This window comes from Bacteroidia bacterium, from assembly GCA_041391665.1.
Lineage (GTDB): Bacteria > Bacteroidota > Bacteroidia > J057 > J057 > JAGQVA01.
Genome location: JAWKNO010000003.1, coordinates 749,729 through 980,414, shown reverse-complemented (window position 1 = coordinate 980,414; position 230,686 = coordinate 749,729). Strand labels below are relative to the sequence as shown.

The window sequence follows — 230,686 nt, the reverse complement described above, 5'->3', positions numbered from 1 at the left end:
ATAACAGAAAATGCACCTGATTCTGTGGAGCCCATTGCATAGTTGCCGGAGGTCGTGGAATAATCGAGTATTCCCGGGCCAACAATTTCGATCTCTACCCCTGGCAAAGGGATTCCTGTGGTCGCTTCGGTAATCAGCCCTTCAAGATGTGAAGCCCTGATATATTGGGGTTGAAGGACATACAGGCCATATTCCATATCGGTTGCGAGAATAAGTCCTGAGGGTAGAAAAGGATAGGCACCCCAGCAGCCCACCAATCCGGGTCCAGTACGGGGAGAGGTATCGAAGTAGCCAATTTCTACAAGATTGTTGGGGCGGGAAGCATCGACAAGGTGTATGCCGTCGGCATAATAAGAGGTAATGAGATAGTCATTGAGAACATGCACATTATGAGGTGCTGCTTTTCCTTTGCTGAGGGAGGATCGGATACGATCCAGTTGTCTTACGTCAGTAGGATCAGAAACGTCCCAAGCGTAGATATACGCATTATTGAGTTCATCGGTAGTAAAACAAACCGTACCGGAGTCATTGAGCCATGTGTTATGAGTAAAAGAATTGATCCAGTCTGTATTGGAGATTTCCTGCGGAGCATTTTTTACAGAAACATCAACGATTGAAAGTAACCCATCATAAATTTCAGCCGAATAGGCGAGATTGCCGCGAACATAGACATCGTGAACATAACGAGGATTATATTGTCCGACATAGACAGGATTCCACGGGTCGGGGTTAAGATCAAATATGCGGAAGCCACCAGTAGAGTTAAAACCTGATTCGTATAAAAATCCATCCGCAATCCACAGGTTGTGAATGGTGTTAACCCCTTGCAAAACAGTATCTTTCCATGAAATAGTTTGAGGAAGGCCGGAAAGGTCGACAATGAGCGTACCCCTGCCGGTTTCATTGGAAACATAAACATAGTGTTGAAAAGTTTTCATATCCCTCCAGATAGAGTTTTCCCCAGGTACGAAGTGAATTTCCTGAGGGTCAGATGGGTTGGCGAGATCGACAATGGACAAACCGTCAAAAGTTCCAACCAGTGCGTATTCGTGTCCGGAACTGTCGGTATAACCCCAGATGTCATTGAGGGGTTTGGGGTATGAGAGATGTCCGGAGAGGGAGAGATTTTGGGGTATTTGCCCAAAGCTTATCAGTGAAAAAAAGATCAGAAAAACCAGTCCTGACAGCGAGATCAACGAGTGTTTGTGCATAGAATATACAGGTAAAAAGTAAATCTACAAACTAATCTGATACGATCGAGCGGCTATATTGCTGATTCGCGGGATAAGATGAAAGGGATTGATTTCCCTGCGATATATTTGTACCATTCCCTAAAAAATCCCAAATTAATGATAAAGGAAATCAGATGATACCCCGGCTGATTGGACAAGGTACCTTGCTACTCACTCTTTTTAGTTTCGGGCTTCTCCACCCCAAGGCAGAAGCACAAACCAGAACGGCTGCTCCCAATGTGCTTGAAATTATGGATCCTGAGACTATGTACTCATTCAGCGGACTGGAGGGAAAGGGGTTTTTAAACAGAAAACCTGTAAACCTTCCCCAGCCTGCGTATGATGGACCGGAGACAGGAATAGTTGGGCTTATATTCAAAATAAAGCCCAATGGAAAAGTCTCTGAAGTGAATCAGGAAACATTTGCACTCACTACCGCAAATGAAAAAATGGTAGAAGCAGCCAAGGCGGCAGTTATTCAGTGGCAGTTCTCTCCACTTCCTGCTTCAGGTGCACAGACCGATAATGATGTTCGTGTGATTATTCAGTTTAATAATTCCCTGTCGGGAGTATTATATTCTGTGGACGGACTTTGCAGGATAGAAGGGTTAGGCGAACGATTTCCGGTACACCTGATTTCTCCACAATATGAGGAAGGGGAAGAGGAAGGGGTTGTTACTGCTGTTGTAAATCTTGCCCCCAATGGATCGGTAAACTTCATTGGAAAGTTTTATGGAGCATATTCACACCAGGCGGTAAGACCCCGTTTGGGAATCATCACCTATTCTGCCATTCGCCAGTGGAAATTTGATCCAATACCAGAAGATAAACCTCAGGAGGATCTGGATGTGACAGTACAGATCAGGTATCAGCGACTGGACTGATTTGCCCAGCCGCGTATACCTTTTAAATCCTTATTCTCTTTTTGCTTCTGGCGTATTGTTTTTATCGAGTAGCCGGGCAGTTTCAACCAGTTGGAGAAATTCAGCACGATAGCCACCTTTATCATCCCCTTTGGCATTGGTTGCGAGTTCATTAACCATGTCGTAGGAGGCATTTCCTTTATATTCTGATTTTCGGAGGAGCATACCAAATGCAGCGACTGCGGCAGAGAACCTGAAGTTATCACTGGAGGCGGCAAGTGTTTGGGTTTTATTTTGGATTGGGCCTTCGATGAGTTTGCTTTGTTCGCCATCGGGCGCTTTATAGCGAAATTTCACATTCATCAATTCGTTGGAAGTCGCTTCAATAGGAACGGCCATCTGGTATTTCAGTTTATCAGTCGTAGGAATCTCAGTAGAAGCGCTCATGGGCACTACTTCATAGAGTGCAGTTACCGTGTGGCCTGATCCGAGTTCTCCCGCGTCTTTTTTGTCATCGTTAAAATCTTCATTTGCCATTACCCGATTTTCATAACCGATCAGGCGGTAGCCTTTGACCAGGGCGGGGTTAAATTCTATTTGTATTTTCACATCTTTCGCTATGGTGTAGAGGGTTCCGCCCATTTCGGTTACAAGCACCTTTTTTGCTTCGAGGATATTATCGATATAGGCATAGTTTCCATTGCCTTTGTCAGCCAGCTGTTCCATTTTACTGTCTTTGTAATTGCCGGAACCGAAACCCAGTACAGAGAGAAAGACCCCGTTTTCCCTTTTCTCTTCGATCATACGGATGAGTTCACCTTCGCTTGAAGGGCCTACATTAAAGTCTCCGTCAGTAGCAAGAATGACCCGGTTGTTTCCCCCTTTGATAAAGTTCTCCTGAGCAATTTTATAAGCAGCGACAATGCCTTCACCACCAGCGGTAGAGCCGCCTGCGCTAAGACTGGAAAGCGTTTCAAGAATAGCTTCTTTATTTGCAGCGGAGGTAGAGGGCAATACCGTGCCGGCGGCACCGGCATAGACGACGATGGCGACCCGGTCTTTTTCTCCCAGTTCATTTACCAGTAGTCGAAAGGCAGATTTTAGCAGCGGGAGTTTGTTGGGTTCATCCATTGAGCCCGAAACGTCAAAGAGAAATACCAGGTTGCTGGGCGGAAGGTTGTCAGCAGGCAGGGATTTGCCCTGAAGACCGATGTGCACGAGGGTGTGTTCGGTATTCCATGGACATTGAGCGACTTCTGTATTGATGGAAAAGGGGTTGTCCCCGGTGGGTTGGGGGTAGTCGTAAGAGAAATAGTTGATCATCTCTTCAATTCTGACAGCATCAGGGTAGGGCATTTGATTGTCGTTTAGGAACCGCCTGATATTGGCGTAGGAAGCTACATCCACGTCAATGGAGAAGGTCGAAAGAGGATTTTGTTTTGCGGAGAGGAACGGATTTTCATAGATACGTTTGTATTCCTCTGTGTTAAAATCTGGCGCAGGTTGTTCTCCATCTTCGATCGGAACGGGTTCAGCCCCAATCACTGGAGGAGGTGCGGGCAACATTTCCATCATATCGGTTTGCCGGGCCGAGTAAGCACCATTGTTTTTACAGGCAGAAAAAATGGTCAGCATGGAGAAAAGGCAAATAAGTCCCCAGAATTTTTGTGAAGATGATGTGGTGTAATTCATACAGTTTGTTGTTGCGTGATAAAACTAAAGGTTTAGTTGGTTTTATAGACAAGATTATATAGCGCTTTATTTTCCATAAAAGAATTTTTTTTTATGTCATTAGATGGTGGAATTTGTTAATTTGTGCTTAGAAATTTTTATTTTCCAGAGAATAAACCGAAATTTACCCCCGTTAACGGGGGTAACTCGAAAAATTCCAGTCGTTTACTCCTCCTCTCTCTCCTCCAACTATTCTGCGCAATATCCAAACCTATTATTACCATGTAGGGTGTTTCACCTAAACCTCTTCTTATGGACCACCACAACTTCGCTTACATAAAGAAAAACTACGCAAAAGTTATCCCCAAAATTTTTGAAGCTGCGGGTGAGCTTTACGCTGATTACTGGAATGACCTTTTTCATTTCGCGATTTTTGAAAACGATGAACAGTCTTTTGAGGAGGCATTTGCGCACACACACCAAAAATATTTGCTCGATGCGGGCATCGCTCAGGCTGAGAATGTCCTCGAACTCGCATGTGGCAGGGGAGGGTTTACCCAAATAATCGCTGACCATACCAAGGGGAGTGTGCTGGGAATTGATATCTCTCCGGCACAACTTCGACAGGCACGTAAACGACAGAGAGAAAATCTCTCCTTTAAAGAGTTTGATATCATGCGTATCAACGAGTTGGGGGATACCTTTGACACAGTGGTTTTTCTTGATGCTGCTTGCTATCTCCCTGATAAAGCGCTGGCAATCAAAAAAATAAAATCTGTCATGAAACCGGGTGCCAAACTCCTGATGGTTGACTGGTGCAAACAACCCGGACTTAACTTTGTCCAGGAGGAACTGATTCTTCATCCCTTTATGAAATACTGGGCTATCCCTAATCTTGAAACGGCTGACAGTTATGAATCTTACTTCCGCCAACAGGGATTTAATATACTGGAGATTACCGACATGAACGATAAAACCCGTAAAAACTGGGACTTCAGTTATGAAAATGGGTTGAAAGGCCTGAAAGAATTATCGGTCAAGGATCTGCCCGGTATGGTTTGGAACAGTATCAAAGCCGGACCCGATGGCATACGGATCATGAAAGAGCAATTCCCCGCGATGTTGTACATTAAAGCTGGATTTGATATTGGTTTTCTTCGCTATGTGTATTTTTTGGTGGAAAACACTTGATTATCCCGCTACTTCATCGAAAGGGCTCTCGGTGAATAAAACAGCGCGACTACCGCAAGTACAATCAAAAAAATAAAACCAGCCCGCAAACTCCATGATTCTGCGATAAAACCTATCAGGACCGGGCCAATCAAAAATCCTGAAAAACCGGCAGTAGCCACTGCGGCAATCCCCTGTGAAGGACTTACGCCTTTTACCTGCGAAGAGGCACTGAACAACACAGGGACAATACAGGAATACCCTAACCCCATCAGGATAAATCCACTTATAGTTATTGCCGGTATGCCCGTAATCACCAATAAACCGCCCCCAATGGCAAGGATACTTCCCATCTGCACAATGAGACGGGCACCCAGCCGATCGATGATGCTATCTCCCCAAAACCGTCCGATCGTCATGCTCATGGAAAAACCGGCATACCCTAATCCCGCCACATAAGAACCTTTGTAAGTCAGATCTTCTATAAAAACAGCACTCCAGTCTGCAATAGCGCCTTCTCCCAACATAATACACACTCCTACCAGCGCAAGGCCAAGTAAGGGTTTCGTGGGAAGCGTAAATGCCGGACCCGTGTCCCCCTCTTCCTGTCCGCTTAACCATACCTGTGGTTTAATGTACAACCATAAAACCGCAATAAGTCCAATCGCTGAAATTGCCATCTGAAGAAAAGGATCCACCTTAAATCCAATCATGGCGCTACCAATAAATGCGCCTACCATTCCTCCCAAACTGAAAAAACCATGGCAGGTAGACATGATCACAGTTGTATATTGTTTTTCCATCGAAGCTGCTACGGCGTTCATGGCAATGTCCATGGCACCCGAAGCCATTCCTCCAATGAAAAGCCCTGCTGCAAGTACCCATACATACTCCGCTGTAACCGGGACAATCATCGCTATACAGAAAAAAGCAGAGCTGACAATCGTCACTTTACCTGCGCCCCATTTTCTAATGAATCTGCTAATTACACTCATGGAAGCGATGGCGCCTAAAGGAAGAAAAAACAGAATCAGACCTAATTCGCCCTCTGACAGCTGGAGTTTGTCCTTTACATAGGGAAGTCTGGTTACCCAGAAACTAAATAAAATACTGTTGATGGCAAAAATAAGCCCGGTACTCAGAAATGCCGGGTTATTCAAAAACTTTTTAAGGTTGGTGATCATTTGCTATGGCTGGTTTCTATACAGGTAATGCTGGATTTGCACAAAATAAAGCGGGTAGGTGTGCCGGAAAGAGCGATTGACCATTGGGAATCCCATTCCCAGATCAAGTCTTGTATTAGAATTGAAAATAAACTGAATACCAGGGTGGATTTCCAGAAAATGATTTTTGAGAAATGCCGGTGTGTCTGAGCCAATAAATACAGTTTCCCCATTTCTAAAGACTTGCCCTTGTCCGCTTGATCTGCCCATAAATTCCAGATAAAGACTGACATTGGTCTGCTTGTAATCTTTGTATTTGAAAGGAAGCAACAAGTAGCCAAGCGAAAGGTTATAGTTGAATGCGCGCCCGTAACGGATTCTCAGTCCGGTTTCCTTTTCTTCGTAATCTGCTGCGGCTACACCGCCCAATGTAAGCGAGGCTGCAAACCGGTGATAAAGCTCTGTCATAATCAACCCCGCCCCCAGGCCTGCATTATCATCCAGCAGACTGGGCTCTGCTTCATCGTGGGCAGCAAATGAAGTGGAACCTTCCGCAAAAGCGGCCATACGGAAATGCTGGTTCCTTCCATCTTTTTTTAGGAAGAGATATTTCGTATAAAAATGAAACCCATTAAACAGCATCGGATGTTTTCCTCCGGTATTAATATCATGGGTGTGAGGAATTCCCCCTTCGTCATCTACAAATCCTTCCGGCAATTGCCTGTCGTGATGATCCGAAGCATTTACCTGGACCCATACAGTCCACGATGGCGATAACCCATACATCGCCCGTAATACGTTTACACTCCGGAGATATTCACCTTCTTTATACATCTCGCTGAATACCCGCACGGCTGTTACTCCTTTGGGCAGGTTACTTGCTGGCTCATTGCGTATAAACAACTCCTGCCCGGAGGCCCGGACTGACATAGTCAATAGCAGAAAAAACAGGCAGGCTCTCATAAAACGATAAAATAGGTGTTGTCTACCTTCAACTCTTCTGGATTGCAGCCGTTGGGATGTACGGTCGTACGGCTTTTATATTCCTTTTTGGTAAGAAAATTTTCGCCAATAAGTTTTACCCGGGAAAAACCCTTTTCGGGTGATTTTTTCCCCTCAGCAAAAATGTAAAGATCATCTCCAATCTGAAAACAATGATTGCCCACCAGTTTTACCCGTGAAAAATCTATTTCCACTTCCAGGGATCTGACCGAAAAACCGGCATCCACAACTTTTTCCGCCAGTGCATTCAGCGAAATTTTTTCTGATTGACGGAAATAAATGATCCCTTCTGTCTGGCTCAGGTTCATCTTCACTGAGTCGACAAAACCAAGCTCCCGGATGGATTTTTCCACGCTTCGGACACACAACGAGCAGGTAAGCCCGTTTACGCCGATTTTTGCCTCGCCAATCTGTGCCGTTGCCGGCAGAAAGCTCCAAAGCAATAAAACCGCAGCAATGATACTCGTTTGATAATGCTTCATACTACAAAGATAATACCTTTAACTTGAGGTAATGAAGCAGTTTTTTGTATATTTCAACCATCAATTCGCAACTTGTTATGATGAAACTTGGATTTGTCAGTGCTATTCTCCCCGACCTGAGTTTTGAGGAAGTTATTGATTTTGCCGCTGAAAATGGTTTTGCCTATGTGGAGGTAATGTGCTGGCCTGAAGGAAAAGCTGACCGACGTTATGCCGGGGTTACACATATTGATGTGTCATCTCTGGATGAAGCCCGTGCAGAAGAAATTAACGCTTACCTAGATTCAAAAGGGGTGAAAATTTCGGGTCTGGGCTATTACCCCAACCCCATGGATCGCGATGATGAAAAAAGCCACTTTTTTCTCTCGCATCTGGCTAAAGTCATTCGTGCTGCCAATATGCTGGGCCTCAATCAGGTCAATACTTTTGTAGGCCGTGATCAGGAAAAAAATCTGGAGGAAAACCTGGAGAAATTCCGTCAGGTTTGGCCACCTATTATTCAATACGCCGAAGACAATGGGGTAAATATCGGCATCGAAAACTGCCCGATGTACTTTACCTACAATGAGTGGCCCGCCGGACAAAATATCGCCTACGCGCCGGCTATCTGGCGGCAGATGTATGAGATCATTCCTTCTACCAATTTCGGCCTCAATTATGATCCTTCTCACCTGCTCTGGATGCAGATGAATTACCTCCGCCCGATCTACGAATTCCGCGAAAGAATCCTCCACGTCCATATTAAAGATGCTAAAGTTTATCCCGAAAAACTGGACGACGTAGGAATCCTCGCTACCCCTCTCTCCTTTCATTCTCCCAAACTCCCGGGACTTGGAGATATCAACTGGGGTGCCTACTTCTCTGCTTTGAATGATATTGGCTATGATGGCCCCGTATGTATCGAGGTGGAAGACAAAGCGTATGAAGGTTCTCTCGAAAATCGCAAACTTGCCCTTATCCAAAGCCGCGACTACCTCCGGCAATGGGTAGTGAAGTAATACTGTATGAATACTACTACGAAACTTTTCTTTATCTCAAGCTTATTGACGCTTGTTGTCTGGGGTATACCTGGCTGCAAACCGGCTGGCAATTCCTCCGAAAGCTACCCTGCCCGACCGATTACTCTTATCGTTCCCTGGAATCCCGGTGGTGGTACAGACCTCTCTTCCCGTGCCATGGCCGCTGTCTTGCAGGATGTCCTCGGCCAACCGGTAAATGTCGTCAACCGCACCGGTGGCGGTGGCGTTGTCGGACATCTGGCCATCTCTCAGGCGAAACCTGATGGCTACACAATCGGTGCAATCACCATGGAAGTGACCATGCTCCACTGGCAGGGATTGACAGATCTCACCTATCAGGATTTTACCCCACTGGCCCTGATCATGAACAACGCCGCCTCTGTAACCGTCCGCAAGGATGCGCCCTGGAATACACTTGACGAACTCCTTGCCGATATTCGCGCCAATCCGGGTAAGTTTCGCGCTTCTGGTACCTCCAAAGGCGCAATCTGGGACCTCGCCAGAATTGGCTTCCTCAAAGCTGCCGGACTTCCCGAAACCGCGCTCCCCTGGGTGCCCAGTCAGGGGGCTGCGCCTGCATTGCAGGAACTGATAGCCGGTGGGGTAGATGTCGTAACAGCGGCAGTTGCCGAAGTGGAGGGTATGCGTAAAGCCGGTGAAGTCAAAGTGCTGGCCGTCATGGCTCCCGAAAGACTTGACAATTTTCCGGATGTACCCACTCTTAAAGAACAGGGCGTGGACTGGTCGCTTGGGGGATGGATTTCTATTGGCGCCCCTGCTGGTCTTCCCACTGAAATAGTTGCAAAACTGGACTCTGCCCTCGCAGTAGCGGCTCAACAACCCGCTTATCTGGAAGCGATGAATCAGGCAGGATTTAATATCCAGTCTATGTCTGCCGCAGCCTTTGGTGCCTTTATCGCCGATCAGGACAGAATCAATGGCGAGCTCATTCAATCTGCCGGACTGGCAAGACAATAAACGCTTATGCAACTTTTTACTTCCAACCGGATTTCAGGTCTTTCGCTGGTTGTAATTGCTGCCGCTGTCTGGCTGTATGCAGGTACTTTTCCTGTTTTAGATGAAAATCATCCCGGGCCTTCTCTTTTTCCGCGGATGATTGCGCTGTCCATTGCGATCGCTGGCGTTGCCCTCGTTTTTACCAGGTCAACCCCAAAAGAAGCGGAAGCCACGGTCTATGAATTCTCCGGCGACCACTTTCGCCTGATGGGACTATTGGCCGGAACAGCGCTCATACCGCTTTTGTACGAATTTGCCGGCCTTATGCCCTGTATTGCGGGAATCGTTTTGCTGGCAGGTTTTCTGTTTAAAGCCAACTGGCGGGCTGCAATACTCACCGCTGCGGGTACAACCCTGGCGATCTACTGGATTTTTGGTTTATTACTTGGGGTACCGATATGACACAGCTATTTTCCTGGGAAGGAATTGCCGCACTGTTGCTGGGCGGATTATATGGCGCTGTTTTTGGCGCAATTCCCGGACTCACAGCGACCCTCGCTGTGGCCTTGTTTATACCTTTGGCTTTTTTCCTCGATCCGATGATTGCCCTGCCTGCAATTATCGCAATCTCTTCTGTCGCGATTTATGCGGGTGATGTGGGGGCCGCTGTCGCAAAAATTCCGGGTACACCTGCCAGTGCCGCTTATACGGAAGAACTGTATGCAATCAGCCAGCGCCGTGGCCCCATGTACGGGCTTGGAATCAGCGCCATCGGATCTTCCGTCGGGGGAATAATCGGGACTTTGATTCTCGTCGCCAGTGCCACGGGTATCGCTTCCGTAACCAAACAATTTGCCTCGTTTGAATACTTCTGGATTGCTGTCCTGGGGTTGACCGCAGGCGTTTTTGCTTCGGGCGATTCTCCGCTGAAAGGTGCGATTTCTCTGCTTATCGGCTTGCTGCTTGCCACAGTCGGCGTGGACCCGACAATGGGTTACCCTCGGTTTGACTTTGGCTCACCCAACCTTCTCAGCGGGCTAAATTATATCGTCGTGATGATCGGGCTGTTTGGTTTTTCGGAAGTGCTCGAAAACCTTTACCGCCGCAGCGCGGTCGGGGAAGTAGAACCCGCTTCCCATGACCATTCGGCACGCAACTTTTTTCTCAGCCCGCTCCTGCTGATCTGGAAAGAAAAATGGCTTGTCCTTCGATCCTCCCTGATCGGCGTATTTGTAGGATTTTTGCCTGGTGCCGGTGCTGACATCGGCGCCTGGGTATCGAGCAGTATCCAGAAACTAAGGGGAAAAGGATTGCCACAGGAAGACCAGATCGTGCTTTCCGGCACAACCAGCAATAATGCCGCTGTGGCCAGTGCCTGGATCCCTGCGCTTGCGCTCGGACTTCCCGGTGATACAATCACGGCCATTATCCTCGGCGTATTTATGATGAAGGGAATCACCCCCGGGCCGCTGTTGTTTCAGGAGCAGCCAGACCTGATCTGGGCATTGTATCTGACATTTCTGATTGCCAATGTGATCCTGCTGCCTTTTTACGGATACTGGCTGGCGCGGATGGCGGCATTTGTCACAAGATTGCCGGTTTCGGTTTTGATGAGCATTATCACGGGGATCTGTATCACCGGCGCCTATGCGATCAACAACAATCCTGTGGATATCTGGATCATGATGGGTGCGGGAATTATGGCATTTACGCTGAGAAGGGCGGGATTTCCCCTGGCGCAGATCGTGCTGGGCATGGTGCTGGGGCCGATTATGGAAACCAATTTTATGATGTCGGCTATCAAATCGCAGTGGAACTTCTGGGCGTTTTTTGACCGGCCAATTGCGCTTTTATTTATGGCGCTGACGATTTTGCTGGTCGTGGCGGGGTTTACGGCTAGGAGGAAATTTTTGCGGTCGTGAGGGAGAAAGGTGCTTAAAATAGGATTGCGTTAATCCGAAAATATGCTAATCCTCTCCTATACTTTTCAAAACCTTTTCAACCAGTTTTTTTATCCAGCCTAAACCCTATTTCAATTAATTTTTCAACACTTGTTTTAACCGAAAGCAATATGTCCTGTTGTTTTGCCTGAATAAGTACGCCCAATACTCCGACAACCTTGATTCCATAAGAATCTGCAATTAATCTGCCTCGGTATTCATCAATCAGCAAATATTGCGTTGGTTCTTCCAATGCTGTAGATTGGAAATGGAAGTAGTATCACTTACAATTATCATAAACTAATCCCCAAATTCTTCAGGTCTTTCCTTAAATCTTCCTCAGAGTAGTGGATATAAATATCCCTTTTGGCTAATTCTTTTTGAAAACTGATCTGATCCAGACCAGACAGATTTCGTGCCTGCCCCATACTCATGCGTTTTTTTTCATACATGAAGCAGGCAAGGTCAATTAATAACTCTTCTGCTGAAATATTAACTTTTACGGAATTATAAAGTAATTGGGAGAAAGTAATCTTTCCGAAGGGAGGCAGAAACCACCAGGGACACAAAGGCCTCACAAAGGGCACAAGGAAACTGCGCTTTGTGCCCCTTGAGACTTCCTTGTGCCCTCATATGTTTGCAAAGTAGAAGAAATGATGAGTACTTAAAAGAAGAATGAGGCCGGATAGGCAAGCCGATTTGTGCCCGAGTACGGATCAAGCGAGCCGATACTGACACAAAGGAAAAGTCCTATCTGGTTCTCTCCTTCAGGCTGAACAGTACTGTAGGAAGGACGACTGAAGTTGCGATCCTGAATCAAACGGTGAGAAGAGTCAAGGGGAGAGATTCATTCTTTGTATCACCTTCAATTACACTACTATGACAAAGTCCTGGATTCGTTACGGTGTGGGTTTCGACCTGTCCAAAGCCACCTTTTCTGCTTGTATCAAAGGATTGACCGAAGCCGAGCAGGAGAAGATCATCGCTACACGTAGCTTTCAAAATACGAAGGCGGGTTTTGAGGCTGCGCAAGCATGGCTAGCCAGCAAATGCAAGGATACCGATATTCCATGTAGGCTATTGCTGGAGGTAACAGGGGTCTATCACGAGAACCTCTTGCATTTCTTCCATGGCCAGGGGTATTATGTCAGTCTGGAGCTGGCCAAACGGGTGAAGAGTTATCTCAAAAGCCTGGGGCATGATTCCAAAACCGACAAGGAAGATGCCAAAGGGCTGGCCTCGATGGCGCTGCATCGTAAGTTGACACAGTGGCAACCCGTCAGTGAGCAGTTGCATGAGATTCGGCAGTTGGTTCGGTTTCGTAATACCCTGGTAGAGAGTCGGGTAGCATGGGAAAATCAACTACACGCCTATAAACATGCCCACTATTCCATCAAGGAAATCGTGCGTTCCCTCAAACGGAAAATCGCCCAAACCCACAAAGAAATCCGGACCGTTGAAGCCCAAATCAGGGCCCTCATACGTGCCGATTCCCAGCTTTGTAAACGGTTTGAGCAGATTCTCCATTCGCTCCCCGGTGTGGGGTGGATCAGTCTGGCCACCGTCATTGCAGAGACCGATGGGTTTAGTGCCATTCAGTCCGCCAAGCAACTGACTAAGTATGCCGGATATGATGTCATTGAACGCCAAAGCGGTACCCTCTCGGGGAAGACCCGCATTTCCAAACAAGGCAATGCCCGCCTGCGAACGGCCATGTATATGCCTGCCCTGGCACATTTGCGAAAAAAAGAAGGCCCTTTATTTGCCCTCTACCAGCGACTCCTCCTGCGCAATGGCGGACTTACGAAAAAAGCCCTCGTCGCCGTACAACGCAAACTCCTTTGTTTAATCTATGCCTTATGGAAATCGGACCGACCCTATGATCCCAAATATCAACCCAAACATACACCCAAACAACAGCTAGCCCCTAAAACGGAAGTAGTCCAGACTCAAGGCCCGGACTACACGAGATAGTGCGGTCTTTGACCCACTTCTCTATATCTAAGATATAACTTTTTTTTAAATTTCCCTTGCTTCTCAACACAGTACCTTCGTGGTTTATCCCAATAAGTTGATAATTCCGAACTTTTAACAGCGTATCATCTGTGATTATCAATGCCATAATCTGTTTTTTACTTACACAATTCACTACTTTTTTTTTGTAGATTTCTATTCTCATTTCGGTTCCTACATCCTAAAGCAATCCGCATTTCCCAAAAGAAATTTTTACCTTCGAAGGGTTAAATTCGCTTCTGTATGGAGGAACAAATTCTTTGGGAGGTGGGTAATCTCAGATTTACACTGAGAGAACAGCCTGGTCCCCAGGTGATCGAACTACTTGACAATATTGTATGGGGAACGCCCGGCGGCATTCGCTACCGAAAGGCGCCCTTCGCCGAAAAACCGGAAGAACTTTCTCAATCGAAATTTCTCAAACTCTACCGCCACGAAAAACTTATCACCACCCTGGGTTTGATGTACCGGAAATGCATTTTCCAAAACCAGCCCATCCATACCTATTATTTCCGCAATTTCGCTTTTGTCGAGCCGCTCCGCGTGGCGTTGCAGGCTGGGCAGGCATCTGCTTCCCCGCGAAAAAGACATGGAAACCCTTTGCGCCAACGTATGTTGCAGCTTTTTGAGAAGGATAATCTTTTCGAAAATCGCCACCCGGACGAACCGGTTTTGTTTTATGCCTATGTCATCAACAACAATGCTCGCTCTGCAAGGCTGATCAAAGACTTTGGCTTTGAAGATATCGGGACGTTTCGCTCGTTGTTGTACAGCAATTTTTTTCCCCGAATCACAGATGGGGTTACTTTGCTCCCGGCCGGACGGGTAGGGGAAATGACGCAAAAACTCGCAACACAGTATGGCGATAGCTGGCAAGCTGATCCTGCAAAAATTGCCAATCCGGAAAACTACTATGTGCTCATCAGAGATGGGGAAATTCTGGCGGGCGTAAATGCGCGGCCCACCCGTTGGGAACTGATTTCCCTTCCGGGTATTTCGGGAAAAATGATCATGGAGGTACTGCCCAGATTGCCCTTTATCCGTCAAGGTTTTCAGCCTGACAACTTTCGGTTTGCCGCATTGGAAGGGTTGTATGTGCGTCCCGGAGCAGAAGAGGTCTTGTCAAAATTGTTTGCTTCTGTATGCGCCCGCATGGGACTAAATATCGCCATGATCTGGCTGGATGAAAAAAGCCAGACCTTTGCAATGGTAAACAACTCAGTAAACCTTGGCATCATCAACCGTCTTTCCCGCAATACGGATGCCGTAACCGTGGTCAGCCGAAGCCTGAATATGCCGGAATCTCTTGAAAATAAAATCCGGGAAGTCCCCGCATATATTTCTGCGCTGGAAGTGGTATAAGCAAAGGAGAAATATTTTTTATTTACTTAACAAAAGTATAAATAATTTTATTACATTTACTTTTGTTAAGTAAATAAAGATCATGAAAGAAGCCTCACTCGGTGAATTTGAGGAATTAGTTCTCCTCCTCGTAGCCGCTCAACATGACCAGGCCTATGGCGTTTCCATCTGGGAAAGCCTGGAGCAGCAACTGGACAAAAAAATCAATATCAGTGCGATCCATGTAGCGCTTAAGCGCATGGAAGAAAAGGGATTTGTCAGCGCCCGTTTTGGTGGCATTACCCAGGATCGCGGTGGCCGCCGGAAAAAGTTTTATGTCATAACGGCTTTTGGCAAAAGTATGCTCGACAAGCAGTACGATATCCGGACGAGCATTTACAAACAAATTCCCAAAATCTCATTCAGCTAATGAGTACCCAACCGCCAAAAAGAGCATTAAGCTTCCTGCGTTGGTTTTGCCACAAGGACCACATTGAGGAGCTGGAAGGCGATTTATGGGAGGTTTTTGAAAGCCAGGCACAACAGTCTGAAAAGAAAGCCGCACGGTTATTTTTCTGGAATGTACTTCTTCATTTCCGGCCTGAATATATCCGCCCTCTGGAAGGAAATTACACGCTAAACAACTATGGTATGTATAAAAATTATCTCAAAATCGCGTGGCGGAGTATGCTACGGCAGAAACTGTATTCCTTTATCAATATCGGCGGACTGGCAATCGGACTAACCTGCTTTCTGCTGATTTCCCTCTACGTTCAGCACGAACTTTCCTACGATCGGTTTTATGAAAATGCAGGCCGGATTTATCGTGTGTATCAGCGAATGGAGGGCAATACCTATCTTGGTTCAGATAAAATCGCCTATACTACCGTTGGACTTGCGCCAGCTCTGGTCACAGAATATCCTGAAGTAGATCATGCCACTACCTTCAGGGATCAAGCTGCGCTATTAGGCTATAATGAGAACAATTTCTACGAAGAAGGAATCCGGGCAGATCAGCACTTTTTGGAAGTGTTTGGTCATCCTTTGCTTCGCGGCAATCCTGCTTCTGTTTTGGAAAAAGATAAAAGCCTGGTTCTTACTGAATCTCTTGCCCGGAAGATGTTTGGGGAAGAAGATCCAATGGGAAAAACGGTTTTATACCAAAATGATGAAGCATTCACGGTAACAGGAATTATGAAGGATATTCCGACAAATTCTTCCCTCAAATTTTCCTTCCTGTCCTCAATATTATCAATGGAGCAGTACAGAGAGGAAATGGCAGAAGATCAGTGGAACAATAATGATTATTATACCTTTTTTACCCTTACTCCCAATGCCAGTCCGGTTGCGCTTCAGGACAAATTCCCGGCACTTTTACAGAAATATATAAAACGCAATGCTGATTACCCTTTCAAAGACAGTTATTATGTCCAATCCCTTTCTGATCTGCATCTTGAGACCGGTATCAATTTTGACATCGGCCTGAAAGGGAATGCCAAATATATTTCTCTGTTTACGCTGACGGGGATATTGGTTTTGTTGCTGGCTTGTGTGAATTATATGAATCTGGCGATTGCACGATCTATCAGAAGAGCCGGTGAAGTGGGACTAAGAAAAGTGATTGGTGCAACCAAAGGACAGGTTATGGGACAATTTCTGGGAGAGTCGGTATTGATAGCATGTTTGGCTTTGATTTTTTCTCTTGTATTGACCTATTATTTATCGCCTGTTTTTGGATATATACTTGATCGCCCGATCGAACTCAATTTCCTTGAAAATATTTACCTGTTTCCGGGTTTACTTGGGCTGGTACTGATAGTTGGCATTTTCTCGGGAAGTTACCCGGCATTTAGAATGTCATCTGTTCGCCCGATTCAGGTGCTGAAAGGTAAAATGGAAGGTCGGGTTTCGGGTTTTACTATTCAACGCTGGCTGACGGTCGGCCAATACGCAGTGTCTATTGTGTTGATTATCAGTAGTTTTGTTATTTATCGACAATTTCAATTTATCCATAATAAAGACCTTGGCTATAAAACAGATCATGTATTGACGATTTCCGTGCTGGATTGGGAACTTCCCAATCATTTCGGGGAGTTGGAAAATGAATGGGCGGCTAACCCCAATATTATTTCGGTAACAACTACCGGTGAGCTACCCGCCAATGTCACATCCGGCACTCTCATTCGGCATATTGATGCACCCAAAGAGGATAGGTTTAATATTTACCGGGCGCGGGTAGGTTATGGTTATCTGGATACTTATAGCATAAGATTAATTGCCGGACGTGATTTTTCCCGCGATATCCAGTCTGACAGGGAAGAAAGCCTTATTATCAACGAAACCGCCGCCAAAGCTTTTGGCTGGACACCGGAGGAAGCCATAGGCAAGTCCGTCCAGGATCACAAAAGAAGAAAAATCATCGGAGTGGTTAAGGATTTTCACATGCACTCCATGCATATGAGGATAGAGCCTTTGATGCTTGAAATGAGGGACACCTGGTTTGCTTTTATAGGCGTAAAGGTAAGACCTGAGAATCTGGGGGAAACTATGACTTTCCTGGAAAAAAGTATGGGAACTTATTCTCCCTATCCGTTTGAATACAAATTTCTGGACGAAACATTTGACCAACTCTACAGATCTGACCAGAAAGCCGGAGAAATGCTGGGGTTTTTTACGATCCTCTCGATTCTGATCGCTTCCATGGGGCTTTTTGGTCTGGCAGCGTTTACTGCCGGACAAAGAATAAAAGAAATCGGTATCCGAAAAGTACTGGGTGCTTCAGTGAATAGTATCGTTACCATGCTCTCCTTAGACTTTATGAAAATGGTTTTGTGGGGATTCCTGATGGCTATACCTATTGCCGGATATGTCATGAGCCAGTGGTTGCAGGATTTTGCTTACCGGATTGATCTGGAATGGTGGGTATTTGTGCTGGCCGGGGGAATCGCTGCGCTGGTCGCATTTCTGACCATTAGTTTTCAATCGATTAAAGCGGCAACCATTAATCCGGTGGAATGTCTCAAAGATGAATAACCCATTCACCCATGGAAAAACAGCCACCTAAATATCCATTAAGCTTCCTACGCTGGTTTTGCCGGGAAGACTATCTCGAAGAGATCGAAGGAGACCTGATTGAAGTCTTCGAAAAACAGGTGGAATTTTCTCCAGGCAAAGCCAAAAGGCAGTTTGCCTGGAATGTATTCCGGTCATTTCGGTTGAAAAATATTAAAACAGATGTTCCAGGTTTAAATGCCATCAATATGTTTAGCAACTATATTAAAATTGCACTCAGGATTTTCAGGCGGGAGAAATCCTTTACTTTGATCAATGTGTTGGGCCTCGCAACAGGTTTTGCCATTACCCTGCTTATTATTCAGTATGCAAGATTCGAACTGAGCTATGAAAATATGCATGAAAATGCTGACCGAATCGTAAGGCTGACCATTGACTACCTGGATGGCGAGACAACCGTAACTCAGGATTGTGAAACGTATCTGCCTATTGGCCCCCGCATTAAAGCCGATTTGCCGGAGGTGGAAGCCTTTGCCCGCGTTTATGATATAGAAGAATCAACCGTAATTATTGGGGAAAAATCCTTCCTGGTCGAAAGACCTTATGCCGCCGATTCATCATTTTTTTCCATGTTTAGTTATCCTTTACTATATGGAAGCAAAGCGCATATTTTCAACCAGCCCTATCAGATGGTTTTGACAGAATCCACTGCCCTTAAATATTTCAACCGTGTGGATGTTTTGGATGAACTGGTGAAAATGCCGCTAAATGATAAAACGGTTTCTTTTAAGGTTGTGGGTGTTGTGCCCGATAGCCCTCCCAATACGCATCTGAAATTTGATATGCTCATTTCGTTTGCGACAATGAAAACGGATTTTGATGAATCTGACGATAACTGGGATACCAATAATAGCTACACCTATGTTTTGCTTGCACCTCATACAGAGTACGAGGTATTCTCCCAAAACCTGGCTGATTTTAGCAAACAGCTCACTAAAGAGGGGAACTTTGAAAATGAGCGACTCATTGGTCAGAAAATTTCAGACATTCATCTATACTCCAAAAAGACCTTTGAGCCTGAAACAAACGGAGATGCAAATTCTGTATTTTTCCTGCTCGGGGTTGCTTTTTTGGTGATAATAAGTGCCTTTGTCAACTATATCAACCTCGCTACTTCTAAAGCGCTTGACAGGGCAAAAGAAGTCGGTATCCGCAAGGTCGTCGGGTCAACCAAAAACCAGCTGATCGCCCAGTTTTTGACGGAGTCTCTTCTGATCAATGTATTTGCCGGAATTTGCGCTTTATGGATGATCTATGTCACCAGAGAACAGTTTATCCTGCTTGCCGGCCTGCCTGAAAATTTTGCGATATTCTCGGATATGGCTTTCTGGCAGATACTGGCTGTATTTATGGTTACAGGTGTTTTCCTTTCCGGAGCCTATCCGGCATTTGTATTGTCTTCCTTTAAGCCTGTGTCTGTGTTAAAAGGACAATTCAGCCATTCCACCAGAGGGATTTTACTGCGCAAAGGGCTTGTGATTTTTCAGTTTGCGGTTACAATCATTTTATTGATACAAACCTTTACCGTGTATGAACAACTCAAATTTATGAGGAAGAAAGAGCTGGGCATGAAAATAGATCATACCGTTGTCGTCAGAGCCCCTGCACAAGATACCATTCGCCAAAATTACAGCGCCTTCAAGCAGGAATTACTCACTCAGGCACATGTACAATCTGTGTCATTATCCACCACTGTTCCCGGTTTGCCATCAAGCGAGATGAGTACGACTACAGGCATTAATCTCTCCGAAATAATCGAAGACCACAATTATAATTTTTACCTGTACTGGATTGATGCTGACTATATCCCGCAGATGGAAATTGAACTGGTCGCCGGGAAAAACTTTGAATCAGGAATTGGCAATAATCAGGGGGTAATTGTCAATGAAGAAGCCGTGAGGTTATGGGGCCTGACTGATTCGGAACAGGCCGTTGGCAAAACTTTAAGATTTTGGGGAAGGACCTGGGAAATCCGGGGTGTGCTTAAAAATTATCACCACGAATCTGCCAAAGCTGCATATATACCCATTATCCATCTGTATTCGGGTGCATTTTCGAGTTTTGCCAGCATTCGGTTTTCCGGTGGTGACCCCGCCGAACAAGTAGCACAGATTGAGAAAATTTTCAAAGCGGATTTTCCCTATACCCCATTTACCTACTTCTTCCTCGACAGTCAGTACGACAAACAGTTTAAAGCAGATGAAAGGTTTCAGGATGTGTTTAGCGTGCTGACAGTATTTGCTATACTGATTGCGTGTTTGGGACTATTTGGGATGGCCTCTTTTGTCATATCCAAAAGAACCAAAGAAATCGGTATCAGAAAGGTACTGGGGGCCAGCATCAGGCATATTTTGATCCTGCTGTCCCGGGACTTTATGAAAACAGTTCTGATCTCTATGCTGATAGGCATTCCCATCACCTATTTTCTGGTGAGAAGCTGGCTGGAAAACTTTGCATTTAGGATGGAAATCAGCTGGTGGTTATTTGCATTTCCAGCTATTGTAGTTTTTCTGCTGGTCATCCTTTCATTAAGTGTCAGAACCATCAAAACCGCCCTGGCCAATCCCGTGGATTCCCTTCGGGATGAATAAGGATTGCGATAAATTCCATAAATTCGCGCGATTTTATGGAATTTATTCTATAAATTAACGTGAGTTTGTGGAATAGACCCTTATGATGAGATTTATAGACAGGACAATTGCAGCGAAAATCACTTTCCGGCTAATAAATGAGCCGAGGAAAATAATTATCCTGTATGGACAAAGACAGGTAGGTAAGACTACTTTGGCCCATCAGGTTTTGCAGCAACAAACAGGTAAAAAAGTACTCTACGTGAACGCCGATTTGAATCCTCATGTTGATGTTTTTTCATCCCGTGATATAAGTAAATTACGGCTGTTTGTGAGTGGCTTTGATTTTCTGTTTATTGATGAAGCACAGCGAATCCCTGACATTGGAATAAATCTCAAGATACTTCACGATAATTTTCCGGAACTGCGCATTTTGGTTACCGGTTCCTCGTCTCTTGACCTTGCAAATCGTGTACAGGAACCGTTGACAGGTCGAACATGGACATTTCGTTTGCATGCCTTTTCCGCAGAAGAATTGTCTGCTGGCCCCGGGCTGCTTGACTATCATAGCAGACTGGAAGAATGGTTGATTTTTGGAAGTTATCCCGGTGTGCTTGAGTTGGCAAATCGCCAGGACAAAGCTGCGTTTCTCAGTGAGCTAACCCATGCCTACCTTTATAAAGATATTCTTGAACTTAGTGGTATTCGCCATAGCAGTAAATTACGGGACTTGCTCCGGCTCCTGGCTTTTCAGATTGGCTCAGAAGTGTCGTTTAATGAGTTGGGCCGCGCACTGGGAATGGATACTGCAACCGTCCAGCATTATATTGATTTGCTTGAAAAAGCGTTTGTCGTAAAAGTAATTGGTGGTTTCCGCCGTAATCTCCGGAAAGAAATTTCCAAAAAACAGAAAATTTATTTTCAGGATTTAGGTATTCGAAATGCTTTAATTGAAAAATTTGCACCTCTTGATCTTCGGGAAGACGTAGGCAAACTTTGGGAAAATTATCTTTTTATTGAAAGGACAAAATTTCTCGACAATCACCAACTCCGGCTAAACCGCTTCTTCTGGCGACTTCAGTCAGGGGCAGAACTGGATTATGTGGAAGAATACGAAGGGAAAATAGCAGGTTATGAATTTAAATTTGGGAATAAGAAAACACTACCCCCTTCTTCCTGGAAGGAGACCTACCCGGAGGCAACATTTACCCTGATCAACCGCGACACCTATTTGCCTTTTCTCACCCGTCTCTAGTACCTGTCCTGCCCTGTCTTGGTAAGGTATTTCGTGAGGGTTTAGGATTATGTACATTGCTCCTCATTGTACGATAACCTCAATTGCTATGAATAAATTAACTACTCTTCTTTTAAGCGTAGGAATATCTCTGTTCTTCACCGGGATGTCTCTTCCCTGCGCCGCTCAACCCGAAGTGACCGCCTGGGGCAATATGACCGGTATCCGTATCGACGGCCAACTGATGCGCTTTGAAACCAGCCTTCGGGTAGTTTCTGCCGACTGGGCAAAAAATATTCGAACCGGTAAAGAGCGCCAGAACCCTATGTACAAACGCGACGGGAAAAACCAGATCATCACCACCCGGATCGACAGTCTGTTTTTCACAGAAACATTTACCGAATCAGGAGTAGGACAGGCGAATGTCGAAATTAAAGCAGCCGCTCATAAAGATACCCTGCTTGCAGGTGCTTTTTTATGTGTAGAGTTGCCCGATGACCTGTATGCTAATGGCTCTCTGGAACTGATCGACGCGCAGAAAATTTCCTTCAGCCAAACGGCCATTCCCGGAGGCGGTGCAGAACTCCTCCGAATGGCGGCAAAAGGGATTCGGTTGATTTCTCCCGGACAACAACTGGAGGTCTCTTTTGGGGAAAGTACTACCGTCATCGTCAAAGCCTCACCAGAAATGGGCATTGTGGAGGTCTATCTTCCTTTGATGACCGCAACGATCAAAGCCGGCCAATCGGTAGAAAAAAGTTTTTCAATGAAAGTCTCCGGAAACATCGATCATTCACCCGTTACCCTCACCCTTGATCCTTCTGTGCAGGGGCGTGAATTTGCCGGTTTTGGGGGAAATTTCCGCCTTCAGAATCCAACAACTGACCCGCCGGTCATTGACTACTGCCTCGAAAATCTCCGCGTTGCGTGGGGACGGGTAGAAATGCCCTGGCGCTTTTGGCATCCCAAAGACTCTATCACTGATCCGTTGGCGGAAGCAGAAAAAAATGGTATTCACCCCCGCGTGCAGGCTGCCATGGAAATGGCCCAAAGGCTTCACAAACTGGGCATGCCGGTGATTATTTCCGACTGGTCTGCACCCAATTGGGCGATCACCGGCGAGTTTCGCTTCCGTCGCCAGCCCGGCGACCCCTGGGGAAATCCGCTCAATGAGGAGAAAATGGAGGAGATTTATGCGTCAATTACGGCTTATATCCTTTACATGAAAAAACACTATGGGGTCGAGGCCGCTATGTTTTCGTTTAATGAATCTGATCTGGGGATAAATGTGCGCCAAACAGATGAAGAACACACCCGGCTGATCAGGGGTTTGGGAAAGTATATGGCTTCAAAAGGGCTGAAAACCAAACTGCTCCTCGGCGATACCGCCGACGCCAATGGCCATCCCTTCATTCAGCATGCGATGAATGACCCGGAGGCGAAGCCCTTTATCGGCGCAATCTCTTTTCACTCCTGGCGGGGATTTGAAACTGAAACCCTCCAACAATGGGCCGATGCCGCTACCCGGATGAATCTGCCCTTGCTGGTAGGCGAAGGCAGCATTGATGCCGCTGCCTGGCGATATCCCGATATATTTGAAGAACAGATTTACGCCCTCGACGAAATCAATCTTTATACAAGGATTCTCGCTATCTGCCAGCCTGCATCGATTCTCCAATGGCAGTTGACGGCAGATTATTCTCCGCTTTCTGGTGGGGGCGTGTTTGGAAATAATGCGGAACCCCTTCATCCTACCCGACGGTTTTACAACCTCAAACAACTGGCCGCTACACCGGCAGGGGTATATGCTATTCCGGTGACCTCCGACAAGCCGTCGGTCAACTGTGCGGCTCTTGGCAACAGCAAAAAAGGAGCGTACGCTGTGCACATTGTCAACAATGATGCGGCAAGGGTAGTAACCGTAACCGGGATACCTGAAAAGGTGAAAAAACTGAAAATGTACGTAACTGACGCGCAGCGCAACATGGAAATGCGTGGGGAGATCCCTGTCGTAAACGGTGAGGTTAAGTTCCAGCTGGAAGCAGTCAGCTTTACCTCACTTATGACCGGGAAGTAATTATTTCCCTGCTCCCCAGTAAGCCATCATCAGGATAGCCCCTGCGGTTCCGTCCATAGTCGGCTCATTGGTTGCGTAGTCTCCGTTGTCGTCGTGATAAACCACAACGCCGTTCTGAACTTCGGCAAACTCGTCAGGCTCTGCCATCACGAGGCCTTTCTGGTTGCGGTGAATAGCTCCGCTTACGGGGCCGTCTACCAGGCCGCCGGGTGCTTCCCGTTTGGTCATCATCCATACACTGGTGTGCACATCGACAGGGTATTCGCCGCCGGTCGGGATACCCGTAAACATGGAGGTTCCCCAGGGGTTCCTGCCCAGCAGCCAGTCGCGTTGCGCCAGGAGGAAATCGTGATACTGAAGGTCTCCGGTCATGTCTTCATACAAGATGATCTGGGTGCATAAAGCGACCATTAGGTTATTGGAACACCAGATGAAAGGTGCGCCGACGTTAAACGGATTCTTTTTTCCCCGGGCCATACACTGCTCGATCCCGGTACGGTAATACATGGCCAATGTATCTTTAAACGGGCCGTCAACGCTTTTGTACAGGCTGTAATGGGCGACATTCACAAAAGGGTAGTAGCGGTAATGTTCGGCAGTATCAAGCCCCATCCAGGAGGTTTGTGTATTGGCTAGTCTGGCAAATCTGATGGCATCATCGAGGTAATGTTTTTCTCCTGTAGCTTTGTATAATTCAGCCGCTCCCCATTCCATATCGTCGGTCCAGGTATCTTCATTATAGCGATAGGGGGCACTGAAGGAGTTGCCCTGCTGGAAGCCTGGCTGGCGGAGTCCCATCTGGTACAGCTCTTTGGCAGCTTTCAGGCATTTTTTGGCGTAAGTTTCATCCAGCCTCAATCGGGTCCACTCGCTGTAAGCCATTGCCATGGCTGCGGCTGATCTTCCGGCCAGGTTGGCTACCCCCGTTGCCTGACTTTTGTATTTTCCCAGACCCTGGGGTTTTCCATCTGCAAAATATGCGACGCGGTAGCTGTTGGGCCCCCAGCCGTAATCAGATTTGTCTTCCAGCGGCATTTTCCAACCGATGTGGTCGCGGTCGTCGGCAATCTGGTGAAACAACTGATCCGGTGCAGGGTGGAGTTTGTGAATCCAGTCAAGGCCCCATTTAGCTTCATCGAGCAGGTCGGATGTTCCATTTCGGTCAGCTCCTGCATTTTCATCCAACACATCGGAAAATTTATCCTCCATATGGTATAGCTCGCTGGCGAGAATCATCCTTGCCGTTGCGTTACTTCCTGTAATCAGATATTTCAACTGGTCGCCGGCGTCGTGCCAGCCTCCGGTAAAATCCATATGGGTGGAATCGGGCATGGGGCCGTACATGGTTTTTCCGTCGAGCGAATGGCAGTGATACCCCTCATCAGAGGATGAAAGAAAAGGGTTGTCGCCACACCGTTGCTGCTGCATAAATTCTACGAGCAACTCATGATATTGCCCATAGACAGAATCGCTGATTTGGAATACCGCCGATTTCCATTCCCCGACCTGAAGGTAATAGGCACCCGGGGTTTTCAGGCTGGAAAAATCGAGTGTGTAATACAAAAAATCTCCCCATGCCGGCGCTTTGTCGGGTTTGGCCGGAGCCGTCAGCACTGACTCTCCCGAAGCAGTATCAATCACGGAAAATGAGCCTTGCACGGGGATGCTGGAAAATGCAATGGCTTCTTTGGTCTCTTCCGGAAGATAACCCACCAGATTGTGCCGTATGAAGACGGCAGCCGTATCAGGCGATTGGCAGGAAAAAACCAGCAGTATTACAATTAAAAATAATAGCGAAAGTCGGGCATTCATGATACAGAATATTTGAAGAAAGTTAGAAAATTCCCTTTTCAATCAGGGTTTTTCCCTTTACGGTGGGGTTTATTTTTTATCGGGAAGGCTTGCAGTGATATTAGTGTCATCAATCAAACAATCATCAATTAATAAACATCAAAATGAAACGTCTCAATTTCCTTCTCGCCTTTGCCTTTGCGCTTTCTCTTATGGCCTCCAGCTGCAGCCGTACCGATATTTCGGCCAGCGGTAAATCCATCAAACTCGCGGTCAGCGATATTCCTGCCGATGCTTCCACTTATGTGAGTACCAATTTTTCCACGCTGTCTATTGTAAAAGTAGAGAAAAAACTCAATCCTGATGGCAGTTTCAAAAGCTATGAAGTTTATCTGAGCAATGGGGTAGAGCTGTATTTCGACGAAAACTGGAACCCAATATTTGGTGGAGATGACAGTAGCAACAGTAGCAGCAGCAGCAGTGGCACGGATGACAGTTTCGACATTTCTTATTCAGACTTGCCACAGGTAACTCAGGATTACATGACCTTAAACTATCCAAACGCTCAGATAGACAAAGTGAAGAAAAAAGTTAACGACAGTGGTAACGCCCGTTCTTACGAAATCCGCCTCAAAGACAAAACACGGTTGTTTTTCAACGGAACAGGACAATTTACCGGAATCGATAAATAGTAAAGTTTTGAATGTATAGGAGTATAGAGAATGTCTTTCTGGTTTTTTGAGTGTTCCGGGCCTGTACCTACAGTCCCGGAACTTTTTATTTTGTCAGTTTGGATAACCCTGCCAGGTTTTGTTCCAGCACATGCTGCACATCATCTTCCATGACATGCCCCAGTACGCCAAACGGGCCTTTATACCCTGCATCTACCAGCGTAGAAACCATTCCGGCCTCCTGGTCGCCTGTTCCTAACGGTAAAATCTGCGGTCCCTCTTTTTTCATCCCATTGAGATTTACTCCCCACAGATAAGGCAGCATGACAGAAACGACTTCCCCAAACCGGTCAATCTGATGATGCCCGTGATGAAAGCTGTAGATAATGCCGATGTCCCGCCCGGGCATAGTTTGGATTATCTTTACCTGATTTGCCGGTTCGCCAAACCAGTCTCCGTGATTGTAAAGCGCGATTTTACAGCCGATCATTTTTGCCCTTTCATCGAGATAGCTGATCATTTCTTTCCCCCGTTGGATCGCTTCCTCATCCCCCAGATTTTCAAAATAATTGTAATTGAAACCTGCCCATATTTGGGTGTTTAATCCAGCTTCCTGAACAGATTTTAATACCTGCTCGTTTCCTTCGCTTAATTTACCCGGACTATCCTGATTGGCATCGATCCACATCCATACTCCCTGTATATGGATTCCCTTTTCCTCCGCCAGGGTAAGCTCGTGCGTCATTTCCGGCAAATGCTCCGCGCGCCAGTCGTAAGCATAAGCGTTTATACCCAATGATTTCAGCATGTCGATCCGAGCTTCAGGTGAACGGCGTACGCTGTCAAAAGGCACAATACACCAGGCAAATACGTCTCCCGGCTCCAAAGTGAATTTGCTGGCAACGGATTCGCCATGCTGTTCGTTGTCAGTAACGCACGAAACCGCCATAAGCGTGAAAATGGAAAGGAAGAATGTGATTTTTTTCATGAGCCTGGAAATTTAAATCAAATAGTAAAAATTGAGAAAAGATGCTGCTTTCAAATACTTTTGCCGAAAGTACAGGATGGTTTTCTCATTTTATTTGTGTTTAAATTTAGAAAGTATTGTGAGAAATGATCAATATTGCCTAAGTTTTGTGTGAGCAAACTCAAAGAGACATGAAGTCAAGAGGACTATTACTACTTACTACAGGTGCTTTTTTTTGCTGTAATCAGCTATTTTCCCAGAAAGACCCAGGGACTCTTTTCTCTTTGCTGAGTCCTAAAAAAACCCATATCCTTTTCAACAACGAGCTGAAGGATACCCGCGAGCATAATATCCTCCTTTACTCCAACTACTACGGTGGTGCAGGGGTCGGAATCGGCGATATAAATAATGATGGTCTTCAGGACATTTTTTTTGCCGGCAATCTGGTCGCTGACAAATTATACCTCAACAAAGGAAATCTGGAGTTTGAAGATATAACCACTTCCGCCGGAATCCTTGACAATGGCGGCTGGTCTTCCGGGGTTCTGTTTGGCGATGTCAATAATGATGGATTCTCCGATATTTATGTCACCCGCGAACTTTACGACGATAAGCCCGAACTCAGGAGAAACAAGCTTTATATCAACAACGGCGACAATACCTTTACCGAGCGCGCCGCCGAATATGGCGTAGATGACAGTGAAAGAACCCGCCATGCCACGTTTATCGATTATGATAAAGACGGTGACCTCGACCTGCTGCTGCTCAATCAGCCGCCCAATCCCGGCGATTACTCCAAATACTACAAGACCGAACTGCTGATCGATCAGTACAATATGAAGTTTCTGGAAAATACCGGAAACAAATTTGTAGATATAACCCAAAAAGCGGGTCTTAACCGTACGGGTTTCCCCAACAGTGTGACCGCTACTGACCTTAACGGTGATGGCTGGACCGACTTGTTTATTGCCAATGACTTCTGGGTCGGAGACTGGTATTATATCAACAATGGCGACGGCACCTTTACCGACAAAATCAAAGAATATGTTCACCATACCTCCTTCAGCAGTATGGGCGTGGACGCAGGCGATATCAACAATGACGGTCGCCCGGATGTGATGGTGGTGGATATGGTCGCCGAAGACAATTATCGTCTGAAAGCCAATATGAGTGGGATGAATCCCAAAGCTTTCTGGAAAGTGGTAAATGAAGGTGGCGGGTATCAGTATATGTTTAATATGCTCCACCTGAATGTCGGTGGAGGTTATCTGAGCGATATTGCCCAAATGGGAGGCGTGGCAACAACTGACTGGAGTTGGGCAGTACTGATTGCCGATCTTGACAACGACGGATGGAAAGATATTTTTGTGGGAAATGGGCTGATGCGCGATATCCGCAACAACGACGCCGCCAAGGAATTTAAAAAACATATAGAGTCGGCTCTTTTTGAATTTATCCGCGACAACCCCAATCCTGGCAATATTACCGTATGGGATGTGGTGGATATGGAGGCTTCTCTGAGTATTGTTCCTTCCCAAAAGCTGCACAACTATGTTTTCCACAACAATGGAAACATGACCTTCTCAAAAAAAATAGAAGAGTGGGGATTTGATCAGAAAACCTTCTCCAATGGCGCCTCCTACGCCGATCTTGACAATGATGGCGATCTTGATCTGGTTGTCAACAATATCAATGATGTGGCTTCTGTATATGAAAATCACGCTTCTCAAAGAGCCAATAGCCATTATCTTCGGGTGAAAGCAGTTGCCGATGCCGGAAAGGTTTCATTGATGGGGACAAAGGTTTGGGTAGAAACAGCAGACGGCGAACAGTTTATCGAAATCACCGGAGTCAGGGGAATGTATTCTACCAGCGAATATATTCCACATTTTGGCCTTGGGAAAAATACACAGGCCAGCCGCGTACGTGTGTTGTGGCCTGACGGAAAAGAAAATATCCTGACCGGAGTTGCCGCAGACCAGATGCTTACCGTTAAGTACAGTGAAGCAAAACTGCCTGTAGTCGCCGAACAGGTTTCTGGCGTTGCGCGGACTGTGTTTACCGATGCCGCAAAAGAATCAAAAATTGCTTTTACCTATAAGGAAAACAATTTTGACGATTTTGAAAAGCAAGTATTGATGCCCCAAAAAATGTCTACGCTCGGCCCGGCAATGGCAACCGGTGATATCAACGGCGATGGAAGGGACGATTTTTTTATCGGTGGCGCATCCGGAAACGCAGGCAGTATTTTCAGCCAGAATCCGGACGGGACATTCACGCCGGTATCCCCGGATGTGTTGACCCGCGACAAAATATACGAGGATATGGGAGCCGTTTTCTTTGACGCAGATGGGGATGGCGATCAGGATCTATATGTGGTAAGTGGTGGCAATGAGTTTGCACCCGGCTCTGAAAATTATCAGGACAGGCTTTATCTCAATGATGGTGCAGGACGGTTTTCCAAAGGAGAAAACCTTCTCCCCGATATGAAGTTTTGCGGAGGAAAAGTCGTGGCTGAAGACATTGATAAAGACGGAGATCTGGATTTGTTTGTGGCAGGGCGTCATGTCGCATGGGCCTATCCTGAGCCCGCGAGCAGTGCAATATTGCGAAATGACGGGGGGAAATTTACCAATGTAACCGAAACCATCGCCAAAGATCTGATCAATATCGGAATGGTCAATGATGTATCATTCTTCGACTATAACAATGACGGTTTTCAGGATATTGTATTGGCAGGAGAATGGATGCCAATGACCATTTTGCAAAACAAAAACGGACAGTTTGCACGGATCCAGCCCGTGTTCGAGCACCCTGAGTTATCCGCCCCCAGCACAAATGGATGGTGGTTTAGTGTAAAAACCGCAGATATGGACAATGACGGAGATATGGATATCGTAGCGGGGAATCTGGGGTTAAATTACAAATACAAAGCCACCCAGGATGAACCATTTGAGGTATATTATTATGATTTTGATAATAATAAATCTAAAGATGTGGTGCTTACCTATTATAACTTTGGTATCGCCTATCCGGTCAGAGGGAAACAATGCTCTTCGGAGCAGGTTCCGGTGCTGAAAGAAAAATTTGAAACGTACGACCTGTTTGCTTCTTCCAGTGTTTTTGATATATATGGGAAAAACAATTTAAAAAATGCGCTTCACTATGAAGCCCATACATTTGCCTCCACATATTTTGAAAACCTTGGCAACGGGCGGTTCATGATTCACGTTCTTCCGGTAATAGCTCAAATCTCTTCCATAAACACAATCATTCTGGATGATTTTACTGGAGATCAACATCCGGACATTCTGATTGGAGGCAATTTATATGATGCAGAAGTAGAAACTGCGCGCAATGATGCGGGTTTCGGTCTGTTGCTTACTGGCGATGGAAAAGGTCATTTCCATCCTGTTCCCTGGGAAGAAAGCGGATTTTTTATACCTTTCGATGTGAAGCAAATGATTCCGGTCAATGAGGGAAACCAAAGACTGGTAATTGTTGGCTGTAACAACAGTGATCTTAAGGTTTTTAAAGTTTCAGGTTCTCATTCAAGGTAAAATTTACTGGAGAAATATGGGACGGAGCAGGACACCTGATTCATTTTTTGAGTTTAATTTTAAATTAGCATACAAAAACCGGCTCTTTGTGACCGGAATATGCAATCGATTAAGGTTCTTTATTTTATATTAAATTTAATTTAATTTAATTTAATCATTCTATTATGAGAAGAAGTCTACTACTGCTTCTGCTGATTATGGTTTGCGCCTCACAAATGTGGGCACAGCGCCAGGTCAGTGGAAAAGTTTCAAGCTCGGAGGATGGTTCCGCCCTCTCCGGCGTGAGCGTTGTTTTAGTTGGAACAACAAAAGGCGTTCTTACCGATGCACAAGGAACTTACAAACTGGATGTTCCCGGTGATGCTACTCTGCGATTTTCCTATGTAGGTTATGCTGACCAGGAAGTTGCAGTGGGTAACAGAAGTGTGGTTGATATTGTGCTTCAGGTAAAAGACGTTATGTTGGATGAGGTTGTGGTAACTGCTTTGGGTATCAGCCGTGATAAAAAAGCTTTGGGTTATTCTATAACCGAAGTTGACGGTGATAATTTTACCCAGGCAAGGGAAAATAACCTGGCCAATGCGCTTTCCGGCCGTATTGCAGGTGTGAACGTAAGCAATATCGCTTCCGGCCCTGCTGGTTCCTCCCGCGTTATTATCCGTGGTAACAAATCGCTTCAGGGCAACAACCAGCCGCTGTACGTTGTTGACGGTATTCCTATGGACAACTCTGGCTTTGGTCAGGCAGGTCTTTGGGGTGGTCGCGACGAAGGTGATGGTATGGCCTCCATCAACCCTGATGATATCGAGTCTATCACCGTACTGAAGGGTGCGAGTGCTGCGGCTCTTTACGGATCACGGGCTGCAAACGGCGTTATCAACATCGTAACCAAAAAAGGTTCTTCCAGAAAAGGTATTGGTGTTGAAATCAACTCCAACTATGTATTCGAACAAATAAACGATCAGTCTGATCTTCAGCAAAAATACGGAAGTGGTGCTTATACCGGAACATTCCCTAATGGCGTTCCTACAAAGCCAACGACTCTCTCTCAGGCTTATGAATGGGGTGATGACTCCTGGGGTCCTGCTTTGGATGGCAGCTCCGTACTTCAGTTTGATGGCGTTTCACGTCCGTATTCTTATGCTGGAAGCAACTGGGATCGTTATTTCCGTACAGGTAGCGCACTCACCAATACGATCGCTTTCACCGGAGGAAATGCTACACAAAACTTCCGTCTGTCTGCTTCTAACCTGCAAAACAATTCTATCATTCCTAACTCAGGATTTGACAGAACAAACGTTTCGCTTTCTACCAGCTCCAAGTTTGGAGAAAAAGTGACAGTTGTGGCAAAAGTGCTGTATTCCAACGAGTACGCGAAAAACCGCCCGTATCTCTCTGACTCTCCTGCCAACGGTATTCAGTCTATCTGGCGGATGCCACCCAATATGAACGTACTGGATTATCAGGGTGACCCCGATAAACTGGGTGCTATTCCAGCCAATACAGATCCTGCACTCCTCGCCGTATGGGGAAAATCAGTTGGAGAAGAATATCAGCAGGCTGCCAACAACTGGGGACAAAACCCATACTGGACCGCTTACCAGTTCCGCGAAGATGACGAAAGAGACCGTTTGATCACATCCGGTCAAATCAGATACGATATTACTGATTTCCTTTATGTACAGGGAAGAATTGGTATGGACTGGTACACCAGAAGAGACCATAACCTCGTGCCACAAGGAACCGGCTATCAGCGTGGTGGTTCTATCAGTGAAGGTGAAGACCGCGTACGTGAGATCAATGCTGAGTGGATTCTTGGTTTTGACAAGACTTTCGGAAAAATCAGTGTGAATGCATTTGCTGGTGGTAACCGCATGCAGAGAAGCAATGAGCGGATTTCTGCGAATGGTAACAACTTCAACGTTCCATTCTTCCAGGCGATCAACAACGCACAGATTCGTAACTACAGTTATGGTTTCTCTGAGTCAGGTATCAACTCGCTCTTCGGTTCTGCTGAAGTTAGCTACGGTGGATTCCTTTACCTGACCGGTACAGTTAGAAATGACTGGTTCTCCGTATTGAATCCTCAAAACAATAGTGTACTGTATCCATCCGTCGGTACCAGCTTTGTATTCTCTGATGCAATCAAAGGTCTGCCTTCATGGATGAGCTTTGGTAAAGTAAGAGCTTCATGGGCACAGGTAGGTAACGTTACAGTTGGTCCTTATAGCACCATCCTGACCTACTCCCTGAAAAACTCTCACCTGGGTTATACGCTGGCTTCCTTCTCTTCAGCAGGTGGAAACAACGGTTCTATTCCTAACCCATTCATCAAGCCGCTTACTTCTACTGAGGTTGAGGTGGGTGTTGATGTCAGATTCTTTGACAACAGATTGGGTATCGATGCTACCTACTATAACCAGAAGACAACTGATGACATCCTGAATGCTTCTATCTCCAGATCTTCCGGCTTCGGTTCTACCCTGGTTAACCTTGGTCAGCTTCGCAACAGAGGTATTGAGATCTTGTTGACGGGTACTCCGGTAAAAGGTGATTTCACATGGGATATCTCCTTCAATATCGCGAAAAACTCTAACGTTGTTGACTCCCTGATCGAAGGTAGCTCTGAGTTGGTATTGGAAGAGCCTCGTACACGTAACACATTCGTGAAGCATATTGTAGGTTATCCGTTTGGTATGATCACCGGCCGCGTACAGAAAATGACTGACGATGGTCAGCCTATATTCTTCAGCGACGGAAGACCTGTCGGATCTACCGGATATGAAATCATCGGTAATGGTATTGCTGATTGGACAGGTGGGGTAAATAACTCTTTCACCTACAAAGCTTTCAACCTTTCTTTCCTGGTTGACTTCAAAATCGGTGGTGATATCTACTCTGGTACCAACAACCGTCTGACTCAGTGGGGTCTCCACCAGCAGTCTCTGATCGGCCGTGAAGGGGAAGCGCCACTTTCCGTAAAAGGTGTTACCCAGGTTGGAACAAACGCCAATGGACAGCCTATCTACGAGCCAATCGACAGAACGCTTACTCCTGACGAAGCCCGCAACTACTGGGGTTCTGTAGGTGGTGAAGCAAATGCGGTTACTACGATGTTCCTGTATGATGCATCTTTTGCAAAACTGAGACAGCTGACATTTGGTTACAGCTTCCCACGTTCTATGTTGAACAAAACACCTCTCCAGAACCTGACTGTATCTTTTGTAGGTCGTAACCTGGCGGTACTGTTCAAAAACATTGAAAACGTTGATCCTGAATCGAGCTACTCCAACTCTAACTCTCAGGGTCTGGAATATTTCGGTATGCCAGCTACACGTAGCTACGGTTTCAACATAAGAATTGGGTTCTAATCAAAAAAAACTTAAGAAAATGAAATATCTGAATAAATTGTTTGTACTGACTGTGGTGGGGCTTCTCTCCATGACAGGCTGCAACACGGAGACGCTTCAGAACCTGAACATCAACCCTCAGGCGGTAACGCAGATTGACCTCAATTTCCTCTTCTCAACTGCTGAGCTGAGTATCGCTTCCAATGGTGGCTCCGGTGATAACCGTTATATTGACTGGCGTACCAATATTGGTATGTGCGCCTATGCCATTCAGCAACTGGGTAATGCAGGTGGGGGTATCGCTCCTGGTGATAAATACACCGAAAACGTAGAAACCTCCGCTGCGCCTTTCGAATTTACCTACATGGATCAGCTGAAAAATATTGCCGAAATCCTGAAGCAGACCGGTCCCGGTGGCTATGATGAAGGCAATAAGACGAACATGAGAAATGCTGCCAGAATCCTCCGGGCTTTCAGCATGGGCCGTATCACTGACTTCTACGGCAACTTGCCTTATTCTGAAGCTAATCAGGGTATTGAGGGTGTTTTCTTCCCTAAATACGATACCCAGGAGTTTATCTATACCGACCTTCTGAAGGAGCTTGACGAGGCTACCGCTGCGATGAGCGCTTCCAATCCTGATGAAGGTTTCACCAGAGCAGATATGCTTTACAACGGTGATATCAGCAAGTGGAAAAAGTTTGGATACTCTCTCATGCTTCGTTTTGCTATGCGCGTATCTGATGCTGCGCCCGCTCTTGCCAATACCTACGTAACCAAAGCTGTTGCCGGTGGTGTATTTGCCAGCAATGATGATAACCTCTGGGTACCGCTTGACAACGGACCCAGCGAATGGCAGGATCAAAACGGTATCTCCCGTGCATTCTTCCCAGGCGACGGTGGTCAGCCTTCCTTCCTGAGCAAAACCTTCGTAGATTGGCTCAAAGGTACAGATCCTAACTCTACTGCTGACGATGATCCACGCCTTATGATTATCAGCGGTGGTATTGGTGACTGGACAGCTGCCGGATGGACTCCTACCAATACAGATCCTTTGGCTCAGAAAGGTCTGCCTAATGGTTATGACCAGGCTGGTCTCGATCAACTCGAAGGAAAAGATGTGGTTCAGGGTGAAACTTACTCCCGCATCAACGTACTCATGCTCGACGACGCTGATCCTTATATGATCATGAACCATGCAGAAGTAGAATTCCTGATGGCTGAAGCGCTCGAAAGAGGCATTGGTTCCGGTATCCCCGGTACAGCAGCTTCTCACTACAATGCAGGGGTGAAATCAGCTATGCAGATGTACACACCTTTTGATGCTTCGCTGACTGTAGATGATGCTGAAGTTGAAGCTTACCTTTCTACTTATCCTTACGGTTCAAAACCTGCTATCCAGATGATTGGCGAACAACTCTGGGCCAGCAAGTTCTTCAACTGGTGGGAAGCTTGGTCTGACTGGAGAAGAATTGGTTACCCAGCACTTACTCCTACCAACTACCCAGGTAACCTCACCAACGGTACGATTCCGGTAAGACTTCGCTATCCTACACAGGAGCAAGCTTCTAACCCTAATTTTGCATCCGGTGCTTCTGCCAATGACTTTACTACCAAAGTTTGGTGGGATACAAAGTAATTGAATGAATCATCTGTTGTAAAACAGATAAAAATTAAAGCCTCTGAAGAAATTCAGGGGCTTTTTTTGTTTCTTCCTGCTCTGAGTTTTAACGCAGATGGGAAAATACTTCGCGTTATTTTGCGAGTCCTCTGTGTATTCTGCGTGAACCTGAAGAAGTTTGATCGGAGATCGCAGCGATAGTTGTTAACGCAAAGTTTCGCAGAGGGACAGTTTTTCTAAAATATATTTCGCGTTTTTTTAGTGTGAACTATGAAAAACGCCGTCGCCTTCAGACCCCATGTACCCACCCCACAATGGGGCATTTTTCATTTTAAGATTGCTGGAAATGCGTTTGATCCGCATACCGAGAAAGGCCAGCAAATAGGTAGAAGGATTGTAATATTGACAATAAACAATGTCCAGATAACCGTCATTATCCAAATCTCCTATCCATGGAGTTGTGAAGATATTTTTAAACCCCGGCAACTGGTCGATCGCATTTACTTTTTTGGTCTTAAAATCAATGTTTACCAGCTTGTTGACAATATTTAAGGGTGTTTTGTCGTCAAACTCCCGATTACAATCAAACTCATTGATACTGATAAGGGCATCGTCAATGCCGTCTTGGTTGATGTCATAAACCACCGGCGAAGAAAACCCTGTGCAACCCATCGAATCAATATAGGCAATTCGGCCATCTTTTCCATCGAGCATGATCTGAAGGGAACCCGTATTATTGGGCCATTCTCCCTTACTTACGAATGTGAAAAAATCAGGTATATCGTCCTCCGTAAAGTACCCTACAGCAAAGCTGTTGCTGGATTCTGTATTTGGAATCTTTTGTTGCCAGAGTACTTTTTCTCCCTTCAGATCAATCGCCGAAATCGTGCTCGCATGGGAAATCGCAACAAGTTCATACTGCCCGTCTCCGGTAATATCAACAAGCACCGGAGGGGCAATAAAACCATGTCCGGTTTCGGAGACGAGTTTGTGCGCATTGGACAATTTCCCTTCGCGAAGGTCAGCAAGACTTGCGATGTACATACTTCCCGGCAACGTTTCTCCCCCACTGCCAAAAATTATCTGATATTCCTCACTTCCTGGCTGAGCAAAACACAGAGGAGACATATATGATTCTTCGCCGTCGGGCATGGTATCTGCGGCAATAATGTCGCCCGTTTTTGAATCCATGATCATAAGTACGCCCGGCACACGGCCGATCCTGGAGTTGGGACCTGCTTTGGCATTTCCTCCGTTTAGTACCAGCAGATCGGATAATCCATCATTGGTCTGGTCGGGAATCAACGCACAGTTGTAAAAATTGAATTTTGCATATTTTAAAATGGAATCATTTTCAAATGCATAATTGTATGCCCAAATGATTCCGCCTGTTTTACCGTCCAATGCTTTGAACTGTGGGCCCCGACCACCTATAAAAATGTCTCGCACTCCGTCGCCGTTGATATCGTAAAGGGTTGCTGTACCAAACATCTGGTTGTCTGATTCCTGCTGCCAAAGGATATTGCCCGTCTTTCCATCAAATGCGAGAATCCCTTGTTCACTGTGCTGATGTTCATTTTCGCCCGCACCCATTATGATATCCAATACACCGTCCTGATTGATATCTTCCGTACGAATGGATGACTGAGAACCAATGTTTGAATAACTTTTGTCCCAGGTGAGTTCATTCTTCTTCTGGGAACAACCTTGAATGACAGATGAAAATACCAGGCTGCTTGCGACCAGCCACAGGGATAAGACTTTGTTCTTATAATACATTTTACAAATGATTGTAATGATTAGCGCCTTACAAAAATCCAATTCATTTCGCCAAAAAACAAGGAACATGCAGCGGCGAATTCAGGCAAGATTGCCGTGAGTTATTTTATTGTGAATCGTTGGAACTACGTACATTTATAGTAAAATATATCTCCGGGAATGAAAACCAAAGGTATTATCATTATCAGCAGTATTCTGCTACTATTACCCACATTTGATCTGTTTTCTCAATCTTCCTGGGTAAAACGTTTGCCTGCTATTGGCTCCTTTTCCTCGCCCCGTATCGCAGACCTCAATGGCGATGGTACAGGCGATATTATCCTCGGTGCAGGGCGGGAGGAATTTCAAGCCTGTGATTCGGCAGTGATTGCCCTCGACGGCAAAAATGGACGTTTGCTTTGGAATGTGCCGGGCAGGGACCAGATATTTGGCTCCGCAGCCCTTCGCGATTTGAATAGCGATGGGGTGATGGATGTAGTGGTTGGCGGGCGTTCTGCCGAACTAAAAGCCATAAATGGCAGGACAGGTAAGCTCATCTGGGAATTTTTTAAAACTACCTCAACAAAAGAACCCCGGGAGGCCGGCTGGTTCAACTTCTACAACCCGCAGTTTATTCCCGATCAGGATAAGGATGGGCTGGAAGATATTCTGGTGTCAAATGGCGGTGATGTGCTTGCCGAACCCTATGATCCCAATCGGCCTGCCGGAAGCCTGATGATCATTAGCAGTAAAACAGGAAAATTACTTTCTCAGGCGAAAATGCCCGATGGTAAAGAAATCTATATGTCAGTAGTTGCCGTCAGAATTGAAGGCAAATATCTTGTAGTATTTGGAACGGGAGGGGAAACACTGGGGGGAAATCTGTTTGTCGGTTCACTAGACGAAGTAATAAAAGGCGATCTGTCAGGTGCGGTTAAACTGGCATCAAGTCCTGATAAAGGATTTATTTCGCCCCCGTCATGTGTGGACATTACCCTTGATGGTATTCCCGATATCATAGTCAATGCCGTGGATGGGCGGATGTTTGCCTTTGACGGGAAAACCCTTGCGCCAATCTGGGAAGTGCTGATGCCAGATACCGAAGTGTATAGTTCTGTGGCGATCGGAAATTTTACCGGCGATGACATCCCTGATTTTTTTGTCTCAGTAGCCCAGGGGGAATGGCCAAAGCTGGAATGGAACCGGCAATTTATGGTCGATGGTGCAATGGGAGAAATTGTCTTTACTGATTCGCTGGGTTTTTACCAGACAAGTACCGGCGTTGTGGCTGATCTTACCGGCGATGGTCGCGATGAAGTACTAATGAGTGTCAACTATCAGATTGTGGACGAGTTGTTTCAAAAGACCTTTCAAAATATGCTGGTAGTGATCGACTTTTCCACGAATGATGTCATTCAGATTGACAATATATTTGACGGAAATAACATCTCCTCAACCCCATGGATTGGCGATCTGGATGGGAATGGGAAAATCGATATTATCTACTGCCACGCGACCAATACGCGGCATACCTATACCTTTGATGGGATGCAGGTCAACCGTCTGGATACAGAAGTGCCCATATATGCTCCTGTAAAATGGGGCGCATATATGGGCAGCAATTATGACGGGGTTTTAAGAAAATAATTCTTTACCGGGTCATAGTTCCCTTTTATCTGAAAATCTGATCCACTCCAACTGCATCAGGCTGCGCCCCGGTTGTTGCGGGCTGTCAAATATGAAATAAAGATCTTGTTTGCCCTCCGTCGTTGTGATTTTTGTGCTTTTCTCCGACCAAATATTTTTGTCGGTTTGGGCAGGAACTTTTACCACGCCCAAAATCTCTCCCTGAAGGCTTCCCCTGCGTATGGTAATATTTCCCCCGGCATCACCCGCTACACGGAAAGATATAGCCTGAACGCCCGTCATATCTATCTGTTTGAAGCCGAGGTAAGCGTCTTCCCTGGTCCAGCGGACAATCACTTTATTGTGGTTGTTTTGATCCGGACTCAGACCGAGCTTGTCTTTTTCCTCCGCTTCTTCAGGGTTGAGGTAGGGCGCTTTCAACACCACCGTTTTTCGCGAGCTAAGTGCCGGAATGCCATTGGCTCCCTGATCGGTGTAGGAAGCGGAAAGAAGATAAACGCCAGCTTCTCCCGGGCGGTGCCTGTTAAGCGAAAGGTCGCCTTTCTGCGGGAGCTCAATGTCTTTATTTCCCAGACTCAGTATATATCGCGCCATTTCCTTCGTCTCTTCCGGCGTGTGTTGAGGGTGCCCGGCCATGATTTTTTCGCCCCAGTTACCGTTTCCTCCGGATATGATTTTACCTGAAAGGAATGAGATATTTTCTTCTGTCGAAGGATACCGGGCAGCGATTTCGAGGTAGCTTGGTCCCACCGAATGTTTTTCCATATCATGGCAGGATTTGCAGTCACTGGACTGAATCAGTTGCTGACCTTTGACAAATTGCAGGGAAGAAGATACAGGTGCGGTGCCACCGAGTGCAACCTCCAGGTCATTGCCGTCATTGATATACACAAGTCTGACGGAGGCTTTTGCCGCATCAATCGTTCCATCTTCTTTGTCGCTGATGCTCACCTCGTAAGGGCGGGGCTGTGAATCAAAGAAAAACTGCTGATTGCCGGCAACGGTAATATCAATCGCCGGAGGTTGATTTCCGACCTGGACAGTAACGGTGGCCTCTTCGCTTTCTCCGGCATTGTCAGTAGCTACGAGTTTTACTGCATAAACGCCTGGTTTGTCAAATGTGTAGGTGGCCTGTTCGCCGGTGGCCTGCGGCTTATTGTTTTGGGTAAAATACCAGCTGTATTTCAGACTGTCGCCCTGGTCATAATCGACTGATCCTTTAGCTGAGAATGTCACCTCAAACGGCGCGGCTCCGGCTTTTTCACTGGCTGATATCTTGGGAACGGGCAGGCGATTTCCTGCGGCGTATTCAATTCTGACAAGTTTTGCCTCGGGATTGTTGAGGAAATAATTTTGCCCGTATTCGAGCATATACATAGCGCCGTCAGGCCCAAATTCCATCTCAATCGGCTTGACGAATTCCTGATCCGGAAGGAACGGCTCAATCTGCACAATTTCCCCGTTCTCATCCATTGTTACGACTTGCAGCCAGCTTCTGGCCCATTCGTAGATAAACCATTTCCCATTGTAATAATCGGGAAAACGACTCCTTGAGTCTGCCGGAAACAAATCGCTATAAAAAACGGGGCCGGCCATCGCACTGTTGGAGCCTTGTCCCAACATCGGAAATTCGGGTGAAATGCCTTTGGGGTACCAGATAAAAGCTTTTTGTGCCGGCGGTAAATTTTGTGAACCGGTATTATTGGGGGAATTGTTGACCGGATGCTCCGGGTCAAACAAAACGCCCACCTCATCGGTCTCAAAATTCCGGTCCGGAAAAGCTTTATTGTCTGCCATAAAATAAGGCCAGCCATAATAACCCGGTTTGCGTGCCTGGTTCCATTCGTCAAAACTTTCTGGCCCGTATCGACCATCTTTTCCAACATCTGGCCCAACATCTCCCCAGTAGAGGTAGTTGGTTTTGGGATCGACGGTAATGCGAAACGGGTTTCTTGCGCCCATGATATAGATTTCAGGTCTTCCCGCTGAACCGTCTTTGGGGAAAAGATTCCCGTCGGGTATTTCATAAGTACCGTAAGCGGTGGGTTTGATCCTCAATATTTTCCCCCTGAGGTCATTGGTATTCGCTGAGGATTTTTGGGCATCAAACGGGTATCTTCCCGGACGCTCATCGATGGGCGTAAAGCCGTCCGACTCTTTGCTGGATGTATTGTCGCCAGTAGAGAGATACAGAAGTCCGTCGGGACCAAATTTGACTGAGCCACCAGAGTGACAACAGGTTTCGCGTTGTACGCCTACTTTCAGAATTACTTTTTCTGAAGCCAAAACCAGCGAGTCGCCATGAAGGTAAAACTGAGAAAGGTATTGGTCTTTAATGTCACAGGGCGGCGAATAGTAGAGGTAGATCAGGTGATTATTTTTAAAATCGGGATCAATCGCCAGTCCGAGAAGACCATCTTCATAATTTCCCTCGGTACACACATCAAATTTTGCGAGAAGTTTTGACTTGCCCAGGGCAGGGTCATACATTTTCATTTTCCCTTTTCTCTCGATGAATATGACTTTTCCGTCAGGCAAAACGGCGAGCTCCATAGGCTCGTCCACATCGTAGTCGTCAAGGACGATTTTTGTGAAGCGGTTCCAGGATGGGGCGCGGGAGGAATGAATGTTTCCCGGTCGCCAGGTATTGTCCCCGATAATAAACTTCACAGCCTCTACCCAGTTTTCAGCAGAGATATCAGCAACAGGGCTATGGACTACAGCCACTTTTCCGCCGTCAAATGCGCGCTGGGCAATGGCGGGAGAGCCTGATTCCGTATTACTTACAGCAGTGGCAGGGTTTCCTGATGCTGTTGTATGTACGGGTTCAAAAATGTGGTTATACCAACCCCAGTAGTAGCGGTTTGAGGTAGGTGAGTTGACAATCATCAAGCCGCCGCCTGCCTGGATATATCTTTCAACATCTGATTTGGCCTGAACAGGTGCCAGGTCAGGCGTAATATTGAGAAAAAGCACCCCACTATAATTGCGGAGGTTCTCTTCGTTGAGCAGGGACATATCGCGGGTAGTATCGACCCTAATATCCTGCAGGCTTGCTGCCAGATTTGCAGGGATTGGGGTATCTGCACCCGAGACAACCAGCAGAGATTTCTGCTTTCGTTTGATTGTACCTTTTTGTCCGCATCCCCAGCCAGCGGGAAACAAGAAGAGTATAAGAAGCCAGTGTAAATAATATTTCATAATTTTCCAGAATTAACCGCAATAAATTACACAGTTCAGACATAAGGGGCATCATGTACTGTTTTTTTATTGTTTTATATTTGCTACATGAAGCTATTTCGCGCATTGTTTCGATTGTTTTTGTTTGCTGGGATAATGAGTTACCGCCTGATCGGTGCTTTAATCACCAGCCGCATATATCCGGACAAACCGGAAAAAGTAATGATCCATATGCATAAATGGGCCAAACATACCCTGGCGTTTATGGGTATTGAGGTAGAGGTAAGCGGCACGCTGCCGCAACAGGCCGGTCTGGTCATGCCCAATCACCGATCATATATTGATATTATTTTTTTCCCGGTCTTTGTTCGCAATGCCTGTTTTGTTGCAAAAGCGGGTGTTTTGTGGTGGCCGATTGTGGGCGCAGGTGCAAAGATTGTCGGGACGATATTTGTCGATCGTTCCAATAAAGACAGCCGGCGGCAGACCCGGGAGGATATCAAAAAGCGGTTGGCAGAGGGGTATTCGGTAGTTGTATTTCCCGAAGGCACTACTTATAAGATGCCCGAATTGGGGAAGTTTAACCCCGGGATGTTTTTTGCGGCAGCGGAGGGAAATATTCCGGTGATCCCAGTAGCGATTGAGTATGAAGATCGTGATGATGCGTGGGTGGGAAATGATACATTTTTCCCCCATTTTTTTAAAACATTTGGGAAAAAGCGGTCGAAGGTGAAACTTGTTTTTGGCGAAGTGATGACGGATACGGATGGAGAAAAACTGCTCAATGATGTCCGGTCATGGATAGGGGGGCAATTAACCCAGATACAAAAAACCTGGGAAATGAAGGTCTAAAAAACCCCTCACCGAAATATCCGGAAAGGGGTTCGAAAGAGGAATTAAAGATAAGCTGTCAAATGAAAAGCAGGTGAGTACCTTCTCCTGCGGCTCTTTCATAGAAACCGCCGACAGTCAGTACGCCATCCATTTCTTCGAAGAGATCGTTTTCCTCCAGATGAAACATTTCCATCGCGAGTTTGCAGGCCCAGAGTTTTACACCTGAAGCCGAAAGGATATAGAGAAATTCTTCCACTTCAGGCATATCGAGTTTTTCCATTTCTTTTTTCATCATAGTGGTGGCGAGCGCTTCCATGCCGGGCAATCCGCCGAGCATAGTCGGGATGTGCATGGCAGGGTTACCTACGGTAGCCACATGAAGGTGGTTCATTTGTTTTTTGTTGAGCGCTTCCAGCCCGAAGAAGGTGAAGAAGATTTCGGCTTCAATTCCTTCCATACGTGCTCCATTGGCAAGTACGAAGCAGGCGTAAACATTCTCAAGCGTAGCTTTCGAAAGTATCAAAAGCATTTTTTTGACCGGGGCTTTATTTTCAGTATCCATGGGAATATCATTTCGTGTGATAGAAAAAATCAGATACAGCTTGCTGGTTTCGGAATACCGGCAATTTTACTTGATATTTTTAGCGGACCTTTGGGAAACAGGCGGTAAAAATCTTTGATGGTTACCACACCGCTGTTACCAATCTTACGGATAGAAAGGGCGACACTTTGCCGGTATTGATCCTGAAGATAATTGATTACCTGCCAGTGTTCTGGTGTGAGATCAATACCTTCTTCAAGCGCAATCGCTTCGCCTACAGATTTGGTCCATTGTGAAAAGTCTGTGAGATATCCTTCTTCGTTGACTTTTACGGGGTTTCCTACGATTAATTTTTCCATGATAATCGGTATATTGAGGTGGATGGTTTATTCTGCTAATTCGAGTTTTTTGCCTGATTTCTGCATCGTCGCAGAGACAAAGGGGATTGGTCTGCCCTTGAGAAGCATATGCCAGTAAATCCATCGGAAGGCCATTTTGCCCACATGATTTAACTTGCTTTCCTTCAGGAGTTTCAACGGCCCTACACCCGGAAAGGGGAAAACACCTTCTACCGGTTCCTGAGTATAGTTAAAGTCAATCAGCAGGGCTTTGTCGTGGCCGGTTTCAATAAAACAATTGGCATGACCGTCAAATTCTTCCTGAAGCGGTTCTCCATTGATATATCGCATAATATTTTCGGTCAGAATTTCTGCTTCAAAATGTGCAACAGATCCTGCCTTGGATGTGGGGAGATTGGTCGCATCTCCTATCGCGAAAATATTCTCTTTGATGGTTGTCTGTAGGGTGTTTTTATTGGTGGGTACAAAATTCATTTCATCGCCGATACCTGATCGTGCCATCAGCGGGTCGCCCATATTGACGGGAATCGTGACCAGCAGGTCATAGGGCACTTCATTTCCCATATAGTCAACAATTTTTTTGTTGTCGCTGTCAACATGCTCAATGTTAAAATCAGGTATGATGTTTACATTTTTCTCCTCCAGCAAATAGTTGAGCGCGGCCGTAGCTTTGGGTTTGGTAAATGCACCCGAAAGCGGCGTTACATAGGAGATTTCGACTTTGTCGCGCATGCCTTTACCTGTAAAATAGCTGTCGGCAAGGAATGAAAACTCCAGCGGAGCAACAGGGCATTTGATCGGCATTTCGCAGATATGAACGACGAGTTTCCCGCCTTTCCATTCGCGAAGTTTATTTCTCAATGCCAGCGCACCTTCGAAGGTATAGAAGTCAAATATATCTTTATGCCAATGGTCGCCCAGCATTCCTTCTGTTTCGGAAGGCGTGATTTTGGTGCCTGTAGCGATAATCAGGATGTCATAATCCAGCAGACTACCATTGGCAAGCGCTACCTGATTATTTTCAGGAACAATTTTTTCAATTTTTTCCTGAATCAGCGATACATGGCCGGGAAGCGGTTTCTCTATGGGCTTCTGTACCATTTCAGGGGTATATATATCAAAAGGCAGGAAAATAAATCCGGGCTGATAGTAGTGGGTTTTCTCCTGATCCACCAGCGTGATGTTCCATTCGTCGGTATGCAGCCGGGAGCGAAGGTGGTTTGCCATCATGGTTCCTGCTGTTCCTGCTCCCAGTATGAGTAGCCTTTTCATAGCGAAGGATTAGAGGTTGAAAAATCTATTCACAAAAACAAATTATAATATCCTTATTTGTTTCTGTGTCTTTTAATTAAGCCCAATTTGGTGAGAAGTTGTTTCAGGGGAAATACCATTCTTCTTTCAGGGAGGTGATCTTTATCATAGGAAAAGTCATAGATCAGATGCAACCTGTAAGGAGAAATCGGAATCTTTTATGTTATCAGTTGTAATTAGCTTCTTGATAAAGAATAGCATTATTTTTTATCTGAATTGCAACGGGGAAATCCATTTCGCTTTGAAAGTGTGGCTATATTTCCTGATTTTTATAAAAATAGATTAGTATGTTCTCCCATTTACCTTTCCCGATGCTAAAGCAAACTGTATTCTCGCTGTTAGTGCTTTTGGGTAGTCTGCTGGTATTCAAACCAGTATACGGTACTCAGGCCGTTGATAACCTGAAGGTTTATCTCAATTGTGCTACTTGTGATCATTCCTTTATTAAGAGTGAGATTACCTATGTCGATTATGTAAGGGATCAGGGGTTGGCCGACGTCCAGATTTTTATTACCCGTATGACTACAGGCAGTGGTGGTAGTAACTACGAAATGAATTTTACGGGATACAACCAGTTTGGCGATATTAAACACCAGATCAGATATGAGGTTTTACCCACAGCGACCAGCGATCAGATTCGCACCGGCATGGTCAAAAGAATAGAGGCTGGGTTGTTGCTTTTTCTGGCAAATACACCTTTGGCTGATGAAATTAAGATCTCCGTTCCTGTCAACAACCGTGCAACTAAAGAAGAAAAACCTCAGGAAGATGCCTGGGATCACTGGGTATTTAGTGTATATGGAAGCGGCAATTTACGGAAAGAGACAAGTAAAAGTTCGTCAAACGGAGAACTGGGATTCAGAGCTGACCGCGTTACAGAGCTGTGGCGGGTTCGCACCAATGGGGAAATCAATCATTTGAAAAACAGGTTTTTTATCGATAACGAAGAGGTGATCAGCGTGCGGGATAATAACTATTTCAACGGCAGTCTGGTCCGAAGTATCAGCAATCATTGGTCTGCTGGTTTTTTCACAGACTTTTCCCACAATTCTTATCAGAATCTGACTTTCATGATGCGAACAATGCCCGCGATTGAATACAGTATTTTCCCTTATACAGAAGTCAACCGTAAAGAACTGACAGCAGTGTATCAGATGGGGTATGTGTTTAATGATTATATCGAACAAACCATCTACGAAAAAGACCATGAACATCTGCTGCGGCAGACGATGGCACTTACCGCCCGGTTTAATCAGACCTGGGGCAATATTTTTTCAAGACTGGAGGCATCCAACTATATGCACGATTTCTCCAAGCGAAGCCTGCAGATGGACAGTTATGTTACAGTCCGGGTCTTTAAAGGGCTTTCTGCCCGGGTTTCGACCAATTTTGACCTGATCCAGGACCAGATCAACCTGCCACGCCGCGATGCTACGCTCGAAGAAATCCTGCTTCAGCAAAGGCAACTCGCCACTAACTTCGATGTTGGATTCGGAGTCGGGCTGAGTTATACCTTTGGCTCTATGTACAACAATATCATCAACACCCGGCTATAACAGCTCGGTCACTTTTGCGAGTGCGCTGCTTATTCCCGCTGCATTTTTCCCACCGGCCGTAGCATAAAACGGCTGGCCACCGCCACCTCCCTGAATTTCACGGGCGAGGGTACGGATCATTTCGCCTGCATGATACTTATTGGATTCGGCAAGGTCGTCAGTCATGATGACACTCAGCAGGGGTTTGTCGTTGATCACGGCACCCAGTACAATCAGTGTATTTTGAGTGGATTTTTTCAGATCATAGGACAACTGCTTGAGATCTTCTGCACTGGAAACCTCTACTTTGCTGCGAATCACCTGAATCGCCCCGTGAGACTCAGCGCGTTGGATCAGTTCGTCTTTTAATCTCCCCACCTGCGCGGTGCGGAATTGCTGAAGTTCTTTTTCCAGTTCGCGGTTTTTGTGCTGAAGTTCTTCGACAGCCTTTTCGGGGTTGCCGGGAGATTTGAGCATATCGGCAATTCTGTCAAGTGTGGTGGCTTTTTCAAACAGATAGTTGAAAGCGCCGTCGGCCGTATAGGCTTCCACCCGGCGAATGCCGGCGGCAACTGAAGCTTCGGACACCAGTTTAAACATCCTGACATCGCGGGTATTGGCTACGTGTGTGCCACCGCAGAGTTCCACGCTATATTCCGGGTCAAAGACAATGACTCTCACCATATCTCCGTATTTTTCTCCGAATAGCGCCATTGCACCCATGGCTTTGGCCTCCTCAATGGGTTTGTTGCGGTATTCGGTCAGCGGAATTCCTTCTGCGATTTTGGCATTTACCTGCGCTTCTATTTGTGCGATTTCCTCATCCGTCACTTTCGCAAAATGAGAGAAGTCAAACCGCAGGGATTTGTCCGACACAAGCGAACCCCGCTGCTCAACATGAGTACCGAGAATATTTCTCAGGGCTGCATGGAGCAGGTGAGTGGCAGAGTGGTTGGCCATTACTTTCTGCCGGAAGGCCGGATTGACAGATGCCGTCCATTCACCGGAAGGATCTACGGGCAGTTTATCTACGAGGTGAACAATGAGTTCATTTTCCTTTTTGGTATCTACGACATAGATAGATTCTTTCCCATTGGAAATTGTGCCCTTATCGCCGACCTGCCCGCCACTTTCACCGTAAAAAGGCGTTTCTTCGAGCACGATCTGAAACAGCGATTTATTTTGCGTTTTGATCGTTCGGTATTGAAGAATAGAAGTTTCAAGGCTGAGCGTATCATAGCCCAGGAATCTGGGCAGATCCTGTGAAGGTTTGACGATTACCCAGTCACCGGCGGTCATTTCTGTAGCCTGACGGCTTCGGGTTTGCTGGGCTTCGAGATTTTTTTCGAAACCGGCCATATCCACCTCCCGTCCTTTTTCTTTTGCCATGAGGCGGGTAAGGTCGATGGGGAAACCATAGGTATCATATAGTTTAAAGGCAAATCCGCCATCGATATCCTCATTTCCCGGGTGGTTTCGGAGATATTCTTCAAACATCTGAGAACCGCTTTCCAGTTTTCGGAGGAACCCTTTTTCCTCCTCATGGATGATACGCGCAATGAAATCGTTCTGAGCGGCAACTTCCTCAAATACCCCATCATAATCCTGGGCCAGGATGGCGATCATTTCGTAGAGGAAGGGTTCGGTGAGGTTCAGATACGAAAACGCATATCGCGAAGCACGCCGCAGAATACGGCGAATGACATATCCGGCGCCGGTATTGGAGGGAATTTGCCCGTCGGCGATGGTAAATACAATTGCCCGGATATGATCCACGACTACGCGGAAAGCTACCTGTTGTGCTTCTGTAGCTGAAGCGTAGGCAATCCCTGTTTTTCTTTCGAGGAAGGCCCGGGTGTTGTCAAATATATCCGTATCATAGGTAGAACGTTTTCCCTGAAGCACCATGGAAAGGCGTTCGAAGCCCATGCCGGTGTCAATATGCTTGTCGGGAAGTTCCTGAAGCGAACCATCGGCGAGGCGGTTGAACTGGATAAACACAAGGTTCCAGATTTCGACGACCTGCGGGTGATCATTGTTGACGAGAGCGGCACCGTCAACTTGTTGGCGTTCTTCATCGGAGCGAATGTCGACATGAATTTCAGAACAAGGTCCGGACGGACCCACGTCGCCCATTTCCCAGAAGTTGTCTTTTTTTCCAAATCGCAGAATGCGATCTGGGGAAATCCATTTTTTCCATTCGTTTTCGGCATCTGTATCGGGGTCGATATGATCGTTTTTATCGCCACCGAAAACGGTAACATACAGGCGATCTTTTTCAATTCCGAATACATTCGTAAGTAATTCCCAGGCCCATTCTATGGCTTCTTTCTTATAATAGTCACCAAACGACCAATTTCCTAACATCTCAAACATGGTGTGATGATAGGTGTCGTGACCGACTTCTTCGAGGTCATTGTGTTTGCCAGAAACCCTCAAACACTTCTGTGTATCGGCCACTCGTTTATGGGTTGGAATTTTCAATCCCAGGAATATGTCCTTAAACTGATTCATACCCGCGTTGGTAAACATCAGCGTAGGGTCATTTTTTATGACTATTGGCGCAGATTTTACTATCTGGTGTATTTTTTGGTTAAAGAATTCAAGATAAGATTTGCGTATATTTTTTGAAGATTTCATTGTTTTTCCGTCCTCCTTAACAGATGTGTAATAATTGCAAGATGGTTTGTTTTGTTTATCAAAATTTTTATTACCTTTGGTTCAGCGAAAATACAACGTTAATCAAACGGGAAAAACCTTACAAGTGAATTTTGCATTAAAAACCTGTTCTTGGATTCCATAAGGTAAAAAACAAACCCCTGTTCATATGGCAAAGAGAATACGTTACTACTATGACGAAGAGACCTGTACTTTTGAGCCAGAGCGAATAACCATCGCGTCCATGGGACGCAAAGCGTTATCGTATATTTCGGTCTCCGGGTTGTTAGCAGTTATGGGGCTTGCTCTCTATTTTTTTGTGTTAGATGATCCGAAACATGCGTACCTGAAATCTCAGAATACCATGCTTCAGGGACGTGTAGCAGATCTTGACGGCCAGCTTGCGGCTTTAGAAGGCCAGGTGGACGCATTGCACGAGCAAGACAATAAGTTCTATCGCAGCCTGCTAAACTCTGATCGCATCGACGATGGCTACTGGAATGGTGGTATCGGTGGTGCAGCCAACTACAAAAAGTCTGATCAGCCCGACGCACTGCGTGAAGCAGAAAAAAGATTAGATCTTCTTAATAATAAAGTGAAGATTCAGAACAAAAGCTATGATGTTTTGTTCAGTCTTCTCGCTGAAAAAGAAGATGAGTTGAGACATACGCCGGCAATTAAGCCTGTTCCAGGTCGGATTATCTCTGGTTTCGGAATGCGTATGCACCCGATCCATGGCTTCCGCAAAATGCATACAGGTCTTGATATGCAGGCAAATACAGGTACTGCTGTTCATGCAAGTGCCGATGGTATTGTCAAACTGGCAGGAACCAGCCGGGGTGGTTATGGAAAACAAATCGAAATTGATCACGGAGGCTACGGTTACGTAACCAAATACGCTCACCTCTCCGAAATTGCGGTCAATCAGGGGGATAAGGTAAAACGCGGCGATGTTATCGGTTATACAGGTAACACCGGCCTCTCCAAAGGTCCCCACCTCCACTATGAAATCATTAAAAATGGTGGAAAAATTGATCCGATCGATTATTTCTATGGCGACCTTACGCCTGAAGAATATGTAGCACTGCGGGAACAGGCCACTCTGGATACAGCATCCATGGACTGATCTGATGCAGGAGCCGATTAAAAAACAGTATTACACCATCGGAGAGGTTGCCAGGGAACTTGACCTGACAACCTCTCTGATTCGTTTTTGGGAAACGGAGTTTCGTGAAATCAATCCCAAAAAAAATCGCAAGGGAAACCGCGTCTATACGGATAAAGATATAGATACCCTCCGCAAAATCCATTACCTCCTCAAAGTCAGGAAGTTTACCATTAAAGGGGCCAAGGACCGCCTCAAAAATGAGAATGTCATCGTGGAGCAGGAAATCCAGACCCGCGAAACGCTGCTGAGACTCAAATCTTTTTTGCTGGAACTTAAATCTTCTCTCTGACTACCTGCAACTGTGTTTAATTCAACTATCGACTGAAGGGAGGACCTTTTCAGTTTATAACCGTAGGTGATCTGTTTATTCGGACCTCCAACTATATAGGCGATAATCAGTTGTGATTAGCTGGCATTTTTTCCAAAGAAAATCTCCCGGTACGATTCTCTTGTCAATGGTTTGGAGTAAAAATCTCTGACCAGGGGAAAAGATTGTGCTTTGATCTTATCCTCAGAAAAGATCGAAGAGGAAAGTACTACGATATCAATTCCTTCAGTACGATCCCGGGGTAGAGCTTCGAGCGCTGTCAAAAACTGCCAGGCATCCATTTCCGGCATGTTGATATCCACCAGTATCAGGTCCGGTTTTTCCGTTCCTTCAGCGATTTCTGACAGTGCGTTTCGGGCATCGTTGTAGGACTTTACCTTTACGGTTGGGGTTTCTTTGGCTGCAATTCGGGTATGGATTAAATTGGTCACAGCGTCGTCATCAATAATAAATACTGTGCGGGTATCTTCGGGCTTTCTGATTCTTTGCTGATAAAAAGTCATAGGGTTATCGGCCTCTGCATATACCGACAAAGCATGATTGAGATCGTGGACAATGCTGTTTAACTCTTCTCCCACTTTTAGCACATTCTCTATCCATAGAGGAATTTCTTCCGTCTTTACACGTCCCTCCTTTAGCATTTGCATCAATCCGATGATATTGGCAACAGGCGCCCGAAGATTATGAGAGGTAATAAAAGAAAACCGATTCATGTCGTCGATTTTCTTCTTAAGTGTTTCATTCAGCTTTTGCAGGGCGATTTCACCAAGTTTTCTTTCTGTGATTTCTTTCCGGATGGCAATAAATTCTTTGACTACCCCCTGTGCATCAGTGATTGGTACAACCGTAGTATCAGCTCAGTAGATATCCCCATTTTTTTTTCTGTTCCTGATTTCCCCTTTCCAGATTTCGCCTTTCTTTATCGTTTGCCAGAATTGTTTAAAAAATTCCTTACTGTGGTAACCAGAGTTGACGATTCGGTGGGGTTTGCCGATTAATTCTTCTTCTGAGTAGCCACTGACTTCGCAAAACTGCTTGTTGACGTAGGTGATAACTCCCCGTGGATCTGTTTTTACAACTATATTTGATTCGTTGAGCGCAAGATTCAGATCATAGATCATCTGATCTTTCATCTGCATGAGGAAGTTCTGATGGTACTGATAAGTGATATTCTTTCCCGTAACAAAAGTCGCCTTTAAAGAATCGTCATAGATACAACTCCAGGAAAGCCAAAGAATATCCCCATTTTGGTGAACCCAGCGGTTGTCATAATGAATGGCAGGAAACCCCTGTTGGATTTTCTCAAATTCCGCTAAACTAGCCGGGATATCTTCATGAAAAATGAAGCGGGTGAATGGTTGTCCGATCATTTCTGCTGCCGTAAACCCCAGCAGTTGAGTTACTTCTGGATTTACCCATAAGATGAGCCCCTCTGTATCAATCCTACATTTTATATAAGAACCGCTGTTCTGGTCCTCATTGAGAGTCACCGATGCTTGAACGTTCTTCTGATGTCCCATTTTTATAAAAATAGCTCCTATACAAAGGAAACAGATTCTGTAGATAGATATCCGTTGATTTGAGCTTATAACTGACATGGTTTTATGCCCTCAAAAAAACCCCATCATCATTCACCTTAATTGAGATAATCTTTTTGATTTTAAAAGATATTTGTAACTTTACGGCCCGATTTGATTGACAATCGAATCGGTTTCGGGATGTAGCTCAGTCCGGTTAGAGTACACGTCTGGGGGGCGTGGGGCCGGCAGTTCGAATCTGCCCATCCCGACAACACAAAAGGAGTTATAAGCATTAGGCTTGTAACTCCTTTTTTTGTTTAACTCGAACCCCCCTCCGCGGGTGGCTGAGGAGGCTCGAAGCCCGTCCCTCTTTGAAAGAGAAACTCGTGGGTTTCTTTGGGGCCGGAGGCCAATTATGTATCTGCCGCATGGTAGGGACTCCGGAGGAGTCCCATGTTTGTAGCTACGAACGGCCCCCCCCATTTTTTTCTCTTGGGATGCGCCGCAGCGCGCTACCCGAAATGGAAACAGGAGAGGCGGCCTTTGGCTACAAATCGAAGATGCCATCGGTACATGTGACTCCTCCGGAGTCTCTGCGTGCGCAGGCAAGTATTGATAGCCATTTGGAATCAGGGAGATATATTCACGGGTTTAGGAGTGTACTTTTGTAGAATCGGAAAACATTTTTCCTATCCATATCAGACCCAACCGAACCGGCAACCAGTGCTTTTTGCTTTTCTGGGTTCCAGATGGTAATTTTTACCACGATACATAATTTGTCTGCCATTTTATGAATGATATTCTGGTTTTTTTTAAAGAAGATATTGCCCGGCTCTGGTGTAGCTGGGGGTGGAAAACCCTTTGTGCACACTGGGGAATGCTGATAAACTCCGGGCTTTTGATCTGGGGATGGGGTGTGCTCATAGCGGTCGTCGGTGGGATCTGGAAAGGGGGAAATCAACTCTGGAACTGGTACAAAAACCGGAAAATTGCACAGGTACTCAGGCCCTATTATTCCTATCGCGAGGTGCAGGAGGCTACCCGTTATTTTATTCCTACCAAAGGTCAGAAGGAATCTCCTTCAGATTTTGATGAACCCGGGAAATTGGTGCCCAAGCAGGAACTGATTTCCATGTTTATTGATGAAGTGTTTGACCATAAGGGAGATGACCAAAAATACTATGTTGTCCTGGGCGGGTCGGGAATGGGTAAAACTACCTTTATGCTGAATCTCATCCTCAAATACCGGCTCAGATGGCGGCCTTTTCAATTTAAACAAAAGATCAGCTTATTTCCCCTGTCCGATCCCCGAACCCTAAACCTCGTGGGCGAAATTGAAGATAAACCTAATACGATTTTACTCCTCGATGCGCTGGATGAAGACCCGGAAGCGACTGCCGATCTGGAAAATCGACTGGAACAACTCACTCAGGTTTCGCAGGATTTCAGAACAGTGATCATTACCTGTCGCACGCAGTTTTTTTCTTCTGAAGAGACCGAACCCGGAGAAACGCCAATCAAAAAATACGGCACCAAAGGTGGATTTCAGGCATTTCAAAAAATATACGTATCACCTTTTTCTACTAGTGACATCAATGCCTATTTACGCAAGCGGTTCCCCATTTACCAGTTTCTGAAAAGGAAACAGGGGAAAAAGATTGTAGAAAGCACGCCCAAAATCATGGTTCGCCCCATGATCCTGGCCAATATCAATGACCTGATCAAAAATAACCGGACGTATAATTACACCCACGAAGTTTATGCCGGAATCATCCAAAGCTGGTTGGACCGGGAAGCAGGGAAGTTTAGCCAGGAGGATCGGAGAGAAAAATTTAAAAAAGACCTGGTGTTATTTTCCGAAAAACTGGCGCTGGATATGTATGCGCGATTGCGATCTGGGAAGGGGATGTATTTATCAGAGGCTGATTTCAGTGCGCTGGCAGAGAATTACAATATTCAGCTCAGCGAACTGGAGATGAAAAGCCGTTCCTTGCTAAACCGTAATGCAGCCGGCCAGTGGAAATTTTCCCATAAATCTATCATGGAGTATTTTCTGGCCAAACAAATCAGCAGTGATTTTAAGGAATACCTGTTGGCCAATTTTGAGGGACTGGATATGGCAGAAAAATTCTGCGAGGAACTTTCTCCAAGATCACGAATACAAATGCTGCGGATAGAAGGCGGCACTTTCATGATGGGGAGTAATGATTCTGATGATGAAAAACCTGTTCACGAAGTCCGTCTTTCTCCTTTTGAGATCAGTAAATTTCCCATCACCCAGCGACAATGGGAAGCGATCATGGGAGATAACCCCAGTCGTTTTAAAGATTGTCCGGATTGTCCGGTAGAGAGTGTTTCGTGGAATGATGCGAAGAAATTCCTAACCAAATTCAATGAATTGACCGGATTAGACTTTCGCTTGCCTACAGAAGCGGAATGGGAGTATGCCGCCCGGGGTGGGAGATTAAGTAAAGGATTCAAATATGCAGGGAGTACCGATCCTAAGGAAGCAGGCTGGTTTGATAAAAATGCTAAGGGAAAAACCCATCCGGTCGGTCAGAAAATCCCCAATGAATTAGGAATCTACGATATGTCTGGCAATGTCTGGGAATGGTGCCAGGACTGGTATGGCCCATATGCTGAACAACCCCAATCAGACCCCACTGGCCCGGAAACAGGCGTCTTCCGTGTGGTTCGCGGCGGGTCGTGGAGCAGCAGCGCAGGCAGCCTGCGCGTTTCCGGTCGCAGCCTCTTCGGCCCTGATGACCGCGACATCAATATCGGTTTTCGTATCGCCAGGACCCTTGATTTGTAGGGGTCTTCCGAAAGGGTAGCGGCTTTTTGATGATAACCTAAATTATCACTTATATTTGTTAATACATCAAATGCATCTGAATGGCCCAAAGAGGATTCATCATAGAAGACGAAGATCATACCTTGCCTGGCCGGATTCGCGGAAAGAATTACCTCCTTGTCATAGGGATTGATCAGTACAGACATTGCCATTCACTGGAGAATGCAAAACGGGATGCCCAGGCTGTTACGAAAGTTTTGATCTCCCGATATCAGTTTGAGGAATCTCATCTATATGAACTATACGATGGTGATGCCTCCCGTGAAAAAATTATCGATACGCTGGATGAATTGTCTGAGAAGATTACCTCACAAGACAATCTGCTCATATACTACGCCGGGCATGGGTATTTTCGTGAGAACCTGAAACTCGGTTACTGGGTACCGGCTGATGCCAGAGACAGACGTTATGCAGATTTTATTAACCATTCTACCATACGTGACTATATAAAGGCTATTCCGGCCCACCATACGCTGTTGATTGTGGACAGTTGTTTTTCAGGAGCCTTGCTGAGCGAACGCAATCTGAATCAAAATCTGCCTTATCCAGACAGAGTAGATCAGTTCCCCTCTCGCTGGTGTCTGGCAGCAGGGATGATCGAAAAAGTATCAGACGGATATATAGGTGATCACAGCCCTTTCGCCAAAAGCCTGATCACTTATCTGGAAAAAAACAACGAACCCCGTCTGCACATCCGCAGCCTGATTGATCATGTAACACTGGCTACTGCCAATAATGCAGATCAGACCCCAATTGGTGGCGTAATTCTTAAAACCGGCGATCAGAATGGACAATTTATTTTTGATTTAAAGGCAGCGGGAATTGTTGTCAAAGATCAAAGCGAAGATGCATTCCGGCAGGCCGAAGCAGAAAATACTACCAGCGCTTATACAGGATTTATCCTCCAATATCCGGAGAGTCGGTTTTTTGCTGATGCTTTAAAACACATTAACAAGCTGAGTCAGACTAAAGCAGATACTCCAGGGAAAAAATCAGCTATTCCCTTTGCCGAATTTGTTCAGGTAGAAGGTGGCACTTTCATGATGGGGAGTAATGATTATGATGATGAAAAACCTGTTCACAAAGTCCGTCTTTCTCCTTTTGCGATCGGTAAATTTCCCATCACTCAGCGGCAATGGTCCGAGATCATGGGAAATAACCCCAGTCTTTTCAAGGATTCTCCGGATTGCCCCGTGGAACAAGTTTCCTGGAATGAGGTGAAAAAATTTCTGGAAAAACTTAATGCCCGGTATCCCGGCCAAAATTTCCGTTTACCTACAGAAGCGGAATGGGAGTATGCGGCCCGGGGGGGGAGATTAAGTAAAGGATTCAAATATGCAGGAAGTAACAATCCGGAGGAAGCCGGTTGGTTTGATAAAAATGCTAAGGGAAAAACCCATCCGGTGGGTCAGAAAATCCCCAACGAATTAGGAATCTACGATATGTCGGGCAATGTATTTGAATGGTGCCAGGACTGGTATGGTTCTGATTATTATAAAAATTCCCCCAAAGACAACCCTAAAGGTCCGGAATCAGGCGATGACCGTGTGGTTCGCGGCGGGTCGTGGTACCGCAGCGCAGTCCGCCTGCGCGTTTACGATCGCCGCTACTACGGCCCTGATTTCCGCTACGACGTTGTCGGTTTTCGTATCGCCAGGACCCTTGATTTGTAGGCTTTCCCGAAGGGATCTTTGATTTACCTTTTTACCTTCTGTGACGGGAAAATAATTCCCCAGACCATTCATTTTCCTTCTTGGAGGTGTCTTATATATGTCTATATACTATCAGACATAAAAAGGAGCTGATATATGGGACAGTTTGATCATATATGATGAGGGCAATTTATATATATGTTGGAGAATGGGAAAGCGCGTGTTTTTTGTTGAACTCCCTTCCGCTGGTGGCTGAGGAGGCTCGAAGCCCGTCCCTCTTTGAAAGAGGAACTCGCGGGTTTCTTTGGGGCCGGAGGCCAAAACCCGGTGGCCGATCGGCCAAAACCCGGTGGTTGAGCGGAGTCGAAACCACCGGAAATGCGCCGTTGCGCGCTACTTTGAAGAGGAACTCGCAGGTTTCGCTGGGGTTTCTACCCCAAATTAGCTATTAGCTATTAGCTATTAGCCATTAGCTATTAACCATTAACCATTAACCATTAACCATTAACCATTAACCATTAACCATTAACCATTAACCATTAACCATTAACCATTAACCATTAACCATTAACCATTAACCATTAACCATTAACCATTAACCATTAACCATTAACCATTAACCATTAACCATTAACCATTAACCATTAACCATTAACCATTAACCATTAACCATTAACCATTAACCATTAACCATTAACCATTAACCATTAACCATTAACCATTAACCATTAACCATTAACCATTAACCATTAACCATTAACCATTAACCATTAACCATTAACCATTAACCATTAACCATTAACCATTAACCATTAACCATTAACCATTAACCATTAACCATTAACCATTAACCATTAACCATTAACCATTAACCATTAACCATTAACCATTAACCATTAACCATTAACCATTAACCATTAACCATTAACCATTAACCATTAACCATTAACCATTAACCATTAACCATTAACCATTAACCATTAACCATTAACCATTAACCATTAACCATTAACCATTAACCATTAACCATTAACCATTAACCATTAACCATTAACCATTAACCATTAACCATTAACCATTAACCATTAGCTAACATTGGCGTCAACAACTCCCGAAACTGGAAAAAAATCCTGTCCAGCAGGCTGATGTCGCGGGTGATGATCTCGGCCTGGCCTGTCATCTCTGACTGGAATCGAATGGTCGTGTTGTGTGTGGTCTGAAGGCCCGAATTTAGCTGGATGTCAAGCACATACTGCCCGTCTTTTGCGAGGCTGGAGATATTGCGGACTTCGCCCGTGAGCATGCCAAATTCGCGGTAATCGTAATTGTCAAGCCTGATGTTTACCCGCTGGCCATTCTGGATTTTGCCGGCATTAAATGCTGATACAATGGCTTTCCCCAAAACTTCATCCGAATCCGGGACAATGCTGATCACTTCATCTCCTGCTTTTACATACTGGTTTTCCGCCCAGATATCGAGATATTCTACTCTGCCTTTTTTAGGGGCGACAATCAGGTAGTTTTGTTTCCAGTTGTCAATCCCTGCGGTCAACTGCTGTAAGGCGTCGCTGATGCTCAGACTCAGCGCAAAGCCTGAATGCAGATTTTCCTGCCGCAGTTCCTGAATACGCTTCCGATACTCGCTGATCTGGATGTTGTTCTGAAATATCTGCGAATGTAATTGTTTCCCCGCCAGCTCCTTCTGCAGCAGGGCTGCTTCTTTGGATTCGAGCTCTACTTTGGAGATGGCTCCTTCGGCGTACAGGGTCTCCGAGGCGCTAAATTGCGCCCGGGCAATCGCTGTTTCCCGCTGCCGGAAACCCAACTGCTCTTCGAGATTCTGGTTCATTGCCACCAATTCTTCTGCCTGTGCTGACAATAACTGCTCCTGTGTGCCGCGAAAGGTGCTGCTCTGGGTGTAAAACTGGTCGTTTTCCAGCGCATGGATGAAGGCCGAATAGGTGCTCTGCAATTCTCCCAAATCGTCGAAACCCGGCCAGACGGAGAATTGGGTTTTGTCAGAAGGAAGATGGGCGATTAGTTTTTCAAGTGCAAAAACGGAAGCGGTATTTGCTGCGTTTTCAATGACAGCGAGATAGGTTCCTTCGGTTACTATGGCCTGATTCTCAACCATCAATTGGGTGATTTTGCCACTGCTCCGGGCAAAGATTCTGACAGGAGGAGATGCTGTGGTCAGGGTTATCCGGGCCGAAATCATATCGGGATAATGAACCACTACAGACAGGGCCAGCAATCCCAAAACTACCGCCAACATCATGATCATTCCTCTCCGGATAATCCAGTGGGGAATCGCTCCCATGATTTCCTGCACTTCCTCGCTGTATAATTCGATTTTGGGTGAATCGAGGCTGTGGCCGTTATGATAGGTGTTTTCTGTCATTAGTTTCCGAGTTCCAACTGGTTTTTGATCAGTGAATAATACTGCCCGCGATCGTCAACCAGGGCCTTATGATGCCCGGTTTCTACAACTTTTCCGTTTTCCAGTACGATGATCTGATCTGCATTTTTTACCGTGCTCAGTCTGTGGGCAACAATGATTACGGTTTTCCCGACAAAAAATCTTTCCAGGTTTTCCATAATCTGCCTTTCATTTGTAGCATCCAACGCGCTGGTGGCTTCGTCGAAAAACAGATAGTCGGGGTTTTTATACACCGCCCGGGCAATCAGAATCCGCTGTTTTTGCCCCCCGCTCAGCCCCATGCCTTCCTGCCCGATTTTGGTATTAAATCCCAGGGGCAATTCGTCGATGAATGTGCGGATATTGGCAATGGCTACGGCTTGCTGGAGGCGGTATTTATCGATATTTTCCTCCATCGCGATATTGTTGGCGACGGTGTCTGAAAAGATAAAGCCGTCCTGCATGACAACGCCACAACTGCCTCTCCATGTGCGGTTGAGAATGTCCTCCAGCCTCGTATTTCCTACGAGGATCTGCCCTTGTGTCGGGGGGTAAAATTTTAACAGTAATTTGATCAGGGTTGTTTTTCCGCTCCCGCTTGCTCCTACGATGGCGGTAATTTTGCCTTTGGGGATGTGAATATTCAACTGCTTTAATACCTCTGCGCTTTCCGTCCCTCCATAGCGAAAACTGAGGTTTTGAATATGAATACTTCTGTCAGCAGGCATGAGGGCATTTCCGATTCCGCCTGCTTCATCTTCATCGGGACTATTGTGAATTTCTCCCAGTCGTTCGAGGCTGATTTTTGCGTCCTGGGCCTGCTGCACAAAAGAAATGAGCTGCCCAATGGGGGTATTTAATTGCCCTGCGATATAGGTGATTGCCATCATCATGCCGATGGTCATCTCTCCTTCTATGACCGCTTTCGCCGAAACAAAGATGATGAGGATATTCTGTATCTGATTAAAAAAGCGCGCACCGCCTTGCTGGTATTGGGTGAGACTGAGTTTTTTGAGGTTGATGCGAAAAAGTTTTGCCTGAATGCGCTCCCATTCCCACCTTCGCGGCCTTTCAATATTGTTGAGTTTAATTTCCTGCATCCCGGTGATTAGCTGGATGATATTGCTTTGTTCTGCTGCCATCTGGGCAAAACTCCGGTGATCGAGTTGTGCTCTTTTTTTCAGGAAAAGTAAAATCCAGCCGATATATAAAAGGCTTCCGGTGAGGAAAATGAAAAATACGGGCAGACTGTACACCGCGAGTACAAAACCCAGCATGAGGAGGGTGAAAATTGAAAACAGGGAATTGAGCACGGCATCTGTGAGAAATAGCTCAATCCTACGGTGATCGCCAATCCGCTGCATAAGGTCGCCGGTTTTTTTACTGTCAAAAAAACCTACGGGCAGCTTCATGAGTTTGATCAGAAAATCTGACAGAATTGAGATATTGATGCGTGTACTCAGATGAATGAGTATCCACGCCTGAATAAACTGCATCGCCATCTGGCTCGCAAAGAGCACCAGTTGGGCAATCAGGATCAGATAGACAAAACCTACATTTCTTGTGCCTACCCCAAAATCTACCACCGCCTGTGTCAGAAAGGGAAATATCAATTGCAACAGACTCCCCAAAATCAACCCTAAAAATAACTGTGTAAGGTATTTGCGAAACTGAAATACGTAGCGAAACAAAAACTGGAAACTGCTTTTGTCGGGTTTTTCTTCCTCCCGGTCCATAAAATCGGGGCCGGGCTCCATGAGTAGAAGTATCCCGCTTTCTGCGCCTTTTTCCCGGTCTGATGCCCAGCCTTTGAGAAAATCCTGCTTCGAATATACCAGCATGCCGTAGGCGGGATCTGCCACGTAAACCTTGTCGTTTTTGATTTTATAGACCACCACAAAATGGTTCTGGTTCCAGTGGGCAATAGTCGGAAGTGGCGCTTCGTTGGCCAGTTTTTCAAAATCCAGCCTTACCCCCAATGACCGGAAACCAATGGCTTCGGCAATTTCGCTGATACCCTGAAGAGAAATGCCTTCCCGATCGACCGTGCTTTTTTCCCGGAGCGTTTTTAATGTATAATGGCGCCCATAATGCCGGGAGATCATCCGCACACAGGTTGGACCACAATCCATCGCATCCAACTGTTTGTAGTAAGGGAAACCAGCCATGAGTTTATTTTTTTACTCCCATTCTCCAGTTCTTGGGTCGTAGGTACAAGTGGTTAGTCTGTAAATTTTTCCGTCTTTCTCCACTACCTCGCTATTGTCTGCACACATGTAGCGAAACTCGCATTCTTTGCAGTTTTCGATTTTATCAACGGGTGTTTTCCACGCTGCCTGAAACTCACCACTTTCTGCCACTGCTGCCAGAGTGGTCGAAGAAACATGGCCAAAAGCCTGGCTGTGACCGGGGAAATTTCGGATATTTCCCAGCATGTCAACTGCTATTTTCCGGTTGAGGCCGAGGTTAAAGTGTTGGGCTTCGGTAAATGAATGGATGTTGGTGACAAAAAATTCGGGGCCGCAAAGTTCTTCTGAATGGGGCTGCACCGTTTGTCGGGTGAAGCAGATAATATCTTTTGCCGCCAGATGCTCTGTTTCCGCCCATCCTTCATTTTCACTGTTATACAATGTAAGTGAAACGATCCGGCAATACCTCAGCACCATTGTTTCCGCTTCTTGTATTGAATCAAATGCAGCGGATGGGAGCAATAGTTCTATCGAAAAAATACCTGTGTTTTCGGCTGCTTCCAGCCATTTGTAAATCATGTCGGTTTCCAATTCTCCAAATCCTCTGATCTGTACTGCTTTACAGCCCAGTTCATCCAGCTCCTGAATGACACCGCGCATATCGTAGTGTTGTGAGGAATCGATGTCGAGGATGGCATTGGTAATCATCGCCGGATGGTCCCAATCCATGGAAATCGGCGGGAAACAAGCGGGCTCTTCTGTGAAAAATCCCCACTCTGTGCGTGCCAGTTCCTGGAAATACGAATCCAGTCCTTCGTCGTACTGATGTTGGTAGCGGGCTTTGATTGCTTGTATAGATTGGCCTCTGTTTTCAATCAGGATATCTGCCAGAAGATTGGGCACAGGGAGGTATTGTTCCCGTTGAATATCGGCAATGATACTCTTGGCAAATCCTTTTACCGGAATACATGAGGCAAAAAGCATAAAACACTTATTGTCCGTCAGGGTCATTACTGGTAGTTCCATGTTGGGATACAAATCTGGAGAGGGGTTTATAAAAAAAGCCGGTTCCGTACATACTGGTTTGCTGACGGGTGCTGGTTACAAATCGCACCACTGAAGGATCGCTTTTCATTTCTTTAAGCAGATTGTATAGTACCGGCAGTTCGCCGGTTGTTTTTTTCTTCAGCGTTTCTGACTGTTTCATGCGGAATCATTCATTAAATACTGCGCGATCTTTTTTTCGAGGAAATAGTTGCAGGGCTTGGATACCATACCAAATTGTCCGACAGGATTCACTTCGAGGAAAATATATTTCCGGTCAGTGGATTTGATAATGTCCACTGAACCGGTATTGAGCGAAAGGGCGCTCATGAGTTGACGAACCTTGTCTGTTATATCAGCCGGGAGCGCATAGGGCACTACCCGGTTGTTTTTTTCGTGGTTGTATTGTCTGAAGTCCACGGCAGTTACAGGGTCAAGTTGGGAGAAAATGGCCATGGAATACACTTCTCCTGCGAGATAAAAGACTCTGAGTTCAAACTCTTTTTTGATGTTTTGCTGAAACAATGAAGGTGAGAAAAAGTCGGGTAAATCTTCAATGTCTGTGGCGTCAATGGTGCTGGTGTACATGCCCATCATTTTCCCATCTATTCGAAATGACCGTACTTCCGACAGGCATTTGGTGATCATTTCGGGATATTGTTGAGCAAAAGCTTTGAGTTTTTCTTTGGAGTTGGTGACAATTGTCGCGGGAATCTCCAGTCCGGCAGCCTGTGCCATCTGCAGTACAGCGAGTTTGTTCATGCCTTTTTCCCGGTGATTTCCCAGCACTTTTTTATCGGAGAGCCAGGAGAAAAAAGCGGTTTGCAGGATCGAAGATTCCATACCCAGATGTCCCAGCATTTGCTGTTTTAAGTCCGGCGAAGCGGGGTGAGATTCCAGCCTGGATGCGGCGGTCGTATCGATTGCAGAACGGCGAAACCAGAATGCCGTGATATCCGCTAAGTCAACACGTTTTCCTTCCGCTTCAATGGTCAGGGTGGGAGAGGTCTCCGGACTGATGGTCAGCTCAAATTCACCCAGCGCCGCTTCAAATATTTCTCCATTGATGCGGTATGCGGCAGTACCCATACTTCTGAGCCAGTCGATGACTTCGCCGGTTGAGGTATCGCTGTTTTGTGAGCTGATGATGACCATTGGTGATACAATAAAAGAAACACGCCAACCATCAGGTCGATTGTCGGCGTGTTACCTGATGAATTAATAAATCATTTCGGAAAATTATTTTCCTACTCCAGAGGCTACGGCAAACTTGTCATCCGTATGGAAGATGTCATCGAAAGAGATTCCATTGTAGGTGTGTTCAACCCAGGCTGCAGTGTCGCCAGGCTTCATACCACCTTTGATACGGCTGGAAGTTTTTACTTCATTGAGTTTGAATGCATCAAACTGCTCAAGCAATTGGTCTTTTTTGTTTTTCATAAACCATTAATTTGAGTGTGTTACAATAAGTTTTGCGAACGCGCAGGCAAGGCATAAAGCGGTTTGCCGCGTCTTCATTTATTACAACACGTAGGGTTTATGATTCAATCACCAGAAATTTTCATTTTTCTTCTGCGAAAAACAATAAAGGTGACTATTCCGCCTCCCAAAACCACCAAAAGCCAATACCAACGACTTGCGATCCCTGTATCAATTGCTGCGGGATTGCCGATCAGAATATGGTTGGCCCAATAGTAAGGATGTACAAGGTCTGGGGTACATTGATCGAGAAACCGCAGCCTGGCCTGGCGCAAAGCAGAAGTTTTGGAGTTTCCGTCAAATAGCAGCTTATAAAATTGCAGTAAAATATCGGCGGTGGCACGGCCATCGGCCTGCCAAAGGCTGCTTACCATTGCCTCGCAGCCTGCATATCTGAAAGCCCTTGCCAGACTCATGACTCCCTCTCCGGGTATCAGTTTACCCTCGCTGGTCTCACAGGCGGCCAGTACGACCAGGTCTGCGGGAATCAACATATTGTACAACTCAAATGCGTGCAGCTGATTTCCTCCCACACTATCAGCTTCTGCTGAAAAAAGCAGATGTGCGAGCAGCGGCTCTTCCTCATTGGCAAATCCATGCATGGCAAGGTGAAGGATGCGAAAATGATGGGCTTCCTGATGAAAGGTAGTTTTGGTAGCCTCCTTGTCGAGAAAGGTTCTTCCATTTTTTAAGGATGCAATCGCACTTGCATTTTCCCTGCTGTAGGTAAGCCGCATTGAGTCGGGGTAGGTGGGTGAAAATGTGGCGAGCAATTTTTCCGGTGAGGTGATCCGGGGTAAGGAATGAAAAAATAACCGGGCAGAAAGGCCATAACTGATTTCAAACTGCCGGATTAGGTAAGGGAGATGGCGGAAATCTGAAGACATAACCTGGGGGGACCGGGCCATATCCGGCATTTGGGTAAGAAGTATTTCAAAGGGGATATAGGACAGGGGGCCATCTGGAATGATAAATAGTTTTCCCGAAGGGTGATTTTTCAAGGCCGGCGATATCAGATTTTCATACAGGGTATAACTATTTCTGGAGAAGGTTTCCCATACGCCTGCTCCGTAGTCCGGACGATGAAGGAAGTATCGTATTTTGTCCACAATTTCTGAAATCGAATCGGTTTTTTCCAGGTAATAACCATTGATCGTCTGGCTATTCAGGCAAAAAACATAAATATTTTTTTCCCCCCAGAAATACTCAAGCATAATGGCATCGGGGTCTGGAAGCATACGCTGGATCTCTGCGACCGTAGTCGTAGACTCATCGTATTTTAGCTGGTAATAGGCAGGAAAAGCAGTCTCCAGATAGCGGATCAGCTGATTGTATTCTTCTTCCGCTTCAAAAAGCGTTCCTCTCCATTTTTTGATTTTTACGGTATCAGCTTGCGCACCTTTTTGTGTTTCCTGAAATAATTTTTCCTGGTAGAAGGTGCGGGTAATTAAAATTCGCTGTTCTTTTCTTCGGATACTGTCGGGAATACCGACACTTAGTTTTGCGCCTGTGGATTGCAACGCATCAGTCAATGCCATAAATCTTGATTTTTCCGAAAACTGAAATGCTCCTTCCAGGAAAGCCGTTTGGCCGGTTTCTTTAAATTTTTGGAAAAACAGAGCTATACCTGTTTCATAAGTAGGGCGAAATGTCTGGGCCAGATGAAGTTTGGCGTTGTCTTCCCTGTAAGTATGTCTGAGTCGGGAAATAGTTGTATCTGCCAGCTTGCAGGCAGCCATTGCCGGTACCCAGTAGTTCTGGCCACCGCCTGCGATTTCTGCCCTGGCGATGGCCTCGAGAATCGGGATGGCATCAAACGGATGCAAAATATTGGTTGCTGCCGGAAGCGTGTCTTTGTAAGGGCTACATAGAAATTTGAGTGCATGCTGATAATAGACAACAGCGGAGTCATACCTGCCAATTTCTTCGAAAAGTCGTCCAATAGTTTTGTAGGAATTGGCGATATCGGGACTTGTACCGAGGCTTCCCCACTCTTCAAATCGCAGCTTCTGTGCTTTTCGGTAATGAGAGAGTGCTTCAGGGTACCGGTGTTTTCGCTGTGCGATTTCCCCCATGATATTTTCCCCTACCTGTTCCCGATAGGGGCCGTATTTAGCCTGTATTTTTGCTGCCAGCCTGACATGGGCCGCTGCGCTGTCGGTTTTGTTCAATTCAAGATAAATCTGCGCCAGCTGATTGTGCACATTGATCCTGTCCCGAAAAGTACTGGACGGATTGCCGACTTCCAGCAGTTTCAGACAGAGAAAATTTTCACTAAGGGCTTTCTTCCAGTCTTTCTGATCGGTATATACTCTCGCTATGGCAAATTGGATTTGAATCAGGCGGGGATCGTTGGGCGGAAGTTCCTCTCTTCCGTTTTCCAGTGCTTTGGTGTGAAATTTTATGGCAAGCCCCGGTTCTCCTCTGCGCCGGTAGATGATTCCCATATTGTAATACAGACGGGAAATGGCCAAAGGGTTGAGGGAGTCCTGACTTTCTGTGATCGAAAGCGCTTCCTGATAATTTTCCAATGCAAAATTAAGATTGCCCTGAAGCCGGTATAAAGCCCCCATATTATTGAGGGCGTCGGCATATACTTCGGTATTTTTTCCCGAATGATTTCCTATCAAAACAATCGCCTGCTGCCCATAACTTTCGGCGAGCGAATAGTCTTCCTTGCCTATATAACAGGCTACGAGACCATTCATGGCATTGCCATAGGCGGTCCATTCGCCCTGGCGTTCAAACAGTGGGAGGGCTTTTTGAAGAAAATAAACGGCTGTGTCGGGATTTTGACGAAAATAGCTATAGGCTTCGTCCACCCATTTTTGTGCCTGCGTGATATCTCCGTTTTTTCCCGGAGACTGGGAGAATGCAGCACTTATCCAAAAGTACAGGCAAAAAAAATATAAGACAGGCCGGATTGTCGTTTGGGCTGAAAACATAGGTGTCTGGCAATTTCCCAAAAAATCAGGAATCCGGGCGGAAAATCAAAATTCCGCCCGGAATACCTTCATCATTGAGTTTTTACCATAGGGAGGGTGCGAATACCGGTGGATGATTGTTTTTGCAGGAAATATAAACCTGCTGGCAAATCTCCGGTTGGGAAACGTACGGGGCGGTCGCCAGAGGGAACCGTCAGCACCCGGATAGTTCGCCCCTGTGAATCCATGATTTTTACCACAGCTTCTTCCGCATTCGCTTCTATATACAGATAATCGCGGAATGGATTGGGATTGGCAACAATGGCCGGTTGGTCAAACTGCCCGATCCGGGCTTTTCCGCCCATGATTTTGTTACAAGAGAGATTGTGTTTGTACCAGGATGATTTTGTCTGGCCGAGAAGCAGGCTATAACCGGTCGTGGTAGCATCTTTTGCCCAGACTTCATAACGGACTTTAACATAACTTCCGGAGGAAGGCTGTTCTACCTTAGTATTGATTCGGAATCCGATATCCATACCAGCTGTGGTGTTTATCAGCGTAACCCCGGCGGGTAGAGACTGAAGGTTGTAAGCTAATTCATAATTTTTTGAACTCACGGTCGGTAAGGAAATATTTAGCGCATTTCCTGCAGAGTCTTCAAACTGGAAAATAAACTTAACGTCAGTAGCATTACTGCCTGGAGGAAAAGCAAAACCAACAGAATCAAGCAGCGCCATATAGGAGGCTACGGTTATGGAACCCGGAGGTGGTGCCATCATGCCCTGGCCATCGCAATCCCAAACAGCAAAACTTGGCCTGGTGCCAGGTTGTGCCAGCGTGTCTTTAGCAAAACAAAGAAAAACGATGTAAAGCGCAACGACAGAAGTAAAGCAGAGATTTTTCATACCGCTCAAAGATTTTGTTATTCGTCTTAAGTTACTATTTTTACTATCGTTGACTTTGTATAATTCTGGTTCAGGAATAAAAATTGTCAGCACTACTGCCTCCTGTATTGGCCTACGGGAGGCTTTTTTTCTATATTACACGACTATTTTTACTTTCAATCACCCGTTTTTCAAAATTTTCTCAATAATTTTTTTCCCTGCCTCCCTATGCGTAATGAAACCAGTCCACACTATTCCGATGAGGAAATTATATCCGGAATCAAAAACGGCGGGGTGTCGAGGCAGCGGATTAGCAACTATCTTTATCGCCGGCATGTGGACTTTGTGGGGAAGGGAAAACGCAAGTACCGGATTACCGAAGAAGATGCGGTGGACGCTTATGGTGATGCGATTATCGGGCTTTGTAACCGCGTTGCACAGGATGCCTTCCAGTCTGAGGGAAACCTTGCCGGATATCTTTACCGATCTTTTTGCAACCGGTGTGTTGATCGTGTGAGGAAAAATACGTCTTCTATTATTGATCAGGTAGAGTTGTTGCCCAATATGCGTACAGAATCAAAAACGGTACTTCTGAAACTGATCGAAAAGGAAGATATGGCTCAGATAATTTCTTTGCTGGACAAGATCGGTGGAAAATGTCGACAGATTCTGATTGAATCTGAATATTACGGTTTTGGCGTAGAGGAATTGACGGAGCGGATGGGGTTTAAGAATACCAACAGCCTGGCTACCCAGAAACATCGCTGCATGCAAAAAATCAGGCAGTTGCTGGAAAAAAGAAAAGATCATACAACTTGATTTCGGAAAATATGGAATCGGCGGAAAATACAGAATTAACGCAACGGATTGAAAACTATATCCGGGGGACAATGAGCCAACAGGAATCTGCAAAATTTGAGGAAGATTGTCAGGCCGACGCTCAGCTAAATGAGCAGTACCAACTTCAGGTTTTGGCAAAATATGCGATCTGGCAAAAGGGCAGGGAAGACGAAAAAGACGTTTTCCGCAACTTGTATCGAGAAATTGTTTCAGAAAGAAGAAGTCCGGTTTTTCTGCAAAAAAAATGGCTTTCTCTTGCGGCAATCATACTGTTGCTTGTCACAGTCGCAGGGATTGGCTGGAGCATTTTAGGAAAAAAACAAGCGTCTCCGGAGGATATTTTTGCGGCCTATTATGAGGTACCCCGTGCCCCCGAGACGATGGGCGACGGCGACAATCTTCGACAGTATTACAGTTCCTACCGAAAAGGAGATTTTGCGTCAGTAGTGGAACAATATGACTCGGTTATTCATGGCGATACATTAGCCTTTCCGGAAGCAACATTTTTTCTGGGTATATCGCTGCTTGAACTCAATCGCCCTGTCGAATGCGCTAAAGTTTTGGAGAAAACAACATTTGTTCCGGAACAGACAATGTGGTATAAATCGCTCGCCTGGCTGAAAGCAGGTAATTTGGCAGAGGCGCGAGCGAAGCTGGAATCAATTGTCAGCCAACCCGGGCATTATTACCAGGACAAGGCAGCGGCATTGCTCGATAACCTGTAATAGCATATACATTCGTTGCCGGCAGGCCAGATTTTTTCTTACATTTGACAGATCACTATTTGGTGTGTTAATTTGTATTTTATAGTCTGATCCTATGTCAGTAACCAAAGTAAAAATTCTCGATCAACCGGCCATTTTTGCCAGGCTCAAAAGAATGGCCTATCAGATATATGAAGCAAATTATCTGGAGAAAGAAATTTATGTAATCGGTATTGACGAAAGGGGCGGTTTTTTGGCTGAAGAGCTTGTCACTTACCTTCGGACACTCAGTAGCATCGAGATCATTTTGGTAAAAGCACAGTTGGACCGCTCCGAATCCCCCGGGATTGGGGTAAGTCTTTCTGAAGATATAGAAAGTCTGACGCAAAAGGCTGTTGTCGTCGTTGACGACGTGTTGTACAGTGGCGCTACCATGTTGCATGTGGTGTCCATTCTCTTTCAGGCAAATCCCCGTACTATTCAGGTTGCCGTAATGATCGATCGCGGCCACAGACTGGTGCCGGTTTCTGCCGACTTTATCGGTATGGAGCTTGCGACCACACTCCAGCAACATGTATCCTTTGTAGCCGACGTGGAAAAAAAGGAGGTTTCCGTTTATTTACTATAAAACTTTTATATTCGCCCCAAAGATTAACTACAGCTTTATATGAAATTACTCGAAGGAAAAACGGCGCTGATCACCGGGGCAACCCGGGGAATCGGAAAAGCCATTGCAGAAGAATTTGCCCGCCAGGGTGCCAACGTAGCTTTCACTTATCGCGCCTCCGCTGAAAAGGCGAAAGAATTGGAAGATTATCTCGCCAGCCTGGGGGTCAAAACCCTCTCTTTTCAGGCCGATGCAGCCGATGCCGCAGTAATTCAAAAAGTGGTGGATGATATTTTTGAACAGTTTGGTCAACTGGATGTCGTTGTCAATAATGCTGGCATCACACAAGACAATCTGCTGCTTCGTATGAGCGAAGAGCAGTGGAATAATGTCATTCATACCAACCTCAATAGCGTATTTTATACAACCAAAGCGGCGTTGCGCTCCATGCTTCGCAAACGCAGTGGAAGTTTTATTAATATCAGCTCGGTCGTAGGTCTTCAGGGAAATGCCGGACAGGCAAATTATGCAGCTTCTAAAGCGGGGATGATTGGTTTTACCAAATCTCTGGCCCGCGAAGTGGGATCCCGGGGTATTCGCGCCAATGTCGTTGCGCCGGGCTTTATCGCTACAGAAATGACGGCAGAACTGCCGGAAAAGGAGCTGGCAGCATGGCTGGAAAATATTCCGTTGAAACGTGCCGGCGAAGTCTTAGATGTGGCAAACCTCTGTGTATTTCTCGCTTCCGACATGTCTTCCTATATCACTGGCCAGGTATTTAATGTGGACGGTGGAATGGTGATGGCCTGAGAAAATCACTTTACTTGTTGACCCATGTCATTGGGCGGTAGCCTTAGATGACTCAATTTAGCATCAGGGCATAACCCCTGATGCTATGAAAAAAATTGTTGTACCTACTGACTTTTCTCCGGCAGCGCACAATGCGTTTGAGTATGCCCTGCAACTCGCCGGTAAGTTTAGGGCTACGCTTGTTTTGGTTCATGTGATACCTCCCAAACCAGATATTGGACGGTATCCAATGCCTTCATGGCTGGAACTGGTTGACGTGGACCGGACAGAAGAAGCACTGGAAAAATTTAAAGCTTACGAACAGGAAGTTCAGGTTCGCCTGGGTGGTAATGTAGATGTGGAAATTGAGCTTCGGTCCGGTAATCCGGTTTCCGAAATTGTTCGCATGAGTAACGATGCAGACCTGCTTGTGATGGGTACACAGGGAATTGAAAGTGCGGATTCCAAAGTATTTGGCAGTGTCACCGGGCAGGTCGTACTCAAATCCCGGTGCCCGGTCATGGCTGTTCCTGAAAGTGCCGTGTACCATGAAATCAAAAATATCGTATTTGGAACTACCCTGAAGGAAGAAGAAATCGGAGGACTGGATACACTGCTAAACTTCGCCGAAACCCTGGGGGCAAAAATCAGTTTTGTCCATATCGAAGAAAAAGGTGAAAATGCAAACGTCCTGAATTTTTCTTCTATTGAACAGGTTTATGAGCTTCATGGACAGCAACAGGAGGTTGGAATCTACCAGTTTACCCATACAGATATCATTTCAGGTTTACAGATTTTTGTAAATCACACCCATGCAGAAGTAATCGCTATTCTCTCACATCACCATGATATGTGGGGCAAAAGTATGGCAAAAGAGATGGCTTATTACTCGGTGACACCGGTATTGGTATTCCATCTTTAGTAAAAATTTATTTTTGGGGAGGCATTGAGGTCTCCCTTTTTTTCTTTTGAAATAAATCATGTTCTAAACTGACAAATGTCATTTAGCAAAAAATTAAAATATGTCAATTTAGTTGCATAACAAAATATAAAGCCTATGAAACATAATTATTCTGGCTTTTCCCTTATTCCTGCATACTTATATTCGTTCGATTCATTCAGCTTTCAACAAAGAAAGCGTAGTCTTCAGAGAGATTAGTTTATTCGTATATTTTCATATTTTCATGTTGTTATATTTGGAGAATTTAAAAATATTTTCTTAACTTCATAATACGTATTTACGAGTATAAGTACTTCCCAGGCAAACATCTTCTTATTCTTCTGTAAAATCGCAATTGTTTGCAATATTCTTTTTTAATCCTGTTATGAACCACTGGTATTTATTGCCAGCTGTATGTTTTATTGTGTGAAATTTTTTACCCCCATTTGCAATGAAAAGGAGACATTTCTTAAAGATTGGCTCGGCTGCAGGTATAGGTCTATCCCTGCCCTTGAGCTTCACCCCCACCCAGCTTTTCGCAGATTTGCTGAAAAGACAAACGCTCGATCCTGCTTTCCAGGCAATGTTTAAGTTTCAAAATCTTGCGCCCAATGCCCTGGACCCCGGATTTATTTACCAACCCCTTTCCGTCAAAAAAAGTAAAGCTACTAAGAAAACAATTGAACGCTATATCATCGGAGCCTATGAGTTCTCGCATGATGCGGGCTTAGCAGCACCAGGTTCGACTCCCGGAAATAAGATTCCATGGGGTACAGTATCAACGGCGTGGGGATATGGTGACAGTGCTTCCACCCCTTCTTATCCTGGTAAAACGATTGAAATTAAGAAAAATCGGCAGTCCCGGATCAAGTGGTATAACAAATTAATGGATAATTCCGGAAGTCCTTTGCCACATTTTCTGCCCACAGATGATTCGGTTCACTGGGCTTTTGGCCATATCAACAAAATGATGGGCACAAATTACACGCTTCAGACACATGGTGTACCTCTGGTTCCTCACGTTCATGGAGGCCATACTTGCTCAGATTTTGATGGGCTGCCTGAATTCTGGTTCACGCCTGACTTTGCTGTCGTCGGCCCACGTTGGGTGCAGGAAGAGTATGTGTATGACAATGATCAGGAAGCAGGAACACTCTGGTATCATGATCATGCCCTCGGTATTACCCGTGTGAATGTCTATGCCGGCCTTGCAGGATTTTATATCGTTCGCGATACAAAAGATACAGGGAAAACAAATAACCCGTTGAAACTGCCCGCTTTCCCATACGAAGCTGCATTTGCTATCCAGGATAAGATGTTTGATGACAACGGACAGTTTTATTTCCCCGCATTTCCGGATGATCCAAGCTGGGAAGACTTCATTGAAGGCGAAGGCGCAACCCCTCCAAATATAAACGGTCCCAGTATCCTGACCGAATTTTTTGGAGACCATATTCTGGTCAATGGCGTTACCTGGCCAAAAATGGATGTAGAGCCCCGCAACTATCGCTTCCGTCTGCTTAATGGATCCGATTCACGCTTTTATGTGTTCAAGTTTACGCTTGATGGGGATGAAACGCCACTGCCATTTTACCAGGTTGGTACAGATGACGGATTACTGCCCAACGCGGTACCGCTAACCAGTCTGATCATGGGACCTGGTGAGCGCCATGATATTGTGATTGATTTTGCACAGGCAGGTATTCCTTTTGGATCCCGGGTGATCATGAAAAATACTGCTCCTGACGAACCATTTAAGGGCTTAAATCCTGATGGTACCAACAGCGATGGTATGGGTGGCATCGTACCTCCTGCCGATCCTAATACCACCGGTCAGATTATGGCATTTGATGTGAATGAGGTGCTAAACACGGCAATTCCTGACAATTTTAATCCAGGCAAAAAACTCCGTGCTTCAGGACCATTCGTGGTATCAGGTGCTCCAAAGGTTGTGCGGAAGCTTGTTCTTTTCGAAGGCAATGATCAGTATGGTCGTTTAAGGCCGCAGCTGGGTATTTATGATCCGGCCTCACCACTTAATGGATCTCTGCTTTGGGATGAAGCCATCACTGAAAATCCGATGAAAAACGATGTGGAAGAATGGGACGTTTACAACGCGACAATGGATGTTCACCCCATTCACCTGCATTTAGTCTCCTTTGAAATCAAAGGAAGGCGAAACTTTGTAGGAGGGGCGGTAGAACCAAATCCTGTAAACCCCGAAGATCCGGCAAATTTTGATATGATGGAAGGTGGTTCAAAACGAATCGCGGAAATCATTTCGGAAGATCCTTATGTGGAAGGCGCAGGTGTCGCCCCCAATGAATTGGGTGGTCCCAAAGATACGGCATTGATGTATCCTGGTCAGGTTACCCGTATTAAAGCCAAATTTGATTTGCCCGGGCGATATGTATGGCATTGTCATATCTTGTCTCATGAAGATCACGAGATGATGCGTCCTTATCATGTGGGACCACTGCCTGTTCCTGCTGCAGCACGTCTTGCTGGTGAAGAGGTTACATCCTTCAAAGTAGCTAATTACCCAAATCCCTTCCAGGACTATACGATGATTAGCTTTAACCTGCCAGAGGAAAGTACGGTCGATATTCGAATTCTCGACATTCAGGGTAGATTAGTGCATACTATGGGGAAAGCTTCCTTTGCCACCGGTATCCACGAAATCAAATGGAATGGTACCGATTCTATGGGAAGAGCGCTTTCTTCAGGCTTGTACATTTGCCAGATGGTCGCCAATGGTAAAGTCGTAGCTGCTGAAAAAATGCAGAAGGTATAGGCTTTTCCGGATAAATCACTGAGTGAATAAAAAAAGTCATCCGTTGTTTCACGGATGACTTTTTTTATATCAGTTGCAGAAAAAAAACTAGTATCTGATTTGCCCCAGTTTGTCAGAGTCAAGGATTCTGATCTCGCTTTTTCGCGTTTCAATGATATTTTCAGATTTAAATTCTGAAAGAACCCTGATCACACATTCTTTGGAAGAGCCAACCAGGCTGGCCAGATTTTCTCTGGAAATAGGCATCGCAAATGTGCCTTGTTCCTCCTGATATCTCTTTTGTAACAGCAACAGGGCATCTGCTACTCTTTTCCTTACCGTATCATAAGCGAGGTGAAGCAATTGATCTTCTTTTTCGTCGAGGTCGTGAGATAAAAGTTTGATAAATTTATGGGAAACATCGCGATTGTTGTACATCAGCGAAAAAAAGTCTTCACGCGGAATCAGCAATACTTCTGTGTCTTCCAATGCCGTAGCCGACTCTGTATAAGGCGCATCCTGAAGCAGGGCCGTATAACCCATAAAATCCCCCTGTTTGTAAAGTCCTGTAATGTATTCTTTTGCGTCTTCGTTTGTGCGGTAGGTTTTTACTTTTCCACTGTTGATAAACCAAAGACCATGGGGGTGCCTTCCTTCTGAAAAAATGATGTCCTTCTCTCTGTAAATTCTGGACTCCTGATTTTTGGAAAGCTCTTCGAGGGCAGACATGCCTCTGGCTTCATCAATAAATTTATTGATCCCTTCAATATCTCTTTCGACGTCCTTATGCAGAGATTCATGTTTTTTGAGCCTCATTTCTATGGCATCAAGGAGCTCCAACTCATCAAAGGGTTTGGTGATATAATCATCTGCGCCCAGGTTCATTCCTTTTCTGAAGTCAGTTTTTTCAGCTTTTGCGGTGAGGAAAATAAAGGGAATTCCTGCCGTTTTTGTATTGCGGCTCAACATGTGTAAAACGCCGTACCCGTCCAGCTCTGGCATCATGATATCGCAAATAATCAGATCGGGCATATTATCCTGGGCAAGTTTTACACCTGCTTTTCCATTTTCAGCTGTCAACACATCATAACTTGCGAGTTCGAGGATTTCAGCGGTATTTTCCCGCATATCCGGATTGTCTTCAATAAGAAGTATTTTCTTCATTTTATTAGCAGTTTTCGGGGTAATTGAATCGTGAAAATGGTCCCTTTTCCATAGATACTGGAAAAAGAAATTTGTCCATTCATGAGGTCGATATATCTTTTTACGATGCTGAGGCCCAGGCCGGTCCCCTGAATATTGATCGCATTTTTGGCTCGGAAAAACCGCTCAAACATATACGGTTGATCGGATTCCGGAATGCCCATGCCCTGATCTTCGATGGTCAGTACCAGATCGGTTTCATTCACCTGGGTCGAAATATGAATTTCTTTGTATTCCTGAGAATATTTGATTGCATTGGAGATAAGGTTAAACAGAATATTCTTTAATAGGTGAGGGTCCAGTTCTACGACAGATTCTGTTCCCTGGTAGGTATAAAAAAACTTCTGGCCCTCTTTCTTTTGCTCTTCGATTTCTTCGAGAAGGTCGTGCATCCATTCGACAATATCAAAGGTTTCGATATTGATTTCGATAATACCTTCTTCGAGTTTACTCAGTGAGAGAAAATCATTGAGGATATTGGTCAGATGGCGTACATTGGATTTGATGCGGTTGATATGTTTTTCCCGTTTATCTAAATGCTCACTCCCTTCATAACGGGTGACCAGTGATATGGAAGAAAGAATAGTCGCCAGTGGCGTCCGAAATTCATGGGAAGCCATTGATACAAACCGCGACTTAAGTTCGTTGAGTTCCCTTTCTTTTTCCAGTGCCAGTTGTATTTTTTTCTGGTGCACGATGAGTGCTTGTTCGGCCAGCTTCCGCTCCTTAATTTCTATTTCCAGCTCGTTGATGGCCTGTGCCAGCGCTTCTGTCCGGGCTTCCACACGTTGCTCAAGTTTTTCCGAATATTTTTTCAGTTCGGCTTCTGCCTCTTTCTGATGGGTAAGATCGTGGATAATTCCTGCAAAGATTTTTTCTTCTCCATGATCTACTTCGCTCACGCTCAGGTAGAACGGAAAGGTTGTTCCATCCTTTTTCAACCCTGTTACTTCTCTGCCTATACCAATTATTTTTTTCTCCCCTGTGTCAGTATAATTTTTGATATACCCATCGTGCCGGCTATGATAGGGTTCCGGCATCAGTATATTGATTTTCTGGCCGATCAGTTCTCCTTTTTCATAGCCAAATAATTGTTCTGCTGCGTGATTGGCAGATTCAATGGACCCATGCTTTGAAATGGTAATAATTCCGTCAACGGCTGATTCGATAATGGCTGTAAGCAGATTTTTGTTTCGGACCAGATTTTTTTCATGGTTTTTGCGATCCGAAATATCGACAGCAATAGCAATCACAAAATTACCATTGAGGGTACTTATGGGGTTCAGGCTGATTTCTACGGGAAACTCTTCTCCGTTTTTTCGCAGGCCAACGAGGTCTCTGCCTTTCCCCATAGGACGGAAATGAGGGTCGGAAAAATACTTATTATGGTATTGATCATGTGCAGGAATAAACCGCGGGGGAATAAGTACATTCATAGAATTACCCCGGAGGTTGCCTTCCGAATAGCCGAATATAGACTCCGCATGTGTGTTGGCAGCTATGATTGTTCCCTCAGCATCAATTACCAGCAAACCTTCTTCGCAAACCTTGAAAAGGACCGGAAGCGCCGCGTCCAGATTAAACTTCTGCATTGCTGAAGAATTGATCTCGTGTGACTCCATGCAATAAACAATTTGTTGCCGGTAATTTACACTTTTCCGTCCGGCAAAAAGAATAAAATATTAGGGTATTAGTAAATCGGGGATTTTTTTGATAGTCCTGATTCCGACCCGGTAATATTTCCATATGGGGGAATATGCCCCATTTGGAAAACCCATATAGGAACTTTCGCCTGAAGGGTCATCTTTCGGGTGTGGCTAGAGAAGAATATTTGGCTGAAAACACCTCTGTGGTGTGTCAGCATGACCAGCAGGTCTATGTTTGTATTATCAATAAACTGATTAAGACCTTCAACAACAGAGGCATAGTCCAATGTGTCAAAATCAATAGCATCCATGACAAGTTCATGCTGGTAGGCCTTTTTCAGGATTTGCTGCTTATACTCGTTGTCGGTATTTCCATTTTGCCGGATATGAATACAGTGTACCCGGGCCTTCATTTTACGGGAAAAACGCAGCACTTGTCCTATGGCTTTGATATCATCCTGCTCAAAGTTGGTTGCATAGGCGATATTGTTGATTGGGAAAAAATCTGCTAACTCAGGAATGACCATTACCGGAAAACAAGAACGCTGGATGACGGAAAGCGATACGGATCCCATGATTTTCTGGAGAGCATAATTTCCACCCCGCATCCCCATGATAATCATGTCAGGTTGAATTTTTTCACTTAAGCTGAGAATTTCTTCCGTAACTGGCCCCATGTTTATGCGAAACTCCAGGGTGATTTTTTCTGAAAGTTCTTGTGGCAGATCCTTTTCCAGTTCTTTAAAATGCGAAAGCGCAATGTCTTCCTGTTGGTCCATCATTGCTTTCTGAAAAAAAAGAGGCGCAAAAGGCTCTATGGTTTCAGGTGAATACACATGAAGCAGCAAAATTTTTGATTTAAACCGGGCTCCTAGCCTGGCCGCATACTGGAAAGCATGACGAGAAGGTGGTGAAAAATCAATAGGAAGCAGGATTGTTTGCATGAGTAGCTATTTCAAAGAATAAATTAAGGGTGAAGCGCCAGCAGAGGAGTCTCACCTTCCAAAGCCGCTTTTCGGGTAAGACTGGTATGCATAATTCTTTCGAAGATGCCATGGGAATGGGTAAGCATTACCACCAGATCCACAGGGTTTTCACTTATAAATCCCTGAAGTCCTTTCCATACATCAGGCTCATGTAAGACAAAAAAATCTATATTATTTCCATTGCCAAGCAGGACATCCTTTTTTACCGCTGTGCTTAGCCGGCTCCATGGATCTTCGGATTTTTTATTAATATGAATACAACTGAGATTCGCGTTGAAATGCGCTGCCAGATCTTTGATGATCGTCGGCAAGGTCAGCGATTCCTCCTCAAAATTGGTGGCATAAAGAATATGATTAAAATCCTGGTACCTGGCCGCAGCAGGAATGGCCCATACCGGTACTTTGACTCTTTCGATTATCTGGGAAGTGACACTGCCAAAAAATTTACCCACTGCATTACTTGCACCCAGTGTACCCATTACAATGGCGTCTGCCTGTGTTTCTTCCAGCGCATGCAAAATGCCGTCAATCGCAAAAGAGTACGAGATTTTGTGCTGAATAGGAATTTCTTTGCCCAACTCCTTTTTTACGCGGTCGGAATATCGTTTGAACTCCTCCTTCGCGAGCCCTTCCTGCTCCATATTCACCCGGTCAATCAGTTCCGGAGATATATAAAACTCTCCGGTGGCCGCATAGTGGAAGGTATGGAATAATATGATTTCAGCTTCATATTTTTCTGCAAGGTGCAGTGCATACGTAAATGCGTTGTGCGCTGCCGGCGAAAAGTCCGTAGGAAATAATATCCGTTTCATCATGCTGTGTTTATCTGTGGAAGGCCAATAAAGGAATATCAGTATAGAGTACCATCTCCCGGGTCAGGCTTTGATCGTAGAATTTGTCAATCAAATCCCTTCTTTGGGTAGTCATAGAGAGCAGGTCAATGCCATTTTCATCTATGAAATTGTGCAGGCCTCTCACCACATCGCTATGGTTGATCACATAAAATTGTAGTTGCCCATCACTCTCCAGGCTGTACAACCGCTCAAAGGCGCTTAACTGAATTTTGCTCCAGGTTTCCTTTTCCGTACCTACATGGGTGCAATATACTTTCGCATCAAAAAATCTGGCAAAATCTACAATCTGGTCAATAATGCTCAATTCGGTTTCATCCATTCTCATTCCATACAGAATGCGCCGGATGGGTTTGTAGGTACATTCTGCGGGGATAGCCAGAACCGGGCATACCGATTTCTCAATGACCTTGGTCGTGACGCTGCCTAATATCCTTTCAGAGACACTGGCGGCACCTAATGTGCCCATGATAATGAGGTCAATATCCATCGTGCGGCTGAGATCCGGAATCACTTTTTCGGGTAAACCAGCCTGAAGAATAGGCCTTACTTCAATGCTTTTTCCCACCTGAAGCTGTGCTTCCCGCTGATATTCATGAAAAAAGTTGATGGCCTTTTCCAGTTTTTCTTCTTTCAGTGATTCTACCAGCGCGGCTGGCATCTGTCCCTGATGAATATTTAATTCCTGATATACATGGAGAAGCACGATTCCTGCCCCCAATTGATCTGCAATATTAAGTGCATATTCAAAGGCGTTGTGAGCAGTTTCTGAAAAATCTGTAGGAAATAATATCGTTTTTATCCGACTATTTTCCCCGACTCGGTTACCGTTTTCTATGGATGGTTGAGGGGCTGCCATAACTATTTTATTTATATAGCCAAGATAATTCCGGGTTCTCCGCATGGGAATGAGAATCAACAATTGCCAAAATGACTTTTGTCACTCTGCCTGCTGCCGAAGCGTATTTTCCACTCCGAAAGCCCGTTTTACTTTTGTTCTATGCTAACACCCGTCACCGATACTCAAAAAGATCTGGCTTGTTTTCATTGTGGCGATACCTGCCCGACTGAGCCTATTGTATTTGACCAAAAATCCTTCTGCTGTGAAGGTTGTAAGACGGTGTATGAAATTCTCAATCAGCATGACCTCTGCGTCTATTATGATCTTGAGAAACATCCCGGTATTACATTAAAACCCGGAAAAGCGCAGGATCGGTATGCCTGGCTGGATTTACCGGATGTCGGGCCGCGGATATGGGATTTTGCCGACGATCAAAAGGTAAAAGTTACTTTTTTTCTGCCTGAAGTGCATTGCGCCTCCTGTATCTGGCTGTTGGAAAATCTTCATAAACTTCATCCCGGAGTCGTCAGTTCCCGGGTCAATTTCCTCCGTAAAGAAATCTACCTGACCTACCTGAAAGATCGGGTTACTTTGCGCCAAATGGTCGAATTGCTGGCATCCGTAGGTTATGAACCAGAAATCAACCTGGGCGATTTAGACAAGAAAAATACAGCGGGAAACAATAAATCTTTTTTTTATAAACTGGGTATTGCGGGATTTGCTTTTGGCAATATTATGCTGCTGAGTTTTCCCGAATATCTGGGGCTCAACTGGGAAATAGAAACCTCATGGGGGCGCCTGTTTGGCTATTTACAATGGGTACTGGCATTGCCTGTATTTTTTTACAGTAGTTCGGTCTTCTTCCGATCTGCTTTTCTGGGGTTACGGCAAAAAAATCTGAATATCGATGTCCCGATCGCCCTGGGCATTATTGCACTGTTTGTACGGAGTTCCTACGAGATATTTTTTCTGGATGCTGCGGGTTATCTCGATTCACTCGCCGGCCTGGTATTTTTTCTCCTGAGCGGAAGATGGTTTCAGCAGAAAACGTACGATTCGCTTTCTTTTGATCGGGATTACAAGGCCTATTTCCCGGTAGCTGCTACAAAAATTACAGATGGACAAGAACATAAGGTCATGTTGTCTGAGTTGCAGGCAGGGGACAAATTAGTTGTCAGAAACCAGGAACTGATTCCGGCTGACGCCCGCCTGCTAGCGGCGGAGACGCAGATTGACTATAGTTTTGTGACGGGAGAGTCCATGCCTGTAACGGCCAAAGCCGGAGATTTAATCTATGCCGGAGGCCGGCAAACCGGTGTATCTTCCGAGATCGTCTTATTGAAAAATGTATCACAGAGCTACCTTACCCAGCTGTGGAACCAGGAGGCATTTCAGGGAGAACAAAAGACCCAGTTGGACAATCTGACCGACAGGTTTGGCAAAAGATTTACGGTGGGTATTTTGATGATCGCCGTTTTTGCAGCCATTTACTGGCTGATCTTTGATGCGTCGAGAGCCGCGGAAGTGTTTACTGCGGTATTGATTGTCGCTTGTCCCTGTGCTCTGGCAATGGCCGGGCCGATTACCTTTGGCAATACGCTGCGGATACTTGGGCAGTGGAAATGTTATCTGAAAAACAGCCGGGTCATTGAGTCGATGGCTGGTATTTCTCATATAGTGTTTGACAAAACCGGTACGATAACCCGTACCGGAGAGATGGAGGTGCATTGGGAAAATGGCACATTGACTTTGCTTCAGCAGTCGCTGGTGCGCGCTTTGGTAAGGCATAGTGTGCACCCGGTAAGCCAGGCGCTGTATGGTTCGCTTGAGGGAAATGATCACCAGATCGTAACCAACTGGGAGGAAATCACAGGCGAAGGCGTATCCGGAACGGTCTCAGGGGTGAATATCCGGGTAGGACGGTATGATTATGTCTCTGGAGAAAAGTTCACAGGCGGTTTTCCCGGTACGTATATTTCGATTGGAGGTGAGATCGTCGGAAATATCCGGTTGGGGCATCGTTACCGCGAAGGGTTGCAGGAACTGGTCGGCGATCTCCGCCCCATGCCAATATCACTCATAACCGGTGATAATGATGCGGAGGCCTCCGGCCTCCGGGATTTGCTGGGTAAAGATACCACCCTCGCCTTCCGGCAGTCGCCGGAAGAAAAACTTCAGTTTATTCAGCTCCTGCAACAGCAGGGCGCCCGGGTAATGATGATTGGTGACGGGCTCAACGACGCAGGCGCTCTGCGCCAGGCTGATGCAGGCATCGCCGTATCTGAAAATATCAATCATTTTTCTCCCGCATGCGATGCTATACTGGATGCTGAAAACTTTAACCGCATACCGCGGATTCTGGCTTATACGCGCACCAGTCTTCGGTTGGTGAAATGGGGCATAGGCATCTCTATTGCCTACAATATCGTGGGTTTGAGCTTTGCCGTACAAGGGGTTTTGTCGCCGGTTGTCGCAGCGATTCTTATGCCGGTAAGCTCGGTTACCGTGATTATTTTTGGGCTGGTTACTACTTATCTGGCTGGCAGACGGTATGAATAACGGATGACTTATATCCGCTCAAAGTAGGCTCTCAGTTCCTGACGTACCATTTCGTCAGGCATTTCAGGAAGTGGGATTTCTGTGGCCCCATACTCCTGCTCCAGGCTGATCACATGATCCCGCAACGTGCGAAAGTTGTCTTGCGATCTGGCAATATCCAGTAACAGGGGAAGTCGGTTTTTATGTTCCCGGTGAAGGGTACTGGCTCTGACGTAAATCAGCCAGAAAAAATCAAGCAAATATCGTGTGTATTTGTTGTCTGAACCCATTGATTTCAGTTCCTGTGTCTGAAAAAGGGTTTCAGCAAAAGCGAGGATTTCCTCCACAGAATGTGGGACTTTATCGAGATTCAGAAATATATCCAGGCAGATATCGACATTTCGGTTGTCAATGTCATGCTGGTTTTCTGAACGATCGATCTGCATCTGCTCATATTCAGTGAGGATTTCTTCGATTTCTTTTTGTCCCATTCCTACTCTTCTGGCAAAATCGAGGCATAATTCGTACTCGCGCTGCTCAATTTCCCCATCAACGAGCATCATATATACCAGATTCTTCAGCGTAAAGAGTTTTTCCTGTTCATCTTCCGGTATAATAAAATCCAGATTCTGATGATTTTCTATCAGGTATTCGACATCTTCAGGTCCCAGGCCGAGGTTGTCGGCGACATCATGGAGGAATTCTTCTTCAACCAGGGTAAGGGCACCATCTGCCATAGCCACAAGAAACAGGTTCTGGAAAATGGCCAGATGTTGTATATGCTCCTGCTGTTTGGCAAGATAAAACTCGATTACCTTGTCAAGGTAATCCAGCTCAATCTGCATAGCTCCTGCAAGCTTTTGACATAGGGCATATTCCCTTTCATGAATCTGTCCGTCGGTAACCATCATCAGCACAACCCGGTGAAGTTCATGCCGGCAGTCTTCTGCTTTTTCCGGTACCCGAAAATCAAGACTCGGGGCATTTTGAATGATTTCTTCTGCGATATCCGAATCCAGCCCCAGATTCCCTGCAAGCTCAGCAAGTACGGCGATTTCATTTTCATGAATCAGCCCGTCTGCATAAGCCATTATGCATAGGTTTTGGAAGGTGGTTAAGTTGCGTTCGTGCTCGGTCATAATCATACAGGCAAATGCCCGACGGCAAAGGTATAAAAAAAATCCGGCCTTTTCAGAAGCCGGATTTTTGATGGTATCAGGACGATGATTTTATTTCCCTGAAAGATCTACCACTTTGCTGTTTCCATTTTTTGTGAGGGTGACAAGATGGTCGCAGGTTCCGTCGCCAAAGTCCACCGTAAGATCTGGTTTTCCTGTGCGTTTGATAAGCTTTATCCCCTGCACCGGAATATTGATTCCCTGAATGCGGCATTTGCGTTTAAATATCAGAGGAGATACAATATTGGCGCTATAGCTTTCCCCGGTGGTACGTGTACCATGAATCATGCCTTCAACGTGAAACTCGTCATTGATGGGGTTGGGTTCACGTACCCATGTGCGGGTGCGGGTAAACTCACGGGTAGCGGTGGTATTGTCAGGCCAGGTGATTTTTCCGTCTTTCAGCGTGGTGGTGAGGCTGATGTTGGAGACGAAGGAAGCGGAGACATTTTCAATCGTTTTTGTTCCTTCTATCTGTAAGCTGTCAACTGCATAATTCTCCAGCTCGATTTTTAGTTTTGCACCGGGAATGTAAAGCCTTTTGGTATAGGTTACGATGATTTTCCCGTAACGTGTTTTGCCATCAGGGCCGGTACACCCTGTACCAAAGTCGATCGTAATGGTTTTGGTCGTGGAGTCGTGCGTAACTGTAGCGCAGGCAGGGATGGTTTTTTCAGCAAACACTCTTCCCATAGAGGTGAAGTCGGTAATTTCAACAGCCTCCATCGAATATTCATCTACCATTTCATAAGAATCTTCGGCTTCCGCTTCCATGACGGCGAGGGCTGACTCTTCTTCAGAAATTTCATTTGCCACTTCTTCCTTCTGACAGGCAGTAAGGCTGATCAGGAGTGCGGCAAACACGAAAAAAGACAAACGGCTAAATGCGGGCATAAGGAATTTTATTGTTTTCATAATTTTTTAGAATAATGTTTTTGTGAACAGGTTGCTTACGAATTCGAAGTTGGTACTTAGACCGCCGGATTTTCTGAAGGTTTAATCACCATAAAAAAAAAGCCATCCCGAAATTCAGGATGGCTTTTGATTACCGGAGTTGATCCCGGTTTATGCTAACCACATTCACTCACTAAAACCCATAGCCATAATCGAAACTATCTTCGAATGGCTCAAACAGCATATCTTCTTTCGTCATAATCAATCCATTGTCCAATGGCATTTCAAAACTCATAGGATCCATTTCCAGTTTATCTATATATTTCCGGATACCCTTTTGTACAATTTTAGGAAGTTTGACATTCATACCATCCACTGACAACCCATAGCCGTTTGCGCCTTGTGGATGAAGGCTGATTTCTTCAAAACAATCCATTTCCATCACTGCCAGTTCTACAGGGGTGCGTTGTCCATTGCTCAGACGCGCTGCATTGATGTGCCTTTTGGTTACTGTAACTTTCATATCTGTATTTTTTATTACCTGATTCAACCTTTCTAAAGGCTAATTTGATGATTTAACTCCTGAGGACAAGTACGACAAACCACGTTTTCTTACAGTCGGAGGTATCTTGTAACATATGTTTAATTTATACTACAATATTTTTTTTCTGGTGGAATAAAAAGCTGCCGGCATTACCTTTAACTGCTTTTTTATGAGGGCAATAGGTGTATGGGAATCACAGATTGTGTATATTGGGGTGTGGCGAAAGTGTGTGTAATTCTGAAAAAATGCCTTTATGCAATTAACAGCTGAACATATCTCGGTAGCACTGATATTGGCAAATGTCTTTGTTTCTTACCAGGGGTTTTCCAAAATCGGCTTTAAAGAGCAATATATATTTGATATTGACCGGATCCTGATCGGCAAAGAATATATCCGGATGATATCTTCGGGTTTCCTGCATGGTGGCTGGATGCACCTGCTGTTTAATATGTACACACTGTATATTTTCAGTTCGACATTGGGTACGCCTTATGTGGGTTTAGGCATTGTCCCTTATCTGGTTGTATATTTTGGGAGTCTGCTCGGTGGAAACCTGCTGGCTTTGTATGTGCACCGCAATCACGGCGATTACCGTGCGTTGGGGGCTTCCGGTGCCGTGAGTGGGGTGATGTTTGCGGCAATTGTGATTTTCCCGGGAATGGATATATCTTTCATTTATCCGCCCATACCTATTCCTGCCTGGATTTTTGCACTGGCTTTTGTATTGATTTCGATTTATGGTACCGGTGCGAGACTTGGCAATATTGGGCATGAAGCCCATCTCGGGGGTGCTGTGACGGGTATGCTTGCCGGGATATTGTACAAACCGCAGTCTCTGGCGGAACAGCCCTGGCTGATTATGGGAATTCTGATTCCTACCGTAATCTTTATGATCATTCTCATAAAAAGACCTGAGATCCTGTTTATCCCCGGATACCTGAAAAGCAGCCTCAGCTATTTTCGACCCAAAATGACAAGGGGCAAAAAATCTGATGTGATGGTTTCCGGCAAACGCAAGTCTGATTATGCCAGTACAGAGGAAGAACTGAATGTATTGCTGGATAAACTAAATCGTGTGGGCATGAAGGGACTTTCCTCCAGCGAAAAACAACGATTAAAAGAACTTTCTGAGATCCGGGACAATTAACCTTTCTGCAAAGCTATGTTGTATATATATAGCCGCTCGCTTATCTTTATGTTGCTTTCCTTCCTGATGACAAATATTTTCTGTCAGGAAATATTTGTGGAGAGTAAAGCAAAGGTAAAGCTGTCTCCTGATGGGAAAATACAATTGAAGTTTGTGAAGATTTTCACGGAGAGCGGCCAGGGATCAGTTTTTATGAAAAATATGAGTCCTGCTACGGATTCGCCGGGGATATGGGAGGTGTTTACAGAACCCGGAGGTAAGATCCAGATTGAGAACAAAAATGGTTTGTGGGGAAATGCGAGGTTGGGGCAGGTATATATAGAAATAGAGCAGGTGAAAAATGATGCAGATGGCTTTTCGGGTTGGCGGTTGTTTACAAGAAAAGACACGGTGTATGTGAGTGAATGGCAACAGATTTCGTCAAAGCAGGAGCGGTACAGTGCAAATATGTTTCGCCGGTACCATCACCTGCTGTTACCTTCAGGAGAGCCATTTGATATTAATTTGCTGACGTTTCTTCAGGTACAGCCAGGGAAAAATACCGTTGATATTTCGGAGTCAGGAAAAATCTCGGATTACCCCGGGGAGTTTAAGATTCTGGCAGCCTGGATCCTCATGAAATCGCTCGTGAGTCGTTTGGCGGGAGAAAAACAGAGGTAAGATTGAGAATTTTTGTGTGAGTATTTTTGATTCTTTTTAAAGATTTTTCGTCTCTTACCATGCAATTATGAATATTTTTTTGTCTTTACCTATGTAAGAATAAACGGGAGAATGTTCATATTTTCCCGCCAAAATCGCTTATTGTTATCTTGTCCGCAGACCCAATCTAAACCCAATACTATGGTACGACAGCGCGTGTTCCTCTTGATTATATGGTTTACAACGGGGGCCGTTTTTGGTCAGCAGTCTGCTGGTTCACTGCGTGCCCAGCGTCATACAGGAGAGAAAATTGTCTTTGAAGAATCATTTGACGATAATACCCGCAACTGGGAAATCGTAGATACGAAACAACTCACCTCCGAAATTTCGGACGGTTTTTTTCAGTTAAAGGGAAAAACAGCATATTCCCCGGCACTGCTTGCCCAACTGGTGGATCTCGATCCTGCCAACAATTTTTCCTTTGAAACCACCATCACCCAATCTTCGGGAATGAAAAATATGGGATATGGAATATGCTGGGGTGCGAGAGACGATCGCCAGGATTGGTTTGCCTTTCTGATCAGTTCCAATGGCCAATACACCATCCTGAAAAAGTTGCGGGAAGACTATTCGGAGATCAAACGCTGGACAGAGAGCGACAATATCAACGGGCAGGGAAAACCCAACACGCTCAAAGTTCAGAAAAACAAGGACCGCATGGAATTTTATATCAACGATAAGCTTGTGTATATGAGCCAGGTGGACGAGTTGCGCGGGAAAAAAGCGGGAATCTTATTTCACGGCACAATGAAAATCGAAGTGGATAATTTTGTCGTGAAGGAGTTTCCGTAGTTAATTCAATAGCCTCGCAGAAAATCGTTGGTTTTTTCTGATATAGTCTGTTTAATTCTCGGCCATGTAACTTTGTTAAACATTTTTGGATCGGCATCCGGGTCCGCATCGTCAAAATAGGTGAGGCTTTTGAGAATATGGAACATATCGATGCCAGGTAGTTTGGATTTAAAAATTTTCACCAATTCCGCCAACGAATAATGTTCTAAAATAAAATACAAATCAATGAAATCTTTTTTGACACCACGTCGGGCAATTGCCATAAGTTTCATGATGGCAATATTTTCTAAAGTGGCAAGTCGAATCCCCTCTATTTCTATATAATCCTGTACAAATGGATAAGGAAATTTTAAAAAATCCATTTTCACATCGTTAAGGCGAACTTGCAGGAAAGGTGGTTTATTAATCAGTATATCCAGGTTCCCCATTGTCTGTAAAGCCTGTAAAATATCCGTACTGTCATAATCATATGCTGTAAATAGATCCAGATCTATTGAGTTTCGATGTCCTATTTGTAGTGCTAATCCAGTTCCTCCGACCAAATTAAACTGCTGGAAATCTTTCCGTTGCATTACTTCTTTTAGTAAGGCCAGAGTTGCTGGATGGACTGTGGCTGATTGTAGCATCGAAATTCTGATTTAGGAACATTGAATAGGTTGCTGCAAAAACTCAGAGTGACATTGTCTAAGTAGCGTATTTCCAAAGTCTCAGCCTGGATTCGCTTCAGTCCATACAATCGGATTAATGCAAACCAGTCACTAAGTCTCCCTCGGGCAAGTACACGTTCGATAATGAAACGGGCATGCTTTTCTTTATTTAGGGTAGTTTCTTCAATATCCCAAAAAAGGTTAGGAGAGAAAGTATCCGAAATATCTTTCATGGACGATGGTATTTTACTTGACTTAAATTCACTATGAATTTACGAAATGATCATAGATTTTTCTTGGCAATAGTAGATTTTTTGTTTTGATTCTCGCTATTATTTGGGAATCACTGATATTCCTGACTATGACCCAGATACTTCCTTGAAGTAAAAATCGTATATTTACTTTGGTATCCTAAGCCCTTGCCTATGTTTAAGTTTTCGGCGTTGCTGCTTTTTCTCTTTGGTTTTTCCTCATTGATAGGCCAGGATTATCTGCTGTTTCAAGATGAGTTTACAGTCAATGCTAACCGATGGGAGTTGAATAAATCTTCATCTTTCCAGGCCGGTCTGCGCGATGGAAACCTCCATATCAATCATCAGGAATCCGGCGACTTACTTTGTGTTCATGAAGTATTGCTCAACGCCTCCCGCGATTTCCGTATAGAATCTGCCATGACCCTGCATACCGGTGTCTCTCCCGAAGGATATGGTCTGTTGTGGGGTGCCAATGATCGTATGGATCGCTATTATGCCTTTCTGATTCGCCCTGAAGGCTATTTTGCCGTCATCCAGCAATTGCCCGGAGAAAGAACCCTGCTATGCCCCTGGACCCGCTATAAAAAAATCGGTGGGCCGGGAACCGAAAATATCCTTTCCATAGCAAAAATTGGCTGGACCTTTCGGTTTTCGATTAATGGAAAACAGGTATATGAGATGCCTTTCTCCAAACTGTTTGGCAAATATCATGGGTTTCTCGTCAATGACCTTTCTCAAATTTCGATGTCCTGGTTTCGCATATTCCATCCTCCGGTCGATATTAACCTCGCGACAGGAACTTTTACCCAGGCTGTAAAAACCCTTCTGGACTCCACCGTAAATTCGCCATTGAGCCATGAAACGGCACCCCGGCTGGCGGTCAATGGCCGGGTGCTTTATTTTACCCGGTCACCGCTCGAAAACCCTTTTGATCAGGGCGATATATGGGTTTCTGCCATGCAGGGAGATACCATGTGGGGTGAGCCCGAACAATTACCTCCGCCTGTAAACAATCAGGAAAGAAACGAAGTCTCCACAGTTTTGCCCGGAAACCAGTCGTTGCTATTGTCGGCCTCTTATTTCCCGGATGGAACCGCCAATGGGTACGGGGTCTCACAGACTTATAAAAACCGGGAAGGAAACTGGGATATTCCGGTTGAACTGGACATACCGGGTTACACCAATACCTTTAGCCCGGCAACTTGCCAATTGTCAGCAGATGGAAAAACCCTGATGATCGGCATGAGTGGCACAACAGGGTATGGAGATCTTGATATCTATGTGAGTTTTCGGGAAAATAACCAATGGACAACGCCCAAAAATCTGGGGCCGACCATTAATACCCCGGGCGTGGAAATGACGCCATTTTTGATGCCAGATGACGAAACGCTGTACTTTACTTCGACCGGGCACCCAGGTTACGGGAAAGGCGATGTCTATCGCAGTCGCCGGTTGAGCAATACCTGGACAAAGTGGAGTGAACCCGAAAACCTCGGACCGGTGATCAATACCCCGGAATGGGATGCCTGGTATATGCCCATAGGCGGAGACCGGTTTGCATGGATGGCTACCCAGGATTCGATGAAGCAGTTTGATATCTATCGCGTACGGGTACCCGAAGACCTTACTTTACAGCCGATCGTAAGGGTATATGGGCGGGTGCTGCACAGCAAAACCGGCGAACCCCTGGGCAGCGAAATCACCTGCAGTGATCTTTCTCCGGATTCATTGTTAAATCGCACGCAATCTCACCCGACGTCCGGGTTTTACAATATTTTTCTGCCGTATGGCAGAGCTTACCAATTGTACGCAGAGAAGGTAGGATTTTATGCCGTGACCGATACCCTTGACCTGCGAAGGATCAGTCAGTTTCGTGAAATCCGCAGAGATTTGTACCTCGCCCCGATAGAAGTCGGGGAAACCATTACCCTCAATCAGGTGTTTTTTCAACGTGCCCGTGCCGAACTGATTGCAGACTCCTATCCGGAGCTGGAGCGATTGGTTTTACTGATGCGGTCGATTCCCTCACTTACGATTGAAATTCGCGGACATACAGATAACCTCGGTACGGAAGCCGAACTTCAAACCTTGTCGGAGGCGAGAGCTGCGGTTGTAAAACAATACCTTACCAACCGGGGGATATCCGCCGAAAGAACCATCAGCCACGGGTATGGCAGCACATTGCCCATAGCCAGTAACGAGAACCCCGCCACGCGCTCACTCAACCGCAGAGTAGAATTTCGGATACTTAGCAGATAGATTTCAATTTTTTTGCTTAATTTTCGTTCGAAATCTGAACTTCCTGTTGAAGGAGTTTCTTATTTACCCCTACTCATGGATTACCTGTTGGAAAGCGATTTCCTTGCTCCGCCTGTGGTAAATGTTTCCGTTTTGTGCGCTAATTACAACAATGGACGTTACCTTCCGGACCTCATAGACAGTATCCATCAATCTACTGTCCGTCCGCAGGAACTTATCATCGTAGATGATGGTTCGACCGACAATTCAATCGAAATGTTGGAGTCCTATAGCCATATTGACTACCTGAAGGTTATCAGCATCCCCACCAATACGGGTATTGCCCATGCCCTGAATACCGGATTGGCTCAGGCTTCATGTAAATATATCATGCGCATTGACGCTGATGATTATGTGGATCATACAAGAATTGAAAAGCAATTTGAGTATCTGGAGAAACATCCGGAAGCGGATCTTGTGGGTAGTAATGTCACCTATTTTGAAAACGGAACGGGCAAACTCATCAATCACTCCAATTTTCCGATTGGCTCTGACCGTATTGCCCGGCGTTACTTAAGAGGTGAAAATGGCGTACTGCATGGTTCTGTTATGATTCTTAAAGACAAGCTGAAGGAAATCGGCTATAATGAATCGCTGGCGATATCTGTGGATTATGACCTCTTTGCCCGAATGATTCGCAAAGGATTTACGATGCATAATCTCAACGAATCGCTGACTTACGTGCGACTTCACAAGTCCAATATGGCGGTTTCGATGGCCTTTCCGGTAATTGAAATGAATTTCCGGCTCAGGGATGAAATCTTCAATACCCAAACCACGCGTTTTCATTTGTACACCTACTATATACATCTGCACTATTACCGCAAATATTTGTTTGAGCCCAGTTCCTTATTGCGCCATTTATTTCTGCTGATATCTGTTGTATTTATGCCAGGTAAGTTACTAAGAAGATTTACTGGCTGGCAGGGGGTACCATAGCACCTGTTTGTTCGTTTAGATTAGATATGCGAAATAAAGCACAGCTACATCATTATATATTTCTTTCGGGCCTCATTCTTGCGGTTGTGGGCTTACCTTTATCCCGGGCTTTATTATCTATATCTTTAATAGTATTGGTAGTAAACTGGATTGTGGAGGGTGATTTTTTGCGCAAGTGGCAGGTTATCCGCAAGGTGCCCTTCCTTTGGTTGTTTACAGGGTTTTATGCAATTCATTTATTTGGCCTGTTGTACACGGTCAACCCAGAGCCAGCATGGAAGTCCCTGATTGTGAAGCTACCGCTGTTGTTTTTTCCTTTGGTAACCATCACGGTAAAAAAACTAACCCGCCAGGAATTCGCCCTCGTTCTTCGGGCATTCATTTCTGCCAGTATCATTGCGGGTTTGGTTTGCGTTGGCTCTGCATTGTATGAAAACTATACCACAGGCCGGGCTATCCCAGACCCATACTTTTTTACTTATTTCCAGTTTTCCGGATATATTTTTCTTCACCCAACCTATTTTTCACTTTTTCTTAATCTCGCAATTCTGGCTTTGGGCTGGTTATGGTTTGACCGTCGTAAACACGGAGAGCCTGAGTATGCTGTCCGAATCAGTTTGCAAATGGTAGGGCTGTTTTGCCTTGTGGTGATGCTTTCCGCGCGTATGCAGATTTTCATTCTGCTTGCGATTGGACTTATCCTGCTCCTTTACATATTTTATCAAAGAGGAAAACTTTTGTCGGGTCTTGGACTTACATTTGCGGTTGCTGCAATTACATTTGGCGTAATATATGCCAGTCCCGGCAACCAGGCGCGGTTTAAGGACCTTTTTTCTTCCGGTGAATCATATACCGGCAAAATTGAACATAGCGGAAAAGCTGTCAGGGTTTTTATCTGGGATAAAGCCTTCGGCTTGATTGAGGACAACCCCTGGCTGGGTGTCGGAACCGGCGATGCTCTGGATGAACTCGCCGAATCTTACCGGGATGGCGGATTTTCCTACGGCTATCAATCCCGGCTCAACGCACACAATCAATACCTCGAAACAGCCGTTGCCCTCGGGTTGGTGGGAATGATATATTTGGTGATCTGTTTTGTTTTTTCCGCAGGGCTTGCCATTCAGCGAAAAAATTACCTTTACCTGGGTTTTGTTATACTCTTTGCGGCGTCCTGTCTGACAGAATCTATGTTGAGCCGCCAGCTCGGCGTAAATTTTTATGCCTGCTTTAATGCTTTGCTGGCGTTTCAGGCGCCTTTCCTTCGTGGTAAAGTTGTGGGTTGATAAATGGAATCAACGCCATAATTACTGCCGGAAGATACAGACTCGTGCGGGTGATCAGATCTCGGGTAAGTAGCCCTACAGCGCCGTTTTTTTGTTTGGAGTTGTTTGTGCCAAATACTTTATCATCGGCTTCGCCCAACTCTATTCCCTCCCGGATATAATCTGCCACGGCATCGGGTAAAAAAAATGTGGCAGTTTTCCCTTTCCCTGTTCCCGCTTTTCCTCGCACCACCACCCAGGCAAAAGCGGTCATTTGATGGCCTATTTCCTCAATTCCGCCTTCCACCCCTACCCAGAAATCAGCTTCGGGTACCGCATCTTTTGCAGCTTCCACCCGATTCTCTGCACCGCGCAGCGTCTCTTCATCAGACATGGGTTGATCATTTACCCCGGATAATACGTTTATACCAGAGAAAGTCAGTGATTTTTCCACAAAAACCTGTAAGAAAGCCTGGCTAACAGCCTCGATCTTTACCGGATTGCGGGAGGCGATGATGATTTTCATGGCGGGAAGATAAAAGTTGAATTTTCCCTATACAAACTTTGATTTTCCGGTTACAGTCATTTTTAATTTATTTTATTGTTTCAGGGTTATAATTTTATCCTCATATAATAAGCCCATGTTATTCTTTATCCATCTTTTGTTTTTTCCGCTTTCAGTTATCAGTGCCGTTCTTCCTGCTTCGTCAGGGATATATACCGCCAATGACGGCAGGGTGAACTTTACTTCCAATGCACCTTTAGAGTTGATTAAGGCCGCTTCTAATAATCTCCGCGGTGCATTGGACACAAATAAAAATACTTTCGCCTTTAGTATTTCCATTCAGAGTTTCGAGGGATTTAACAGCCCGCTTCAGAAGGAGCATTTTAATGAGAAGTTTATGGAAAGTGATCTTTACCCCAATGCAACCTTTCAGGGTAAAATCATAGAGGCACTAGATGTCAGTCAAAAAGGTGAAGTAATGGTTAGGGCAAAAGGGCAACTTACGATTCACGGGGTCACACAGGAAAGAATTATCAGGAGTAAGCTTACCGTCAAAGATGGAAAAATGGTAATCGAAGCCCAGTTTTCTGTACTTTTAGTCGATCACAATATTTCTATCCCTAAGATTGTGAGTCAAAAAATAGCCGAGGAAATTGAAGTTTCTATCTTTATGGAAATGATTGAGAAAAGTGTTTCAGAACGTTGAATGAATCTGTAATTTTAGGAGAGACCACCCCATGTATTTATACAGAAATCCCCTGTTCCACTGGCTGATTGTCCTTTTCCAGGTCAGTGTTTTCCTGTGTATCATGGTGGAATCGCGTGGCCAAATGCCTGTATTGGTCTCTCATGTTTCTCCCGGAGAAAATATACCTGCCAGACTGCTTTTTCAGGACAGCAATGGATTTGTATGGGCAGGTACAAAGTCTGGTCTGTTTTCCTATGACGGCCTCAACTGGCGGGCTGTACTTGTTTCTGATTCACTCACAGAAAGATCGGTTACAGCTATTTATCAAAGTGCCGACCAGCAAATGTGGATAGGCTATGAATCGGGAAAAATAGACATTCTTTCAGGCGGAGTGGTTACTGCATTTTCGCCGGAAGAAGGAACGCCTTCCGTTGCCATTACCGGTTTTCAGGAAGATATTGACGGGAATCTCTGGATCGCCACTTACGGGGAAGGTTTATATTATCTGTACAACCACCGCCTGTATTCTTTTGACACAGATGATGGTTTGCCTGAAAACGATGTGTATGTGATTGCCCGTGACAATAAAAAAAGAATATGGGCAGGTACGGACAGGGGAATCGGCATATGTTATCTGGAAAAGGGAAAAAAGATCGTTGAAGTCCTCAATCTGAAAGACGGGCTTACAGACAATATTGTCAGGGAGCTGGTGTATTCCCCTTCCGGAGATATGTGGATCGGAATGTATGATGGTGGGGTGGGGCGGTATAATCTTTCAGAGAAAAAGTTTTACGGGCTTCCGGACTGGCCTGGCGGAGCGGTTTCCTGTCTGTTGCCTCTGGCTACATCTGTTTGGATCGGAACCGACCACGATGATTTGTTTATCTGGGAAGATGGGCAATTTCATCAGATCAGAAATGAAAAGACACAGGTATATGATCTGTTGGCAGACCATGAAGGCAATGTCTGGACTTCTGTTCATAGCAGAGGAATACAGAGTACTTTCGAATCGCTTGCTTTTGTACCGGTGGACAAGCAGGTGCTCAGCATCCATTGCGGGAAGGATTGTGTCTGGTATAGTACAGAGGACGGGCTATTTTGCTTTGACCGGCATACAGGAAAAATTGAAAAGACCGCCGAAGGGTTTTCCGCCAATATTGTGAGCATATATGAAGATGAGACGGGAAGCCTTTGGCTGGGTACAATTGGCGATGGGGTGTGGCGTCTGGAAGTAAAAACCGGCCAGCGACGACATTATACAGAAGTTGATGGCCTTGCCAATGACCATGTAATGTCTATTGATGGAAAAGGGAATGAAGTGTGGTTTGCGACTTTTGGCGGTGCCTCCCGTTTCCGGCTGGGTGATAATGGAAAGGTGGTGGGATTTGACCGCTATAGCCGGTCAGATGGGCTCAGTATCGACTATATATATAAAGTGTTTGTGGATAAAAAGGGGCGGGTATGGTTTGCCACTGACGGAAAAGGGGTAAGCGTTTGGGAAAATGGGGAAATTCGCACGATCCATGAACTCAACCGGGAGACCGTGTTTGGGATAGACGAAGATCCTGCCGGGAATCTCTGGTTTAGCACAGAAGAAAAAGGCGTCTGTATGATTGCTGCAAATGGTAAAGAAGAGAAGGGGGTATTTGTGAAGACAGATGCTGCCACTATTTCTTCATTTGCTGTGGTAAATGATCATGCTTTGCTGATCACCTATCCCTCTCATATTGATATGTATTACCCTTCTTCCGGGCGTATTGTCGAGTTGAAAGAAGATGTCGGGGTAAGTAATATCGGGGAAGAATTAAATGTCATCGATCGCGACGAAAATGGCCGGTTGTGGATCGGCGCTGAGGGCAAGCTGATACGCTTTAGTCAATCTCAAACGCAGATCCAGTTTGCACCGGCTACGAGAATTACTGATGTTAAAATTTTTCTGGACGATATGGGTGAAAGAGATCCGATGCACCTTGCGCATAACGAAAATCATGTAAGCTTTAACTATGTAGGTCTGTGGTATCAGGCACCAAGGAATGTCCGTTATCAGCACCGGTTGGTGGGGTATGATATAGATTGGGTGGAATCGCGCAACCAGCAGGCCATTTATCCGAGTCTTCCTCCGGGAACCTATACGTTTGAATTGCGCGCATCCTTGCTGGGCGATTTTTCCCGATCAAGAGAAGTGAGTTATAGTTTTCACATCAATGAACCCTTTTGGCAGACCTGGTGGTTTTTTCTGTTGAGCATAACCTTTGGAATCTCAATCACCTATATTTGGGTAAAGGATCGTGAGAAACGACTTCGGCGAACAGAACGTCTGGAAAAAGAAAAAATCGAGTCACAGTTTGAGACCCTGAAGAGCCAGATCAATCCACATTTTCTATTCAACAGTTTTAATACCCTTATTTCCATTATCGAAAATGACCAGGATGTCGCGGTAAAATATGTGGAGAAGTTATCTGACCTGTTTCGCAATATTCTGGCTTACCGACATCAGTCAGTCATTTCGCTTCAGGAAGAACTCACGCTTTTTGAAAATTTTCGGTTTCTCCAGAAACAGCGGTATGGCGATAATTTTGATGTAAAGATAAATTTGGAAGAATCGCTTCTGACGGACTGCAACGTGCCACCACTTACCCTGCAACTCCTCGTTGAAAACGCCTTAAAACACAATATAGTCTCCAGGTCCAAACCCCTCTATGTCGAAATAAACGCCCAAAAGGACGGGTATCTGACTGTACACAATAACCTCCAGGTTCGGCGGGAAAAAGCGCCATCCACACAAATGGGACTTCAAAACATTGTACACCGCTACCGGTTGTTATCCGACCAGGAAGTGATTATAGAGGTTACCCAAACACAGTTTATGGTACATATTCCTTTGTTGAAAACCCCAGTGATATGAAAATCCTTATCATCGAAGACGAACTCAACGCCTCCCAAAGGCTGGAAAAAATGATTGCCGAAATCTCGCCCGATTCTGAAATCGTGGCTGTGCTCGACAGCGTCGAGGCTGCTATAGAATGGTTTCGCGTACATCCTCATCCGGATCTGATCATGCTGGACATCCATTTGGCTGATGGCTCCTCATTTGATATTTTTTCGGAAGTGGAAGTCAAGGCACCGATTATTTTTACAACAGCATATGACGAGTATGCGGTCAGGGCATTTAAGGTAAATAGCGTGGACTATTTGCTTAAACCCATTAAAAAGGAAGAGTTGAGCACCAGCTTAGAAAAATTCCGGCAGATTTACGACAAAAATAAGCTGGTTTTGGAAAATCTCGACTACGCAAAACTCGCCGAAGCATTAGAAAAAAATAAAACAGAATACCCGCAGCGACTGGTTATCCGGTATGGGCAGCATATCAAGGCCATTGAAATCGCTGAGGCCGCCTATTTTTATGTGGATTCGAGGGTCACTTTTATGAAAACTCACGGCGGGAAAAATTATCCCGTGGACTACAACCTCGATCAGTTGGACGCTATGTTGGATCCCAAAAAGTTTTTCCGTATCAACCGGAAATTTATCATCAACATTGCCGCCATAGACCAGATGTTTACCTACTCGAAATCCCGGGTCAAAATCAACCTCAATCCACCTGTGGATGACGATACGATTGTCAGTTCCGAAAGAGCTGCGACTTTCAAGCGCTGGCTTACAGGGGGGGCGGAGTGATGTTTTCGCAGTCCGTTAGGTCAGGATATCAATAATTTTTTTTGTTACTGTTGCTGTGTGAGATGTGCGAAGAGTCCCGGCTTTTTTCAAAATGATATTTTTGTCTGCCGTAAATATCCGGGAAGGTCGTATAAAACTGTTTGAAGGCAATGAACCAGACAGAAAGTCATGAGATGTCAATGGTAATGCATATGGGTCATTGGAAGACTGACTGGTAATCTGGCAGAGAATAATATCATCACCCGGCAAATCTGCTAATACAAGAGCAGGACGTTTTTTTCGAGCCAGATAGATCCGAAAACGGGAAAGGAATTACAACTACATCCCCTTTTACAAATTTTCCCATGCAAGGTCTTCTTCGGGTTTGTTCCAATCTTTGGCTAATGTGGATTCCGCAGCCAGATGAGTAAGTGGTGCATCCTCTGTACTATTGATTAGTAGAAAGGACAATAACCGTTTTTTATCCTGAACAGGGAGTTGTTTGATCAGGTCAAAAAGCTGATTAAAAGAGAGTGGAATGGTAAGATGAAGTGGAGAGTCCATATCTTATCGTTTGTTAATTCAAATATACCGTTTTTTATACGGAATTCATGAATGATTATGTTTGAATTTTTCTAATCCTGGTAACAAGTTATTCTATTTTCACCTACACTTCAATATCAAATTTATAGGAGTGATTGCTGCCGAACCAGGTAAGAAGTATACCCCTTTTCCGCTTCAGTCATACTTTTTCCCGTTTCAGTATAAGGAATTACCGTTACAACATCAATTTTTTCCTTCTAAGTAAAGGTGTAGGTACGTTTACCATAGCTCTCCAATTCAGAAGCGAACACCCTGCCTAAGTCATAACAAGGGCGGGGTTTCGCGTGAATAAGCGGCTTACCAGCAATCTCAAACTACTTACACTTACTTATGAAAAGAACTCAACTCAATCTACTTCACTTTTCACTTTTAACAAGAATACCTGCATTCGCGCTGGTATTCCTGTTGAGTGGATTTTTTGCTCAGGCGCAAACTACGTTTGTTGCCCAACTTAGTGGGAACCAGGCTTCTGTTCCTATCCTTACCCCGGCGAAGGGCGATGTGACTGCCGTGCTTACTGACTCTATATTGGTGGTCTCCGGATCATTCAGCGGATTGGTAGGCAATTTTAATGCGAATGTGGCTGGTGGTGCGCATATCCATCTCGGCTATGCCGGCCGCAATGGCGGGATTCAACTGCCGCTAAACTCTGAGCTTGATGCTGACCTGAAAGGCGGGGTATTCCTTAGCGATTCCAACACATTTATTCTGACTCCCGCACAAATTGACGCACTCAACTCCCGTCAGTATTATGTCAATATTCACACGACTAAATACGGCTCAGGGGAAATTCGGGGGCAGTTACTTCCCGCTTCAGACGATTACTTCAGCGCACGTCTATTTGGCAGCAATTCTGTTCCTTCGGTTATTTCTGACGGGCAGGGTTCTCTGTTGCTCGAACTTGTGGGCAACCAACTGATTGTTTCCGGATCATTTAATACATTGAATGGGGATTTTAATCCGGCGGCAGCAGGTGGTTCACATTTTCACAAAGGTCTTGCCGGAGAAACCGGCGGAATACAGATTCCCCTCAAGCCTACAGTGGACGGAAACCTGAAGGGCGGGGTATTCCTTGCCGACTCCAATACTTTTACCCTGACTCAGACGCAGATAGATTTGCTGTATGCCAGAGAGTTGTATGCCAATATTCATTCTACTACCGTTGCCTCCGGTGAAATCAGAGGTCAGGTACTGAATATGCCGCAAATGACTTTCCGTACCCATCTGTCGGGCAGTAATGAGCCCACTCCAGTTACGACCCGAGGTACAGGGCAGACAATTTTGGAGTATAAAGATTCTGTACTTACTGTGAGCGGAACATTTCAAAATCTGAGTTCGCCAGTAAATACTGCGGTTGCCGGTGGCGCACATATCCATACCAATATCGCCGGACGCAATGGCGGGATTACCTTTCCGCTGAATTTGGAGTTGGATACTACTGGCAGATTTGGCCGTTTTCTGGCAGACAGCAATGCCTTTCCGGTAAATGCTGCACAAATACAGACCCTGATGAACCGGCGTATGTATACCAATATCCACACTTTTGCCAATGGTGGTGGAGAGATACGCGGACAGGTTTTGCCTCAGAGTCAATTTGTGATGAATGGTTTCCTATCCGGTATCAACGATGTCTCTCCCCGCATCTCTACCGGTCTTGGCTCACTCAAAGCCGAAATTCAGGGCAACCAGCTGATTGTAACAGGTTCATTTAATAACCTTCAGGGCGATTTTAATCCTGCAGTTGCAGGTGGTTCGCATCTTCATCTGGGACTTGCAGGTTCGAATGGCGGAATTGTTTTCCCTCTCAAACCTACCCTTGACCCCAATAATAAAGGCGGAACATTTGAAGCAGACAGCAATACCTTCACCCTCTCTGCCGGAATGCGCGACACGCTGAAAGCAAGGATGTTGTATGCCAATATTCATACAACCCTTTATGCACCGGGAGAAATCAGAGGACAACTGCTTCACGAAGCTACGGGTTATTTTGTGGCTCCGCTTTCCGGTACCAGCTCGACCGTTCCTATAAAAACCAACGGGACAGGTGCTGTCAATATTGAATGGACAGGTACACGTTTGATTGTGAGTGGATCATTCAGCAACCTCAACAGCGCATTTAATCCTAACGTTGCAGGTGGCGCTCATCTTCATGCTGCTTATCCCGGCCGTAACGGAGGCATCCAGCTTCCGTTGGTCACTGTCGCTGATACCAGCGGTTTATCGGGCAGATTTGAAGCCGCCAGCAATATCCTGACAGCGCGTCCCGGGCAGATTGATACACTGCTAAACCGACTAATGTATGTCAATATTCACACAGTCAATAATACGCCTGGTGAAATCAGAGGAGCGGTATTGCCATTGGCTGCAACCTATTTTACAACACATGCAAAAGCAGACAACCAGTTGAATACGGTTTCTTCTCCTGCGACCGGTGCATTGAAGTTGACACTTACCGGTAACAATCTTGTGGTCATAGGGTCATTTAATGCGCTTTCGCTTAACTATACCGCCTCTCACTTTCATATCGGCGCAAATGGCTCCAATGGCGGGGTCAAAATCGGGCTCAAACCCACGATCGACCCCGACCAGTTTGGCGGTGTGTATGAAGCCGACAGCAACCGTTATGTGCTGGACTCTGCACAAATCGCCGATATCCGCAGCGGAAATTATTACTGGAATGTGCATTCCTCTGCCAATCCTTCCGGAGAAATCCGCGGACAGGTATTGCCGGAAATCAATTTTTTCCCCAATGACGATGCCGTGATTACTACCCCGTCAGACGGTGCGATCATAGAGATTGTAGGGCCTGAAGACTCCGTATTTACCGCAGACTGGTCAGCAGCCAGCGACCCTGACAATGACCTCCTGACCTATACATGGGAGCTTGCGCTTGACAGCGCGTTTACCCAGATGATCGTGCGCCAGAAGACACTCACCAATCTCTCCTTCTCCACCACCTATGATATCATCGATTCCCTGCTTGCACTGTATGGTGTGAATGTAGGTGATACGGTAACACTTTATCACAGAGCCTTAGCCTCAGATGGAAGTGTGGCTTCGGGGGGAATGGGCGCTACTGTACAACTGGTGCGCAGCGGACTGACGGGGCTTGACGAATTGATTTTCGATCAGTTTACCCTTTCGTTTTTCCCTTCACCAGTACAGGACGTGGCACATATGATCGTTGAAAGCCAGGTAAATATTCGTGCAACCCTTCGTGTTATGGATATGGCTGGCCGCACGGTCGAAGCGCGTCAGGTAGTGATTGGTACGGGTCATAATGATCTCGAAATCAATTTCAGCGACCTGGGTTCAGGGATATATTTTGTAAGACTTGAACAGACTGAAGCTGCTATCCCGGCGCTGAAAGTCATCAAACGATAACGTGGTTTTTTTCGATTGCTAATGGGGAGGCCCTCGAAAGAGGGCCTTTTTTATTTGTACTCAAGTCAAAATAGCTATATTTCCCGGTTGTAACCGAGAAATATGGCTATTTTTCTCGGTTATAACCGGGAAATTTCATATTTTGAGCTAAAACAGAAGCTATGTATATAGATCGGGTCTTATTGAAAACGGTCGAGGAAAAACTTGTACCTGGTAAAGCAGTACTGATATTAGGGCCACGGCAGGTGGGCAAATCCACGCTTTTGGATGAGGTCGCCCGGCGAAGTAATTTCCGTGTGCTGCGGTTAGATTGTGATGATGCCGCTGTAAGAGCAAGGTTGGAAACACAGACGTTGCCTAACCTTCAGAATGTGGTGGGAAATGCAGAACTGTTAATGATTGATGAAGCGCAGCGGGTGAAAAATATCGGATTGACTTTAAAAATTATTCTGGACCAGATGAAGACCGTCCGCATACTGGTCAGCGGATCTTCTTCTTTTGAATTGTCCAGTCAGATCAATGAACCACTTACTGGCAGAAAGTGGGAATACACGCTTTTGCCCTTTTCCACTTATGAAATGGAGATATTTCATGGAGCTTTTGAGGAATCTCGCCTGTTACACCGGCGACTTATATTTGGCATGTACCCCGAGGTAGTCAAAAATCCCGGACAGGAAATCGAAATTCTCAATCAGCTTGCAGGCAGTTATTTGTATAAGGACATTTTTTCGTTTCAGGATCTGAGAAAGCCGGAATTATTTGAAAAACTGCTTCAGACACTGGCACTTCAGGTGGGCTCAGAAACTTCTTACAACAAACTGGCTGAAGTAGTAGCGAGTGATATTTCGACGGTACAGCGTTATATAGATTTGCTGGAAAAATCATTTATTATTTTTCGCCTGCCTACATTCAGCCGAAATCTCCGCACCGAGTTGAAAAAAAGCCGTAAGATTTATTTCTACGACAATGGTATCCGGAATGCAGTCATCGGAGATTATCGCCTGCCAGAATTGAGAACAGATATTGGCGGTCTTTGGGAAAATTTTCTCATCAGTGAACGCCATAAACGAAATGTATTTCACAGATTTTATGGAAAAACCTATTTCTGGAGAACTGTAAGTCACCAGGAAATTGATTATCTGGAAGAATATGACGGTGCACTACATGCATACGAATTTAGATGGAATACAAAAAAGCAACCCCGGCTTCCGGGTAGTTTTCTGGAAACCTATCCCGGCACTTCACTGAAAGTAGTAAACCCCGAAAATTATCAGGCGTTTTTGGCGCCGGGGGAATGCTGATTTTATGCAAGTTTGAGATAAGTTAAAGGTTTGCCATTAGAATAGAATAGCACCCCGGCTCTGCATTATTTACTCCCTCCCCTTCTCCAACTGCCCCAGAAGCCAGCCTCTTTCCGCAAGCGGATGGGTTTCATTGATTTCTTCCCGCAGCGCTGCCTGCGCTTCGGGATCATGGGGGGGCAGCGTGAGTATTTTTCGGGCGAGCCGGATGATATTCTGATATACCTGTTTGTGGTAGCCCAATGATTTTTTCCGCTGAAGGTATCGGGAAAAGCTGGTCAGCAAAGCCTCCAAAGCATCTGTTTCCCCCGATTCGTAGTAAATTTTCAGTAACATCATCCGCACACCCAGGTCAAAAAAGGCATCGTCATAGGCGGTAATCCGCGTGAGGAGCTTTTGCGCGTCCTGGTGTTCGCCTTTGGCAAAGTACAGCCTGGCGAGATTATAATTGTGGTAGCTGTCCCTGAAGTTTGGCTCAAGTTTTTGGGTGTATTTTTCGATAAATGATTCCGTCCAGGCGTATTCACCCAATTTCAGGCTGACTGAGACGATATTTTTGTAGGTAAAACGGCTTAACTGTTCCCCATCCAGCAAAACCCCCGTTTCCAACCCCTGTTCATACAATTCAAAAGCTTCTCTGGCATAGGCTTCTTCTCCGGTATTGAGTTGTTTGATACAGGCATTGATGGCCATAAGAAGAAGTTCCTGCTGCTCGTGCAAAGGCAGATAATGCCGGAAACTGAAAAATGCAGATTTCAGGGGCTTGAAATGCTGTGTTCCGATCTGGCTTAAGGCAAGATAGGCGTGGTAATAAAGGGAAATAGGGGGCTGTGCATTCCATAAGCCCTTTTCCACAGCCGCAATTACTTCTGGCAGCAGGGGGATTTCGTACTGCGAGGCGGAAACATGGGTATGTGAGGCGGCAATACATGCATAACGGAGAGTTGATTGGGCAAAAAATGCCGAAAGGCTTTCAAATAGTTTGGGCAGGTTGTTGGAAGCGGTGCGGGTCTGAGTGCCGGCAAGCTCAAAACTGATCTGTTCAACCTGATAGCGTTGTAAAAGGACCGATTCACTCAGCTCTGGCAAAGTGTTCAGGCCCTGGCGGATTTTTTCCAATACATTCCCGGCGGCTTCGGGCTGGTCCCAATGAAACAGGGCACGGGTTATGTTTAATTCGGACTGAAAAGGGGAGGAAACTGTATAATAATATCCAACAAAATGATTTAACGTTTCCAGTGCAAGATTTTGAACTGTGCGCAGCCGCGCGTCGTGGTAGGGCTGCCCGGGGAAAAGATGGTGGAAAACTCGTTCTTTTCCCAAACTCACTGCCGTAAGTGATTTTCTGCTTTCCAGATAATGAAAAAGTTCGCAGACATCTTCATGCTGATTGTGAAGCGGAGATTGAATCCATTTTTTGAAATGGCGCAATGCGGGCTTGTCCAGTTGCCGGTAAAGGCGAATAAGCTTGCTGTTAATCATAAATAAAAATGCCTGTTTTTTTCCAACAATTCAAACAAAGTGTCTTATAATGACTTCGATAGGGGATGTACCTTGTGAACAAATCATCCGATAATCCGACACAACATGTATAGACAACATTCCAGACTTATTCTTGTGATCAGCTTTATGCTGGGATTGTACCCGACTGCGCTTCATGCCCAGTTTTGGCGCCAATATCCAAGCGGGGGGGCATTTGACGGGCAACAGACAACCGATGGCGGTTTCATCATGATTGGAACCAACAATTATTTCCCGGGCGGCGGCGCTGCCTATCTGATCAAAACCGATTATCGGGGCGATACCCTCTGGACGCAGGGATATAATCTTCTGGGGTCGTTGGAAACGGGAATGCGCGTCAAACAAACCAGCGATGGGGGTTATCTGGTAATGGGAGAGCGAAAACCCTTAGCCACTCCGCATATTTATTATATGAAAACTGATGCGTCAGGTAATCTTTTATGGGACAAGACTATGACTGATCCGTTTTCTCAGGCTGGTGATTTTGTGGAGGTGAATGGAGGATATGCCCTTGCCGGGACAGTGATCGGTAGTGGCAACAATATGGATTATTACCTGATCCGGATCGATGATTTGGGTGATACGCTTTGGGTAAAAGAATATGATTGGGGAGGAATTGACCGTTGTGGCCGTATCCTTCAAACCGGAGACGGGGGCTTTCTGTTGGGGGGGAACGTCCAGGCAAATGTAAATACCCTGCCCCATTCAGTTTTGCTGAAAGTGGATAGTCTGGGGACGGTGCAATGGCAGGCAACCTACAATTTTACCGGAGCGGAGGTTCAGCTTTCGGATATATACAAACTTTCAGGCGGCGGGTATCTGGCGGCCGGAGCATTGATTGACAGCCTTACGGGTGCTTCCACCGGTTATCTTCAGTGGTATAATATTTCCGGACAGTTAACCCAGACACATTTTTTCAGCAATTCGCTGCTTCGTTCCGTGCGAAGAGTGATCGAACTTCCGGGCGGCGATCTGCTTGTGGCTGCCTATGTTTTTAACCCAGGTTCTGCAGCAGATATCCTCCTGCTTCGCACTACAGCCAACGGCAATGTCATTTGGAGCAAAACTTATGGCTCTGTGGCGGTAAATGAAAATGAGGCAGCCCATGCCATCGGGACCACAGCTTCAGGCGGTTATTATATCGTGGGGAGACTATCGATTCTCGACCAGTTTTTGCTCATTGTCACCGATAGTCTGGGCAATACTGCGACCAACATTCTCCGGGGAAATTATTTTGAAGATACCAATTTCAACTGCTTAATGGATGCGGGAGAATCTCCCTACGGCACAATTCCCTTTATTATTCAGGCCCAAAACCTCAGTACCAATGCGCTGTTTTATGCGAGCACGGGAGACAGCGGGAAATACGAGTTTTTGCTTCCTCTGGGAGACTACCAGCTCACCCCTTTGTCTCACCCTTATCTGAATTACAGTTCATGTCTGCCGCTTCCTGTCACTTCTTTTACTCAGACCGCTCAGTTGGCGCAGGTGAATGTGCCCTTTGAGGTAACTTATAATTGTCCGCTCAACTATGTGGACGTTTCTGCGCCAGCTTTCATTATCGGCGACAGTTGCCAAATCACTGTACAGGCGTGCAATAATGGCACAAGTGATTCATACCCTACACTGGTACAGGTAGAACTGGACAGTTTTCTCACTTATGGAGGCGCCAGTTACCCGCTGTTGAGTCAGGTGGGCCAAATTTTCACTTTCGTCCTCGATACCCTGATCGCAGGAGAATGCAAAACCATTCAAATACACACCTGGCTGGATTCTGTGGTTGTACCAGGGCAGACCCATTGTGTGGAAGCGCAGATTTGGCCCGATACGTTTTGCACCAATCTGGCCGCGTGGACGGGCCCGCAGATACAGGCCGAAATCACCTGCCTGGGTGATACCATACGGTTTGACCTTACCAATGTGGGGGAGGCCATGCAGGCCGCGCATAATTATACCATTTACATCGACGATGTGATTTTTGTGATGGGTTCATTTCAGTTGGGAAGCGGCGGGAGCCAGTCTCTATTCGAACCGGCTACGCCGGGTGCTTCTTACCGCATTGAAGCGGAGCAGGATACCGCCTTTCCGCCTTCTCTGGGCGATCCGCAGGCCATCGCCTTCGCCGAGGGGTGTCTGCCCTATCCCGGCGGAGGATTTGAGACCGGATGGATCACTGCCTTTTACAACGGCAACGTTGCGCCCTCCATCGACATCCTATGCCGCCAAAACGGAGCATCCTACGACCCCAATGACAAACTCGCCCTTCCTGTTGGTTATGATACGGCGCATTACATTTACGACAATACTCCGCTATCCTATATGATCCGGTTTCAGAATACAGGTACAGCCCCTGCTCAGCGTGTAGTCATTGTTGATACGCTCCCTCCGGCTCTCGATCCGCTCACTATCGAACCCGGTGGTTCCAGCCATGCCTATACCTGGCGGGTGGACGACCAGGGCGTGCTGCGGTTTACGTTTAACCCCATTTTCCTGCCCGACAGCACCACCGACGAAGAAGGCTCTCAGGGATACGTGCAGTTTCGCATTCGCCAGAAACCTGGAAACCTTCCCGGCACGCGTATTGAAAATCGTGCGGCGATTTACTTTGATTATAATGTGCCTGTCATCACGGCATCGGTTTTTCATACGGTGGGAGAGGATTTTGTACGGATCGAAATTGTCAGTACCGGGATAGAAAAAATCGAAGGAGACAACGTAAAAGTATGGCCCAACCCAACGGGCGGGCAGGTACATTTTTCTTTAGAGGGAGGCAGTCAATTCCGCCTGCTGACCTGCGAAATATTTAATCTGCTGGGGCAGCCGGTAATGTTTGAGGCTGCGCAGGGAACCTCCGTGCTTACCCTGAATCTCGCCAATCTGCCTGAGGGACTATACGGTTATCGGCTGGTGGGAGACGGAAAAGTGCTGGACAGCGGGTTGGTTAAAAAACAGAATTGATAATCACTCTGCGACAATGACCGTTTGCGAAGCGGTGTGATTCCCGCTTTTCAGTTGTAACCAATAAATACCCGGACCGGCCAGAAGATCGAAAATTCGCTCTACGTGCCGTTCCCGGGCATTTATTTTTTCTGTAAAAACCGTCTGTCCCCATGCATTTACGATGCGAATTTCGGTTTCAGCTATAAATTCATTTTCAAACACCAGCCTGAATCTCCCCTGAGAAGGGTTGGGGAAAATAGTAAAAGAAGGCCATAGACTTTCTGCTTGTGAGATACCGGTAGTTTGCGCCGCGAATACGGCATTGGCCCAGGTAGAAGGATTATTTCTATTGGCGCTGGCTGGCCAGTGTTCAAATGCAGAGAAAGTATTGGTCACCAGAAAAGAAATACCGATCGTATCGGATGTGCTGGTGTCCAAATTGATCGTCGTGAAAGGTATTTGAACCTCGATGGTATCTGTAAATGGCGCACCCGGAGTCATATTCGGTACTGCTGTCCAGTTGGGTCTTACCAGTTGGCAGCTGTCAAAATTGCCGTACTGCCCCTGATATTCGCAGTCTGTTGCACTCACATGAAACCACCAGTCGTCCTGCAGCCAGGTAGCGGATTTATCATTATTTACATCCAGCAATACTTCGGGGAAACGCGCATTTACTGATTCCAGGTTACCTAAATAGGCAAGATGAAGATTGTTTCCGTCGTGTTTACAGAGAACGGTAACGGTTTTTGTCTGGTTGAGAATGGCAATACTTAGCGTATCTGCGTCACTCCATTCATCCTGACTAATGATTCCGTCAATAACAGGGGTAGTTCCGAAAGGAATTTCCATCAGTGGCTGGGCATGCATACGATCGGTGACCGTAAGGCAAATACCCAGAAAGATAAGTTGGGCGATTGGCTTCATGATTTGTAGTTGGTTTAAAGAACCCTGTCAAAATAGAGAATCTTTAAATCAGCCCCATGAAGCCAGTCCAAAATAGCAGGTTTGGCTGATGGGGTTACACCGAAGCAGCGGCCTCCCCCTTATTCTTCAAAACTACCCCGAAGATCACAGCACAGATCAGGGAAATAATCAATCCTACAGGAAAGATTTCGAGGAAAGTCATGCCCATTCTGAAAACCATATTGTTTTTGTACATGTCCATCATGGACTGTTGCGCTTCCACTTGTGTGGAGATTTGTTCGGCGCTCATTCCTGCTTTTGTCCATTGTTGTTTTTGATATTCGACATAAACATCGCCGAAGTTGGAGCCAAAGTTGGTATAATAGATTTCCCACGCAGCGACATAAATCACCGACGCTACCAGGGTGATGTACAATCCCATCAGAAAAGATTTGCCGAAAGAAATGGTTCCGCCCAGATATTTGTCACGGTATTGTCGCACGGCGAAGAAGATGCCTGACAGCGAAATGATCATGGTGGCATACCCGATGACTGCGCCATTCTCCATGTTTTTTATCGCCTCCGCCTGGTCGGCAGGGTGGTTGAGGAAAAACATAACTCCGCAGATCAGGCCTGCAATGCTTCCGAAGATCAGTACAATTTTTCTCATGATTTTAGTTGTTTTGTGAAAATGATGCTGCCAAATAGCGCCAGAATACGAACTTCCTCCTCATACTTTCAGGTGATTTGCAGGTTTTGTCCTCCATTCACCCTTTCGGACTAGTCAAATCAGGGCAAGAGGCCCAGTTCTTTGGCGCGCTGTACCGCTTGTGTGCGGCGTCGGACGTCGAGTTTGGAAAACAGATTTGAAGTATGGGTTTTGACCGTATTGAGCGAAACAAAAAGTTTATCGGCGATTTCCTGATTGGACAAACCCTGGGCGAGGAGTTCGAGCACTTCATATTCGCGGGGGCTGATACCTGTTTGCTCCAAACACGAATTGTCTGGTGTAAACCTTTCCAGTTCCCGCGGTGGAACGACGATTTTTGGTTTTGTCAGTTTCAGCCCCATCCAGATGCCCACACCGGTAAAAAGCGTAGCAATCAGCCCCATGTAAATCTCCATCGAAATATCGCGCACCAGAAAACGATAGTCCAGGTACTTGAGCAGCCAGACGAGGGCAGCCATGAGTAAACCATAGAGGAGGATCGTTTTTTTCATAGTATGAAGATACAGCACATCGGGAAAAACTCCATATTTTCCCCTTATATTCACGTACCCTCATTTACCGAATCAAAAACTATATCCCCATGTCTTTTCATTACCGACTTTGGATATTTATTCCCTCAATCATACTGATCCTGTTTACCTTTTCCTGCCAGCCTTCTTCGAAACAGGCTGAGGATACTGCTTTTCGGCTGATTACGCACAATGTCTACTACGGATTTACCAAAAAGCCTGAGCGGAAAGAAAACTGGCTGGCGTGGATGAAGGCGCAAACGCCCGATATCGTCTGCCTTCAGGAATTAAACGAATACACCCCCGAACAATTGCAGCAGGATGCGACAAGCTGGGGGCATAGCTATTCTGTGCTTCTCAAGGAAAATGGTTTCCCTACCGGGATCACTTCGCGATTTCCGATGGAGGACATTGTGCGGACAGAAGAAGGGTTTCATCACGGATTGATTCGTGTAAAAATCAGAGATATGTATCTGTACTGCATTCACCTTCATCCCTCCAACTGGGAGTTTCGGATCAGAGAAACGCAGAAAATACTGGCTGATATTGCGACACTACCCTCGGGTGCACCCGTGATGCTGGCGGGCGATTTTAATACATTCAGTTCACACGATTCCGTCTATTATTCACATGGGTTGCTGGAGCCATTTTTTGCGGGGCTGGACTCTGCCAATACGCAAGCGAAAAACCTGCGGGAAGGAAAGTTGGACTATACGCCATTGACCCTGCTGGAAGCGGCGGGGTTTACTGATATGGAAAATTCATTTAGAGGGGAAGGTTATACATTTACCGGTTCTTTTCCGGGTTTGCTGGTGAAGGACGAAAATCACGGTGCGCGGAGGCGGTTGGACTATGTTTTTGTGAATGACGTGTTGCGCCCCCGCGTGCACCGTGCGGAGATAATCGCAGATGGCACAACAGAAATTCTGTCAGACCATCTGCCGGTTGTGGTGGATGTAAGAGAATAGGAAGTAGGTTAAGTTACTAGATCTCAAACCATTTTATTTTATGTATAACTCTGTATAATACTGGGCTTTTAGATTTTTGGTGTCCCATTTTTAGTTTTTTTGTATCAAAATATCTTAGAAGTAAGACGTTTAACAGAAACATAATTCGAAATAGCTATTTTATGCAAAAACATGGGCTACTTCAGGCTATGAAGTTTGCCCATGTTTTTTTTAGTCGATTAATTTCAGACAGATCAATGTCCTTATTCTAGTGGACATGAGATAATACCGAATTATAGTACTCTATGATCGAATCACGATTTTGATCAATGGTAGATAACGCCTGATTTTTTTGCTCAGTCGTTTTGACTGCCTGCCATATTTCCAGACTAGCACCAAAAATACCAGCAACTGCTCCAATTCCGGCAGAAATTTTTTCACAGGTTCCCATTGTTTTTGTCCATCGGCCTTCCATTCCTTCTGGAATTGGATCACCTTCTACTGCATTATAAGATGTTTTGATCGATTCATAGTTCTTATAAAGATTGTAAGAAAGCTTAGCACCCATTACAACGATTGCTACTACAGCACCTACAAGCTGAGCTACTTCCTGGCTGATTGCGGCCATTGCATTTTTCTCCTCCTTTATTTTTGTAGTATTTTCAGAACTAGCAATAACATATAATTTATTTCCAAGATTGGGTACTTTGGATGCTAGGTCATTTACGTTAATACAAAGCTTTTTTACTTCATTAAAAAGTTGATCATCATTGAGGTTTGGCGTCTTCTGATCGATTACAAAAATCAGTGAATAAAGGCCGGAGTCGCCTCTGAAAGTTGTCATACCAGCATTTAATTTACCTATGGTAAGAAGTTCGGCTGAGCGGGCATCATTCCAAGCTTTGGCAGGAGCAAGTGCAGGTTCAGCATCCACCAAAGACTTAAGACTATTCGCTTCCAAAGCAATTTTAGGGCCTTTTTTCTCTATGTCGATTTCAAGGCCTAAGGCTGTGGCCATCGTTGCGACTGATGCTGCATCACAAATAACCGATATAAGTGGGAAGAAGGAAAAAATGGATCCTGCTGCCATTGCTAACTGAGCTGCAGCCATTAAACTTTGTTCTGCAATCTCCTCATCAAAAAAAGAAGACACATCTGAATAGACTTTGTCATGTACCTCATTAATCGCTTTGTGAACATCATCCAAAGACAGGCTATTAAGGCTGGGAGTCTGACGATATGCTTTGATTGCATTACGAATCATAGTTTCTGCTTCCTGCTGTGTTACGTCTGTAGTAGGTTTGCCAGATTGCCCACTAAGCAAAAGACCCAGGAGTTCCAGCATATTTGTGAGGCCATTAACTAAAATCCTTTTTTGAGCATCACTTGGAGGAGGCAGAGTACTTTTTGCACTTACGGTTACATTTTCAACAGTAATATTTTCTGTCTGATACTTGGCAAATCCAAAATAACCCTGAAGTGGCACATCTGTATCACTGTAGGTCGCCGTGGCATAAGGCTGCCCATTGATAGAGTAGGTTGCAGACGTTTGATTAATGCTACAGGAAACTTTAAATTTTGTTCCAACTGTAGGCTTAAAACCTGCTGAAAGACGGTTTACTTGTGGAAAATTACGAAACAAATTGGTACGAAATGTAAAATCATCTCTGTGAGGAGATACATACCAGGATAGTGCATCACATTCTTTACGATCCCATTCTGCTCTGGAAAATGAGAAACAAGGCAAAAACTCGTCTGTTTCGCTATTGCAAGTTACATCATAGCTAATTTCTGCGGGGATTGTGTAAATGTTTGGTAGCCAGACATACTGATCAGTGATTTTGAACGATTGGGGAATAGATGTGGGTAAGACTTGCATAGTTTTAAATGTTAAGTTGATAATTGTTGTAAGAAACTTCATTTCAAAACTAAGGTGTGATCGAAGTACTTTTCTTAGACAAATCATATTCTATGTTTTAAAAAAATCGATATTTGTTTATATTTTTATTGGTTAATAATTTGATTATTAAATAATTGTGGTTAATTCATTGTTTTTAAAATGACCAACAGTAAACTAATCTTATTATTAAAATCCGTTCTGTCAGAGGAATTGCATTGGCTATCCAAATGGGTGCGTTCTCCCTATTATAATTCTAATCCTGATGTGGTAGGCCTGTTTGACTATCTGCGGAAATATGCTCCGGAATTTGATTCACCTAAACTTTCCAGGGAAAAGGTTTTTGCACATTTGTTTCCAGATAAACCCTACGACGATCAACGTTTGCGATTACTGATGTTCCGGCTGGCTGATCTGATAGAAGAATTTCTGGTCGCTCAAAGGCTGAAGCGCGATCGCATGAATTTTGGCCAACTCCTTCAGGCTGAGTTAGGTGAGCGGAATCAATATGACCTATTCGTCAGAGAGAATCACAAGCAGGGACAGAATCTGGATAAAAATCTATATCGGGACGAATCATATTACCTGGCAAGGTGGTACCTTCAGCATGATCATTTTTTTCATCTTCAGACCCGGAGATATAAAACATCTGTTGATACCCTCCGTGATATGATGCAAAACCTGGACGCTTTTTATATGCTGTCTAAAATGCGATATAGTACAGAATTGCGAAACCGGCAGAACATCCTCTCCGAAGAACATGATATCTTGCTGCTGGATGAAATCCAAAAACTTGTAGCAGAGCACCCAGACTTTGCTTCAAATAAAGTATTTGAGGTGTATAGGGATATGTTGCAACTAATGGAAAACCCTGATAATGAAGCTATTTTTTTACGATTGGAAGAGAATTTTACCAAAAGCTTGGTTTTGTTTTCACCTGCCTATCAATCGTCTATGATTCGTTACCTTATTAACATAACCATCCAACTATACAATAACGGGAAAGAAAAATATCTGCTTAAACAATTTAATCTTTATCAGCTGGGCTTAGAAAAAGAATTGTTGCTCGATGACGGTTACCTTCCAGATTCAACTTTTCTCAATATCATTGTTTCTGCAACCGTTTTGAAAGAGTTGGAATGGACAAGACTCTTTATTTCTCAATTTTGTGAAAAAATATCGGGAGAAATACAAGCAGATGCGATTCGGTTAGGGACTGCTTATTTAAGATTTGCAGAGATGAATTTTAGGGATTCCAATGATTTACTCAGGCAAATCGAAACCCAGGAAATCCCTTACCAGTTGCGTATCAGATCTCTTTCTCTCAGAAATCATTTTGAAGTATTTCTAACAGATGACAGTTATTATGAACTGGTTAACTACGAAGCCAAAGCTTTTGATAAGTTCTTGCGGCGAGATGACCGGCTTTTAGATACCCGTATAGAGGCATACCTGGAATTTATTTCCTTTATACAGAAAATGGCTTATCTGAAAACAAATTTCCAGTGGACAACATTAAGCAGGGAAAGACTAGAAAAAAAACTTAAAGGGAAGAAGCGCATCATTGCAAAACAATGGCTATTGGAAAAAATTGCTGGTATGGAAGGAAAAGTTCAGGCTGAAACTAACCATCCATAATGTCTTCAGTGATTACTTTTGAAGAGTAGCTGTTTTCATTACAGTTATGGATTCCTAAATTTTGCATGGCATTAGAGTTAAAGATTAAACCCAAGTTGGGTTTTGCCATTTTTCCCTTGCCGGGATTACTGAACATATCCCGATCATTTTTGAACATGCATAAAAAAAGGCCCATTGAGGGCCGTGGAGGGGGTTTTCTGTTTAGAGGATGTGAACTGAGAATAGAAAACTCAGCTAATAAAATCCTCAAAATTTTCTGTATCAATAAACCGGACGCTTACATTTGGATATGCATCTGAAAAGGACATGGGTGATTTCTTCCGGGTAGTTTTCCATTTGATCTCATATCCCACAAGCTCGCCATTGTATTCTTCGATATAATCAATTTCCTCCCTGTCATGTGTCCGCCAGAAATAGGTATTGGGTTTTATCTGAAGTTTTTGAAGATGTTTGCGTCTTTCGCTTATCAGAAAATTTTCCCACAGTGCACCTTTATCATTCCTTGACTCTATAGGCTGATATTGCTGTACAATGCTGTTTCTTATTCCTGTATCGTAAAAATATATTTTGAATCCTTTGCTGATCTCTTTCCTCAGGTTTCGGCTGAATGAAGGCAACCGAAAAATCACAAATGATTTTTCCAATAGGTCAATATACCGCTCAACCGTTCGTCGGTTAATCTGAAGATGGGTGGAAAGTTCATTAAGGGAAACCTCGTTGCCAATTTGAAGCGCAAGCAGTTGCAATAGTTTAAATATTACGTCTGCCCGTTTTATGTTTTCAAAAGTCAGCACATCCTGATACAAATATCGACTGCTCAATTCATCCAAAAGAATTCGACCATCTCCTGTCGGGGCCTGTACAATATCGGGATACATGCCTGAAATTAGAAAGTTTTCCAACTGAGCACGTCGCTCAAACGGGTTGAGAAAATCGCTGACCTCAGAATAAGAAAGGGGATAAAGTACAAATTGGATGGCTCTGCCTGTCAACGGTTCGCTCGTCTGATTTGCCAGGCTGAAACTGGAAGATCCGGTTGCTATGATTTGCAAGGCGGGGTATGTGTCAATCAGTATTTTTAATACCCTGCCAATGTTGGGTATGTATTGCGCTTCATCAAACACAACGATTTTTTTATCGCCCAGGTATTTTTTTAGAATACCTGGCTCTTCTGAACTCAACGCAGACCTTACAGACTGAATTTCACAATTATAAAAACCTGCTTCATCTCCATATTGTGAAATGAGAGATTTGGTCAGGGTGGTTTTACCTACCTGTCTGGCTCCATAAAGAATAATAATTTTCCCCCTGAAGAGCCATCGTTCAATCTGCGACTGAATTTCACGTAGAATCATAATTTATGTAATCAACTACACAAATTTAGCAAAATCCGTGTAGTTAACTACACAAATTTGGCCAAATTCGTGTAGTTGCTTATTCTCCCCGCCACTCCGACGGGTTTACTCCAAACTGCTGACGGAAGCTCCTGGCAAAATTGGTGGGATCGCTGAAGCAAAGTTCGAAGGCAATTTCTGAAACCGTACCTGCCTGCTGTTTCAGCAGGTCGGCTGCGCGCTGCATACGCATCGAGCGGATTAGTTTACCCGCCGACTGGCCAATAAGGGCGTTGAGTTTGCGGTTGAGATGGGTTACGCTCATATTCACCGCTTCGCTCAGGGTCTCCACACCAAATTGTTCGTTGGTGAGATTGGCTTCTATGGTTTCGGTTACTTTCTGCAGAAACTGCTGGTCCATGGGCACGGCAGTAACATCTTCTGCTTTGATGATCAGTGCTTCACTAAATCGCTGCCGCAATAGTTTGCGCTGGCTGATGAGATTGGCGATCCGGATTTTCAGCTCTTTTTCGTTAAAGGGTTTGGTCAGGTAATCATCTACGCCTGTTTCCAATCCCGTGATCCGGCTTTCTTCTGATGCTTTGGCGGTCAGGAGTACCAGGGGAATATGGCTGGTGGACTGGTCTTTACGGATAGCTTTGGCAAACTGAAACCCATCCATCCGGGGCATCATGACGTCGGAGAGAATCAAATCAGGCAGATGTGTTTTTGCCATTGACAATCCCTCCTGGCCATTGATGGTCTGAATTACTTCGTATCCGTTTCTTTTTAACTGATCAAAAAGGTAGCTGCGCACGTCGGGGTTGTCTTCTACAATCAGGATTTTTTCTTTGTCAGAATCTGCCAACACTGAAGGTTTGGTTTCCTGTAAAATGGGTATTTGTTCAAATGGGTGTAACTGTGGTAAATATTCTGTTACGACTGCCTGAGGAATGGCGGTGTTCAGGGGTAATTTTACAGTAAAAATACTGCCTTCTCCGGGTTGACTGCTTACAGTGAGGGTACCGTTGTGGAGTTCTGCGAGTTCTTTGGCGAGTGCCAGTCCTATGCCGGTGCCGGGAGACGGATGGTTTGCTCCCGCATCTGCCTGATAAAACCTGTCAAAGATATAGGGTAACTGGCTCGTGGCAATACCAATACCGGTGTCTTTCAGGCTTATCTGTACGTTTCCCCCTGTTTTATCAACAAGCAGCGTAATTTCGCCCTTTTCGGGTGTAAACTTTATGGCATTGGAGAGAAGATTGTAAAAAATTCTTTCCAGCTTTTCCGGATCGGCAACAATGAGCAGTGAATCAGCAGGGCCGTTGTATGTCAGTGTTTGTTTTTTCTGCTCTGCCAGGGATTCGAAGGAAAAGAGCTGGTTTTTGAGAAAGGGAATGATATCGAGGGTTTGGGGTTTCCACTCGCGTTTGCCCGATTCGAGTTTCGCGAGGTCGAGTACCTGATTGATCAGTTCCAACAGTCTGCGGCCATTTCTGTCCACCATGTCAAATTTACTGTCAAGGGCGGGATCGTCCACAGTTGCCTGTAAGTGTTGGTTTTGGCCGAGAATGAGGGTGAGCGGAGTGCGGAATTCGTGGGAAATATTGGCAAAAAACCGCGATTTGGTTGCGTCAAGTTCTGCGAGTTGTTGCTGGCGCTGGCGCTCCTGCTGGAGTTCCATTTCATGTGCCCGGTTTCGGAGGCGCTGCCGGAAGAGAAACCATAAAAATACACTCAGGCCAATGAGGAAGATAAGGATTGCCAGACTGAGCATTTGAATACGCCGGGCATTCTGGCGGGCGACTTCTGTCTTCAGGGAGAGATTGGCTTTTTCTTTCTTTTCCGATTCGTAGGCGATATTCAGGCGGTTGACGGTTTCGAGTGCCTTTAAGTTGAGCAGACTGTCTTTGATGAGATGATATTGGTCTGTGTACGCGAGTGCCAGATTTATATTTCCCTGCTTGCGGTATAATTCGCTAATATATTGAAGCGCAAATTGTTGTTCGTACAGATCTTCAAACTCCCGTGCCAGTTGTAATTGTTGCTGAAACAGATCATGTGCCAGCATTAGATTTCCTTGTTTCCCTGCCAGATTACCCATTGCCCCATAAAGCTGACTGAGGGAAATGGCCCGAATAGGTTTGAGAAGTGTTTCTGCTTCCCGGAAATGATCCCATGCTTTTTTCTCATTTCCCGACTGGCTGTACCACTTTCCCAGATTGATGAGGCTTATCCCTGTTTTTTCAGGGTCTTCGGATATCCGGGCATATTCGAGTCCTTTGGAGAGGAACGGGAAAGCCGATACAGGATTTCCCAGAATACTCATTGTTGCCCCGATATTCTGACAAGCATCCACTACGCCTATGGCATCGCCGATCGTTTCCATGATTTGGAGGCTGGCCTGATATTGTTGCAGGGCTTCTTTATGAAGGCCTTTTTCGAAGTAGAGGTCGCCGATTTGGTTTAGGGTAATGCCTTTTTGGTATTCGAGTCCAAGCCCTTCCTGAATCCTGAGTGCCAGAAAGAAATAGACAATTGCGGAGTCATTTTCTTCTAACAGATCATATACCAGCGCCTGATTGGTATATGTCGTGCTGATCCCAGAACTGTCGGAAATCAAGGTATAGACCACCCGGGCACTATCGAGATAGTGCAGTGCAAGAAGGTAATCCATTTCAGATTTTGCGATAATCGCAAGGTTGTTGTATGCATTGGCCTGTCCTTTGGCGTCATTGATACGGGTTGCAGTGGTAAGGGCCGATTCAAACAGCGGTTTAGCCTGATCCGTTTTTCCCTGCATGAGATAAGTTGCGCCGAGGTTGTTGGCTGCATTCATCCCGCCTTCATCGTAATGTACATTTTGGCTGGTTTTCAGTGCAGTCTTGAGTACCCATTCAGCCGAATCCCAGTTGTTTTCCAGCCGGTAGCAGCGACCGAGATTGATATAACTGTTGACCAGCGGTTTGTCCAGATTGTATTGTTCGCTCAATTGAAGGGCTTTATAGGCATAAGATTTTCCAAGCGATACATTTTCCCGGTAGGAAGTATAAGCGAGCTGATTTAGCAGTTCTGCTCGTTGGAGCGGGCGCGATTCTCTGGATAATAGAAGTTTGAGGCTATCGGTCAACAGTGATTGAGCCACTGAAATCTGAAAAGAAAATATGATTATCAAAAAGTTAAAAAACCTCATGGAGTAAGGATTATTCAAAAAATCGTGTTTTATTGATTGTTATAAAAATTTAGTCAGTTGTAATAACCAGCATATCAATTTGTAAAAATCCATAAACTATTCCAAAATGAACAGCGTAACAATATCAGGATCAGACTTTCCCCAGGCTACTTCAACTCCGCCTTCCGGCGGCAGCAAAGCCAAACTTTCTCAGATGATTATTGCAGACCCCGGTGTGGCATTTAAGCTAAACTTCGAGCTTGACGCTAATTTTCTTGAACACACCCGGTCAATTGCTATATCCTTTTCCCTGGGGCCTTCTGCAAATGAAATGCATCACCATACCAATATAGGTATTAGTACAGCGCAGAATGAATTATTGGATCTGACCCAGGATTTTGTGTTTGTCATTCCTTTTATCGATCCGGCATTTAATATTGAGACAGGGAATTATCACTATGAGTTAAGAGTTGAGTTTTTTGACAATTCCTCCCATATTATTTTAGGTCCGCAGTACTGGACGCCCTTTTTCAGCGGAGCCATATCTTCCAATCTGGTAAAAAGAACCGGCCAGTTTTCGCTGACTTTGGATGGACAATCCCCCGAATATATCAATCCCACCAATCCTGCGACCGGCGATCCGGTATTGTATTCGCATATTCTTTTTCACCAGTTGGGCGCGGCTTATTCTGTGCAGTTGCCTGCCATCACCGAAGACCAGGTTACTGCTGCCGGACTCCATTTTTGGGTTAATATGGATGAGAGCCGCATTTGTAATGTTGCCTTATTTCACGCAGAAGAGACCCACACTTTCAACATGAACCAGGAAGCCGGATTTATCTGGATGACTTATCCGCGGACAACGCAAGGGTTGACATTAAGCAGCGCACAGATAAATGTAGAACCATTTCCCCAGGACCTGGGCGTCAGCAACCTCAACTACATTGAGGAAACCGTATCAGCAGTTTCAGGTGCGGTGGTGATTAGTGTGGTGTAGTTAAGACAACCTGCAAAGGCCTCTCCAGGAGAACTTATCCTTATTTATCCGTTGGATGGTTTTCGGGAAAATACTTATGTTTTTCATATGTTTCTTTTGGCGTGCAACGACGCGCGCCATGAAGAAAAATTTTTGGGAACGATGCCGTTGGCTACCGACATTTCGGCCCTAAAGGGCCTTTGTGTCGGACGACACCCAATGGTTTGTGCCGTAGGCACAAAGGCCCGTTAGGGCCGTAATATCGGTAGGCCAGATGTGGCCGCCCCCATTATTTTTTTGTAAAGGTAACGCCCCAGGGCGCAATTCCGGTGGGTGAGGCTCTCGAACCCCACCGGAATTGCGAGCCTCATCCACCCCCCTCAAACCCGCCTGAAACATCATTCTTCCCCGGTCAGTCAGGTTTATTTCGATTCGCTTCTTCCTGCCTATACTTTTATCATATAAAGTTTTTAATGCATATGATCATTGCGCTGTTGTGAATCAAACCCTTAATTCCATGAAAGTTTTAATAAGTGTAGCGATTTGTTTTTTCCTGTCCCTTGCAGCCTTTGCGCAGGTTGACAGCGAAATTTCTTCCCGCCTTGAAACTGCTTTCCAGTACGCCTGGAGTCAGGAGTACGATCAGGCGAAATCTGCTTTTTCCCAGATTCTCCGGGATCACCCCCAAAATGCTGATGCGCTCTCAGGTATGGCCTATACCCTCGCCTGGAACGGTGAATACCCCAAAGCAAAGTCTTTTTTCCAGCAACTTACTCACCTCTATCCCGACAATCCTGAAGGTGAAAAAGGGCTCGCATATGTCGCGCTCTGGGAAGGCAACGAAAAAGATGCTATCCGCCGCTTTGAGGCAATGCTGGAAAAAAATCCTTTTCAGGATGAGTATATCCTCGCCATCGCCCAGGCTTACGCTTCGCTCGGCAAACAAAAACAGGCGCGCCTCTATTTTGACTCTACCCTCGAACTCGCCCCTCAAAGAAGCGAAATCACACATTTCCTTCACGGCGTACAGGAATCTCCCGCCAAACTGGAGGCCGATATCTGGGGTGGCTATACCAATCTTCAGGGAACAGAAAAGTTTGGCATCCGCGCTGCCCAAATGACCTGGCGTCCCGCAAAAGAATATCGGGTCTGGGCCAGGTATGACAATTCTCTGACGCTGGATAATTTCTCTCTGGTGCAAAACAACCGCGGTGCGGGTACGGTTTACTTCGGCGGGATCAATGACTGGAATCGCCGACTCACTACCCGTCTCGAAGTGGGCCGCAGATTCTGGGACGAAGGCAGCGATCAGAACATTGTACAAGGCGAACAGGTAGTTTTCTTTGATGGGGGATATGCCGTAAAAGCCGGTGGGTTTGTGGCAATCGGTAATGAGCGATTCACCGAAAAAATGATCTTTGCCGGGGGAAATATTCCTGTCAGTTCCACCTTTTCCATCGAACCTGTCTATTTCCTTTCCAATACCGGCCAGTCTGTAGTAGAAAATCGCCTCCTGGTTTCGGGTAAACTGCGGATGGATGATAAATACTTCCTCGATGCAGGGCTCATTTACGGAAGAACCGCGCTGATTGGACAACATGCCGGAAGCAATATTGTAGGAACAAACATGGTCTTCCGCCTTCCGATGGGTAAAGTTCACTGGCTTCAGTTTCTCTTCAGATACGAAAGGCAAAACGCTCAGAACTTCACCACTGCGGCTATGGGACTCAGATTCAGGCTCGAAAATTAATTCTGCAAACAAACATCAAAACATATAAGACAATGGCGAATAGTACATACATAACGATGAAACGGCCGGAGGAAATGGCTGTCTCAACTGAAATCACCCCTGCTCAGACAAAAGCGCAGGTTTCGAATCCGCCCAAACCCAATATGTATATCGCCATTCTGGCTACGTGGGGGCTTTCACTGGTATGGTTTCACCCTCGATTGATCCAACTCCTTTACATGGCTGATAATCCAATCCGTTGGGCTTCTCTCGTGTTTTTTATCCTCTTCATCGAGTTTGCCTGGCTCTACGGAATCTATAATCTGGTGCTGATCTCCTTTGCCTGGTATTACCGGAAAGTGCATCACAATAAGGAAATGAACCTGGTCAGTATGCCTGCTGCCAATGCTCCCGGTGTGGCATTGCTTCACACGGTGTACAACGATTTTAAACCCGAAAGTGCGCTCTCCTGCGTCAATCAGGACTACCACAATTTCACCGTCTATATCCTCGACGACAGCACTGATCCTGCCTATCAGATGCAGGTGGATAGTTTTGCCAGCCGTTTTCCTCACAGGGTAAAAGTGGTGAGAAGAGATGACCGTAAAGCCTTTAAAGCGGGGAATATGAACAATGGCCTGAGTACAGTCGCTACGGAAGAACCTTACTTTGCCATTGCCGATGCAGATGAAGTATTGCCGCCGGACTTCCTCGCCAAACTGGTACCCATCATGGAGTCTGACCCGATGTGCGCTTTTATCCAGGCCAATCACCGCGCCAATCCAAATGCAGACAGCAAACTCGCGCAGGCCATGGCGCCCGGCATCGACCTTCACTGGAAATGGTACCAGCCGCTGCGCAACCGCTATGGATTTGTGATGTTTCTTGGACACGGGGCCATCCTGCGCCGCAAATGCTGGGAAGAAATCGGCGGTTTTCCCGACATCGTGAGTGAAGATCTGGGTTTTGCGATCCGGGCGAGAGAACTTGGCTATCGCGGGCGGTTTGTGGAGGATGTGGTTTGTTATGAGGATTTCCCCGAAACCGTACGCGCATTCAGGGTGAGACATATGAAATGGACGAGAGGTACTTGCGAGTTTTTGTACAAAGAAGGGCTGAACCTGCTCCGCGCTGAGCGTATCACCTGGATGGAAAAGATGGACATTCTTTTTCCCACCCTGAATCTGCCATTGACTCTGTTGTTTTTCCTTTTCATGGTGAATGCCAATCTGCTGTTGCCCTTTATTTTGGGACAATCACAGCCGCTGACATTTGCCATTGCCGGACAGGAATTTGTAATCCCAATTGTGTCGCTTCAGGCAGGATTTGGGGTGATATTTACCCCTGACTTCTATATGATTACGCTGTTGACATTTTTTGCGCCGGTATTGTGTTTTATCGTGGGAATGTGGCGTACACCGCTGAAATTATATCGGTTTTTGAGTCATAGTACTGCGCTGTATGCAGCTTTGGGACCATTGTCCACGGTGGGAGTGCTTTCCTTCCTGTTTACAAAAAAGGCGATATTTCTGGTAACGGGCGACAACTTTAGTCAGGGAAAAGGGCTCGAAAAACCCAGAGAAACTGTATTCCAAAAAATCCGCAACTGGGGAAACGAACTCGTAGGCAAATCACACCCTGACCAGACTGCGATTCAGGTGTTTGAGATCGGGATAGGAGTTCTGTTTGGGGTAATCAGTATATATCTGTTTCAGATTTCGTTTTTTGGCCTTTGTCTCGCATTTATCCTGCTTCCCTTTATGCATCATGTAACGTGGAATAAACCCCTCGTAAAAGCCCTGGTATTTGTACCATTTACGTTGATACTGTTTGGCCTGGGCATCGGGGCACTCGGCTCACTGGGTATGCAGACCGTGTTTTTTGGATATGGATTTCACTTTTGACATCAAAGAAGTAAGGTTTTCGGATGTGTGTTTTATAGTTGGGGAATCCGTCTGCTGTAAGGCAGGCGGATCTTTTTTGTAAGGGTTCGGTTTTGTTTTACAAAAAACTCCTCAAATCATTTCGATTTGATTTATCATTTGGAGAAATGTGTATATTTTAGGTAGATTTCTCCAAAGATAAAAAGTACAGAACTTTACGATCAATAACACTTACGCAGCGCAGTTGCGGCTGAAAAAAACCATTTTCAGACAGGCAACACAAACCAAAAAAGCGACCTTCACCACATTGCTCTCCACTTATCCCGCTTTACAAAACAAATATTACCTCGAAGAAATCGAAAGCGAAATCACCATGGACAAACTCTTCAAAGCGGATGAGTTTTGAAATTGGAGATTTTCCGAATCCCCCCCCCAAAAAAAATCGGAATTATAAACTTATTGGGACATAGACTTAGAATAGGCATCGATCACAAAGAAACCGCCAATGAGCGAAACTCTGCGAAACTCTTCGTGTACTTTGCGTCTTCTGCGTGAACCCTTTGTTTACTTGTCAAAGACAAATAAATACACGTAAAACGCAGATTTTCGCAAAGTACACGCAGAGGACGCAAAGTTTACGTATCTGCTAAGGCAGGATGATTCCCCAATGACTTTTATTGTTCTCTCTGACGGATATTAAACCCGACTAAAACGGTTACTTTAGATCCGATACTACTGGGCGAAAATGCCAGGTTGATGGGAATATTGACCTCATCAACTTTAAAAGAATAACCTATTGCGTATAACATTGATGTAGTTGCTATCAAGTCGTCAGCAAAGAACCCTCTCACGGCAAAATTGGGACCTACACCGACTTCCAATCCAAGGGGGGTTCGGAAGCCGACAAGTAGGTTCATACTGAGGGCAGATTGTTTTGACTCAAGTCCTCCGATGAGTGGTACGAATTCAAACAGACCCTGGTACCCTGATTTTGTTTGGAAATATCTCGTTTCAAACTGCCATCCAAATTGAGACATATAGGTGCTCAAGTCATTTGTTTCCATATATTTCGCCATATCACCCCCAATTACGGTAATGCCAAATCTTGGACCAGATAATTTTAGCGGTTCGCGTGTCTCCTCATTTTGTGAAAAACCAGTCATAGCCATTCCTAAAAGGAACATTCCGATAGAGAAAATCCTGAAAGTTTTCATAATAGCTTAAGTTAGTGATGATGTTTTCAAATAATATATATCAACTTATCATGAGCACTAACTAAGCCTAAAGCATACGGTAAAGGAAACCGAATTTTGCGGCGGCTTTCAGTAATAGGCAATATTTCCCAGTAATAAATCAATACAAAATAACGAACAGGAATATTTGCTGCCTGGGGAACCCGGCTAATCAGGATTATGATTTTTTGCCAAAACTTATTTTGCAAAAATGGAAAAGGGTTAATGTTGTTTTTTGGGTGAGTACATAGATTTCTCCAAAGATAAAATCATGGCCATATCCATGCATTATTAGTTCTGTTTACATCTGCCATTCTTTTTCCAGGATCTATTTCTATGTGTTCGATTTCTGCGATCGGATGGTTTATCGTCATCCTGTAAGTCCTTACAGGCCAGTTCCATTCCGGTAGCGTTTGGAAATCACCTAACAAACTGTCCTGCTTTTTGGAAGCCCACATCATTTGTAGTGGGATCGTATAATTTTCCTTTACCCCATTTTTATATGTTATCACAAGGTCAATCGGCATAGGCATCTGGCCAACCCGCTGTAGCTGAATTTCTGTTTTTTCACTTGTGCCGGGCAATGCCGAAACTTTCTGAATGGCGTAATCAATGGTGTCCGTTGTCTTCAGCCAGTAGCTGAAATACCAGTCAAGGTCTATGCCTGATTTTTTTTCAATACTGCGTTTAAATTCCCGGGGTGTTGGTTGGCGAAAACTCCATTCCCGGATATATGCCTTCATTGCTTCGTCAAAAACCTCACGTCCAAGTATATAATCCAGTTGGCCGAGAAAAACGCCTCCTTTTGCATACACTGACTGCCGGTAAACTTCTTCGCCTGGAAAGTGATCTGCATGGCGACTCATCGGGGTTTGTGTCCCGTTTTTGATCAGACTAAAGTATCCATCATAATTGTATTTTTGGTGCGGGGCTGTTTGGGGAAAATATTCATCCATCAGCCTTCTTGTGTAATATCGGGTAAATCCTTCATCCATCCATGGATCTCTTCTTTCATTTGTTGCGACCATTCCCTGAAACCAGTTGTGCACAATCTCATGTGTTGTTACCCTGCAGAACTCTTCCATATCTTTACGAGCGGCTTTGCTGGCTGTGATCAATGTGGCCTGCGGATATTCCATTCCTCCGTCTCCGCCTTGAATGACAGAATAATCGGAGTATGGATATGGAGATAGTAAGTTGCTCAGTCTTTGAAATAGATTTCCGGTAAATACCATTAAGGAATCCCATCTCTCCCGGACAGAATCGGTGGGTTGGAAAAAGAAATGAACTTTAGGGCCATTGGGCACCTGAATGGTCTGATGGATATAATCCGGGTCAGCTGCCCATACAAAATCATGTACCTTTTCAGCTTTGAAGTGCCAGGTAATTTTGCCATTCTGCGATGGTTTTACCTTGACTTTTGGTAGCTGATATCCGTGTCCTGTTTCCTCAGGATTTTGTAGTGTTCCGGTACCTCCGACTACATATTGGCTGTCGAGGGTAATGGTAACATCAAAACTACCAAACGGTCCGTAGAATTCGCGGGCCAAATATGGGTCTGCATGCCATCCATCTGCATCATATCCGGCGATTCTGGGATACCACTGCGCAATAGCGTAGTCAATTCCCTCGACATTGTCTCTTCCGGCACGCCTGACAAGTAGCGGTACCTGGGCTTCCCAATCCAATTCCAGTTTGGTTTTTTTACCCGGTAAAAGTGGTTTGTGAAGTGTTACCCGGAGAATGGTTTCATGCTCTTTGGGGGAAAGACGTATGCCATCCTGGTAAAAGCTGGTAACGTGAATAAATCCTTCTTCACCTTTTGTGAGGTGGCTGATTTTGTCATTGATGCGAGGGTTTCCATAAAGGCTGTCTTCAGACAGTATGGCCATTTGCGAACCTGGCTTAAACGCATTCCAGTAGAGGTGATAAAATACTTCAAATAGAGTATCAGGGCTATTGTTTACATAAAAAACCTGTTCGTGGCCTTTCATTTGGTGGGTTTTTGTATCGAGTGAGGTTTCGATCTGGTAAAAGACCTCTTGCTGCGCAAAAAGCTCCCATGCGCCAACCACCAACAGGGTAAAAGCGATAATATGTTTCATAAAGCCAAGGTATTTAAATTTTGATATTCCCCCCAGACAGTTAGCAAACCCCTGTCCGAAATTTGCCTTACTGTTGAGGGGAAATGTACGATAAGATCAATAACAAGGATCGGCCACTATATCCACAATCACACCGCCGTTTACGGTATTGTTTGTGCCACAATCTTTTATTTTGAGGTTGGCACCGGCGTCGTTGACGGTATTGTCAAATGAGAACGGGGTCAGGAAACCAAACCGGTACGAATCGCCTACCAGTTCGATATCATAATCGCCATTGCCACTTGCCTGGTTATTCGTGAGTGTATTGTTGTTCGCTCCGTCAATGACCAGGTATCCTACATTCAGATTATCATTGGAGTAATTTTTTGTAACTGTCCAGTGATTGGCAGAAAACTGAGCGCCGACCGCTTGTCCTCCGGGCAGAGGAATGGCATTCGCCGGTACCTTGCACAAAATTAATCCAAGATAGTTGTCGTGTGTATAGTTGTCTTTGTAAAGTCCCTGTCCATCACATGCCCATACGCCAAAGAAAGAGCCTGAAATATTATTGTAACGAACCTTGGCTTTTTCGCCATTGATGATAATAATTCCATGACATTCAATGCCTACCGTTTGCCAAAGGTTTGAAGAAACGATATGATTGCCGGTGAGCCAGTTTTTTTCAGACTGTTCGAGGACAATACCAAATTCAAACCCGGTCATCTGATTGAGAGCGATATGAACCTGATCTGAATTTTCAACCAAAAACACGGTACCGCCATCCTGTGGGCCTGCTGTCGGGCTAAACTGCAATCCCGCCACGACCGACTTGCCCGCATTGAGCAGATGAATGGCAGGCTCAAGATAGGGTACATTCAGTACATTCTGTACACCCGAGTGAATCACAGCGCCCGACTCTCCGATGATATTGATTCGTTGGGAAATCACCACTGAACCAGTCTCATAATGGTCACCCGATTTTACCACGACAATGCCATTTGGTCCTGCGGCCTGAACAGCGGCAGCGAGACCATCGGTAGAATTGGCGGGCAGGATTACAACTGACGATTTTTTAGCAGCTTCCGGGTCGAATGGAAGGTCGGTGAATGTAGCCAGTGTTTGTAGATCCTGTTCGGGATTGCCGGTAAGCGTGGCGGGAGCTTTCCATACGTAAGGGGTTTCATTTTCAGAAACCGGATTGATGGGGGGTTGTTTATTGCAGGCAGACAAAGCCAGCAAAACAAACATCAAGGGGGCGAGATGATTTTTTTTCATAAAGGTTGATTTTGAGTCAAAGTTTTGGAAATCAACCATTTATAGGGTAGGACAATTGTAACAAAAAGCCGGAAGTTTGTAACATTCGACCTTTTTGAAGAAAATAAGGGGAAGAATTATCTCTATTGCTGAAATTTTTCGGCGTAGCTGGCGGGCGTTTCGCCCATTTGTGTTTTAAATACCCGCCCAAAATAACCCGGATCCTCAAAACCCACCTGAAAGGCTATTTCGGCAACGGTAAATCCGCTTTGTTCCAACAGATATTTTGCCTTTCCCAGTCTGAATGATCGGATGAGGTCACCGGCAGACTGATCGAGTAGTGCTTTTAGCTTGCGATGAAGCTGCATGCGACTCATATTCATGGCTTCCGCGAATGACTCGGCGCTTAGACCGGAATCGGCATACTTCACCTCCAGATATTCCTGTACCCGCTGCAAAAACTGCACATCCACCGGGGTGATGTTCATTTTTCCCGGCTCGACCTTTGTGACTTTGCCAAAAGCTTCCCGCAGTTTTTGTCTTTGCAGGATCAGGTTGTCAACGACAGCTTTCAGTTCGCGGGATTCAAATGGTTTTGTCAGGTATGCATCCGCCCCGGTATCATACCCTTCGACTATGCTATCGACTCCAACCCGGGCTGTAAGCATCACCACCGGGATATGACTGGTGGTTTCCTGTTGTTTGAGTTTATGGCAAAATTCAAATCCGTCCATTTCGGGCATCATCACGTCTGAGATCACCAGGTCGGGAATCGTCTTTGAAGCAATGCTCAAACCTTCCCGGCCATTGGAAGCTGTGGTAATCTGGTAGAAGTCAGACAAACCTGATTGGATAAATTGCCGCATATCGGGATGGTCTTCTACGATAAGAATCATTGGTTTTTCGGCTTCCTGTGCCTCTGGGTTAACACTTTCTGAGTTTGAAAGTGTGACTGGTGCCATCTCCAACTCTTCGGCAAGTGGTACTTCCATCGCTTCCGGGGGCGCCTGTTCCAGAGGAAGCCGGACTGTGAAAATGGTACCATTTCCCGACTTGCTTTCCACTACAATTTCTCCTCCCATCAATTCGACGAGTTCTTTGGTAAGGGTCAGCCCGATTCCACTTCCTTCCTGCCTGCGTGTGGCCGAATCATCAACCTGATAATAGCGGTCAAATATACGTTGTAACTGGTCGTCGGCTATGCCCGATCCGGTATCTGTTACCTGGATCACCCATTGCGAATGTTGCTGGTTGTGTTGGGGTATCTCGGTTGCTGTGAAGCGAATCGAACCACCGGAAGGGGTAAATTTGAAGGCATTGGACAAGAGATTGTTGACGATTTTTTCCAGTTTATCCCGGTCATAGAAAAAATGTAGTGTTTGTTCGGGGATGATATACTGGTAGTTTAGATTTTTTTGATAGGCTAATGACTCAAAAGCTGCCGCGAGGTAACGGAAATGCTGAAGGAGGTTTCCCGCTTCGGTCTTGAGTGGCATTTGGTGAGATTCGAGCTGGTTGATATCCAGTATCTGATTGATCAGGTCGCGCAGACGATTTCCATTTCGGTGCATCATGGCCAAAAGAATTCGTTCTTCTTCCGGTCTTTCCGGCTGATCAAGTAATTGTTTCACCGGCCCCAGAATCAGGGTCAGGGGTGTGCGAAACTCGTGGGAGATATTGGAAAAGAAGCGGGATTTGAGCTGATCGACTTTTGCCAGTTGATCTTTTTCAAATTTTTCTCTTTCGAGTTGATTTCGCATCTGTACGCGCTCCCGCCAGGTTTGATAAATCGTCCATACAATCGCCAAAGCCAGTAAGAGGTAAACCAGATAAGCCCAAATGGTTCTGTACCAGGGGGGGAGAATTGTAATTGGCCAGTCATAAGTTGATTTTGCCCAAATACCGTAGGCATTACTTGCCCTCAGGTGAAGCGTATAGGTTCCTGGGGCTAGTCCATTTAGAGAAATAGTTCTTTGACCAGGATCCAGTTGTATCCAGGATGGAGCAAGGCCTTCTAACTGATACTCATATCTCACGCTGATTAAATTACCCTTTCCCAGACCAGCAAAGGAAATCTGAATAATTTTCTGATTATAGGGAAATTGCATTTCAGACAAATAGGGGAGAGCTTTTTTTAGTAAAAAAGAACCATCTTTTTTTGCTTGAGATACCGTTACTTCCTCTCCCAACATACTCAATCGGGTAAGTCGAATTTCAGGCGGATTTATATCAATATGAAAGCTGTCGGGATGAAAACCCATATTATGCTCTATGGCAGCAAAATATACCGTCCCCTCCGGATCTGTATATGCGCCGTGGCCGCACATTTCGGTTGCAGGTAGCTCAGGATATCTAAGCACCTGACGACTCAGTGGATCGAAGCTACATATCCCTCCATATATTCCCAACCACAGCCGGTAATGCTGGTCCATCGTCAGCGTTGCCACATTGTCTCCGGGGAGGCCGTCTTTCTGGGTGAAGACGGTAATCTTTTCGTCCGAATCAACCTCAATATGTACCAGTCCTATATCGGTTCCAAGCCAAAGCGAGTGGTCTCGGGGATCTTCTATGATGTGGATCACCTCGATGACCTGTTCCATGCCTGTATGGGGATTTTTTTGTAAATAACGCTTAAAGGTTCCTTTCTCAGGATAAAATCTCGCAAGCCCGCCGCCTCCCGTACCTATCCAGATTCTGCCTTTACCATCTTCTATGATACAACGGACTGTATTGTGAGGCAGAGACAAAGAATCCGCCGGGTTGTGGGTATACCGAATCAGGGATTCCGGGTCACCTTTGCCATCTCGTACAACCTGAAACAGTCCGCCTCCCCAACTTCCAAGCCAGAATCGGTTTGTTTGATCGATCAGTATATCAGCCACCCTGTATTTCGATACAACAGAGTCTGCTGAGCTCCGATCAAAAAAAAACCTCACTTTTTCTCCATCATAGAGCACCAGTCCTTGTTGTGTCGTACCGAGCCATAGTCCTTTATCTGGCTCTTCGCAGAGGGAAAATGCGCCCTGGATTTGTTTGATTTCGGGTAATTCAAATTCCTGGTAGCTGATATTTTCCCTGCTGTGTACACTGTCAAAAACCATCACTTCCTTTTCTGCAGCTACCCAAATCCGGTTTTGCGCTGTCATGCGATATGTGCGGCTCAAAGCTATCCGTTTTACATATTCTGGCGGCGTGTGTACAATGCCCTTTGTCTCTAATCGTATTCGATACACAAAGTTATCGGTGCCTGCAAACAGGTTTCCATAACGGTCATGAAAAAGTGCATAGGCTCGTTCAGTGGATAATCCTTCGATTTCTTGCCAGCGTCCATTTTCGGGATTCCAATGGCCAATTCCCCAATCACCTGTCGCCCACAACCGGTTTCCAAGTCCATATGAAAGCGCCTGAAAATGAAGGCGATGGCAGTCCTTGATGGCAGTCCATGCCTGGGTTTCCATGTTAAGCTGGAAAATACCTTCTCCCTGAATCCCCAATGCTATCCGCTGGTCAGGCATGATCGATAGTGCGGCCACCTTTTGATCCTGCCTTGGAAACTCCTTCCACTTTTTCATCTCCAAAGTAGTCAGATTGATTTCAAATAAGCCGTGGTTCGTGCCAGCCAACAAGGTGTTTTCATTCCATTGAAGCAGACACAGTATCTCCAAATCCAGCAAAAACCGGGTAAATTGAACCTTTCCAGCTACCCGTTCCATGAGGTTGAGCCCATTCACTGTCCCGATCCAGATGCCTGGCGTGGTTTTTAGGAGACAACGTACAGCATTATGGCTCAAAGTATGCGGATCCGTATCAGAATATTGAAATAATTGAACTGTTTCATGAATAGCATCGAAAAAGATAAGGCCTTCTTGCTTCAAACCCAACCAAAGATGTCCGCTCCTTTCTTCGGCGATTGCAAAAATATCATCTGGGGGGATCCCGCCAGGATGATCGGCGGCGGGTCTGAACGCATCAAAATCGATCCCATCGAAGCGGCTAATCCCATACTCTGAGCCTATCCAGACAAAACCTAAACTATCCTGCATGAAGCTATACCCAGTTTGCTGAGCCAATCCATTTTCCATATTATAACTATCAATATGGAAGGGATAATATTTGTTAGAAGGTATCTCAGCTATCTGACCGTAAAGTCTGGGGTGGAATGTGTAATATGTAATGATAATGCTCGCCCATAGAAACAACCTCGGTAAGAAGTTATTACCTATTAACCGGGTTTGAATGATTGGTTGCTTATCAATAATCATCAATTATTGAGATAATGATGGTCGATTTTGTAAATAAAAAAAGGCCTTTTCTGTCATATTAAAGATAACAGAAAAGACGATATTAAAAAAGCAGAAGTTTTTTTGTCAGAAAGGGTGTAAAACATCAAAACCTACTGCTACCCGTACTCAAAAAAATCTATTGCTTTTAAGCAAGGTATGTTGAATGTCAATCGCTTCTGTAACTTCTTTATCTCCAAAAGGAAGCAGCGTTAGACTTTCCAATAATGAATTCCAAAATAAATCCTGACCGGATTTTTTCCCGATCAGGATTTCATATTTTGTGATACTGGAAATCGCCATCGATTCGTCCAGACCAGCCAGATTATAAAAGAAAGTCAGATCTTTTCTCTGCTTTCGAAAGTATTCAATCAGGACAGAGGTGTCAAGCAGAATCATCTTTTCCAACTTGATTGATCTGTTCACGGGTTCTCATTACCTGCTGGTATTCACTATCAGACCAGGTCGGCCCCTGTAAAAGGAGTTTTTGAAGAGCCGTTGGTGCAGCTTCCTTCTTTTTAAAAACCATATCTTTCTGTATTTCAAGGACAAGCTTTTCTTTATCAGAAAAAGAAAGTTGTCTGATATACTGGAGAAGTTGGTCAAAACTTATTTCAATGCTTAACCTCATGGTAAAAATAAATTTCTTCTCTAAGATACGATTTCCTACAATTTTTAGGTACAAATCACAGCTCTTTTTCCCCTACTCAAAAAACGGCACGCCGGGAGGTGCGTACTTCCGCATGGCTTCTTCGTTGATTTCGACGCCAATGCCGGGCTTTTCTGATAAAATGATATGCCCGTCCACAATCTGTTCTCCGTCGTATGATACGATTTCCTTAAACATGGGGTCTTTGTGGAAATATATCTGCCACTCCAATATCATAAAGTTGGGTACAGATGCACATACATGTGCAGAGGCCATGGCGCCCAAAAATGAAGCCACCATGTGCGGGGCAAAAGGTACATAATACAGATTGGCCAAATTGGCGATGCGCTGGCCTTCGCCCAGCCCGCCGGCTTTCTGCAGGTCGGGCATGATGATGTCCACCGCACCCATTTCCAGCAACCGACGGAATCCATGCGCCAGATAATGGTTCTCTCCCGCACAGATCGGGGTAGTGGTTGACTGGGTGATCTTCTGATATGCCTCGGCATTTTCTGCCGGAATCGGCTCCTCCAGCCACATGAGATTGAGCGGCTCCAGCCGTTTGGCGACAATCTCGCCGGTTATGGCGTCGTATCGCCCGTGCATGTCAGCGCAGATGTCGATATTGGGCCCTACAGCTTCCCTTGCTGCTGCCATCTGGTCATACATCCGCTGGATTTCTCCAGGGCTGGCCGTCCAGTTGTACAGGTCGTATTTGTTGGGGTCGTTTCGCTGGTCCAGATCAAACTTGACGGCAGTAAATCCCATCTTTTTTGCTTCCAGCGCACTCTCTGCAAATTTTTCGGGCTTGGGTAGCTGGTTTTGATACAATGCGGTGTCGCAATACACGCGTATTTTATCCCGGAATTTCCCGCCCAACAACTGATACACGGGCAGACCCAGCGCCTTTCCCGTGAGATCCCACAAAGCCGACTCTATGGCTGTAAGCACGGCCACAAACATGCCTGACTGTGCTCCCTCAAAAAAGCCGGAACGGCGTATGTCTTCGTGAAGGCGGTGTACATTGAGCGGACTTTGTCCTTTAATTCTGGCGGCCATCATTTTGACGAGGTGGTAGGTGCCGGGTGTGGCGTCAACGCCTTCTCCTACGCCCCAGATGTCCTGGTTGGTATAGATTTTCACAAACAGACTATGACCTCCGCGGATATAACCACACTTTACATCCGTGATTTTGAGGTCGGAAGGGGCCGATGGTTTGGGCGTCCGGTCTGTGGCATCGGCCAGCATCTGAAGACCGGGAAAAGTCATCGCACCTGCCAGTGCGGCTTTTTTGAAAAAGTTTCTTCGGTTTTGTGAGTTAGTTTTCATTACCATGTTCTGTTTTTGAGGAATTCCTGAATTTGTTCTTTGCCTACGGGCAATTCGTTGATATGATCGTTGAGCCATGCGGAAAAGTCCCGCTCGATATCATCTGTCCACCGGTTGTCAATCTGGCCTGCGGTATATTTTTTCTCGCGCAGTCGCTGGTGTCCAAACATGTCGCGCAGCCGCACGATTTCGGAAGTCGTAACTACTTTTTCGACGAGGTGCGGCGGAATAAATGTTACCGCGCCTTCTTTGCCGAGCACGACGTCGCCAGGCATGACCATAACTTTTCCGATCCTGACAGGAACATTGATTCCGACCAGGGTGGTATTGAGTTGCCCAGGTGCGTCGGGGTTGTTGAGGTGATGTGAGGGGTGATAACTTCTGACGAATCCGGTAAAGCCGGGGATGGCTTTTAGCCCTTCGATGTCTCTGATCGCGCCGTTGTACACGATGCCGTTGCCAGAATTGGTGTAGATGGCATTGCCCAGGTTGTCGCCGATGGTGGGACCGTCTTCATGCATACCAAACTGGTCGCCGACATATACATCGCCTTTGACGAGTTGATCGACGGGCCATGAGTTCTGGCTTTTGATCCGGCCCTGTGCATGCCCGATGCTGTCGATAACTCTGTGCACGTCGGGCCTGCCGGGCATAAATACAGCCGTTACAGCCCTTCCCACTAAGATACTGTCGGGGTGAATGACCAGCCATCCGTCATCATACTGGTACTTGTAGTTGGCATTTCGCATGACGGCCCAGGCCTCTTCGTGTGTGACGAGTTTCATTCGCGCCAGCAGAGCGTCTGAAACTTTGGGGCGACCGTCGGGAAATCGTTCTCCTTTCCATTCAGGAGACAACCGGATCATATCCGCTTTGCTGAGAGACAGGTTTTGAGCCTGCAAACCGGGCATAATGCCCGGAAAAAGTAAGGCAAGGAGCATTGCCACGAGTAGTAATCCACGCATAGTTAATGATTTATATAACAAAGAGTGAAAAGGAAAGTATAGTCGGCATATACAGGCTGACTATAATACAAGGTGAAATTTTTCCGGATTTAAACCAAATATATCCCGTTTGAGTAATGTTTTTTTTCGTTCAAAACATAGAACATCTTTATTTGTTGACTTAATAAAAAATAATTATGTCCAGGAGTTTTAAGATTTTTCTCATCGTTGGTGCTTTAGCCGGATTTATCGGCGTTAGTGCAGCAATCTACCTGTTTAACAAACCTCACGAAGATGTGTCGGGTGCTGAAGTGGCGTATTCGTTGACCGTAGATGAACTTTTTACTGCATTCAACAGTGATGAGGCAGCTGCCAATGAAAAATTTCTGAACAAAATTGTAGAAGTGAACGGAATGATCGGTGAAAAATCTGACAGCCCCGAAGGAGTAACCGTAATTCTGAATGCTACCGGTGAGATGTTTGGGGTAAGTTGTGGTTTTGTTGGCGATGATGCCGCCGCCCTCAGGAATCTTTCCGCAGGTGAAGAAATCACTGTTCGGGGGATATGCACGGGGTTCCTTACCGATGTCAATCTTACCCGATGTGTGCTAAAGTAATTTTCTGATTTTGATGAGCAATATTCCGAAAACCATGTTTAGAATAAGACTTTTCCCATTATTCACAATTGTTGTGCTGTCGCTAATGTGGGCGTCGTCCTGCGTACATGATCCGATTCTTCCGATTGGTGGAGGGCCGGGAGACCCCATCGATACTGTCACCAATCCGATAGATACAACTACCCAAAATATCCACCTTTGTGATCCAGATACGGTATATTTTGAGCGCGATGTATTGCCGATACTGATTTCCAACTGTGCAAAAAGTGGGTGTCATGATGCTGCCTCTGCGAGTGATGGTGTTATACTCACCAATTACGAATCCGTAATGCGAACAGGGGAAATTTCGCCCTTCAATTTGGGGGAAAGTGATTTGTATAAAGCTATCACCGAAACTGATAATGAGGATATTATGCCTCCTCTACCTAATACGTCTTTGTCTAAAGAGCAAATCGGGATTATTTCCAGGTGGATTTTGCAGGGGGCAAAGGATCTGACCTGCTCAGATAGCAGCGCTTGCGATACTTCAAACGTCACGTATTCTGGAATGATACAGCCCCTGATGGCAAAATACTGCACAGGCTGCCATTCGGGTACTGATCCTTCTGGTAGTATTAGCCTTGATAGTCATAGCGGAGTAGCAGCAATGGCAAATAATGGCAAGCTCTTTGGCTCCATTGACCACCAGACGGGGTTCGCTGCCATGCCAAGAGGCGGAAATAAACTTCCCGCTTGTGATATAGCTAAAGTAAAAGCCTGGATTGATGCAGGCGTTAAAAATAATTAACCAGATAAACCTACAATAACAATGTCCAGAACCCCCCAACTGCTGAAATATTTGATGGTATTTGGTGCTGTTTCTCTAATACTTACAGGCTGCTATTACGACAATGAAGAGGACCTGTACCCGGCCAGCACGAATACATGTGATACTACGAATGTAACTTATTCGGCCATTGTTCAGCCGCTGCTCCAAAACCGCTGTTACGTATGCCATGATGCTGTTTCTAAAAGTGGAAATATTGCACTGGATACTTATAATGATGTTCTTAAAATGGTCAACAACGGCAAACTTTGGGGTGCCATAAACCATGATCAGGGGTATGTCCCTATGCCTGATGGCGAACCCAAACTTTCTGCCTGTACCCTCGATAAAATCAAGTCCTGGATAAATGCCGGGGCCTCTAATAATTAAGTCTCATATTTATAAACTGACCCATATTCTTAATAAACCATTATGAAAAATCTGCTTGTTTTTGCCATCGTTTTGCTGACTACCATATTTCAGCTTCATGCCCAAAAATATATGACCCGCACTGGCCATATTAAGTTTTTCTCTCATACTGCAATGGAAGACATTGAAGCCAACAACCATCAGGTTACCAGCATCCTCGACGCGGGTACGGGCGAAATTGTATTTGCTGTACTGATGAAAAGTTTTCAGTTTGAAAAGGCGCTGATGCAGGAGCATTTTAATGAAAAGTATGTCGAATCCGCTAAGTTTCCCAAAGCTACCTTTAAAGGGAAAATCGCCAACCTCGAAGAAATTAACTTCGCCAAGGATGGCTCATATAAAACGAAAGTAAACGGCTCGCTTACCATTCACGGGGTGACTAAAGAAGTCTCAACAGAGGGGCTGATCGTAGTCGCAGATGGAAAGGTATCTTCTTCTGCCAAATTTCCTGTAGCTGTCGCTGACTACGATATCAAAATCCCCGGAGTGGTGAAAGATAATATCGCACAGGAAATAGAGGTGACGGTTGATATGAACTATCAGCCCTACAATCAGGAGAACTAAAAATTTGTATTGATAACCCCCAACGCTAACGTTTATGCCCACCTTACGGAATATTCTTTTCTGCCTGCTCATGGCATACTTTCCTGCCTTATCAGTTGCTCAGGATGACCTGATGGATATGCTGAATGATATGGAGGAGGAAACGACCAATTATGCCTTTGCAACCTTTAAATCGGTGCGTATTGTCAATGCGCATTCTATAGAATTGCCGGCTGCGGGAGTGCTGCAACTCATCATTTCCCATAGGTTTGGACGAATAAACGATGGGGCCTACCAATTTTTTGGACTCGACCAGGCCAATATGCGACTGGGGTTTGAATACGGAATCACACGCTGGCTCAATGTCGGTGTAGGGAGAAGTAATGTGAACAAAACCTATGACAGCTTTGTCAAGGTCAAGTTCTTCAGACAAAGCTCAGGTAAACGGGTTATGCCTTTTTCTGTTGTGGGGGTCTCCGGAATTCAGGCAAACACCCTTTACTGGGCTGATCCCGACCGGGTCAATTATTTCAGCTCCCGGTTGTCTTACTCTCATCAACTGCTGATCGCCCGAAAATTCAATGAGGCGCTCTCTTTTCAGGTCATGCCTACCATGATCCACCGCAACCTCGTGGCTACCCGCGCTGAAGACAATGATGTCTTCGCTGTTGGCGCCGGGGGAAGGGTGAAAATCACGCCCAGCATGAGTATCAACTGTGAGTATTTTTATATCCTCGATATTCCCGGATACCGTTACACCGCCAATAACTTCCAGAATAGCCTGTCTCTGAGCTTTGATATCGAAACCGGCGGACACGTATTCCAGCTGATGTTTACCAACTCCCGGGGGATGACAGAAAACCTCTTTGTCGCAGAAACCACCGGAGACTGGGCCAATGGAGATATATACTTTGGATTTAACCTCGCACGGGTATTTACGGTTTCCAACAAAGAGAAAAAGCAGGAAAAGGCTAAAAAGGACTGGTAATTCTGCCTGCTGAAAAGTCCGTTTTCCTAAAATCTTATGATAACAGAGAATGGGGTTTTGCGTAATTTTCTTATCTTCTTGCGCAAAATCCCTTATTCTCTTTTATGAGCACCCCAACCTTAGAGGAAATTTCGGCAAAACTCAACGAACTGATCCGCCAGCACAATCAGGCGCATCAGGAAATCCTTGCGTTGAGAAAAGAATTGCTTCAACTCAAAGATGAAAAAGCACCTGAAAAGGTCGTTTCATCTGATAAAAAAGTAAGCGAACCGCCCGTTCTTACTACCACTCCTTCAGAAAGGGTAAAACCTCCGGTGGTAAAAACGAGCCCGCCTCCCCGGGAGAAAACAATCAAACCAGACCGCAATCTCGAAGCGTTTATCGGAGGGAACCTTATCAGTAAAATTGGTATTGCCATCCTCGTCATCGGCGTAGGCTTTTTTGTCAAATTTGCCATCGACAACGATCTGGTAAGCCCTGTCATTCGGGTGATTGGTGGCTTCCTGGCTGGCTTTAGCCTTGTCGGACTGGCGTATGTGTTGAAAGAGAATTATAAAAGCTATAGTGCAATCCTGCTGGGCGGCGGTATTGCTATTCTATATTTTACCACATTTGCTGCATTCGACTTTTACCACCTGATTCCCAAAGGCGTGGCATTCGGCCTGATGCTGGTCTTTACTGCATTTGGTGTGCTCGCAGCTTATTGGTACAATATCCAGGCAATCGCTATTATCGGCCTCGCAGGTGCTTATGCCGTTCCGATCCTGCTGAGTGATAATACCGGTGAAATCCGAAATCTCTTTATCTATATTTCTATTGTCAATGTCGGTATTCTAGCCCTCGCTTTCCGCAAATACTGGCATACGCTCAACTATATTGCTTTTGCCCTCACCTGGGGTGTGTACCTCGCCTGGATGGAGGACCGGTATGTCGCAGATCGTTATTTCCAGGTTTCTCTTACCTTTGCAGCCGTATTTTTTCTGCTGTTTTATGGGGCACTTCTGGCCTATAAACTCATTCATCTTGAAAAATATAACTGGCGCGATATCGTCTTCCTTCTGCTCAATTCTTCCATTTTTTACGGTACGGGTTATGGATTGATTGAAGGAATTGAAAATGGCGACCGCTGGCTGGGACTTTTTACCCTGGCAAATGCGCTCGTACATTTTGTCGTTACACTCCTGATTTACAATCGCAAACTTGCCGACCGCAACCTGTTTTACCTCGTGGCCGGACTGGTACTGACTTTCCTTACGCTGGCAGTTCCGGTTCAGCTTGAAGGAAACTGGGTTACGATGCTGTGGATCTGCGAAGCTGTAATTGTATTCTGGGTTGGAAGGACACAAAAGGTATTTTTCTATGAAGCACTGGCTTATATTCTGGCTGGAATGAGTTTCTTCAGCCTGCTTCAGGATTGGGGCGAAGGGTACTCCAACTCGGTGTATCTTCTGGATGAAAAGGTTTTTACACCAATATTTAATATTCATTTCCTTACCTCATTCCTCGTGATCGCCGGTTTTGCTGCGATGACGTATTTTCACACAAGATATAAGCCCGAAGAAACACAATGGCGCTCGTTGCAGCGGTTTGGTGGTGTTTTGCTGCCATCTCTGCTCCTGATTACTGCATTTGCAGCCTTCCTGCCTGAAATCGATCAGTTTTTTACTCAACTTATGGCTTCCACAAAAATCGTACTCGACGGGGCCGATAACTTCAACTACGATCTGAACACGTTCTCCGCTCTGTGGAGTATCAATTATGCGTTTCTGTTTATGGCTGCTTTACTGGCTGTGAATATGCGTTTCTGGAACAATAAAGCCATCTATATCGCAGGTATTGTCGCTTCGGGGATTGGGGTATTACTGTTTTTAACTGAAAGTCTCCCGGATCTGTATCAGCTTCGGGAAAACTATTTTCACCCCGGTGAAAACCCCATATTTAAGCCTGGAATGGCTTATCTCTACATGCGCTATATTTGTTATGCTTTTCTGGGAATCAATCTCTGGATGAATTACCGGGCTCACCAGACCTTTGATGATCCTCGTGTGAAAACAGGTTTTGGACTTGCTTTTCACCTGATTATGCTCGCCTTGCTGAGTGCCGAACTCCAGCATATCATCCACGTCATGTATCCCGAGGCTGATACATACCTTCTCGAAAGAAAAGTGCGACGGGTAGGATTCAGTGTGCTGTGGGGGCTTTATGCACTGGTATTGATGATTTTGGGTTTCTGGAAAAAACTACAATACCTTCGTATCGCTTCCATTGCCTTGTTTGGGGTGATCCTGGTCAAAGTATTTATATTCGATCTGGACAAAACTACCCTTGGCAATAAAACGGTTATTTTCCTTGCGCTGGGTGTGCTCCTGATGATAATTTCGTTCCTTTACCAGCGTTTTAAAAGCGTGATTTTAGGTGATGAGCCAGAACAACAAGAAACAAAACAAGAGACGGACGATGAAAATGTATAAAACTCTTCCTGCGCTTGGTTTACTCCTGGTATTAAGCCCTTTTTTACCTGCACAGATGACTGATTATGTGTATCAAAGGCCGTTGTCTCAGATAAAATCAAAAGGGTGGCATGAAATCGTTATCCCCGAATCTGTTTTGTCAAAGCTGAAAGAAGATTTGAGCGATATCCGCATTTTCAAAATATCTCCGGAAGATACCATTGAAGTTCCTTTTCTGATCCATACAAGCGGCGATGTTGAGGAGGTTGGGACAGTTCCCTTTCAAATGGTAAACCAAAGCAAAAGCGGAGACAATGAATCCTTTGTAACCCTCCGGCCTGAAGAGGAAATGACCATCAATCATATCGACCTGGATATTCGTCCGATGAATTACGACCTGCTTGCTACACTGGAAGGGAGCAACAACCGGCTGAAATGGTTTACCATAGAAGAAAATATTCGTCTGGTAGGCATATCCAATGATCATGTAAACTATCATTTTGCCACCCTTACTTTTTCTGATTCAGATTATAAGTTTTTCAGGGTAAAACTTAACGATGCAGAAGCCGAAATCGTCAAGGCCAGTGTCGGAAGATTTGTCAAAACCAACGGCATTTACCGACCATTCACCGTCACCCATCAGGTTGTGAAAAACGATGTTGATAAAAAAACGACGGAAATCACAGTAGAACTAAGCGATCGTTATCCGGTGAGCCGACTGGCTTTTGATGTGGATAAAGAAAAAGATTTTTATCGCGCAGTATCTGTCTCATGGTTAAAAGAATCTGTGGAAACCGCTGAAGGTGTCAAAGAAGTATGGCGGGATTTTGGCGGATTTACCATTTCTTCTCTTGAGGAAAATGTATTTGATGAAGCGGTTCAGTTTACCAACCGTCTGAAAATCACCGTCTATAATTACGACGACATACCGCTATCTTTCCGGGAAATCAAAGTTTTTGGCCCGGTGTATTCCATGCAAACAGATCTGGAAGCCCAGGGAAACTATATGCTGGTATACCAGAATCCCAAAGCTTATCTGCCGCGATACGATATGATGTATTTCCGGAATAAAATCCCCGAAAAACTGACCCCGGTTTTCCCCGGAGAAGAAAGTATGATCGTAAAAACTGATGCGGAAGATGCTGTTTCCGGGGCAAAGTCAGAAGCCATGACGGAAAATCTTCTGTGGGTCGTCATGGGAATTGTCATTCTCCTGCTGGGCTTTTTTACGGTGAAAATGCTGCGAAATGCTCCCGGGAAAAATAATACCCCAGAATGAGAAAATACCTGTTTGTTTGCTTCCTTTCAGGCGTAATGCCTGCCATTTTTTCTGCACATCTGATGGCCCAAACCTCTTTCGGGCCGGAGTTTCAGTTATACCCAACCGGTATTATGCCCGGAGTGAGGATGGAGTTTGGCCTCACCGGGCACGACGCAATCAACCTGCGGGTGGGTGCCAACTTGTTTGACCATCGCAGTATGGGCGTACATGATTCGGAGAAAGGCATGGGTTTTGGCGGTACATTGGGTTATCGCCATTATGTTAAGGATTTGCTCAACGGTTTTTTTGTGGGTGGGCGAATGGATGTCTGGCGCAACAAGGTCAATTGGGAAGACTACCAGCAAATGCGGTCTGGTACAACCAGGATTGTCGTTTTGCAGCCTACGGCGGAGTTTGGATATATGTTTTTATCTGACCGGTTATCCAATCGCTGGAAGTGGGGACTAGCCCCGGCGCTGGGCTTGGGATATGAAATAAATGCTGTTTCGGATGGGGCAGACGTAGGCGAAGGTGCCATCATCCTGTTGGGAGTTTCGGTGGTTTACCGGTGGTAAAAGTTTATTTATCGCAAATTCCTCCGTAAATTCAGGCGGATAAAGAAAAAATATGACATATAGCGGAAACCTGCGCAAAATGCGCACGGAATATACCCAGCCGGTATCCTACACACTGAAATTGGGTGCAGACGAGGTGGATATGAATGCGTTGATTGGCCGGCACATACAGCTAAAATACGACGGAGTCATCCATTGTAAAGTTTGTGGAAAAAAGATCAGCAAGGTCTTTGGCGAAGGGTTTTGTTATCCTGATTTTCTCAATTCTCCGGAAAACTCGGAATGTATTATTCGCCCGGAGCTGTGCGAAGGGCACCTGGGCAAAGGCCGCGATCCGGAGTGGGAACTCGCCCACCACGTGCAGCCGCACGTGGTATATCTTGCCATCGCCAGCGGGGTAAAGGTCGGCGTCACCCGACGAGACCAGGTCCCTGTGCGCTGGATTGACCAGGGGGCCTGGAAGGCTATTCGCCTCGCCGAAACGCCCAACCGCTATACCGCAGGTCTGATTGAAGTTGCACTCAAAGACCATATCTCTGATAAAACCCACTGGCAGAAAATGCTCAAAAATGAACTCGCCATGGACGTGGATGTAAGGGCTGAAAAAAGCAGAATTCAGGCGCTTGTCCCGGCGGAGATGCAGCAATACGTTTCCCTCAATGACGAAATAACTGAAATCGAATATCCGGTAGTTGCCTTTCCTTCAAAAGTAAAAAGTATCAACCTCGACAAAACCGCTGTTGTAGAGGGGAAACTGGCCGGTATCAAAGGCCAGTATCTCCTTTTTGAAGGCGGCGAAGTGATGAATGTTCGCAAACATACGGGCTACTTCGTCGAACTAAGCGCAGACTAGTTTGCCTATTTTACCTTTTCACAGGACTGAACAAAAATTTCATCCACCATTTTGTCGTTGTCGATCGTCTTATAAAAACTTTTGTAGTACTTCAGACTCTCTTTAATGATTTTGGGATCGAGGTAGGGGGAGCTTTTGTACAGATTTTCTACATCACTCCTGATTGCCCGAAGCTGGTTAAATACTACTTCATATTCCTCCTTTGTGCGGCATAGTGGTTTGAAAACCTGCCTTTTTTCGTAACTGGGGCCCTTTTCATAGGCGAGCTTGGTATAAGCCGCATCTACCATTCCAGCCCAGTCAAAATCATAAGGTACAGGAACTGGCTTAGTATTACCGTGTGTGATGATTTTCATGTTTTGCGGAGGGGAAGGGATTCTGAAATCTTTGTTGGCAATCATATAATTAAATACATGTACCAGTGTGGTCTGCGCTTCGTCCACATCTTCACTGGCAATGGGTACATCATCCTCAATGGCATTTTCCCCATTTCTCGCTGCCATATCTTCTTCATCTTCAATAAAGAAACCAAAAGCTTCTTCAGAAGGCATTTCGCCGTTGACGTCCACATATTTGATTTTGGCGAGCCTTACCCGAAAACTTTTTTCGGTGAGAAGATTGTACACTTTATAGATATAATATTCCCTCAATACATACTGCTCATCATCGCAGTGAGTAACGAGCTTTAATTTGGATTGCCCCTGAAATACCTCGGGTGTTTTTTTCTTTTTGGAGAACTTTACCCTGATCGGCGGGAAATGACAGATCATTTCGTCTCTGCGAAATTTTCCCCGGGCTTTAATTTCGACTTCTCCCTGTTGGATTTGCCCGGTAGCATCTGTAACAGATAACTTTGCGTCATGATAGTCGGGATCACCGCCACGGTCACTGAGAAAGGCCTTCAGGTCGGTTTCCAGCGTGATTTGGAGGAGATCTTCGGAAGAAAACAGGGGTAAAGCCTGTGGCTGAGCATGAATGCTGAGCAGAAAACAGGCTGAAAATATCCATAATAAAACGAAGCGTTGTTGCATGGGGTGGTAGTTTTGCCTGCCAATATACCAAATGCATTTTTTTGCGGCAAAAGGAATGAGATTATGTTCGTCTTAAATTTGGAAACACGCCTGACACTTGTACCAATTGCCCAACTTTGCGTATATTCATAAAAAAGTTTTCATGTCGCAGTTTCCACTTACCCGATACCGTCTCAACACTTCCGACTATCACCGCATGATCGAAGCCGGCATCCTCACCGAACGGGATCATGTGGAACTGATTCATGGTGAAATTGTAGAAATGAGTCCTAACGGAAGTAAACACACATCTGCCACCAGAAAAATACTGACTTGGCTCCCTGAATTGGTTTCCACTAATGCACAAATTCAAATTCAGGATCCCATTGTTATATCAGACAATTCTGAACCAGCGCCCGATATTGTCCTGGTAAAAAACAGAGATGATTTTTATGTAAAGGGCCATCCTATGGCAGCAGATATTATTTTGGTTGTGGAGGTGGCAGACTCTTCCCTCGCCTATGACCGGGAGATCAAAGGGGCGCTTTATGCTGCCGCTGGTATTTCTGAATACTGGATTTTAGACTTGCAGAGCCGGATAATTGAGGTTCTTACAGAGCCTTCCGGAGAAAGATACAAACAACACCGTTTTGCAGAACCTGGCGAACAGGTCATCATTCCGCAACTGAAAATAACGACATCGGTTGAAGACTGGCTGATCTGAAAAAGGCGCTATTGAAAAATTCTTTCAATTTGCTTAATTTTTGGGTTGACGTTTACGTATAAAAGATAGTAGCTGATAATCTTTCGAAAATCGCAATAACTACATCAATATGTGGTCTTTGCTTCCTCATGATTTGTATATCTTTAAAGTTGGTGTAACCAATCAGGCCAAATGCTTCAACCTTATGAAAAAGAACCTTACAATTTGTCTGTGTATTGCTTTCTGGGTGGGGAATATGGCGAATCTTCATGCGGGTTTTTCCTTTATCGATAACGTGGACTATGTGAAAATCCCCATTGAAATCCAGCACAATATTATCCTCATCCCTGTCCGTATTAATGAATCCTTCGAGATGAACTTTATTCTCGATACAGGTGTACGCACTACGATTCTTACAGAACCCATGGTGGCGGGTTTTCTTTCTCTCGATACACTCGAATCCATTTCGGTTCGGGGGCTGGGTTCTGGTGAAATGATTCAGGCTGTGCTGGCCCGAGACTTGTCGATCTCTCTTCCGGGTCTCAATGGCCATGGGATTAACCTAATTATTTTGCCCGAAGGGGTGATCTCCTATTCCGGAATTTTTGGAAAACCTGTTTATGGGATTATCGGATTTGAGGTTTTCCGTCAGTTTGTCGTGGAGATCAATTACCAGCAAAAATATGTAAAGCTATACGATCCGTTTAAATACAAACCCCATCGTAAAAGCACTGCTATCCCTATCGAACTCCGTAAGGCCAAGCCCTATGTGACAGCTACGCTGACCGATCACAGCGGCAACCGCGTCAAATCTCAATGGTTGGTGGATACCGGTGCCAGCCAGGCTGTATCTCTGTTTGATGACGACCTTCCGCTCCCATATCCTTCTGTGGATGCATTTTTGGGAATGGGCTTAAGTGGAAGTGTATATGGCAAACTTGGACGGATACAGGAGTTTTCTCTTGGCGAATTTCGTTTTCAGGATGTAATCGCCGGGTATCCGGAAGCAAGTTCGATCAGTGTCACCGAAACCGAAGACACCTGGTATGGGAATCTGGGCGCAGAAATTATCTCCCGTTTCCATGTGGCTTTTGACTACACCCGGGGGTATATCTACCTGCGGAAAAATTCGCTGTACAAAAATGAATTTTTCTACAATATCAGCGGGCTTGAACTGCTCACCAGCGGTACAAATTACGACGAGTACATAATCAGTTATGTCAGGCCCAATTCGCCCGCAGAAGAGGCCGGTATAGAGGTAAATGACCAGATTGTTGGTATCAACGGATTTACCGCCGACCAGTTGGATATAGATGAATTGTATGGTACATTGAGCCGCCAAAATGGAAAAGTGATTTCTCTGAAACTAAAAAGACAGGAAAAAATCGTTAAGGTGAAATTTCGCCTGCTATCAGAGATATGATCTTTACGCACGTGATTGTACTATGAATCATATATGTGTTTTTTGCGGCTCCAATGCGGGCCATAACCCGATATATACCCAGGCAGCGGTTGAACTGGGCCAATTGATGGCCGCTCGCAGTATTGGCCTGGTATATGGGGGGGGCAATGTCGGCCTCATGGGTGTCATCGCCGATGCCTGCCTCGAAGCGGGTGGAAAAGTTACCGGCGTCATTCCTGAATTTCTCCTCGCCAAAGAAGTCGGTCATACAGGCCTTACTGAAATGATTGTGGTCAAAACCATGCACGAGCGCAAGCAGCGTATGGCCGATCTTTCTGAGGGTTTTATCGCTATGCCCGGTGGCTTTGGGACTTTGGATGAGCTCTGCGAAATCCTCACCTGGGGTCAGCTGGGCCTTCACAGTTTCCCTATCGGTCTTCTCAATGTGAACCATTATTTTCAGCCGCTGGTGAATATGTTTGATCATATGGCGGATGAAAGGTTTCTCCATCGCCAAAACCGGAGTATGGTGCTGCTGCATGACCAGCCGGAAGGGCTTCTTTCCCTGATGGATTCCTGGCAGCCACCCAATGTGGAAAAATGGATGGACCGGGCAAAGGTGTAGATTTTCTTTTATCTGTATCCTTGTGCCTGTAACTCAAACAATTCTGCATATACGCCTCCCAGGGCCAGCAACTCTTCATGAGAGCCGGTTTCACTAATACCGCCATTTTCCAGCACAAGGATTCGGTCAGCCATTCTTACTGTACTAAAACGGTGAGAAATCAGAATGGCCGTTTTGCCTTTGGTCAACGCTGAAAACCGCACAAAAACGTCGTATTCGGCTCTGGCGTCGAGTGCTGCTGTGGGTTCATCCAAAATGAGCACCTGTGCTTCGCGCATATAGGCACGCCCAAGAGCTACCTTCTGCCACTGCCCGCCGGAAAGCTCTACGCCTTTGTCAAACTTTCTTCCCAACATTTGATCGTATCCGCCTTCCAGTGAATGAACCACTGTGTCCGCCATACTTTTGTGTGCCGCATCCTCAATTTTGGATTGATCATAAATATGGGTGATCTGCCCAACGGCAATATTTTCCCCTACTGTCAACTGATATCGCACAAAATCCTGAAATATTACTCCGATGGCCTGTCTGAGTTGTTTCAGGTCATATTGCCGAAGGTCGTGTCCGTCGAGCAGAATCCGCCCCTCAGTCGGATCATACAGCCTGGCCAGCAGTTTCACAAGGGTGGTTTTACCTGCCCCGTTTTCCCCTACAAGTGCCAGCTTCTCTCCTGCTTTCAGTTCAAATGAGGCATTGCGGAGGGCATATTTGTGGGAACTGGGATATTTAAAAGAAACATTTTCAAATACAAATCCTTCCTGAATCTGTGCAGGAAAGGGCAGGGGATCGGCGGGGGAAAAAATCTCCGGCTTCATCGCAAAAAAATCGAAAAAATCCTGCAGGTATAAAGCACTCTGTGCAATGGTTGAAAACCGCGACAGGATGCCCTGCAAAAGCCCGCTCAGACGGCTGAAAGAACCGGATAAAAACGTCAGGTCTCCCAGGCTGATCTGCCCATGAATAGTCTGGATTACAATCAGTACATAAGCACCATAATAGCCGAGATCTCCAAAGGTATTAAATACAAACCCCCAAACTGCTCTTTTAATGGCTAAAGCTTTGTTTGCCAGATAGTAACGATGCGCCAGTTTTTGAAACCGGTCTTTCAGAAAATCGGCCAGCCCAAAGATCTTCACTTCTTTTACCGTCTGGTCACTGGCTCCGATATACCGCATATAATCGAGTTCTCTCCGCTCCGGTGTCCATGCGCGGGATATCGAATAGCTTCGTTGGTTGAAGTGGGTTTCGCTGATGAAAGCTGGAATAACCGTAATCACCAGCAATACGATTAACCATGGGTTGAAAAATACGAGCCCGGCAGCCAGAAATACCATCGAAATCATATCCTGAGCCTGAAGCAGCATCTGAGACATGAGGATGGTGCGGCTGTTGGTTTGCTGACGTGCGCGCTCCAGTTTGTCGTAAAATACGGAGTCTTCAAACTGAGGGAGATCAAGACTAGCTGCATGCGCAATCAGCCTGACAGAGCTTTCATTGCTGAAAAGGTCTCCCAGCAATGCATCGAGAAGGGAGATCGCTCTTCCCAGCATGGCTGAAATAATCGCCAGCCCCAACTCCATACCTATGAGCATCCAAAGATGGGTTTTCTCTCCTCCGGTATGCTGGGAGAGGAAAACGACTTCGTCGATGATCAGTTTACCAATGTAAAGGGTGCTTACCGGTACGCCTGCTTTCAGCAGGCGCAAGGCCATGTTGCCCGCTGCCATCCAGGGCTGTGTATCCCAGATCAGGCGCAAAAAGGGAGGCAGATGTCTGAGGGCCCGAAGGTTGTCTTTAAGAGAGAGCGTTCCGCCATAACGTTGGTCTCTGGCAGATGCGCGAAATAAATTGGAAAATAAACTCATAAGGTCTTCATACGCAAGGCTTGTTTCCAGAGTTGGCAATAAGTTGTGCAGCGCGCTTGGGGAAAGCAATAAAAGTGCTAATTTCGGAGTTATGCAAGTAATTGAGAACCCTAAAAACTATCCCATGAAAGGCGTATTATTACAGTTGACAGCAACGATCATTGCTGTTTTTTTTATGCTTACACCCGTTTTTGCCCAGACTGACTCTCAGCCTGCCGGGGACCACACCATATATCAAATCTACGTGGGCACGATGAACTCTCTGGAAGATTTAGCCCAGTTTGATGATCTTAAAGAGTTTGGTTTTATCCGCCCATTTTCTATTTCTGAACTTCCTGTAGAACAGCAAATGGTAAGTCGGGACGGAGAAGGGAAAAAAGTATTCGTCGGCCCTTATCTTGGGAAAGCCACCGCAGAAAATATCCTTACATTGATATGGACCAGGGGCTACTCCAATGCCTTTATTGAAGCAGATGAGCGCAGCCTGCGTACAAACAAAACCCAAAACCTGACATACAGCGTTCAACTGGGTGCCTTTCAGCAACCGGATATGCGTCGGTATGAAAAAATTTCCAACGTCTTTGCGTATGGGACATTTCTGACCTTTGAAGACGGGCTTTACAAAGTCGTGGCAGGATTGTACAAACCTGAGTCAACAGATTATGTCAAGTCAACAGTCATCCCTTACCTGAAGAAGCAGGGCTTCAACGGTTTTGTGAGAACTGTACGCAATCCTTATCAGTAAGACCTACTTAAAATCCAGCAGTTCAACGTCAAAGATCAGCGTTGAATTTGGCGGAATATTGGGTGGATAGCCGTTTGGACCATAGGCGAGATCTGAAGGAATATACAGTTGCCATTTGGCACCGGCATTCATCAGTTGAAGCGCTTCTGTCCATCCGGCAATTACCTGAGTTACCTGAAACTCAGCAGGTGTTCCTCTTTCATATGAGCTGTCGAATACAGATTCGTCAAGGAATCTCCCTTCATAATGCACCCGCACCAAGTTGTTGGGACCGGGTGAAGGGCCATTGCCAGCCCGCAGGACTTTATACTGAAGTCCGCTGGGAAGGGTAATCACACCTTCTTCAGATTTATTTTGAGCGAGGAAAAGCTCGCCTTCCTGTTTGGCCATTTCGGCGCTTTCCATAAACTTCCTTTGCTGTGAAGCCTGCGCTTCCTGCTGGAAAGCCATAAGACAGGATTGAAGTCCTTCGGCAGAAATCGGAGACTCCACATCTTTATATACATCACTCAACCCCTGATACAGCATTTCCGGACTGATATCCAGATCAAGCTGCCCCAGGTTTTTTCCAATATCCATACCCAAAGCGTAGGAAATACTGTCGGCGCGGGTCACCAGTTTAGGTGCTTTTTGAGCAAAACCTGTAGACTGAATCACCAAAATGCCTGCTATTAACCAGAATAATCTTTTCATAAATGAATTTGTCATTAACACTATGGCAATTTTGCCTGAAAAAATGGAATTACCAAAACAAAAAGGCTGCCGTCGGCAGCCTCCTTGAAATGTGTTAATATTTCCCGGGAAAAATTTTTCTTAGTTGAGAAGCCGGAAGGTAATGGGGATCGTCTTGTAAACGGCTACTTTTGTTCCGTCCTGCTCACCTGGAATCCATTTGGGCATAAGTGAAATCAGGCGGATGGCTTCCTCATCACAGCCATGTCCCACGCCTTTTACTACTTTCGCATTGCTCAGGCTGCCGTCGGGATTTACAATAAACCGTACATATACAACGCCTTCGATGTTATTGTTTTTAGCTTCCAACGGGTAGCGGTAGTATTTGTTGAAAAACCTTGCCAGGGCTTTGGTTCCTCCCGGAAATTCGGGCATAAGCTGAGCAGCGACCAGCGGTTTGTTGACAGAAGCATTGGATGCTTTGACCACCTCGGAAACTGGTTGCGGAGCCGGACGCGTCGGCAGATCACGTGTATTTTCGGTACGGAAGACCTCTGTATTTTCTGTAATCGGTGAATCAGTTTCTTTATTTTCTGAAACCGTTTCTGATGACGCTACTGTATTGTTGGCTGGTTCTTCTTCGCGCGGTTCTTCTGGCAGATTCGCACCGGTTTTTAATTCACTTTCACTTTCGCTTTTTGTGGCATTCAGGTCTACAACAGATTCGGGTTCGTTGAGTGGTTTCGCCGCACTTGCGATCTGCGTGGCCATTCTTTCATCCTGACTGATTTGCACCCGTTTTGTGTACGTATTGGAAACCGCGTTTTTGGTTGAGTATAGTTGGATACGGTAGTTTCCGGGCTGTTCGTAAGTATAAGTAAACGATTTGCCGACTCTGCGTCTGGAACCATTTCCAAAGTCCAGCATATAGGTTACTTCGGGATCATAATTCTCGATACTAAAGTTGAGTGTGCGGCCCTGTTTGCGCTCTCCGTCAATATCTACCATGTAAGGAGAAAGGCTATTTTGTGCGGTTTCTTCTGCGGTCTCTTCGCCCGAAAGGGTATCAACAACGCTGATGGCCAGGTTGCGATTTTGTTCAATCAGGTCCAGAAGATTCAACACTGTGATATAGTCCTCTACAGATTTTACTGTATCACGGCCAATATCCGGATGACTAACGATAATTGGAGCCTCGTCTTCGGTAAACAATGTCTGTACCTTCTCATACGAAAGGTCAGCCACGCTGAAAGTTCGGAGGTTTTTCTGGAAACTAATGGTTTTATAGACCGTGAAGCCTATTCCCACAACAGCAAATAGTACTAGAGCATAGAGGCCTTTTCTTCTTCTTTCGGCTTTTTCATGGGCTTCAATCCGAAGGAGGTAGTCATCAATTTTGTGAACAGTCGTTGTCTTGTTTGCGTTTTGCATATCTTCTCGATGTTAGGTGGAGGGAAACGCGCTTCCTGTGACCAGCCAAAAAACGGGCCATGGAAACATCTCTCTCACAAGTTTCAGCAGTGAAAAATCTTAAAAGGGCGAAAAACGAAGATTACAAGTGTTAGATTTCGGGAGGAATGGGTCGATTTCTTGAGTCAATCTAAGCATAGATTCTCATTACTATTTTGCCTTTCGTATGAATGGCAAATAAGAGATATTGATTGGTTAAATCATTTGGGTCAAATGAAAACTAATCGGAATACTCAATATTCGGATTTGGGAATATAACATTACGAAGTACGTTTTTTTTCTTACCACGAACCGCTGCTGCCGCCGCCGCCAGAAAATCCGCCGCCGCCGGAATATCCCCCCCCTCCTGAATATCCGCTGCCCCAGCTGACTCCGCCACCACCATTTCCGGAACCACCGCCAGACCTTCCCCGCCACTTTCCACGCAGCCTTTGGATCCCGATATATAATTTATCTCCAATAAAAATGCCGATGTATGTCCAGAATATAATCCGGCTTGCTTTTTCGCCAAATAAACCGGGGGTCATAAACCAGATAAGCAGCATGATAAAGATTCCGAGAAACCAGCTGTAAAATCCCCCCTGTCCGATAATGGAATACAGGATAAATAGTATTATCGCTGAAAAAAAAGTACCCATAATGATTTTGGCCCATAATGGATAATTTTCAGTCGCCAATTCCTGCCTGATGTTTTGATCTCCGGTAAGCACTCTGATGATCGCGTTGGTTCCTTCGGAAATGCCTGTCGTGAAATCGTCTTTTCTAAAAAAGGGCGCCATTCTGCTACGGATAATCTGGTCGCAGGTGTAGTCGGTAAGTATTGGCTCCAGTCCGTAGCCTACTTCGATTCTTAACTTTTTTTCCTGTTTGGCAATCACAACCAGGACCCCATTGTTTTTGTCCTTTTGCCCCAACTGCCATGTGTTAAAGACACGATTGGCATAGGTTTCAATATCTTCTCCATTTAAAGAAGGTATAGTGAGTACAACAATCTGGTTGGTTGTATTTTTTTCGTGTGCTATCAGGGTCTGGCTTATTGTGTTAAAGCCTGGCCTGGTGAGAATGCCTGCATAGTCGTTGACGTTCCCGGTGAGGTAGGGTACGTCGAGCGAAAAACCCTGAAACGTTATCAGGGAAAAAATGCTAAATAGAAGATAACGGAGAGACATTACTCTGTTCGTAGCTGATTGGATAGTTCGTCTGTATCATCAGGCTGAATTTCAACGCCCTTATCCACAAGGATTTTTGCGCATGCATTCACCGCAGATATGATGCCTTCTGTAACATTGCCATTTTTGATGGCGATGATCATTTCCGCTACGATCTGGTCCCATGCTGCCTGCTCTACTACTTTACTGATCCCTTTGTCAGCCATGACAATAACCTGATGCTCAAACCAAGCCACAAAAATCATGATCCCGGTTCGGTCAACAGTCTGAAATACTTCTTCCCGAAGAAAAAACTGGTTGGCCTTAAAATATGCCATTTCCCGCAGATGTTCGCTCCCGGCAAGCCATCGTTGTAGTGCGGGGATATAACGCACAGCGAGTCCACCGGAAACGCCTGCACCACATACCACCAGCAAATACCAAAAAGGATCATAAAATATGAACCCGTGGGCAAAGCGATCAAGCAGAATGAGTACCACAAAAGCAAAGAATGCGAGAGCCGTGCCTCCTTTATATATTGCGATAGGGTAGGATGCGCATTGATTGACAAATACCGGAACAATTTCACCAGAAGTTTTGCTTTCCGATTCTTTTACAGATGCTTCAATCTGGCTGAGTTCCTGCTCAGTGAAAATATGTGCTTTTTTCATGACTTGGTCAAAATTCGTAGATCGCCCACTAAGATACGAAGGTAGCAGATAGGTACGTAATAAAAAAAATGCCAGCCCGAAGGCTGGCGTATATTCAGAACACAGAAGTAGATGTCGGATTAATTGTTGTTGGCAAGATTGACCGAGCCATCTCCCGAAATGATTTCATACTTTTTAACATAGGTGCTGCTTCGCCCGTCTTTGCTTGTGGCCTTGAGGGTAAGGTCAAAATGACCCGGCAGGGGGTAAGCATATACCGTGCGATCCTTAATCGGCTTGACGACGCCATTTCCAAAGTCAAGTTCATATTCAAACTCCGGATTATAGTCTTCAACCGTAAAGGTCAGTTTTCTTTTGATCTGACGCTCCCCGGCAACATCTACCACGAAAGTTTGCAGCGGTGCAGTCTGACTGCTGTCAGAGGATCTTTTTTCCATATCTGTATATGCCTTCCGTCCCATTTCAATCAGGTCAATCAGATTTAATATCTGATAGTACTCATTTACCGATGCAACGGTGTCGTTGCCAATTTCTGGGTGATAGACAATGATTGGTTCTTCGTTTTGCGCAAAAATCCCATTGACCAGATCAGGATCCAGGTCAGTGACCGAAAATCTTCTCAGAGATTCTTTTTTTTCTAATGAACCCGACTGCTGATATAATACAAAACCGGATCCCATAAAAGCCAACAACAAAAACCATTTAAGTTTGGTTTTTCTGCGCCTGACCTTCTCACGCGCTTCAATTTTGCCCAAATATTCTTCGAACTGGTTTGAGGGGGTATTCGCCTGTTCCATTTTTTTCGATTGATGCTAGATAATAATGACTTATACAAAAACTGCTCCAAAACGCCTGAATCTTACATGCTGCCAGTTGAAATTCTATCGGGAAAATTTATATTTTTTTAGGCAGCCTGTTTAAATTAAATAACAGTTCAATTTATTATTTTGAACCAAATTCATTGATGGGATGTTGTTTGAATGGCAATTATGGGATGCTGACTGGTGGAAATAGCGGTTTGGGAAGAACCTGATGAGAGGATCAGGTTTTCATTTTTTTTGACCAAAAGGGAAAAAAACCTACACGGCAAATGGCGCTGAAAATCAAACCATCTTCTGTGCACAGAATGAATAATAACCGAAATAGGAGATAGGATTGAAAAAATCCGAAGCGCTTCAGCGAATAAACAGCCGGGTCATTTCAAAATTTTCGCAGCGGACTTTCAGAAAATATATGCCACTGGTAAGAAAATCTACCTGAAAATCGATCTCAGGGGTAAGTGCTTCAGCGGTAAAATTTTTGCTAAACTCTTTTTCTCCCCCAAATCTCACCACTTCAATTTTCAGATTTTCGGTACACAGATCAGGTCGGGAAAACCGGATATGATCGCCTGTGTAGGAATAGGTACTGCTTGATGGGCCGGAGGATGGCTGGCTGACCGCATTGAGTGCTTCCCGTATCTGAACAAAAGTTTTCTTTTGCGCCTGTTTTAAAGGGGGGAGGTTACCATCCATCAACAATTGTGCGGTCATGATCAGGATTGAGCATAAGATCAGCCACTTTAAAACGGCCAGATGTGTATGGTAGCTTTTAAACATATACCAAAAACAAATATAGATAAACCAGGGGATGGCCCTAATTTAATGATAAGTTTCGAATGGGTAAAACTTTCGAAAGAAAAACCCTCCCTTTTTCGGTATTTTTTCGCATTTAGTCCCGTATCAGCTTGCTTATCGCCCAGGCAGCTACGGCGCCGACTCCCAGTGCAATCCACCAAAAGCCGGAATTGTCGTCATCCTTTTGACCGCTTCCTGTCAATGACTCAAACAGGGACTCGGCTGGTGCGAGCTTCAGCAATTGATCCAACACATACTGCAAACGGTCTCGTGTCCCGGTGGAAATGTTTAGTTTTAGCCCCTGACGAAGAATAAACATGCCCAGCTGACCTCTTCGGTGCGTGTTAAATACAGATAGGGCGAGAATTTCCAGTGCCTGGCCGTATTTGTCTCTGACATCGGTAAAGTAATCGGGCAAATGGTTGATCGAGGTTACGAGCAGTTCATCACAGATTTCCTGAACTCTACCATCGGGTGCTTCTCCGGCAGAGATCTGGCTTGCCAGCGTTTCTATATCTGTAACTAATGTATGAATATGCCGGAAGGTATCTTTGTATGCCAGTGCGAAGAAAGATACCGGGATGGCAATCGGATGGGCACAAAGTACATTAATCTCCTCCCAGTCTCTTTGCCGGAAGGCATGAAACAGCCTGCGATTGTACTGTTCGGCAAAATATGGAGCAATAAATGCAAGGAAATCTGAAGGAAACGAAGCCAGAAGAACAATATCCCCTGAGTAAAAATATTCCAGCGATGCCTCTTCCAGAAAGGTAAGCAGTTTCGGATTCTGGAAAATACGCAGGTGGTGGGATCGCTCCGTATCTGTCGAAAGCATATCAAAAACCCGGAGTACGTCAGATTTGGAAATCTCCTTTCCCCGGAGCACAATCGTAGGGGTATTATGCAGTTCAAACTCTGCAAGTAAACGTTTTTTTTCCCGCTTCAACATGGTTTGATCCAGGCCATTGCTGAGTGCCGCCGGTTCAAGGTTGAGTATAGATAACGGATTGATATATTGCATGGTCTAAAATACGGAGGAATCGTGTGGTTTGATTCCTTTCTATACATAACTTTTACTTAAATTGTGCTCAATATGGATAAACTGTATAAGATTGCTCTGCTGCTGTTGTGGACTTTCTTGGGTTTTCAGGCAATTTCCCAAAATGATTATCGCTGGAAAGATTCCTGTCTTTCAGCTAATGCCCTGGATTTTCGGATTCCTGTCCCTGATGGTTATCAAAGGCTGCCGGTTCCGGCCCATAGTTTTGGTGAATGGCTCCGGCAACTTCCCCTAAAACCAGGCCGCCCTCAGGTGATGTTGTATAATGGAGAACCCAAACACAATCAGAATGCACACTTTCTGGTGATCGATATAGACCCGGGCACCCGCGATCTTCAACAATGTGCCGATGCAGTCATGCGGCTCAAAGCCGAATATCATTTTGCATGCGGCGAGTATAGCCAGATTCATTTTAATTTCACCTCCGGCGACCGGGCCGATTACATGCGGTACCGCGATGGCTATCGGCCGCAGTTTACCGGTAATAAAGTGTACTGGAGTAAATCTGCTGCGTCAGATGGCAGTTATAAAAATTTTCGAAAATATATGGACCTGGTCTTCTCCTATGCCGGAACCTTTTCGCTAGATAAAGAGTTGTTGGTAGTGGAAGATATAACGCAGATCCAGCCTGGTGATGTTTTTATTCAGGGAGGATTTCCGGGGCATGCCGTGATGGTAGTGGATGTAGCCGAGAATATTGAAACCGGAAAACGGATCTTTCTGCTGGCGCAGAGTTATATGCCTGCTCAGGAAATGCATGTGCTCCGCAATCCTACGGATAAATCGCTGAACCCATGGTATCCGGTAACAGAAGGACAGCTTTATACGCCTGAATGGACATTTCAGGAAGGGACTTTGAAGCGATTTGGTAATAAATAACCGGTTTTTTCGACGAACTGCTATATATTCTCTGCAAACGACAGATAATTCCATGGCGTTAAACCCTTTCTTGCCGTAAAATACACATAGTCAGACTGACATTATTCCTCATGCTCATACTCAAAGACATTCACAAATCTTACCAGATTGGACATAACTCCCTGCATGTATTAAAAGGAATCAACCTGGAGATCAAAGAAGGCGAGCTGGTATCCATTATGGGATCATCGGGGTCGGGTAAATCTACCCTGCTGAACATTCTGGGTATTCTCGACAATTATGATTCGGGATCCTATACGCTCAATGGGACACTAATAAAGGATTTGTCGGAAACCAAGGCCGCCGTTTACAGAAATAAGCTCATCGGGTTTATTTTTCAGTCATTTAACCTTATTTCCTTTAAAAATGCCGTGGAGAATGTTGCGCTCCCGCTCTACTATCAAAATGTTGGCCGGATCAAACGCAACAAGCTGGCCCTCGAATATCTCGATAAAGTAGGTCTCGCTGCATGGGCAGACCACCAACCCAATGAGCTCTCTGGCGGACAAAAGCAGCGCGTAGCTATTGCCCGGGCACTTATTTCCCAACCTAAACTGATTCTTGCCGATGAACCTACCGGTGCGCTTGACTCTCAGACTTCTTTGGAGGTAATGGAGGTGCTCAAAGAAATTAACCGCTCCGGCATAACCGTGGTAATCGTAACCCACGAACATGATATCGCCGCCATGACCAATCGCATCATCAGGCTTCGCGACGGCCAGATTGAAGCCAACGAAATCGTTTCCCGGTAAATGAACCCTCAAAGACATCCGCAATGTTTGATATAGACAAGTGGCAGGAAATATTTTCAACCATCGGGAAAAATAAACTCCGCACCTTCCTGACAGCCTTTAGCGTAGCCTGGGGGATATTTATGCTTGTGATACTCCTGGGTGCAGGAAATGGCCTGCAAAACGGCGTCGCCAATATGTTTAAAGATGATGCTATCAACAGCATCTGGATTTCAAGCGGAACAACCAGTCTGGCTTATAAAGGACTTCAACCCGGACGGCGGGTGCAGTTTACCAATGAAGATTACGATGCGGTGCGTACGCAGGTAGAGGGATTAGATCATATCAGTGCGAGATTTAATATACAGTCAGCCGTAACTGTCAATTATAAAGATGAGTTTGGTGCCTTCTCCGTTCGCTGTGTGCACCCTGACTTTCAGTACCTGGAAAAAACCCTGGTAGTAGAAGGTCGCTATATCAATGAAAAGGACATTGCCGAACACCGTAAGGTGACGGCTATCGGTGTAAGAGTAAGAGATGCACTTTTTCTTCATGAGACCGCCATCGGAAAATACATCAACCTCAACGGCATCGCGTTCAAAGTAGTCGGTATTTTTGAGGATGAGGGAAATGAGGGAGAAACAGAAACGATGTATATCCCGATTACCACAGCACAGCGCACGTTCAATGGAGCCAATCATATCAATCAGATGATGGTCACCGTGGGCGATGCCAGTCTGGAAGAAAGCCAGATGATCGCAGACCAGATCAAAACGAAACTCTCCAAAAGAAATAATTTTGACCCCGAAGATCCCAAGGCTGCTTATGTCCGCAACAGCATTGAACAGTACCAGAATATTATGGGTGTGCTGGGCGGCATTCAGGCTTTTATATGGGTAATCGGCATAGGAACGATCCTGGCCGGGGTAGTCGGCGTCGGTAATATTATGATGATTGTGGTGAAAGAAAGGACAAAAGAGATCGGGATCCGAAAAGCAATCGGTGCGACTCCGTGGTCTATCCTGAGTCTGATCATTCAGGAATCGATATTTATAACTTCAATGGCGGGTTATCTGGGACTGATTCTGGGAGTAGGGCTATTGGCATTGGTCGCATCCTTTGTACCTGCCGATACGCCAATGTTTTCAAATCCTGAGATTAACCTGGGCGTCGCCCTTCAGGCGACGATTTTACTTGTATTTGCAGGGACAATGGCCGGGCTGGTTCCCGCCATTAAAGCTGCGCGGATCCGTCCGATTGAAGCACTTAGAGATGAATAAAAAATAACCCGCAGGTATGATTGATATAGACAAATGGCAGGAAATTTTCCACTCGCTCTCCAAAAATCCCTTGCGGACAGCGCTGACAGCCTTTGGTGTGTTTTGGGGGATTTTTATGCTGGTCGTAATGATGGGGGCAGGAAAAGGGCTTTCAACCGGCGCGACCAGTAACTTTGCCGGAATGGCTACCAATAGCCTCTACGTTTGGAACCAGTCCACCTCCAAAGCATTCAATGGCCTTCCGCCCGGACGGCGGATGCGGATGACCCTGGACGATATGAAGGCTATGGAGCAGGCGATTCCTGAGGCCCGAATCATTTCTCCGATCAATCAGTTAGGTGGATGGCAGGGTAATAACAGTGTAACCCGGGGAAACCGCTATGGAACCTTCAGCGTGTCGGGAAACATGCCCAATATATTTGAAGTGGAGTCCCCCAAGATTATCTCCGGGAGGTTTATCAATCCGCTCGACATAAAGGAGCGCCGGAAAGTTGCGGTAATTGGACCCCGGGTCAAAGAGATTTTGTTTGATGTAGATGAAGATCCCATCGGAGACTATATCTACATCAATGGTGTGTACTTCAAGGTCGTAGGTACCTTTGATACCGAACAGGCCGGAGGCCGTGGAGAAAATGCAGCACAGAAGATTTATATTCCATTTTCCACCTTCCAGCAGGCATTCAACTTCGGAGATTTTGTAGGATGGATCGCCATTACGAGTCAGGATGATGTACCGGTGTCTGTGGCCGAAGAAAAGGTATTGAAAATCCTGAAAGCGCGGCACCGGGTAGCTCCCGATGACAACCGGGCATTTGGCCATTTTAATCTGGAAGAACGATTTAACCAGATGAGCAATACGATGACAGGGATCAACCTGCTCTCATGGTTTGTCGGTATTTGTACACTCATTGCAGGGGTCATCGGCATTAGTAATATCATGCTCGTATTGGTGAAAGAGCGCACCAAAGAAATCGGCGTTCGCCGGGCATTGGGGGCACGCCCGATTTCAATCGTCTCCCTGATTCTCATGGAATCGGTATTTCTTACGACAGTTGCCGGTTATGTGGGCCTGATGTGCGGGCTGGGATTGCTGGAACTGTACAACTGGGCAGCACTTGAGTTCCATATTGAAAGTGGGTTTTTTAAAGACCCTTCAGTAGATTTTTCACTCATGGTACGTGCGCTGGTCATCCTGGTGGCAGGAGGGGCTTTTGCCGGATTTATTCCTGCGAAAAGAGCTTTATCTATTAGCCCGGTTGATGCCCTCAGAGCAGAATAATCAATAAGTTTTTGAAAAATATAATTGCATAAAAGAAACCCATACTACTTATGAAACGCACGATTCTTCCCATACTGATTGTCGGTGGTATTTTAGGATTATTTGTCTGGACCGGTTTTTTCCTCTATAAGAAGAACCAAAAGCCGCCGGTCATATATCAGACAGAAACTGCATTCTACACAGATATCGTCAAAAAAACCGTAGCTACAGGATCTGTAGTTCCCCGTAAAGAGATCGAAATCAAGCCGCAGGTTTCGGGGCTGGTGAAAAATCTCTATGTAGAGCCGGGAGATATTGTAAAAGCCGGTGATCTTATCGCTACGGTTCGCATTATCCCCAACATGGTCAATCTAAACAGCGCAGAAAGCCGGGTAAATCGTGCAGAAATCGCGTTGGAAAATTCCAGAAGGGAATATGAGCGAAACAAACAGCTGCTCACTGACGGAGTCATCGCCGAAGCGGTTTTTCAACAATTTGACCTCAACTTTAAAAACGCCAAAGAAGAGCTCTCCGCAGCAAAAGACAATCTTCAACTGATTCGCGAAGGTTCTACCCAAAAAACAGGTCAGACGGCCAACACAAATATACGCGCTACCATCAGTGGCATGGTGCTGGACGTACCCGTGGAAGAGGGCAATTCGGTGATTGAGGCCAATACCTTCAACGACGGTACTACGATTGCCGTAGTCGCCAATCTGGAGGATATGATTTTCGAAGGAAAAGTTGACGAGTCGGAAGTCGGAAAAATTCGTGAAGGAATGGAACTGCTGCTTACCGTAGGCGCTATCGAAGCCGAAAAGTTTTCAGCGATCCTGGAACATATATCCCCAAAAGGCGTGGAGGAAAATGGCGCAATTCAATTTGAAATCCGCGCCGACGTAAAGCTGAAAAAGGACCAGTTTATCCGTGCCGGGTATAGTGCCAATGCAGATATTGTTCTTCAGCGCAAAGACAGTGTACTGGCGGTTCGGGAAGCGGTACTTCAGTTTGAAGAAGAAACAACGTTTGTCGAAGTGGAAGAGGGGGTGCAACAATTTAAAAAAGTAACTGTTCAGACCGGCCTTTCAGACGGGATCAATATTGAAATTCTTTCCGGCATTACGGAAAAAGATAAAATCAAAAATCCCAACGTCAATCAATAATCGCTGACAAAAGGCTTATTCACAGGTAAATCTGATAAATTCACCGGGTATTGAAATAATGCCCGGTGTTTTGCTTATGTAAGTTTCATACATTTTTATAATTTAGGGTGTTCTCTCCGTTATAACTAATAAAGAGGCACAGGAAATGCGGTTAGATAGTATGGGGGAATACATATATTTATTTCGGATGAAGGCGGACCCGATGAGATTTCTATTGTACTGGGTGTTTCTATGGGGAATATCTGTCCCGGTTTATGGCAATAATCCGGGCGGTCTGGATAGCCTTAATAAGGAGCTACAGGGGCTGCCTAAGTCAGAACAACCTGCTGTCCTGAGCAAAATGGTTTACATTTCGGCGAAAGCGGGTAATCGCAAACAGGCCATTGATTATGCTTTTCAATCACTGCGTATTGCCAGAGAGCTTGAAGATCCCCGCCTTCAGGGCAATGCAGAACATGATCTGGGAAATGTATATAAGCTGCTGGGTGAGTATGAGAATGCCTTTCAGCACTATAAAGATGCGCTGAACCTTCGCCTCCGTTATAGCAAAGCGATTGAAATACAATCTTCGCTTAAGGAGATTCAATCGGTTTGTATCATTATGGGAAGATATGAGGAGGCCATTACCTATTTTCAACGGTCAAAAGAACTGTCAGATATCCAGAAAGACAGTGTAGGAATTGCCAATGCTACCAACCAGATCGGCATGATGAATGAAAAAATGGGCAATCTCACAACTGCTCATACGATATATTTTCAAGCACTGGATCTGTACAAAAATCTCGAAGACTCTACGGGTATTTCCCAGGCGCTTAACAATATCGGGCGCGTTTTTTTTCTGGACAAACGCTACAATCGCGCACTCGAATATTTTAACCGCTCCCTGGATATTCAGCAGGCTCTCGGCAATGAGGAAAAAATTGCAGATGATCTCCATAATATCGGAGAAGTCTATCTGGCAATGGACAGTATTCACAAAGCCCGGGTAGAATATTTCGACAAAGCGCTCATCACCCGTGATGACCTTCCCGATCGCGCTGCCAGAGCCGAAACGCTGAGCAAAATTGGCGATACCTATATGGCGGAAGGCGATTACAACCGCGCGCTTGTTCACTATAATGAATCACTCAAAAACCAGACAGCGCTCGGTGATACCAATGTCAACATAATGTACAATATTGGGAAAGCCTATTATCATCTCAAAGAGTATGATGATGCGATTGATGCCCTAAATCATTGCCTTTCCCTTTCTGCTCATACTCCTCTGGATACTTTTCGCCGAAGCACCTACAAACTGCTTACCGATATCTATGTCGAATCCGAAGACCTGAATAATGCCCTTAAGTATTATCAGTTTTTCACCGGACTCAATGACTCGCTGTTTCGCACCCAAAAGACCCGGGAAATCGCAGATATTCAAAACCGATATGAAGCCATTGCCCAGGAAAAAAAGCTGGAAGAAGCCAAAAATGTTATCCGTATAGGCGAAGAAAGGGCGCGCCAAAACCAGATCATTATCTATGCAGGAAGTATTGTACTTTTCCTCATTATTATCCTTCTGGGTGTTTTGTTCCGGCAGACTAAAATCAAGCAGAAGGTCAATGACCAACTGGCGCATCAAAACAAAGTCATTAATACCCAAAACCGTCAGCTCCACAAAATCAACCAGCGACTGGAAGAGGCCAAACGCCAGGCAGAAGCCGCCTCGGTTGCCAAATCGAATTTCCTCGCAACCATGAGCCATGAGATTCGAACGCCGATGAACGGGATTATCGGGATGACGAGCCTGCTGATGAATACAAATCTCAACCAGCAGCAGCGTGAATATGCACAGACCATTTCCACTTCCAGCAACAATCTGCTCTCCATCCTGAATGATATTCTCGATTACTCGCGTGTAGAAGCCGGCAAACTGGAACTCGAAATCCGCAGCACTTCCGTAAATGAACTGCTCGATGAAGTCATGGCCCTGTTTCAGAGCACTGCCGAAGAAAAAGGGTTGAAACTGGCCTATGAAATTGCGAAAGATGTGCCAGGGCATATATTCTGCGACCCTACCCGGCTCCGGCAGGTTTTGGTAAACCTTGTGAGCAATGCGCTTAAATTTACCCATAAGGGAAGTATTCAGATTTATGCAAGGTTGGTGTCTCCGCCTGCCGAACCTTTCAAGCACAATGATCCGCTGGAACTGGAGTTTGAGGTAACGGATACCGGAATCGGAATTGCCGAAGAAAAACAGGCTACGATTTTTGATTCTTTTCAGCAGGTAGACAACTCTATTTCCCGAAAATTTGGGGGGGTAGGACTGGGACTCGCCATCACCAAGAAATTGCTGGAGCTTATGAAAGGCGCTATTCGGGTAGAAAGTGCGGAGGAAAAAGGTTCGTCTTTTATTTTCTTCATTTCAACCATCGTTGACCGCGAGGCGGAAGCCACTGCCCGTACCCGTAAAAGCGAAAGCCAGTATGCCTTTAATGATACATTGGGCGAACGGTTCCCGTTGCGGATCATGGTTGCCGAAGATAATATGATCAACCAAACGGTTATCGAAGGGATTCTGGAAAAAATGGGCTTCGAAATAGAAATTGTCTCCGATGGAAAAGAGGCGGTGGATGCGCTCGATAAATCGTCTTTTGATATGATCTTTATGGATATTCAAATGCCCGAAATGGACGGCATCACGGCAACCAAAAAGATTATTGAAAAATTTGGACAGCTTCACCGGCCGGTAATTATTGCGATGACTGCCAATGCCATGACCGGAGTCCGGGAAGAATATCTCGCCGCCGGAATGGATGATTATATCAGTAAACCCTTCAAACTTCAGGATTTGGAGCAGGCCATTGTCAAGTGGGGAACCCAGATTCTCGAAAAGAAAGTGCGAAAAACCTGATCCGGTTCACAAACCTACTTTCGCAGTTGGTACATAAAGTATTTCAATACTTGTAATAAATTTCTTATTTCGTCAGGGAATCTTTAAATTTCAGGCTTGAAATCCTGTGTTATTAAGCTTTTCCCAAAGAAATATACCCAAACAACTATGAAAGAAAGTTGGCATAACTTGCAAAAAGTAATCGCTTTTTCAGGCATATTTTTGTTCTTCCTCGCTGATCTCAGCGCGAATGACTGTTCTACAGCGATTGGTCTTACCGTAGTGACGCCTGCGGCTCCTTACAGTTGCGCTACCCCGGTAGTCGGGACATTCGCGACAGCCTGCTCCAATTTGTTCAACTATACTCCTGCAGGCTGTACCAACCAGGCTACCTGCTCTCAGGACCTCTGGTTTCAGTACGATCCCAATGATATCAACAACCCCACAGACCAGTATAATGTGGATTTTGAGCTGAGTTTTAATTTTGCAGCAAATGCAGAGGTTCGTTACTATTTGCTGTACGCTGAGTCCAAAGACAGCGGAAACGGCGATCCCTGTGCATGGATTAATACCAATTCGCAGGCATTCACACTTCGCTATTCGGGCTGTTGGGCCGTGACTACCGGTGGGTTTAACGTTACGCTCAACGCGCGCGGCATGGATGGATCCGGAACCTACTACCTTCTGCTTGAAAGGGTTACCGGAACAGGTGGTACAGTCTCCATTTGTACCCAGCTCGTTTCAACCTGCAATCCACCCGCAAATGACCGCGCCTCCAGCCCGACAACCATGACTTCCGGCAACGGTATCGATTCAAACTCTGCTGCGGGAGGGTCGGGAAGCTGGACCGATGCCATCAGTGGTACGACCATTTGTGCAACCAAACAAAGAATGCAAAATGAATGTGGCGGACCCAATACAGAAGACCACTTTATCGATAATGATGTTACCTGCTTTACCGATGGTTCTATCGGAGATATCTTTTTGGCAGGTACAGGCGCAAGAATATTTCGCTGTACAGGCCTGAATGAATCGCTCGACAATAGCGTATTTTTCCAGTTTGACCCTCCGGTTACTCCTCAAAATGATGACTGGTATCTGCATATTGGCAATATGGATTGTCCTGATGCGGGGCCTGATTCCCTTACGGTGATGGTATCCGATGTGTTTGATCCGACAGATGCAAAAAATACGGCGATTTTATTGGACAATTCGCTGAATTATACCTGTGGCAATATTGGGCAGCAGAATAATTTTCCTTCGGCAGATGGGGTTTTTGGGCCACTGACCCTGAATAATGGGACTACTTATACCATCATTATCGACGGTATCAAGGGCGCAGGTTGTACATTTGATATGATTCTTACACGAAGCATTATCAATCCTGTGTTACCCGTAGCGTTTAGCTATTTCCAGGGATTTGGTGAAGGAATCAACAATATACTTGTCTGGGAGACAAAGGCCGGAACGAGTAAATATTTTGTAGTGGAAAGAAGCCGGGATGGCAGGGAGTTTTTGGCGATTGGAGATGTCTTCGTTTCATCATCCAACGCCTACCGGTTTGTGGACGAAGCCGCACCGCAGGGGCTTTCCTATTACCGCCTTCAGGCAGTGGATATAGATGGAAATCACTTTGCATCAGAAATTGTACAGGTTGACAGGGCTTCGCTGGCGTTCAATTTACATGACCTGAGTCCTATGCCTTTTAATGAACAATTGGAAATACGGTTTAGTGTAAAAACAGAATCAATAGTTTCTCTGGAAATTACCGATATTACTGGTAAATTACTCCTCAGTGAAAACCGTTTATTTCCCCCTGGAACATCTGTTTGGACTACCGCTACCCGCACATTACCTGCCGGTGTGTTTATCCTTAGGTTGAAGGAAGGGAAGGAAAGTATAATCAGAAAAGTGATTAAGCAATGACACACGCAAAAATTGCCGGAATCGGCTACTACGTACCTGAAAATGTGGTGACCAACCACGACCTCTCCCAGCGATTTGATACTTCTGATGAATGGATTCAGGAGCGTTCGGGAATTGTGCAGAGAAGGTATTTTACTCCGGGAGAAGATACCGTCGCAAATATGGGAACCCGCGCGGCACGAATGGCGATCGAAAGAGCCGGGCTACAGCCGGAAGATATAGATTTTATCATTTTTGCCACACTCAACCCTGACTACATGTTTCCCGGTTCAGGTGTACTGGTGCAGCGGGAACTTGGTTTAAATACCAAAGGTACTCCGGCGCTTGACATCAGGTGCCAGTGTTCGGGATTTATTTACGGGCTTTCCATTGCAGACCAGTTTATCAAAACCGGGATGTACAAAAATGTGCTGATGATCGGTAGCGAAATCCATTCTTCCGGGCTGGATTTTTCTAATGAAGGACGAGACGTAACCGTGCTGTTTGGGGATGGCGCCGGAGCCGTGGTGCTTCAGGCAACAGAAGAAGAAGGAAAGGGGATTCTTACCACTCATCTTCACGCCGACGGCGAACATGCCGAGCGTCTGGCTGTGCTCACACCTTCTGGCCACCAGCCCCGGCATATCACCCACGAAATGATCGACAGCCGTGCGATCTATCCTGTAATGAATGGCAAATATGTCTTCAAGTTTGCCGTAGAAAAGTTTCCGGAGGTGATTATGGAGGCACTAAGTAAAACCGGATATACCCCGCAAGATATCGATATGTTTATCCCACACCAGGCAAATCTTCGCATAGCAGAAGCGGTAAGACGCACCCTGGGGCTTCCTGAAGAAAAAGTCCACAACAATATCCAGAAGTATGGCAATACTACTGCGGCTTCTATTCCCATCGCGCTGAATGAAGCGTGGGAACTCGGCAAAATAAAAGAAGGCGACCTGGTATGCCTGGCCGCCTTCGGAAGTGGTTTTACCTGGGCTTCTGCCCTGATTCGCTGGTAGGTTATTTTCCTACTGGTATCTTACTGATCAGCTTGATATCTTTCAGGTCAGAATAATCATACTGATACAGGCCACCATCGCCGATGGCGAGGAGCAGGTTGTGCAACGGAATGACGTCCATGACCTGAATGTCGCTAAACTGAGCCAGAAGATTCTGGTTGATCTTGCTTACATCATTGGCGTCATACACCTTTAAACCTGACGGGCCATCACAAATAAAAAGCACACCATTGCGAATGCCAAGTCCACTGGGGTTGGTCATGCTGTAGGTATATTCAATGTAGGGCTGGGTGATATTCGAAATATTGATTACGTCTAGTTGATTGGTAAAGCCGTTACATACATCGCCATTACCATTTCTAAGCGTTACATATGCATAATTTCCTTCCACTACCACCGGGTCGCAGCTCCTCACATGCGAAATCATGGACAACATAGTTGGGGTAACCGGATTGTCAAGCGAATAAATATACATTCCGGTCATAGAGCCAATAAACAGGCGGTTGTTGTTGGGGAATATGGTTTCAATATCCCATCCAATCTGCGTTTCTCCAAGATCCCGCGGATTTGAAAGGTCTGAGATATCGAATACTTCCAGATCTGTCCAGGTAACCGCGTAAAGATAATCATTGACGATGGTAAAGCGGGCGAGTGAGCCACCTACGCCTACACCGATTTCGCTGTTTCCGCCGGCGGCAGCCTCGTTTTTAATCGAGCTGTTGGAAGCAAAATCCTGTACACCAAAGGCCAGTACATCATTTCGGGTGAAAATATTGGGGCGTCCGAAACCTCCTCCATTATTTCCGCAATCTACTGTTTCTACGATCTCCTGCTCGATCCAGTCAACGGCAATACCGCTGTCAGGGTCAGCCCACAATCCATCATGATTCCAACCGTAAGGAAAAACGTTCTCCTCGCGGTCAAGGACTGTGACGTCTGACAGATTTGAAATATCAATTGCGACCAAATCGACATAACTGTCGGCATACAGAATATTGCCTTTGATGGCCAGATCGTGGTTGCCGGGGATATTGATAAAGCCAATATTTTGCGGGTTGGCTGGATTGTTATTGTCGATGATATGGATACCCTTATTGACTTCACTGATAAAGATCAAGGCATCTTTAAAATACATTTTGCCTGGTGCCAGGATATCCTGTGCGGCTTCGCTTTTTACAGAAGCACGGATCTCTGCATAACTTTTGTAAACAGGTTCGTAAGCATAGTAGGTAACAGTCTGCTCGCATTTGTCCTGAATACAGCCACTCAGAAAACTACTGAACAGAGCGGCTAAAACAATTGCCGGGGTGAATAACTTTTTCATAGATATGGATTGATTTGATGTATTGAGCCTGTAGATAATAGATATCGAATAATTTACCTGCTTGACGGAGGGAATGGTGAAAATGCTGCATGGAATAAAAAAATCAACGAAATTTACAGCCAAATCGCGAAAAAACGATTTACGTATGAGCATAGCACAAAATTTAAAGGAAATACGGTCATCTATTGATCAGGCAGCAGCCAGGGTTGGCCGGCAGGGGAGAGATGTAACCCTGATTGCAGTATCCAAGACCAAGCCGATTGAAAGGATCCGGGAGGCATTTTCGCTGGGACAGAAAGACTTTGGCGAAAACCGGGTTCAGGAGTTGAGGGAAAAACAGGCATTGTTACCGGAAGCCCGCTGGCATATGATCGGTACATTACAGCGCAATAAGGTCAAATATATTGCACCTTTCATCTATTTGATTCATTCTGTGGATTCGGCTCGATTATTGGACGAAATTAACCAGCAGGCTGAAAAAAATAACCGGGTAATACCCTGTTTGCTTCAACTGAATATTTCTGAAGAAGTATCAAAGTCGGGAATGAATGAGTCTGAATGTTTATCAATTCTCCACAACATAGACCAGTATCCACATGTGATGATCCGGGGGTTGATGGGAATGGCCGAATTTACCGACGATGAGACTGTTATTCGCAGTCAGTTCAGAAGATTGAAAAACGGCGCACAACTTTTTTCCAGTGAAATTCACCCCCGAATATCAATGGAAATACTGTCAATGGGCATGTCCGGTGATTTTGAGGTTGCGGTTGAAGAAGGCGCAACGATGGTGAGAGTGGGGAGTTTGGTTTTTGGCGAAAGATAAGGCAAATAGTCTTGATATATGGCGAAAATATTTTCCAGATGATGGATATTTGGCTTTTCTGCACTTGGATTTTTAGGAAAACAGTTTAGTTTACAAGCGTTTTGCATGGCCTTATATCTGTACCTGTTATTATGTTTCAACGCATTATTATTCTTATTGGCATATGCTTGCTCCCTTTGTCATGCGGAAAGTCCCTGTTTGAAAAAAAGCTTTTCATGGGCCCTTCGTTGATGGCCAAAAATATCAGAACAACAAATATTCAAAAGCCGGATACAACCCATCGATCGGGTGAACCGGTGGTGGACAAGTTTCAGGAGGCGTATTCATGGTCTATTGACAGCCTGTTTCTTGATCTGCAAAAGAACAAGGAGTTTAGTGGTACTGTACTGATCGCCAAAAGAGGAAAGGTGATTCATACCGGTGCATATGGTTACGCAGATCTGGCAACCAAAGAATCGCTTACTACAGAATCTGAATTTCAACTCGCTTCTGTTTCCAAAACTTTTACCGCAACAGCTATACTGATTCTTCAGCAGGATGGCATGCTGGATATTGATGATAAGGTTCGGTATTATGTACCGGATTTTCCTTATGAAGAAATTACCATCCGGCATTTGCTCAATCATCGCTCCGGTCTTTCCCGCTATATGGGCGCGATGCATGCTTCATGGGACAAAAGAAAATTCATGAACTACCTGGATGTTATGGATTATTACGTCAAACATAAGCCTGCCGTAAATTTTCAACCGGATACAAAGTTTGAGTATTGCAATACAAATTATGTTTTTCTGGCAGCGTTGGTCGAGTATATTTCTAAAAAAACTTTTGCCGATTTTCTGCAGGAGCGCATATTTAACCCTGCCGGAATGGAACATACCTATCTGTGCAATTATATCGAGCGGGCACAGAAAGAAAACCATACCAATGGTTACCAGCGGCTCCGCTTCAGATTTCAGAAAATAGAAGGGGATTATCTCGACGGCGTTTTCGGCGATAAGGGTGTGTATTCTACGGTTATGGATATGTACCGTTTTGACCGGGCATTGACAGAAGGTAAGCTGCTTGATCAGCGATGGCTTACAGAATCATGCCTTCCCGGAAGCCCGGAGGAAAAAGACCACAACTATGGCTTAGGCTGGCGAATGAAGCCGTTTTTCCCCGATCTGGTGTATCATTTTGGCTGGTGGCATGGATACAGAACCTGCTTTATCCGCGATTTGCAGGCAGAAACTACTATTATCATTTTAAGCAATCGCGACAATCGTCAGAAGCCCTTCAACTTCTGGTATGTGTACAAGTTTGTAAATGGTTGGGTCGGAAACTTTGTTTGACCGGCCAGAAAAAAAATCGCAAAAGGCAAAAAAATTTCCCGGCTCATGTTATATTTGAGCCATTATTTGCGGATTTCGGTTTTCAGACGTCAACAATTAAACCTCATCAGGATAGAAATTGTTTATTGTTTGAGCAAATTATTATCGGATTTGAAAATTTTGTTTAAAAATTGATCTTCCCGTGGGTATTTCTCGTATTAAAAGGACAGCTGGTTTAATTCGATTATTGTAAGATATGGCTGAATTCCCACTATGGAAAGCCATGAGAAACAGAGAATTTTACAGTCAAATCTACTCGTACTGGTTGCTGTTTACATTATCCTTAGTCGGGATACCAATATCGTTTAAATGTCTGTCCAAATGATTTCTATCGATGGTGCCGTTCTAAATCGTTTTGAAAAAGCTATTCAATATGAATGGCTGGAAACAAATGGTCTTGGCGGTTACTCCTGCTCAACAGTGATTAATGCGAATACGCGTAGATATCATGGTTTACTGGTTGCGGCTACCCGCCCTCCGGTCGGCAGGATGGTGATGGTCTCAAAACTCGAAGACAAGGTGATCGCGGGTGATAAGGTCTACCACCTCAGTAGCAATAAGTACCGGGGAACGATTTACCCTACAGGTTATATCTTTCAAAAAGAATTTAAACGGGATCTGTTTCCAGAATTTCTCTATCAGACCAATGGGATTGAAATGCGCAAAACCATTGTCGCTTTGCATGGAGAAAATACCGTACTGGTTTTGTATGAAGTGCTGAAAGCGAATAAAAATTTTACGCTTGAGCTAAAACCTTTGCTCGGTGCCAGAGGCCATCATGAGTTGTCTCATTTCAATCACAGGATTAACCCTGTTGCGATATTTGAAAATGAGGTCATGCGTACCCGATCTTATCCTGATGCGCCTGAAATTTTTATATCAGCTCCTGGTGGACATTACGAGCATGTGCCTGACTGGTACTACCAGTTTGAATATGTGGAAGAGCAAAAGCGCGGCGAAGAAGCGCATGAAGATTTGTTCAGCCCCGGGAAGTTGTATATTCCCATGGAAGCGGGTTCAAAAGTTGGCCTGATTGTTTCTACCGAAAACCCTCAGGGCCGCGACCCCTGGGCACTTTTTGAGATAGAAAAACTGAGAAGGCAGAAACTGATAAAAACAGTAGGCTCTCCCTCTCCGATGCTCCAGTCTCTTACCCTTGCAGCAGACCAGTTTCTGGTGGAAAGGGGAGAAGGCGGAAAAAGCATCATTGCTGGCTACCCGTGGTTCTGTGACTGGGGCAGAGATACTATGATCTCCCTGCCGGGCATCTGCCTTGCCAATGGAAGACATGAAGAAGCCAGACAGATCCTTCGGGCCTACGCCAGGGAGGTGGATTCTGGAATGATTCCCAATCGCTTCCCGGAAAAAGGAGAAAATCCTGTGTACAATACCATCGACGCGACTTTATGGTTTTTTATCGCAGTATATAAGTACTTGCTTGAGTCGGGCGACAGGGACTTTGTAGAACATGAGATCATGCCTGTGCTGTCAGATATTCTCCACTGGCACGAAAAAGGTACTCGCTATAATATTCATACAGATGAAGATGGCCTCCTTTGTGGCGGTATTGGTGGTGTACAGCTTACCTGGATGGATGCCAAATGTGGAGAATGGGTAGTTACTCCCCGAATGGGAAAAGCAGTAGAGATCAATGCACTCTGGTATAATGCCTGGGAAATATTTTCTTATCTCAATACGCTAGCCGGAAATAAAGCCATAGCCGGTAATGCTTCCCGAAAAGCCAAACAAATAAAAAGACAGTTTCAAATTCAGTTCTGGAACCAGGAAAAAGGCTGTCTATATGATTATATCGATAAAGATATTCGCGATGAGGCCGTAAGACCTAATCAGATATTTGCCATCAGCCTGCCCTTCCCGCTGATGAGTAATGCAAAATCCTATCAGATCCTCAAAGTGGTGGAGGAAGAATTACTTACCCCCAGAGGGTTGAGAAGTCTTTCCGATGGGGATACGAAATACCAGGGTAAATATCAGGGCGACCTCATGACCCGTGACGGGGCCTATCATCAGGGAACGGTATGGGGATGGCTTATGGGACCTTATATTGATGCTTTAGTCAAAATCAAGGGGCTGGCGGGAAAAGAGGAAGCCCGGGCGTTGTTTCTCAATATGGACGAACACCTGAGAGAAGGCTGCATCAGCTCTGTTTCTGAAATTTTTGATGGAAATAGCCCGCATATCGCCCGTGGCTGTTTTGCCCAGGCATGGAGTGTGGCTGAATTGCTTCGCGTCAATCATGAATATTGCCTGTTTGGTACCACGGCTCCTGTGAAGAAAGTACTGCGAAAACGCAAGGTGAGGCATATCGCAGTTCCTGAAAAAATTTAAGATAACGGGCATTCCCGATATTTTGAATTTTCCCCAGCCTAAACCGCTGTATCTTCGATTTCAGCTCCACAAAGCTTGATTTTATTATCATCATTATCGGCATAATGGGTTGCAGGTAATCCTTGGGGTTTTTGCATAGGTAACCCGTGTACCATCTGCTATTTAATGAAACAAATCATAGCTACAGTAAAAGGTGTTTTACTCAGTTGAGATCCAAAAACGAATGATTCCCTCCAGTATTCCCGCAAATTCAAAAAAATCTATAGGCTTTTGTACAAAGCTGTTTGCCCCCAATTCATAACACTGATGGATGGCAGCTTCATTGAAGGTAGAAGAAAAAATAACGACAGGCAACTCGCAGATGAAAGGCGTAGCCCGTATGATTTTCAATACATCCAAACCATGCACTTTGGGCAGTTCGAGATCAAGTAAAATAAGATCCGGATAGGTGGGGTTGTCAGGTTGGGGGAGAATATGATGTAAAATTTCAAGAACTTCTTCCCCATCTTTGGCATATTGAATTTCTACCGGAAGATCTAATTCCTCTAACGCAAACAACATCAGGTTAAAATCTGACTTATTGTCATCTGCCAGCAGAATATGTATTTTCTTTAGCATCTCCAAACACCTCCTTGATTCCGGTAAATAAATGTATGAAAATATACACGGGAATGCAGGCTAAATTCATGTATATGTAAAATTTTCTGGTTAATAAATTAATCCATCGCTTTTTTTGTTCGAAATTCGTTGCTTAAATAAAATACCGTGGACACTCCCTCTGGCACAAATCATTTTTCACCCATCATGAGAAACTTTTTGTTGTTCGCTTTCATCTTGCTTTGTTTTTCCCGGGGTTTATCTCAGGTTGAGGTGAATATTAAAATACTTCCGGGCAGAGCCGACCTCCATACTTTTTTTGGGGAGAAAAAAGGAGCTATATTGACTAAAGAGGATATTTCACCCGCACTGACTGCAAAATATAGTTTCCTGCCTGATGTCCAAAAGGTAATTCCCCTTTCAAATAACAAAGTAAATCTTTCGGATATTGATGGAATTTTTACCCTTACAGTTCGCGGTACCAATGTTCGTGCAGAAATAGATCGTTTGCTCCAGTCTGGCGATTTTGCTTATGTGGAGGAAAACCGAAAGTATAAACTGGATCAGACAAACTACACGCCAGAAGATGATTCGATTTCCCGCCAGTGGTTTCACACCGCGATCCGGTCTTATCAGGCCTGGGATATCACCCGTGGCCGAAACGATATTCGTATCGGCGTTATCGACACCGGCCTGGACTTCAACCACCCGGAATTTGACGGGCAGGTTGATATAAATTCTGCTGAAGACGCAAATGGCAACGGGCGTTTTGAACCCTGGCCATCCACAGAAGTTCGCGGTGGTATTTCCGGTGACTTTGATGATATCGACAATGACAACAATGGCTTTGTCGATGATGTAGTGGGATATGATTTTACCGATCAGCCCCGAAGTCCTTTTGGGGGAGATTATCTTTTTCCAGATCCTTTCCCCGAAGATGAAAATTCGCATGGTACCGTAGTGAGCGGAATCATAGCAGCCAAAGCGGACAACAAGACGGGAGGTTCTGGTATTGCACCGGATTGCCGGCTGGTTGTCTTGCGCGCATTTGCTGCCAATGGCTCGGGGGAGGACGATGATATTGCCCGGGCGATTATTTATGCTGCAGATAATGGGATAAAAATCCTCAATTTTAGCTTTGGTGATATCTATCCATCCCTGACAATGCATGCCGCTATCAAGTATGCCTATAGTAAAGGCGTTGTGATGGTATCTTCTGCCGGAAACGGAACCGGTGATGATTTGCATTACCCCTCGGGATTTGACGAGGTGATTTCAGTTTCCGCTTCTGATATGGATCCAGCCAGCGGGCGAGAGTATCTTTGGCCATTGAGCAGCTATGGCCTTACGGTGGACCTTTGTGCACCTGGAAGCCGGATATTCACTACCACACAGTTGGATACCGCATCTGATGGAACGATTAAAGCATTTACGACAACCCAGGGGACCAGTACCTCTGCCCCAATGGTGACGGCAGCGGTGGGTTTACTGTTTGCAAAAAATGGTTATCGTACCCCCCAGCAGGTAAGAGGTTTGCTAACCTCCACAGCAGATGATATTTCGGACGAGGGGTGGGATCATCTCACCGGCGCTGGCCGGCTGAATCTTCAGCGGGCGTTGCAGGCAATCGGGGCATCTGTCGTGCAGATAACCTCCCCCGTCAACGACGGGGGGAGCCCACGTGATACAGTTTATATCACCGGTACGATTCTCGACCCTGAATTCTCCCGCTACCATATTGAATGGCAATACGGAATCGAAGACCGAAACCCCTGGCATTCGATTGTCTCAGACCAGGAATATCAGCAGAAGGACGATACCCTCGCATTTTGGGATCTGTCCGTTTTGCCCTCAGACCTTAATACTCAGGGTTTTCCGCTGAGTTGGGACGGGCAAACCCTGCCAGAAGGTGATTATACCCTTCGCATAAGAGTCGAGCGTACTGACGGTTTTACCACTGAAGACAGAATCCGGTTTGTCAGGGACAAAACCCCGCCTCAGACGACGATTCTTTCTGCTGCACCTGCATGGGACAATCATGAGCGTAAGTTTTTGTTTATCTTCAGAAGCTCTGACCAGGCATATCATACCTTGTATTACCGCCGAACCGGAACACAGACCTTCAAAAAGGAGGCTTTTGCACGCACGACCCGCAACGGGGAGTTTTTACTGGGTGTACCGGAAATCAGCAACGGAACCTATGACTACTATATAGAATCACAAAATCTGGCTGGACTGGTAAGCCAGACCGCTCCGGCTACATTCACTTTTCAGTCTGACTATATCAATCGTTCGGGCTTTACAGAACTTTCCTACACTTTGCCTATGGGAAGATTTTTGCCCGGCACCTATGATTTTGACAATGACGGGCTCAAAGAAGTTGTGATGAATGAATACAGGCCCAATCTGAGCTTTGGCAAACTGAAGCTCTATGAGTTTAACGGGAGTTTTTTTGTTGAGGCAGATTCTCTGGACTTTAAGCCCGTGCTCATTCCCAAAGATGTAGCTGATTCAGATGGCGATGGCCTGTTGGAAGTATTATGCTCGGTAAACGATTCCAGCTACATTGTCGAACAAAAAACCGCAGGTCTTTTCCCTCAGGAGATTGTCTATTCAAACCTCGGTGATTCGCTGCGAGCTGAAGGATTTGCCGATACTGATGGAGATGGGCAGATGGAACTCCTGCTAAAAGATGATGTGGATTTTTATGTATATGAACGCGGGGGAAGCAGTTGGTCTCAGGCTGCCGTTCTTGCCGATAAAACACCGGGTTATCTCGGGGGAATCAGCCCACGTGCGATTAGCGGGGATTTTGACCGGGATGGAAATCCGGAGGTGATTTATGGTGATTTTGATGGAGACATCATTGTCTATGAACATAAATCGGGAAATACCTATCAGGATATTTTCCAGAACCTTACCAATCTTACCAAGTCAGGCGTTTACCTGACCCAAGGCGATTTTGACGGGGACGGGTTTCCGGAGTTTTTTGTTGCGGCCCATACCAGTTCACTTAAAAATGCAGATCTCGAATACGACACTCCCCACTGGTGGCTGCGGATCTTCAAAAGCTTTGAGAATGATAGTTTTGAAGTTGTATGGGAGGATTTCCTATATGATATTGACACTGATACCTATAATGCTGCGACTGCGGGAAATCTGGATACAGATCAGGCTGACGAGCTGGTTTTTACCACATTTCCGCGCACTTATATTCTTGATTATAATGGTTCTGGCTATTATTGGCAGTGGTTTTACTATGGTTCGCTGGCAACACATCATGTCATCGGAGATTTTAATGGCAATGGCATACAGGAAGTCGGAATTGGCCGGGGCGATACCACGTTTTTTTATGAAAAGAATGTGCTGTACACAGGGCCTTCCCCGGTGGGTTCATTGCGCGGGGTAGTACTGGGGCAGGCCGCGATAAGGCTGGACTGGAATCAGGCGGGGAATGCCACCGGCTATGAGATCTGGCGGGTCAAAGATCCCCTCAACAGTGATACTGCGACAGTGCTGGGACCGGTTACCGGAACTACATTTACTGACACCAATCTTGAAGAAGACCAGTTGTATCTGTACGTATTGCGGTCGGTCAACCCTTCGCTCAATCCGCCGGTCAGTGGTTTTGGCAATGCCGTATTACTTGAGCCACATGCTTCCCCGGTAGTGGATAGTCTCAAAGCGATCGGTGCCAATCAACTGGAAATATGGTTTTCTCAGGAGGTGGAAGACCGGGACGAGGATAAGGGCCGTTTTGTCGTCAACGGAAAGTTGACGCCGGTTTCGATTCTGAGAGCGGGTGATTATGGCAGGCGATTGATCCTGTCTTTCACCGGAAACTTTGAAGAAGGGTGGAATAACCTGAAGATCGACAGCACATTTACGGATGCGGGTCTGGCATATATTGCGGCAGGAAGCAGAGAGCGAAACTTCTTTTATGAAAAAAATGAAGACGAAAGTCTGTATCTCACACACTGGGAATCTCAGGGCGAGAAGGAGGGGATTTTATATTTTAATTTTCCACTGGAGGAGACACAGGCACTTGATTCTGCCAATTATACCCTTTCTCCGGTGGGCAGTATTTCGAAGGTAGAATGGGCCTCCGACGATATGGATGCCGTAAAAGTGACGGTCAAGGATGCGCGATTTGGCGCATTGGGTTATCCGTTGTCAGTGAAGGTTGAAAATATCTGTGCGATCAATCTGGTTTGTGTAGGCGATGAAGGGAATGTAGCTACCTTTTCGTCGCACAAAGACGATTTATCCGAAGCCTTTGTATATCCAAATCCTGCTTTTCCGCATGAGTTGTTTGAGGGAGTAAGATTTGCCAATCTCACCAGGCAGGCCACGATAGAAGTGTTTACTATCTCAGGCAGATTCGTAAACAGGTTTGAGGAAACGGACGGGGATGGCGGGTACGAATGGAATCTTCGCGACAAGGAGAATGTGAGAGTCAAGCCAGGCGTGTATATTTTCCACATTTACACCGAGCAGGAAGGCGTGAAAGCCTTTATGGGTAAATTTTCGGTAGTGGAATAGCTTGAATAAAATGACAAACAAGGAATTACAAAGGAGAAAGACTTACTTTTTCAATTGTGATGGAGTATTCCTTGTTTGTCATTGAATAATATTTTGAATTAGAGGCGGTCGAGTACTTCACAAACTTCACGAACCGCTACTGCGGAGTCCTGAAGAAGTTTCATTTCCTCATCATTGAGTTTAAGTTCAATGATCTCCTCAATTCCGTTGCGGCCAAGTTTTACTGGTACACCGAGGTAGAGGTCATTGATACCATATTCACCGGTAAGCCATGCACAAACAGGGAAAATTCTCTTGGAATCTTTCATGATGGCTTCAACCATTTGGGCAGCCGCAGCACCAGGTGCATACCATGCGGAGGTTCCGAGCAGTTTTACAATTTCCCCACCCCCACTTTTGGTTCTGTCAACAATTTCGGAGAGTCTGGCAGCATCAACCAGCTCAGTCACAGGAATACCTGCAACTGTGGTATAGCGGGGCAGGGGCACCATGGTATCTCCATGACCGCCCATCAGTACAGCCTGAATATCTTTGGGGGAGCAGTTGAGTTCTGTAGCGAGGAATGCACGGTAGCGTGCAGTATCGAGTACACCCGCCATTCCCATAACACGGTTGCTGGGGAATTTGGAGGTGAGGTAAGACTGGTAGGTCATTACATCGAGCGGGTTGGAAACCACGATGATGATACAGTTGGGTGAATGCGCGATTACGTTTTCTGTAACGGTTTTCACGATTCCAGCATTGGTCGAGATCAGATCATCACGGCTCATACCGGGTTTGCGGGGGATACCAGAAGTGATCACAACGACGTCAGAACCAGCAGTTGCCGCGTAGTCATTGGTTGCGCCGGTGATGCGGGTGTCAAAATAATTGACGGCAGCAGTCTGCCACTGGTCGAGGGCTTTACCTTCCGCGAGGTTTTCTTTGATATCGAGCAGGACCACTTCGTTGGCTACTTCTGCCCTTGCTACACATTCAGCACAGGTTGAACCCACATTACCTGCACCTATAACGGTTACTTTTGACATGGAATAACTTTTATAGTTTATAAATAAAAAATCAATTATCTGAGGGGCAAAATTAATGTGACTGCCGGCCAAATCCAACCGTATTTTTCAAACGGCACAGAAGTTGTGATAATAAAAATCCGGAGTGGAAAATGTCTGTTTAAAAAACATTTTAGCTGAAAACCTTACTTATCCTGATGTTATTCTTTAAGGTAATTTTTTTTTGGAGGCACGGATATTGTCAGAGCTTTGAATAAGGGGTATTGTTCAGTTTGAACATCACTTATTCAAATATTCTAACCTATTCGGGCGTTCAAAACTCTGACCAGGGGTTTTAGTTCGTATGAACATTTTTTACTTTTGAATAATTACTAATAAGAATTTTTGCAAAATGAGGTATTTGTCGGTCTTTATGTTTTCCATGCTTGCCCTGTTTTCTATGATTACCACTGCTTATGCCCAGGAACCAAAAGATGAGAAGAAGTTCTGGAAGGACAAGGCCAAGATGTACACCAAAAATCCCTTGTCTCTCAAAGCTGAGTTTGAAAACTACCAGGAGCAGATCAAAGATCTGAAAGCCCGTAATAAGGAGCTGATGAAAAAAGGCCCTGCAACCGGGAATGCTGACCTTGTCGACAGCCTTCGCTGGGCATTGATTCAGATGGAAGGGGAACTTCAGGCGCAGCGTAGTCAAAAAGAAAAGCTTGAAAAAGCCTATAATGCACAAAAAACGGTCAATGACATGGGCATTCAGGCCGGTCTTTCGTTTCGTGTGCAGATAGGTGCATATGTATTTTATGAAATGAATAACCCGCCTGACCAGGCTGCAGATTTTGTCGCCGAACGTGCCGACGGCTTCAACAAATATGTGATCGGAAGTTTCCGGATATATGACGAAGCACAATCTTTCCGCGATGAGCTCCGCAAAATGGGCATGAAAGATGCCTGGGTTGTTCCTTATATCGACGGCGTAAGAGTTACCATTGACGAGGCCAATCGCTACCTGGAAAAGCAGGGAAAGACTACGTTTTTGAATAACTAACAGCCATTTTACGAATACTACATTTCCTAAGAATAAGACTGTACAGGCCTGCCTGACAGGCTCTTAAGGATTTTTATTCTCATTTTGCAGATATTTTTGCAGCCGCCTTACATGTTAGGGCGGCTGTTTTTTCGTTGTCAGAACTGATTTTATTTGCTACATTCATATCTGGAATGGAAATCTAACCACATGCCTTTTATTCGTCTTGAAAATACAATTCCCGGCGTTTCGCTGGGTGTCTGGAAAATAGAAGAACCGGAGATTTACTTTCTGGAGCGAATTAAGCTCTATGAAAACGAATGGGCTCGCCTTGCAGAAATTAAACATCCCCAAAAAAGACTAGAGTGGCTGTCCAGCCGCCTGTGTATGAAAGAGATTCTGAAGATTGCCAACAACATGCGGGTCGAATCACTCAATGGCGAAAACGGAAAACCATACCTTACCAATAACTCCCATAATATTTCCTATACGCATTCTACCCACTATTCCGCTGCGATTGCTTCCCTCTTTGGTGAGGTCGGGATTGATATAGAATTTATGGCCCATAAAAGAAACCGCAATACCCGCTTTCTTTTTATGGGAGAACCTGAACTTGAATTTTACAACTCCCATGAAAAAATGGAGATATTCCTGCTGATCTGGAGTGTGAAGGAAACGGTGTATAAGTTATTCGGCCGGGGAATTGCCTTTAAACATAATATTCAGATTGATTTCAGTAATTTTTTGCCCGGACAAAACGGTATCCTGCCCGTTGACGTAAACAAAGGTGATTTGCACAAACAGTATGAGGTACACTACACCATTCATTCTGAGTTTTTGCTTACTTACGTTTGCGACTGCCTGCCATCCCTCGAAGCAGGAGAAAGGCAACCCCGTGCAGGGCATTGACCCAACAGGTACCTTGTCTCTGATTTCCAAATCTGAAAGACCGTACGTCCTCCTCAATTTTTATACTACACAGTCCGAAACTTGCGTTAAAGAAATACCTGGTTTGGTTCAGTTAAATAAAAACCTTGCTGAATCCGTAACAGTGATATTTATTTCGGTAGAAGATTTTGCTTCCTTTCAACAAAATGCGCCAAAGTTTTGGCGCAAAAATAAAGGCAATAGCACTTATTTACACATGAACGCAGATACCGCAGCCTCATTCGTCCGAAATTTTAATCCTGACTGGCATGATCACTTTCCCGTGAACCTGCTTTTTACCAATCAGGGACACCTTGTGGAAGTAACCGGGATGACTGACCCGATGGAATTGCGTATGTTGATTTCCAAACACCGGAGTTTTTATTTTCAATGAATTAAACCTATGAGTAAGTTTGTGTATGTAACCTTTCTGGGGTTTATCATTGGTCTGTTTGCCTTTAGCAAACCCCTCTTTGCGCAGGATCAGATAAAGATATCCCGTTTTTCGCTTGAGAATGCCAGCGGTAAATCCTTTTTGCTGGATTCAATGGCCGGCAAAAAGCTTACAGTCGTAGTATTTACCAGCTCTCATTGCTCTTGGGCAACCCAATATGAGGAGCGTCTGGTTAAATTTTATCATAACTATAAGGATAAGGGCGTCAGCTTTATTGCGATCAATAGCAACGACCCCAGTATGAATGGGCGTGATTCGGCTTCGCGAATGCAGACAATCACCGCTTTTCCCTTTCCTTACCTGAAAGACAGCGACCAAAAGGTCGCCAAGATGTTTCACGCTACCAAAAACCCCGAAGCGGTGATTCTGGTTTCCCGGGAAAAATACTACGAAATCGTGTATCGTGGACAAATCGACGACAATCCACTGGATACAGCGTTTGTAAAAGAGCCGTATCTCGTCAACGCCATAGATAGCCTTTTGGCAGGTAAAAAACCTGCCGTATCTGTCGTCCCGTTGAGGGGCTGCGATATCAAATGGATCGATTAGCGCTTATGCGGAAGAAGTGGTTTTGCCCGTACGCAGGGTGATCACGGGTACTGATGCGTGATTGACCAGATTGGCTACGCCGTTTTCATCTTCTGCATAATGGCCTTCCCTTACATTTGTATATAAAAGCAGCAGGTCATACCCGTGAGATAGTGCATACTGTCGTATGCCCTGACGGGCATCAGTACCTTCCTGTATCACTGCCGTGATTTTGCCAAGCCCTTTCCCTACCCATTCTTTGGTAGTCATCTGGTGAAATAGCTTATAGTCGTTTTTCCTCAAATCAGAAGCGTCAGGTGGAAGCACAGAAAACAGCGTGATTTCCGGAGCCATAAATGACAGATATTGATCCAGGTAACGATAGATTTCCGCTAATGGCGAATTTCGGTTCACTGGAATGAGAATTTTCCTGAACCCTTTCCTCGCTTCAATCCCGTCGGGTTTGTTGGCGCGGAAGGTCATCACCGGGCAATCGGCATGAAGCACCAGATGATCGGTGTATGAGGCCTTTCCTGAAGCATCCGAAGAAGCCATTTCGGGCAGATTGAGCACAATCAGGTCCGCACTGATTTCATCAGCCTCAAGCAAAATCTGCTCGGCGTGGTTTCCCACCCGAATACTGGATTTGCAGGTAACCGCATAGGGTACATAGTTCTTTTTGGCTTCGCGCAACAATGTTCGTGCATTCTCAGTCGCTTTCTCAACCATATTATTGGAGTTGATATCGAGACCAAAAACGACACCAAAGGACTGCGGTAAAACATTGATAACGTGTAGCAGGGTCAGGTCAGCCTGGAAAAGCTGGGCAAAAAAACTGGCCTTCTCGATAGCCTGATAGGAGGCCTCGGAAAAGTCCACCGGGCAGAGGATGTGTTTTAGGCGATTCATAGTCCGAGAAAATACGAAAAACCTGACAAGTTTCACAAAAGTTATTAATTCATTTTATCGTTGACTATCTTGGGGCCGTATCCTGATTATTACAAACATTCACTTTTCAATACATAATTTTGTTATGAAAAAATTTAATCTGCTGCTGATTATTCTGATGACAGGCCTGTTTTTTGCCTGCGGTTCAGAAAAAGATTCCAATGCTGCCGAAGGGGATTCAATGGCCGGCGAAAACAAGATTAGCCTTTCTCCGCTGGAAGGTTCCACGCCTTATGCAACGGCGAATCTGTCCCTGATTTCTTCCGAACTGACCGACGATGCAAAGGTTAATTTCAACTTTGAGGTTCAGAATTATGAGTTGGGCGCTCAGACGCCTGCGATTGCCGGCCTCGGGCTTGCCAATTCCGGAAAAGGGCAGCATGTTCACCTGATTGTTGACAACAAACCGTACTCCGCTCATTATGAGCCTGTTTTTTCGACGGATACGCTTTCCGAAGGAAATCATGTGATTCTGGCTTTTCTTTCCCGCTCCTATCACGAAAGTGTAAAAAATACAGGACCGGGCGCCGTATCGTATTATCTGGAGCAATTTCAGGTAGGCGCATTTTCCGGTGAAAAACCTGACCTTTCTGCTCCGCATATGTTTTATAGCCGGCCAAAAGGGGTTTACAAAGGCGAAGAAATCAAAAATGTACTGCTTGATTTTTTCCTTGCTAATGTTACACTTTCACCAGATGGCTATAAAGTACGCGCTACAATCAACGGTGAAACCTTTATGCTTACAGAATGGGTGCCTTATGTTATGAGCGGGTTGACTCCTGGTGAAGTTACCATAAAGCTCGAACTTCTGGATGCCGCAGGTAATCTCGTGCCTAGTCCTTACAATCCTGTAGAAAGAACCATCACCCTCGAAGCCGAAGCTGCGCAGTAATAGTTTATGTATCGTCAAATTATCCGGCCTTTACTTTTTCAGTTTGATCCGGAACGGATTCACCACGCTACCTTGCGAATGTTGCGGGGAGTACTCTCTCTGCCGCTGGCAGGTTTTGCCTTTGACTTTAAGTTCAACCTTCAGGATCAACGGCTGGAGAAAAAACTCTGGGGATTAACATTTAAAAACCCTGTAGGACTTGCCGCCGGGTTTGATAAAGATGGGGTACTGGCCGACCTTTGGAAACATTTGGGTTTTGGTTTTGCCGAGCTCGGAACAGTCACCCCAAGACCCCAGCCAGGCAATCCCCGGCAGCGGCTTTTTAGACTGCCGGCAGACCAGGCCATCATCAACCGCATGGGGTTCAACAATGCAGGTGTTGCGGCAATGGCAAAACGCCTGAGTAAACTCGATAAAGGCGACCTGATTATCGGTGCCAATATTGGGAAAAACAAAGATACTCCCAATGAAAATGCGGTAGATGACTATCTCTATTGTTTCGAACAACTGTTTGATTACGTGGATTATTTCGTGGTAAATGTAAGTTCGCCCAATACTCCCGGTTTGCGAAGCCTTCAGGAAAAAGAGCCGCTTACCCGGTTGCTGGGGACCATTCAGGAAAACAATTACGCCCGTAATACTTCCCGCCCGCTTTTGCTCAAAATTGCCCCGGACCTCAGCGATGAGCAACTCAATGATGTGATCGAAGTTGCAGCTGCCACCCGGCTAGACGGGCTGATCGCTACGAATACAACCATTAGCAGGGAGGGGCTCATTACCCCAGAACCCATACTGCAGCAAATTGGTAATGGCGGACTTAGCGGTGCACCACTTACGGCAAGAGCCGGAGACATTACCCGTTATCTGCATGCCAAAACCAGAGGGACAATTCCTCTGATTGGTGTCGGGGGTATTATGAATCCCACACAGGCAAAAGAACGGCTCTCTGACGGGGCCAGCCTCATTCAACTATATTCAGGGTTTATTTATGAAGGTCCGGGTTTTGTACGGAATATACTAGAAGCTATTGTTCATTCGTAGTTGTATAACCCCTATGAAAAATATCCATCATCCACTGCTCGCCACGATCGCCTGTATAGTGTTGCTTTCCGGCTGGAGCCATTCACTTTTTGCACAATGTGTGATTGATTCCGGTGTCCCGGCTGTACCCGGTATTTACCCCCCCGTACTCAATGATGCAGATGGGTGCGAGTTTTATGAAATGGATATCACCTTTTTTCTGCCCAGAGACACAACGGTAAATTTTGCCGGGCAGAATCTGACATTCCCCTTTAATTATTTTAGCATTGACAGTATAGCAGGTTTGCCTCAGGGACTTTCCTGGCAGTGTAATCTGGATTCTTGTGTGTATTACGTACACCCTGACAGTGCAAATGTAGATACGTTGGGTTGTATCAGAATATTCGGGACGCCTACCACTCCGGGTTTTTTCCCCATCGTCGTTTACATTACTGCCAATGTCATTATTTTTAATAACCCTGCAGATCAGCCAGGGACTTATGCTGCCTCGCTGAAAGTAGGGCCGTGCCCGTTTATCGGAGACTGCTATACCTATAACCTCAGTTCCTTCTGTGAGCCAGCTGTGCTGGATATTGCCAATAATATCCCCAGTAACGGTAAACCTGGTTTTTCTTATTCGTGGAGCCTTACAGGGCCGGGTGGGCCGGTTTACACTACGTCTGACGAAGATCCGTTCCCGCAGGTTTTAGGGGAAGGCGGAGATTATATTTTACATTATCAGGCTACTGTAGATACTACGGGCTATTTTCTCAATAGTGTAGTTATCGATTCTACCAATTGCAATGATCTGCTGGATGCCGGGGACCTTTACTGGATTTTGAAAGACCCTGCAGGAAACGAATTGATCAATACTTCTGCAAACCCGATCACCAATGGCAGTGCCAATCTTCCGCTGAATACCGGAATTGCCAATATACAACTCGATACGGGAGTATATGAATTTCAGGTTTGGGATTATGACCAAATAGGAAATGACGATGGCTGTGCTACAAATTCGGGTGGCTCCGGCGCTTCTGTTTTTCTGACGGTGCCACCGCTAAACGCTGGGGTTGTTACTGTGGTAAACAGTGGGTTGCGAGTGAAATTTACCATCGATCACCCCGTGCAGGTGATTACTTGTACAGATACGATTCACGTCGATTCGCTTCCGGCAATTCCGGCTATTCAGGCTGATACAAACCGTATTTGTCTGGGTGATTCGCTGCGGCTATCTGTCAACACGACGGATTCGGTTCAATGGTATTTTGATGGAAACCCCGTTGCGGGCGCGAAAGATTCTGCTCTGATGGCCGGTGCTGCCGGCAACTACTATGCAGAGGTGATTGACAGAAATACCCTTTGTGCAGCTTCCAGCGCAGTATTTACTGTGCAGACTGTGTCAGTCGGTGCACCCAGCATTGCTTTTGACGGAAGTTTTACCATGACCATAGCTTCTCCCAATCCCAATTATACCTACAGTTGGTATAATGCGAATGGCACACCAGCCGGTACAGGCACTTCGTGGATGCCTTCAGGGTCAGGAAACTACTATGCCGTAGCGGAAGATACGCTGACCGGATGTCAATCAGAACCTTCAGCTACGATACGTGCCATCCTGTCTGCCATTGATCCGCTGGCCGGTATTTTAGCGGATTTCCGGCTATACCCCAATCCTGCCAGCGAAGAAATTCATGTTGAAGGCGAACTTTTTGGTACAGAGGAAGTCTTTATAGAAATCACCGATCTTTTAGGAAAATCGGTGTACCAGAAAGAAACAAAACTGATTCCCGGTCATTTTAATCAGACGATCGGAGTTCGTAGTTTTGTGCCCGGTGTATATTTTTTCCGATGGGTTTCTACGAAGGGAATCCATACGCAAAAATTTATGATTCACCGGTGATTGTACGTTTTTATCCGGAAGTTTGTAGGATGAAATTGATTCCTGTTTGAAAAATGGGTATATTTGGGAAATTAATTAAGGTTCTCTGAATCAATATCTTCCGGGGCGTTATTTACATTATTACCTTAATGGCAAAGCAAACATCCACCCGTAGAAAAAAGCAAACCGACAAAAATAAGCCTTCCGGGCCGATTTCGTCTTTTCTTGCCATTGCCGAAGCTTTTAAAACGAATCCTCCCAACCGGGATCAGAATAGAAAGATTTTTGCATGGTCACTCCTGTTTTTCTGCCTGATATCTATTCTCGCCTGTATCTCCTACTTTTTTACCGGCAATGGCGATCAATCGGCTACCGAAGCGGGAATTGAAGCCGCAGCAGAAGTGAACAACTGGCTGGGATTTGTCGGGGCAAAACTTTCAGACTTCATCGTTCGGAGGGGTTTTGGTATTTTCAGTTTTGTGCTGCTGATCTACGGGGTAATCGTCGGACTCGTATTCCTGGAAAATGATTTTTATGAATACGCCAAAAAAATCCTGAAGTACGTGTTGTTTATCGTACTGTTTGGCTCTGTATTTTTTTCCTACATCGAAATTCTGATGAATTCTTCCACTTATGATCTGGGTGGAGGCTTTGGTTACTATATCAATCACTTTGTGTTTCGCTATGTCGGTCGGGTCGGAATGGCCTTTTTGCTGCTGTTTGCTCTGATCGTATTTATCGTGATCAACTTTAATGCAGAAGTTAGGGCTTCTCAATTGATAGAAACGCTTCGCGCTGCGGTATCTTCGACAAATCTGCGGGTGCCTATTCAGAAAGTGCAGACAGGGATTAATCAAAGCATCAAAAAGAACCGTCCCACCGAGCCCAATAAAACAGAAGAAAGGCAGGTATCTGTGGAAATCGTCAATACCAAACCGGAGGTGAAACCCCTACAGGAAACCAAACCCACACCGGGTGATGGCGTCCGGTTTGAACTTTCGGTGCCTACTGATGATGAAATCAAGGAAAAATCCCGATCTGTCAGCGGTACACCTCAGCTGGAGTTTACGATTGTTGAGACAAAAGAAGAACCGAAATTTACCGTGCCCAATTCCCGCAACTTAGAGCAAATTGGTGATGATAATATCGGTATGGTTGCGGGTGATGAAGAGCGGATCGAAAAGATCATTCCTGAGGAAGATCTCGAAGTGGACAATGCAGATGACTTGCTGGAAGAAGAATTTTACGACCCTACCCGGGAACTCTCCGATTATATCCCACCGCCATTTGAACTGTTGGAAGACCACGGGTCCGGAAAAGGGCGGGAGGTCAATCGCGAAGAACTGGAGATCAACAAAAATAAAATTGTCAAAACCCTGGGGGATTACGGGATAAAAATCGATCACATCAAAGCCACGATCGGTCCGACCGTAACGCTGTATGAAATTGTCCCTGCTGCGGGCGTGCGGATTTCCAAAATCCGGAATCTGGAGGATGATATTGCGCTCAGTCTTGCAGCGCTGGGGATTCGTATTATCGCCCCAATGCCAGGGCAGGGGACCATAGGCATTGAGGTGCCAAACTCAAATCCCGAAGTAGTTTCCCTGCGCGGGGTCATGTCCACGCAGAAGTTTCTCAACTCCAAAGCCGAGCTTCCCATTGCGATTGGGCGTACCATTTCCAACGAAGTTTTTGTTGCTGACCTCAACAAAATGCCCCACCTGTTGATTGCGGGGGCTACAGGTCAGGGCAAATCAGTCGGCCTTAATACAGTCATCACATCCCTGCTCTATAAAAAACATCCGGCGGAGGTCAAGTTTATTCTCATTGACCCGAAAAAAGTGGAAATGAACCTGTATCAGGCACTCAGAAACCACTTTCTTGCTCAATTGCCAGAGCAGGGAGACGATCCGATTATCACAGATGTCAGAGATGCCGTCAATGTGCTGAAAAGCCTCTGTATCGAAATGGACATGCGTTATGACCTGCTCAAAAAGGCACGTGTGCGCAACCTGAAAGAATATAATACCAAATTTACCAGCCGGAAACTCAATCCGCGAAAAGGCCATATGTTTTTGCCCTATATCGTCCTGATTGTGGATGAGTTGGCGGATATGATGATGGTCGCCGGAAAAGAAGTGGAAATGCCGATTGCCCGTCTGGCACAGCTGGCCCGTGCGGTGGGCATTCACCTGGTGGTGGCTACGCAACGCCCTTCGGTGAACGTCATTACCGGTATTATCAAAGCCAACTTCCCCGCCCGGATGTCATACCGGGTAATATCCAAAGTAGATTCCCGCACGATTCTCGATGCCAATGGCGCAGACCAGCTGGTTGGGCGCGGAGATTTGCTCCTGTCTACAGGGAGTGACCTGATTAGAATACAGAATGCATTTATTGATACACCCGAGGTTGAAAGAGTGGTCGATCATATTGCCAAACAACGAGGGTTTCCTGAGCCCTATTTCCTCCCGGAAACGCCTTCAGACGATGAGGACGATGATGGAGAGGACGAACCATTTGAGAAAGACTCAAAATTTGAAGAAGCCGCAAGAATGATTGTGCGCTATCAAATAGGCTCAGCATCGTTGATTCAACGTAAAATGAAACTCGGTTATAACCGGGCCGGAAGAATTATCGACCAGTTGGAACGCGCAGGTATTGTCGGCCCGCATTCCGGCAGTAAAGCACGTGACGTTTTAATCACGGATGAAGCAGAGTTGGAACGGTATTTGAGCAATATTACAGGTGATTAAAAATAAGCTTTAAATCAACAAACTTACATAGAATGAAAATTTTTGGTTTTGTTATTCCCCTGATTTTGGCCATGTATCTGGGACTCACGGGATTCTCCGTTAACACTGACATTTCCCAGGGAGTACTTAGTGAATCAAAGGCCATGCTGGAATCTCTTGGCGATTTTTCCGCCGGGTTTAAATATTCCATCAGCAATCCCAACATGCGTCCGGTAGCAAAAGCCGGAAACATCAAATACAAAAAAGGCAAGTATGTAATTTCTCTGGAAGATCAGAAGATTTTCTGTAATGGAAAAACCCTCTGGATTTATCTTCCCGAAGTAAATGAAGTAAACATCATGTCTTATACAGAAGACGAAGGGGTGAATGTGGAAAGCATTTTTAAAATCTATGAGTCGAGTACCAAATCCCGCTATGACGGTGAAGTAGAAGTACACGGGGTTGCCTGCCACAAGATTTTTATGGCGGTCCAGAGCGATGAGCTGGATTACAACCAGGCTTATGTCTGGATCAACAAAAAGACCAAATTCCTCGAAAAAGTAGTGTTGGTCGACCGCAAGCAGACTCAGACGATCTACGAATTTCTGGATATTAAAACGAATGTGGGTTTTGGCGATATGGAGTTTGAATTTGACGCCAAACAATATAAGGGTGTAGATATCTATGACGAAAGATCTTAATTGATAAAAAAATATGTTGAAATTAGAGGCTGTCTCAATTGTAGAGATAGCCTCTTTTTATTGTATGGATTTTAAGTAATGGTTATGTCGAAAAATGATCAACAAACCCTTCCAAGGGTTGCTTATTTTTGTATGGAGTATGCGCTCCAAAGCGATTTCAAACTGTATGCTGGCGGCCTGGGCATTCTTGCCGGAGATTATCTCAAGGGTGCGCATGATCACGAATTTCCTATCGTAGGCATAGGAATCCGTTGGAAACAGGGTTATACCGATCAGTTGATCGACAAATCCGGGCAACCGTATGATACCTATCACAATTACACGCATGATTTTCTGGAAGATACTGGCGTAGAAGTTTCTGTTGAAATCCGTGGCCGCGAAGTAAAATGTAAGGTCTGGAAAACGGAAGCTTTCGGCAATGCTCCGCTGTATCTCCTCGATACCGATATCCCCGGCAACGAAGATGCCTGGATCACCGGGCAGCTGTATGGATGGTTTGGCGAAGAGCGGATCGCCCAGGAAATGGTGCTGGGAATTGCCGGCGTGCGTGCCCTGCGCAAGTTGGGGATTGAGATAGATGTGTATCATTTTAATGAAGGCCACGCGCTGTTTGCCGGATTTGAACTGATACGCGAAAAAATGGAAGCCGGAATGTCTTATCTGGACGCAAGAGAAGCCAGTCGTAAAGAAGTGGTATTTACCACACATACACCGGTAGTCCAGGGAAATGAGTCTCATCCGATCAGCCGGCTGACTTATATGGGCGCAAACCTGAGCCTCACCGCCCGTCAGTTGAAACAGCTGGGAGGAGACCCCTTTAACATGACGGTGGGGGCACTGCGGTTGTCGCGCATCTCCAATGCCGTGGCGCAGCTGCACGGAAAAACCGCTAATAAAATGTGGAAAGGCGTAAGCGGGCGTTCCAAAATCAAGGCCATTACCAACGCCATTCACTTGCCGACGTGGGTTGATCCGGCGATGATTGACGCAGCCGTATCGGGCGGAGATGTGTGGGCGCCGCATCAGGCCAACAAACGAAATCTGATCAATTTTGTCGCTGAGCGAAACGGCGTAACGTTGGATGAAAATAAACTCATCATCGGCTTTTCACGCCGGGCGGTGCCTTATAAGCGGAGCAATCTGATCTTCTCAGAGCCGGAGATCATTGAACCATTGCTGGATTCCGGGCGGGTTCAGATCATTTTTTCGGGCAGAGCGCATCCTCTGGACGATGGCGGTAAGGCGATTGTCGCAGAACTGGTAGAGATGACCAGACGGTGGCCGCAGTCGGTGATATTTTTGGAAAATTACGATATGGAGATCGGCACGATGCTGACACGCGGTTCTGACATCTGGCTCAACAATCCCCGCAGGCCGAAGGAAGCGAGCGGTACATCGGGGATGAAAGCCTCGATGAACGGCGTGTTGAATTGCAGCATTCTCGACGGCTGGTGGCCGGAAGCCTGCAAACATGGGGTCAATGGCTGGCAGTTTGGCGACGGGTTTGAGCATGAAGATGAGGCGATTCTCGATGCCCATGACCGCAAGGGATTGTACAAAGTATTGACTGAAGAAGTAATACCGACGTATTATGACAACCCCGAAGGATGGAAAAACATGATGCGTGCGAGTATTCTGGACACATATGAGCAGTTTGCCGTAAAAAGAATGCTGGAAGAATACTATTCAGAGTTGTACCAATAAAAAATCTGTCGTACATTTGCCCACGCAAAAAGGAGAGGTGGCAGAGTGGTCGAATGCGGCGGTCTTGAAAACCGTTGTGCCGCAAGGCACCGGGGGTTCGAATCCCTCCCTCTCCGCAAGCAAATCTAAGGTTCCCGATCCCCCAAGGATCGGGAATTTTTTTTTCATTCAAGCAAAAGGCACCGGGGGTCGGAGATACCTTTTGGTATCGAAGATGCCTTTCGGTATCGTAGATGCCTTTCGGCATTCGAATCCCTCCCTCTCCGCTGCAAGGAATGCCCAATCAGGAATGCCCAATCAGGAATGACAAACAAGGAATACCAAATTACAAAGTAGAGACATCTCTTACTTTGTAATTCCTTAAAATCTTCGAGAGAGTATGTTAAGCTACGCTTAAAATACTGGGGATAAATCATCCCGATAGTATCATAGAAAGAGCTTTGCTGATAAAAGTTGGGCTGTATCCATAGTCTGTTTCATTAAACCCCAATCGCTGCCAGAGAAAAATCTCCGCAGCCATCATGAACCCGTACTTTCGGCCATGCGGGAGGAACAGATTTTCGTATTTTTTTGTATAAAATGCCAAATTTTGGCTAAATAAAGTTCCCTTCCGGCATCGCCTAAAAGACCCAAAACCTGCAACCAGGTAAAAATACCTGCTTACCCCCGTAAAAATACCTGTTTTATCAAACGGGTATTTTTACGCTGTTGGGGGGCGGTTCGAATTCCCAACTTGCAGGAGATCAGCGCTTCAACAGATCCCACAAAAAATACATCCCATGACTAATAAACCTACCCCCTGTTTTTTTCAATCCATAACCCCATTTATCATGCAATTATTCTCCCCACGATCGCTCATTTTTACCCTGCTCTCCGCCTGGTTTCTGGGCGGATTATCCCCTTACGCTCACGGCCAGGCCTCCCTGGTTGCGGATATTGTTCCCGGAATTGGGGGCAGTTCTCTCGCCTATCTTACGAATGTGAATGGCACGCTGTATTTTCGGGCCACTGACGTTACGAATGGCACTGAATTGTGGAAAAGCGACGGGACGACTGCTGGAACGGTACGGGTGAAGGATATTTATCCCGGAAGTGTGGGCAGTTCTCCCACCTATCTCATCAATGTGAACGGCACGCTGTATTTTCGGGCCTCTGACGGTACGACTGGCCAGGAACTGTGGAAAAGCGACGGTACGGCTGCGGGCACGGTACTGGTAAAGGATATTAATCCCGGAAGTGGGAGCAGTTCGCCCAACTATCTTACCAATGTGAACGGCACGCTGTATTTTGCGGCCAATGACGGTACGAATGGCAATGAACTGTGGAAAAGCGACGGTACGGCGGTCGGAACGGTATTAGTGAAGGATATTAATCCCGGAAGTGGGAACAGTTCTCCCTACTATCTCATCAATGTGAACGGCACGCTGTATTTTAATGCCAATGACGGTACGACTGGCCAGGAACTGTGGAAAAGCGACGGGACGGCTGCTGGAACGGTACGGGTAAAGGACATTAGTCCCGGAATTGGGGGCAGTTCTCTCGCCTATCTTACGAATGTGAACGGCACGCTGTATTTTAGTGCTACTGACGGTACGAATGGCATTGAACTGTGGAAAAGCGACGGTACGGCTGCCGGAACGGTACTGGTAAAGGATATTAATCCCAGTGGGAGCAGTAGTCCCCAGTATCTTACGGATGTGAACGGCACGCTGTATTTTGCGGCCAATGACGGAACGAATGGCTTTGAACTGTGGAAAAGCGACGGTACGGCGGCCGGAACGGTACTGGTAAAGGATATTAATCCCAGTGGGAGCAGTAGTCTCAACGGCTTTACGGATATGAACGGCACGCTGTATTTTAGTGCCCATGACGGAACGAATGGCAATGAACTGTGGAAAAGCGACGGTACTGCGGCCGGCACGGTGCAGGTGCAGGATATTAATCCCGGAAGTGGGCATAGTTATCCCTACTATCTCACCAATGTGAACGGCACGCTGTATTTTAGTGCCAATGACGGTACGAATGGCCAGGAACTGTGGAAAAGCGACGGTACGGCTGCCGGGACGGTACTGGTGCAGGATATTAATCCCGGAAGTGGGCATAGTTATCCCGCCTATCTTACCGATGTGAACGGCACGCTGTATTTTCGCGCCGATGACGGAACGAATGGCACTGAACTGTGGAAAGCCGGCGCGCCAGCGGCGACGGATCTGGAGTTTGTGGTGGGCACCGGCACTGCAGGTCCCAGCAACACGATCACCGTTCCGGTGTCGGTCAATAACTTCACCGGCATTGGCACCTATCAGGGTACGATCACCTTTGACCCTGCGGTGCTGAGTGTGGCTTCGGTCAACGCCCTCAACCTCCCGGCTACGAGCTCCTTCGGCCTTCCGGGTCAGGGCAGTGTGCCCAACGACGCGCTGACCTTTGTCTGGTACGAGTCCACGCTGACGCCCGCCACCGTCGCCGACGGCACTACCGTCATCGAAGTTACCTTCACAGTCTCCCCCGGCGCGACGACCGGCTTCACCGATATCGAGATCGACGGGTCTGTAACCCCGCTGGGTTATGCCACAGATCTGACGGCGACAAGCCTGTCCACGCCGCTGGTTACCCAGGGCGGCCTCCAGATCGATGCCGATGCGCCCACGACGCAGACAGCGAGCATTTCGAGCAATAATGCCAACTCGGCGTCCCTGGCGACCGTGGGCGATGTGATCACGCTCGTATTCACGACCTCGGAAGCCCCTGCGGTAACGCCCGTGGTAACGATTGTGGAAGGCGGCGCAGGCGTCGTAACGGTCAGTGGTTCGGGCACTTCGTGGACGGCCACCAAAACGGTAGCCACCGGCGGCGACGGGCTGGTTACTTTCTCCATTGAAATTGAAGATATCTATGGCAATAGCAGCACGCTGAGTGCCACGACCGATGCGAGCAGTGTCACGGTCGATACCGAAGATCCGACCATCACCTGTCCGGCGACGATCAACCAAAACAACGATCCGGGCAACTGCACTGCGGTGGTTACTTTCACCACCCCGACCGGCAACGACAACCTGGCGGGCTACAGCGTAACCCAAACCGGCGGCCCGGCTTCGGGTGCGGCTTTCCCGGTCGGTACGACGAGCGTTACTTTTACGGTCACCGATGCGGCCGGCAATACGACGGACTGTAGTTTTGATGTGATCATCACCGACAATGAGGCGCCCGTGGTTCTGACCCAGCCGGTCACGGTCGAACTGGATGTCAACGGTCAGGCCAGCATCGTGCCTGCCGATGTGGACAATGTTTCCTACGATCAGTGTGGCATCGCCACGCGGACCCTGGACATCGACCAGTTTGACTGTACGGATGTGGGTACCCCGGTAACGGTTACCCTGACCGTAACGGATGTCAATGGCAATGTGGCTTCGAATACTGCGGTAGTAACGGTGGTAGCCAACCCGGTGATCGGCTTGTCGGGTGGGGCGTATTATGCGCTGGCGACGGTTTCGACACCGATACCAGGCGTGGTCTGGGATATCAACGGCGATGATGGTCCTTTGTCAACGACGGGTTCGACCTTCAGTTTCCTGGCCACCCCATGTGGAACCACCAATGATATTGGTGCCAACAAGATCGACGATGCGGCCACCAACAACGGGGTAGATGTCAATGATGCGGTGGATATCGTGAAACATATTCTGCTGATCCAGCCCTTTGCCAGCCCCTACCAGCGGATCGCGGCAGACGTGGATGCCACGACCTCGATCAACGTACTGGACGTGATTCAGGTGCTCAGGAAAATTGCGAATATCAAGCAGTACTTCACCAACCCGGTTACGCAGGTGGAAGATGCGATCTGGACGTTTATTCCGAGCGACTATGTATTTGCGAACCCCTCGAACCCCTTCCCGTTTGAGACCCGGCGGACGTATATCTCCCCTTCTCCCTCGACGGGGCAGGACTTTAACGGCGTGAAGCTGGGTGATGTAAACAATAGCTGGAACCCGGCGGTATTGCGCCATACGGCACCGGCAGATTCCTTCTACTTTGCGATGGATGATGCAGGGGTACTTCCCGGCGAGCGGATGACGATCCCGGTACGGGTGAGAGACTTTCAGGATATCGCGGGTTATCAGTTTACGATGAGCTGGGATGCCAGTGTGCTGGCTTACCGGGGCGTAACCCCACGGGCACTCGATGGCGTGTACGGAAGCGCAGAAGCGGGCAAAGGAAAAATCACCTCCGCGTGGGTGGACATGGCCGGACAGGGCGTAACGCTGAGCGATGGAACGGTAGTCTTTGAGTTGGAATTTGAGGTAGTGGGTGCCTGGGGCAGCGAGACGAGCTTTGAGATGACCTCCGAAATTACGATGACCAAAGGCGTCAAAAATGACGATACCGATTTGGGAATCGGCATGGTATCGGGGAAAATCGAAGTGGGTGGTTCGGCTACGGGCATTGACCCCTATGAGCTGAAAGGCTACAGCCTGGGTCAGAATGTACCCAACCCCTTCACAGCAGAAACGACACTGAATTTCTCCCTGGGACAAGCCGAAGAAGTGCAGATTGAAATCTACAATGTAACGGGCCAGTTGGTGAAAAGCTTCAGCGGCAAATACCCCGCCGGGCAGCACGAACTGATCTGGAACGGAAGCAGCGACAGCGGACATGAAGTCAGCCAGGGAGTCTATATGGTCAACCTGCAGGCAGGCGGATATGTCTCTGCGATCAGAGTGATGAAGGTGAAGTAAACCAGGTAAAAATACCTGCTTACCCCCGTAAAAATACCTGTTTTATCAAACGGGTATTTTTACGCTGTTGGGGGGCGGTTCGAATTCCCAACTTGCAGGAGATCAGCTCTTCAACAGATCCCACAAAAAATACATCCCATGACTAATAAACCTACCCCCTGTTTTTTTCAATCCATAACCCCATTTATCATGCAATTATTCTCCCCACGATCGCTCATTTTTACCCTGCTCTCCGCCTGGTTTCTGGGCGGATTATCCCCTTACGCTCACGGCCAGGCCTCCCTGGTTGCGGATATTGTTCCCGGAATTGGGGGCAGTTCTCTCGCCTATCTTACGAATGTGAATGGCACGCTGTATTTTCGGGCCACTGACGTTACGAATGGCACTGAATTGTGGAAAAGCGACGGGACGACTGCTGGAACGGTACGGGTGAAGGATATTTATCCCGGAAGTGTGGGCAGTTCTCCCACCTATCTCATCAATGTGAACGGCACGCTGTATTTTCGGGCCTCTGACGGTACGACTGGCCAGGAACTGTGGAAAAGCGACGGTACGGCTGCGGGCACGGTACTGGTAAAGGATATTAATCCCGGAAGTGGGAGCAGTTCGCCCAACTATCTTACCAATGTGAACGGCACGCTGTATTTTGCGGCCAATGACGGTACGAATGGCAATGAACTGTGGAAAAGCGACGGTACGGCGGTCGGAACGGTATTAGTGAAGGATATTAATCCCGGAAGTGGGAACAGTTCTCCCTACTATCTCATCAATGTGAACGGCACGCTGTATTTTAATGCCAATGACGGTACGACTGGCCAGGAACTGTGGAAAAGCGACGGGACGGCTGCTGGAACGGTACGGGTAAAGGACATTAGTCCCGGAATTGGGGGCAGTTCTCTCGCCTATCTTACGAATGTGAACGGCACGCTGTATTTTAGTGCTACTGACGGTACGAATGGCATTGAACTGTGGAAAAGCGACGGTACGGCTGCCGGAACGGTACTGGTAAAGGATATTAATCCCAGTGGGAGCAGTAGTCCCCAGTATCTTACGGATGTGAACGGCACGCTGTATTTTGCGGCCAATGACGGAACGAATGGCTTTGAACTGTGGAAAAGCGACGGTACGGCGGCCGGAACGGTACTGGTAAAGGATATTAATCCCAGTGGGAGCAGTAGTCTCAACGGCTTTACGGATATGAACGGCACGCTGTATTTTAGTGCCCATGACGGAACGAATGGCAATGAACTGTGGAAAAGCGACGGTACTGCGGCCGGCACGGTGCAGGTGCAGGATATTAATCCCGGAAGTGGGCATAGTTATCCCTACTATCTCACCAATGTGAACGGCACGCTGTATTTTAGTGCCAATGACGGTACGAATGGCCAGGAACTGTGGAAAAGCGACGGTACGGCTGCCGGGACGGTACTGGTGCAGGATATTAATCCCGGAAGTGGGCATAGTTATCCCGCCTATCTTACCGATGTGAACGGCACGCTGTATTTTCGCGCCGATGACGGAACGAATGGCACTGAACTGTGGAAAGCCGGCGCGCCAGCGGCGACGGATCTGGAGTTTGTGGTGGGCACCGGCACTGCAGGTCCCAGCAACACGATCACCGTTCCGGTGTCGGTCAATAACTTCACCGGCATTGGCACCTATCAGGGTACGATCACCTTTGACCCTGCGGTGCTGAGTGTGGCTTCGGTCAACGCCCTCAACCTCCCGGCTACGAGCTCCTTCGGCCTTCCGGGTCAGGGCAGTGTGCCCAACGACGCGCTGACCTTTGTCTGGTACGAGTCCACGCTGACGCCCGCCACCGTCGCCGACGGCACTACCGTCATCGAAGTTACCTTCACAGTCTCCCCCGGCGCGACGACCGGCTTCACCGATATCGAGATCGACGGGTCTGTAACCCCGCTGGGTTATGCCACAGATCTGACGGCGACAAGCCTGTCCACGCCGCTGGTTACCCAGGGCGGCCTCCAGATCGATGCCGATGCGCCCACGACGCAGACAGCGAGCATTTCGAGCAATAATGCCAACTCGGCGTCCCTGGCGACCGTGGGCGATGTGATCACGCTCGTATTCACGACCTCGGAAGCCCCTGCGGTAACGCCCGTGGTAACGATTGTGGAAGGCGGCGCAGGCGTCGTAACGGTCAGTGGTTCGGGCACTTCGTGGACGGCCACCAAAACGGTAGCCACCGGCGGCGACGGGCTGGTTACTTTCTCCATTGAAATTGAAGATATCTATGGCAATAGCAGCACGCTGAGTGCCACGACCGATGCGAGCAGTGTCACGGTCGATACCGAAGATCCGACCATCACCTGTCCGGCGACGATCAACCAAAACAACGATCCGGGCAACTGCACTGCGGTGGTTACTTTCACCACCCCGACCGGCAACGACAACCTGGCGGGCTACAGCGTAACCCAAACCGGCGGCCCGGCTTCGGGTGCGGCTTTCCCGGTCGGTACGACGAGCGTTACTTTTACGGTCACCGATGCGGCCGGCAATACGACGGACTGTAGTTTTGATGTGATCATCACCGACAATGAGGCGCCCGTGGTTCTGACCCAGCCGGTCACGGTCGAACTGGATGTCAACGGTCAGGCCAGCATCGTGCCTGCCGATGTGGACAATGTTTCCTACGATCAGTGTGGCATCGCCACGCGGACCCTGGACATCGACCAGTTTGACTGTACGGATGTGGGTACCCCGGTAACGGTTACCCTGACCGTAACGGATGTCAATGGCAATGTGGCTTCGAATACTGCGGTAGTAACGGTGGTAGCCAACCCGGTGATCGGCTTGTCGGGTGGGGCGTATTATGCGCTGGCGACGGTTTCGACACCGATACCAGGCGTGGTCTGGGATATCAACGGCGATGATGGTCCTTTGTCAACGACGGGTTCGACCTTCAGTTTCCTGGCCACCCCATGTGGAACCACCAATGATATTGGTGCCAACAAGATCGACGATGCGGCCACCAACAACGGGGTAGATGTCAATGATGCGGTGGATATCGTGAAACATATTCTGCTGATCCAGCCCTTTGCCAGCCCCTACCAGCGGATCGCGGCAGACGTGGATGCCACGACCTCGATCAACGTACTGGACGTGATTCAGGTGCTCAGGAAAATTGCGAATATCAAGCAGTACTTCACCAACCCGGTTACGCAGGTGGAAGATGCGATCTGGACGTTTATTCCGAGCGACTATGTATTTGCGAACCCCTCGAACCCCTTCCCGTTTGAGACCCGCCGTACGTATATCTCCCCTTCTCCGGCGACCGGACAGGACTTTAACGGCGTGAAGCTGGGTGATGTAAACAATAGCTGGAACCCGGCAGTATTGCGTCATACAGCACCAGCCGACTCCTTCTACTTTGCGATGGATGATGCAGGGGTACTTCCCGGCGAGCGGATTACGATCCCGGTACGGGTGAGAGACTTTGCGGATATCGCGGGTTATCAGTTTACGATGAACTGGGATGCGAGTGTGCTGGCTTACCGGGGCGTAACCCCACGGGCACTTGATGGCGTGTACGGAACGGCAGAAGCGGGCAAAGGGAGAATCACCGCAGCCTGGGTGGACATGGCCGGACAGGGCGTAACGCTGAGCGACGGAACGGTAGCCTTCGAACTGCAGTTTGAGGTTGTGGGTGCCTGGGGCAGCGAAACGAGCTTTGAGATGACCTCCGAAATTACCCTGACCAAAGGCGTCAAAAATGACGACACCGAGCTGGGCATCGGCATTGCTACCGGAAAAATCGAAGTAGGCGGATCGGCGACGGGCATTGACCCCTATGAGCTGAAAGGCTACAGTCTGGGGCAGAATGTACCCAACCCCTTCACGGCAGAAACGACCCTGAATTTCTCCCTCGGACAGGCAGAAGAAGTACAGATTGAAATCTACAATGTAACGGGCCAGTTGGTGAAAAGCTTCAGCGGCAAATACCCCGCAGGGCAGCACGAACTGATCTGGAACGGAAGCAGCGACAGCGGACACGAAGTCAGTCAGGGCATCTATATGGTCAACCTCCAGGCAGGCGGATATGTCTCAGCGATCAGGGTGATGAAGATGCGGTAAGAATCAAAAAAAATCATCTTTAATAATTACAAAAATGTTCACCAAATCCTATCGATTCACCCTTCTGTTGGTTTTGATGATTATAGGAATAAGTCAGGGTCTGCGTGCGCAGACCCTGACCTTCACCGTGGCCACCGATACTGCGGGACCCGGCGATATAGTAGAGATTCCCATATCTGTATCCAATTTCCTATCGATTCAAGGCTATCAGGGAACAATTGCATGGGATAGTGCAGCATTGGATTTTGTATCGCTGGTCAGCCCGACACCGGGAATCAGCAATATCTTTGGAACTCCGGGGATGGGATTGGTTCCGCTCAATGCGGCCACTTTTACCTGGGTTGATTTTTCAGGGGTAGGCAAAACACTAAGTGCAGGGACCGTTGTAATGAAAATCACCTTTCAGGTCAAATCTTCTGCCTCTTTCGGTGTTACGCCGGTGATTATCAATAGCTCCGTAACTCTGCTGGGATATACAACCGGTTCAGGCCTGATAACCCCCAATGTCAATCAGGGATCGGTTTTGGTCACCGGATGTATTGCTACGGCTGACCCTTCATTTACTTATCCCGCGACTGCATGCCAGTTTGGCGCAAACCCCTTAGCCAACATAACCGGAGACCCCGGAGGTACTTTTACCGTTGACCAGGGAGCTTCCATCAATCCTGCCACGGGCGAGCTGGACCTTGCCACCACCCTTCCCGGCACGACGTATCAGGTTACTTATACAGTAGGGTCTCCCTGTCCGGCGGTGTCCAATCGGTCCATTCATATCCAACCGCTTGACGATGCCTCATTTACCTTTGTGGATTCTGTTTGCTTCAACAGTGCTAACCCGGCGGCAGTAGTTACGGGGTTGAATGGCGGGACATTTTTTGTAAATAACGGCGCAACTATTAACCCTGCAACCGGCATACTGGATCTGACTACAACCGCGCCAGGCCTTACGTATCTGATTACCTACCAGACCCAGGGTCTTTGTCCTGATTTTAGCAACCAGAGCGTATATGTGGCTGATACTGCGGATGTATCTTTTGTATATCCCGCATCTGTTTGCCCCGGAAGTGCCAATCCGGTCGCGACAATTACAGGTGCGGTCGGAGGGATTTTCAGCGTTTCTCCCTCAGCCAGCATCAACCCGGCAACAGGCGAACTGGACATCAATTCCATTACCCCCGGGATCATTTATACCATCACCTATAGTCTGAGCGATATCTGCCAAAGCTTTTCCCAGCGGCAGATTGTGGTAGAAGATACGACCCCACCAACGGTGATTTGCCAGAATATTACGGTTACGCTGGACAGTACAGGATCATCCGTCATTGATGTTTCGATGATTGATGCGGGCTCTGCGGACAACTGCGGTATTTTCAGTCTGACGCTGAGTCAGGACAGCTTTGGGGTCGCCGATATCGGTGTGCAGACAGTCACCCTGACGGTGGTGGACAACAGTGGAAATAGCAGCAGTTGTGAGGCCACGGTAACGGTAGAAGGTACTACTTCGATCAGCGGGCACATTACCCCCGGACTATCACTTTCTGTTTATCCCAATCCGGTGGAAAATGTCCTGAACATGCAGTGGGATAGCCCCTGGCAGGGAAAGGTATCCATCGTGATGGTAAACGCCCTCGGTCAAATCATTTCCACCGAAAACAAAATCAAACATTCGCAGCAAATGGAAGCCGAACTGAGCTTTGGCGCGCTACCTTCCGGCATGTATATCATTCAGGTAAGCCAGGATGGCTATACGCAGCATAAGCGGGTGTTCAGGAAGTAGGGGCGTTGAATTGAGATTTCCTGATTCAAATGCCCAATTTCCCCGAAAAGTGAAAATTGGCAAGTATCGGGTGAAAAATGTAAAGTCCTTCCGGCCTCATAAAAAGAGCTTTGTAAAAGTTGGAACGAACCCATCATTCCTCTTTACCGCTAACTCTTTTTATCATGACTGCCGCAACATGCAAGGGGGAATACTAGTCTGGGGGAAGCTATTTGTCCCGGTGGCAGCATTGACACACCCACCGAGATTATCAACATAAACGGAACGCAGTATTTTAGTGCATGTAACGATAAGAATGGCTATGAAATATAGAAAAGCGACGGGACGGCTGCAGGAACTACCCTCTTGCCGGTCTGGAAGATGCAGTCAGCCCTTTTATTTCCGGTGATGTTGTCGCTTACCAACCCGAACGCTTTCCCGTTTGAAGCGAATGGCGGCTTTATGGTTCTTTCTTCCCACCCCTACCGTGTTATAGTCCCAAAGAAAATAAGGTGCAAATTTTCACAAATGTTATTCCTTTTTAGCATTTAAGGGTAAGAATTACATTTGTATATACCCAATTCCATTTTTATTACTAAATTAGAATTATCGGACTATTATTTATTGTATTCTTTATCTACTCTACACTCTAATTTTTACTATGAAACATTTACTACGCTACTCACTAAGTTTGGCATTAATGATCTGGTGTCTGACATCAGTTCTGTATGCCCAAACTTCCGTTTCAGGTAAGGTAGTGGATCAAGCCAATGGATCCCCGCTTACCGGCGTTTCTGTAGTTGTGAAAGGGACAGCGCGCGGTGCCCTGACAGACAACGATGGAAACTTTAAGGTCAGTGCATCTCCTTCAGATGTATTGTTATTTTCTTACTATGGATTTACGAATGTCGAAGTCGAGGTCGGAGAACAGACTACATTTAATGTATCCATGAGTGAAGATGTTGCTTCTCTTTCTGAAATCGTAATCGTTGGTTACGGAACCCAGCAAAGGAGGAACATTACCGGTTCTATCTCTTCCATCGATGCGAAAGCCGTTGGGAGTATCCCCACCTCCAGTTCTCTTCAGGCTATGCAGGGACAGGTTGCCGGGGTAGATGTTGTCTCCCAGGGTGGAAGACCCGGACAGGGAGCTTCTATTCAGATTCGCGGTCGCCGCTCTATTACCGCTTCCAATGATCCACTCTATGTAATTGATGGTATTCCGATGACCAGTACAAGTGGGGGAAGCAGCAGTACCAATGCAATGGCCGACATCAACCCTCAGGACATTGAGTCGATTGAAGTATTGAAAGATGCTTCTTCTACCGCTATCTATGGTTCACGTGGTGCCAACGGGGTTGTACTGATCACAACCAAAAGGGGTTCTACCGGCAAAACCGTATTATCCTATGACGCTTTTTACGGGATTACTAACCCGCTGAATAAGGTCGATATGATGAATGGGGAAGAATTTGCTGCGATGAAGCGCGAATCCCGCAGAAGAGACCCTGTAACCGGTCAGGTTGCATGGAATGGGGTGATTCCTGATGATAATTTTGTTTTTACCGATCCGGTAGAGCAGACTTCTTTATCTCAGACGCCTATCCGCAGTACAGATTATCAGGATCTTATATTGGGTTCCGGATATCAGACCAATCACCAGTTGGGTCTTCGCGGAGGTACACAAAAAACCCTTTTTAACATCTCTGTAGGTGTATTTGACGAGCAGGGGATCATTGTGAACCAGGATTTCAAACGCCTTTCAGGCCGTATCAACCTGGACCATACGCTCAATGACCGGGTCAGAGTGGGTACTTCTACGCTGGTGTCTTACTCCGTACAAAACTGGGGATCAGACGCTACGCTGGGTGAAGCACTTTCCAACAACCCGCTGGGTGTTCCATATGATGATGCCGGAAACCTGATTTTCCTTCCTACCAACGATGGTATCCGTACAAACCCACTGAATGAAGTAGCGCCCAATGCTTATATCGATGAGCGCACATTTGCCCGGGTTTTCCCTTCTATATATGCCGAAGCTAAACTGTTTGACGGTCTTACGTTGCGGTCCAATATCGGTGCGGATTTCCGCTCCGGAAGAAGAGGTATATTTTCGGGAAGTCTGACCAATACCAACAGAGGGGGACCAGCAAAGGCTTCGCTTATCTCTGATATAGACCTTGGTTATACATGGGAAAACGTGTTGACCTATAGTAAAAAAATCGGCGCTATCCACGACCTGAAGATCACCGCGCTCCAGAGTATTCAGCAAAATACTTACAATTATAGCCGGATCGATGTCGCCAACCTGCCCTATGAATCAGCGTTGTTTTACAACCTGGGCGTAGCAGAAGTGCGTCAGGCCGTAGCAAGCCGCCTGGAGCAGTGGGCCCTGGCTTCCTTTATGGGACGTGTCAACTACGATATCGCCGGAAAATATCTCATGCAGTTTACCCTCCGTGCAGATGGTTCTTCCCGTCTGGCTGAAGGCAACAAGTGGGCTTATTTCCCAGGTGTTTCGCTTGGATGGCGGATTGTTGACGAGGAGTTTATGAAAAATGTGAGCTGGGTTGACGAACTGAAACTGAGAGGTTCTTATGGCGCCGTAGGAAATACTTCTGTGGATCCTTATCAGACACTCGGTGGTCTTCGCCGTACCGTTTACTCCTGGGATGAAGTACCCGCCTTTGGTTTTGGTCTGAATCAGATTCCTAACCCCGATCTCGGCTGGGAAGTTTCTTCGACTACAGACGTAGGTCTTGACTTCGGGTTTTTTGATGGCAGAATTTCCGGTTCGTTTGACTGGTTCCTCACCAATACTACCGACATTATCCTGAATCGCAGTCTTCCTCCTACTTCAGGTTATAACAGCGTACTTCAGAACATCGGTGCTACCCGTACACAAGGGCAGGAACTTACCCTGAATGCCAATGCCCTGTACAATCCTGACGGTCTTCGCTGGGATATTACTTTCAACATTTCCCGCTATAAGGAAGAAATTGTATCTCTTGCCCTGCAAGATGAAGCCGGCAATCCGATTGACGATGTAGGAAACCGTTGGTTCATTGGTCAGCCAATCCGCGTATTCTATGACTACGAAAAAATCGGTATCTGGCAGAAAGACGAAGTAGATCTCGCCAAGTCGATGGAAAACAAAGTTCCCGGTGAAATCAAACTGAAAGATCAGGACGGTGATGGTCTGATTACTCCTGCCGACCGGGTGATTTTGGGCTCAGACGTTCCCAGCTTCTACGGTGGTATCACCAACCGGTTTGAGTTTAAAGGCGTGGACTTCAGCTTCTTCTTCTACTACAAAGTAGGTCAGATGATTCGTAGCCGTTTCCACGACGACAACAACTCTCTGTTTGCCCGTTACAACAACCTGGACGTAGATTACTGGACGATCGACAATCCTAGCAATGAAAATCCAAGGCCAAACGAAAACCAGGAGTTTCCCCGCGACGGAAGTACACGTAGCTACTTTGACGGATCATACCTGAAGCTTCGCAACGTATCTCTGGGATATACATTCCCCAATGCTGTTGCTGAGAAGCTGAAAATGTCCAGACTCCGCCTGTATGCAAGTGCACAGAATGTGCTGTTCTTCTCCAAGTATGAGTCATTTGACCCGGAGAATAACAATGACATCAACGCCGGTGACGTACCTACCAGCAGACTGATATTGCTGGGCCTGAACCTCCAATTCTAACTCTTACTACTTATAATTATTACAGAAATGAAAGCGACTATTAAATTTTCTGCGATCGCGATTCTGTGTTTATCCTTCATCTCTTGTGAAAACTTTTTGAAGGAAGAACTGATCTCCGACGTGTCTGCGGGTAGTTACTACACGACACCTCAGGGATTTGAAGATGCTGTCAAAGCAACTTATTCTGAAATGAAATATTTCTGGGGCCCTGAAAGAGGGTTCACCATGACTACTTTCGGTACAGATGTTCATACCAATGGTGCCGATGGAAGCCATAAGCCTATCAACTTTTATGATGGCGGATTAAACCCTGCTCAGGGATTTGTACAGGATACCTGGAGAGATTTCTACCGTGGAATCAACCAGGCAAATGCTGCGATCAATCGTTCACAGAGCATAGAGATGGACGAGACGCTCAAGGCATCCCGCCTGGCCGAAGTTCGTTTTCTGAGAGCGCTGTATTACTTCACCCTGGTGCAATTTTACGGAGACATTCACCTCACGCTGGAAGAAACTGAAGGCGTGGAAATCGTCGCCAACCGCACCGATGCTTCTGAAGTATATAAGGCAATTGTTGCCGATCTGGAAGCTGCCATTTCGGTACTTCCTGCTACCCAGAGTGATTATGGTCGTGTGACCAAACCCGCAGCAGAATTCCTGCTCGCTAAGGTTCATGCCACCAGAGGTTATCAGCCTTATGCAGAATCCGGAGATTTCCAGAAAGCTGAAGCACTGATGACTTCCGTTATCAATAATTACGGTTTTGAGCTTCTCGATTCTTTCGACAAACTCTGGGACCAGGACAACCAGCGCAACAGCGAAGTGATTTTTGCTGTACAAAACTCCAAAGCTTTGGCTGATACCCGTATCGATACAGAAGGAAACCGCGGACACCTGTACTTTCTTATGGAATACGACGTGCGTCCCGGTATGACCCGCGATACAGAAAACGGCCGCCCATGGAAGCGTTTCCGCCCTACCGATTTTGCGCTTAGCCTTTGGAACCGCGACATTGACGCCCGTTATGATCTGAGCTACAAACACGCATGGATTTCCAATAACGCAGGCACAATTCCAAAATGGACGCAGGCTGATGCAGACAATGGCTATGTAGATGCGTCTAAAGTCGGACAGCGGAAATACGAACTGGGCGATACCGCATTCTTCATCCCCGGCCCAGGAAGAGATCATCTTTGGACAGCAGATCGCAAAGCGCGTACCCGCTATATCGTCTATACACGTGATGAAAATTATGACGAAAAAGTTTTCCCGACTTTGGCCAAGTTTATCGATCCCCGCCGTCCTGACCGTCAGCACGAACCCGGATCCAGAGACCTCGTGTTGATGCGTCTGGCTGATGCCTACCTGATGCGTGCCGAAGCCCGCTTTATGCAAAACAAACTTGACGAAGCCGCTGCAGACATTAATATGGTACGCGAAAGAGCTGCATGGCCAGGAAAAGAAGCGGAAATGATGATTTCTGCCAGCGATGTGACGATTGATTATATCCTTGATGAGCGCGCAAGAGAACTCGACGGTGAAATGCATCGCTGGTTTGACCTTGCCCGTGTAAAAATCAATGGTGTAAGTAAACTGATTGAAAGGGTTCGCCTCCACAACCCACAGGCTGCACCCAACATTCAGGATTATCACATCTTCCGTCCGATTCCACAAAACCAGATTGACCGTACCCTTGGCGGATACCCACAAAATTGTGGCTACCCAGGCGCAGGTTGCTAATCGCTGGTAAGTATTATTAAAAATAAATGCGGGTCTGTGAAAACAGGCCCGCATTCTTTTTTATGTGAGTGTTGATTACTTCTTTGCCAGATACAAACCAACACCCGTCACCGAAAGAATCCCAAACAGAAACAGATCCATTCTGATTCCCCCAACCATCGACGGCATGTGAAAAATACCGGGGAATGAAGAAAGAATAAACAAAACCAGACCGCCCAATGTGATAAAAGGCATGAGCAGCGTGGGTTTATGAGAAGAAAATAATCCAAGAAAGATCATGGGAGCCATCAGGGAAGTGCCTGCAAAACTGGTTCTTGCCAGCAATACCAGTTCATTGCTGCTGAATATCGAAAGCAGAAATGCAAGTCCTGCAAAAAATATCAGGAACACCTTGGTGATAAGCAAAAGATCTTTTTCGTTTCCTTTCAAAAGCGACATTAACTCAGACCCCAGGGCAAAAATCTGTGAATCTGCTGTCGAGATCGCGGCAGCGATAAGCCCGATCAATATAAAGGCTGCGATAAAACCTGGCTGATCGATAATCAATGCATTGCGTAAAAACGTATCTGTATCCGCGTCCGGATATGTCACCGCCCCATACATACCGACAAATAAGGTGGGTAAAATGACCAGCATAGCAAAAACTCCCACTCCTACCGCCATCCGGTTGAGCGACCGGTTGTCCTTCATGATGAGAATCCGGGTAGATACCTGCGGTTGCGTGTACGGTATCATGATGATCGCCAGCATAGATGCCAGCATAAACTGAAAAGTAAATAAGCCTTTGGGACCGGGGTTGGAGAGAAGCGCCTCATTGGTCTGCGATATCTTTTCAAACATGTTCGACCATCCACCCAACATGCTCAGACAGTTGGCGCCAATGACCCAGATAGCAATGAGTAATAATACGCCCTGAAGCGTGTCATTGTATATAATTGCCTTTAATCCACCGGTTTCACTATACAACAAGACGATCACCACCATGCCCAAAGCCCATGCCCAAAAAGGTAAAACATCGGGAAAAGCTCCCTGTAAAAACATGGAAACTCCCCGTATCTGTACGGCTACATAGGGCAGTAAAAATGCGAAAGCACCAAAAAAGGTGATGTATCCAGCCCAGGGAGAATGGTATTTTTCAGAAATAAGGCCTGTGATACTGAATTTTTTTCCTTCCGTCCCTTTTTGTTTCATTTTCCTTCCTACCCATATCAGGCCAAAAACCATTCCGGCATCGGCTACGGCAAGAAATATCCATGCGCCCACGCCATGGGTGCGAAAAAAGTCAGGCATACCCAGAATGGTAAACGCGCTGAACAGGGTTGCTGCGAAGGTAAACATTCCCAGAACTGTGCCCAGTCCTGCACCCGCAAAGAAGTAACCTTTGGAATCTTCCTTCACAGTTTTCCTGGCACGTAACGAAAGGAAAATCATGGCCCCACCGTAAAGCAGGCCGATCAGGATTACATATAACTTCATGATTTTGTGTCGTTTTTGTCAGTGGATTGAAGTTGAGTTCCCCACCAGGTGAGGGCCGTGAGTATCACACTGGCCAGAAGTCCTGTCCACAGTGCGTAAGGAGTGCCGGCAAGCATAGGTGTGACTTTGCCTGCCGGAATCAGCAGGATAAACAACAACACCAACACTGCAGATATCCGACATAAAAGCCAAAGGGTAGATTTATTCATCGTGAGTAGTATTTATCGTGTTAAGTAGTTCATTTACAGTCGGGAAAGCGTAAGTCCTCCATCCACCATCAGCACCTGTCCGGTTGAAAAAGGCATATCCCGCCTCGCCAGCATGGCAACGGTTTTGCCCACATCTTCCGGAAAGCCCCAACGTTTTTGAACGGAGAGCCCATCTGCGATCAATTTATCATATTTTTCTTTAACCCCACCAGTCATATCGGTCATGATCACGCCGGGGCGCACTTCATATACCGGAAGATCGTACTCTCCGAGGCGTGTTGCAAATAGCTGGGTAACCATACTCATCCCTGCTTTTGATACGCAGTATTCACCACGGTTGACTGAAGCCACGGTCGCAGAAATGGATGAGACATTGACAATGCAGCCCCAAAAGGCAGCGTCTGCGATTTTCTGCTCTACCAGCCAGTTTGCAGCGGCCTGACAAAGAAAGTAAGTGCCTTTGAGGTTGATATCCATGACATAGTCATAACTTTCTTCCGTCGTCTCAAGAATGTCTTTTCTTTCCTTTGGTGCAACGCCGGCATTGTTGACCAGCATATTCAGCCCGCCCAGTTCGCTGCGAACTTTCGCCATCATATTTTTCCTGTCGGCAGCTTCGCCCACATTCCCCTGACAATATATGACTTTTACCCCGGTTGTTCTCAGGTTTTCGAGAACCTGAGTTACCGAACTTTCCTCCCTCACGCCATTGATGGCCAGATCCCAGCCTTCGGCTGCAAGATATTGGGCGATGCCGAGGCCTATGCCCCGGCTTCCACCCGTTACTAATGCAATTTTTGACATATCTGTTGGGTTCAACCTGGGGTTTATGCTAATTCTTCCAAATTCACCCAGGCGCGTTTTTGCCAGCTTTCGATGCCTTTTTCTGCCAACTGTACGCCCTTTGCTCCTTCCAGCAGACCCCAGGGAAACGGATCATCCCGCACAACATGTTTGAGAAACAACTCCCACTGAGCTTTAAAGGCATTGTCATGTACTTCCTGGTCGGGAACTTTGGACCAGTCGTTGTAAAAATTGATCGGCTGCTCGATATCCGGATTCCATACCGGTTTGGGCGTATTGCCGTAGTGCTGAATATGGCAATGGCGAAGGCCTGCTACTGCCGAGCCATGCGTTCCATCGACCTGCAGGGTGAGCAGATCGTCGCGACGTACGCGTACGGTCCATGAAGAATTAAAATGGGCGATGACCCCATTCTCCAGCTCAAAAGTCGCGTAGGCACTGTCATCAGCTGTACAAACATAGGGTTTGCCCTGCTCATCAATTCGCTCCGGTATATGCGTTGCACCGAGACAGGATACCGCTTTTACTTTGCCAAATACCTGGTCGAGTACATATCGCCAGTGGCAGAGCATATCGACGATGATTCCTCCGTCGTCTTCCTTTCTGTAGTTCCATGATGGTCTTTGTGCAGGAATAGAATGTCCTTCAAATACCCAGTAGCCAAATTCTCCTCTTACCGACAAGATTTTTCCGAAAAAACCAGACTCGATCAGACGTTTGAGTTTCAGAATGCCGGGAAGCCAGAGTTTGTCCTGTACAACACCGTGTTTTACGCCAGCTTTTTTCGCCATATAATACAGGTCAAGCGCTTCTTCGGTACTGACGCCTGTCGGTTTTTCGCAATACACATGTTTGCCCGCTTCAATGGCTTTTTTTACGGCCGAGTGCCGCCGTCCTGTGGTCTGCGCATCAAAATAAATGGTGTTGCTGCTATCTGCGAGTGCTTCGTCGAGGTTGGTCGTCATTTTTTCGATTCCCGCCGCTTTGCAGAGTTTTTCCAGTTTGACTGCATTTCTGCCTACGAGGGTAGGGACCGGCATAATGGTCTCCGCCGGACCGAGCCATACGCCTCCCTGGCGGATAATTTCCACCATAGAGCGCATGAGATGTTGGTTGGTACCCATCCGGCCTGTTACGCCGTTCATGATGATACCTACTTTATGGACTTTAAGGGAAGGGTTCATTAGCTATAGTTTTGGTAAGCGTGAATGATATTTTTTAAAAAATTGTGTTGATCCATTGCCCAATAATGGTTGGAGAAAATTTCTACTTCATTGTAGCCGGAGAATCCTGCATTTTCCACCCAGCCGCGGATTTTTTTTACGGGAATACATCCTTCGCCCATGAGTCCCCGGTCATTGAGGAAGTCCGTTGTCGGAACTTTCCAGTCGCAGATGTGGAAGGCAAAAAGATTTTCATTGACTCCGCAACGCTGAATCTGCGCTTCGAGTCCGGGTTCCCACCATAGATGATATACATCGACGGCAATTCCTGCAAAAGGTGAGTTGATGGCTTCCGCCACGTCATTGGCGGAAGCAAGGGTATTGATCGCTGATCTTGTATCTGCATACATCGGGTGAAGCGGCTCGATCGCCAGTTTTACGCCGAGTGACTCTGCCCTTGGAATAATCGCTTCAATCCCCGCCTGAATCTGCGCCCGCGAGGTTTCCAGAGACTGGCCCGGAGATGCCCCGCAAACCAATACCAGCATGGGTGCGCCAACTGCGGCGGCCTCATCCAGAAGTTTGAGATTGTTGTCTATGGCCTTTTGTCGTTCGCTGAGAGCCGTATTGGGAAAAAAGCCTCCACGCACGTAGGAAACCACATGCATTCCGACAGATTTTAGCAATTGGCCTGTCCGGGTAAAACCCATAGCAGCCGCAGCATCCTGCCATACACTGATGCCAGATACACCTGCCGTGAGGTAGTTTTCAACAGCTTCTTCCAGCGACCACGGTTTAGTGGTAATGGTGTGAATACAGAGTTTGTTCAGATCGGGGGTGCTCATTTTGCGGAAGAATAAAAGTTATAGTAAGGCTGGTTTTTGATCAGCCTGTCGAGGAAAAGCACCACTTCCCGGATATGATAATCCCCCCACATGCTGGATTCACCACAGGGGATTTTGCTGCCTTCCGGCACATAGTCCCATCCGTTGGGGCGGTGATAAATCGAATGGAGCAACAATCCCTGGTGATGGGGATTAGTGCTGAGGTAGGGTTCGTCCAGCAGGGTATTGAGAGATGTAAGGCCTGCCTGCCAGTATTTTTTGCCCGCTTCGACCTCTCCCTTTTCTTCGAGGTAAAGCCCCAGCCTCAGAAGGCCCTGAACGCCGATGGCGGCAGCTGTCGAGTCTACCGGTTCGAAGTCATTGTAAGGATCAGCAGGTCGGGAGAGATAGTCGCCCATATGTGCGAGTCCGGGTGCACCGGTATCCCAGTACGGGATGCCATCGGTAGCTGTATTTGCGATGAAAAAATCACAGGTGGCTTTGGCCGCCCGCAAAAACTTTTCTTCAATAGCATCGAATCCGCCGAAAGGAAGGAGACGATCTTGCGGTAAATCGCGAATAAATTCGAGTTGTTCGGGAAAACCGGCCATTGCCCATGCCAGGCCACGGGTCCAGGTGGAGAAACCCGTATATCCTTGTTGTGAATTGGGGCAACGGAAGTTTCCGTCATTGACATTAAAAATGCTCTCATGTGCGGTGCGTCCCCAAACGTCGTAAATATCGCGACCGGTACCATAATAAACAGCATAATCGGCGGTAGCGATACAGTGCGCAATGGCGCGTTCCAGCAGGCTGGTTTGTTTATCATTTTCCCCCCACAAGGCATACCCCAGCAGGTGGCTGACTTCCACGGCTCTTACGGTGCGGATGGTATCGACAAACAGCGAGTGCGGGCCGTTGAACGAATACATATATCCCCCGCCATTTTTAATGGGGGTCCACCGCCGTGCCTGCACGGCGCCGGAGAGTTTAAGCGCCATTTCATAGAAATGTTTTTCCCATTCATTGAAAGGTGTTTTCCCTTCTTTCATCAGCCGCAACAGGTTGCCATAGGTGCTGACATTGTTGAATCCATGATCGTGAACACCAAAATGCCCGACATGCGAGGCCATAAGCGCTACGGTAGCTTTGCGGCCATATTCGAGAGCAACTGTATCATCTGTGGCATCAAATTGCAGCACTTCGGAGCCAAACTGGAACCCCTGGGTCCATTCGGTCCAGCCCCGGGTGGTATATTTCCCGGCTGCGGTAAAAACCGGTGAGCCGTTGGCGCTGTTGTACTCTTTGCGTATCAGATGGATTTTGCTGCCTGACAATTCCCAAAACCGGTCGATTTTTGCACGCAGGTCAGCGGCATTAAGCGAAAAATTAATATTCATGGGTAGAAAGATAGATCGTGTAAGGTGCAAATATATAACTCAAATCAGCGCAGGTAAATGAATAATTCCGGTCATGGCTGGTACTTTTCCTGCATGGATGCTCTGAAGGAGGAAGGGCTGTGTCCGGTCTTTTTCCTGAAAATCCGCCCAAAATAGGAGGGGTCTGTAAATTGAAGCTGATAGGCAATTTCCTTGGCATTCAGATCTGAGAAAAGTAGTAACCGTTTGGCTTCCAGTATAATACGGTCAAGAATCATCTGGCTGGCTTTCTTCCCGAGTGTTTGCCTGGTAAGGCGATTGAGGTGGTCGGGTGTGATCGCCAGGCGACTGGCATATTCGCTGACCTGATGGTCGGTGAGGTAGTGTTTTTCCAGCAGCAGTTGAAATTTCTCCACGATAAAACGAGCCCGAACCTCCTCTGTGTCCGGCGTCTCGGTTTGTTGCCGGTAAATATCGGCACTGCGAATGAGCATGATTTTCAGCCAGGCGCGGAGCAGGGATTCTTTGAGAGAATTAGTTTCCAGATAATCCTTTATCATATTTCCCATGATAGAGCGGAAATAGATAAAATCCTCTTCTGAAAGTATGATTGCGGGCTTTTCTGCACTGGCGCGAAAAAAAGGGACATCGTCAAGCAGTCTGCGTTCTTCCTCTTCCCGGCAGAAAAATTCGCGGGTAAATGCAATGACATACCCCAGACTTTCGGGACTGCCTTCGATCCGGTGAACTCTTCCCGGCCCGATGAAATGCAGCCCGGGTGATTGGATCACTGATTTGCGAAAATCCATTTCTGAATCACCTGAGCCCTGTATGAAAAAGCAGATTTCATAGAAAGGATGGCGGTGGGGGATATGGGTTTCGCGGGGAAAAGTGTACAGCCACTCCTGCTGTTTTCCTTTCAACTGGAAAATCTTAAATCCGCGTTCAGTATCGCCTTTTCGTACCTCCGGGATTTCATATAAGGGAATATTAGCAGGCATAACCTTTCTTTAGGCAGAAAATATACATTTCTCCCGTGAATTTTGTAACTTATCCCCTGAGAACTTACGACACCGATATGCGCATTCAATCTCTAGCTACTGCCGGCGAGATCGGCATATTCTTTTTACTTGTCATGATGTCAACTCCGGGTTTTGTGGCGCGGCAGCTGAATAAGCCTGCGTCGGGTATTTTGGTTGCTCATCTCGCAGATGGGGATAAGAAGGGGATTGAGCCTATTCGCAAGATTTTTGCGATGAAAAACCCAGGCTACGAGTTGGATTATTTGTCAGGAAAAACGACTATCAAAAAATCAGATAAGGAGGCGCAAATCGTATTTATCCAGACCGGAACTACCAATGTGACCCTTACCTCAGGGGAAAGCTCGCAGGTATCGGTGGGAGATATCGTTTTGCTCCGCAAAGGTGAAGGCCTGGTCGCTGACAGTGCGCTCAATATGCTGGTGTTTACAGCTCCTGAAGCGCCATCGATGGAGATTCCTTCATTTGTGCGGCCAGATTGGGACCCCAAAATCACGGATACGCCCGGCGGTTGTGCGACAGAAACCAATGCTTACCGGCGCATTTTGCTTACCTGGCTGGAAAAGGTCGGCGCATATCAGTATCACAACCTGAATGCCCATCGGGTGAGGATTATGGATTCATTTTCGCATTACCACCCTTTAGAAGGCGGATTTGACGAATTTTACCTTGTGCAAATGGTTTTACCCGGGGGCAAGCTACTTACCAGCGATCAGGTGTCGTTGATAGAAACCCCGGAGCAAATCACTGAAAATCAGGCGAAAGGACTGATTTTTGAAACACCACTTGCCGTTGGAGATCTGGTATATATCCCACGAGGCGTAATGCACCGCGGAGTTGGAGGCGTATTGGCCCAGGTAATTACCGTTCCCGGTTTTGTTCCCGGCTCCGAAATAGGCGTTGACCATCACCTTCGCAAAATCAGCGAGCGGTTTGGTTTGGAAGGAGAAAATGCCCTGCCCTACAATGTAGATGCATCAGATCGGGCAGTGATCAAGTAATCGCTAATTATTCCGCCAGTTTTTTGGAGGTGAAATAGCCGTACACCCATCCTTCCTGTCCTTCAAATTCAATTTTGTACCAATAGTCATTCATTTCGCGAATGGGTATCCGCTGTCCTTTTTCAAGGATGGTACAGATGTCGCCATCTTTCAGTTTGAAGACGATATTATCGGATCCGTTATCAGGGGCAGAGCGGACGTTAAGAACGTCAGCGGTGATGTACAATTGGTTGGGAGGGAGTTCTTCTCTGTTGGAGACTTTGGCCAGGGCTTCATCTGCCATAGATATGAGGGAAGACTGTTTGAATGTACTATTCTCAACGAGTGAGGTGAGGGCTTCTTTTTGTTTTTCGGGTGTTTTTTCTTCCATTGCCCTGTCGACGAGGATGGCAACAGTTACATCCACTTCGTCAGTGCTGATTTTATCACCACTTTGGATCCAGCCTGATTTTTTCTTTTCCTTACCAAAAGCTTCAGCCCAGCCGGGTTTGTCGCTGGCAATGATGGCGACGATCTCACCACGGGAGAATTTTTCATTATTGAAAGTGGTGAGATCCGGTCTTTTATAAATTTCGATATCTTCGATGGCCACACCCCGTTCGGCATTGATGGCAAAGAGGTGGTCAAAAGACCAGCCTGTTTTCCCATCGGAGAGGGTCATTTCGACATAGTTGCGTTTTTCGCTGGCCACTTCTTCGGCGTTTCCGGTGAGGGTAACAATTTCTCCAAAATTGATACTTGCGAGGTATTTATTGTTGTTGCCCATACCAGGTTTTTCGCGTAGACCGGCAGGAGACCAGAGGCAGATCGCGAGGTTGTCGGTGGCGGAATGGGCTGTGGTTTGCTCTACGGCATCAGGAGAGTCGTTGGTTACATTTGCGGCTTCTTCAGAGGAACTTTCCTCATTACCACAGGAAGCTAAAAAAAACAGAACGGCAAATAATAGCCAATGGAGAGAATTTTTCATTTTGCGTGTGTTTTGGGGACAAGTTAATAATTTTTGAGAAACTTGATTAACACTCAGCCTCCAAAACCTTACACAATACTTCCCAGACATTTTCCATTACGATTTTATGCCCTTCCACCGTCGGGTGAATACCGTCACCCAGGTTGAGTTTTGGGTCACCGGCTACCCCATTAAGCAAAAATGGAATCAGTACCAGGTTGTTTTTTTCTGCAAGTTCGGGATATATCACCTGAAACTGTTTTCCGTAGTCAGGTCCCATATTGGGGGGAACCATCATACCGCAGAGCACAATTTTAGTATTGCTGTCATTGGTCCGTACCTTATCAATGATTTCCTGAAGATTGCGCCGTGTTTCTGCCGGGTCGATGCCTCTCAGGCCGTCATTTGCACCGAGCTCCAAAACAAAAACAGCAGGTTTTTGCTTTAATAACCAGTCCACACGGTTTTTGCCGGAAGAAGTCGTCTCTCCGCTCAAACCTGCATTAATTACCTTATAATCAAGAGAAAGAGAGTCCAGTCGGTTTTGGATCAGTGCAGGGAAAGCCTGTGAAAGTTCGAGCCCATAACCTGCGGTAAGGCTGTTGCCAAAAAATAAAATGACAGGCTTATCCGTCTGTACGGTTGAGTTCGCAGAAAGCGTGTCGGAAGGTTTGTTTTGATCGGTTGTTTCTGTCTGTTTTTCAGGAGAATTGCAGGCAAATAACAAGGCAAAAGAAAAGAATAGACAAAAGAGTCTCATGATTAATTTTTTGTAAAAATATAAAAAGTAATTTAGTCTTTATAATGGTTAATGGTTAATGGTCAATGGTTAATGGGGAATTAAAATTTAGTTGAAGTGAATCATATTTTATCTGTAAAAAATCTTACAAAAACTTATGCCAGTGCCGGACAAATGTTGACGGTGCTGGATGATGTGAGTTTTGATATTCATGCTGGCGATACCGCTGCGATTGTGGGGCCGTCGGGTAGTGGAAAAACAACTTTGCTGGGGCTTTGTGCGGGCCTTGACCGGGCGAGTTCGGGTTCAGTCTATCTCAATAATATCCGGCTGGATGAGCTGACGGAAGACCAGCGCGCTGCTGTTCGCAATGCGCATGTAGGTTTTATTTTCCAGAGTTTTCAATTGTTGCCAACGCTGACGGCGGTGGAAAATATCATGGTTCCGCTCGAATTACGCGGAACTACCGGTGTGCGGGGACTTGCCATGGAGTTGCTCGACAGGGTAGGGTTAGCAGACCGGTCTCATCATTATCCAGTGCAGCTTTCAGGCGGAGAGCAACAGCGAGTCTCAATGGCAAGGGCATTTGTCAATCAACCGAAAATACTCTTTGCGGATGAGCCAACGGGGAATCTGGATGCCGAGACCAGCCAAAAAGTCGAAGATCTTTTATTTGAACTTAACCGCGAAGCGGGCACAACCCTCGTCGTCGTCACCCACGACCTCGAACTAGCCGCCAAAACTCAGCGAATCATCAGGCTCAAAGGGGGGAAAGTCGTCAGTGAATAGCGCTGTATCAATCATATACAATAATGAACTTCGAAAAATATAAATGGCTCTGGAAAATGGCGTGGCGTGATAGTCGTCGCAGCCGATCCAGGCTGGTATTGTTTACGTCTTCGATTATCCTCGGAGTGGCGGCCCTTGTTGCAATTAATTCATTCGAAGACAACCTGCGGGAAGAAATTCAGGGGGAAGCGCGTAAGCTGTTGGGAGCAGATCTGATGATCAACAATAACCAGGCATTTAGCGACTCTGCGCTGATATTTATGGACTCCCTGGGAGGCAAACAAGCCAATGAACTGTATTTCGCCTCCATGGTTTATTTTCCCAAAAGCATGGGCACACGATTGGTACAGGTTCGTGCTCTGGAAGGGGAATATCCGTTTTATGGAGAAATAGAGGCACTCCCGGCAGCGGTGTCGCGCACTTTTCAGCAGGGGCAGTACGCGCTGGTAGACCAGACCCTGATGCTTCAGTATAATGCTGAAATAGGTGATTCAGTAAAGATTGGCAATCTGATGTTTGAAATTGCCGGCAAACTCCTGCGTGTACCGGGCCAAAGCGGAATCACCGCTACGGTAGCAGCCCCCGTGTATATTCCCATGCAATACCTCGATCAAACCGGGCTTGTCCAAAAAGGTAGCCGCATCAACTATCAGCGATACTATAAGTTTGACGATGGGCGGGATGTTGAGAAAATGATGAAAGGTCTTGAGACCAAAATGCGCGCACTAAGCCTTCGTTATGATACCGTGGAGGAGAAAAAAAACGATACCAGTCGTGCCTTCGCCAATCTGAGCGAATTTCTCAACCTCGTAGGTTTTGTGGCATTATTGCTGGGTTGTGTGGGTGTGGCAAGTGCCGTACATATCTATATTCGGGAAAAAATTGATACCGTAGCCGTACTTCGGTGCCTGGGGGCAACGGGTAGCCAGGCATTTCTGATATTTTTGATTCAGATTGGTGGGATGGGCTTTTTGGGTTCGGTTGCGGGGGCACTTCTGGGTAGCCAGATACAGACGATTTTGCCAGCGGTGCTCCGGGATTTTTTGCCTTTTAAAGCCAATTTTGGCATTTCTGTTTCTGCTATCCTGGAAGGAATTGGCGTTGGGGTAATTATTTCCATGCTTTTTGCGCTCCTGCCTTTGCTGGCCATTCGCAGAGTTTCCCCGCTGAGTGCCATCCGTTCTTCCTTTCAACCCGAATCTTCGTCCCGGGATTACCTTCAGTGGGCAGTAAGTGGTTTGATTGGTCTGTTTATCTTTGGTTTTGCTTATTTACAGATCGGACAATGGCGGAGTGCCTTGATATTTTCACTTTCGCTGCTAGGGGCATTTTTACTATTGACCGGACTTGCCTGGCTGACGATGTGGCTGGTGAGAAAATATTTCCCTGCGCGATGGAGCTATTTGTGGAGGCAGAGTCTGGCGAATCTGTACCGTCCCAATAATATGACCCTCACGCTGATTGTGTCCATTGGCCTGGGTACAGGACTGATTTCCACTTTGTATTTTGTACAGGGCCTGCTGGTCGAAACCGTAGCCTTTTCCGATAAAGGAAACCTGCCCAATATGGTGCTGTTCGATATTCAGACAAACCAAAAGGAAGAAGTCGCCACACTTACCCGTTCATTTGGGTTTCCTGTTATGCAGCAAGTGCCGATTGTGACCATGCGACTGGACTCGCTGAAAGGAAGGAGCCGGGAGGAGTTACTGGCCGACACGACAGAAGGGGTGAGCAGCGGCACATTAAACCGTGAGTATCGGGTGACTTTTCGCGATACGCTCATAGATACAGAAAAGATTGTGGAAGGGAAATGGTATGGGAATGCAGGCGATACGATTTTTATTTCAGTGGAGGAAGGTTTTGGAAAGGGGGCGATGGAACTGTCCCTGGGAGACGAAGTCGTATTTGATGTCCAGGGCGTACCTGTGAAAACATATGTGGGTAGCTTCCGGAAAGTGGATTTTCAGCGTGTGCAGACCAATTTTCTGGTGGTTTTTCCGACAGGTGTGCTGGAAAATGCGCCACAGTTTCACGTATTGATTACGAAAGTGAGCGATCAGGAAACCTCCGCCAAATTTCAACAGAAAGTTGCCCTTACCTATCCGAATATTTCTCTGGTGGATTTGGGCCTGATTCTTTCTACCGTGGAAGAAGTGCTGAATAAGGTCTCCTTTGTTATCCGGTTTATGGCAATGTTTAGTATATTTACCGGACTGATTGTGCTGATAGGCTCGGTGATCATATCAAAGTACCAACGAATACAGGAAAGCGTATTGCTGCGAACTTTGGGTGCCAGCCGTCGGCAGATATTGACAATCAATGCACTGGAATACATGATTTTGGGAGGATTAGCTTCCTTCTCCGGAATTTTACTCGCATTGTTGAGCACATGGGGACTGGCGGTATTTACTTTCGAAACAGCATTTGTGCCTGATGTGGTTCCAGCCCTGGTTGTATTTGTTGTAATAACCGGTATTACGGTGATCATCGGACTGACCAATAGCAGGAGTGTACTCAATAATCCACCGCTGGAAATTTTGAGAAAGGAGGGGTAGTTTTGGGGTTTGTACCCCGTTAACGGGGTACAGCGACCTCCTTACAACGTATATTCCGGCAAATCGGTTTTCCCGCCTTCAAAAAATTTCTACTTTTCTGAAAAACTTATCTATGCGCATTCTCCTCATTCTGACTACCATAATCTTCGCGGCATGCACCCCTGGGCCGGTTGCCGATTTTGTCCTTATAAACGGCAATATTTACACCGTAAACCCTGCGCAGCCTCGTGCAGAAGCGGTGGCGGTTAAAGGTGGAAAGATTATCGCAGTTGGTACTGCTTCCGAAATACATTCGTTGACCGGAAGTAAAACGGAAATTCTCGACCTGGAGGGCAAAACGGTGGTTCCTGGTCTGATAGAAAGCCATGCGCATATCATGGGGGTAGGGGAAAATCAGCGGTATCTCAACCTCATGACGGTGAGTAGCTACGAAGAATTGGTGGAAAAAGTAGCAGCCGCTGTCTCCAAATCTAAACCTGGCGATTGGATACTCGGAAGGGGCTGGCATCAGAGTAAATGGATCCCTCAGCCGGAAATGATTACCGGCTACCAGACCCACGAAAAATTGAGCGCCGTTTCACCCCAAAACCCGGTCTTCCTGACACATGCCAGCGGACATGCGGCGTTTGCCAACGCAAAAGCCATGGAATTGGCTGGTATTACGCCTGGTATGACCTTTGGCGAGGATGGCGAAATTATTCAGTATCCCGATGGCCGTCCTACCGGCATTTTTACGGAGAGCGCTGCCGGACTGATCGGCAAATTTGTGCCGCAGGATACCCCCGAAAGTCTCCGGCTGGATCTTCAGGCTGCCATTGACGAATGCCTGGCAAACGGACTGACCAGTTTTCAGGATGCAGGCGCTGGCCCCGCTGCCATAGAAACCTTTCAGGCTTTTGTGCGCGAGGGTAAAATGTCTGTTCGCCTCTGGACCATGCTCGACGGGAGTAATGAAGAACTCCTGCAAACCTGGTATGCAAACGGACCACAAACAGAAGATGAATATCTGACCATACGGGCAATAAAACTATATGCTGATGGTGCACTGGGCTCCCGGGGTGCGTGGTTACTGGAAGAATATTCGGACAGACATGGACATTTTGGCAACCCCATTATGCCGATGGACTATGTGGAAACTGTAGCACAAGATGCCCTGAAATATGGATTTCAGGTATGTGTTCACGCCATTGGCGACAGGGCTAACCGCGAAGTGCTGGACCGGTTTGAAACCGCTTTTGCACAACACCCGGAGGTAAAAGATCCTCGTTTTAGAATAGAACATGCCCAACATCTTGATCCGGAAGATATTCCCCGCTTTGCCCAACTAGGCGTAATCGCTTCTATGCAGGCGATTCACATGTCTTCTGACAGGCCCTGGGCGATTGACCGGCTGGGGAAAAAACGTATTGAAGACGGCGCTTATGTCTGGCGCAAACTGATAGACTCAGGCGCAAAGGTGATCAATGGTACAGATGCCCCTGTAGAGCCCCTTAGCCCTATCGCCTGCTTTTACGCTTCTGTCTCACGTAAAACCCTTGCCGGAGACCCTCCCGGCGGATTTGAGCCCGGCCAGAAAATGACCAGAGATGAGGCACTTCGGTCCTATACGCTCGACGCAGCGTATGGTGCTTTTCAGGAAAATGAAAAAGGTTCTCTGGAGGTGGGAAAACTGGCAGACTTTACGGTCCTTTCTCAGGATATTATGACAGTGGAAGAAGAAAAACTACTAAATACTGAGATTGAATACACAATTGTAGGTGGGGTTGTGAGGTATAAAAAACCTTAGTTACTTTGCAGTGCTATTTACCCCAAACCGCATGCAGAATACCACTGAGCTAAAAGCCGCCGTAGAGAAGTATATAGAAAATCTCGGGCTGGACAATCGGAAACCAGCCAACTTGTACCAGCCAATGGCCTATATCCTGTCTCTAAAGGGAAAAAGAATTCGCCCGATACTGACGATGCTTGCCTATCAGGCCGTCTCCGGGCAACAGCCTGCCCATGCGATGAACCTGGCAGTGGCGGTGGAAGTATTTCATAATTTTACTCTCGTTCATGATGATATCATGGACCGTGCACCAGTGAGAAGGGGAAATGCCACCGTACATATCAAGTGGGATGAAAATGTGGCTATCCTCTCCGGCGATGCACTGCTTGCATTTTCCATGGATATGGTGACCCGTGATTTTCCCGAAAAGGCAGCACAACTGGTGAAAGAATATACCCATGTTTCATTGGCTGTCTGCGAAGGACAGATGGAAGATATGGATTTGGCGATTCAGACCAATGCCACCATTCCCGATTACCTGGAAATGATTCGCAAAAAAACAGCGGCTTTATTAGGGGGCTGTATGAGCCTCGGCGCAATTGCTGGCGGAGCAGACCTCGAAATTGTCAGCCAGTTTAGAGAATTTGGCGAAAGCCTGGGTATTGGCTTTCAACTTCAGGATGATCTGATGGACGCTTTTCCGCCGGAAGGATTTGGCAAACAGGTAGGCGGTGATATTATTGAAAATAAAAAAACCTACCTTTTGCTGAAAGCTCAGGAACTTGCTGATCCTGGCCAGAAGTCCAAAATTGATGAATTGTTGCAGAAAAATACGGAATCCAAGGTGGAGGAAATGCTGACCTTATTCCGCGAACTGGATATAGAAGCCCATACCCAAAAACTTATTCTCAGCTATTTTGACCGGGCCAAAGCTCTGGGACAAGCGCTCTCCCAAAAGACAAAGTTTGAACCCCTTCGGTCTTACCTCCAGGAAATCGCCAACCGGCAGATATAAGGAGTTGCTTCCGATGGCTTCGAGAACCTCAGCCACCAGAAGCAACTCCTCAGCCACCGGGTGAATTCCCCAGTCACAGGACACTACTTCGAATCCTCCTGATTCAGCCACCCAAAAAGTGTGATAGATTTCCCGTAATATTGATTTTGGAATTATTTTTCAAGTGGGTTATTTGTATTCCGTAATAAACACCTGAAAAGATAATGGCTTTATCCTACATACTGGAGGCACCCGTTGCACTTGGCATTTTACTGATTACCCTGGGATTGAGCATCTGGGGATTGCTGGATGAGAATTTCCAGGATAAAAATATCCTCGTTCCTTATGATATGCTGATTTATAAGGAATACTGGCGAATTCTTACCAGCGGGTTTGTGCATGGCAATTATTTACATATGCTCATGAACATGGTCTCCTTTTATTTCTTCAGTTTTATTCTGGAACATCGCCTTGGCCATTGGCAGTTTTTGGCACTATATATATTGGGGCTGCTGCTCAGCAACCTGTATGTGGTAATCCGTTATAGAAATGACACGTCTTATGAAGGCTCCGTAGGGGCCTCCGGGGCCATTAGTGCGGTTGTACTGAGTGCGGTCATCTGTAATCCTTATTTGAAGTTTGGTTTGCCGGTCATTTCAGAGAAATGGCCCGTGCTGCAACTGCCCGGTTATCTGGTTGCACTGGGATTTATGATATATAGCCTGGTAAATATGTTCCGCAAGTCAGAGATGAAGATCAATCATGCTGCACATCTTTGGGGCGCATTGGCGGGTATTGCCCTTACCTTCCTGCTAAAACCGGATGTAACGGACATTTTATACCGGTGGATGAACAGATTTTGAGATGAAATATAAAGGACTGAAAATGAGATAAGTACAAATTTTTAAGTCATTTCCTGAATTAGTAATTCATAAAAAAACAGTTAAATTTTTATGAATTATTCAAAATATTTTAAAAATCTTTTGCAGATTGATAAAATAGTCGTAAGTTTGTTAAGAAATCTTTAAAGCACTTATGTTTTACTTAACAAATTATTATGAACCAATTCAGGCTTTTAGGATTAGTAACTTTCTCTTTTCTGACCGTCAGCATGTTTGGCCAAAGCGCCAGTAATCTTGCAAGTTCTTTAAACGAACCACAGGTCAGTATTGTTTCGAACCCCGTTGGGAATTTGTTTCACCTTGTATATAATTCACCTACCCAGCAATCGCTTCGCATTCGTGTGGTTGATGCTGAAAATCATGAATTATATCGGGAGAAAGTCAAAGAAACTTCCGGGTTTATCAAACCGCTCAACTTCAGTCAGGCTCCCAAAGGTGATTATGTCGTCATCGTTACCGGGGAAGACGGAGATTTCAGACAGGAACTGGCACTTAAGGTGGAAGCTAAACCCGCTCCCGTCTTTATGGCCGACGTGGTTACCTTCGCTGACTCCAGAAAAGTTCGATTGAATGTTTCGGGTGAAGAAGATGGCTCTGTTTTTGTAGAAGTACTTGACAGCAGACGGAAAACGATTTTCTCCGATGTTGTGAAACTCGATGAAAACTCCGGTCGTATGTTTAACCTGGAAAAAGCATTAACCGATCAGGTTATTTTCAGAGTGTACGGTGAATCAGATGTTGTTGAAAAACTGGTCGCACTCAAATAAAATAATTCAAGAATTCGTTTTGTGAGTAGTAGTAGTAGTAGTTAGTTCGTAAGCAGGCTCCCCAAGGGCCTGCTTTTTTTCATTGTGTCTCCGGATGTGTATCTTGCTTTCAAATCCCCTTGCCATGCGCCAATATTTTTTCTTTTTACTGAATTCCTCCGCACTTTTTTTTCTGCTGTCGCCCACGACCCTGGCTCAGGATCATGAAAGAATTTTTTATGAATACATAAAACTCAGCAGCCAGACAGAATCATTAGCTGATATCCTCACTTCTTCGGTCGAATTTGGCCGGGGCCTGGCCGCTATCGGAGACCTCGATGGCGACAATGTCTCTGAGATCGCGGTCTCCGCCCCCAACGATGAGGCCGGTGCGCTCTGGATTCTTTTTATGGACAAAGAGGGAAATATCAAACAAAAGAAAAAAATTGCCGCCGGCATAAGCGGTTTTACCGGAAATACAACTCTGGCGGGAGGGTTTGGCTCCAGAATCGAAGCCGCCGGCGACTGGGACAAAGATGGGATTCCCGATATTCTTGTCGCAGAACCCCGCGCGAAACTGGGGGTACTTGAATATGGAGCTATCTGGCTGCTCCTTTTACAAGCAGACGGATCTGTAAAATCACATTATTTCTATAGCGGAAGAACCCCCGGAATCATGGGGCAACTGGCTAAAGATCAGTTCTTTGGCTCGGATGTCGCCCTGTTAAAAGATATGGACGGAGATGGGATCGATGAATGGGCAGTTGGAAGTGCAATGGATCCCGAAAAAGGAAAAGGAAACGTCTGGATTATTTTTCCGGATGATAAAGGTGAAATCAAAAAAACAGTCATTATAGAAACAGGAAGTGGGGGTTTTTCGGGGAACCTTACCCGTGGCGACCAGTTTGGGATTTCTGTCGAATCGCTGGGGGATCTGGACCAGGATGGCGTTGCAGATCTGGCCGTAGGTGCTATGCTCGATGATGAAGCCGGTTTTAATAAAGGGGCGGTATGGATGCTGTTTCTCAACCCCGATGGCTCTGTCAAAAGTCATCAGAAAATCATTTCAAACCAAAACGGATTTTCGGGATATATCGATCTGGACGATCGTTGGGGAACTTCCCTTGCCCTGGTAGGGGATATGAACGGAGATACGATTCCGGATCTGGCTGTCAGTGCCTATTCAGATGATGATGGCGGAAAAGATCGGGGCGCCGTATATATTTTGTATCTGAAACGCGATGGGACGGTATTGGACAATCACAAAATCAGCGAAACCTCCCGCAATTTTGAGGGAATTTTTGAATCGAAATACCAGTGGGCCCTGTCGGTAAGTCCGCTGGGAGATCTCAATGAAGACGGAAGAAATGATCTTCTCGTCAGCGGGCAAAATGACAGTGATCGTAAAGGCTCCGTTTGGATGTTGTTTCCTGCCGCATGGCCTGAGCGGTTGATGCGAAAGGGAGTATGGGCCGAAGGCGCCGGAACATTTTCAGCCGAAGACAGCGCCATGCTGTATAAAGGCGCCAAAACGGCGGAGGATTCTGCCCGGGTGGACAGCAGCTACGACCTTTCAGGATACGCCCCCAATAATTTGATATTTTTGCTGGATGTATCCGCTTCCATGAGAAAACCCAATGGATTGCCATTATTGCAGCATGCTTTTACCGAGCTGCTGGCCTATATGCGTCCTGAGGATAAAATATCTGTAATTACCTATTCCGGCAGGCCGACGGTCGAACTCAGCGGGGTACCGGCATCAGAACAGGAAAAAATAGCGGCTACCATCAACCAGTTGATTTCATCGGGAGAAACCAAACCTGTCAGAGCCGTAGAGCTGGCCTATGAGGTCGCTCGTTTGCACTTCATAGAAGGCGGAAATAACCGGATCATTTTTGCCACAGATGGCGGATTTGAAATACAGGTTCTTGACAAGCCGCTGGAAAAACTTCCCACCAAAGATATCCCGCTCAGCGTTTTTTACTTTGGCAAACTACCAGCATTTAAGATTGCCGAAATGAACGAAATTGCCCGCAGAGGATTTGGCAATTCCGCCCACATTACTTCCGGTTCCGTCACCCAATCGTTGTTGCAGGAAGTGAAACAAATTCGGATGAAAACAACCGGCAACTAACCCAAGTTCAGACTTTTTTGGGAAATCCTCCCACTCTTCCCCAGTTATTACCACTTTTTCCCATGGTCCAACCATAGGGAATTTGCTTATTTTATTATCATTTGCATCAAAAGTTTGGATTTTTAAACTAATATTATTAGTATTGTTCTGTATTTAGCTAATACCATGAGTTGTTGTGACAATTTGTGGAAATTTAGTATAGAATTCGTGGGAAAAAGTGGGAAATTGTGGGAACTTTTTTATAGTTTTACATAATTGATTTAGTGTCCATAATTATGACCTCACTGATCGGCGAATACAATTGCAAACTGGATGACAAGGGCAGGTTTCTCCTGCCTGCGGGACTCCGTAAGCAATTGCCCGAAGATCAGCAGTCGGACTTTGTCATCAACCGGGGGCTGGACAAATGTCTGGTATTGTATCCGGTGCAGGTTTGGGAGAAAGAGTTGGAGCGTTTGCAGTCTCGCAACCAGTATGTGAAGAAAAACAGGGCATTTACCCGAATGTTTCTGAATGGTGCGACACAGTTGACGTTGGATGGCAGTGCAAGGGTATTGCTTCCCAAGCGTTTGATGGAGTTTGCGGGAATCGGCAAAGATGTTGTATTGGTAGCGCAGATCGACAAAGTAGAGATATGGGACCAGGCGACATATGAAGGTTGGTTGGAGGAACCGGGGTTTGATTTTGAGACATTGGCTGAAGAAGTCATGGCAGGGGGGGACGAGGAATGAGTTACCACATACCGGTTTTGTTACAGGAGTCGGTAGACCTCCTCGCAGTCAAACCCGGTGGAATATATGTGGATGTGACACATGGCGGAGGAGGGCATTCAGCTGAAATATTGTCAAGGTTGGACAAAAACGGGCAATTAATTGCCTTTGACAGAGATAAAGATGCCGCAGAGAAAGTAGTGAAAGATGATCGGTTGAGGTTCTTTGCGTCAGATTTTAAGTTCATTGAAACAGTTTTGAGTAACGCAGGCATAGGTCCTGTGGATGGGATTATTGCAGATCTGGGCATATCTTCTCACCAGATTGATACACCCGAAAGGGGGTTCAGTTTTCGGTTTGATGCACCGCTCGATATGCGAATGGATATTTCCCAGCCGCTTACTGCATCTTCCATCCTGAATGAGCTGGATGAGCAGGAACTGACCGTTATATTTTCCCGTTACGGAGAAGTGCCCAATAGCCGGAAGCTGGCCCGGGTGGTAGTAGATGGCAGGCAAAAGGCACCCATAGTGACTACCCGGCAGTTTGAGATCCTGATTGAAAGTTGTATCCCCGCCCAACGGAGATCCAAATACCTCGCTCAGGTGTATCAGGCACTTCGGATTGTGGTAAACCGGGAAATGGAAGCGCTGGAAGCTTTATTGCTGGCTTCCCTGAAAATCCTGAGTCCGGGCGGTCGTATCGTAGTGATTGCTTATCATTCTCTGGAAGACCGGATGGTTAAAAACTTTTTCAGATCCGGAAATCTTGCCGGAAAAGAAGAAAAAGACTTCTACGGAAGACCCCTGACACCCTGGACAAAAATAACGCGGAGTGCCATTCAGGCAAGTGAAGCGGAAATTGAACGCAATCCCAGAGCCAGAAGCGCGAGACTCAGAGCCGTCGAAAAAACAGAAATTTAGTCTTGATTTTACAAATACCAAACGCAGCGAAATAGTGAAAATTCTTAGTAAATATCGTTTACCCTTGCAGAAAAATGGAAAACCCGGCACCGGTGCAAAACGCCGCGGCGGTATATCCATGGGCGTGGTGGATGACTATATTAAGTTCATGCTATTCCTCGCCGCAATTGGTCTGGTATATATATGGAACTCGCACCACGCTGAGCGCCAGGTCAAAACTATGGAATCCTACCGCGTTGAAGTAAAAAGACTGAAGTCTAATTACCTGCTTAAGGAATCCACACTCAGCGCAGGTACCCGCCTTTCGGAAATTCAGCAGATCGTGGACACCATCGGACTTCGAACGCTCGATGAGCCCGCTTATAAAATTATTAGTACGCATAATTAATATCCAGCTCTACTCTTTAATCCTTTCGCCCAATTCTGCTCTGTTCCCTGACATAAACCCGGTCCCTGTTGGACTGAAATATTTGTTTAAAATTTTTAAGAAATGAATTGATTGCCAGGTAAAATGAAAAGTGTTTCCAATCACATATTACTACGGGTTTATACACTC

Annotated in this window: 175 protein-coding genes and 2 tRNA genes (2 of these 177 cut by a window edge); 103 read left to right on the top strand and 74 right to left on the bottom strand. The window is 46.1% G+C overall.

Translation table 11 applies throughout. From position 1 onward, the window contains the following. Nucleotides 1-1,211, bottom strand: the 5' portion of a protein-coding gene (locus R3D00_26740; protein ID MEZ4776802.1) for a choice-of-anchor B family protein. 1,150 nt of this gene lie to the left of the window's left edge; only the first 1,211 of its 2,361 coding nucleotides appear in the window; its start codon is at nt 1,209-1,211; the stop codon falls past the left edge of the window. A 155-nt stretch (nt 1,212-1,366) separates the two neighbouring features. Between R3D00_26740 and R3D00_26735 the strand changes: the two genes are divergently transcribed. After that, nucleotides 1,367-2,116 carry a hypothetical protein gene (locus R3D00_26735; protein MEZ4776801.1) on the top strand — a complete coding sequence of 250 codons (750 nt, stop codon included), beginning with the start codon at nt 1,367-1,369 and terminating at the stop codon, nt 2,114-2,116. Between the two features lie 30 nt (nt 2,117-2,146). Here R3D00_26735 and R3D00_26730 read toward each other — a convergent pair whose 3' ends face one another. Then, nucleotides 2,147-3,787 carry a VWA domain-containing protein gene (locus R3D00_26730; GenBank protein ID MEZ4776800.1) on the bottom strand — a complete coding sequence of 547 codons (1,641 nt, stop codon included), beginning with the start codon at nt 3,785-3,787 and terminating at the stop codon, nt 2,147-2,149. 291 nt (nt 3,788-4,078) lie between these two features. Between R3D00_26730 and R3D00_26725 the strand changes: the two genes are divergently transcribed. Beyond that, nucleotides 4,079-4,957: a methyltransferase domain-containing protein gene (locus R3D00_26725; GenBank protein ID MEZ4776799.1), complete on the top strand. Its 879-nt coding sequence runs from the start codon at nt 4,079-4,081 to the stop codon at nt 4,955-4,957. A gap of 8 nt (nt 4,958-4,965) precedes the next feature. Here the strand turns inward: R3D00_26725 and R3D00_26720 are convergent, their stop codons facing one another. From R3D00_26720 to R3D00_26710, 3 genes are read right to left on the bottom strand one after another with little or no spacing between them, the layout of a single operon-like run. Further along, on the bottom strand, nt 4,966-6,120 hold the full coding sequence (locus R3D00_26720; GenBank protein MEZ4776798.1) for an MFS transporter: 1,155 nt from the start codon (nt 6,118-6,120) through the stop codon (nt 4,966-4,968). Nucleotides 6,121-6,123: 3 nt separating this feature from the next. After that, the gene (locus tag R3D00_26715) at nt 6,124-7,062 is read right to left on the bottom strand and encodes a hypothetical protein (protein ID MEZ4776797.1); all 939 of its coding nucleotides are present in this window, start codon (nt 7,060-7,062) and stop codon (nt 6,124-6,126) included. Continuing rightward, nucleotides 7,059-7,583 (bottom strand): heavy metal-associated domain-containing protein, encoded by a 525-nt coding sequence (locus tag R3D00_26710; protein ID MEZ4776796.1) that lies wholly within the window; start codon nt 7,581-7,583, stop codon nt 7,059-7,061. The genes R3D00_26715 and R3D00_26710 overlap by 4 nt, the downstream gene beginning before the upstream one ends. A gap of 80 nt (nt 7,584-7,663) precedes the next feature. Here R3D00_26710 and R3D00_26705 point away from each other — a divergent pair, with 80 nt between their 5' ends. Genes R3D00_26705 through R3D00_26690 form a run of 4 tightly spaced genes read left to right on the top strand, consistent with a single transcriptional unit; the run spans nt 7,664 to nt 11,481 of the window. After that, nucleotides 7,664-8,581, top strand: coding sequence for a sugar phosphate isomerase/epimerase family protein (locus R3D00_26705; GenBank protein ID MEZ4776795.1), 918 nt, complete (start codon nt 7,664-7,666; stop codon nt 8,579-8,581). A gap of 6 nt (nt 8,582-8,587) precedes the next feature. Further along, nucleotides 8,588-9,580, top strand: a complete 993-nt coding sequence (locus tag R3D00_26700) for a tripartite tricarboxylate transporter substrate binding protein (GenBank protein MEZ4776794.1) — start codon at nt 8,588-8,590, stop codon at nt 9,578-9,580. A 6-nt stretch (nt 9,581-9,586) separates the two neighbouring features. After that, a complete protein-coding gene (locus R3D00_26695; protein MEZ4776793.1) occupies nt 9,587-10,021 on the top strand; it encodes a tripartite tricarboxylate transporter TctB family protein in 435 nt (144 codons plus the stop codon). Beyond that, a complete protein-coding gene (locus R3D00_26690; GenBank protein ID MEZ4776792.1) occupies nt 10,018-11,481 on the top strand; it encodes a tripartite tricarboxylate transporter permease in 1,464 nt (487 codons plus the stop codon). The genes R3D00_26695 and R3D00_26690 overlap by 4 nt, the downstream gene beginning before the upstream one ends. Before the next feature lie 76 nt (nt 11,482-11,557). Here R3D00_26690 and R3D00_26685 read toward each other — a convergent pair whose 3' ends face one another. Continuing rightward, the gene (locus tag R3D00_26685) at nt 11,558-11,752 is read right to left on the bottom strand and encodes a DUF3368 domain-containing protein (GenBank protein MEZ4776791.1); all 195 of its coding nucleotides are present in this window, start codon (nt 11,750-11,752) and stop codon (nt 11,558-11,560) included. 40 nt (nt 11,753-11,792) lie between these two features. After that, nucleotides 11,793-12,077 (bottom strand): UPF0175 family protein, encoded by a 285-nt coding sequence (locus R3D00_26680; protein MEZ4776790.1) that lies wholly within the window; start codon nt 12,075-12,077, stop codon nt 11,793-11,795. Between the two features lie 301 nt (nt 12,078-12,378). Here R3D00_26680 and R3D00_26675 point away from each other — a divergent pair, with 301 nt between their 5' ends. From R3D00_26675 to R3D00_26645, 7 genes are all read left to right on the top strand, one after another. Further along, complete coding sequence (locus tag R3D00_26675; GenBank protein ID MEZ4776789.1) at nt 12,379-13,473, top strand: IS110 family transposase; 1,095 nt, start codon at nt 12,379-12,381, stop codon at nt 13,471-13,473. 282 nt (nt 13,474-13,755) lie between these two features. Continuing rightward, on the top strand, nt 13,756-14,874 hold the full coding sequence (locus R3D00_26670) for a hypothetical protein (protein ID MEZ4776788.1): 1,119 nt from the start codon (nt 13,756-13,758) through the stop codon (nt 14,872-14,874). Nucleotides 14,875-14,956: 82 nt separating this feature from the next. After that, nucleotides 14,957-15,283, top strand: a complete 327-nt coding sequence (locus tag R3D00_26665; GenBank protein ID MEZ4776787.1) for a PadR family transcriptional regulator — start codon at nt 14,957-14,959, stop codon at nt 15,281-15,283. Further along, nucleotides 15,283-17,886 carry an FtsX-like permease family protein gene (locus R3D00_26660; GenBank protein MEZ4776786.1) on the top strand — a complete coding sequence of 868 codons (2,604 nt, stop codon included), beginning with the start codon at nt 15,283-15,285 and terminating at the stop codon, nt 17,884-17,886. Before R3D00_26665 ends, R3D00_26660 begins: the two co-directional genes overlap by 1 nt. Nucleotides 17,887-17,897: 11 nt before the next feature. Further along, complete coding sequence (locus R3D00_26655; protein MEZ4776785.1) at nt 17,898-20,516, top strand: ABC transporter permease; 2,619 nt, start codon at nt 17,898-17,900, stop codon at nt 20,514-20,516. Nucleotides 20,517-20,598: 82 nt separating this feature from the next. Further along, nucleotides 20,599-21,750 carry an ATP-binding protein gene (locus tag R3D00_26650; GenBank protein MEZ4776784.1) on the top strand — a complete coding sequence of 384 codons (1,152 nt, stop codon included), beginning with the start codon at nt 20,599-20,601 and terminating at the stop codon, nt 21,748-21,750. Nucleotides 21,751-21,838: 88 nt separating this feature from the next. Continuing rightward, nucleotides 21,839-23,806 carry a hypothetical protein gene (locus R3D00_26645; protein MEZ4776783.1) on the top strand — a complete coding sequence of 656 codons (1,968 nt, stop codon included), beginning with the start codon at nt 21,839-21,841 and terminating at the stop codon, nt 23,804-23,806. On the opposite strand, the gene R3D00_26640 is transcribed toward R3D00_26645, so the two are convergent. Continuing rightward, entirely contained in the window at nt 23,807-25,618 is a 1,812-nt protein-coding gene (locus R3D00_26640) for a glycoside hydrolase family 9 protein (GenBank protein MEZ4776782.1), read from the bottom strand. A gap of 143 nt (nt 25,619-25,761) precedes the next feature. Between R3D00_26640 and R3D00_26635 the strand changes: the two genes are divergently transcribed. Beyond that, on the top strand, nt 25,762-26,289 hold the full coding sequence (locus tag R3D00_26635) for a PepSY-like domain-containing protein (protein MEZ4776781.1): 528 nt from the start codon (nt 25,762-25,764) through the stop codon (nt 26,287-26,289). 85 nt (nt 26,290-26,374) lie between these two features. On the opposite strand, the gene R3D00_26630 is transcribed toward R3D00_26635, so the two are convergent. Then, a complete protein-coding gene (locus tag R3D00_26630; protein ID MEZ4776780.1) occupies nt 26,375-27,256 on the bottom strand; it encodes an AP endonuclease in 882 nt (293 codons plus the stop codon). Nucleotides 27,257-27,426: 170 nt separating this feature from the next. Here R3D00_26630 and R3D00_26625 point away from each other — a divergent pair, with 170 nt between their 5' ends. From R3D00_26625 to R3D00_26615, 3 genes are all read left to right on the top strand, one after another. After that, the gene (locus R3D00_26625; GenBank protein MEZ4776779.1) at nt 27,427-30,795 is read left to right on the top strand and encodes a VCBS repeat-containing protein; all 3,369 of its coding nucleotides are present in this window, start codon (nt 27,427-27,429) and stop codon (nt 30,793-30,795) included. Between the two features lie 164 nt (nt 30,796-30,959). Further along, complete coding sequence (locus R3D00_26620) at nt 30,960-34,166, top strand: SusC/RagA family TonB-linked outer membrane protein (protein ID MEZ4776778.1); 3,207 nt, start codon at nt 30,960-30,962, stop codon at nt 34,164-34,166. Between the two features lie 19 nt (nt 34,167-34,185). Next, nucleotides 34,186-35,784 carry a SusD/RagB family nutrient-binding outer membrane lipoprotein gene (locus tag R3D00_26615; protein ID MEZ4776777.1) on the top strand — a complete coding sequence of 533 codons (1,599 nt, stop codon included), beginning with the start codon at nt 34,186-34,188 and terminating at the stop codon, nt 35,782-35,784. A 240-nt stretch (nt 35,785-36,024) separates the two neighbouring features. Here R3D00_26615 and R3D00_26610 read toward each other — a convergent pair whose 3' ends face one another. Next, nucleotides 36,025-37,545, bottom strand: coding sequence for a hypothetical protein (locus R3D00_26610; GenBank protein ID MEZ4776776.1), 1,521 nt, complete (start codon nt 37,543-37,545; stop codon nt 36,025-36,027). 159 nt (nt 37,546-37,704) lie between these two features. Between R3D00_26610 and R3D00_26605 the strand changes: the two genes are divergently transcribed. Beyond that, nucleotides 37,705-39,171 (top strand): PQQ-binding-like beta-propeller repeat protein, encoded by a 1,467-nt coding sequence (locus tag R3D00_26605; protein ID MEZ4776775.1) that lies wholly within the window; start codon nt 37,705-37,707, stop codon nt 39,169-39,171. A gap of 12 nt (nt 39,172-39,183) precedes the next feature. Here the strand turns inward: R3D00_26605 and R3D00_26600 are convergent, their stop codons facing one another. After that, on the bottom strand, nt 39,184-42,372 hold the full coding sequence (locus R3D00_26600; GenBank protein ID MEZ4776774.1) for a PQQ-dependent sugar dehydrogenase: 3,189 nt from the start codon (nt 42,370-42,372) through the stop codon (nt 39,184-39,186). A gap of 87 nt (nt 42,373-42,459) precedes the next feature. On the opposite strand from R3D00_26600, the gene R3D00_26595 reads away from it, so the two are divergent. Continuing rightward, a complete protein-coding gene (locus tag R3D00_26595) occupies nt 42,460-43,203 on the top strand; it encodes a lysophospholipid acyltransferase family protein (protein ID MEZ4776773.1) in 744 nt (247 codons plus the stop codon). Nucleotides 43,204-43,261: 58 nt separating this feature from the next. Here R3D00_26595 and R3D00_26590 read toward each other — a convergent pair whose 3' ends face one another. Genes R3D00_26590 through R3D00_26580 form a run of 3 tightly spaced genes read right to left on the bottom strand, consistent with a single transcriptional unit; the run spans nt 43,262 to nt 45,357 of the window. After that, nucleotides 43,262-43,747: a DsrE/DsrF/DrsH-like family protein gene (locus R3D00_26590; protein ID MEZ4776772.1), complete on the bottom strand. Its 486-nt coding sequence runs from the start codon at nt 43,745-43,747 to the stop codon at nt 43,262-43,264. Nucleotides 43,748-43,776: 29 nt separating this feature from the next. Beyond that, nucleotides 43,777-44,085: a TusE/DsrC/DsvC family sulfur relay protein gene (locus R3D00_26585; protein ID MEZ4776771.1), complete on the bottom strand. Its 309-nt coding sequence runs from the start codon at nt 44,083-44,085 to the stop codon at nt 43,777-43,779. 27 nt (nt 44,086-44,112) lie between these two features. Next, nucleotides 44,113-45,357 (bottom strand): FAD/NAD(P)-binding oxidoreductase, encoded by a 1,245-nt coding sequence (locus tag R3D00_26580; protein MEZ4776770.1) that lies wholly within the window; start codon nt 45,355-45,357, stop codon nt 44,113-44,115. Nucleotides 45,358-45,683: 326 nt separating this feature from the next. Between R3D00_26580 and R3D00_26575 the strand changes: the two genes are divergently transcribed. Then, nucleotides 45,684-46,952, top strand: a complete 1,269-nt coding sequence (locus R3D00_26575) for a hypothetical protein (GenBank protein ID MEZ4776769.1) — start codon at nt 45,684-45,686, stop codon at nt 46,950-46,952. Here R3D00_26575 and alaS read toward each other — a convergent pair. Next, nucleotides 46,947-49,571, bottom strand: a complete 2,625-nt coding sequence (alaS, locus tag R3D00_26570) for an alanine--tRNA ligase (GenBank protein MEZ4776768.1) — start codon at nt 49,569-49,571, stop codon at nt 46,947-46,949. The two genes, R3D00_26575 and alaS, sit on opposite strands and share 6 nt — an antisense overlap. Nucleotides 49,572-49,758: 187 nt before the next feature. Between alaS and R3D00_26565 the strand changes: the two genes are divergently transcribed. Further along, on the top strand, nt 49,759-50,715 hold the full coding sequence (locus R3D00_26565; GenBank protein MEZ4776767.1) for a M23 family metallopeptidase: 957 nt from the start codon (nt 49,759-49,761) through the stop codon (nt 50,713-50,715). Between the two features lie 4 nt (nt 50,716-50,719). After that, complete coding sequence (locus R3D00_26560; GenBank protein MEZ4776766.1) at nt 50,720-51,046, top strand: MerR family transcriptional regulator; 327 nt, start codon at nt 50,720-50,722, stop codon at nt 51,044-51,046. 116 nt (nt 51,047-51,162) lie between these two features. Here the strand turns inward: R3D00_26560 and R3D00_26555 are convergent, their stop codons facing one another. Next, entirely contained in the window at nt 51,163-51,798 is a 636-nt protein-coding gene (locus R3D00_26555) for a response regulator (protein MEZ4776765.1), read from the bottom strand. A gap of 144 nt (nt 51,799-51,942) precedes the next feature. Continuing rightward, nucleotides 51,943-52,605: a PAS domain-containing protein gene (locus R3D00_26550; GenBank protein MEZ4776764.1), complete on the bottom strand. Its 663-nt coding sequence runs from the start codon at nt 52,603-52,605 to the stop codon at nt 51,943-51,945. Nucleotides 52,606-52,799: 194 nt separating this feature from the next. Here R3D00_26550 and R3D00_26545 point away from each other — a divergent pair. The 3 genes from R3D00_26545 to R3D00_26535 all read left to right on the top strand — a co-directional run bounded on the left by R3D00_26545 (nt 52,800) and on the right by R3D00_26535 (nt 57,132). Beyond that, a tRNA-Pro gene (locus R3D00_26545) sits at nt 52,800-52,874 on the top strand. A gap of 521 nt (nt 52,875-53,395) precedes the next feature. Continuing rightward, on the top strand, nt 53,396-55,420 hold the full coding sequence (locus R3D00_26540; GenBank protein MEZ4776763.1) for an SUMF1/EgtB/PvdO family nonheme iron enzyme: 2,025 nt from the start codon (nt 53,396-53,398) through the stop codon (nt 55,418-55,420). A gap of 80 nt (nt 55,421-55,500) precedes the next feature. Then, on the top strand, nt 55,501-57,132 hold the full coding sequence (locus R3D00_26535; GenBank protein MEZ4776762.1) for an SUMF1/EgtB/PvdO family nonheme iron enzyme: 1,632 nt from the start codon (nt 55,501-55,503) through the stop codon (nt 57,130-57,132). A 1,057-nt stretch (nt 57,133-58,189) separates the two neighbouring features. On the opposite strand, the gene R3D00_26530 is transcribed toward R3D00_26535, so the two are convergent. The 8 genes from R3D00_26530 to R3D00_26495 form a co-directional block, all read right to left on the bottom strand. Next, nucleotides 58,190-59,512 (bottom strand): HlyD family efflux transporter periplasmic adaptor subunit, encoded by a 1,323-nt coding sequence (locus R3D00_26530; GenBank protein MEZ4776761.1) that lies wholly within the window; start codon nt 59,510-59,512, stop codon nt 58,190-58,192. After that, nucleotides 59,512-61,698, bottom strand: a complete 2,187-nt coding sequence (locus tag R3D00_26525) for a peptidase domain-containing ABC transporter (GenBank protein ID MEZ4776760.1) — start codon at nt 61,696-61,698, stop codon at nt 59,512-59,514. Before R3D00_26525 ends, R3D00_26530 begins: the two co-directional genes overlap by 1 nt. 12 nt (nt 61,699-61,710) lie before the next feature. Continuing rightward, nucleotides 61,711-62,745 (bottom strand): grasp-with-spasm system SPASM domain peptide maturase, encoded by a 1,035-nt coding sequence (gene gwsS / locus R3D00_26520; GenBank protein MEZ4776759.1) that lies wholly within the window; start codon nt 62,743-62,745, stop codon nt 61,711-61,713. Continuing rightward, the gene (locus tag R3D00_26515) at nt 62,711-62,926 is read right to left on the bottom strand and encodes a hypothetical protein (GenBank protein MEZ4776758.1); all 216 of its coding nucleotides are present in this window, start codon (nt 62,924-62,926) and stop codon (nt 62,711-62,713) included. The genes gwsS and R3D00_26515 overlap by 35 nt, the downstream gene beginning before the upstream one ends. After that, the gene (gwsG, locus tag R3D00_26510; protein ID MEZ4776757.1) at nt 62,923-63,918 is read right to left on the bottom strand and encodes a grasp-with-spasm system ATP-grasp peptide maturase; all 996 of its coding nucleotides are present in this window, start codon (nt 63,916-63,918) and stop codon (nt 62,923-62,925) included. The genes R3D00_26515 and gwsG overlap by 4 nt, the downstream gene beginning before the upstream one ends. 84 nt (nt 63,919-64,002) lie before the next feature. After that, nucleotides 64,003-64,203, bottom strand: coding sequence for a hypothetical protein (locus tag R3D00_26505; protein MEZ4776756.1), 201 nt, complete (start codon nt 64,201-64,203; stop codon nt 64,003-64,005). 104 nt (nt 64,204-64,307) lie between these two features. Next, nucleotides 64,308-67,187 (bottom strand): CHAT domain-containing tetratricopeptide repeat protein, encoded by a 2,880-nt coding sequence (locus R3D00_26500; GenBank protein ID MEZ4776755.1) that lies wholly within the window; start codon nt 67,185-67,187, stop codon nt 64,308-64,310. A 71-nt stretch (nt 67,188-67,258) separates the two neighbouring features. Then, on the bottom strand, nt 67,259-68,071 hold the full coding sequence (locus tag R3D00_26495) for a T9SS type A sorting domain-containing protein (protein MEZ4776754.1): 813 nt from the start codon (nt 68,069-68,071) through the stop codon (nt 67,259-67,261). Between the two features lie 207 nt (nt 68,072-68,278). On the opposite strand from R3D00_26495, the gene R3D00_26490 reads away from it, so the two are divergent. The 6 genes from R3D00_26490 (at nt 68,279) to R3D00_26465 (ending at nt 74,724) form a co-directional block, all read left to right on the top strand. Then, a complete protein-coding gene (locus R3D00_26490) occupies nt 68,279-68,869 on the top strand; it encodes a sigma-70 family RNA polymerase sigma factor (protein MEZ4776753.1) in 591 nt (196 codons plus the stop codon). Between the two features lie 11 nt (nt 68,870-68,880). Beyond that, complete coding sequence (locus R3D00_26485; protein ID MEZ4776752.1) at nt 68,881-69,615, top strand: hypothetical protein; 735 nt, start codon at nt 68,881-68,883, stop codon at nt 69,613-69,615. A gap of 94 nt (nt 69,616-69,709) precedes the next feature. Continuing rightward, entirely contained in the window at nt 69,710-70,222 is a 513-nt protein-coding gene (locus R3D00_26480) for a phosphoribosyltransferase family protein (GenBank protein ID MEZ4776751.1), read from the top strand. Between the two features lie 39 nt (nt 70,223-70,261). Then, nucleotides 70,262-71,011 carry a 3-oxoacyl-[acyl-carrier-protein] reductase gene (gene fabG / locus R3D00_26475; GenBank protein MEZ4776750.1) on the top strand — a complete coding sequence of 250 codons (750 nt, stop codon included), beginning with the start codon at nt 70,262-70,264 and terminating at the stop codon, nt 71,009-71,011. 85 nt (nt 71,012-71,096) lie between these two features. Next, the gene (locus R3D00_26470; GenBank protein ID MEZ4776749.1) at nt 71,097-71,912 is read left to right on the top strand and encodes a universal stress protein; all 816 of its coding nucleotides are present in this window, start codon (nt 71,097-71,099) and stop codon (nt 71,910-71,912) included. A 469-nt stretch (nt 71,913-72,381) separates the two neighbouring features. Next, the gene (locus tag R3D00_26465; GenBank protein ID MEZ4776748.1) at nt 72,382-74,724 is read left to right on the top strand and encodes a multicopper oxidase domain-containing protein; all 2,343 of its coding nucleotides are present in this window, start codon (nt 72,382-72,384) and stop codon (nt 74,722-74,724) included. An 87-nt stretch (nt 74,725-74,811) separates the two neighbouring features. On the opposite strand, the gene R3D00_26460 is transcribed toward R3D00_26465, so the two are convergent. The 5 genes from R3D00_26460 to R3D00_26440 form a co-directional block, all read right to left on the bottom strand. Then, on the bottom strand, nt 74,812-75,867 hold the full coding sequence (locus R3D00_26460) for a response regulator (protein ID MEZ4776747.1): 1,056 nt from the start codon (nt 75,865-75,867) through the stop codon (nt 74,812-74,814). After that, nucleotides 75,864-77,528, bottom strand: coding sequence for a PAS domain S-box protein (locus tag R3D00_26455; GenBank protein ID MEZ4776746.1), 1,665 nt, complete (start codon nt 77,526-77,528; stop codon nt 75,864-75,866). The genes R3D00_26460 and R3D00_26455 overlap by 4 nt, the downstream gene beginning before the upstream one ends. A 68-nt stretch (nt 77,529-77,596) precedes the next feature. Further along, nucleotides 77,597-78,496: a universal stress protein gene (locus R3D00_26450; protein ID MEZ4776745.1), complete on the bottom strand. Its 900-nt coding sequence runs from the start codon at nt 78,494-78,496 to the stop codon at nt 77,597-77,599. A gap of 23 nt (nt 78,497-78,519) precedes the next feature. Next, nucleotides 78,520-79,350 (bottom strand): universal stress protein, encoded by an 831-nt coding sequence (locus R3D00_26445; protein MEZ4776744.1) that lies wholly within the window; start codon nt 79,348-79,350, stop codon nt 78,520-78,522. A 10-nt stretch (nt 79,351-79,360) separates the two neighbouring features. After that, on the bottom strand, nt 79,361-80,248 hold the full coding sequence (locus R3D00_26440) for a universal stress protein (protein ID MEZ4776743.1): 888 nt from the start codon (nt 80,246-80,248) through the stop codon (nt 79,361-79,363). Nucleotides 80,249-80,389: 141 nt separating this feature from the next. On the opposite strand from R3D00_26440, the gene R3D00_26435 reads away from it, so the two are divergent. Beyond that, nucleotides 80,390-82,789, top strand: coding sequence for a heavy metal translocating P-type ATPase metal-binding domain-containing protein (locus R3D00_26435; protein ID MEZ4776742.1), 2,400 nt, complete (start codon nt 80,390-80,392; stop codon nt 82,787-82,789). 8 nt (nt 82,790-82,797) lie between these two features. Here the strand turns inward: R3D00_26435 and R3D00_26430 are convergent, their stop codons facing one another. From R3D00_26430 to R3D00_26420, 3 genes are all read right to left on the bottom strand, one after another. Then, nucleotides 82,798-83,859 (bottom strand): hypothetical protein, encoded by a 1,062-nt coding sequence (locus R3D00_26430; protein ID MEZ4776741.1) that lies wholly within the window; start codon nt 83,857-83,859, stop codon nt 82,798-82,800. A 138-nt stretch (nt 83,860-83,997) separates the two neighbouring features. Beyond that, nucleotides 83,998-84,861, bottom strand: coding sequence for a hypothetical protein (locus R3D00_26425; GenBank protein MEZ4776740.1), 864 nt, complete (start codon nt 84,859-84,861; stop codon nt 83,998-84,000). Nucleotides 84,862-85,033: 172 nt separating this feature from the next. Continuing rightward, on the bottom strand, nt 85,034-85,363 hold the full coding sequence (locus tag R3D00_26420) for a hypothetical protein (protein ID MEZ4776739.1): 330 nt from the start codon (nt 85,361-85,363) through the stop codon (nt 85,034-85,036). Nucleotides 85,364-85,637: 274 nt separating this feature from the next. Here R3D00_26420 and R3D00_26415 point away from each other — a divergent pair, with 274 nt between their 5' ends. The 3 genes from R3D00_26415 to R3D00_26405 all read left to right on the top strand — a co-directional run bounded on the left by R3D00_26415 (nt 85,638) and on the right by R3D00_26405 (nt 88,022). After that, nucleotides 85,638-86,531, top strand: coding sequence for a rhomboid family intramembrane serine protease (locus R3D00_26415; protein ID MEZ4776738.1), 894 nt, complete (start codon nt 85,638-85,640; stop codon nt 86,529-86,531). A gap of 15 nt (nt 86,532-86,546) precedes the next feature. Continuing rightward, complete coding sequence (locus tag R3D00_26410) at nt 86,547-87,191, top strand: hypothetical protein (protein ID MEZ4776737.1); 645 nt, start codon at nt 86,547-86,549, stop codon at nt 87,189-87,191. 180 nt (nt 87,192-87,371) lie between these two features. Beyond that, complete coding sequence (locus R3D00_26405; protein ID MEZ4776736.1) at nt 87,372-88,022, top strand: hypothetical protein; 651 nt, start codon at nt 87,372-87,374, stop codon at nt 88,020-88,022. Nucleotides 88,023-88,027: 5 nt separating this feature from the next. On the opposite strand, the gene R3D00_26400 is transcribed toward R3D00_26405, so the two are convergent. Further along, on the bottom strand, nt 88,028-88,648 hold the full coding sequence (locus tag R3D00_26400; GenBank protein ID MEZ4776735.1) for a nucleotidyl transferase AbiEii/AbiGii toxin family protein: 621 nt from the start codon (nt 88,646-88,648) through the stop codon (nt 88,028-88,030). A 446-nt stretch (nt 88,649-89,094) separates the two neighbouring features. On the opposite strand from R3D00_26400, the gene R3D00_26395 reads away from it, so the two are divergent. The 3 genes from R3D00_26395 to R3D00_26385 all read left to right on the top strand — a co-directional run bounded on the left by R3D00_26395 (nt 89,095) and on the right by R3D00_26385 (nt 93,443). Next, nucleotides 89,095-91,182 carry an OmpA family protein gene (locus tag R3D00_26395; GenBank protein MEZ4776734.1) on the top strand — a complete coding sequence of 696 codons (2,088 nt, stop codon included), beginning with the start codon at nt 89,095-89,097 and terminating at the stop codon, nt 91,180-91,182. Between the two features lie 75 nt (nt 91,183-91,257). Then, nucleotides 91,258-92,160: a glycosyltransferase gene (locus R3D00_26390; protein ID MEZ4776733.1), complete on the top strand. Its 903-nt coding sequence runs from the start codon at nt 91,258-91,260 to the stop codon at nt 92,158-92,160. A gap of 26 nt (nt 92,161-92,186) precedes the next feature. After that, nucleotides 92,187-93,443: an O-antigen ligase family protein gene (locus tag R3D00_26385; protein ID MEZ4776732.1), complete on the top strand. Its 1,257-nt coding sequence runs from the start codon at nt 92,187-92,189 to the stop codon at nt 93,441-93,443. Here the strand turns inward: R3D00_26385 and yjjX are convergent. After that, the gene (gene yjjX, locus R3D00_26380) at nt 93,388-93,948 is read right to left on the bottom strand and encodes an inosine/xanthosine triphosphatase (GenBank protein MEZ4776731.1); all 561 of its coding nucleotides are present in this window, start codon (nt 93,946-93,948) and stop codon (nt 93,388-93,390) included. The two genes, R3D00_26385 and yjjX, sit on opposite strands and share 56 nt — an antisense overlap. Nucleotides 93,949-94,063: 115 nt before the next feature. On the opposite strand from yjjX, the gene R3D00_26375 reads away from it, so the two are divergent. From R3D00_26375 to R3D00_26365, 3 genes are read left to right on the top strand one after another with little or no spacing between them, the layout of a single operon-like run. Continuing rightward, nucleotides 94,064-94,633, top strand: coding sequence for a YceI family protein (locus tag R3D00_26375; protein MEZ4776730.1), 570 nt, complete (start codon nt 94,064-94,066; stop codon nt 94,631-94,633). 31 nt (nt 94,634-94,664) lie between these two features. Beyond that, nucleotides 94,665-97,520 carry a two-component regulator propeller domain-containing protein gene (locus R3D00_26370; protein MEZ4776729.1) on the top strand — a complete coding sequence of 952 codons (2,856 nt, stop codon included), beginning with the start codon at nt 94,665-94,667 and terminating at the stop codon, nt 97,518-97,520. After that, nucleotides 97,517-98,293, top strand: coding sequence for a LytTR family DNA-binding domain-containing protein (locus R3D00_26365; GenBank protein MEZ4776728.1), 777 nt, complete (start codon nt 97,517-97,519; stop codon nt 98,291-98,293). Before R3D00_26370 ends, R3D00_26365 begins: the two co-directional genes overlap by 4 nt. Nucleotides 98,294-98,308: 15 nt before the next feature. On the opposite strand, the gene R3D00_26360 is transcribed toward R3D00_26365, so the two are convergent. Beyond that, nucleotides 98,309-98,542 (bottom strand): type II toxin-antitoxin system PemK/MazF family toxin, encoded by a 234-nt coding sequence (locus R3D00_26360; protein MEZ4776727.1) that lies wholly within the window; start codon nt 98,540-98,542, stop codon nt 98,309-98,311. A gap of 81 nt (nt 98,543-98,623) precedes the next feature. Beyond that, the gene (locus tag R3D00_26355) at nt 98,624-98,836 is read right to left on the bottom strand and encodes a hypothetical protein (GenBank protein ID MEZ4776726.1); all 213 of its coding nucleotides are present in this window, start codon (nt 98,834-98,836) and stop codon (nt 98,624-98,626) included. A 369-nt stretch (nt 98,837-99,205) separates the two neighbouring features. On the opposite strand from R3D00_26355, the gene R3D00_26350 reads away from it, so the two are divergent. Together R3D00_26350 and R3D00_26345 are read left to right on the top strand one after the other, a co-directional pair. Further along, nucleotides 99,206-102,259 carry a CHRD domain-containing protein gene (locus R3D00_26350; GenBank protein ID MEZ4776725.1) on the top strand — a complete coding sequence of 1,018 codons (3,054 nt, stop codon included), beginning with the start codon at nt 99,206-99,208 and terminating at the stop codon, nt 102,257-102,259. A 161-nt stretch (nt 102,260-102,420) separates the two neighbouring features. After that, complete coding sequence (locus tag R3D00_26345; GenBank protein MEZ4776724.1) at nt 102,421-103,560, top strand: ATP-binding protein; 1,140 nt, start codon at nt 102,421-102,423, stop codon at nt 103,558-103,560. 69 nt (nt 103,561-103,629) lie between these two features. On the opposite strand, the gene R3D00_26340 is transcribed toward R3D00_26345, so the two are convergent. Further along, a complete protein-coding gene (locus R3D00_26340; GenBank protein ID MEZ4776723.1) occupies nt 103,630-105,042 on the bottom strand; it encodes a hypothetical protein in 1,413 nt (470 codons plus the stop codon). Between the two features lie 105 nt (nt 105,043-105,147). Here R3D00_26340 and R3D00_26335 point away from each other — a divergent pair, with 105 nt between their 5' ends. After that, nucleotides 105,148-108,039, top strand: a complete 2,892-nt coding sequence (locus tag R3D00_26335) for a T9SS type A sorting domain-containing protein (GenBank protein MEZ4776722.1) — start codon at nt 105,148-105,150, stop codon at nt 108,037-108,039. 3 nt (nt 108,040-108,042) lie between these two features. Here R3D00_26335 and R3D00_26330 read toward each other — a convergent pair whose 3' ends face one another. The 3 genes from R3D00_26330 to R3D00_26320 form a co-directional block, all read right to left on the bottom strand. Beyond that, nucleotides 108,043-108,945: a T9SS type A sorting domain-containing protein gene (locus R3D00_26330; protein ID MEZ4776721.1), complete on the bottom strand. Its 903-nt coding sequence runs from the start codon at nt 108,943-108,945 to the stop codon at nt 108,043-108,045. Nucleotides 108,946-109,039: 94 nt separating this feature from the next. Continuing rightward, entirely contained in the window at nt 109,040-109,594 is a 555-nt protein-coding gene (locus R3D00_26325) for a DUF4199 domain-containing protein (protein ID MEZ4776720.1), read from the bottom strand. A 119-nt stretch (nt 109,595-109,713) separates the two neighbouring features. Further along, nucleotides 109,714-110,145 (bottom strand): response regulator transcription factor, encoded by a 432-nt coding sequence (locus R3D00_26320; protein ID MEZ4776719.1) that lies wholly within the window; start codon nt 110,143-110,145, stop codon nt 109,714-109,716. A gap of 89 nt (nt 110,146-110,234) precedes the next feature. Between R3D00_26320 and R3D00_26315 the strand changes: the two genes are divergently transcribed. Further along, complete coding sequence (locus R3D00_26315) at nt 110,235-111,131, top strand: endonuclease/exonuclease/phosphatase family protein (GenBank protein MEZ4776718.1); 897 nt, start codon at nt 110,235-110,237, stop codon at nt 111,129-111,131. A 247-nt stretch (nt 111,132-111,378) separates the two neighbouring features. Here the strand turns inward: R3D00_26315 and R3D00_26310 are convergent, their stop codons facing one another. Beyond that, complete coding sequence (locus tag R3D00_26310; protein MEZ4776717.1) at nt 111,379-112,989, bottom strand: hypothetical protein; 1,611 nt, start codon at nt 112,987-112,989, stop codon at nt 111,379-111,381. 687 nt (nt 112,990-113,676) lie between these two features. Here R3D00_26310 and R3D00_26305 point away from each other — a divergent pair. Then, nucleotides 113,677-114,645, top strand: a complete 969-nt coding sequence (locus R3D00_26305; protein ID MEZ4776716.1) for a hypothetical protein — start codon at nt 113,677-113,679, stop codon at nt 114,643-114,645. 230 nt (nt 114,646-114,875) lie between these two features. Here R3D00_26305 and R3D00_26300 read toward each other — a convergent pair whose 3' ends face one another. Then, on the bottom strand, nt 114,876-116,000 hold the full coding sequence (locus tag R3D00_26300; protein MEZ4776715.1) for an ATP-binding protein: 1,125 nt from the start codon (nt 115,998-116,000) through the stop codon (nt 114,876-114,878). A 79-nt stretch (nt 116,001-116,079) separates the two neighbouring features. Further along, complete coding sequence (locus R3D00_26295) at nt 116,080-119,172, bottom strand: tetratricopeptide repeat protein (protein MEZ4776714.1); 3,093 nt, start codon at nt 119,170-119,172, stop codon at nt 116,080-116,082. 106 nt (nt 119,173-119,278) lie between these two features. On the opposite strand from R3D00_26295, the gene R3D00_26290 reads away from it, so the two are divergent. From R3D00_26290 to R3D00_26275, 4 genes are all read left to right on the top strand, one after another. Beyond that, a complete protein-coding gene (locus R3D00_26290; GenBank protein ID MEZ4776713.1) occupies nt 119,279-120,148 on the top strand; it encodes a hypothetical protein in 870 nt (289 codons plus the stop codon). A gap of 496 nt (nt 120,149-120,644) precedes the next feature. Beyond that, the gene (locus R3D00_26285) at nt 120,645-121,877 is read left to right on the top strand and encodes a tetratricopeptide repeat protein (protein MEZ4776712.1); all 1,233 of its coding nucleotides are present in this window, start codon (nt 120,645-120,647) and stop codon (nt 121,875-121,877) included. A 32-nt stretch (nt 121,878-121,909) separates the two neighbouring features. Beyond that, nucleotides 121,910-123,760 (top strand): glycosyltransferase family 2 protein, encoded by a 1,851-nt coding sequence (locus R3D00_26280; GenBank protein ID MEZ4776711.1) that lies wholly within the window; start codon nt 121,910-121,912, stop codon nt 123,758-123,760. A gap of 223 nt (nt 123,761-123,983) precedes the next feature. After that, nucleotides 123,984-124,145: a hypothetical protein gene (locus R3D00_26275; GenBank protein ID MEZ4776710.1), complete on the top strand. Its 162-nt coding sequence runs from the start codon at nt 123,984-123,986 to the stop codon at nt 124,143-124,145. Between the two features lie 268 nt (nt 124,146-124,413). Here the strand turns inward: R3D00_26275 and R3D00_26270 are convergent, their stop codons facing one another. From R3D00_26270 to R3D00_26235, 8 genes are all read right to left on the bottom strand, one after another. Continuing rightward, a complete protein-coding gene (locus R3D00_26270; GenBank protein MEZ4776709.1) occupies nt 124,414-124,953 on the bottom strand; it encodes a hypothetical protein in 540 nt (179 codons plus the stop codon). A 287-nt stretch (nt 124,954-125,240) separates the two neighbouring features. Continuing rightward, complete coding sequence (locus tag R3D00_26265) at nt 125,241-127,076, bottom strand: M1 family metallopeptidase (GenBank protein MEZ4776708.1); 1,836 nt, start codon at nt 127,074-127,076, stop codon at nt 125,241-125,243. 96 nt (nt 127,077-127,172) lie between these two features. After that, complete coding sequence (locus R3D00_26260) at nt 127,173-128,330, bottom strand: NosD domain-containing protein (GenBank protein MEZ4776707.1); 1,158 nt, start codon at nt 128,328-128,330, stop codon at nt 127,173-127,175. A gap of 122 nt (nt 128,331-128,452) precedes the next feature. Next, nucleotides 128,453-132,352, bottom strand: a complete 3,900-nt coding sequence (locus tag R3D00_26255; protein MEZ4776706.1) for an ATP-binding protein — start codon at nt 132,350-132,352, stop codon at nt 128,453-128,455. A gap of 366 nt (nt 132,353-132,718) precedes the next feature. After that, complete coding sequence (locus R3D00_26250) at nt 132,719-132,988, bottom strand: PIN domain-containing protein (protein ID MEZ4776705.1); 270 nt, start codon at nt 132,986-132,988, stop codon at nt 132,719-132,721. Continuing rightward, nucleotides 132,975-133,274: a hypothetical protein gene (locus R3D00_26245; GenBank protein ID MEZ4776704.1), complete on the bottom strand. Its 300-nt coding sequence runs from the start codon at nt 133,272-133,274 to the stop codon at nt 132,975-132,977. Before R3D00_26245 ends, R3D00_26250 begins: the two co-directional genes overlap by 14 nt. A gap of 18 nt (nt 133,275-133,292) precedes the next feature. Beyond that, nucleotides 133,293-134,567, bottom strand: a complete 1,275-nt coding sequence (locus tag R3D00_26240) for a mandelate racemase/muconate lactonizing enzyme family protein (GenBank protein MEZ4776703.1) — start codon at nt 134,565-134,567, stop codon at nt 133,293-133,295. Then, nucleotides 134,567-135,478 (bottom strand): RraA family protein, encoded by a 912-nt coding sequence (locus R3D00_26235; GenBank protein ID MEZ4776702.1) that lies wholly within the window; start codon nt 135,476-135,478, stop codon nt 134,567-134,569. The genes R3D00_26240 and R3D00_26235 overlap by 1 nt, the downstream gene beginning before the upstream one ends. 230 nt (nt 135,479-135,708) lie before the next feature. Between R3D00_26235 and R3D00_26230 the strand changes: the two genes are divergently transcribed. The 9 genes from R3D00_26230 to R3D00_26190 all read left to right on the top strand — a co-directional run bounded on the left by R3D00_26230 (nt 135,709) and on the right by R3D00_26190 (nt 144,032). Continuing rightward, nucleotides 135,709-136,128 carry a hypothetical protein gene (locus R3D00_26230; GenBank protein MEZ4776701.1) on the top strand — a complete coding sequence of 140 codons (420 nt, stop codon included), beginning with the start codon at nt 135,709-135,711 and terminating at the stop codon, nt 136,126-136,128. Between the two features lie 13 nt (nt 136,129-136,141). After that, entirely contained in the window at nt 136,142-136,915 is a 774-nt protein-coding gene (locus R3D00_26225; GenBank protein MEZ4776700.1) for a c-type cytochrome domain-containing protein, read from the top strand. Between the two features lie 21 nt (nt 136,916-136,936). Next, nucleotides 136,937-137,323 carry a hypothetical protein gene (locus tag R3D00_26220; GenBank protein ID MEZ4776699.1) on the top strand — a complete coding sequence of 129 codons (387 nt, stop codon included), beginning with the start codon at nt 136,937-136,939 and terminating at the stop codon, nt 137,321-137,323. 42 nt (nt 137,324-137,365) lie between these two features. Next, the gene (locus R3D00_26215; GenBank protein ID MEZ4776698.1) at nt 137,366-137,926 is read left to right on the top strand and encodes a YceI family protein; all 561 of its coding nucleotides are present in this window, start codon (nt 137,366-137,368) and stop codon (nt 137,924-137,926) included. Between the two features lie 70 nt (nt 137,927-137,996). Then, nucleotides 137,997-138,893 carry a DUF5777 family beta-barrel protein gene (locus tag R3D00_26210; protein MEZ4776697.1) on the top strand — a complete coding sequence of 299 codons (897 nt, stop codon included), beginning with the start codon at nt 137,997-137,999 and terminating at the stop codon, nt 138,891-138,893. Nucleotides 138,894-138,997: 104 nt separating this feature from the next. After that, nucleotides 138,998-141,364, top strand: coding sequence for a DUF2339 domain-containing protein (locus tag R3D00_26205; protein ID MEZ4776696.1), 2,367 nt, complete (start codon nt 138,998-139,000; stop codon nt 141,362-141,364). After that, nucleotides 141,351-142,622: a hypothetical protein gene (locus R3D00_26200; GenBank protein ID MEZ4776695.1), complete on the top strand. Its 1,272-nt coding sequence runs from the start codon at nt 141,351-141,353 to the stop codon at nt 142,620-142,622. Before R3D00_26205 ends, R3D00_26200 begins: the two co-directional genes overlap by 14 nt. Then, nucleotides 142,619-143,179, top strand: coding sequence for a hypothetical protein (locus tag R3D00_26195; GenBank protein ID MEZ4776694.1), 561 nt, complete (start codon nt 142,619-142,621; stop codon nt 143,177-143,179). The genes R3D00_26200 and R3D00_26195 overlap by 4 nt, the downstream gene beginning before the upstream one ends. A gap of 79 nt (nt 143,180-143,258) precedes the next feature. Continuing rightward, nucleotides 143,259-144,032, top strand: coding sequence for a DUF2797 domain-containing protein (locus R3D00_26190; protein ID MEZ4776693.1), 774 nt, complete (start codon nt 143,259-143,261; stop codon nt 144,030-144,032). A gap of 5 nt (nt 144,033-144,037) precedes the next feature. Here R3D00_26190 and R3D00_26185 read toward each other — a convergent pair whose 3' ends face one another. After that, complete coding sequence (locus tag R3D00_26185) at nt 144,038-145,063, bottom strand: hypothetical protein (GenBank protein ID MEZ4776692.1); 1,026 nt, start codon at nt 145,061-145,063, stop codon at nt 144,038-144,040. A gap of 142 nt (nt 145,064-145,205) precedes the next feature. Between R3D00_26185 and R3D00_26180 the strand changes: the two genes are divergently transcribed. The 3 genes from R3D00_26180 to R3D00_26170 all read left to right on the top strand — a co-directional run bounded on the left by R3D00_26180 (nt 145,206) and on the right by R3D00_26170 (nt 147,772). Further along, on the top strand, nt 145,206-145,766 hold the full coding sequence (locus R3D00_26180) for a Uma2 family endonuclease (protein ID MEZ4776691.1): 561 nt from the start codon (nt 145,206-145,208) through the stop codon (nt 145,764-145,766). Between the two features lie 184 nt (nt 145,767-145,950). Beyond that, nucleotides 145,951-147,168 (top strand): aspartyl protease family protein, encoded by a 1,218-nt coding sequence (locus R3D00_26175; GenBank protein MEZ4776690.1) that lies wholly within the window; start codon nt 145,951-145,953, stop codon nt 147,166-147,168. A 22-nt stretch (nt 147,169-147,190) separates the two neighbouring features. Continuing rightward, nucleotides 147,191-147,772: a TIGR00730 family Rossman fold protein gene (locus tag R3D00_26170; GenBank protein MEZ4776689.1), complete on the top strand. Its 582-nt coding sequence runs from the start codon at nt 147,191-147,193 to the stop codon at nt 147,770-147,772. An 8-nt stretch (nt 147,773-147,780) separates the two neighbouring features. Here the strand turns inward: R3D00_26170 and R3D00_26165 are convergent, their stop codons facing one another. Continuing rightward, the gene (locus R3D00_26165; protein ID MEZ4776688.1) at nt 147,781-149,637 is read right to left on the bottom strand and encodes an ABC transporter ATP-binding protein; all 1,857 of its coding nucleotides are present in this window, start codon (nt 149,635-149,637) and stop codon (nt 147,781-147,783) included. A 91-nt stretch (nt 149,638-149,728) separates the two neighbouring features. On the opposite strand from R3D00_26165, the gene R3D00_26160 reads away from it, so the two are divergent. Next, a complete protein-coding gene (locus tag R3D00_26160; protein ID MEZ4776687.1) occupies nt 149,729-150,382 on the top strand; it encodes a hypothetical protein in 654 nt (217 codons plus the stop codon). A 3-nt stretch (nt 150,383-150,385) separates the two neighbouring features. Here R3D00_26160 and R3D00_26155 read toward each other — a convergent pair whose 3' ends face one another. The 7 genes from R3D00_26155 to R3D00_26125 form a co-directional block, all read right to left on the bottom strand. After that, a complete protein-coding gene (locus tag R3D00_26155) occupies nt 150,386-151,075 on the bottom strand; it encodes an FKBP-type peptidyl-prolyl cis-trans isomerase (protein ID MEZ4776686.1) in 690 nt (229 codons plus the stop codon). A gap of 120 nt (nt 151,076-151,195) precedes the next feature. After that, nucleotides 151,196-152,485 (bottom strand): TonB family protein, encoded by a 1,290-nt coding sequence (locus R3D00_26150; GenBank protein MEZ4776685.1) that lies wholly within the window; start codon nt 152,483-152,485, stop codon nt 151,196-151,198. Nucleotides 152,486-152,805: 320 nt separating this feature from the next. Continuing rightward, nucleotides 152,806-153,693, bottom strand: coding sequence for a TPM domain-containing protein (locus tag R3D00_26145; GenBank protein ID MEZ4776684.1), 888 nt, complete (start codon nt 153,691-153,693; stop codon nt 152,806-152,808). Continuing rightward, nucleotides 153,693-154,343 (bottom strand): TPM domain-containing protein, encoded by a 651-nt coding sequence (locus R3D00_26140; GenBank protein ID MEZ4776683.1) that lies wholly within the window; start codon nt 154,341-154,343, stop codon nt 153,693-153,695. Before R3D00_26140 ends, R3D00_26145 begins: the two co-directional genes overlap by 1 nt. Before the next feature lie 119 nt (nt 154,344-154,462). Beyond that, entirely contained in the window at nt 154,463-155,140 is a 678-nt protein-coding gene (locus R3D00_26135; GenBank protein MEZ4776682.1) for a PKD domain-containing protein, read from the bottom strand. A gap of 378 nt (nt 155,141-155,518) precedes the next feature. Continuing rightward, complete coding sequence (locus tag R3D00_26130; protein ID MEZ4776681.1) at nt 155,519-155,941, bottom strand: hypothetical protein; 423 nt, start codon at nt 155,939-155,941, stop codon at nt 155,519-155,521. 112 nt (nt 155,942-156,053) lie between these two features. After that, the gene (locus tag R3D00_26125) at nt 156,054-156,980 is read right to left on the bottom strand and encodes a hypothetical protein (protein MEZ4776680.1); all 927 of its coding nucleotides are present in this window, start codon (nt 156,978-156,980) and stop codon (nt 156,054-156,056) included. A 72-nt stretch (nt 156,981-157,052) separates the two neighbouring features. Between R3D00_26125 and R3D00_26120 the strand changes: the two genes are divergently transcribed. The 8 genes from R3D00_26120 to R3D00_26085 all read left to right on the top strand — a co-directional run bounded on the left by R3D00_26120 (nt 157,053) and on the right by R3D00_26085 (nt 168,168). Continuing rightward, nucleotides 157,053-157,898, top strand: coding sequence for a DUF4846 domain-containing protein (locus R3D00_26120; GenBank protein ID MEZ4776679.1), 846 nt, complete (start codon nt 157,053-157,055; stop codon nt 157,896-157,898). Nucleotides 157,899-158,008: 110 nt separating this feature from the next. Next, entirely contained in the window at nt 158,009-158,689 is a 681-nt protein-coding gene (locus tag R3D00_26115; GenBank protein ID MEZ4776678.1) for an ABC transporter ATP-binding protein, read from the top strand. Between the two features lie 23 nt (nt 158,690-158,712). Beyond that, nucleotides 158,713-159,948, top strand: coding sequence for an ABC transporter permease (locus R3D00_26110; GenBank protein ID MEZ4776677.1), 1,236 nt, complete (start codon nt 158,713-158,715; stop codon nt 159,946-159,948). 16 nt (nt 159,949-159,964) lie between these two features. Then, the gene (locus R3D00_26105; protein ID MEZ4776676.1) at nt 159,965-161,227 is read left to right on the top strand and encodes an ABC transporter permease; all 1,263 of its coding nucleotides are present in this window, start codon (nt 159,965-159,967) and stop codon (nt 161,225-161,227) included. A 50-nt stretch (nt 161,228-161,277) separates the two neighbouring features. Further along, nucleotides 161,278-162,369, top strand: a complete 1,092-nt coding sequence (locus R3D00_26100; GenBank protein ID MEZ4776675.1) for an efflux RND transporter periplasmic adaptor subunit — start codon at nt 161,278-161,280, stop codon at nt 162,367-162,369. Nucleotides 162,370-162,571: 202 nt separating this feature from the next. After that, nucleotides 162,572-165,262: a tetratricopeptide repeat protein gene (locus tag R3D00_26095; protein ID MEZ4776674.1), complete on the top strand. Its 2,691-nt coding sequence runs from the start codon at nt 162,572-162,574 to the stop codon at nt 165,260-165,262. Nucleotides 165,263-165,409: 147 nt separating this feature from the next. Then, entirely contained in the window at nt 165,410-167,167 is a 1,758-nt protein-coding gene (locus R3D00_26090) for a T9SS type A sorting domain-containing protein (GenBank protein MEZ4776673.1), read from the top strand. Then, nucleotides 167,164-168,168: a beta-ketoacyl-ACP synthase III gene (locus tag R3D00_26085; protein MEZ4776672.1), complete on the top strand. Its 1,005-nt coding sequence runs from the start codon at nt 167,164-167,166 to the stop codon at nt 168,166-168,168. Before R3D00_26090 ends, R3D00_26085 begins: the two co-directional genes overlap by 4 nt. A gap of 1 nt (nt 168,169) precedes the next feature. On the opposite strand, the gene R3D00_26080 is transcribed toward R3D00_26085, so the two are convergent. Further along, on the bottom strand, nt 168,170-169,492 hold the full coding sequence (locus R3D00_26080; protein MEZ4776671.1) for a hypothetical protein: 1,323 nt from the start codon (nt 169,490-169,492) through the stop codon (nt 168,170-168,172). Between the two features lie 145 nt (nt 169,493-169,637). Between R3D00_26080 and R3D00_26075 the strand changes: the two genes are divergently transcribed. From R3D00_26075 to R3D00_26065, 3 genes are all read left to right on the top strand, one after another. Then, complete coding sequence (locus R3D00_26075; protein ID MEZ4776670.1) at nt 169,638-170,318, top strand: YggS family pyridoxal phosphate-dependent enzyme; 681 nt, start codon at nt 169,638-169,640, stop codon at nt 170,316-170,318. Between the two features lie 215 nt (nt 170,319-170,533). Then, nucleotides 170,534-171,649, top strand: a complete 1,116-nt coding sequence (locus tag R3D00_26070; GenBank protein MEZ4776669.1) for a serine hydrolase domain-containing protein — start codon at nt 170,534-170,536, stop codon at nt 171,647-171,649. 348 nt (nt 171,650-171,997) lie between these two features. Next, on the top strand, nt 171,998-174,037 hold the full coding sequence (locus R3D00_26065; GenBank protein MEZ4776668.1) for an amylo-alpha-1,6-glucosidase: 2,040 nt from the start codon (nt 171,998-172,000) through the stop codon (nt 174,035-174,037). Between the two features lie 198 nt (nt 174,038-174,235). On the opposite strand, the gene R3D00_26060 is transcribed toward R3D00_26065, so the two are convergent. Then, on the bottom strand, nt 174,236-174,655 hold the full coding sequence (locus tag R3D00_26060) for a response regulator (protein ID MEZ4776667.1): 420 nt from the start codon (nt 174,653-174,655) through the stop codon (nt 174,236-174,238). A 186-nt stretch (nt 174,656-174,841) separates the two neighbouring features. Between R3D00_26060 and R3D00_26055 the strand changes: the two genes are divergently transcribed. Next, entirely contained in the window at nt 174,842-179,176 is a 4,335-nt protein-coding gene (locus R3D00_26055; GenBank protein MEZ4776666.1) for a S8 family serine peptidase, read from the top strand. A gap of 98 nt (nt 179,177-179,274) precedes the next feature. Here the strand turns inward: R3D00_26055 and mdh are convergent, their stop codons facing one another. Beyond that, nucleotides 179,275-180,204, bottom strand: a complete 930-nt coding sequence (gene mdh, locus R3D00_26050; GenBank protein MEZ4776665.1) for a malate dehydrogenase — start codon at nt 180,202-180,204, stop codon at nt 179,275-179,277. A gap of 370 nt (nt 180,205-180,574) precedes the next feature. Here mdh and R3D00_26045 point away from each other — a divergent pair, with 370 nt between their 5' ends. The 4 genes from R3D00_26045 to R3D00_26030 all read left to right on the top strand — a co-directional run bounded on the left by R3D00_26045 (nt 180,575) and on the right by R3D00_26030 (nt 183,134). Next, on the top strand, nt 180,575-181,225 hold the full coding sequence (locus tag R3D00_26045; GenBank protein MEZ4776664.1) for a hypothetical protein: 651 nt from the start codon (nt 180,575-180,577) through the stop codon (nt 181,223-181,225). A 189-nt stretch (nt 181,226-181,414) separates the two neighbouring features. Continuing rightward, nucleotides 181,415-182,113, top strand: a complete 699-nt coding sequence (locus R3D00_26040; protein ID MEZ4776663.1) for a 4'-phosphopantetheinyl transferase superfamily protein — start codon at nt 181,415-181,417, stop codon at nt 182,111-182,113. A 103-nt stretch (nt 182,114-182,216) separates the two neighbouring features. Next, on the top strand, nt 182,217-182,525 hold the full coding sequence (locus R3D00_26035) for a hypothetical protein (protein ID MEZ4776662.1): 309 nt from the start codon (nt 182,217-182,219) through the stop codon (nt 182,523-182,525). A 9-nt stretch (nt 182,526-182,534) separates the two neighbouring features. Beyond that, nucleotides 182,535-183,134 (top strand): redoxin domain-containing protein, encoded by a 600-nt coding sequence (locus R3D00_26030; protein MEZ4776661.1) that lies wholly within the window; start codon nt 182,535-182,537, stop codon nt 183,132-183,134. 3 nt (nt 183,135-183,137) lie between these two features. Here R3D00_26030 and R3D00_26025 read toward each other — a convergent pair whose 3' ends face one another. Further along, nucleotides 183,138-184,022, bottom strand: a complete 885-nt coding sequence (locus tag R3D00_26025) for a universal stress protein (protein ID MEZ4776660.1) — start codon at nt 184,020-184,022, stop codon at nt 183,138-183,140. Nucleotides 184,023-184,146: 124 nt separating this feature from the next. Between R3D00_26025 and R3D00_26020 the strand changes: the two genes are divergently transcribed. The 12 genes from R3D00_26020 to R3D00_25965 all read left to right on the top strand — a co-directional run bounded on the left by R3D00_26020 (nt 184,147) and on the right by R3D00_25965 (nt 209,028). Further along, a complete protein-coding gene (locus R3D00_26020; protein MEZ4776659.1) occupies nt 184,147-184,953 on the top strand; it encodes a hypothetical protein in 807 nt (268 codons plus the stop codon). Nucleotides 184,954-184,959: 6 nt separating this feature from the next. After that, nucleotides 184,960-185,994 (top strand): quinone-dependent dihydroorotate dehydrogenase, encoded by a 1,035-nt coding sequence (locus tag R3D00_26015; protein ID MEZ4776658.1) that lies wholly within the window; start codon nt 184,960-184,962, stop codon nt 185,992-185,994. A 13-nt stretch (nt 185,995-186,007) separates the two neighbouring features. Further along, the gene (locus R3D00_26010) at nt 186,008-187,873 is read left to right on the top strand and encodes a T9SS type A sorting domain-containing protein (protein ID MEZ4776657.1); all 1,866 of its coding nucleotides are present in this window, start codon (nt 186,008-186,010) and stop codon (nt 187,871-187,873) included. 128 nt (nt 187,874-188,001) lie between these two features. Further along, the gene (locus R3D00_26005) at nt 188,002-190,608 is read left to right on the top strand and encodes a DNA translocase FtsK (protein MEZ4776656.1); all 2,607 of its coding nucleotides are present in this window, start codon (nt 188,002-188,004) and stop codon (nt 190,606-190,608) included. Nucleotides 190,609-190,640: 32 nt separating this feature from the next. Beyond that, entirely contained in the window at nt 190,641-191,288 is a 648-nt protein-coding gene (locus tag R3D00_26000; protein ID MEZ4776655.1) for an outer membrane lipoprotein carrier protein LolA, read from the top strand. Between the two features lie 84 nt (nt 191,289-191,372). Next, nucleotides 191,373-192,992, top strand: a complete 1,620-nt coding sequence (gene glgP, locus R3D00_25995) for an alpha-glucan family phosphorylase (GenBank protein ID MEZ4776654.1) — start codon at nt 191,373-191,375, stop codon at nt 192,990-192,992. Between the two features lie 31 nt (nt 192,993-193,023). Continuing rightward, a tRNA-Ser gene (locus tag R3D00_25990) sits at nt 193,024-193,108 on the top strand. A 714-nt stretch (nt 193,109-193,822) separates the two neighbouring features. After that, complete coding sequence (locus tag R3D00_25985) at nt 193,823-197,728, top strand: cohesin domain-containing protein (GenBank protein ID MEZ4776653.1); 3,906 nt, start codon at nt 193,823-193,825, stop codon at nt 197,726-197,728. Nucleotides 197,729-197,917: 189 nt separating this feature from the next. Beyond that, nucleotides 197,918-201,823 carry a cohesin domain-containing protein gene (locus R3D00_25980; protein MEZ4776652.1) on the top strand — a complete coding sequence of 1,302 codons (3,906 nt, stop codon included), beginning with the start codon at nt 197,918-197,920 and terminating at the stop codon, nt 201,821-201,823. Nucleotides 201,824-201,857: 34 nt separating this feature from the next. After that, a complete protein-coding gene (locus tag R3D00_25975) occupies nt 201,858-203,600 on the top strand; it encodes a T9SS type A sorting domain-containing protein (GenBank protein MEZ4776651.1) in 1,743 nt (580 codons plus the stop codon). Between the two features lie 640 nt (nt 203,601-204,240). Beyond that, on the top strand, nt 204,241-207,288 hold the full coding sequence (locus R3D00_25970; GenBank protein ID MEZ4776650.1) for a TonB-dependent receptor: 3,048 nt from the start codon (nt 204,241-204,243) through the stop codon (nt 207,286-207,288). Nucleotides 207,289-207,315: 27 nt separating this feature from the next. Further along, nucleotides 207,316-209,028 (top strand): RagB/SusD family nutrient uptake outer membrane protein, encoded by a 1,713-nt coding sequence (locus R3D00_25965; protein MEZ4776649.1) that lies wholly within the window; start codon nt 207,316-207,318, stop codon nt 209,026-209,028. A gap of 75 nt (nt 209,029-209,103) precedes the next feature. Here R3D00_25965 and R3D00_25960 read toward each other — a convergent pair whose 3' ends face one another. The 7 genes from R3D00_25960 to R3D00_25930 all read right to left on the bottom strand — a co-directional run bounded on the left by R3D00_25960 (nt 209,104) and on the right by R3D00_25930 (nt 215,884). Then, nucleotides 209,104-210,504, bottom strand: a complete 1,401-nt coding sequence (locus tag R3D00_25960) for a sodium:solute symporter family protein (GenBank protein MEZ4776648.1) — start codon at nt 210,502-210,504, stop codon at nt 209,104-209,106. Continuing rightward, on the bottom strand, nt 210,501-210,713 hold the full coding sequence (locus R3D00_25955; GenBank protein MEZ4776647.1) for a hypothetical protein: 213 nt from the start codon (nt 210,711-210,713) through the stop codon (nt 210,501-210,503). The genes R3D00_25960 and R3D00_25955 overlap by 4 nt, the downstream gene beginning before the upstream one ends. Nucleotides 210,714-210,746: 33 nt before the next feature. Next, nucleotides 210,747-211,517, bottom strand: a complete 771-nt coding sequence (locus tag R3D00_25950) for a 3-ketoacyl-ACP reductase (GenBank protein ID MEZ4776646.1) — start codon at nt 211,515-211,517, stop codon at nt 210,747-210,749. 23 nt (nt 211,518-211,540) lie between these two features. Further along, nucleotides 211,541-212,701, bottom strand: coding sequence for a Gfo/Idh/MocA family oxidoreductase (locus tag R3D00_25945; GenBank protein MEZ4776645.1), 1,161 nt, complete (start codon nt 212,699-212,701; stop codon nt 211,541-211,543). Then, nucleotides 212,701-213,525, bottom strand: a complete 825-nt coding sequence (locus R3D00_25940) for a sugar phosphate isomerase/epimerase family protein (protein MEZ4776644.1) — start codon at nt 213,523-213,525, stop codon at nt 212,701-212,703. Before R3D00_25940 ends, R3D00_25945 begins: the two co-directional genes overlap by 1 nt. Next, nucleotides 213,522-214,904: a glycosyl hydrolase gene (locus tag R3D00_25935; GenBank protein ID MEZ4776643.1), complete on the bottom strand. Its 1,383-nt coding sequence runs from the start codon at nt 214,902-214,904 to the stop codon at nt 213,522-213,524. Before R3D00_25935 ends, R3D00_25940 begins: the two co-directional genes overlap by 4 nt. A gap of 71 nt (nt 214,905-214,975) precedes the next feature. Then, nucleotides 214,976-215,884, bottom strand: a complete 909-nt coding sequence (locus R3D00_25930; protein ID MEZ4776642.1) for an AraC family transcriptional regulator — start codon at nt 215,882-215,884, stop codon at nt 214,976-214,978. Nucleotides 215,885-215,919: 35 nt separating this feature from the next. Between R3D00_25930 and R3D00_25925 the strand changes: the two genes are divergently transcribed. Then, nucleotides 215,920-216,924: a hypothetical protein gene (locus R3D00_25925; protein ID MEZ4776641.1), complete on the top strand. Its 1,005-nt coding sequence runs from the start codon at nt 215,920-215,922 to the stop codon at nt 216,922-216,924. 7 nt (nt 216,925-216,931) lie between these two features. On the opposite strand, the gene R3D00_25920 is transcribed toward R3D00_25925, so the two are convergent. Next, on the bottom strand, nt 216,932-217,891 hold the full coding sequence (locus tag R3D00_25920; protein ID MEZ4776640.1) for an SH3 domain-containing protein: 960 nt from the start codon (nt 217,889-217,891) through the stop codon (nt 216,932-216,934). A 46-nt stretch (nt 217,892-217,937) separates the two neighbouring features. Beyond that, nucleotides 217,938-218,630, bottom strand: a complete 693-nt coding sequence (locus R3D00_25915) for an arylesterase (protein MEZ4776639.1) — start codon at nt 218,628-218,630, stop codon at nt 217,938-217,940. Between the two features lie 153 nt (nt 218,631-218,783). Between R3D00_25915 and R3D00_25910 the strand changes: the two genes are divergently transcribed. The 11 genes from R3D00_25910 to R3D00_25860 all read left to right on the top strand — a co-directional run. Further along, entirely contained in the window at nt 218,784-219,398 is a 615-nt protein-coding gene (locus R3D00_25910; GenBank protein MEZ4776638.1) for an ABC transporter ATP-binding protein, read from the top strand. A 23-nt stretch (nt 219,399-219,421) separates the two neighbouring features. After that, nucleotides 219,422-221,953 carry an FtsX-like permease family protein gene (locus R3D00_25905; protein ID MEZ4776637.1) on the top strand — a complete coding sequence of 844 codons (2,532 nt, stop codon included), beginning with the start codon at nt 219,422-219,424 and terminating at the stop codon, nt 221,951-221,953. 112 nt (nt 221,954-222,065) lie between these two features. Beyond that, on the top strand, nt 222,066-223,739 hold the full coding sequence (locus R3D00_25900) for an amidohydrolase (protein ID MEZ4776636.1): 1,674 nt from the start codon (nt 222,066-222,068) through the stop codon (nt 223,737-223,739). A gap of 31 nt (nt 223,740-223,770) precedes the next feature. Continuing rightward, complete coding sequence (locus R3D00_25895) at nt 223,771-224,736, top strand: polyprenyl synthetase family protein (GenBank protein ID MEZ4776635.1); 966 nt, start codon at nt 223,771-223,773, stop codon at nt 224,734-224,736. 203 nt (nt 224,737-224,939) lie between these two features. Further along, nucleotides 224,940-225,578 (top strand): rhomboid family intramembrane serine protease, encoded by a 639-nt coding sequence (locus tag R3D00_25890; GenBank protein MEZ4776634.1) that lies wholly within the window; start codon nt 224,940-224,942, stop codon nt 225,576-225,578. 194 nt (nt 225,579-225,772) lie between these two features. Then, complete coding sequence (locus R3D00_25885) at nt 225,773-226,384, top strand: hypothetical protein (GenBank protein ID MEZ4776633.1); 612 nt, start codon at nt 225,773-225,775, stop codon at nt 226,382-226,384. A gap of 124 nt (nt 226,385-226,508) precedes the next feature. After that, nucleotides 226,509-228,497, top strand: a complete 1,989-nt coding sequence (locus tag R3D00_25880) for a VWA domain-containing protein (GenBank protein ID MEZ4776632.1) — start codon at nt 226,509-226,511, stop codon at nt 228,495-228,497. Nucleotides 228,498-228,772: 275 nt separating this feature from the next. Beyond that, the gene (mraZ, locus tag R3D00_25875; GenBank protein MEZ4776631.1) at nt 228,773-229,228 is read left to right on the top strand and encodes a division/cell wall cluster transcriptional repressor MraZ; all 456 of its coding nucleotides are present in this window, start codon (nt 228,773-228,775) and stop codon (nt 229,226-229,228) included. Then, nucleotides 229,225-230,130 carry a 16S rRNA (cytosine(1402)-N(4))-methyltransferase RsmH gene (gene rsmH / locus R3D00_25870; GenBank protein ID MEZ4776630.1) on the top strand — a complete coding sequence of 302 codons (906 nt, stop codon included), beginning with the start codon at nt 229,225-229,227 and terminating at the stop codon, nt 230,128-230,130. Before mraZ ends, rsmH begins: the two co-directional genes overlap by 4 nt. A 34-nt stretch (nt 230,131-230,164) precedes the next feature. After that, nucleotides 230,165-230,518: an FtsL-like putative cell division protein gene (locus R3D00_25865; GenBank protein ID MEZ4776629.1), complete on the top strand. Its 354-nt coding sequence runs from the start codon at nt 230,165-230,167 to the stop codon at nt 230,516-230,518. Between the two features lie 123 nt (nt 230,519-230,641). Next, a protein-coding gene (locus tag R3D00_25860) for a penicillin-binding protein (GenBank protein ID MEZ4776628.1) crosses the window boundary here: on the top strand, nt 230,642-230,686 show its 5' end (the start). Its footprint extends 2,046 nt past the window's final position; only the first 45 of its 2,091 coding nucleotides appear in the window; it begins with the start codon at nt 230,642-230,644; its stop codon lies beyond the right edge, outside the window.

What these genes read in the sequence shown, in the direction of transcription:
- R3D00_26310 (MEZ4776717.1), bottom strand. Translation starts at nt 112,989, where the DNA reads ATGCAAGTCTTACCCACATCTATTCCCCAATCGTTCAAAATCACTGAT.
- R3D00_26415 (MEZ4776738.1), top strand. Translation starts at nt 85,638, where the DNA reads ATGCAATTAACAGCTGAACATATCTCGGTAGCACTGATATTGGCAAAT.
- R3D00_26575 (MEZ4776769.1), top strand. Translation starts at nt 45,684, where the DNA reads ATGTTCTCCCATTTACCTTTCCCGATGCTAAAGCAAACTGTATTCTCG.
- R3D00_26710 (MEZ4776796.1), bottom strand. Translation starts at nt 7,583, where the DNA reads ATGAAGCATTATCAAACGAGTATCATTGCTGCGGTTTTATTGCTTTGG.
- R3D00_26395 (MEZ4776734.1), top strand. Translation starts at nt 89,095, where the DNA reads ATGTTTAAGTTTTCGGCGTTGCTGCTTTTTCTCTTTGGTTTTTCCTCA.
- R3D00_26230 (MEZ4776701.1), top strand. Translation starts at nt 135,709, where the DNA reads ATGTCCAGGAGTTTTAAGATTTTTCTCATCGTTGGTGCTTTAGCCGGA.
- R3D00_26075 (MEZ4776670.1), top strand. Translation starts at nt 169,638, where the DNA reads ATGAGCATAGCACAAAATTTAAAGGAAATACGGTCATCTATTGATCAG.
- R3D00_26145 (MEZ4776684.1), bottom strand. Translation starts at nt 153,693, where the DNA reads ATGTCTCTCCGTTATCTTCTATTTAGCATTTTTTCCCTGATAACGTTT.
- R3D00_26455 (MEZ4776746.1), bottom strand. Translation starts at nt 77,528, where the DNA reads ATGGAGTCACACGAGATCAATTCTTCAGCAATGCAGAAGTTTAATCTG.
- R3D00_26695 (MEZ4776793.1), top strand. Translation starts at nt 9,587, where the DNA reads ATGCAACTTTTTACTTCCAACCGGATTTCAGGTCTTTCGCTGGTTGTA.
- R3D00_26285 (MEZ4776712.1), top strand. Translation starts at nt 120,645, where the DNA reads ATGAAAGTTTTAATAAGTGTAGCGATTTGTTTTTTCCTGTCCCTTGCA.
- R3D00_26365 (MEZ4776728.1), top strand. Translation starts at nt 97,517, where the DNA reads ATGAAAATCCTTATCATCGAAGACGAACTCAACGCCTCCCAAAGGCTG.
- R3D00_26110 (MEZ4776677.1), top strand. Translation starts at nt 158,713, where the DNA reads ATGTTTGATATAGACAAGTGGCAGGAAATATTTTCAACCATCGGGAAA.
- R3D00_26385 (MEZ4776732.1), top strand. Translation starts at nt 92,187, where the DNA reads ATGCGAAATAAAGCACAGCTACATCATTATATATTTCTTTCGGGCCTC.
- R3D00_26620 (MEZ4776778.1), top strand. Translation starts at nt 30,960, where the DNA reads ATGAGAAGAAGTCTACTACTGCTTCTGCTGATTATGGTTTGCGCCTCA.
- R3D00_26640 (MEZ4776782.1), bottom strand. Translation starts at nt 25,618, where the DNA reads ATGAATGCCCGACTTTCGCTATTATTTTTAATTGTAATACTGCTGGTT.
- R3D00_25930 (MEZ4776642.1), bottom strand. Translation starts at nt 215,884, where the DNA reads ATGCCTGCTAATATTCCCTTATATGAAATCCCGGAGGTACGAAAAGGC.
- R3D00_25970 (MEZ4776650.1), top strand. Translation starts at nt 204,241, where the DNA reads ATGAAACATTTACTACGCTACTCACTAAGTTTGGCATTAATGATCTGG.
- gwsG (MEZ4776757.1), bottom strand. Translation starts at nt 63,918, where the DNA reads ATGGTCATCATCAGCTCACAAAACAGCGATACCTCAACCGGCGAAGTC.
- yjjX (MEZ4776731.1), bottom strand. Translation starts at nt 93,948, where the DNA reads ATGAAAATCATCATCGCCTCCCGCAATCCGGTAAAGATCGAGGCTGTT.
- R3D00_26335 (MEZ4776722.1), top strand. Translation starts at nt 105,148, where the DNA reads ATGTATAGACAACATTCCAGACTTATTCTTGTGATCAGCTTTATGCTG.
- R3D00_26605 (MEZ4776775.1), top strand. Translation starts at nt 37,705, where the DNA reads ATGAAAACCAAAGGTATTATCATTATCAGCAGTATTCTGCTACTATTA.
- R3D00_25965 (MEZ4776649.1), top strand. Translation starts at nt 207,316, where the DNA reads ATGAAAGCGACTATTAAATTTTCTGCGATCGCGATTCTGTGTTTATCC.
- R3D00_26095 (MEZ4776674.1), top strand. Translation starts at nt 162,572, where the DNA reads ATGAGATTTCTATTGTACTGGGTGTTTCTATGGGGAATATCTGTCCCG.
- R3D00_26560 (MEZ4776766.1), top strand. Translation starts at nt 50,720, where the DNA reads ATGCAGGAGCCGATTAAAAAACAGTATTACACCATCGGAGAGGTTGCC.
- R3D00_26450 (MEZ4776745.1), bottom strand. Translation starts at nt 78,496, where the DNA reads ATGCAAACAATCCTGCTTCCTATTGATTTTTCACCACCTTCTCGTCAT.
- R3D00_26255 (MEZ4776706.1), bottom strand. Translation starts at nt 132,352, where the DNA reads ATGCAGGATAGTTTAGGTTTTGTCTGGATAGGCTCAGAGTATGGGATT.
- R3D00_26190 (MEZ4776693.1), top strand. Translation starts at nt 143,259, where the DNA reads ATGCGCACGGAATATACCCAGCCGGTATCCTACACACTGAAATTGGGT.
- R3D00_26315 (MEZ4776718.1), top strand. Translation starts at nt 110,235, where the DNA reads ATGTCTTTTCATTACCGACTTTGGATATTTATTCCCTCAATCATACTG.
- R3D00_26220 (MEZ4776699.1), top strand. Translation starts at nt 136,937, where the DNA reads ATGTCCAGAACCCCCCAACTGCTGAAATATTTGATGGTATTTGGTGCT.
- R3D00_26150 (MEZ4776685.1), bottom strand. Translation starts at nt 152,485, where the DNA reads ATGCAAAACGCAAACAAGACAACGACTGTTCACAAAATTGATGACTAC.
- R3D00_26090 (MEZ4776673.1), top strand. Translation starts at nt 165,410, where the DNA reads ATGAAAGAAAGTTGGCATAACTTGCAAAAAGTAATCGCTTTTTCAGGC.
- R3D00_26140 (MEZ4776683.1), bottom strand. Translation starts at nt 154,343, where the DNA reads ATGAAAAAAGCACATATTTTCACTGAGCAGGAACTCAGCCAGATTGAA.
- R3D00_25910 (MEZ4776638.1), top strand. Translation starts at nt 218,784, where the DNA reads ATGTTGACGGTGCTGGATGATGTGAGTTTTGATATTCATGCTGGCGAT.
- R3D00_26590 (MEZ4776772.1), bottom strand. Translation starts at nt 43,747, where the DNA reads ATGGATACTGAAAATAAAGCCCCGGTCAAAAAAATGCTTTTGATACTT.
- R3D00_26665 (MEZ4776787.1), top strand. Translation starts at nt 14,957, where the DNA reads ATGAAAGAAGCCTCACTCGGTGAATTTGAGGAATTAGTTCTCCTCCTC.
- R3D00_26550 (MEZ4776764.1), bottom strand. Translation starts at nt 52,605, where the DNA reads ATGGGACATCAGAAGAACGTTCAAGCATCGGTGACTCTCAATGAGGAC.
- R3D00_26060 (MEZ4776667.1), bottom strand. Translation starts at nt 174,655, where the DNA reads ATGCTAAAGAAAATACATATTCTGCTGGCAGATGACAATAAGTCAGAT.
- R3D00_26295 (MEZ4776714.1), bottom strand. Translation starts at nt 119,172, where the DNA reads ATGAGGTTTTTTAACTTTTTGATAATCATATTTTCTTTTCAGATTTCA.
- R3D00_26240 (MEZ4776703.1), bottom strand. Translation starts at nt 134,567, where the DNA reads ATGAAAACTAACTCACAAAACCGAAGAAACTTTTTCAAAAAAGCCGCA.
- R3D00_25920 (MEZ4776640.1), bottom strand. Translation starts at nt 217,891, where the DNA reads ATGAAAAATTCTCTCCATTGGCTATTATTTGCCGTTCTGTTTTTTTTA.
- R3D00_25935 (MEZ4776643.1), bottom strand. Translation starts at nt 214,904, where the DNA reads ATGAATATTAATTTTTCGCTTAATGCCGCTGACCTGCGTGCAAAAATC.
- R3D00_26730 (MEZ4776800.1), bottom strand. Translation starts at nt 3,787, where the DNA reads ATGAATTACACCACATCATCTTCACAAAAATTCTGGGGACTTATTTGC.
- R3D00_26030 (MEZ4776661.1), top strand. Translation starts at nt 182,535, where the DNA reads ATGAGTAAGTTTGTGTATGTAACCTTTCTGGGGTTTATCATTGGTCTG.
- R3D00_26080 (MEZ4776671.1), bottom strand. Translation starts at nt 169,492, where the DNA reads ATGAAAAAGTTATTCACCCCGGCAATTGTTTTAGCCGCTCTGTTCAGT.
- rsmH (MEZ4776630.1), top strand. Translation starts at nt 229,225, where the DNA reads ATGAGTTACCACATACCGGTTTTGTTACAGGAGTCGGTAGACCTCCTC.
- fabG (MEZ4776750.1), top strand. Translation starts at nt 70,262, where the DNA reads ATGAAATTACTCGAAGGAAAAACGGCGCTGATCACCGGGGCAACCCGG.
- R3D00_26445 (MEZ4776744.1), bottom strand. Translation starts at nt 79,350, where the DNA reads ATGAAACGGATATTATTTCCTACGGACTTTTCGCCGGCAGCGCACAAC.
- R3D00_26005 (MEZ4776656.1), top strand. Translation starts at nt 188,002, where the DNA reads ATGGCAAAGCAAACATCCACCCGTAGAAAAAAGCAAACCGACAAAAAT.
- R3D00_26525 (MEZ4776760.1), bottom strand. Translation starts at nt 61,698, where the DNA reads ATGGCTGGTTTCCCTTACTACAAACAGTTGGATGCGATGGATTGTGGT.
- R3D00_26535 (MEZ4776762.1), top strand. Translation starts at nt 55,501, where the DNA reads ATGGCCCAAAGAGGATTCATCATAGAAGACGAAGATCATACCTTGCCT.
- R3D00_26465 (MEZ4776748.1), top strand. Translation starts at nt 72,382, where the DNA reads ATGAAAAGGAGACATTTCTTAAAGATTGGCTCGGCTGCAGGTATAGGT.
- glgP (MEZ4776654.1), top strand. Translation starts at nt 191,373, where the DNA reads ATGTCGAAAAATGATCAACAAACCCTTCCAAGGGTTGCTTATTTTTGT.
- R3D00_26515 (MEZ4776758.1), bottom strand. Translation starts at nt 62,926, where the DNA reads ATGAAACAGTCAGAAACGCTGAAGAAAAAAACAACCGGCGAACTGCCG.
- R3D00_26045 (MEZ4776664.1), top strand. Translation starts at nt 180,575, where the DNA reads ATGAGGTATTTGTCGGTCTTTATGTTTTCCATGCTTGCCCTGTTTTCT.
- R3D00_26205 (MEZ4776696.1), top strand. Translation starts at nt 138,998, where the DNA reads ATGAGCACCCCAACCTTAGAGGAAATTTCGGCAAAACTCAACGAACTG.
- R3D00_25905 (MEZ4776637.1), top strand. Translation starts at nt 219,422, where the DNA reads ATGAACTTCGAAAAATATAAATGGCTCTGGAAAATGGCGTGGCGTGAT.
- R3D00_26600 (MEZ4776774.1), bottom strand. Translation starts at nt 42,372, where the DNA reads ATGAAATATTATTTACACTGGCTTCTTATACTCTTCTTGTTTCCCGCT.
- R3D00_26355 (MEZ4776726.1), bottom strand. Translation starts at nt 98,836, where the DNA reads ATGGACTCTCCACTTCATCTTACCATTCCACTCTCTTTTAATCAGCTT.
- R3D00_26280 (MEZ4776711.1), top strand. Translation starts at nt 121,910, where the DNA reads ATGGCGAATAGTACATACATAACGATGAAACGGCCGGAGGAAATGGCT.
- R3D00_26690 (MEZ4776792.1), top strand. Translation starts at nt 10,018, where the DNA reads ATGACACAGCTATTTTCCTGGGAAGGAATTGCCGCACTGTTGCTGGGC.
- R3D00_25915 (MEZ4776639.1), bottom strand. Translation starts at nt 218,630, where the DNA reads ATGAGACTCTTTTGTCTATTCTTTTCTTTTGCCTTGTTATTTGCCTGC.
- R3D00_26725 (MEZ4776799.1), top strand. Translation starts at nt 4,079, where the DNA reads ATGGACCACCACAACTTCGCTTACATAAAGAAAAACTACGCAAAAGTT.
- R3D00_26405 (MEZ4776736.1), top strand. Translation starts at nt 87,372, where the DNA reads ATGGTACGACAGCGCGTGTTCCTCTTGATTATATGGTTTACAACGGGG.
- R3D00_26460 (MEZ4776747.1), bottom strand. Translation starts at nt 75,867, where the DNA reads ATGAAGAAAATACTTCTTATTGAAGACAATCCGGATATGCGGGAAAAT.
- R3D00_26430 (MEZ4776741.1), bottom strand. Translation starts at nt 83,859, where the DNA reads ATGGCTTATGCAGACGGGCTGATTCATGAAAATGAAATCGCCGTACTT.
- R3D00_26555 (MEZ4776765.1), bottom strand. Translation starts at nt 51,798, where the DNA reads ATGAATCGGTTTTCTTTTATTACCTCTCATAATCTTCGGGCGCCTGTT.
- R3D00_26490 (MEZ4776753.1), top strand. Translation starts at nt 68,279, where the DNA reads ATGCGTAATGAAACCAGTCCACACTATTCCGATGAGGAAATTATATCC.
- R3D00_26345 (MEZ4776724.1), top strand. Translation starts at nt 102,421, where the DNA reads ATGTATATAGATCGGGTCTTATTGAAAACGGTCGAGGAAAAACTTGTA.
- R3D00_26500 (MEZ4776755.1), bottom strand. Translation starts at nt 67,187, where the DNA reads ATGTTTTCAGCCCAAACGACAATCCGGCCTGTCTTATATTTTTTTTGC.
- R3D00_26070 (MEZ4776669.1), top strand. Translation starts at nt 170,534, where the DNA reads ATGGGCCCTTCGTTGATGGCCAAAAATATCAGAACAACAAATATTCAA.
- R3D00_26485 (MEZ4776752.1), top strand. Translation starts at nt 68,881, where the DNA reads ATGGAATCGGCGGAAAATACAGAATTAACGCAACGGATTGAAAACTAT.
- R3D00_25890 (MEZ4776634.1), top strand. Translation starts at nt 224,940, where the DNA reads ATGGCTTTATCCTACATACTGGAGGCACCCGTTGCACTTGGCATTTTA.
- R3D00_26330 (MEZ4776721.1), bottom strand. Translation starts at nt 108,945, where the DNA reads ATGAAGCCAATCGCCCAACTTATCTTTCTGGGTATTTGCCTTACGGTC.
- R3D00_26200 (MEZ4776695.1), top strand. Translation starts at nt 141,351, where the DNA reads ATGAAAATGTATAAAACTCTTCCTGCGCTTGGTTTACTCCTGGTATTA.
- R3D00_26565 (MEZ4776767.1), top strand. Translation starts at nt 49,759, where the DNA reads ATGGCAAAGAGAATACGTTACTACTATGACGAAGAGACCTGTACTTTT.
- R3D00_26420 (MEZ4776739.1), bottom strand. Translation starts at nt 85,363, where the DNA reads ATGAAAGTTACAGTAACCAAAAGGCACATCAATGCAGCGCGTCTGAGC.
- R3D00_25955 (MEZ4776647.1), bottom strand. Translation starts at nt 210,713, where the DNA reads ATGAATAAATCTACCCTTTGGCTTTTATGTCGGATATCTGCAGTGTTG.
- R3D00_26495 (MEZ4776754.1), bottom strand. Translation starts at nt 68,071, where the DNA reads ATGAAAAATCTCTGCTTTACTTCTGTCGTTGCGCTTTACATCGTTTTT.
- R3D00_26120 (MEZ4776679.1), top strand. Translation starts at nt 157,053, where the DNA reads ATGGATAAACTGTATAAGATTGCTCTGCTGCTGTTGTGGACTTTCTTG.
- R3D00_25900 (MEZ4776636.1), top strand. Translation starts at nt 222,066, where the DNA reads ATGCGCATTCTCCTCATTCTGACTACCATAATCTTCGCGGCATGCACC.
- R3D00_26010 (MEZ4776657.1), top strand. Translation starts at nt 186,008, where the DNA reads ATGAAAAATATCCATCATCCACTGCTCGCCACGATCGCCTGTATAGTG.
- R3D00_26540 (MEZ4776763.1), top strand. Translation starts at nt 53,396, where the DNA reads ATGAATGATATTCTGGTTTTTTTTAAAGAAGATATTGCCCGGCTCTGG.
- R3D00_26325 (MEZ4776720.1), bottom strand. Translation starts at nt 109,594, where the DNA reads ATGAGAAAAATTGTACTGATCTTCGGAAGCATTGCAGGCCTGATCTGC.
- R3D00_26670 (MEZ4776788.1), top strand. Translation starts at nt 13,756, where the DNA reads ATGGAGGAACAAATTCTTTGGGAGGTGGGTAATCTCAGATTTACACTG.
- R3D00_26625 (MEZ4776779.1), top strand. Translation starts at nt 27,427, where the DNA reads ATGAAGTCAAGAGGACTATTACTACTTACTACAGGTGCTTTTTTTTGC.
- R3D00_26290 (MEZ4776713.1), top strand. Translation starts at nt 119,279, where the DNA reads ATGAACAGCGTAACAATATCAGGATCAGACTTTCCCCAGGCTACTTCA.
- R3D00_26585 (MEZ4776771.1), bottom strand. Translation starts at nt 44,085, where the DNA reads ATGGAAAAATTAATCGTAGGAAACCCCGTAAAAGTCAACGAAGAAGGA.
- R3D00_26000 (MEZ4776655.1), top strand. Translation starts at nt 190,641, where the DNA reads ATGAAAATTTTTGGTTTTGTTATTCCCCTGATTTTGGCCATGTATCTG.
- R3D00_26125 (MEZ4776680.1), bottom strand. Translation starts at nt 156,980, where the DNA reads ATGCAATATATCAATCCGTTATCTATACTCAACCTTGAACCGGCGGCA.
- R3D00_26155 (MEZ4776686.1), bottom strand. Translation starts at nt 151,075, where the DNA reads ATGAAAAGATTATTCTGGTTAATAGCAGGCATTTTGGTGATTCAGTCT.
- R3D00_25885 (MEZ4776633.1), top strand. Translation starts at nt 225,773, where the DNA reads ATGAACCAATTCAGGCTTTTAGGATTAGTAACTTTCTCTTTTCTGACC.
- R3D00_26400 (MEZ4776735.1), bottom strand. Translation starts at nt 88,648, where the DNA reads ATGCTACAATCAGCCACAGTCCATCCAGCAACTCTGGCCTTACTAAAA.
- R3D00_26715 (MEZ4776797.1), bottom strand. Translation starts at nt 7,062, where the DNA reads ATGAGAGCCTGCCTGTTTTTTCTGCTATTGACTATGTCAGTCCGGGCC.
- R3D00_26370 (MEZ4776729.1), top strand. Translation starts at nt 94,665, where the DNA reads ATGTATTTATACAGAAATCCCCTGTTCCACTGGCTGATTGTCCTTTTC.
- R3D00_26720 (MEZ4776798.1), bottom strand. Translation starts at nt 6,120, where the DNA reads ATGATCACCAACCTTAAAAAGTTTTTGAATAACCCGGCATTTCTGAGT.
- R3D00_26435 (MEZ4776742.1), top strand. Translation starts at nt 80,390, where the DNA reads ATGCTAACACCCGTCACCGATACTCAAAAAGATCTGGCTTGTTTTCAT.
- mdh (MEZ4776665.1), bottom strand. Translation starts at nt 180,204, where the DNA reads ATGTCAAAAGTAACCGTTATAGGTGCAGGTAATGTGGGTTCAACCTGT.
- R3D00_26115 (MEZ4776678.1), top strand. Translation starts at nt 158,009, where the DNA reads ATGCTCATACTCAAAGACATTCACAAATCTTACCAGATTGGACATAAC.
- R3D00_26440 (MEZ4776743.1), bottom strand. Translation starts at nt 80,248, where the DNA reads ATGGCAGCCCCTCAACCATCCATAGAAAACGGTAACCGAGTCGGGGAA.
- R3D00_25980 (MEZ4776652.1), top strand. Translation starts at nt 197,918, where the DNA reads ATGCAATTATTCTCCCCACGATCGCTCATTTTTACCCTGCTCTCCGCC.
- alaS (MEZ4776768.1), bottom strand. Translation starts at nt 49,571, where the DNA reads ATGAAATCTTCAAAAAATATACGCAAATCTTATCTTGAATTCTTTAAC.
- R3D00_26630 (MEZ4776780.1), bottom strand. Translation starts at nt 27,256, where the DNA reads ATGAAAAAAATCACATTCTTCCTTTCCATTTTCACGCTTATGGCGGTT.
- R3D00_26265 (MEZ4776708.1), bottom strand. Translation starts at nt 127,076, where the DNA reads ATGAAACATATTATCGCTTTTACCCTGTTGGTGGTTGGCGCATGGGAG.
- R3D00_25950 (MEZ4776646.1), bottom strand. Translation starts at nt 211,517, where the DNA reads ATGTCAAAAATTGCATTAGTAACGGGTGGAAGCCGGGGCATAGGCCTC.
- R3D00_26505 (MEZ4776756.1), bottom strand. Translation starts at nt 64,203, where the DNA reads ATGAAAAACAAAAAAGACCAATTGCTTGAGCAGTTTGATGCATTCAAA.
- R3D00_26130 (MEZ4776681.1), bottom strand. Translation starts at nt 155,941, where the DNA reads ATGTTTAAAAGCTACCATACACATCTGGCCGTTTTAAAGTGGCTGATC.
- R3D00_26015 (MEZ4776658.1), top strand. Translation starts at nt 184,960, where the DNA reads ATGTATCGTCAAATTATCCGGCCTTTACTTTTTCAGTTTGATCCGGAA.
- R3D00_26425 (MEZ4776740.1), bottom strand. Translation starts at nt 84,861, where the DNA reads ATGAAAACAATAAAATTCCTTATGCCCGCATTTAGCCGTTTGTCTTTT.
- R3D00_25975 (MEZ4776651.1), top strand. Translation starts at nt 201,858, where the DNA reads ATGTTCACCAAATCCTATCGATTCACCCTTCTGTTGGTTTTGATGATT.
- R3D00_26470 (MEZ4776749.1), top strand. Translation starts at nt 71,097, where the DNA reads ATGAAAAAAATTGTTGTACCTACTGACTTTTCTCCGGCAGCGCACAAT.
- R3D00_26085 (MEZ4776672.1), top strand. Translation starts at nt 167,164, where the DNA reads ATGACACACGCAAAAATTGCCGGAATCGGCTACTACGTACCTGAAAAT.
- R3D00_26300 (MEZ4776715.1), bottom strand. Translation starts at nt 116,000, where the DNA reads ATGATTCTACGTGAAATTCAGTCGCAGATTGAACGATGGCTCTTCAGG.
- R3D00_26170 (MEZ4776689.1), top strand. Translation starts at nt 147,191, where the DNA reads ATGAATCATATATGTGTTTTTTGCGGCTCCAATGCGGGCCATAACCCG.
- R3D00_26615 (MEZ4776777.1), top strand. Translation starts at nt 34,186, where the DNA reads ATGAAATATCTGAATAAATTGTTTGTACTGACTGTGGTGGGGCTTCTC.
- R3D00_25945 (MEZ4776645.1), bottom strand. Translation starts at nt 212,701, where the DNA reads ATGAACCCTTCCCTTAAAGTCCATAAAGTAGGTATCATCATGAACGGC.
- R3D00_26350 (MEZ4776725.1), top strand. Translation starts at nt 99,206, where the DNA reads ATGAAAAGAACTCAACTCAATCTACTTCACTTTTCACTTTTAACAAGA.
- R3D00_26530 (MEZ4776761.1), bottom strand. Translation starts at nt 59,512, where the DNA reads ATGACAGAAAACACCTATCATAACGGCCACAGCCTCGATTCACCCAAA.
- R3D00_26595 (MEZ4776773.1), top strand. Translation starts at nt 42,460, where the DNA reads ATGAAGCTATTTCGCGCATTGTTTCGATTGTTTTTGTTTGCTGGGATA.
- R3D00_26320 (MEZ4776719.1), bottom strand. Translation starts at nt 110,145, where the DNA reads ATGAAAAAAACGATCCTCCTCTATGGTTTACTCATGGCTGCCCTCGTC.
- R3D00_25985 (MEZ4776653.1), top strand. Translation starts at nt 193,823, where the DNA reads ATGCAATTATTCTCCCCACGATCGCTCATTTTTACCCTGCTCTCCGCC.
- R3D00_26375 (MEZ4776730.1), top strand. Translation starts at nt 94,064, where the DNA reads ATGTTATTCTTTATCCATCTTTTGTTTTTTCCGCTTTCAGTTATCAGT.
- R3D00_26180 (MEZ4776691.1), top strand. Translation starts at nt 145,206, where the DNA reads ATGTCGCAGTTTCCACTTACCCGATACCGTCTCAACACTTCCGACTAT.
- R3D00_26655 (MEZ4776785.1), top strand. Translation starts at nt 17,898, where the DNA reads ATGGAAAAACAGCCACCTAAATATCCATTAAGCTTCCTACGCTGGTTT.
- R3D00_25940 (MEZ4776644.1), bottom strand. Translation starts at nt 213,525, where the DNA reads ATGAGCACCCCCGATCTGAACAAACTCTGTATTCACACCATTACCACT.
- R3D00_26215 (MEZ4776698.1), top strand. Translation starts at nt 137,366, where the DNA reads ATGAAAAATCTGCTTGTTTTTGCCATCGTTTTGCTGACTACCATATTT.
- R3D00_26065 (MEZ4776668.1), top strand. Translation starts at nt 171,998, where the DNA reads ATGTCTGTCCAAATGATTTCTATCGATGGTGCCGTTCTAAATCGTTTT.
- R3D00_25960 (MEZ4776648.1), bottom strand. Translation starts at nt 210,504, where the DNA reads ATGAAGTTATATGTAATCCTGATCGGCCTGCTTTACGGTGGGGCCATG.
- R3D00_26305 (MEZ4776716.1), top strand. Translation starts at nt 113,677, where the DNA reads ATGATGCAAAACCTGGACGCTTTTTATATGCTGTCTAAAATGCGATAT.
- R3D00_26185 (MEZ4776692.1), bottom strand. Translation starts at nt 145,063, where the DNA reads ATGCAACAACGCTTCGTTTTATTATGGATATTTTCAGCCTGTTTTCTG.
- R3D00_26610 (MEZ4776776.1), bottom strand. Translation starts at nt 37,545, where the DNA reads ATGTATTATAAGAACAAAGTCTTATCCCTGTGGCTGGTCGCAAGCAGC.
- R3D00_26675 (MEZ4776789.1), top strand. Translation starts at nt 12,379, where the DNA reads ATGACAAAGTCCTGGATTCGTTACGGTGTGGGTTTCGACCTGTCCAAA.
- R3D00_26735 (MEZ4776801.1), top strand. Translation starts at nt 1,367, where the DNA reads ATGATACCCCGGCTGATTGGACAAGGTACCTTGCTACTCACTCTTTTT.
- R3D00_26340 (MEZ4776723.1), bottom strand. Translation starts at nt 105,042, where the DNA reads ATGATTAACAGCAAGCTTATTCGCCTTTACCGGCAACTGGACAAGCCC.
- R3D00_26635 (MEZ4776781.1), top strand. Translation starts at nt 25,762, where the DNA reads ATGAAACGTCTCAATTTCCTTCTCGCCTTTGCCTTTGCGCTTTCTCTT.
- R3D00_26025 (MEZ4776660.1), bottom strand. Translation starts at nt 184,022, where the DNA reads ATGAATCGCCTAAAACACATCCTCTGCCCGGTGGACTTTTCCGAGGCC.
- R3D00_26160 (MEZ4776687.1), top strand. Translation starts at nt 149,729, where the DNA reads ATGCAAGTAATTGAGAACCCTAAAAACTATCCCATGAAAGGCGTATTA.
- R3D00_26705 (MEZ4776795.1), top strand. Translation starts at nt 7,664, where the DNA reads ATGAAACTTGGATTTGTCAGTGCTATTCTCCCCGACCTGAGTTTTGAG.
- mraZ (MEZ4776631.1), top strand. Translation starts at nt 228,773, where the DNA reads ATGACCTCACTGATCGGCGAATACAATTGCAAACTGGATGACAAGGGC.
- R3D00_26040 (MEZ4776663.1), top strand. Translation starts at nt 181,415, where the DNA reads ATGCCTTTTATTCGTCTTGAAAATACAATTCCCGGCGTTTCGCTGGGT.
- R3D00_25880 (MEZ4776632.1), top strand. Translation starts at nt 226,509, where the DNA reads ATGCGCCAATATTTTTTCTTTTTACTGAATTCCTCCGCACTTTTTTTT.
- R3D00_26660 (MEZ4776786.1), top strand. Translation starts at nt 15,283, where the DNA reads ATGAGTACCCAACCGCCAAAAAGAGCATTAAGCTTCCTGCGTTGGTTT.
- R3D00_26100 (MEZ4776675.1), top strand. Translation starts at nt 161,278, where the DNA reads ATGAAACGCACGATTCTTCCCATACTGATTGTCGGTGGTATTTTAGGA.
- R3D00_26105 (MEZ4776676.1), top strand. Translation starts at nt 159,965, where the DNA reads ATGATTGATATAGACAAATGGCAGGAAATTTTCCACTCGCTCTCCAAA.
- R3D00_26195 (MEZ4776694.1), top strand. Translation starts at nt 142,619, where the DNA reads ATGAGAAAATACCTGTTTGTTTGCTTCCTTTCAGGCGTAATGCCTGCC.
- R3D00_26020 (MEZ4776659.1), top strand. Translation starts at nt 184,147, where the DNA reads ATGAAAAAATTTAATCTGCTGCTGATTATTCTGATGACAGGCCTGTTT.
- R3D00_26480 (MEZ4776751.1), top strand. Translation starts at nt 69,710, where the DNA reads ATGTCAGTAACCAAAGTAAAAATTCTCGATCAACCGGCCATTTTTGCC.
- R3D00_26410 (MEZ4776737.1), top strand. Translation starts at nt 86,547, where the DNA reads ATGTTGTATATATATAGCCGCTCGCTTATCTTTATGTTGCTTTCCTTC.
- R3D00_26235 (MEZ4776702.1), bottom strand. Translation starts at nt 135,478, where the DNA reads ATGCCCGGTTTGCAGGCTCAAAACCTGTCTCTCAGCAAAGCGGATATG.
- R3D00_26700 (MEZ4776794.1), top strand. Translation starts at nt 8,588, where the DNA reads ATGAATACTACTACGAAACTTTTCTTTATCTCAAGCTTATTGACGCTT.
- R3D00_26390 (MEZ4776733.1), top strand. Translation starts at nt 91,258, where the DNA reads ATGGATTACCTGTTGGAAAGCGATTTCCTTGCTCCGCCTGTGGTAAAT.
- R3D00_26055 (MEZ4776666.1), top strand. Translation starts at nt 174,842, where the DNA reads ATGAGAAACTTTTTGTTGTTCGCTTTCATCTTGCTTTGTTTTTCCCGG.
- gwsS (MEZ4776759.1), bottom strand. Translation starts at nt 62,745, where the DNA reads ATGGAACTACCAGTAATGACCCTGACGGACAATAAGTGTTTTATGCTT.
- R3D00_26580 (MEZ4776770.1), bottom strand. Translation starts at nt 45,357, where the DNA reads ATGAAAAGGCTACTCATACTGGGAGCAGGAACAGCAGGAACCATGATG.
- R3D00_26645 (MEZ4776783.1), top strand. Translation starts at nt 21,839, where the DNA reads ATGAATAAATTAACTACTCTTCTTTTAAGCGTAGGAATATCTCTGTTC.
- R3D00_26270 (MEZ4776709.1), bottom strand. Translation starts at nt 124,953, where the DNA reads ATGAAAACTTTCAGGATTTTCTCTATCGGAATGTTCCTTTTAGGAATG.
- R3D00_26175 (MEZ4776690.1), top strand. Translation starts at nt 145,951, where the DNA reads ATGAAAAAGAACCTTACAATTTGTCTGTGTATTGCTTTCTGGGTGGGG.
- R3D00_26165 (MEZ4776688.1), bottom strand. Translation starts at nt 149,637, where the DNA reads ATGAGTTTATTTTCCAATTTATTTCGCGCATCTGCCAGAGACCAACGT.
- R3D00_26210 (MEZ4776697.1), top strand. Translation starts at nt 137,997, where the DNA reads ATGGCATACTTTCCTGCCTTATCAGTTGCTCAGGATGACCTGATGGAT.
- R3D00_26225 (MEZ4776700.1), top strand. Translation starts at nt 136,142, where the DNA reads ATGAGCAATATTCCGAAAACCATGTTTAGAATAAGACTTTTCCCATTA.
- R3D00_25895 (MEZ4776635.1), top strand. Translation starts at nt 223,771, where the DNA reads ATGCAGAATACCACTGAGCTAAAAGCCGCCGTAGAGAAGTATATAGAA.
- R3D00_26260 (MEZ4776707.1), bottom strand. Translation starts at nt 128,330, where the DNA reads ATGAAAAAAAATCATCTCGCCCCCTTGATGTTTGTTTTGCTGGCTTTG.
- R3D00_26650 (MEZ4776784.1), top strand. Translation starts at nt 20,599, where the DNA reads ATGATGAGATTTATAGACAGGACAATTGCAGCGAAAATCACTTTCCGG.
- R3D00_26250 (MEZ4776705.1), bottom strand. Translation starts at nt 132,988, where the DNA reads ATGATTCTGCTTGACACCTCTGTCCTGATTGAATACTTTCGAAAGCAG.
- R3D00_26135 (MEZ4776682.1), bottom strand. Translation starts at nt 155,140, where the DNA reads ATGGAACAGGCGAATACCCCCTCAAACCAGTTCGAAGAATATTTGGGC.